General features: G+C 52.5%; 226 protein-coding genes, 3 tRNA genes and 3 pseudogenes (2 of these 232 only partly in view). 87 read left to right on the forward strand and 145 right to left on the reverse strand.

Features of this window, described 5'->3' with window-relative positions; genetic code table 11:
- Window positions 1–843, reverse strand: the beginning of a protein-coding gene (thrS, locus tag QNN86_RS07125; protein WP_096757253.1) for a threonine--tRNA ligase. The gene continues 1,086 nt to the left of window position 1, outside the view; 843 of the gene's 1,929 nt are visible here — the first part of the coding sequence; the start codon lies at window positions 841–843; the stop codon falls past the left edge of the window.
- A 305-nt stretch (window positions 844–1,148) separates the two neighbouring features.
- Between thrS and yniD the strand changes: the two genes are divergently transcribed.
- Complete coding sequence (gene yniD, locus QNN86_RS07130; protein ID WP_096757254.1) at window positions 1,149–1,256, forward strand: small membrane protein YniD; 108 nt, start codon at window positions 1,149–1,151, stop codon at window positions 1,254–1,256.
- A gap of 186 nt (window positions 1,257–1,442) precedes the next feature.
- Here yniD and QNN86_RS07135 read toward each other — a convergent pair whose 3' ends face one another.
- Both QNN86_RS07135 and QNN86_RS07140 read right to left on the reverse strand, forming a co-directional pair.
- Complete coding sequence (locus tag QNN86_RS07135; RefSeq protein ID WP_096757255.1) at window positions 1,443–1,676, reverse strand: hypothetical protein; 234 nt, start codon at window positions 1,674–1,676, stop codon at window positions 1,443–1,445.
- A 265-nt stretch (window positions 1,677–1,941) separates the two neighbouring features.
- Window positions 1,942–2,700, reverse strand: a complete 759-nt coding sequence (locus tag QNN86_RS07140) for a YdiY family protein (protein WP_117342997.1) — start codon at window positions 2,698–2,700, stop codon at window positions 1,942–1,944.
- A gap of 287 nt (window positions 2,701–2,987) precedes the next feature.
- Here QNN86_RS07140 and pfkB point away from each other — a divergent pair, with 287 nt between their 5' ends.
- Window positions 2,988–3,917, forward strand: coding sequence for a 6-phosphofructokinase II (pfkB, locus tag QNN86_RS07145; RefSeq protein ID WP_414210840.1), 930 nt, complete (start codon window positions 2,988–2,990; stop codon window positions 3,915–3,917).
- 263 nt (window positions 3,918–4,180) lie between these two features.
- Window positions 4,181–5,041 (forward strand): fructosamine kinase family protein, encoded by an 861-nt coding sequence (locus QNN86_RS07150; RefSeq protein WP_414210841.1) that lies wholly within the window; start codon window positions 4,181–4,183, stop codon window positions 5,039–5,041.
- A 68-nt stretch (window positions 5,042–5,109) separates the two neighbouring features.
- On the opposite strand, the gene QNN86_RS07155 is transcribed toward QNN86_RS07150, so the two are convergent.
- Window positions 5,110–5,646 carry a YniB family protein gene (locus tag QNN86_RS07155; RefSeq protein WP_115258665.1) on the reverse strand — a complete coding sequence of 179 codons (537 nt, stop codon included), beginning with the start codon at window positions 5,644–5,646 and terminating at the stop codon, window positions 5,110–5,112.
- Window positions 5,647–5,816: 170 nt separating this feature from the next.
- On the opposite strand from QNN86_RS07155, the gene hxpB reads away from it, so the two are divergent.
- From hxpB to tcyP, 4 genes are all read left to right on the forward strand, one after another.
- Entirely contained in the window at window positions 5,817–6,485 is a 669-nt protein-coding gene (gene hxpB, locus QNN86_RS07160; RefSeq protein ID WP_414210842.1) for a hexitol phosphatase HxpB, read from the forward strand.
- A gap of 149 nt (window positions 6,486–6,634) precedes the next feature.
- A complete protein-coding gene (gene kduD / locus QNN86_RS07165) occupies window positions 6,635–7,396 on the forward strand; it encodes a 2-dehydro-3-deoxy-D-gluconate 5-dehydrogenase KduD (protein ID WP_096757261.1) in 762 nt (253 codons plus the stop codon).
- A 95-nt stretch (window positions 7,397–7,491) separates the two neighbouring features.
- The gene (locus QNN86_RS07170) at window positions 7,492–8,079 is read left to right on the forward strand and encodes a metal-dependent hydrolase (protein ID WP_096757262.1); all 588 of its coding nucleotides are present in this window, start codon (window positions 7,492–7,494) and stop codon (window positions 8,077–8,079) included.
- A gap of 135 nt (window positions 8,080–8,214) precedes the next feature.
- Window positions 8,215–9,606 carry a cystine/sulfocysteine:cation symporter gene (gene tcyP, locus QNN86_RS07175; protein ID WP_096757263.1) on the forward strand — a complete coding sequence of 464 codons (1,392 nt, stop codon included), beginning with the start codon at window positions 8,215–8,217 and terminating at the stop codon, window positions 9,604–9,606.
- A gap of 64 nt (window positions 9,607–9,670) precedes the next feature.
- Here the strand turns inward: tcyP and cedA are convergent, their stop codons facing one another.
- Window positions 9,671–9,934 (reverse strand): cell division activator CedA, encoded by a 264-nt coding sequence (gene cedA, locus QNN86_RS07180; protein ID WP_414210843.1) that lies wholly within the window; start codon window positions 9,932–9,934, stop codon window positions 9,671–9,673.
- Window positions 9,935–10,125: 191 nt separating this feature from the next.
- On the opposite strand from cedA, the gene katE reads away from it, so the two are divergent.
- The gene (gene katE, locus QNN86_RS07185) at window positions 10,126–12,384 is read left to right on the forward strand and encodes a catalase HPII (RefSeq protein ID WP_414210844.1); all 2,259 of its coding nucleotides are present in this window, start codon (window positions 10,126–10,128) and stop codon (window positions 12,382–12,384) included.
- Between the two features lie 36 nt (window positions 12,385–12,420).
- Here the strand turns inward: katE and chbG are convergent, their stop codons facing one another.
- The 7 genes from chbG to osmE all read right to left on the reverse strand — a co-directional run bounded on the left by chbG (window position 12,421) and on the right by osmE (window position 18,330).
- On the reverse strand, window positions 12,421–13,179 hold the full coding sequence (gene chbG / locus QNN86_RS07190) for a chitin disaccharide deacetylase (RefSeq protein WP_181619277.1): 759 nt from the start codon (window positions 13,177–13,179) through the stop codon (window positions 12,421–12,423).
- Window positions 13,180–13,191: 12 nt separating this feature from the next.
- Window positions 13,192–14,547 (reverse strand): 6-phospho-beta-glucosidase, encoded by a 1,356-nt coding sequence (locus tag QNN86_RS07195; RefSeq protein WP_414210845.1) that lies wholly within the window; start codon window positions 14,545–14,547, stop codon window positions 13,192–13,194.
- A gap of 123 nt (window positions 14,548–14,670) precedes the next feature.
- On the reverse strand, window positions 14,671–15,513 hold the full coding sequence (chbR, locus tag QNN86_RS07200; protein ID WP_117342988.1) for a transcriptional regulator ChbR: 843 nt from the start codon (window positions 15,511–15,513) through the stop codon (window positions 14,671–14,673).
- 10 nt (window positions 15,514–15,523) lie between these two features.
- On the reverse strand, window positions 15,524–15,871 hold the full coding sequence (gene chbA / locus QNN86_RS07205) for a PTS N,N'-diacetylchitobiose transporter subunit IIA (RefSeq protein ID WP_096757270.1): 348 nt from the start codon (window positions 15,869–15,871) through the stop codon (window positions 15,524–15,526).
- Between the two features lie 54 nt (window positions 15,872–15,925).
- On the reverse strand, window positions 15,926–17,284 hold the full coding sequence (gene chbC / locus QNN86_RS07210) for a PTS N,N'-diacetylchitobiose transporter subunit IIC (RefSeq protein ID WP_414210847.1): 1,359 nt from the start codon (window positions 17,282–17,284) through the stop codon (window positions 15,926–15,928).
- A gap of 85 nt (window positions 17,285–17,369) precedes the next feature.
- The gene (gene chbB / locus QNN86_RS07215; protein WP_003832547.1) at window positions 17,370–17,690 is read right to left on the reverse strand and encodes a PTS N,N'-diacetylchitobiose transporter subunit IIB; all 321 of its coding nucleotides are present in this window, start codon (window positions 17,688–17,690) and stop codon (window positions 17,370–17,372) included.
- A gap of 298 nt (window positions 17,691–17,988) precedes the next feature.
- Window positions 17,989–18,330 carry an osmotically-inducible lipoprotein OsmE gene (gene osmE, locus QNN86_RS07220; RefSeq protein WP_096757272.1) on the reverse strand — a complete coding sequence of 114 codons (342 nt, stop codon included), beginning with the start codon at window positions 18,328–18,330 and terminating at the stop codon, window positions 17,989–17,991.
- Between the two features lie 333 nt (window positions 18,331–18,663).
- On the opposite strand from osmE, the gene nadE reads away from it, so the two are divergent.
- A complete protein-coding gene (gene nadE / locus QNN86_RS07225) occupies window positions 18,664–19,494 on the forward strand; it encodes an ammonia-dependent NAD(+) synthetase (RefSeq protein ID WP_414210848.1) in 831 nt (276 codons plus the stop codon).
- Window positions 19,495–19,625: 131 nt separating this feature from the next.
- Window positions 19,626–20,513 (forward strand): excinuclease Cho, encoded by an 888-nt coding sequence (cho, locus tag QNN86_RS07230; protein WP_414210849.1) that lies wholly within the window; start codon window positions 19,626–19,628, stop codon window positions 20,511–20,513.
- On the opposite strand, the gene ves is transcribed toward cho, so the two are convergent.
- The 7 genes from ves to QNN86_RS07265 all read right to left on the reverse strand — a co-directional run bounded on the left by ves (window position 20,473) and on the right by QNN86_RS07265 (window position 28,247).
- Window positions 20,473–21,048 (reverse strand): environmental stress-induced protein Ves, encoded by a 576-nt coding sequence (gene ves / locus QNN86_RS07235; protein WP_182270847.1) that lies wholly within the window; start codon window positions 21,046–21,048, stop codon window positions 20,473–20,475. The genes cho and ves overlap by 41 nt on opposite strands.
- A 342-nt stretch (window positions 21,049–21,390) precedes the next feature.
- The gene (spy, locus tag QNN86_RS07240; protein ID WP_096757276.1) at window positions 21,391–21,876 is read right to left on the reverse strand and encodes an ATP-independent periplasmic protein-refolding chaperone Spy; all 486 of its coding nucleotides are present in this window, start codon (window positions 21,874–21,876) and stop codon (window positions 21,391–21,393) included.
- A 346-nt stretch (window positions 21,877–22,222) separates the two neighbouring features.
- A complete protein-coding gene (gene astE, locus QNN86_RS07245) occupies window positions 22,223–23,188 on the reverse strand; it encodes a succinylglutamate desuccinylase (RefSeq protein ID WP_414210851.1) in 966 nt (321 codons plus the stop codon).
- Window positions 23,181–24,524 carry an N-succinylarginine dihydrolase gene (astB, locus tag QNN86_RS07250; protein WP_414210852.1) on the reverse strand — a complete coding sequence of 448 codons (1,344 nt, stop codon included), beginning with the start codon at window positions 24,522–24,524 and terminating at the stop codon, window positions 23,181–23,183. Before astB ends, astE begins: the two co-directional genes overlap by 8 nt.
- On the reverse strand, window positions 24,521–25,999 hold the full coding sequence (gene astD / locus QNN86_RS07255; RefSeq protein ID WP_414210853.1) for a succinylglutamate-semialdehyde dehydrogenase: 1,479 nt from the start codon (window positions 25,997–25,999) through the stop codon (window positions 24,521–24,523). Before astD ends, astB begins: the two co-directional genes overlap by 4 nt.
- Complete coding sequence (gene astA, locus QNN86_RS07260) at window positions 25,996–27,030, reverse strand: arginine N-succinyltransferase (RefSeq protein WP_117342983.1); 1,035 nt, start codon at window positions 27,028–27,030, stop codon at window positions 25,996–25,998. Before astA ends, astD begins: the two co-directional genes overlap by 4 nt.
- Window positions 27,027–28,247, reverse strand: coding sequence for an aspartate aminotransferase family protein (locus QNN86_RS07265; RefSeq protein WP_414210854.1), 1,221 nt, complete (start codon window positions 28,245–28,247; stop codon window positions 27,027–27,029). Before QNN86_RS07265 ends, astA begins: the two co-directional genes overlap by 4 nt.
- Window positions 28,248–28,691: 444 nt before the next feature.
- Between QNN86_RS07265 and xthA the strand changes: the two genes are divergently transcribed.
- The 7 genes from xthA (at window position 28,692) to QNN86_RS07300 (ending at window position 35,814) form a co-directional block, all read left to right on the forward strand.
- Window positions 28,692–29,498 carry an exodeoxyribonuclease III gene (gene xthA / locus QNN86_RS07270; protein ID WP_182269951.1) on the forward strand — a complete coding sequence of 269 codons (807 nt, stop codon included), beginning with the start codon at window positions 28,692–28,694 and terminating at the stop codon, window positions 29,496–29,498.
- A gap of 235 nt (window positions 29,499–29,733) precedes the next feature.
- The gene (locus QNN86_RS07275; protein WP_279276939.1) at window positions 29,734–30,378 is read left to right on the forward strand and encodes a TVP38/TMEM64 family protein; all 645 of its coding nucleotides are present in this window, start codon (window positions 29,734–29,736) and stop codon (window positions 30,376–30,378) included.
- Window positions 30,375–31,082, forward strand: a complete 708-nt coding sequence (locus QNN86_RS07280) for a TVP38/TMEM64 family protein (RefSeq protein WP_182269952.1) — start codon at window positions 30,375–30,377, stop codon at window positions 31,080–31,082. Before QNN86_RS07275 ends, QNN86_RS07280 begins: the two co-directional genes overlap by 4 nt.
- A gap of 26 nt (window positions 31,083–31,108) precedes the next feature.
- Window positions 31,109–32,278, forward strand: a complete 1,170-nt coding sequence (locus QNN86_RS07285) for an ABC transporter substrate-binding protein (RefSeq protein WP_414210855.1) — start codon at window positions 31,109–31,111, stop codon at window positions 32,276–32,278.
- Window positions 32,251–33,786 (forward strand): thiamine ABC transporter permease, encoded by a 1,536-nt coding sequence (locus tag QNN86_RS07290; protein ID WP_414210856.1) that lies wholly within the window; start codon window positions 32,251–32,253, stop codon window positions 33,784–33,786. Before QNN86_RS07285 ends, QNN86_RS07290 begins: the two co-directional genes overlap by 28 nt.
- Window positions 33,786–34,418, forward strand: coding sequence for an ATP-binding cassette domain-containing protein (locus QNN86_RS07295; RefSeq protein WP_181517251.1), 633 nt, complete (start codon window positions 33,786–33,788; stop codon window positions 34,416–34,418). Before QNN86_RS07290 ends, QNN86_RS07295 begins: the two co-directional genes overlap by 1 nt.
- Before the next feature lie 88 nt (window positions 34,419–34,506).
- The gene (locus QNN86_RS07300) at window positions 34,507–35,814 is read left to right on the forward strand and encodes a sulfurtransferase (RefSeq protein WP_137399332.1); all 1,308 of its coding nucleotides are present in this window, start codon (window positions 34,507–34,509) and stop codon (window positions 35,812–35,814) included.
- A 7-nt stretch (window positions 35,815–35,821) separates the two neighbouring features.
- Here the strand turns inward: QNN86_RS07300 and QNN86_RS07305 are convergent, their stop codons facing one another.
- Together QNN86_RS07305 and QNN86_RS07310 are read right to left on the reverse strand one after the other, a co-directional pair.
- Entirely contained in the window at window positions 35,822–36,445 is a 624-nt protein-coding gene (locus tag QNN86_RS07305; RefSeq protein WP_414210857.1) for a CDP-alcohol phosphatidyltransferase family protein, read from the reverse strand.
- Window positions 36,438–37,007: a carboxymuconolactone decarboxylase family protein gene (locus tag QNN86_RS07310; RefSeq protein WP_414210858.1), complete on the reverse strand. Its 570-nt coding sequence runs from the start codon at window positions 37,005–37,007 to the stop codon at window positions 36,438–36,440. Before QNN86_RS07310 ends, QNN86_RS07305 begins: the two co-directional genes overlap by 8 nt.
- A gap of 79 nt (window positions 37,008–37,086) precedes the next feature.
- On the opposite strand from QNN86_RS07310, the gene QNN86_RS07315 reads away from it, so the two are divergent.
- Complete coding sequence (locus QNN86_RS07315) at window positions 37,087–37,494, forward strand: pyrimidine (deoxy)nucleoside triphosphate diphosphatase (protein ID WP_414210974.1); 408 nt, start codon at window positions 37,087–37,089, stop codon at window positions 37,492–37,494.
- Here the strand turns inward: QNN86_RS07315 and QNN86_RS07320 are convergent.
- Window positions 37,460–37,735: a YnjH family protein gene (locus QNN86_RS07320; RefSeq protein WP_137399333.1), complete on the reverse strand. Its 276-nt coding sequence runs from the start codon at window positions 37,733–37,735 to the stop codon at window positions 37,460–37,462. The genes QNN86_RS07315 and QNN86_RS07320 overlap by 35 nt on opposite strands.
- A gap of 237 nt (window positions 37,736–37,972) precedes the next feature.
- On the opposite strand from QNN86_RS07320, the gene gdhA reads away from it, so the two are divergent.
- Window positions 37,973–39,316, forward strand: a complete 1,344-nt coding sequence (gene gdhA, locus QNN86_RS07325; RefSeq protein WP_414210859.1) for an NADP-specific glutamate dehydrogenase — start codon at window positions 37,973–37,975, stop codon at window positions 39,314–39,316.
- 88 nt (window positions 39,317–39,404) lie between these two features.
- Here gdhA and topB read toward each other — a convergent pair whose 3' ends face one another.
- The 3 genes from topB to QNN86_RS07340 all read right to left on the reverse strand — a co-directional run bounded on the left by topB (window position 39,405) and on the right by QNN86_RS07340 (window position 43,061).
- Window positions 39,405–41,345 (reverse strand): DNA topoisomerase III, encoded by a 1,941-nt coding sequence (gene topB, locus QNN86_RS07330; RefSeq protein WP_414210975.1) that lies wholly within the window; start codon window positions 41,343–41,345, stop codon window positions 39,405–39,407.
- A 4-nt stretch (window positions 41,346–41,349) separates the two neighbouring features.
- The gene (gene selD, locus QNN86_RS07335) at window positions 41,350–42,393 is read right to left on the reverse strand and encodes a selenide, water dikinase SelD (protein WP_115258691.1); all 1,044 of its coding nucleotides are present in this window, start codon (window positions 42,391–42,393) and stop codon (window positions 41,350–41,352) included.
- Window positions 42,394–42,509: 116 nt separating this feature from the next.
- The gene (locus QNN86_RS07340; protein WP_096757296.1) at window positions 42,510–43,061 is read right to left on the reverse strand and encodes an NAD(P)H nitroreductase; all 552 of its coding nucleotides are present in this window, start codon (window positions 43,059–43,061) and stop codon (window positions 42,510–42,512) included.
- 174 nt (window positions 43,062–43,235) lie between these two features.
- Here QNN86_RS07340 and sppA point away from each other — a divergent pair, with 174 nt between their 5' ends.
- The 3 genes from sppA to pncA are packed head-to-tail and all read left to right on the forward strand — an operon-like array spanning window position 43,236 to window position 46,817.
- Window positions 43,236–45,092 (forward strand): signal peptide peptidase SppA, encoded by a 1,857-nt coding sequence (gene sppA / locus QNN86_RS07345; RefSeq protein ID WP_135912159.1) that lies wholly within the window; start codon window positions 43,236–43,238, stop codon window positions 45,090–45,092.
- 56 nt (window positions 45,093–45,148) lie between these two features.
- Window positions 45,149–46,165, forward strand: coding sequence for an asparaginase (gene ansA, locus QNN86_RS07350; RefSeq protein WP_096757298.1), 1,017 nt, complete (start codon window positions 45,149–45,151; stop codon window positions 46,163–46,165).
- Window positions 46,166–46,178: 13 nt separating this feature from the next.
- Entirely contained in the window at window positions 46,179–46,817 is a 639-nt protein-coding gene (pncA, locus tag QNN86_RS07355; RefSeq protein WP_279276944.1) for a bifunctional nicotinamidase/pyrazinamidase, read from the forward strand.
- Window positions 46,818–46,852: 35 nt separating this feature from the next.
- On the opposite strand, the gene QNN86_RS07360 is transcribed toward pncA, so the two are convergent.
- The 8 genes from QNN86_RS07360 to QNN86_RS07395 all read right to left on the reverse strand — a co-directional run bounded on the left by QNN86_RS07360 (window position 46,853) and on the right by QNN86_RS07395 (window position 55,599).
- Window positions 46,853–48,211 carry an MFS transporter gene (locus tag QNN86_RS07360; protein ID WP_414210860.1) on the reverse strand — a complete coding sequence of 453 codons (1,359 nt, stop codon included), beginning with the start codon at window positions 48,209–48,211 and terminating at the stop codon, window positions 46,853–46,855.
- 144 nt (window positions 48,212–48,355) lie between these two features.
- Complete coding sequence (locus QNN86_RS07365; RefSeq protein ID WP_096757301.1) at window positions 48,356–49,114, reverse strand: DeoR/GlpR family DNA-binding transcription regulator; 759 nt, start codon at window positions 49,112–49,114, stop codon at window positions 48,356–48,358.
- A 134-nt stretch (window positions 49,115–49,248) separates the two neighbouring features.
- On the reverse strand, window positions 49,249–50,232 hold the full coding sequence (locus tag QNN86_RS07370; RefSeq protein WP_414210861.1) for an aldo/keto reductase: 984 nt from the start codon (window positions 50,230–50,232) through the stop codon (window positions 49,249–49,251).
- Window positions 50,233–50,241: 9 nt separating this feature from the next.
- Entirely contained in the window at window positions 50,242–51,189 is a 948-nt protein-coding gene (locus tag QNN86_RS07375; protein ID WP_182269956.1) for a carbohydrate kinase family protein, read from the reverse strand.
- Window positions 51,190–51,193: 4 nt separating this feature from the next.
- On the reverse strand, window positions 51,194–52,030 hold the full coding sequence (locus QNN86_RS07380) for a ketose-bisphosphate aldolase (RefSeq protein ID WP_181619258.1): 837 nt from the start codon (window positions 52,028–52,030) through the stop codon (window positions 51,194–51,196).
- A gap of 24 nt (window positions 52,031–52,054) precedes the next feature.
- Window positions 52,055–53,098, reverse strand: coding sequence for an NAD(P)-dependent alcohol dehydrogenase (locus tag QNN86_RS07385; RefSeq protein ID WP_414210862.1), 1,044 nt, complete (start codon window positions 53,096–53,098; stop codon window positions 52,055–52,057).
- A 17-nt stretch (window positions 53,099–53,115) separates the two neighbouring features.
- The gene (locus QNN86_RS07390; RefSeq protein WP_181619256.1) at window positions 53,116–54,495 is read right to left on the reverse strand and encodes an MFS transporter; all 1,380 of its coding nucleotides are present in this window, start codon (window positions 54,493–54,495) and stop codon (window positions 53,116–53,118) included.
- A 27-nt stretch (window positions 54,496–54,522) separates the two neighbouring features.
- Window positions 54,523–55,599 (reverse strand): zinc-binding dehydrogenase, encoded by a 1,077-nt coding sequence (locus QNN86_RS07395; RefSeq protein WP_414210863.1) that lies wholly within the window; start codon window positions 55,597–55,599, stop codon window positions 54,523–54,525.
- Window positions 55,600–55,896: 297 nt separating this feature from the next.
- On the opposite strand from QNN86_RS07395, the gene QNN86_RS07400 reads away from it, so the two are divergent.
- Together QNN86_RS07400 and yajD are read left to right on the forward strand one after the other, a co-directional pair.
- The gene (locus QNN86_RS07400) at window positions 55,897–57,150 is read left to right on the forward strand and encodes a glycoside hydrolase family 18 protein (RefSeq protein WP_182269959.1); all 1,254 of its coding nucleotides are present in this window, start codon (window positions 55,897–55,899) and stop codon (window positions 57,148–57,150) included.
- Between the two features lie 93 nt (window positions 57,151–57,243).
- Complete coding sequence (gene yajD, locus QNN86_RS07405) at window positions 57,244–57,588, forward strand: HNH nuclease YajD (RefSeq protein ID WP_003030690.1); 345 nt, start codon at window positions 57,244–57,246, stop codon at window positions 57,586–57,588.
- Between the two features lie 61 nt (window positions 57,589–57,649).
- Here yajD and QNN86_RS07410 read toward each other — a convergent pair whose 3' ends face one another.
- Together QNN86_RS07410 and msrB are read right to left on the reverse strand one after the other, a co-directional pair.
- Window positions 57,650–57,925 carry a YeaC family protein gene (locus QNN86_RS07410; protein WP_115258693.1) on the reverse strand — a complete coding sequence of 92 codons (276 nt, stop codon included), beginning with the start codon at window positions 57,923–57,925 and terminating at the stop codon, window positions 57,650–57,652.
- Between the two features lie 41 nt (window positions 57,926–57,966).
- The gene (gene msrB, locus QNN86_RS07415; protein WP_181619253.1) at window positions 57,967–58,380 is read right to left on the reverse strand and encodes a peptide-methionine (R)-S-oxide reductase MsrB; all 414 of its coding nucleotides are present in this window, start codon (window positions 58,378–58,380) and stop codon (window positions 57,967–57,969) included.
- A gap of 341 nt (window positions 58,381–58,721) precedes the next feature.
- On the opposite strand from msrB, the gene gapA reads away from it, so the two are divergent.
- Both gapA and QNN86_RS07425 read left to right on the forward strand, forming a co-directional pair.
- A complete protein-coding gene (gene gapA / locus QNN86_RS07420; RefSeq protein WP_096757311.1) occupies window positions 58,722–59,717 on the forward strand; it encodes a glyceraldehyde-3-phosphate dehydrogenase in 996 nt (331 codons plus the stop codon).
- 76 nt (window positions 59,718–59,793) lie between these two features.
- Window positions 59,794–60,678, forward strand: coding sequence for a D-hexose-6-phosphate mutarotase (locus tag QNN86_RS07425; protein ID WP_181619252.1), 885 nt, complete (start codon window positions 59,794–59,796; stop codon window positions 60,676–60,678).
- A gap of 36 nt (window positions 60,679–60,714) precedes the next feature.
- Here the strand turns inward: QNN86_RS07425 and QNN86_RS07430 are convergent, their stop codons facing one another.
- A complete protein-coding gene (locus tag QNN86_RS07430; protein WP_414210864.1) occupies window positions 60,715–61,569 on the reverse strand; it encodes an aldo/keto reductase in 855 nt (284 codons plus the stop codon).
- A gap of 165 nt (window positions 61,570–61,734) precedes the next feature.
- Complete coding sequence (locus QNN86_RS07435) at window positions 61,735–62,481, reverse strand: MipA/OmpV family protein (protein WP_096757314.1); 747 nt, start codon at window positions 62,479–62,481, stop codon at window positions 61,735–61,737.
- Between the two features lie 433 nt (window positions 62,482–62,914).
- Between QNN86_RS07435 and yeaG the strand changes: the two genes are divergently transcribed.
- Entirely contained in the window at window positions 62,915–64,849 is a 1,935-nt protein-coding gene (gene yeaG, locus QNN86_RS07440) for a protein kinase YeaG (protein WP_096757315.1), read from the forward strand.
- 122 nt (window positions 64,850–64,971) lie between these two features.
- Window positions 64,972–66,249, forward strand: a complete 1,278-nt coding sequence (locus tag QNN86_RS07445) for a YeaH/YhbH family protein (protein WP_096757316.1) — start codon at window positions 64,972–64,974, stop codon at window positions 66,247–66,249.
- 86 nt (window positions 66,250–66,335) lie between these two features.
- On the opposite strand, the gene QNN86_RS07450 is transcribed toward QNN86_RS07445, so the two are convergent.
- Genes QNN86_RS07450 through QNN86_RS07460 form a run of 3 tightly spaced genes read right to left on the reverse strand, consistent with a single transcriptional unit; the run spans window position 66,336 to window position 68,201 of the window.
- Window positions 66,336–66,968, reverse strand: a complete 633-nt coding sequence (locus QNN86_RS07450) for a CatB-related O-acetyltransferase (protein ID WP_170973041.1) — start codon at window positions 66,966–66,968, stop codon at window positions 66,336–66,338.
- Between the two features lie 38 nt (window positions 66,969–67,006).
- Window positions 67,007–67,417, reverse strand: a complete 411-nt coding sequence (locus QNN86_RS07455) for a hemerythrin domain-containing protein (protein WP_117342968.1) — start codon at window positions 67,415–67,417, stop codon at window positions 67,007–67,009.
- Between the two features lie 13 nt (window positions 67,418–67,430).
- The gene (locus QNN86_RS07460) at window positions 67,431–68,201 is read right to left on the reverse strand and encodes a class I SAM-dependent methyltransferase (RefSeq protein ID WP_117342967.1); all 771 of its coding nucleotides are present in this window, start codon (window positions 68,199–68,201) and stop codon (window positions 67,431–67,433) included.
- Between the two features lie 177 nt (window positions 68,202–68,378).
- Here QNN86_RS07460 and dgcJ point away from each other — a divergent pair, with 177 nt between their 5' ends.
- The 3 genes from dgcJ (at window position 68,379) to QNN86_RS07475 (ending at window position 71,009) form a co-directional block, all read left to right on the forward strand.
- A complete protein-coding gene (gene dgcJ / locus QNN86_RS07465) occupies window positions 68,379–69,869 on the forward strand; it encodes a diguanylate cyclase DgcJ (RefSeq protein ID WP_414210866.1) in 1,491 nt (496 codons plus the stop codon).
- Between the two features lie 45 nt (window positions 69,870–69,914).
- The gene (locus tag QNN86_RS07470; protein ID WP_279276949.1) at window positions 69,915–70,418 is read left to right on the forward strand and encodes a YbaK/prolyl-tRNA synthetase associated domain-containing protein; all 504 of its coding nucleotides are present in this window, start codon (window positions 69,915–69,917) and stop codon (window positions 70,416–70,418) included.
- A 144-nt stretch (window positions 70,419–70,562) separates the two neighbouring features.
- Complete coding sequence (locus QNN86_RS07475; RefSeq protein WP_016152803.1) at window positions 70,563–71,009, forward strand: DUF441 domain-containing protein; 447 nt, start codon at window positions 70,563–70,565, stop codon at window positions 71,007–71,009.
- Here QNN86_RS07475 and QNN86_RS07480 read toward each other — a convergent pair.
- Window positions 70,992–71,784, reverse strand: a pseudogene (locus tag QNN86_RS07480) (AraC family transcriptional regulator); the annotation flags it as partial. The gene QNN86_RS07475 and the pseudogene QNN86_RS07480 overlap by 18 nt on opposite strands.
- A 99-nt stretch (window positions 71,785–71,883) precedes the next feature.
- Between QNN86_RS07480 and QNN86_RS07485 the strand changes: the two are divergent.
- The gene (locus QNN86_RS07485) at window positions 71,884–73,071 is read left to right on the forward strand and encodes a CynX/NimT family MFS transporter (protein ID WP_414210868.1); all 1,188 of its coding nucleotides are present in this window, start codon (window positions 71,884–71,886) and stop codon (window positions 73,069–73,071) included.
- 38 nt (window positions 73,072–73,109) lie between these two features.
- On the opposite strand, the gene QNN86_RS07490 is transcribed toward QNN86_RS07485, so the two are convergent.
- The gene (locus tag QNN86_RS07490; RefSeq protein ID WP_414210869.1) at window positions 73,110–73,817 is read right to left on the reverse strand and encodes a CTP synthase; all 708 of its coding nucleotides are present in this window, start codon (window positions 73,815–73,817) and stop codon (window positions 73,110–73,112) included.
- 198 nt (window positions 73,818–74,015) lie between these two features.
- Between QNN86_RS07490 and QNN86_RS07495 the strand changes: the two genes are divergently transcribed.
- Entirely contained in the window at window positions 74,016–74,363 is a 348-nt protein-coding gene (locus QNN86_RS07495) for a DUF488 domain-containing protein (RefSeq protein ID WP_181619247.1), read from the forward strand.
- A gap of 7 nt (window positions 74,364–74,370) precedes the next feature.
- On the opposite strand, the gene QNN86_RS07500 is transcribed toward QNN86_RS07495, so the two are convergent.
- Window positions 74,371–74,619, reverse strand: coding sequence for a DUF333 domain-containing protein (locus QNN86_RS07500; RefSeq protein WP_181619246.1), 249 nt, complete (start codon window positions 74,617–74,619; stop codon window positions 74,371–74,373).
- Between the two features lie 186 nt (window positions 74,620–74,805).
- Between QNN86_RS07500 and QNN86_RS07505 the strand changes: the two genes are divergently transcribed.
- Genes QNN86_RS07505 through yoaJ form a run of 3 tightly spaced genes read left to right on the forward strand, consistent with a single transcriptional unit; the run spans window position 74,806 to window position 76,054 of the window.
- Window positions 74,806–75,831, forward strand: a complete 1,026-nt coding sequence (locus tag QNN86_RS07505) for a sensor domain-containing diguanylate cyclase (protein ID WP_414210870.1) — start codon at window positions 74,806–74,808, stop codon at window positions 75,829–75,831.
- 47 nt (window positions 75,832–75,878) lie between these two features.
- Window positions 75,879–75,977: a YoaK family small membrane protein gene (locus QNN86_RS07510; protein WP_096757327.1), complete on the forward strand. Its 99-nt coding sequence runs from the start codon at window positions 75,879–75,881 to the stop codon at window positions 75,975–75,977.
- A gap of 2 nt (window positions 75,978–75,979) precedes the next feature.
- Entirely contained in the window at window positions 75,980–76,054 is a 75-nt protein-coding gene (gene yoaJ, locus QNN86_RS07515) for a protein YoaJ (protein ID WP_099530266.1), read from the forward strand.
- A 49-nt stretch (window positions 76,055–76,103) separates the two neighbouring features.
- Here the strand turns inward: yoaJ and QNN86_RS07520 are convergent, their stop codons facing one another.
- Window positions 76,104–76,352 (reverse strand): GlsB/YeaQ/YmgE family stress response membrane protein, encoded by a 249-nt coding sequence (locus tag QNN86_RS07520; RefSeq protein WP_096757328.1) that lies wholly within the window; start codon window positions 76,350–76,352, stop codon window positions 76,104–76,106.
- A 358-nt stretch (window positions 76,353–76,710) separates the two neighbouring features.
- Here QNN86_RS07520 and fdhF point away from each other — a divergent pair, with 358 nt between their 5' ends.
- On the forward strand, window positions 76,711–78,858 hold the full coding sequence (fdhF, locus tag QNN86_RS07525; RefSeq protein ID WP_414210871.1) for a formate dehydrogenase subunit alpha: 2,148 nt from the start codon (window positions 76,711–76,713) through the stop codon (window positions 78,856–78,858).
- Window positions 78,859–78,912: 54 nt separating this feature from the next.
- On the opposite strand, the gene QNN86_RS07530 is transcribed toward fdhF, so the two are convergent.
- The 4 genes from QNN86_RS07530 to leuE form a co-directional block, all read right to left on the reverse strand.
- Window positions 78,913–79,557 (reverse strand): hypothetical protein, encoded by a 645-nt coding sequence (locus tag QNN86_RS07530; RefSeq protein ID WP_181619243.1) that lies wholly within the window; start codon window positions 79,555–79,557, stop codon window positions 78,913–78,915.
- A gap of 208 nt (window positions 79,558–79,765) precedes the next feature.
- Window positions 79,766–79,948: a DUF1869 domain-containing protein gene (locus tag QNN86_RS07535; protein ID WP_096757331.1), complete on the reverse strand. Its 183-nt coding sequence runs from the start codon at window positions 79,946–79,948 to the stop codon at window positions 79,766–79,768.
- A 3-nt stretch (window positions 79,949–79,951) separates the two neighbouring features.
- Window positions 79,952–80,314, reverse strand: a complete 363-nt coding sequence (gene yeaR, locus QNN86_RS07540) for a DUF1971 domain-containing protein YeaR (RefSeq protein WP_096757332.1) — start codon at window positions 80,312–80,314, stop codon at window positions 79,952–79,954.
- Between the two features lie 175 nt (window positions 80,315–80,489).
- Entirely contained in the window at window positions 80,490–81,128 is a 639-nt protein-coding gene (gene leuE, locus QNN86_RS07545) for a leucine efflux protein LeuE (protein WP_181619242.1), read from the reverse strand.
- A gap of 235 nt (window positions 81,129–81,363) precedes the next feature.
- Here leuE and ycaC point away from each other — a divergent pair, with 235 nt between their 5' ends.
- The gene (ycaC, locus tag QNN86_RS07550) at window positions 81,364–81,990 is read left to right on the forward strand and encodes an isochorismate family cysteine hydrolase YcaC (protein WP_279276952.1); all 627 of its coding nucleotides are present in this window, start codon (window positions 81,364–81,366) and stop codon (window positions 81,988–81,990) included.
- A 57-nt stretch (window positions 81,991–82,047) separates the two neighbouring features.
- On the opposite strand, the gene zinT is transcribed toward ycaC, so the two are convergent.
- From zinT to QNN86_RS07580, 6 genes are read right to left on the reverse strand one after another with little or no spacing between them, the layout of a single operon-like run.
- A complete protein-coding gene (zinT, locus tag QNN86_RS07555; protein WP_414210872.1) occupies window positions 82,048–82,698 on the reverse strand; it encodes a metal-binding protein ZinT in 651 nt (216 codons plus the stop codon).
- Between the two features lie 57 nt (window positions 82,699–82,755).
- Complete coding sequence (locus QNN86_RS07560) at window positions 82,756–83,346, reverse strand: ATP-binding cassette domain-containing protein (RefSeq protein WP_414210874.1); 591 nt, start codon at window positions 83,344–83,346, stop codon at window positions 82,756–82,758.
- Window positions 83,330–84,124, reverse strand: coding sequence for an ATP-binding cassette domain-containing protein (locus QNN86_RS07565; RefSeq protein ID WP_279276954.1), 795 nt, complete (start codon window positions 84,122–84,124; stop codon window positions 83,330–83,332). The genes QNN86_RS07560 and QNN86_RS07565 overlap by 17 nt, the downstream gene beginning before the upstream one ends.
- Window positions 84,118–84,930 (reverse strand): ABC transporter permease, encoded by an 813-nt coding sequence (locus QNN86_RS07570; protein WP_279276955.1) that lies wholly within the window; start codon window positions 84,928–84,930, stop codon window positions 84,118–84,120. Before QNN86_RS07570 ends, QNN86_RS07565 begins: the two co-directional genes overlap by 7 nt.
- Window positions 84,920–85,894 (reverse strand): ABC transporter permease, encoded by a 975-nt coding sequence (locus QNN86_RS07575; protein ID WP_279276956.1) that lies wholly within the window; start codon window positions 85,892–85,894, stop codon window positions 84,920–84,922. The genes QNN86_RS07570 and QNN86_RS07575 overlap by 11 nt, the downstream gene beginning before the upstream one ends.
- Window positions 85,894–87,480, reverse strand: coding sequence for an ABC transporter substrate-binding protein (locus QNN86_RS07580; protein WP_414210875.1), 1,587 nt, complete (start codon window positions 87,478–87,480; stop codon window positions 85,894–85,896). Before QNN86_RS07580 ends, QNN86_RS07575 begins: the two co-directional genes overlap by 1 nt.
- Before the next feature lie 435 nt (window positions 87,481–87,915).
- Between QNN86_RS07580 and QNN86_RS07585 the strand changes: the two genes are divergently transcribed.
- Window positions 87,916–90,003, forward strand: a complete 2,088-nt coding sequence (locus QNN86_RS07585) for a TonB-dependent receptor (protein WP_414210876.1) — start codon at window positions 87,916–87,918, stop codon at window positions 90,001–90,003.
- A 44-nt stretch (window positions 90,004–90,047) separates the two neighbouring features.
- Window positions 90,048–90,341 (forward strand): annotated as a pseudogene (locus QNN86_RS07590) (autotransporter outer membrane beta-barrel domain-containing protein); the annotation flags it as partial.
- A 79-nt stretch (window positions 90,342–90,420) separates the two neighbouring features.
- Here QNN86_RS07590 and QNN86_RS07595 read toward each other — a convergent pair.
- Window positions 90,421–90,501: pseudogene (locus QNN86_RS07595) on the reverse strand (terminase); the annotation flags it as partial.
- Window positions 90,502–90,827: 326 nt separating this feature from the next.
- Here QNN86_RS07595 and QNN86_RS07600 point away from each other — a divergent pair.
- On the forward strand, window positions 90,828–91,232 hold the full coding sequence (locus QNN86_RS07600; RefSeq protein ID WP_414210877.1) for a DUF1398 family protein: 405 nt from the start codon (window positions 90,828–90,830) through the stop codon (window positions 91,230–91,232).
- A 173-nt stretch (window positions 91,233–91,405) separates the two neighbouring features.
- Here the strand turns inward: QNN86_RS07600 and icd are convergent, their stop codons facing one another.
- Entirely contained in the window at window positions 91,406–92,656 is a 1,251-nt protein-coding gene (gene icd, locus QNN86_RS07605) for an NADP-dependent isocitrate dehydrogenase (RefSeq protein WP_115258716.1), read from the reverse strand.
- Between the two features lie 202 nt (window positions 92,657–92,858).
- On the opposite strand from icd, the gene rluE reads away from it, so the two are divergent.
- From rluE to roxA, 9 genes are all read left to right on the forward strand, one after another.
- Window positions 92,859–93,482, forward strand: a complete 624-nt coding sequence (gene rluE, locus QNN86_RS07610; RefSeq protein ID WP_414210878.1) for a 23S rRNA pseudouridine(2457) synthase RluE — start codon at window positions 92,859–92,861, stop codon at window positions 93,480–93,482.
- A 43-nt stretch (window positions 93,483–93,525) separates the two neighbouring features.
- A complete protein-coding gene (locus tag QNN86_RS07615) occupies window positions 93,526–94,455 on the forward strand; it encodes a hypothetical protein (RefSeq protein ID WP_414210879.1) in 930 nt (309 codons plus the stop codon).
- A 10-nt stretch (window positions 94,456–94,465) separates the two neighbouring features.
- A complete protein-coding gene (locus tag QNN86_RS07620) occupies window positions 94,466–94,927 on the forward strand; it encodes an NUDIX hydrolase (protein ID WP_117342947.1) in 462 nt (153 codons plus the stop codon).
- Window positions 94,928–94,980: 53 nt separating this feature from the next.
- Entirely contained in the window at window positions 94,981–96,087 is a 1,107-nt protein-coding gene (gene mnmA / locus QNN86_RS07625) for a tRNA 2-thiouridine(34) synthase MnmA (protein WP_181619229.1), read from the forward strand.
- Between the two features lie 35 nt (window positions 96,088–96,122).
- Window positions 96,123–96,764 (forward strand): high frequency lysogenization protein HflD, encoded by a 642-nt coding sequence (hflD, locus tag QNN86_RS07630; protein ID WP_117343114.1) that lies wholly within the window; start codon window positions 96,123–96,125, stop codon window positions 96,762–96,764.
- Window positions 96,765–96,767: 3 nt separating this feature from the next.
- The gene (gene purB, locus QNN86_RS07635) at window positions 96,768–98,138 is read left to right on the forward strand and encodes an adenylosuccinate lyase (RefSeq protein ID WP_096757401.1); all 1,371 of its coding nucleotides are present in this window, start codon (window positions 96,768–96,770) and stop codon (window positions 98,136–98,138) included.
- Between the two features lie 174 nt (window positions 98,139–98,312).
- Window positions 98,313–98,984 (forward strand): two-component system response regulator PhoP, encoded by a 672-nt coding sequence (gene phoP / locus QNN86_RS07640; RefSeq protein WP_096757402.1) that lies wholly within the window; start codon window positions 98,313–98,315, stop codon window positions 98,982–98,984.
- Window positions 98,984–100,447, forward strand: coding sequence for a two-component system sensor histidine kinase PhoQ (phoQ, locus tag QNN86_RS07645; RefSeq protein WP_181619228.1), 1,464 nt, complete (start codon window positions 98,984–98,986; stop codon window positions 100,445–100,447). Before phoP ends, phoQ begins: the two co-directional genes overlap by 1 nt.
- 88 nt (window positions 100,448–100,535) lie before the next feature.
- On the forward strand, window positions 100,536–101,657 hold the full coding sequence (roxA, locus tag QNN86_RS07650) for a [50S ribosomal protein L16]-arginine 3-hydroxylase (RefSeq protein ID WP_096757404.1): 1,122 nt from the start codon (window positions 100,536–100,538) through the stop codon (window positions 101,655–101,657).
- Between the two features lie 105 nt (window positions 101,658–101,762).
- Here the strand turns inward: roxA and pepT are convergent, their stop codons facing one another.
- Window positions 101,763–102,989: a peptidase T gene (pepT, locus tag QNN86_RS07655; RefSeq protein WP_137363083.1), complete on the reverse strand. Its 1,227-nt coding sequence runs from the start codon at window positions 102,987–102,989 to the stop codon at window positions 101,763–101,765.
- Between the two features lie 250 nt (window positions 102,990–103,239).
- On the opposite strand from pepT, the gene potA reads away from it, so the two are divergent.
- The 4 genes from potA to potD all read left to right on the forward strand — a co-directional run bounded on the left by potA (window position 103,240) and on the right by potD (window position 107,194).
- The gene (potA, locus tag QNN86_RS07660) at window positions 103,240–104,376 is read left to right on the forward strand and encodes a spermidine/putrescine ABC transporter ATP-binding protein PotA (protein WP_279276960.1); all 1,137 of its coding nucleotides are present in this window, start codon (window positions 103,240–103,242) and stop codon (window positions 104,374–104,376) included.
- On the forward strand, window positions 104,360–105,217 hold the full coding sequence (gene potB, locus QNN86_RS07665; RefSeq protein ID WP_279276961.1) for a spermidine/putrescine ABC transporter permease PotB: 858 nt from the start codon (window positions 104,360–104,362) through the stop codon (window positions 105,215–105,217). The genes potA and potB overlap by 17 nt, the downstream gene beginning before the upstream one ends.
- Complete coding sequence (gene potC / locus QNN86_RS07670; RefSeq protein ID WP_003030794.1) at window positions 105,214–105,993, forward strand: spermidine/putrescine ABC transporter permease PotC; 780 nt, start codon at window positions 105,214–105,216, stop codon at window positions 105,991–105,993. Before potB ends, potC begins: the two co-directional genes overlap by 4 nt.
- 154 nt (window positions 105,994–106,147) lie before the next feature.
- Window positions 106,148–107,194 (forward strand): spermidine/putrescine ABC transporter substrate-binding protein PotD, encoded by a 1,047-nt coding sequence (potD, locus tag QNN86_RS07675; protein ID WP_096759424.1) that lies wholly within the window; start codon window positions 106,148–106,150, stop codon window positions 107,192–107,194.
- Between the two features lie 112 nt (window positions 107,195–107,306).
- On the opposite strand, the gene cobB is transcribed toward potD, so the two are convergent.
- Genes cobB through lolC form a run of 5 tightly spaced genes read right to left on the reverse strand, consistent with a single transcriptional unit; the run spans window position 107,307 to window position 112,229 of the window.
- Window positions 107,307–108,128 (reverse strand): Sir2 family NAD+-dependent deacetylase, encoded by an 822-nt coding sequence (cobB, locus tag QNN86_RS07680; protein WP_414210880.1) that lies wholly within the window; start codon window positions 108,126–108,128, stop codon window positions 107,307–107,309.
- Between the two features lie 15 nt (window positions 108,129–108,143).
- Window positions 108,144–109,055 carry an N-acetylglucosamine kinase gene (nagK, locus tag QNN86_RS07685; protein WP_181619225.1) on the reverse strand — a complete coding sequence of 304 codons (912 nt, stop codon included), beginning with the start codon at window positions 109,053–109,055 and terminating at the stop codon, window positions 108,144–108,146.
- A gap of 36 nt (window positions 109,056–109,091) precedes the next feature.
- On the reverse strand, window positions 109,092–110,336 hold the full coding sequence (gene lolE, locus QNN86_RS07690) for a lipoprotein-releasing ABC transporter permease subunit LolE (protein ID WP_096757411.1): 1,245 nt from the start codon (window positions 110,334–110,336) through the stop codon (window positions 109,092–109,094).
- On the reverse strand, window positions 110,336–111,037 hold the full coding sequence (gene lolD, locus QNN86_RS07695) for a lipoprotein-releasing ABC transporter ATP-binding protein LolD (RefSeq protein WP_115258741.1): 702 nt from the start codon (window positions 111,035–111,037) through the stop codon (window positions 110,336–110,338). Before lolD ends, lolE begins: the two co-directional genes overlap by 1 nt.
- Window positions 111,030–112,229 carry a lipoprotein-releasing ABC transporter permease subunit LolC gene (gene lolC, locus QNN86_RS07700; RefSeq protein WP_153879773.1) on the reverse strand — a complete coding sequence of 400 codons (1,200 nt, stop codon included), beginning with the start codon at window positions 112,227–112,229 and terminating at the stop codon, window positions 111,030–111,032. Before lolC ends, lolD begins: the two co-directional genes overlap by 8 nt.
- Before the next feature lie 261 nt (window positions 112,230–112,490).
- On the opposite strand from lolC, the gene QNN86_RS07705 reads away from it, so the two are divergent.
- The 3 genes from QNN86_RS07705 to ldtC all read left to right on the forward strand — a co-directional run bounded on the left by QNN86_RS07705 (window position 112,491) and on the right by ldtC (window position 118,233).
- Window positions 112,491–113,555 carry an acyltransferase family protein gene (locus QNN86_RS07705; RefSeq protein ID WP_137399358.1) on the forward strand — a complete coding sequence of 355 codons (1,065 nt, stop codon included), beginning with the start codon at window positions 112,491–112,493 and terminating at the stop codon, window positions 113,553–113,555.
- A 117-nt stretch (window positions 113,556–113,672) separates the two neighbouring features.
- Window positions 113,673–117,119 (forward strand): transcription-repair coupling factor, encoded by a 3,447-nt coding sequence (gene mfd / locus QNN86_RS07710; protein WP_414210881.1) that lies wholly within the window; start codon window positions 113,673–113,675, stop codon window positions 117,117–117,119.
- Window positions 117,120–117,267: 148 nt separating this feature from the next.
- Window positions 117,268–118,233 (forward strand): L,D-transpeptidase LdtC, encoded by a 966-nt coding sequence (gene ldtC / locus QNN86_RS07715; RefSeq protein ID WP_096757415.1) that lies wholly within the window; start codon window positions 117,268–117,270, stop codon window positions 118,231–118,233.
- 87 nt (window positions 118,234–118,320) lie between these two features.
- On the opposite strand, the gene bhsA is transcribed toward ldtC, so the two are convergent.
- On the reverse strand, window positions 118,321–118,578 hold the full coding sequence (bhsA, locus tag QNN86_RS07720; protein ID WP_096759426.1) for a multiple stress resistance protein BhsA: 258 nt from the start codon (window positions 118,576–118,578) through the stop codon (window positions 118,321–118,323).
- A gap of 242 nt (window positions 118,579–118,820) precedes the next feature.
- Between bhsA and comR the strand changes: the two genes are divergently transcribed.
- Complete coding sequence (comR, locus tag QNN86_RS07725; protein ID WP_096757416.1) at window positions 118,821–119,474, forward strand: TetR family copper-responsive transcriptional repressor ComR; 654 nt, start codon at window positions 118,821–118,823, stop codon at window positions 119,472–119,474.
- A gap of 81 nt (window positions 119,475–119,555) precedes the next feature.
- On the opposite strand, the gene QNN86_RS07730 is transcribed toward comR, so the two are convergent.
- From QNN86_RS07730 to hinT, 8 genes are all read right to left on the reverse strand, one after another.
- The gene (locus QNN86_RS07730; protein WP_096757417.1) at window positions 119,556–120,095 is read right to left on the reverse strand and encodes a glycine zipper 2TM domain-containing protein; all 540 of its coding nucleotides are present in this window, start codon (window positions 120,093–120,095) and stop codon (window positions 119,556–119,558) included.
- Window positions 120,096–120,263: 168 nt separating this feature from the next.
- On the reverse strand, window positions 120,264–121,568 hold the full coding sequence (gene ndh / locus QNN86_RS07735; protein WP_117341953.1) for an NADH-quinone dehydrogenase: 1,305 nt from the start codon (window positions 121,566–121,568) through the stop codon (window positions 120,264–120,266).
- Between the two features lie 238 nt (window positions 121,569–121,806).
- Window positions 121,807–122,349, reverse strand: coding sequence for an alpha/beta hydrolase YcfP (ycfP, locus tag QNN86_RS07740; protein ID WP_182270013.1), 543 nt, complete (start codon window positions 122,347–122,349; stop codon window positions 121,807–121,809).
- A gap of 20 nt (window positions 122,350–122,369) precedes the next feature.
- The gene (nagZ, locus tag QNN86_RS07745) at window positions 122,370–123,395 is read right to left on the reverse strand and encodes a beta-N-acetylhexosaminidase (RefSeq protein WP_096757420.1); all 1,026 of its coding nucleotides are present in this window, start codon (window positions 123,393–123,395) and stop codon (window positions 122,370–122,372) included.
- A gap of 10 nt (window positions 123,396–123,405) precedes the next feature.
- Window positions 123,406–124,230, reverse strand: coding sequence for a thiamine kinase (gene thiK / locus QNN86_RS07750; protein ID WP_414210882.1), 825 nt, complete (start codon window positions 124,228–124,230; stop codon window positions 123,406–123,408).
- Window positions 124,211–124,852, reverse strand: coding sequence for a penicillin-binding protein activator LpoB (lpoB, locus tag QNN86_RS07755; RefSeq protein WP_096757422.1), 642 nt, complete (start codon window positions 124,850–124,852; stop codon window positions 124,211–124,213). The genes thiK and lpoB overlap by 20 nt, the downstream gene beginning before the upstream one ends.
- 13 nt (window positions 124,853–124,865) lie before the next feature.
- Window positions 124,866–125,240: a YcfL family protein gene (locus QNN86_RS07760; protein ID WP_096757423.1), complete on the reverse strand. Its 375-nt coding sequence runs from the start codon at window positions 125,238–125,240 to the stop codon at window positions 124,866–124,868.
- A gap of 2 nt (window positions 125,241–125,242) precedes the next feature.
- Window positions 125,243–125,602: a purine nucleoside phosphoramidase gene (hinT, locus tag QNN86_RS07765; RefSeq protein ID WP_096759427.1), complete on the reverse strand. Its 360-nt coding sequence runs from the start codon at window positions 125,600–125,602 to the stop codon at window positions 125,243–125,245.
- Window positions 125,603–125,952: 350 nt separating this feature from the next.
- On the opposite strand from hinT, the gene fhuE reads away from it, so the two are divergent.
- Complete coding sequence (gene fhuE / locus QNN86_RS07770; RefSeq protein ID WP_153879768.1) at window positions 125,953–128,142, forward strand: ferric-rhodotorulic acid/ferric-coprogen receptor FhuE; 2,190 nt, start codon at window positions 125,953–125,955, stop codon at window positions 128,140–128,142.
- A gap of 69 nt (window positions 128,143–128,211) precedes the next feature.
- Here the strand turns inward: fhuE and paaY are convergent, their stop codons facing one another.
- The 13 genes from paaY to paaA form a co-directional block, all read right to left on the reverse strand.
- Window positions 128,212–128,808 (reverse strand): phenylacetic acid degradation protein PaaY, encoded by a 597-nt coding sequence (paaY, locus tag QNN86_RS07775; protein WP_117341948.1) that lies wholly within the window; start codon window positions 128,806–128,808, stop codon window positions 128,212–128,214.
- Window positions 128,809–128,819: 11 nt separating this feature from the next.
- Window positions 128,820–129,746, reverse strand: coding sequence for a phenylacetic acid degradation operon negative regulatory protein PaaX (gene paaX, locus QNN86_RS07780; RefSeq protein WP_181505925.1), 927 nt, complete (start codon window positions 129,744–129,746; stop codon window positions 128,820–128,822).
- Between the two features lie 157 nt (window positions 129,747–129,903).
- Window positions 129,904–131,220, reverse strand: coding sequence for a phenylacetate--CoA ligase PaaK (paaK, locus tag QNN86_RS07785; RefSeq protein WP_115258751.1), 1,317 nt, complete (start codon window positions 131,218–131,220; stop codon window positions 129,904–129,906).
- Window positions 131,221–131,248: 28 nt separating this feature from the next.
- Complete coding sequence (pcaF, locus tag QNN86_RS07790; protein ID WP_414210884.1) at window positions 131,249–132,454, reverse strand: 3-oxoadipyl-CoA thiolase; 1,206 nt, start codon at window positions 132,452–132,454, stop codon at window positions 131,249–131,251.
- The gene (gene paaI, locus QNN86_RS07795) at window positions 132,454–132,876 is read right to left on the reverse strand and encodes a hydroxyphenylacetyl-CoA thioesterase PaaI (RefSeq protein ID WP_414210885.1); all 423 of its coding nucleotides are present in this window, start codon (window positions 132,874–132,876) and stop codon (window positions 132,454–132,456) included. The genes pcaF and paaI overlap by 1 nt, the downstream gene beginning before the upstream one ends.
- The gene (locus QNN86_RS07800; RefSeq protein ID WP_414210887.1) at window positions 132,869–134,287 is read right to left on the reverse strand and encodes a 3-hydroxyacyl-CoA dehydrogenase; all 1,419 of its coding nucleotides are present in this window, start codon (window positions 134,285–134,287) and stop codon (window positions 132,869–132,871) included. Before QNN86_RS07800 ends, paaI begins: the two co-directional genes overlap by 8 nt.
- Before the next feature lie 3 nt (window positions 134,288–134,290).
- On the reverse strand, window positions 134,291–135,079 hold the full coding sequence (gene paaG, locus QNN86_RS07805; protein ID WP_414210889.1) for a 2-(1,2-epoxy-1,2-dihydrophenyl)acetyl-CoA isomerase PaaG: 789 nt from the start codon (window positions 135,077–135,079) through the stop codon (window positions 134,291–134,293).
- Window positions 135,080–135,081: 2 nt separating this feature from the next.
- The gene (gene paaF, locus QNN86_RS07810; RefSeq protein WP_414210890.1) at window positions 135,082–135,849 is read right to left on the reverse strand and encodes a 2,3-dehydroadipyl-CoA hydratase PaaF; all 768 of its coding nucleotides are present in this window, start codon (window positions 135,847–135,849) and stop codon (window positions 135,082–135,084) included.
- Complete coding sequence (gene paaE / locus QNN86_RS07815) at window positions 135,846–136,916, reverse strand: 1,2-phenylacetyl-CoA epoxidase subunit PaaE (protein WP_414210891.1); 1,071 nt, start codon at window positions 136,914–136,916, stop codon at window positions 135,846–135,848. Before paaE ends, paaF begins: the two co-directional genes overlap by 4 nt.
- A gap of 7 nt (window positions 136,917–136,923) precedes the next feature.
- Window positions 136,924–137,424, reverse strand: coding sequence for a 1,2-phenylacetyl-CoA epoxidase subunit PaaD (paaD, locus tag QNN86_RS07820; protein ID WP_181482416.1), 501 nt, complete (start codon window positions 137,422–137,424; stop codon window positions 136,924–136,926).
- Window positions 137,425–137,436: 12 nt separating this feature from the next.
- Entirely contained in the window at window positions 137,437–138,192 is a 756-nt protein-coding gene (gene paaC, locus QNN86_RS07825) for a 1,2-phenylacetyl-CoA epoxidase subunit PaaC (RefSeq protein ID WP_414210892.1), read from the reverse strand.
- Window positions 138,193–138,199: 7 nt separating this feature from the next.
- Window positions 138,200–138,487 carry a 1,2-phenylacetyl-CoA epoxidase subunit PaaB gene (gene paaB / locus QNN86_RS07830; protein ID WP_117341938.1) on the reverse strand — a complete coding sequence of 96 codons (288 nt, stop codon included), beginning with the start codon at window positions 138,485–138,487 and terminating at the stop codon, window positions 138,200–138,202.
- 11 nt (window positions 138,488–138,498) lie between these two features.
- A complete protein-coding gene (gene paaA, locus QNN86_RS07835) occupies window positions 138,499–139,428 on the reverse strand; it encodes a 1,2-phenylacetyl-CoA epoxidase subunit PaaA (RefSeq protein WP_414210893.1) in 930 nt (309 codons plus the stop codon).
- A gap of 285 nt (window positions 139,429–139,713) precedes the next feature.
- Here paaA and paaZ point away from each other — a divergent pair, with 285 nt between their 5' ends.
- Window positions 139,714–141,759: a phenylacetic acid degradation bifunctional protein PaaZ gene (gene paaZ / locus QNN86_RS07840; RefSeq protein ID WP_414210894.1), complete on the forward strand. Its 2,046-nt coding sequence runs from the start codon at window positions 139,714–139,716 to the stop codon at window positions 141,757–141,759.
- Window positions 141,760–141,806: 47 nt separating this feature from the next.
- On the opposite strand, the gene kdgA is transcribed toward paaZ, so the two are convergent.
- The 3 genes from kdgA to zwf all read right to left on the reverse strand — a co-directional run bounded on the left by kdgA (window position 141,807) and on the right by zwf (window position 146,006).
- The gene (gene kdgA, locus QNN86_RS07845) at window positions 141,807–142,448 is read right to left on the reverse strand and encodes a bifunctional 4-hydroxy-2-oxoglutarate aldolase/2-dehydro-3-deoxy-phosphogluconate aldolase (protein WP_003034901.1); all 642 of its coding nucleotides are present in this window, start codon (window positions 142,446–142,448) and stop codon (window positions 141,807–141,809) included.
- A 36-nt stretch (window positions 142,449–142,484) separates the two neighbouring features.
- Entirely contained in the window at window positions 142,485–144,296 is a 1,812-nt protein-coding gene (gene edd / locus QNN86_RS07850) for a phosphogluconate dehydratase (RefSeq protein ID WP_115258762.1), read from the reverse strand.
- A gap of 234 nt (window positions 144,297–144,530) precedes the next feature.
- Entirely contained in the window at window positions 144,531–146,006 is a 1,476-nt protein-coding gene (gene zwf, locus QNN86_RS07855; protein WP_096757426.1) for a glucose-6-phosphate dehydrogenase, read from the reverse strand.
- Between the two features lie 365 nt (window positions 146,007–146,371).
- Between zwf and QNN86_RS07860 the strand changes: the two genes are divergently transcribed.
- Window positions 146,372–147,241 carry a MurR/RpiR family transcriptional regulator gene (locus tag QNN86_RS07860; RefSeq protein ID WP_096759428.1) on the forward strand — a complete coding sequence of 290 codons (870 nt, stop codon included), beginning with the start codon at window positions 146,372–146,374 and terminating at the stop codon, window positions 147,239–147,241.
- Window positions 147,242–147,362: 121 nt separating this feature from the next.
- Entirely contained in the window at window positions 147,363–148,805 is a 1,443-nt protein-coding gene (pyk, locus tag QNN86_RS07865; RefSeq protein ID WP_096757427.1) for a pyruvate kinase, read from the forward strand.
- A gap of 51 nt (window positions 148,806–148,856) precedes the next feature.
- Here pyk and lpxM read toward each other — a convergent pair whose 3' ends face one another.
- From lpxM to znuA, 3 genes are all read right to left on the reverse strand, one after another.
- A complete protein-coding gene (lpxM, locus tag QNN86_RS07870) occupies window positions 148,857–149,828 on the reverse strand; it encodes a lauroyl-Kdo(2)-lipid IV(A) myristoyltransferase (RefSeq protein WP_181619202.1) in 972 nt (323 codons plus the stop codon).
- 119 nt (window positions 149,829–149,947) lie between these two features.
- Window positions 149,948–151,267 carry a murein DD-endopeptidase MepM gene (gene mepM, locus QNN86_RS07875; protein ID WP_181619201.1) on the reverse strand — a complete coding sequence of 440 codons (1,320 nt, stop codon included), beginning with the start codon at window positions 151,265–151,267 and terminating at the stop codon, window positions 149,948–149,950.
- Window positions 151,268–151,282: 15 nt separating this feature from the next.
- A complete protein-coding gene (gene znuA / locus QNN86_RS07880) occupies window positions 151,283–152,227 on the reverse strand; it encodes a zinc ABC transporter substrate-binding protein ZnuA (protein WP_137363606.1) in 945 nt (314 codons plus the stop codon).
- 78 nt (window positions 152,228–152,305) lie between these two features.
- Here znuA and znuC point away from each other — a divergent pair, with 78 nt between their 5' ends.
- Both znuC and znuB read left to right on the forward strand, forming a co-directional pair.
- Window positions 152,306–153,061, forward strand: a complete 756-nt coding sequence (znuC, locus tag QNN86_RS07885) for a zinc ABC transporter ATP-binding protein ZnuC (protein ID WP_181619200.1) — start codon at window positions 152,306–152,308, stop codon at window positions 153,059–153,061.
- Entirely contained in the window at window positions 153,058–153,843 is a 786-nt protein-coding gene (gene znuB, locus QNN86_RS07890; protein ID WP_135912208.1) for a zinc ABC transporter permease subunit ZnuB, read from the forward strand. The genes znuC and znuB overlap by 4 nt, the downstream gene beginning before the upstream one ends.
- A 77-nt stretch (window positions 153,844–153,920) precedes the next feature.
- On the opposite strand, the gene ruvB is transcribed toward znuB, so the two are convergent.
- The 6 genes from ruvB to aspS form a co-directional block, all read right to left on the reverse strand.
- Window positions 153,921–154,931, reverse strand: a complete 1,011-nt coding sequence (gene ruvB, locus QNN86_RS07895; protein ID WP_115258769.1) for a Holliday junction branch migration DNA helicase RuvB — start codon at window positions 154,929–154,931, stop codon at window positions 153,921–153,923.
- A gap of 8 nt (window positions 154,932–154,939) precedes the next feature.
- A complete protein-coding gene (gene ruvA / locus QNN86_RS07900; RefSeq protein WP_096757434.1) occupies window positions 154,940–155,551 on the reverse strand; it encodes a Holliday junction branch migration protein RuvA in 612 nt (203 codons plus the stop codon).
- Window positions 155,552–155,632: 81 nt separating this feature from the next.
- Window positions 155,633–156,154 carry a crossover junction endodeoxyribonuclease RuvC gene (gene ruvC / locus QNN86_RS07905; RefSeq protein ID WP_181619197.1) on the reverse strand — a complete coding sequence of 174 codons (522 nt, stop codon included), beginning with the start codon at window positions 156,152–156,154 and terminating at the stop codon, window positions 155,633–155,635.
- A 34-nt stretch (window positions 156,155–156,188) separates the two neighbouring features.
- Entirely contained in the window at window positions 156,189–156,932 is a 744-nt protein-coding gene (locus QNN86_RS07910; protein WP_181619196.1) for a YebC/PmpR family DNA-binding transcriptional regulator, read from the reverse strand.
- A 28-nt stretch (window positions 156,933–156,960) separates the two neighbouring features.
- Window positions 156,961–157,404 (reverse strand): dihydroneopterin triphosphate diphosphatase, encoded by a 444-nt coding sequence (gene nudB, locus QNN86_RS07915; protein ID WP_181619195.1) that lies wholly within the window; start codon window positions 157,402–157,404, stop codon window positions 156,961–156,963.
- 1 nt (window position 157,405) lies between these two features.
- On the reverse strand, window positions 157,406–159,178 hold the full coding sequence (gene aspS / locus QNN86_RS07920; RefSeq protein ID WP_096757437.1) for an aspartate--tRNA ligase: 1,773 nt from the start codon (window positions 159,176–159,178) through the stop codon (window positions 157,406–157,408).
- Between the two features lie 264 nt (window positions 159,179–159,442).
- Here aspS and QNN86_RS07925 point away from each other — a divergent pair, with 264 nt between their 5' ends.
- Genes QNN86_RS07925 through cmoB form a run of 5 tightly spaced genes read left to right on the forward strand, consistent with a single transcriptional unit; the run spans window position 159,443 to window position 163,021 of the window.
- Window positions 159,443–160,009: a hydrolase gene (locus QNN86_RS07925; protein ID WP_279276972.1), complete on the forward strand. Its 567-nt coding sequence runs from the start codon at window positions 159,443–159,445 to the stop codon at window positions 160,007–160,009.
- Complete coding sequence (locus QNN86_RS07930) at window positions 160,006–160,824, forward strand: DUF72 domain-containing protein (RefSeq protein WP_117341932.1); 819 nt, start codon at window positions 160,006–160,008, stop codon at window positions 160,822–160,824. The genes QNN86_RS07925 and QNN86_RS07930 overlap by 4 nt, the downstream gene beginning before the upstream one ends.
- A gap of 52 nt (window positions 160,825–160,876) precedes the next feature.
- Window positions 160,877–161,272, forward strand: a complete 396-nt coding sequence (locus QNN86_RS07935) for an MAPEG family protein (RefSeq protein WP_096757440.1) — start codon at window positions 160,877–160,879, stop codon at window positions 161,270–161,272.
- A gap of 40 nt (window positions 161,273–161,312) precedes the next feature.
- Window positions 161,313–162,056, forward strand: a complete 744-nt coding sequence (cmoA, locus tag QNN86_RS07940) for a carboxy-S-adenosyl-L-methionine synthase CmoA (RefSeq protein WP_096757441.1) — start codon at window positions 161,313–161,315, stop codon at window positions 162,054–162,056.
- Window positions 162,053–163,021 (forward strand): tRNA 5-methoxyuridine(34)/uridine 5-oxyacetic acid(34) synthase CmoB, encoded by a 969-nt coding sequence (gene cmoB / locus QNN86_RS07945; RefSeq protein ID WP_182270030.1) that lies wholly within the window; start codon window positions 162,053–162,055, stop codon window positions 163,019–163,021. Before cmoA ends, cmoB begins: the two co-directional genes overlap by 4 nt.
- A 232-nt stretch (window positions 163,022–163,253) precedes the next feature.
- On the opposite strand, the gene cutC is transcribed toward cmoB, so the two are convergent.
- Both cutC and QNN86_RS07955 read right to left on the reverse strand, forming a co-directional pair.
- A complete protein-coding gene (cutC, locus tag QNN86_RS07950; protein ID WP_414210897.1) occupies window positions 163,254–164,000 on the reverse strand; it encodes a copper homeostasis protein CutC in 747 nt (248 codons plus the stop codon).
- Window positions 164,001–164,002: 2 nt separating this feature from the next.
- Window positions 164,003–164,569 (reverse strand): VOC family protein, encoded by a 567-nt coding sequence (locus QNN86_RS07955; protein WP_414210899.1) that lies wholly within the window; start codon window positions 164,567–164,569, stop codon window positions 164,003–164,005.
- A 238-nt stretch (window positions 164,570–164,807) separates the two neighbouring features.
- Between QNN86_RS07955 and argS the strand changes: the two genes are divergently transcribed.
- Complete coding sequence (gene argS, locus QNN86_RS07960) at window positions 164,808–166,541, forward strand: arginine--tRNA ligase (RefSeq protein WP_414210900.1); 1,734 nt, start codon at window positions 164,808–164,810, stop codon at window positions 166,539–166,541.
- Window positions 166,542–166,782: 241 nt separating this feature from the next.
- Window positions 166,783–168,714: a penicillin-binding protein 2 gene (mrdA, locus tag QNN86_RS07965; protein WP_414210901.1), complete on the forward strand. Its 1,932-nt coding sequence runs from the start codon at window positions 166,783–166,785 to the stop codon at window positions 168,712–168,714.
- Here mrdA and QNN86_RS07970 read toward each other — a convergent pair.
- From QNN86_RS07970 to flhB, 5 genes are all read right to left on the reverse strand, one after another.
- Window positions 168,686–169,825, reverse strand: a complete 1,140-nt coding sequence (locus QNN86_RS07970) for a glycoside hydrolase family 105 protein (protein WP_181619186.1) — start codon at window positions 169,823–169,825, stop codon at window positions 168,686–168,688. The genes mrdA and QNN86_RS07970 overlap by 29 nt on opposite strands.
- A 4-nt stretch (window positions 169,826–169,829) precedes the next feature.
- Complete coding sequence (locus QNN86_RS07975; protein ID WP_181619185.1) at window positions 169,830–171,413, reverse strand: MFS transporter; 1,584 nt, start codon at window positions 171,411–171,413, stop codon at window positions 169,830–169,832.
- 265 nt (window positions 171,414–171,678) lie between these two features.
- Window positions 171,679–172,071, reverse strand: a complete 393-nt coding sequence (flhE, locus tag QNN86_RS07980) for a flagellar protein FlhE (RefSeq protein ID WP_115258784.1) — start codon at window positions 172,069–172,071, stop codon at window positions 171,679–171,681.
- Entirely contained in the window at window positions 172,071–174,149 is a 2,079-nt protein-coding gene (gene flhA, locus QNN86_RS07985; RefSeq protein ID WP_181619184.1) for a flagellar biosynthesis protein FlhA, read from the reverse strand. Before flhA ends, flhE begins: the two co-directional genes overlap by 1 nt.
- Window positions 174,142–175,293 (reverse strand): flagellar biosynthesis protein FlhB, encoded by a 1,152-nt coding sequence (flhB, locus tag QNN86_RS07990; RefSeq protein WP_096757452.1) that lies wholly within the window; start codon window positions 175,291–175,293, stop codon window positions 174,142–174,144. The genes flhA and flhB overlap by 8 nt, the downstream gene beginning before the upstream one ends.
- A 489-nt stretch (window positions 175,294–175,782) precedes the next feature.
- On the opposite strand from flhB, the gene QNN86_RS07995 reads away from it, so the two are divergent.
- From QNN86_RS07995 to QNN86_RS08010, 4 genes are all read left to right on the forward strand, one after another.
- Window positions 175,783–176,358, forward strand: coding sequence for a fimbrial protein (locus QNN86_RS07995; RefSeq protein WP_414210902.1), 576 nt, complete (start codon window positions 175,783–175,785; stop codon window positions 176,356–176,358).
- Between the two features lie 80 nt (window positions 176,359–176,438).
- Window positions 176,439–177,134, forward strand: coding sequence for a molecular chaperone (locus QNN86_RS08000; RefSeq protein WP_279276983.1), 696 nt, complete (start codon window positions 176,439–176,441; stop codon window positions 177,132–177,134).
- Window positions 177,135–177,196: 62 nt separating this feature from the next.
- Window positions 177,197–179,662 (forward strand): fimbria/pilus outer membrane usher protein, encoded by a 2,466-nt coding sequence (locus tag QNN86_RS08005; RefSeq protein WP_414210903.1) that lies wholly within the window; start codon window positions 177,197–177,199, stop codon window positions 179,660–179,662.
- Window positions 179,663–179,665: 3 nt separating this feature from the next.
- Window positions 179,666–180,808, forward strand: coding sequence for a fimbrial protein (locus QNN86_RS08010; protein ID WP_414210904.1), 1,143 nt, complete (start codon window positions 179,666–179,668; stop codon window positions 180,806–180,808).
- A 49-nt stretch (window positions 180,809–180,857) separates the two neighbouring features.
- On the opposite strand, the gene cheZ is transcribed toward QNN86_RS08010, so the two are convergent.
- From cheZ to tar, 5 genes are all read right to left on the reverse strand, one after another.
- Window positions 180,858–181,502, reverse strand: coding sequence for a protein phosphatase CheZ (gene cheZ, locus QNN86_RS08015; RefSeq protein ID WP_414210976.1), 645 nt, complete (start codon window positions 181,500–181,502; stop codon window positions 180,858–180,860).
- Between the two features lie 13 nt (window positions 181,503–181,515).
- On the reverse strand, window positions 181,516–181,905 hold the full coding sequence (cheY, locus tag QNN86_RS08020; protein ID WP_181549110.1) for a chemotaxis response regulator CheY: 390 nt from the start codon (window positions 181,903–181,905) through the stop codon (window positions 181,516–181,518).
- Window positions 181,906–181,921: 16 nt separating this feature from the next.
- The gene (gene cheB, locus QNN86_RS08025; protein ID WP_115258787.1) at window positions 181,922–182,971 is read right to left on the reverse strand and encodes a protein-glutamate methylesterase/protein glutamine deamidase; all 1,050 of its coding nucleotides are present in this window, start codon (window positions 182,969–182,971) and stop codon (window positions 181,922–181,924) included.
- A complete protein-coding gene (gene cheR / locus QNN86_RS08030; protein ID WP_096757454.1) occupies window positions 182,968–183,840 on the reverse strand; it encodes a protein-glutamate O-methyltransferase CheR in 873 nt (290 codons plus the stop codon). Before cheR ends, cheB begins: the two co-directional genes overlap by 4 nt.
- A 151-nt stretch (window positions 183,841–183,991) precedes the next feature.
- Window positions 183,992–185,653 (reverse strand): methyl-accepting chemotaxis protein II, encoded by a 1,662-nt coding sequence (tar, locus tag QNN86_RS08035; RefSeq protein ID WP_182270038.1) that lies wholly within the window; start codon window positions 185,651–185,653, stop codon window positions 183,992–183,994.
- Window positions 185,654–185,913: 260 nt separating this feature from the next.
- Between tar and QNN86_RS08040 the strand changes: the two genes are divergently transcribed.
- Window positions 185,914–187,185: a dicarboxylate/amino acid:cation symporter gene (locus QNN86_RS08040; protein ID WP_181619179.1), complete on the forward strand. Its 1,272-nt coding sequence runs from the start codon at window positions 185,914–185,916 to the stop codon at window positions 187,183–187,185.
- Window positions 187,186–187,286: 101 nt separating this feature from the next.
- Here QNN86_RS08040 and QNN86_RS08045 read toward each other — a convergent pair whose 3' ends face one another.
- The 7 genes from QNN86_RS08045 to flhD form a co-directional block, all read right to left on the reverse strand.
- A complete protein-coding gene (locus QNN86_RS08045) occupies window positions 187,287–190,757 on the reverse strand; it encodes an autotransporter outer membrane beta-barrel domain-containing protein (protein ID WP_414210977.1) in 3,471 nt (1,156 codons plus the stop codon).
- Between the two features lie 341 nt (window positions 190,758–191,098).
- Window positions 191,099–191,602, reverse strand: a complete 504-nt coding sequence (cheW, locus tag QNN86_RS08050) for a chemotaxis protein CheW (protein ID WP_096757459.1) — start codon at window positions 191,600–191,602, stop codon at window positions 191,099–191,101.
- 25 nt (window positions 191,603–191,627) lie between these two features.
- Entirely contained in the window at window positions 191,628–193,652 is a 2,025-nt protein-coding gene (gene cheA, locus QNN86_RS08055) for a chemotaxis protein CheA (protein ID WP_279276986.1), read from the reverse strand.
- A 4-nt stretch (window positions 193,653–193,656) separates the two neighbouring features.
- On the reverse strand, window positions 193,657–194,586 hold the full coding sequence (gene motB, locus QNN86_RS08060; protein WP_115258793.1) for a flagellar motor protein MotB: 930 nt from the start codon (window positions 194,584–194,586) through the stop codon (window positions 193,657–193,659).
- Window positions 194,583–195,470: a flagellar motor stator protein MotA gene (gene motA / locus QNN86_RS08065; RefSeq protein ID WP_414210905.1), complete on the reverse strand. Its 888-nt coding sequence runs from the start codon at window positions 195,468–195,470 to the stop codon at window positions 194,583–194,585. The genes motB and motA overlap by 4 nt, the downstream gene beginning before the upstream one ends.
- A gap of 125 nt (window positions 195,471–195,595) precedes the next feature.
- A complete protein-coding gene (flhC, locus tag QNN86_RS08070; protein WP_161959006.1) occupies window positions 195,596–196,174 on the reverse strand; it encodes a flagellar transcriptional regulator FlhC in 579 nt (192 codons plus the stop codon).
- Between the two features lie 2 nt (window positions 196,175–196,176).
- Entirely contained in the window at window positions 196,177–196,518 is a 342-nt protein-coding gene (flhD, locus tag QNN86_RS08075; protein WP_137399382.1) for a flagellar transcriptional regulator FlhD, read from the reverse strand.
- Window positions 196,519–197,310: 792 nt separating this feature from the next.
- Between flhD and uspC the strand changes: the two genes are divergently transcribed.
- A complete protein-coding gene (uspC, locus tag QNN86_RS08080) occupies window positions 197,311–197,739 on the forward strand; it encodes a universal stress protein UspC (protein WP_096757465.1) in 429 nt (142 codons plus the stop codon).
- A 17-nt stretch (window positions 197,740–197,756) separates the two neighbouring features.
- Here uspC and otsA read toward each other — a convergent pair whose 3' ends face one another.
- The 6 genes from otsA to QNN86_RS08110 form a co-directional block, all read right to left on the reverse strand.
- Window positions 197,757–199,178 (reverse strand): alpha,alpha-trehalose-phosphate synthase, encoded by a 1,422-nt coding sequence (gene otsA, locus QNN86_RS08085; RefSeq protein ID WP_182270042.1) that lies wholly within the window; start codon window positions 199,176–199,178, stop codon window positions 197,757–197,759.
- Window positions 199,153–199,956 carry a trehalose-phosphatase gene (gene otsB / locus QNN86_RS08090; RefSeq protein WP_181619176.1) on the reverse strand — a complete coding sequence of 268 codons (804 nt, stop codon included), beginning with the start codon at window positions 199,954–199,956 and terminating at the stop codon, window positions 199,153–199,155. The genes otsA and otsB overlap by 26 nt, the downstream gene beginning before the upstream one ends.
- A 152-nt stretch (window positions 199,957–200,108) precedes the next feature.
- Window positions 200,109–201,095: an L-arabinose ABC transporter permease AraH gene (gene araH / locus QNN86_RS08095; RefSeq protein WP_096757468.1), complete on the reverse strand. Its 987-nt coding sequence runs from the start codon at window positions 201,093–201,095 to the stop codon at window positions 200,109–200,111.
- A gap of 14 nt (window positions 201,096–201,109) precedes the next feature.
- A complete protein-coding gene (gene araG, locus QNN86_RS08100) occupies window positions 201,110–202,624 on the reverse strand; it encodes an L-arabinose ABC transporter ATP-binding protein AraG (protein ID WP_115258797.1) in 1,515 nt (504 codons plus the stop codon).
- A 114-nt stretch (window positions 202,625–202,738) separates the two neighbouring features.
- The gene (locus QNN86_RS08105; RefSeq protein ID WP_115258798.1) at window positions 202,739–203,728 is read right to left on the reverse strand and encodes an arabinose ABC transporter substrate-binding protein; all 990 of its coding nucleotides are present in this window, start codon (window positions 203,726–203,728) and stop codon (window positions 202,739–202,741) included.
- 316 nt (window positions 203,729–204,044) lie between these two features.
- Window positions 204,045–204,602, reverse strand: coding sequence for a DJ-1/PfpI family protein (locus QNN86_RS08110; RefSeq protein WP_181619175.1), 558 nt, complete (start codon window positions 204,600–204,602; stop codon window positions 204,045–204,047).
- Window positions 204,603–205,102: 500 nt separating this feature from the next.
- On the opposite strand from QNN86_RS08110, the gene QNN86_RS08115 reads away from it, so the two are divergent.
- Window positions 205,103–205,606: a non-heme ferritin-like protein gene (locus QNN86_RS08115; RefSeq protein ID WP_181619174.1), complete on the forward strand. Its 504-nt coding sequence runs from the start codon at window positions 205,103–205,105 to the stop codon at window positions 205,604–205,606.
- 80 nt (window positions 205,607–205,686) lie between these two features.
- Here the strand turns inward: QNN86_RS08115 and QNN86_RS08120 are convergent, their stop codons facing one another.
- A complete protein-coding gene (locus QNN86_RS08120; protein WP_096757473.1) occupies window positions 205,687–205,938 on the reverse strand; it encodes a DUF2766 family protein in 252 nt (83 codons plus the stop codon).
- A 128-nt stretch (window positions 205,939–206,066) separates the two neighbouring features.
- Here QNN86_RS08120 and QNN86_RS08125 point away from each other — a divergent pair, with 128 nt between their 5' ends.
- Window positions 206,067–207,488: an MFS transporter gene (locus QNN86_RS08125; protein WP_414210906.1), complete on the forward strand. Its 1,422-nt coding sequence runs from the start codon at window positions 206,067–206,069 to the stop codon at window positions 207,486–207,488.
- 34 nt (window positions 207,489–207,522) lie between these two features.
- On the opposite strand, the gene QNN86_RS08130 is transcribed toward QNN86_RS08125, so the two are convergent.
- Window positions 207,523–208,161 carry an RpiB/LacA/LacB family sugar-phosphate isomerase gene (locus QNN86_RS08130; RefSeq protein ID WP_115258802.1) on the reverse strand — a complete coding sequence of 213 codons (639 nt, stop codon included), beginning with the start codon at window positions 208,159–208,161 and terminating at the stop codon, window positions 207,523–207,525.
- 269 nt (window positions 208,162–208,430) lie between these two features.
- Between QNN86_RS08130 and QNN86_RS08135 the strand changes: the two genes are divergently transcribed.
- Window positions 208,431–208,766, forward strand: a complete 336-nt coding sequence (locus QNN86_RS08135) for a YecR-like lipofamily protein (RefSeq protein ID WP_117341916.1) — start codon at window positions 208,431–208,433, stop codon at window positions 208,764–208,766.
- A 193-nt stretch (window positions 208,767–208,959) separates the two neighbouring features.
- Window positions 208,960–209,457, forward strand: a complete 498-nt coding sequence (ftnA, locus tag QNN86_RS08140; RefSeq protein ID WP_096757477.1) for a non-heme ferritin — start codon at window positions 208,960–208,962, stop codon at window positions 209,455–209,457.
- 45 nt (window positions 209,458–209,502) lie between these two features.
- Here the strand turns inward: ftnA and QNN86_RS08145 are convergent, their stop codons facing one another.
- Window positions 209,503–209,742 (reverse strand): YecH family metal-binding protein, encoded by a 240-nt coding sequence (locus QNN86_RS08145; protein WP_096757478.1) that lies wholly within the window; start codon window positions 209,740–209,742, stop codon window positions 209,503–209,505.
- 213 nt (window positions 209,743–209,955) lie between these two features.
- Between QNN86_RS08145 and tyrP the strand changes: the two genes are divergently transcribed.
- Window positions 209,956–211,167: a tyrosine transporter TyrP gene (tyrP, locus tag QNN86_RS08150; RefSeq protein WP_181619172.1), complete on the forward strand. Its 1,212-nt coding sequence runs from the start codon at window positions 209,956–209,958 to the stop codon at window positions 211,165–211,167.
- Window positions 211,168–211,197: 30 nt separating this feature from the next.
- Here the strand turns inward: tyrP and QNN86_RS08155 are convergent, their stop codons facing one another.
- From QNN86_RS08155 to QNN86_RS08180, 6 genes are all read right to left on the reverse strand, one after another.
- Window positions 211,198–211,863, reverse strand: coding sequence for a YecA family protein (locus QNN86_RS08155; RefSeq protein WP_096757479.1), 666 nt, complete (start codon window positions 211,861–211,863; stop codon window positions 211,198–211,200).
- Window positions 211,864–211,947: 84 nt separating this feature from the next.
- Window positions 211,948–212,229, reverse strand: a complete 282-nt coding sequence (locus tag QNN86_RS08160; protein ID WP_096757480.1) for a heavy-metal-associated domain-containing protein — start codon at window positions 212,227–212,229, stop codon at window positions 211,948–211,950.
- Complete coding sequence (locus tag QNN86_RS08165) at window positions 212,226–212,582, reverse strand: mercuric transporter MerT family protein (protein ID WP_137399679.1); 357 nt, start codon at window positions 212,580–212,582, stop codon at window positions 212,226–212,228. The genes QNN86_RS08160 and QNN86_RS08165 overlap by 4 nt, the downstream gene beginning before the upstream one ends.
- Window positions 212,560–213,702, reverse strand: coding sequence for a transglutaminase-like domain-containing protein (locus tag QNN86_RS08170; protein WP_279276991.1), 1,143 nt, complete (start codon window positions 213,700–213,702; stop codon window positions 212,560–212,562). Before QNN86_RS08170 ends, QNN86_RS08165 begins: the two co-directional genes overlap by 23 nt.
- 239 nt (window positions 213,703–213,941) lie before the next feature.
- Complete coding sequence (locus QNN86_RS08175; RefSeq protein WP_181619169.1) at window positions 213,942–214,412, reverse strand: SRPBCC family protein; 471 nt, start codon at window positions 214,410–214,412, stop codon at window positions 213,942–213,944.
- Between the two features lie 13 nt (window positions 214,413–214,425).
- Window positions 214,426–214,875 (reverse strand): hypothetical protein, encoded by a 450-nt coding sequence (locus QNN86_RS08180; RefSeq protein WP_279276992.1) that lies wholly within the window; start codon window positions 214,873–214,875, stop codon window positions 214,426–214,428.
- Window positions 214,876–215,316: 441 nt separating this feature from the next.
- Between QNN86_RS08180 and QNN86_RS08185 the strand changes: the two genes are divergently transcribed.
- Window positions 215,317–215,661: a hypothetical protein gene (locus QNN86_RS08185; protein WP_182270046.1), complete on the forward strand. Its 345-nt coding sequence runs from the start codon at window positions 215,317–215,319 to the stop codon at window positions 215,659–215,661.
- A 208-nt stretch (window positions 215,662–215,869) separates the two neighbouring features.
- On the opposite strand, the gene QNN86_RS08190 is transcribed toward QNN86_RS08185, so the two are convergent.
- Window positions 215,870–217,069, reverse strand: a complete 1,200-nt coding sequence (locus QNN86_RS08190) for a hypothetical protein (RefSeq protein WP_279276993.1) — start codon at window positions 217,067–217,069, stop codon at window positions 215,870–215,872.
- 344 nt (window positions 217,070–217,413) lie between these two features.
- Between QNN86_RS08190 and QNN86_RS08195 the strand changes: the two genes are divergently transcribed.
- Window positions 217,414–217,656: a DinI family protein gene (locus tag QNN86_RS08195; protein WP_279276994.1), complete on the forward strand. Its 243-nt coding sequence runs from the start codon at window positions 217,414–217,416 to the stop codon at window positions 217,654–217,656.
- 335 nt (window positions 217,657–217,991) lie between these two features.
- On the opposite strand, the gene QNN86_RS08200 is transcribed toward QNN86_RS08195, so the two are convergent.
- The 6 genes from QNN86_RS08200 to uvrY form a co-directional block, all read right to left on the reverse strand.
- Window positions 217,992–218,078 (reverse strand) — tRNA-Leu (locus QNN86_RS08200).
- Window positions 218,079–218,090: 12 nt separating this feature from the next.
- A tRNA-Cys gene (locus tag QNN86_RS08205) sits at window positions 218,091–218,164 on the reverse strand.
- Between the two features lie 52 nt (window positions 218,165–218,216).
- Window positions 218,217–218,292, reverse strand: a tRNA-Gly gene (locus QNN86_RS08210).
- Between the two features lie 151 nt (window positions 218,293–218,443).
- A complete protein-coding gene (pgsA, locus tag QNN86_RS08215; protein ID WP_096757488.1) occupies window positions 218,444–218,992 on the reverse strand; it encodes a CDP-diacylglycerol--glycerol-3-phosphate 3-phosphatidyltransferase in 549 nt (182 codons plus the stop codon).
- A gap of 55 nt (window positions 218,993–219,047) precedes the next feature.
- Entirely contained in the window at window positions 219,048–220,880 is a 1,833-nt protein-coding gene (gene uvrC, locus QNN86_RS08220; protein WP_096757489.1) for an excinuclease ABC subunit UvrC, read from the reverse strand.
- Window positions 220,877–221,533: a UvrY/SirA/GacA family response regulator transcription factor gene (uvrY, locus tag QNN86_RS08225; RefSeq protein WP_096757490.1), complete on the reverse strand. Its 657-nt coding sequence runs from the start codon at window positions 221,531–221,533 to the stop codon at window positions 220,877–220,879. Before uvrY ends, uvrC begins: the two co-directional genes overlap by 4 nt.
- A 349-nt stretch (window positions 221,534–221,882) precedes the next feature.
- On the opposite strand from uvrY, the gene QNN86_RS08230 reads away from it, so the two are divergent.
- Both QNN86_RS08230 and QNN86_RS08235 read left to right on the forward strand, forming a co-directional pair.
- Complete coding sequence (locus QNN86_RS08230; protein WP_249417880.1) at window positions 221,883–221,972, forward strand: hypothetical protein; 90 nt, start codon at window positions 221,883–221,885, stop codon at window positions 221,970–221,972.
- 20 nt (window positions 221,973–221,992) lie between these two features.
- A complete protein-coding gene (locus QNN86_RS08235; protein ID WP_181619167.1) occupies window positions 221,993–222,217 on the forward strand; it encodes a DUF2594 family protein in 225 nt (74 codons plus the stop codon).
- A 66-nt stretch (window positions 222,218–222,283) separates the two neighbouring features.
- On the opposite strand, the gene sdiA is transcribed toward QNN86_RS08235, so the two are convergent.
- The 8 genes from sdiA to QNN86_RS08275 form a co-directional block, all read right to left on the reverse strand.
- Window positions 222,284–223,006: a transcriptional regulator SdiA gene (sdiA, locus tag QNN86_RS08240; protein ID WP_181619166.1), complete on the reverse strand. Its 723-nt coding sequence runs from the start codon at window positions 223,004–223,006 to the stop codon at window positions 222,284–222,286.
- Window positions 223,007–223,238: 232 nt separating this feature from the next.
- Window positions 223,239–223,991, reverse strand: a complete 753-nt coding sequence (gene tcyN / locus QNN86_RS08245; protein ID WP_096757493.1) for an L-cystine ABC transporter ATP-binding protein TcyN — start codon at window positions 223,989–223,991, stop codon at window positions 223,239–223,241.
- Window positions 223,988–224,656 carry a cystine ABC transporter permease gene (gene tcyL, locus QNN86_RS08250; protein WP_115258812.1) on the reverse strand — a complete coding sequence of 223 codons (669 nt, stop codon included), beginning with the start codon at window positions 224,654–224,656 and terminating at the stop codon, window positions 223,988–223,990. Before tcyL ends, tcyN begins: the two co-directional genes overlap by 4 nt.
- Window positions 224,657–224,677: 21 nt before the next feature.
- Window positions 224,678–225,664 carry a D-cysteine desulfhydrase gene (gene dcyD / locus QNN86_RS08255; RefSeq protein ID WP_146717325.1) on the reverse strand — a complete coding sequence of 329 codons (987 nt, stop codon included), beginning with the start codon at window positions 225,662–225,664 and terminating at the stop codon, window positions 224,678–224,680.
- 107 nt (window positions 225,665–225,771) lie between these two features.
- The gene (gene tcyJ, locus QNN86_RS08260) at window positions 225,772–226,572 is read right to left on the reverse strand and encodes a cystine ABC transporter substrate-binding protein (RefSeq protein ID WP_096757496.1); all 801 of its coding nucleotides are present in this window, start codon (window positions 226,570–226,572) and stop codon (window positions 225,772–225,774) included.
- 100 nt (window positions 226,573–226,672) lie between these two features.
- Window positions 226,673–227,224 (reverse strand): flagella biosynthesis regulatory protein FliZ, encoded by a 552-nt coding sequence (gene fliZ / locus QNN86_RS08265; protein ID WP_115258815.1) that lies wholly within the window; start codon window positions 227,222–227,224, stop codon window positions 226,673–226,675.
- A gap of 57 nt (window positions 227,225–227,281) precedes the next feature.
- On the reverse strand, window positions 227,282–228,001 hold the full coding sequence (locus tag QNN86_RS08270; protein WP_096757498.1) for an RNA polymerase sigma factor FliA: 720 nt from the start codon (window positions 227,999–228,001) through the stop codon (window positions 227,282–227,284).
- A 162-nt stretch (window positions 228,002–228,163) separates the two neighbouring features.
- Entirely contained in the window at window positions 228,164–229,699 is a 1,536-nt protein-coding gene (locus tag QNN86_RS08275) for a FliC/FljB family flagellin (RefSeq protein WP_414210907.1), read from the reverse strand.
- A 255-nt stretch (window positions 229,700–229,954) separates the two neighbouring features.
- Between QNN86_RS08275 and fliD the strand changes: the two genes are divergently transcribed.
- A protein-coding gene (fliD, locus tag QNN86_RS08280; protein WP_181619163.1) for a flagellar filament capping protein FliD crosses the window boundary here: on the forward strand, window positions 229,955–230,686 show its 5' portion. It continues 672 nt past the right edge of the window; 732 of the gene's 1,404 nt are visible here — the first part of the coding sequence; its start codon is at window positions 229,955–229,957; its stop codon lies off the right edge, out of view.

Below are 230,686 nucleotides of genomic sequence, written 5' to 3' on the forward strand. Positions count from 1 at the left end.
AACGAAAACTTCCAGTTCACGGAAAATTGTCCAGCCATCGTTATGCCAGAACACCATACCTGGCGCTTCTTCCTGCATATGATACAGGTCAAGCTGCTTACCAATTTTACGGTGGTCGCGTTTAGCCGCTTCTTCCAGACGTTGCAGGTAGGCACTCAGCGCTTTTTTATCGGCCCATGCAGTACCATAAATGCGCTGCAGCATCTTGTTGTTGCTGTCGCCGCGCCAGTATGCCCCAGCGGTCTTCATCAGTTTGAAGTGATGACAGAAACGCATGTTCGGCACGTGCGGGCCACGGCACATATCGACGTATTCTTCATGATGATACAAGCCGGGCTTGTCATCATGGGCAATATTTTCATCAAGGATAGAGACTTTATAGGTCTCGCCACGCTTCACGAACGTTTCACGCGCTTCGTACCAGCTGACTTTCTTCTTAATGACATCGTAGTTTTTCTCAGCGAGCTCGTGCATCCGCTTTTCGAGCGCGTCGACGTCTTCCTGGGTTAACGTACGGTCAAGATCGATATCGTAGTAAAAGCCGTTGTCAACAACCGGTCCGATCGCCATTTTGGTGTGCGGCCAGAGTTGTTTGATCGCGTGCCCTAACAGGTGCGCACAGGAGTGACGAATGATCTCCAGACCTTCATCATCCTTAGCGGTAATGATGGAGAGTTTCGCATCCTGTTCAATCAGATCGGAAGCATCAACCAGCTCACCGTTTACACGGCCAGCGATAGTAGCTTTCGCCAGACCTGGACCGATGTCCAGCGCAACATCCATGGGACTTACAGCGTGGTCGTAATGGCGTTGGCTGCCATCAGGAAGAGTAATAACAGGCATGTTATATCCTTATTTGCAGTGGTGCCCCACACGTAAGAGCACATACAAAGTTTCACTATTTAAAATTTATCAAAAAGGTGTGGGCTGATTCCCGCTTCACTCTGCGAAATATGTCACGCATTACCTGACTGGCAACGCTGTAACCTACACCCGCTTTTTGATAACACCGCCTGACAGTGTACACGGCATTACGGGTCGTTCAAAGCGACAATCAACGCGCCATCTATGATGTAAATCAATTCACTGGCGCCCTGCCGTCTTTGTTACACTATGCGGTAATCATTGTTACTGACCAGGAAAGAACCATGCCAAAAAATCGCTTTGCCAAAAAACACTGGAAAATGGTTGTGGTACTGCTCGTCATTTGCGCGGCAATGCTGATGTTAAGGTGGGCAGCAATGATTTGGGGTTGAACCGTCACGCCGTTAATAAATGGTACTTTGCGTTATTTCGCGATGTGCACAGATGCATCCAATAAATTAAAAAAGATATTTCAATATTACTTTACTGTTTATGACAAAATAAAAACCGGTACATCAATATCCGGTTTTTTCATTACGATATTTGGCTGAATAGACGTCTGGACACTAATGAATATATTAAGACCATTCGCCAGCAACCAGGGTATGAACATTAAACGCATCATTCATACTTTGGCCGGTAGACTGGGAACCAGGCGCGATATTTGAACCTGCTTCCACATCAGAGGCATGCGTGATGCCGACTTGTGTCGTGTTATCAGACGGTGCATTGGTGACCGGAACGGCGGCAAACACGCCGAAGGACAGCGCAGAAAGCACGATGACAGCAGCCGTCGCTTTAATATTTTTCATAGGTATCTTCTCTTACTTGAATTAATACTAAGGTCTGAAGGCGATTAATTGCCTGTAGGTAAGAGTGTAGATCTGGCTCACACTTTTTCCTAGTCAATTTATTTATCAATTCGTGTCAAATAAATTGAATATGTACCCAAAAGAGTAATTATGGAGAAAGTATGAAGAAAAGTTTTTTTCGAAAAAATTAAAACGCCGGTCAGAAAATAATAACACTGGAATTTTATTTGGAAAAGCCGGGCCATTTATTTGACCCGGTTTTTTACTACATACGATAGCCGAGCGAAACGGTCGTACGACGATCGGTATGTTCCGGTGCCGTAGCCGGTGGTTCTGAGTTCCAGGTGACGTTATAAGCCACTTTCAAACCGAAGTGTTCGTTGATAGCCACATTTAACGCGGTTTCAGAGTTAAGCGTCGTATCTTCAGCACCAAACACCGACACCCCTTGTGTGAATTTGGTGGTGTCCGTCATCTGCCACGCATAAGCGCCTGACGCATAACCGAGCGGCTGCGTTTCGGTTGTGCCATCGGTGTGTTCGTCATAGCGTACGCCTGGACCGAATTCGAAACGGAAGCTGTGTACCGGCCCATTAAGGAACTGACGACCATAACCTGCAGTCAGTACGTCACGCTCGCGATAGCCGTTGTAGCGGTCGGTCAACCAACTGGCCTGTCCGAACAGGTAATCATAATCCGTCATATTAAAACGACTACGACCACCTACAGCGTATTTCTCCGAAGAGCGTTCATCATTCGACGAGGTATTGCTGGCATTACCCCACAGAGACCACGCCGTGGTTTCACCGTACCAGGTCATGGTGGTATCTGCGGTTAAAGAAGAACTTTTTGTGTTGCCTGACTGGGCGAGGTATCCCGCGTTCAGGTTACCTTCAAAGGGTTTTTTCGCGCTGGAGGGGTCATCCATGACAGTAAAAACGGAATCATCGGCGGCGGCATGCATTGACGCAAACACGCCCCCCATCAGCACGAGTGCTGCGGGTACTGTCTTCAAAAGCTTCATTTATAAAGAGTCCGTACAACAAAAAAAGAGACCATTACGGTCTCGGAAACTTTCATAGGGATCAATGACAAAAGCCCCTTGAAAGGTAACAAATTATAAAAAGACTCGAATAACATAGCAATAATTTCTTATTTCATTTTTTGAATAAGAGCGTTCTTAAACCGTAATTTTATTTATATATCTTTGCCGAGATAATTTTAAATAAAGATGCGATAAATCATGTTGTTAATTACTTCACTTTCGTCACATTAAGTGCCAGACTGAGGACAGCCTAACAGGAGGTAAAGATGGTACGTATCTATACGTTAACACTTGCGCCCTCTCTCGATAGCGCAACAATCACCCCGCAAATCTATCCCGAAGGTAAACTTCGCTGCACCTCGCCGGTTTTTGAACCCGGTGGTGGTGGTATTAACGTGGCCCGCGCCATTGCTCATCTTGGCGGAAACGCAACGGCTATCTTTCCGGCTGGCGGCGCTACCGGGGAACACCTGGTATCATTGCTTGCCGATGAAAATGTCCCGGTCGCCACCATAGAGGCCAAAGACTGGACCCGGCAAAATCTTCACGTTCACGTAGAATCCAGCGGCGAGCAGTATCGATTTGTTATGCCTGGGGCAACACTTACCGATGACGAGTTCCACCAGCTTCAGGATCAGGTGTTGGAAATTGAGTCCGGCGCGCTGCTGGTGATAAGCGGCAGCCTGCCACCCGGTGTGAAGCTTGAAAAACTCACCCAGCTTATTACTGCGGCACAAAAGCAGGGCATTCGCTGCATTGTTGATAGCTCAGGTGAGGCACTGACTGCCGCATTAACGCTCGGCAATATCGAACTGGTCAAACCCAACCTCAAAGAACTCAGCGCGCTGGTTAACCGCGAACTCACACAACCTGATGACGTCCGTAAGGCTGCGGAGGAAATTGTGCACAGCGGTAAAGCGCAACGTGTTGTCGTTTCGTTGGGACCGCAAGGGGCACTGGGCGTTGACGGTGAAACCTGCATACAGGTGGTACCCCCGCCGGTTAAGAGCCAAAGTACCGTTGGCGCGGGTGACAGCATGGTCGGCGCGATGACGCTGAAACTGGCACAGAATGCGCCATTTGACGATATTGTTCGTTTTGGCGTAGCGGCAGGTAGCGCGGCAACCCTCAATCAGGGTACCCGTTTATGCTCGCAGGACGATACGCAGAAAATATACGCATACCTTTCGCGGTAATGCCCTTCCCCTTCATCATCAGGGGGATTTACCGACAAAACTGTCGACATACGTGTTATGCGTCTATGCTGAAAAATCACGTGATAACAAAGCAGTGGATCACGTGAACCCATAACTGCAGCGCTCTGGCAAGGAGTGAGATAGCAACAAACATTACGTGCTTTTTCAGCGATAACGCGTCCACGGTGTGCGTTGGTTCGTGTTTTTTTACCGCATTATTGCGCTAACCTTATGATCTGGCAGACAACATGGGGAGAGACATCATGTGGCAGGCTATCAGTCGTCTTTTAAGCGAGCAACTCGGTGAAGGCGAAATCGAGCTGCGTAATGAACTGCCCGGCGGTGAGATCCACGCCGCATGGCATTTACGCTATGCGGGGCGTGATTTTTTCGTCAAATGCGATGAAAGGGAGCTGTTAACCGGCTTTACGGCAGAAGCCGACCAGCTGGAACTGCTTTCCCGCAGCAATACCGTTTCAGTCCCCAAGGTCTGGACGGTCGGTGCAGACAGAGACTACAGCTTTTTGGTGATGGATTTCCTCCCTCCCCGTCCACTGGATGCCCACAACGCCTTTATTCTCGGACAACAGCTCGCGCATCTTCATGAATGGAGCGATCAGCCGCAGTTTGGCCTCGACTTTGATAATGCACTCTCTACCACGCCACAACCCAATACGTGGCAGCGTCGCTGGTCTACCTTTTTTGCAGAACAGCGGATTGGCTGGCAACTGGAGCTGGCCGCCGAAAAAGGGATCGCGTTTGGCAATATTGACGCCATTGTTGACCACGTTCAGCAGCGTTTATCATCACACCAGCCACAGCCTTCACTACTGCATGGCGATTTGTGGTCGGGGAACTGCGCCCTTGGCCCTCATGGTCCCTACATCTTTGACCCCGCCTGCTATTGGGGCGACAGAGAGTGCGATCTGGCAATGCTGCCATTACATAGCGATCAGCCACCGCAAATTTATGACGGCTATCAGTCGGTTTCCCCCCTGCCGCTGGATTTTCTCGACAGGCAGCCTGTCTATCAGCTTTATACGCTACTGAATCGGGCGATTCTGTTCGGCGGGCAACATCTGGTGGTGGCGCAGAAAGCGATGGACAGGATACTGGCGGCTTAACAGATATATAGTGGAAGTTCTTTGCTAATCAGGCCCGCAGCTTTCGCGTGGGCCTGATAGTGACGCGCTTACAAAAAACCTAGTAGCGAAAAGAAGAAATAGCCAATCACGATGACGATCACTGGCAAAATATAGAGCGGGAATATTTGTAAGAAAATCGTATGATGCGGCACGACAATACGCGACTCAATCTGCTCTCGCGATAACCCTTCACTGCCCTTCGCCTGCTCCAGAATCAGCTGATCTTCAACGCCTTCACGTAAAAAACGAGCCTGACGGCTCATGCGAGCACCCGAATCCTGCATCGCCAGCCCGATAAAAATAAGAATAAAAATCAGCCAGAAAACCAGATTCAGTCCACTTTGAAAATCAGGTGTCGGTGAGTTATACCAAAACAGGTTAAGAAAGGGAGTGTTTACCCGCATCATGTCAATCATCACGTGGGCAAAGTCGAGCATCACCGCGTTAATCCCCTCCTGCTTTTCACTGTGCGCATACATAAACTTCAGTACTGAAACCAGCGTTGAAATCAGCGCCGGGATGAAAATCACCCATCCCACTAGCCTTTTCAAGACAGCAATGCGTCCAGCTTGTTGATACGTCATGAGTTCCCCTTGATTAAGACGTGTCATTTTGGCCTAAGTTTACCCGTTGATAACCATTTTCGCCTGATCTTTAAAGGCGGTATAATTGAGGATTAGCCATAATGAACGCTGAGAGCCGGTTCACCCAGGCTCTTAATCCCTGCTGTTTCATGTTCAAAGGAGAGGTTGTGATGTCAACCCCGCGTCAAATTCTTGCTGCAATTTTCGATATGGATGGATTACTGGTCGACTCTGAACCCCTTTGGGATCAGGCTGAACTGGATGTGATCGCAAGTTTAGGCGTAGATATCACTCGCCGCCATGAACTGCCCGATACGCTGGGGCTGCGTATCGATATGGTTGTAGATCTGTGGTTCGCCCAGCAACCGTGGAGCGGCCCATCTCGCCAGGAGGTCACCGATCGCATTATCACCCGGGCTATCGCCCTGGTTGAAGAGACAAAACCACTGCTGCCTGGCGTACGTGAAGCCGTCGCGCTGTGCAAATCCCAGGGCTTACGAGTGGGTCTGGCATCGGCCTCCCCGCTGCACATGCTGGAAAAAGTGCTGACGATGTTTGATCTTCGCGACAGCTTCGACGCGCTGGCCTCGGCAGAGAAATTGCCCTACAGCAAACCGCATCCTCAGGTCTACCTCGACTGCGCGGCAAAATTGGGTGTGGAGCCCTTATCTTGCGTAGCGCTGGAAGATTCTGTCAACGGCATGATTGCATCAAAAGCAGCACGCATGCGCGCGATCGTCGTACCTGCACATGAGAACCAGGACGATGCCCGCTTTGTTCTTGCTGACGTTAAATTGAACTCGCTGGCCGATCTCACCATCACGCATCTACGCGGATAATTCCCTGATGGGCAATGGTTGCATTGCCCGTTTTGCCAGGTTAGTCATATTTTTGAAACGTTGTTTCATTTTTCATTGTATTTCCTGCCAGCCTCTCCTATTCTTTCACTCACAGCATGCGTTAAAACCATTTAATAGCCGGGGTGAATATGATTTTGGATGCTTTTCGTCTTGAAGGTAAAGTAGCAATCGTCACCGGATGTGATACCGGGCTTGGGCAAGGTATGGCGGTCGCGCTGGCAGAAGCCGGCTGCGACGTGGTCGGCGTCAATCGTAAAATTCCTGTGCAAACCGCTGAGAAAATCCATGCACTCGGGCGACGCTTTCTGACTATCCAGGCCGACCTCAGCCAGCAGGACTCGCTGAACGATATCGTGACGCAAACAGTCTCCACATTTGGTCGGATCGATATTCTGGTCAATAACGCGGGAACCATTCGCCGTGAGGACGCCCTGAACTTTAGTGAGCAAGACTGGGATGATGTGATGAACCTGAATCTCAAATCCGTATTCTTTTTGTCACAGGCCGTCGCCAGACAATTCCTGACCCAGGGTCAGGGCGGAAAAATCATCAACATTGCGTCAATGCTCTCCTTCCAGGGCGGTATCCGCGTACCTTCCTACACCGCTTCAAAAAGCGGCGTGCTGGGCATAACCCGCCTGCTGGCCAATGAATGGGCCGCACAGGGTATTAACGTCAATGCCATTGCGCCGGGCTACATGGCGACCAACAATACGCAGCAACTGCGGGACGATGCCGACCGTAATCAGGAGATTGTCGACCGTATTCCGGCCGGACGCTGGGGAACGCCTGACGACCTGAAAGGCCCGGCGGTATTCCTTGCCAGCCGCGCCTCTGACTACATTAATGGTTATACATTGGCCGTCGACGGTGGCTGGCTGGCACGTTAATCGCCTATTTGTGACAAAGGGTTACAACGTCACCTCTTTCGCCTACTGTATAAAACCCCTATACTGTATGAATTGACAGTTTATTGGGTTTTATCATGACGGCGGAAGGCCACCTTCTTTTCTCTATTGCCTGTGCGGTATTTGCCAAGAATGCCGAACTGACGCCCGTTCTCGCGCAGGGTGACTGGTGGCATATTGTTCCTTCAGCTATCTTGACCTGCCTGCTGCCCGATATCGATCATCCCAAATCGTTGCTGGGGCAGCGTCTGAAGTGGGTCTCAAAGCCCATAGCCCGGGCATTTGGTCATCGCGGGTTTACGCATAGCCTGCTGGCGGTGTTTGCCTTGCTGGCGACGTTCTATTTGAAAGTACCCGAGACCTGGATAATCCCGGCGGATGCGTTACAGGGGATGGTGCTCGGCTACCTTAGTCATATTCTGGCCGATATGCTGACCCCAGCCGGCGTTCCTTTGCTGTGGCCCTGCCGCTGGCGCTTTCGTCTGCCGATCCTCGTACCGCAAAAAGGCAACCAGCTGGAGCGTTTTTTATGCATGGCGCTGTTTGCCTGGGCTATCTGGATGCCACAAACTTTGCCTGAAAACAGTGCAGTACGCTGGTCATCGCAAATGATTAATACGCTACAAATGCAGTTTAATCGTTTTATAAAACACCAGGCTGATTAAGAAATCGGCCAAAATGTCATTTTTGGCATAAACAATTCCATTTGAATATAAGAGGCAAGTCACAGTTCTGCTAATCTTGCGCCAACAGAATCACTGTAGTTCGGTGATACATAAAAAAAGATCAGGAGAACGGGGATGAACTTTCCATTAATCGCGAACATTATCGTGTTCGTTGTACTGCTGTTCGTGCTGGCGCAAGCCCGTCACAAACAGTGGAGTCTGGCCAAAAAAGTACTGGTTGGTCTGGTTATGGGCGTGGTATTTGGCCTTGCCCTGCATACGATTTACGGCTCAGACAGCCAGGTACTGAAAGATTCTGTACAGTGGTTCAACATTGTCGGCAACGGCTATGTTCAACTTCTGCAAATGATCGTCATGCCGCTGGTATTTGCCTCTATCCTCAGCGCCGTTGCGCGTCTGCACAACGCCTCTCAGCTGGGGAAAATCAGCTTCCTGACCATCGGGACGCTGCTGTTTACAACACTTATCGCCGCGTTAGTTGGGGTACTGGTCACTAACCTGTTCGGCCTGACGGCGGATGGACTGGTACAGGGTGGTGCTGAAACCGCTCGTCTGAACGCCATCGAAACCAACTACGTGGGTAAAGTTGCCGACCTGAGCGTTCCGCAGCTGGTGCTGTCGTTTATCCCGAAAAACCCGTTTGCCGATCTCACTGGCGCTAACCCAACCTCCATTATCAGCGTTGTTATCTTCGCCGCATTCCTTGGTGTCGCGGCCCTGAAACTGCTGAAAGATGATGCCCCGAAAGGCGAACGCGTATTAACCGCTATTGATACCCTGCAGAGCTGGGTGATGAAGCTGGTTCGTCTGGTGATGCAGCTGACGCCGTACGGTGTTCTGGCGTTGATGACCAAAGTGGTTGCCGGCTCCAACCTGCAGGACATTATTAAGCTGGGCAGCTTCGTGGTGGCTTCGTACCTCGGTCTGGGCATCATGTTCGTGGTACACGGTATTCTGCTGGGTATTAACGGCGTGAGCCCGCTGAAGTACTTCCGTAAAGTCTGGCCGGTACTGACGTTTGCCTTCACCAGCCGCTCCAGCGCTGCGTCTATTCCGCTGAATGTGGAAGCGCAAACCCGTCGTCTGGGTGTGCCTGAGTCGATTGCCAGCTTTGCCGCCTCTTTTGGCGCCACGATTGGTCAAAACGGTTGTGCGGGGCTGTACCCGGCAATGCTGGCGGTAATGGTTGCGCCGACCGTGGGGATTAACCCACTGGATCCAATGTGGATTGCCACGCTGGTGGGCATTGTTACCGTTAGCTCCGCTGGTGTAGCGGGTGTGGGTGGTGGTGCAACGTTTGCTGCACTGATCGTACTGCCGGCGATGGGCCTGCCGGTTACGCTGGTCGCTCTACTGATCTCCGTAGAACCGCTGATCGATATGGGGCGTACTGCGTTGAACGTCAGCGGCTCCATGACCGCCGGTACGCTCACCAGCCAGTGGCTGAAGCAAACCGACAAAACGATTCTGGACAGTGACGATAACGCCGAACTGGCGCACCGTTAAACCGGTTTCCTGAAACATAAAAAGCCGCCGGAATATCATACTCCGGCGGCTTTTTTGTATCCCATTAATCGCTCAGCTCGTTTTCCTGACGGACCTGGTTTGCCCAGCGTTGCGCCGACTCCGGAACCGTAAACGCAGGCGAACGTTGAAACGCCTCCCCCATTAAGACAAAAGCGACATATTTTCCGCGCAGTATCCATACGTCACGAAACGCATCCATTTTTATCGCATGCTCTGGTGGCGCGGGCTCCACACGCGGAACGTAGCTGATAACCTTGCGATTTTGTTGGCGAAGAGGTTTCATAATCAGTTGCTTCACTAAAGACAAATTCTAAAAATCAGAAAAACGCTATCTTAGCCGATTTTGCGCCCTGACGTCCTGCCTTGCGTGCGCTGTTTGCCTTGTTCATTACAGTATTCCCCTTCAACGGATCCCGGTTCACCTGGATGCGTGGTCTATAGTTAATGTTTTTGACAGCAACAACGACCCTTTCAGCAATGAAAACAGGAGACGAGTTCATGTCGCAGAATGACAAGCATCCACTCAATTACCCGGCACCGGTTCATGATGCCAGCGAATCCAGACCAGGGCTCGATTCCCTGGCCCCCGCAGACGGCTCGCACAAACCCGACGCCAAACCCACACCGCCGGGCATGCAGCCCACTGCCCCTGGTAGTGCAAAGGCCCCCGACACCGTTAATGACAAACTCAACTCACAGGAGCCTTTTCGTAAAGGCAGTGAAGATTTTGCCCTGACCACCAATCAGGGTGTCCGCATTGCAGACGATCAAAACTCATTACGCGCCGGAAACCGTGGGCCGACGCTGCTCGAGGATTTTATCCTGCGTGAGAAGATTACCCATTTTGATCATGAACGCATTCCGGAACGAATCGTTCATGCCCGTGGCTCCGCCGCGCATGGTTACTTTCAGTCCTATGCCGATTTAAGTGCCGTCACCAAAGCCGACTTCCTGTGCGAGGCAAATAAGATAACCCCGATTTTTGTGCGCTTCTCCACCGTCCAGGGCGGCGCCGGTTCAGCAGACACAGTCCGGGATATTCGCGGATTTGCCACAAAGTTTTATACCGAAGAGGGGATATTTGACCTGGTAGGAAATAATACACCGGTGTTTTTTATCCAGGACGCCCATAAATTCCCGGACTTCGTCCACGCGGTTAAACCGGAGCCGCACTGGGCTATTCCACAGGGACAAAGCGCGCATGATACCTTCTGGGATTACGTCTCTTTACAGCCAGAAACACTGCATAACGTGATGTGGGCCATGTCAGACCGTGGGATCCCTCGCAGCTATCGCACGATGGAAGGCTTTGGCATCCACACGTTTCGACTGATTAACGCGCAGGGCAAAGCCACCTTTGTACGTTTCCACTGGAAACCCCTGGCAGGCAAAGCCTCTCTGGTGTGGGATGAAGCGCAAAAACTTACCGGTCGAGACCCTGACTTCCACCGTCGCGATCTGTGGGAGGCCATCGAAGCCGGTGATTACCCGGAATATGAGTTGGGACTGCAACTGATTGCGGAAGAGGACGAGTTTACATTCGATTTTGATCTGCTCGACCCAACAAAGTTGATCCCAGAGGAATTGGTTCCGGTTCAGCGCGTCGGAAAAATGGTGCTTAACCGTAACCCGGATAATTTCTTTGCCGAAAACGAGCAGGTCGCGTTCCATCCAGGTCACATCGTCCCCGGCATTGATTTCACCAACGATCCGCTGCTACAAGGCAGACTGTTTTCGTATACCGATACGCAGATCAGCCGTCTGGGCGGACCTAACTTCCATGAAATTCCGATTAATCGTCCAACCTGTCCGTATCACAATTTCCAGCGCGACGGCATGCATCGCATGGATATTGATACCAACCCGGCCAACTATGAACCGAACTCAATCAATGATAACTGGCCACGCGAAACGCCACCAGGCCCTAAACGTGGGGGATTTGAATCGTATCAGGAACGTATTGAAGGCAGTAAGATCCGTGAAAGAAGCCCCTCTTTCGGCGAATACTATGCGCACCCTCGCCTGTTCTGGCGCAGTCAAACACCTATTGAGCAGCAGCATATTGTTGGCGGATTCAGTTTTGAACTGAGCAAAGTCACCCGCCCGTATATCCGCGAGAGAGTGGTTGAACAACTGGCGCATATTGATACCACCCTTGCACAATCTGTTGCCGACAACCTCGGTTTTGAACTGACCGATGAACAGCAGAAAATCGCCCCGCCTGCGGACGTCAACGGGTTAACTGAAGCCCCATCACTCAGTTTGTACGCAGGGGCACAAGGCGATATCAAAGGCCGGATAGTGGCCATTTTGCTGAATGACGAGGTCAAATCGGCAGATATGCTCACCATCATGCAAGCCCTCCAGTCCCGCGGTGTGCATGCAAAATTGCTCTATTCGCGGATGGGGAACGTGGTTGCCGACGATGGCTCGGTGCTGAACATCGCCGGTACCTTTGCCGGTTCGCCATCACTGACCGTGGATGCGGTCATTGTGCCTTGCGGCAATATTGCGGATATCGACATGCGCGGCGATACCCGTTACTACTTACTGGAAGCATACAAACATTTGAAACCCATTGCGCTGGCAGGCGATGCGCGTCAGTTGAAAGCCGTGCTGAAGGTTAGCAATCAGGGTGAAGAAGGGATTGTAGAAGCGGACAGCGCAGATGCGCAGTTTATGGATACCTTGCTGGCGCTTATGACTGCGCACCGCGTCTGGTCTCGCAGCGGAAAAGTCGATGCCATTCCGGCCTAAAAAAAGCGGCGCATTGACGCGCCGCAAACTCAGGAATTACACGTTCAGAAAACTGCCGAGACGATAACCGCGCTCCGCAATAGCATATTTCAATACCGGAGACGTCAGCACATCAAGTTCAGTTAAGCGGGGGTAACAGTAGGCGCTTTGTCTAATGATATTATCGACAAAGGCCGGGTGACACATCACTTCCAGCGAGGACTCGCCCCTGTCTGCAGAGGCGTCTAGCACCTGCAAAAACAGTTCTTCAGAAATCGCCTCGCCGTAAAACTCGCTGCTAAACCCCTGCGACGTGCGCAACGTACCCGGTAAGTCGGAGTCTTCGAACACCGTTTGACGATCGATGCGTAACGCAATACCGTGCTGGGCCGCAAAATTGGCCACTACAGGGAAAATCTGCGGGAACATATGCACATGGTGATGGCTATCCAGATGCGTCGGCTCCCGGCCGAACAGGTCGATGAAACGCTGATACTGTACGGCCAGCTCGTGCGAAATTTCATCCAGCGGCAAGGTGTCCTCCTCGGCCATCTGCCAGATCCATTTCCCCAGCAGTCCGTCGCGGGTCAGCCCTGGCATTGCCGTCAGCGGTTTCCCCAGCGTCAGCACAAAGTGCATGCCAACAGCCAGTTCAGGAAGCTCACGACTCAACTGCACCGCATGCTCAATGGCCTCGCCGTTGACCAGCGCCGTTGTCGAGGTGACAACACCATGGCGACAAGCGTCAATAATGCCGTAGTTTTGCCCTTTGCTCAGGCCAAAATCATCCGCATTCACAATCAGTACGCGTTCCATAGCCGACCTCTATCAGTGTTGTTCGCTTTTGAGCATCTCGATGCACCCGGCAAAGTTTGGTAGCCATTTTTCATGGGCAAGGATCAGTTCCCGCGCCAGAATTTCGGCATCACGGTCAGAATGCACCAGTGGGCTCAGATTTAACGCCAGCAGCACATCATTAAATTCACCGCTCAGCGCCGCATTACTCGCCGCCACCTCAAAACCTTTAATGGTATAGATAAGGCCAAGCACTTTCTCATCAAAATGCGTGATCCGTGGATGCGGGGTCGCACCATTGCGCCCCAGCGTACAGGTCATCTCAACCGCCCAGTCCGCAGGAATGTTGTCTACATGACCATGGTGAGGAATGTTGACATAGTGCTCGGTCTGCTTGTCGTTGTAGATGGCGTTGATCACCTCACACGCCGCATCGGAGTAATACGCCCCACCGCGCTGCTCAAGCTCCTTCGGTTTCACATTCAGTTCAGGATTTTTATACAGCTCAAAAAGTTGTTTCTCCACTTTTTGCACAACCTGCGCGCGTGCACCGCCCTTATAGTATTCACCCATTTCAATCGCCAGCATCTCTTTTGGCTTGAAGTAGTAAAGCAAATACGAGCACGGCAGCAGTTTCAGCGAGCGAATCAATCCTTCGCTAAACGGCAGGTCGAAAATGTTCTTCACGGTGGACGCTTTTAACTGCCCCGAGGCCACGCCGTCGAGCAGTTCGTCAAAACGTGACTCGCCGTTGACCAGCACATCTTTAATAAACACCATATGGTTCAGGCCAAACAGATCGATAGATAAATCATCGCTCTCTTTTAACGCCAACACGTCGGTAATAAACATTTTCATGCCGATCGGAATATTGCATACCCCGATGAATTTCTTAAAATTCGTATGGCGATAGACGGCTTCAGTGACCATTCCGGCCGGGTTAGTAAAGTTAATCACCCACGCATTTGGGCACAGTTCTTCGACATCTTTCACGATGTCAAAAATAACCGGAATAGTCCGCAAACCTTTAAACAGGCCGCCCGCGCCGTTTGTCTCCTGGCCCAGGTAACCGTGGCTCAGCGGGATTCGCTCGTCCTGCTCACGGGCTTTAAGTTGTCCAACGCGCAGCTGCGTGGTCACAAAGTCAGCGTCTTTCAGCGCTTCGCGACGATCCAGTGTTTTATACAGCTTCATCGGCACGCCAGCTTTGTCGATCATGCGTTGGCACAGGTCGAAAATAATATCCAGCTTCTCTTTACCGCCGTCGACATCAACCAACCACAATTCAGACACCGGTAACTCATGATAACGCTTAATAAAGCCTTCAAGTAATTCAGGGGTGTAGCTGCTCCCGCCACCGATAGTGACGACTTTTAATTTCTGGCTCATACTTTCTCCCTTCAGTGTCAAAACACTGACGTGTATTATGCTCAACCCGTTTGTCAGATATAGCGTGGCTGTCCCGACGCTATTTTGGGCAAGCTATAAAAATGGGTTATTGGCAAATAATAGCTACTGATTAAACTCAGTTAACTTCTTCCGGTAGCTATTGGGCGTAAACGACGTCAGCTTTTTAAACGTTTTAATAAACAGGCTTGGGCTGCTGTAACCAGACTCATAAGCAATATCCGTGACCGAATAGTTGGTCATTTCCAGCTGTTTTTTAGCAAAGTTAATGCGGATTTCATTAATAATCTGCATCGGTGTTTTACTGTAATAACGCTGGGTGGCACGAGTCAGATATTCCTGAGATTTTGCCGACAGCTGGACCATGTTTTCCAGCGCATTCTCGCTAAACTGACGTTTGTCGTGCATCGTTTCCACGGTCGCTCTCAGCCATTGTGGAATGTCATCCAACACTTGTTCTTCACGGTGATGCCGGAGTCGATTAATAATGTAGAAGGTGACCACTTCGACAAATTCATCCAGCCCGCTCTCGCGAAAGTTCAGTGATGCAATGACTGTTTCGATATAGGTGAGAAAGGAGTTATTCGCCCGATACACCTGCGATGCAACAAAACAAAACGGCAATAAAGGATGATAGTGCTGTTCAAAAAAACGCTTACTGATACCGACGTTAAGGATCCGCGTGGCGCCGAAATCATAGAAACTTTGGTGATGCGATCCCAGGGGGATAAAAACAAAGTCACCACGTTCCAGCAGCACACGTTTACCGTTGATTTCCTGATAATAGCGACCGGTTAATACCAGCGTAAATTCATAGTAATCGTGCTGATGCAGTCCACTGATACTTTCAGTTTTGTTATAGATAAACACATGGAAATTTTTGCCATTAAACAACTGCTGCTCGTAAACGGTTTTGATTTCCGGTGCGTTAATCTGTAATTGCATCATGCACTCCTCGCTATTTCAGCTTCTCGTGAAGCTCAATCAGTTCCGTCACCAGCTCGCGTGCCAGCATCGACGTCATCAGGTGATCCTGTGCGTGAACCAGAACCAGGCTCACTTTCATTTTACCTTCGCCCTGATCGCCTTCAATCAGTTTCGTTTGTACGAGGTGCGCTTCGTTCAGCGCCATACGAGACTGTTCCATCATTGCCTTCGCCGCCTCAAAATCGCCCTGTTTGGCCATCTTGAGTGCGCCATAGGCCAGGCTACGCGCCTGCCCCGAATTGATGATAAGCCCCATCACCACTTCTTCAAGCTCTTCAGCTTCTGACGATGTATCCACGATATTTTCGATATCCAACATACTCTTTTCCTCTGGTTCAGTCCGGCATGACCGAGAGGCCATGCCGGATTAAATTTAGAATTTCAATGCGTTAGCGATATCTTCTTCGCTTTCTTCTTTATCAATAACGTTCTGCGCTTTGTTGGCGACGACGACGAATGGCAGATACACCAGCGTGGCGACCCCAAGGTTGAACAGTGCCACCAGCAGAGCCGCAACGCTACCGTTGGTGTTAAAGAACGCGCCTAACCCGGTTGGCATCGTCCACGGCGCAATATTGGTAATCGGTGGAATAATGCCAGTGTAGTAGGCTGCCAGCATAATCGCGGCCAGAATCGGTTGAACCAGAATGAACGGGATGAACATAACCGGGTTCATGATAATTGGCAGACCGAACAGAATCGGTTCGTTAATCTGGAAGATACCTGACGGCAGGGCCAGTTTCGCCACCTGACGATAATCCGGACGACGAGATGCCAGGAAGATAGCAATAATCAGACCCAGGGTTGCGCCGCTACCGCCGAGGAAGATGTAGGAATCCAGCATCGGTTTTGCCCAGACGTGGAACGTCTTACCGGCTTCCAATGCTGCGTCTACGGAACCAAACTGTTGATAGATAGCGATGTTTTCCAGTGCCCAAGGCGTCATGATACCGCTGTCCAGCGCGGTCAGCGCCAGTGAACCGTGAATACCAAAGAACCACAGCAGCGGAACAAAAATCACGTAAGCCCAGCCCACTACGCTGCCCAGCGACGCCAGCGGAGTCGAAATAGAATCCATGATGATCTGGTGGAAGTTGGTGCCCCAGATTGCCAGTGCCCAGCCAATGATCCCCATAATGGAGAGAATGATAAAGCCGGGAATCAACGCAGAGAATGAACGCGAGACCGATGCCGGAACGCTGTCGGGTAATTTAATGACCCAATTACGACGCACGACAAAAGTGAACATTTCCGCGACCGCAAGACCGATAATAATACCGGAAATAATGTTCGCCCCGCCCAACCAGTTGGCGCCAACGGCATAGGCTTCACCCACGCTATAAGGCGTGACGGTCATAAAGGCTGCGACGGAGAGCAAACCGGCGGCCAGGGAGTCAACTTTGCGCTCGTCCGCCATCGCCATGCCGATAAAGAATGGCGCCATCAGCGACATAATACCCAGCGTACCGTTATAAACGTTCCCACCGATACCTTTTAAGCTATTGAGATTCTCAATAGTCGAAGCATCAAGTCGGATACCCATTGAATAAAAAAACGACCCCTCCCCAAAGCTCAGGAAAACGTTATTGATTAATACAAACATGGCCCCTGCGAGGGTTAACGGCATTAAACGAATAAAACCGTTTTTGATTGCATTAACGTGTGGCTGCTTTCCAATTTTTACAGCAAAAGGAAGGAGTACCTTTTCAAGTGAAGCAATAGCGTTACTCATAGAAAAATACCCTTAAATACCGCAATATAATATTGCGGTGAATGTTAATGAAATAACTCTTTGACGGGAAATTTAAAAAATATAATTAATTTGCTGCGGCTTTTTTAATTGCTGCAACTGCAGCCTTAAGCACGCCTAAACCATCGACTTTGCCATATAACAGCGAGTCAATCACTTCTACAGGCTTGTTAGGTAACAAACGCTGAATTTCGGGTAACATATAAGCAATTTGCGGGCCTAATAACACGACGTCAGCAACAGGACCTTTTTCCCCAGCCAGCGTTTCAGGGAATGCTTCAATAATAACCGGTACTTCGTATTTTTCAGCCTGCGCACGCATCTTTGAAACTAACAAGGAAGTCGACATGCCCGCAGAACAAAACAGATAAATGTGTTTCTTTTCCATAAAAACGATCCTCATATGCGATTATCTGTCATCCAGACACTCCGCAAGCCATAACCTGCATCCATGCTCTGGGTAACTTGCGTCAGCTAAATTACTTTTTTAGGTGGCTGAAATGAGTATACGGGATTGCACCAGAGGATGGTATTTCCTTGACCAACTAAATTGTCTCTCATTGACCTGGCGTTATGACACCCCTCACATTTCAGGCAAATAATTCGCGACATTAAATAAGATCGTACGGCACAAAAAAACCGGCGCAATGGCCGGTTCCGTTGAGTGCTCAGGCATTAAGCAGTGGTTATTGCTTCGCCGCCTGCGGATCGGTGTCGTACTCGGCACAGGTCTGATAACCAGAATTAACCACGTGTCCCGTATCATCCAAAGCTACAAAATAGGTCTCTGCTTTACCATCTCGTTGACCCAGGATGTAGGTCTGACACGTCCCGCGAGCATGCACCATTGTCACTTCAGAAGACGGCTTGCCGGCAATCTGCGCAACCTGCGCCCGGCTCATCCCTTTCTTCACATCTTTCACCACGGGCTGAACAAATTGGTCTTTTGTACGATCGTAGGCCGTACACCCCGCCAGCATAGTCAATACCGCCGCTGCACCCAGAATTCCTGTTAGATTCTTGTTCATTTTCTCGTCCTCTTGTTTTTCAGCGTGTTATATAAGCCTGGAGCACAACAACACATTTTTCAAGCTTACAGATGAGTCTCACACCATTTCGGAAAAATCTATACCCTAAATAATTCGAGTTGCAGGAAGGTGGCAAGGGAGCGAATCCCCAGGAGCTTACTAAAGTAAGTGACTGGGGAGAACGAGTGCAGCCGACGCACATGCAACTTGAAGTATGACGGGTATATTAAAACAAAATACTGCGATATCAGGCTGCATCCCTTGTCGTTTGGACGTCAACGCGTTAGCTTTAACCGATCATATTTTTGTCATTTTTTTTTTCGGAGGGGTTAGATGACTCTGCAGCAAGAGATAATCCAGGCACTTGGCGCACAGCCGCACATTAATGCAGAAGAGGAAATTCGCCGTAGCGTAGATTTTCTGAAATCCTATCTGAAAACTTACCCTTTCCTGAAATCACTGGTATTAGGGATTAGCGGCGGTCAGGATTCAACGCTCGCCGGAAAGTTATGCCAAATGGCCATTTCAGAGCTGCGCGACGAGACCGGGAACGACGCGCTGCAGTTTATTGCCGTGCGCCTCCCTTACGGTGTGCAGGCCGATGAACAGGACTGCCAGGACGCCATCACCTTCATTCAGCCGGATCGCGTGTTAACCGTCAATATCAAAGCTGCGGTGCTGGCCAGCGAACAGGCATTACGTGAAGCCGGTATTGAGCTGAGCGATTTTGTGCGCGGTAATGAAAAAGCCCGTGAACGTATGAAGGCACAGTACAGCATCGCCGGAATGACCAGCGGCGTAGTGGTTGGCACCGATCACGCTGCGGAAGCGATTACCGGCTTTTTCACCAAATATGGCGATGGCGGCACCGACATTAACCCACTATTCCGCCTCAACAAGCGTCAGGGGAAACAGCTGCTGTCCGCGCTAGGCTGTCCGGAGCACTTATATAAGAAAGCGCCTACCGCCGACCTCGAAGACGATCGCCCTTCTCTGCCCGATGAAGCCGCCTTAGGCGTAACGTACGACAACATTGATGATTATCTGGAAGGCAAAATTCTGGATGATACTATCGCGAAGAAAATTGAAGGCTGGTATTTAAAGACGGAACACAAACGTCGCACGCCCATTACGGTGTTTGACGATTTCTGGAAAAAAGCGTAATCCACCTTCTTGCATAACGCCGGACAGCAACAAAGCTTCGTATGTCCGGCGTCAACAACTTCACACATGTTGCTTTTTTAATCAACAATCGCCTGCTATACTGGATGAATAACCAGCATCCGGAGTAAACAGTGGTACGCCGCCAATCAGCCCCTCGTATTACCTTTGAAGCAGCTGCAATTTATGAGTACCCCGAGCAACTGCGCCCCTTTTTACAAGCGCTTCCGGCCACGCCCGGTGTTTATCTGTTTCACGGCGAAAGTGACACCATGCCGCTTTATATCGGTAAAAGCATCAATGTTCGCAGCCGGGTGATGGCGCATCTACGCAACGCAGACGAAGCGGCCATGCTACATCAATCCCGACGTATTACCTGGATTTGCACGGCGGGTGAAATGGGTGCCCTGTTGCTGGAGGCACGACTAATTAAAGAGCAACAACCTTTATTCAATAAGCGCCTGCGCCGCACTCGCCAACTCTGTGCTCTGCAATTAACCGATCAACGCGTCCAGGTTATCTACGCGCGCGATGTGGATTTTTCACATACCCCGAATCTGTTTGGCCTGTTTGCACACCGGCGCGCGGCGCTGCAGGCATTACAGACGGTCGCCGACGAGCACCAGCTTTGCTACGGTTTGTTGGGACTGGAGCCGCTAAGTCGCGGTCGCGCCTGCTTTCGCTCAGCGCTTAAACGTTGCGCCGGAGCCTGCTGTGGGAAAGAAAGTCCCGAGGCGCATCATCTGCGTCTGATGACGGCACTGGAAAGATTGCGTGTGCTCTGCTGGCCATGGAGCAATGCGATTGCGCTAAAAGAAAGCTGCGCAGAAATGACCCAATATCACATTATCAATAACTGGCTATGGCTGGGCGCGGTTTCATCGCTGGATGAAGCCGCTTCGCTGGCACGAATGCCCGCCGGCTTCGATCATGATGGTTACAAAATTCTCTGCCGGCCGGTAATGTCCGGTCACTATGACATTATTGAACTGGATCCGGCGAATGCCCCGGCATCCAGTTAATCTCACTAAAAAGCAGCTTCCCTTCCGCTTTTAACAATCGCAGCGTGTGCTTGCCGTCGTGCCAGCATGCGCCCTGGTCCGCCGTCAGTAACTTATCGCCCAACTGCCAGGCACCGCTTAACACAAACACCACACCACCGCGCGAACCAAAGGTAGTAAACGTTCGATCCGCAACCCTGACTTTGGCCTGGCAGACATCACGACGGGTCATAATATTGAAGTCCATCGACATCTGACCTTCTGTCAGTTTGGCTTTGACGACCCGATCGCCCGCAAAGGTGAACGGTTGATGCTGTTTCAGGGTATGGCTGAAGGGATTGGCACCTTCCAGAGTCACTTCGCCTCCTTCCAGCAGGGTAATCACTCGCTCTACGCCCGGGAAAAGAGAAAACTCACCGTTAGCGGCAATGGACGCGATACTTGCACGCCAGTGAAAATCGCGGGTCGCTGGCGGAAAACAACAAATCTCTCGCGTTTCACCCGCACCATTGCGCCAAAGATTGACCGGCATTTTGCGGATATCAAAGTATTCCATCATCCCTCCAGAAAGGCGCGGTACGTCAGCGTGACGCTCCCTGGCCGCCATAAGTTCACTCTGCACATTTATTGTTATCGGCAGCAGAGTTGATTTGCCTTAGCGAGGATGCAGACGTTTGAAGAAAAAAGATTAACGCGCTGATCCAGGTAGAATTTTCGCAGGCTTCAGGAGAATAGCGTGTCGGTTGCAGGGTGCAATAGGCTGGAAAGAAAAAACCGCCGATCCTGCCCACCTCGTTAAACGTGTTGTGGACAAGACCGGCGGTCTTGAGTTTTGATTCGCGCCGTCCTGAGCAACGCCCAGACACAACGCGAATAATGTAGTGTAGACGCTAATCGGTTACTCAGCAGCCTCTGGCATTTTACCTTTCTGCGCCGCGCGTTCTGTCAGACGCTTCTCAAAATTGGCATTAAACTGTTTTTTCTGTTCCGGCGTCAGGATGTTGTAAATCTTGTTCTGGGTTTCCATATGCGCCAGCATATTAGCTTTGCGCTGTTCTTCCATCTTCGCAATCTGCGCTTCAGCTTTCGCTTTGTCGAAGCTGTCGCTGGCGATGATATCGTGCATTGCACGGCGTTCTTCCAGCGGCGGACGTTTCATCTGATCGCGCTGGCCTTTCATAATGTCGCGGATCTGCTGTTTCTGCGCATCAGTCAGGTTCAGATCTTTAAACATCATGTCGTGGTGCGGGCCAAACTTGCCGTTATGGTGCATCATCGGTTTGGCATCAGCCGGAGCGGTAGTTGTGGTATCAGCGGCGTGTGCCAGATTTGCAGCGCCCAGCGCCAGAGTAGAGGCAACAAACAGAGCAGTCAGTTTACGCATAATTTCTATCCTTCCTTTCAGTTATTCTGACGACATTCTTACGATGCTTATCTCATCGGATGTCGTGTTGACGAGATTAACTTTACCGGTAGAAGCGTCAATTAATCAGAGCAACGGTAAAACAATGAAAGTATAAAAAACAAACTTTCACCAATTATGAAGAAAAAAAGAATAAATTGCGCAGAGTTGAAATAAAATATTACAACAGGATGATTTTGAAAGGATTATGGAGAACTATACCTGAAGCCTGATTATTAATAAAGCAACTTACCAGGAATAATCCGTAATAATGAAAGCGCACACAAAAAAATACCCCCCGGAGATAAACCCGAGGGAAAGATATTGATTATAACCTTTCCAGCATCAGCCCCGCGCGTAAACCACGGGCCACATTTGGGTTGGGAAACAGCACATATTCAACATCATGAGTAACAACAAAACGCGCATCGCCGTCCTGCGCCAGCAATGTGCCCTCGTTAAAAGGGGTAAAATTCAGCGTCTGATTGTCCATATGAAGAATAAAATCGTCGCTGTGTCGCGTGATTTGCGACACCACGCGATAGCGCAGCGGCGTGGTTTGCGTTGATGATGCACGCTCACCCTGCAACAAAGCCGCCAACGCCTCCGCCGTGTGAGCAAACTGCGTCAAATCGTTTTGCCCGAACGCCAGAGCCTTACCCAGCTCCAGCGTACAGGCCAGCGCACCGAAATGCTCGCCACTGAAATGGGTAAATGTCCCGCCCGGTGTCTGATGGAAAACCAGCGCCTCCAGTCCCGCATCCCCCAGCCACGATAGAAACCCTTCGTCCCAGGGCACGTTGCGCTGCGGCAGTACGCCAAAGCGCAGATGATGCGAACCGCGAATGGCGGTGTGCAGATCCAGATGCCAGCGCACGGGCTCCCGGCCTCGCGAATAAAAATCTTCCAGGCACAGCTCAAGTTCGCGGGCGCGCCGCGTTTCACCGCTCTCGACAAATATCTGCCAGCGCCCGCCAAACATACGGTTCATGTCGCTATGGCAATAGCGCTTCCCCTCCGCCAGCGCCTGCGGATTGCCCAGAATCACCAGCAACCGCCATGTCAGCGTCAACTCGCCACGAAAAAGCGCGGACAGCAGCGCATCCAGCATCTCAACCGGTGCCGTTTCATTGCCATGAATACCTGCAGAGATCACCAGCGAACGATCAACCTCGGCGACCGGCGTCAGCTCCAGCATCCCGTGCCCTGTCCACCGCCAGCTAAAACTATGAGCCTCACCGTGGGTGATATCCGGCGAGGTTCCCGCGAGGGTCAGGGCCAGAAAGTTATCCATAGTGTGCACGCTCCTGCTGGAAAGGATACACCGAGCCGAGCTTGAGCAGTTGCGTCAGTGAATCCAGCGCTTCACGCCCTTCACGTAACAACTGGGGGTCAGCAAGATCTGCGGCGGTAAGCCGGTCCCGGTAGTAACGATCGACCCAGTTATTGAGCGTATTGAACAACGTGTCGTTCATCATTACCGCCGGATTCACCGCCTGCAGTTCCTGTGACGTTAACACCACTCTCAGTCGCAGGCATGCCGGACCGCCGCCGTTGGACATACTTTCACGCAGATCGAATACCCGCAAGTCATCGAGCGGATTATCCGCGTCCAGTAGACCGTTCAGATAGCGCCACACGCCCGCGTGCTCCCGACACTCCTGTGGTAAAACCAGCATCATTGAGCCATCATCACGGCTCAACAACTGGCTGTTAAACAGATACGTTGCCACCGCATCCGCCACCGACACCTCGGCAGCAGGCACTTCCAGCGCCATAAACCCATCAACCTGAGCGCGTAGCTGGCTCAACAGCGCCTGCTGTCGGACAAATGCCTGTTCATGGCAAAACAGCACCTGGCGATTCGATACCGCGATAACGTCGTTATGGAACACGCCACTATCGATAACGTCCGGGTTTTGCTGGGCAAAGATAAGTTGATGCGGATTAACCTGGTTCAGCCGCGCCACTGCTTCGCTGGCCTCACGCGATTGTCTGGCCGGGTAGCGCCTCGGCTGTGACACATTCCCCTCCTCGCGACCGTAAACAAACAGCTGCACACCAGGTGCACCGTAATCTCCGCCAAGGCGATTGTGGTTGGCCGCCCCTTCATCGCCCAGCAGAGCCACCTGAGGTAGCGCGCTGTGGACCGCAAAAGCATGCTCATCACGGAATATCGCCCGTAATAACGCTTCGGTAGTCGGCGCTTCCAGTGAACGGTGGAATTTGTTGTTCAGGTTCGCCACCGTCAGATGCACTTTCCCATCCAGTGAATCGGCCGAAGGACAGACCGTGGCCGCATTCGCCACCCACATCGGCGAGGCCGAGCTGGCGCTGGAAAGCCAGTGTGGCGCCTGACGCGCCACCTTTTCCAGGATCTGCTCATCGCTACCGCTGAAGCCGAGCTGACGCAGAACCGGAATATACGGACGTTCATGCGGCGGGATCACCGCCTGAGGAAACCCGGCATCTGCCAGCGCTTTCATCTTTAATAAGCCCTGCTTCGCCGCCAGACGGGGATTCGACACCTGAAAACGGTGCCGGGTCGAGGCCTCATTGCCAAACGACAGCCCCGCATAATGGTGGGTCAGTCCCACCAGCCCGTCGAAATTGACCTCACGCGCTTTCATCGCTTTTCTCCACGAGAAAAATCCAGACCTGGGCTCAGCGTCGTCGGCAACGTTAATGCCGGTGACTCCAGACTCGCCATTGGCCAGGCGCAGTAATCTGCGGCATACCACGCGCTGGCACGATGGTTTCCTGAAGCCCCCACTCCGCCAAACGGTGCCGTACTCGCCGCCCCGGTCAACGGTTTATTCCAGTTAACGATGCCCGCCCGCGCTTCCAGCAACAGCTGGTCAAACTGATTGCGATCCGGTGAGACCAGTCCGCATGACAGGCCAAATCGGGTGTGGTTCGCAAGGCTTATTGCCTCGTCGAAACTGTCATAACGCCAGACGCCGAGCAGTGGACCAAACACCTCTTCATCCGGCACATTGGCCACACCGGTGAGTTCGATAATGCCCGGTGCCAGCAGCGACGTGCCCGCTTTTACCCGTCGCGGCGCCAGCAGCGTACGGCCACCTAACGCCTCAAGACGCTGCCAGGCATCACAGACATGTTGCGCCGCCTGCTCAGATATCAGTCCGCCGATAAACGGTTGCGGCTCGTCATCCCACTTACCGGGCAGTAAACGCTGGCTGACCTCAACCAGGCGCGCCAGAAACGCATCGCCCTGCGCACCTTTTTTTACCAGCAGACGGCGGGCGCAGGTGCAACGCTGCCCGGCGGTGACAAACGCAGACTGAATAGTCAGATGCACGGCGGCATCAATATCTTCCGGATTCTCAATAATTAACGGGTTGTTGCCCCCCATCTCCAGCGCGAGGATTTTTTCCGGCTGACCGGAGAGCTGTCTGTGCAGTTGATAACCCGTATTGGCGCTACCGGTAAACAGCAAACCGTCGAGATCTTCCAGCGCGCTTAGCGCCTGCCCGGTTTCGCGCCCACCCTGCACCAGGTTTAGCACGCCCGCAGGGAGTCCCGCCTGCGCCCACAGTTTAGTCACCGCTTCACCGGTCCACGGCGTCAGTTCACTGGGTTTAAAAATCAGCGTATTGCCCGCCAGCAGCGCCGGAACGATATGACCGTTGGGGAGATGGCCGGGGAAGTTATACGGACCAAACACCGCCAGCACACCATGCGGACGATGGCGTAACGTCGCCGCGCCGTCGGGTAATTCGTTGTGTTGCTCCCCGGTGCGCGTGTGGTACGCCTTTACGGAAATGGCGATTTTATTGATCATCGCCGTCAGTTCGGTGGCCGCTTCCCAGCGTGGTTTTCCGGTTTCTCTGGCGATAATGGTCGTCAGCTCGGCTTTGTTGCTCTCCAGCAATGTGGCGAATTTTTCCACCACCGCCTGACGCGCGGCAAAGGGTTGCCTGGCCCAGCCCGCAAACGCCGCACGTGCCGCACGGCATGCCTGCGCCACCTGCATAGCATCTGCATCATGGCCTTGCCACAATACATCGCCGCCCACCGGATTAGTTTTAACCCGACGCTCGCCCTGGCCCGTTACCCAGTTGCCGTTTATCCATAAAGTCATACTGTTTTCTCCTCTGCACATAGACGAACGAAACGGACGTGGTCACCCGCATGGCACTTCAGGGCATCCAGCTGCGCTGCCGTCAGCACCAGCCTCTGGGTATGCGGATCGGCACGCACCAGCATGACGCGGAAGTTGTGGTAGTTTTCATTCGCCACCAGACAGGCCGGATACTCGCCCGGCGCAGGCTGGCCTTCTGCCACTTCCACCAACCGGCTTTTCCGAATCGCCCGCACCCGGTCGATATCGCATTCCAGCGTCGGCCCGCCGTCGAAAATGTCGACATAGTTGCGATAGCGGAAGCCCTCTTTCTCCAGCACCGCACGCGCCGGTGCCGTTTGCGGATGCACTTCGCCAATCACGCTTTGCGCTTCATCCGACAGGAAGTGGGTATAGATAGGATGCTTGGGCATCAATTCGGCAATAAAGGCTTTTTGCCCGGTGCCGCAAAGAAAATCGGCCCGGCTAAACTCCATCGAAAAGAAGCGTTTGCCGAGGCTCTGCCAGAACGGGGAGTAACCGTGTTCATCAATCACGCCACGCATCTCGGCCACCACTTTTTCATTAAACCGGTCGCGGAATGCCGCCATAAACATAAAGCGCGATTTCGACAGCAAATAGCCGTTGCCCTCTTTACGCCAGTCCGGATCAAGAAACAGGGTGCAAAGTTCGCTGCTGCCGGTGTGATCGTTACTGAGAAACAGCGTCGGCAGCGCGTTATAGACGTTCAACTCCTTCGAGGCATGGACCAGCGTCCCGACGCGATAGTTGTACCAGGGGTCGTTTAGCCCGACCGCCACTTCAATCGCGCAGATCCCGGCCACGGTACCGGTGGCACTGTCCTCGAGTACAAAAACGTAGCCCTGCTCACTTTTTGGCAGTTCGCCCTGCCAGGTTTGCAGTGAACGCTCAATACGCGCCATCAGCGTGGCTTCGTTAGCCGGAAGCGAGGTCAGCCCACCGCCGGTCTTACTGGCCAACTGCATCAACGCCGTAATATCGGCGCGTTCAATGGGACGGATCACCATCATGATGAACCTCCTGCTTTAATACGTTCGCAGGCCAGCGCAAAGCGATCCAGTCCGCTGGCAACCTCTTCTTCGCTAACGTTCAGCGCAGGTGCAAAACGCACCACGTTACCGCCAGCAATCAGCACCATCACGCCGACATTGGCCGCCTCTTGCGAGATAAGCTTCGCTTTACCGGCAAACTCCGCATTCAGCACACAGCCGATCAGCAGGCCCAGTCCACGAACCTCACTAAACAATCCAAAACGTTCGTTAATGGCGTTAATACGCTCCACAAACCAGTCGTGACGCTGTTTTACGCCAGTGAGGATTTCCGGCGTGTTAACGATCTCCAGCAGTTTTCCGGCAACCGCAGAAGCCAGCGGGTTTCCGCCGTAAGTGGTGCCGTGCGTACCCACCGTCATAACGCTTGCGCATGGTTCGGTCGCCAGCAGCGCCCCGATAGGGAACCCACCGCCCAGCGCTTTGGCCGTGGTCAGCAGATCCGGCGTCACGCCATAATGCATATAGGCATACAGCTCACCAGTACGTCCGACGCCGGTCTGCACTTCATCAAAAATCAGCAACGCATTGTGGCGATCGCAGAGTTCGCGCAGTCCCTGCAAAAAGGCCTTTGTCGCAGGCACCACGCCACCTTCGCCCTGAATCGGCTCAACAATAACCGCACAGGTCATGTCATCAATCAGCTGGCTGGCAGAGTCGAGATCGTTATACACCGCATGGCGGATATCCGGCGGCAATGGCGCAAAATCCTGCGAATAGGCCGGCTGGCCCCCGGCGCTGACGGTAAACAGCGTGCGACCGTGGAAGGCGTTTTTAAACGCGACGATGCCGCTTTTCTGCGTGCCGAAACGGTCGTGAGCATATTTACGCGCCAGTTTTAATGCCGCTTCGTTGGCTTCTGCGCCGGAGTTACAGAAGAAGACACGCTCGGCAAAGGTGGCATCAATCAGTTTTTTTGCCAGCCGCAGTACCGGCTCGTTAGTGTAGCCATTTCCGGTATGCCAGAATTTACCGGCCTGATCGTTTAATGCTTCGCGCAAAGCCGGGTGTGCGTGACCCAGCGCGTTAACCGCAATGCCTCCCGCGAAATCGATATACTCTTTGCCCTGCTGATCCCACAGTCGCGAGCCTTCACCGCGAACCGGCACAAAAGGAGCCGGGGCGTATACGGGCATCATCCATTCATCAAAATTTTCACGCGTAACTGACAGAGACATAGCGACCTCTACGGTAAATAAAAAGTTATTTATATGTTAATAAATATAGTGTTTGCGGTGTAAATGTAGAGTGCAGGGTTCGTGCCAGCCAGCAAAAAATATGCATAAACACGACAAGACAACGAAATATCAATAAGTTACGAACCATCAATATTCATCATATGTGCATATAAAGTGAATACGTTCGCCAGCGGGGTGAATAATTAGAGGAAAAAACGCAATTCTATTCAGTCGCCAAATATAATTCTGGAATTGTGATCGTATACGAAATTTTTCGGAAATTATTGCCCCATTCTGACGCGTATCGCGCCAAAACAGTGCAGTTTTTGCCCCATCGTTAACACCATTAGCAATCATTGTTGGAATCAGGTGACAAGAAGCAGTCAGCCCGCGGAAATTCTGCTACCATCCTTGCACTATTCATCTTGCAAAGTGGCAGCGACTATGAAATTTGTCTCTTTTAATATCAACGGCCTGCGTGCCCGTCCTCATCAACTGGCAGCCATTGTCGAAAAACACCAACCGGATGTGATCGGCTTGCAGGAGACAAAAGTCCACGATGACATGTTCCCTCTCGAAGAGGTCGCAAAGCTGGGTTACAACGTTTTCTATCACGGTCAAAAAGGCCATTACGGCGTCGCGCTGCTGACGAAAGAAACGCCCATTTCGGTGCGTCGTGGCTTCCCGAACGATGACGAAGAAGCTCAGCGCCGTATTATCATGGCCGAAATCCCGTCTCCACTGGGGAATATCACCGTGATTAACGGCTATTTTCCGCAAGGCGAAAGCCGTGACCACCCGCTGAAGTTCCCGGCCAAAGCCGCGTTTTATCAGAACCTGCAAAACTATCTGGAGACTGAACTGAAGCGCGACAATCCGGTGCTGATCATGGGGGATATGAATATCAGCCCGACCGATCTGGACATCGGCATTGGTGAAGAGAATCGCAAACGCTGGCTGCGTACCGGCAAGTGCTCCTTCCTGCCGGAAGAGCGTGAGTGGATGGAACGACTGATGGGATGGGGTCTGGTGGACACGTTCCGTCACGCGCATCCGGACACCGGTGACAAGTACTCGTGGTTTGATTACCGTTCAAAAGGCTTTGACGATAACCGTGGTCTGCGTATCGATCTGCTGCTGGCGAGCAACCCGCTGGCGGAGCGCTGCGAAGAAACCGGCATCGACTATGAGATCCGCAGTATGGAAAAACCGTCCGACCACGCGCCGGTATGGGCCAAATTCCGCGTCTGATCGCCTGAGCGTTGTCACTCTCCGGGCCTTGCCTGGAGAGTCGGTGCAGCCTGAGCAAAATCAAAAAAACCACGGTAATACATTGTTGCCAACGGGGATTTATTATATCTTCGCGCGCACTTTCGCTGGCGAAACGCGTTATTACCCTCGGTATTACAGGAGACCCCCATGAAAAAGAAGTTCGCATAAAGCAGAATACAGACTGCTGATCGTTGCGCTACTCCTCTGTGTCCTGGTGGGCGTTCTCCATTATTCTGGCCTGAGTGGCCTGATAACCCATTTCCACCTTTTACAAGATCTCATCCGCCAGAGCGGCATATACGGCTACGTGCTGTACATTCTGCTGTTTATCGTCGCTGCGCTGTGTCTGATACCCGGCAGCATGCTGGTGATCGTCGGCGGTATCCTGTTTGGCCCGCTGGTGGGGACGCTTGTATCGCTGTTTGCAGCCACCGTGGCCTCGGCGCTGTCGTTCTTACTTGCCCGCTGGCTGGGTCGCGATCTGCTGCTGAAATATGTCGGGCATACGGCCACCTTCCAGGCGATAGAAAAAGGCATTGCCCAAAGCGGTAGCGATTTTCTGATCCTCACCCGCCTGGTGCCGTTATTCCCGTACAACATTCAAAATTATGCCTACGGGCTGACCGCCATCCCATTCTGGTCATTCACCGTCATTTCTGCGCTCACCACCTTCCCCGGCCTGTTCATCTATACGCTCATGTCGCATGAACTCGTCAGCGACGGCATCACCCTGGCGTTTATGGTTAAACTCAGTATTGCTGGCATTATTTTATTTACCCTGGTACAGGCAGCCAAAGCCTGGGCCCGCGTGAAGCGTATTGATCCCTCTGTCCAACGTGAGTTAGCCGATAAAACATGAAGCTGAACAAAACGCACGTCATACGCTATTGCCGGGCCGGACTGGTTTTCCTGCTACTGCTGGCGCTGAGCGCCTGGGTATGGGTGCCCGGCGTCAGTGATTTTGTCAGTCACAGCCTGGCGGCATTCGCCACGGTTGACCAGCACGCCATTGAAAATCTCATTCGGTCATACGGTGCTCAGGCTGCGGTGGTATCGTTTTGCTTAATGATCTTACAAGCCATTATCGCCCCGCTCCCGGCGTTTGTGATCACCTTTGCCAATGCGTCATTGTTCGGCGCATTCTGGGGAGGCGTACTCTCCTGGACCAGCGCAATGGCTGGCGCGGCGCTATGCTTTTTCATCGCCCGTGTTTTTGGCCGTAGCACAGTGGAAAAGCTGACCGGAAAAACGGTGTTGAATAGCATGGACGCCTTTTTTGCACGCTACGGCAAACACACTATTCTGGTCTGTCGCCTGTTACCTTTCGTTCCCTTTGATCCGGTTAGTTACGCCGCCGGTCTGACATCGATCCGCTTTCGTCATTTTTTCCTCGCCACCGGCGTCGGTCAGCTACCCGCGACTCTTGTCTATTCCTGGGCCGGCAGCCTGTTAACCGGAGGAACATTCTGGTTCGTGACCGGGCTATTTGTATTATTTGCGCTGACTGTGGTTATCTCCGTGGCGAGAAGCATTTATCTTGAACGGCACAGAAAACACGTCTGAGGCCCCCCTTAACAACTGGAGAGTGTATGCGTTATTGCTTATTGTGCCTGAGTTTGCTGTTTTCTCCGCTGGCGACCTTCGCGCAGGATAACAGCTGGCAGCAGATCAAAAACGACGCCCGTGGCCAGACGGTGTGGTTCAACGCCTGGGGAGGCGATAACGCAGTGAACCAATATCTCGACTGGGTAAGCGGCGAGATGAAAACACATTACGCCATTAACCTGAAAATCGTGCGTCTGGCCGATGCTGCCGACGCGGTGAAGCGTATTCAAACAGAGGCCGCTTCCGGGCGTAAAACCGGCGGCTCTGTCGATTTACTGTGGGTGAATGGTGAAAACTTCCGTACGCTGAAAGAGGCAAACCTGCTGCAAACGCAGTGGGCGCAGACGCTGCCCAACTGGCGCTACGTTGATACCCTGCAGCCTGTCAGCGAAGACTTCTCCATCCCTACAGAGGGAGCCGAGTCACCGTGGGGCGGCGCGCAGCTTACTTTTATCGCTAACCGAGATGTTACCGAACAGCCACCACAAACCCCGCAGGCGCTACTGGCGTTTGCCAAAGCGCATCCTGGTACAGTGACCTACCCACGCCCCCCGGATTTTACCGGGACTGCATTTCTTGAGCAGTTGCTGATGGCGCTTACTACCCAACCACAAGCGTTGAAAATGGCGCCCGATACCGCGACGTTCGCTGATGTTACGGCCCCACTGTGGCAGTATCTGGATGCACTACACCCGTTTTTATGGCGTGAAGGTAAAGACTTCCCTCCTACGCCCGCACGAATGGATGCGCTGTTGAACACTGGCGTACTGCGCTTATCGCTGACCTTTAACCCCGCACACGCCCAACAGAAAGCGGCCAGCGGTGAGTTACCCAAAAACAGCTACAGCTTTGGCTTTGCGCAAGGCATGATTGGCAACGTGCATTTCGTCACCATTCCGGCGAACGCCAGTTCCCCCGCCGGGGCGAAAGTCGTCGCCAACTTCCTGCTCTCTCCGGAGGCGCAACTGCGTAAAGCCGATCCCGCCTACTGGGGCGACCCTTCGGTTCTCGACCCGCAAAAATTACCTGCGGCACAACGTGAAGCTCTGCAGGCACGGATCCCTAAAGGATTACCCACCGTGCTTCCTGAACCCCATGCGGCCTGGGTAAACGTACTGGAACAAGAATGGCTACGCCGTTACGGTACGCATTAATCCTGCTGATATGGGGCGTCATGGCGGTGATTTATTTGCCGCTGGTACCTGCCGCCATCGCACTTTTCACACCAGCGCTCTCCATCACTCATTGGCTGGCGCTGTTTGCCGATCCCCAGTTGCCGCAGGCGCTGATGGCGACGCTGGTTTCCGTGACGCTGGCGACCCTCGGTGCGTTGGTCATTGCCCTGTTGGCGATCCTCGCCATGTGGCCCGGCGCGGGCTGGGCGCGGCTGTGCACCCGGCTGCCGTGGCTGTTGGCGATTCCGCACGTCGCGTTTGCCACCAGCGTCCTGTTGTTGTTTGCCGAAGGCGGTCTGCTGTACCGGGTGTTGCCTTTTCTTACCCCGCAGGCTGACCGCTACGGGATCGGTCTGGGCTTGACGCTAGCCGTCAAAGAGAGCGCTTTTTTGTTATGGGTACTCTCGGCCCTGCTCAGTGAAAAGCAGCTTGCCCGGCAGGTGACCGTGCTGGATTCGCTGGGATATAGCCGCCTGCAATGCCTCAACTGGTTGGTCTTACCCGCCATCGCACCGGCACTGGGGAAAGTGATGCTGGCGGCCACTGCATGGTCATTGTCGGCGGTGGATGTGGCGATCGTGCTGGGTCCGGGCAATCCGCCAACGCTTGCGGTGTTGAGCTGGCAATGGCTCACTCAGGGCGATGCCGACCAACAGATAAAAGGCTCGCTCGCCAGCCTGCTGCTGGTACTGCTGCTGTGTGTGTATGCGCTGGTTGGTTATCTGCTCTGGCGCAGCTGGCGGCGTACCCTGCCGGGGATTAGCGGGAAGCGTCAGCGTTTTTCATCCTATCCACTGGGGCGCTCACTGGCGCAACTGGTGCCCGTAAGCGGCGTACTCTGCCTGCTGGTTCTGGCCCTGGTTGCACAGTATTCATTCATCGATAGCCAGACGTTATTCACCAGCCTGCAAGTGGGAATGATTGCCAGCGCACTGGCATTAATCACGCTGTTGCTATGGCTGGAATGGGGACCACAGCGCGGACATCGTTGGGTCTGGCTGCCGATTATCCTGCCTGCACTCCCGCTGGTCACCGGACAATATACGCTGGCGCTACACTCACAGCTGGATGGTCAATTGTTGACGGTTGTCTGGGGACATTTGCTGTGGGTCACACCGTGGATGCTGTTTATCCTCAAACCGGCGTGGCAGCGAATTGATCCGCGGTTAATGTTGATTGCGCAGACGCTGGGCTGGTCGCGGGAGCGCATCTTCTGGCAGGTGAAATGTCCGCTGCTGCTGCGTCCGGCGCTGATTGCTTTCGCGGTGGGATTTTCCGTCAGTATCGCCCAGTATATGCCGACCCTGTGGTTAGGGGCCGGACGCTTTCCCACGCTGACCACCGAGGCCGTTGCATTGAGCAGCGGCGGCAGCGCGGCACGGCTTGCGTCACAGGCGCTCTGGCAACTGCTGCTGCCGCTGTTGGTTTTCGCACTGTCAGCATTACTCCCCGCATGGGTTGGCCGCTGTCGACAAGGACTCCGCTAATGCTAATTGTGAAAAATGTTTCGCTACATCTGGGACCTTGCGTTCTGCTCAACGAGGCCAATTTCGAGGTCAACAAAGGTGACATTGTCACTATTATGGGTCCCTCCGGCAGCGGCAAATCATCGCTGTTCTCGTGGATGATTGGCGCACTTTCTCCAACGTTTCAGGCGAGTGGCGAGCTGTGGCTTAACGACCGGCGCATCGACTCGTTGCCCACGGCGCAGCGCCAGATTGGCATTTTGTTCCAGGATGCCCTGCTGTTCGACCATTTCAGCGTGGGGCAAAATTTGCTGCTGGCACTCCCCGCAAGTCTGAAAGGATCGGCCAGACGAGATAAGGTCGAGCGCGCCCTTGAGCGTGCCGGGCTGGCGGGCTTTTATCATCGCGATCCGGCGTCACTCTCCGGCGGGCAACGATCGCGTATCGCCCTGCTGCGCGCGCTGTTGGCACAACCACAGGCGCTGCTGCTGGATGAACCCTTCAGCCGACTGGACACCTCGCTTCGCGACGCGTTTCGCCAGTGGGTCTTTGCCGAAGTGCGCAAGCTGGGTATTCCCGTGGTGCAGGTTACCCATGACGCGCAGGACGTTCCACCCGCGGGCCGCGTTTTGCAGATGGCAAACTGGGCGTGAATGTGGCGATATGCTGCGTTAACGCAATGATTTTATCGGGCTGGCGGCACAGAATGTCGTCTTCTTTTTTTCAACGTCGGGCTATTCGATGAAACGTGTTTCTCAAATGACCGCGCTGGCACTGGCTTTAGGGCTCGCTTGCGCTTCTTCCTGGGCTGCTGAAACAGCACAGACGCTCACCCTCCACCAGTTACAGCAGCAACAAGGCGCGGCAATCGATACCCGTCAAAGTGCGTTTTATAACGGCTGGCCGCAATCGCTTAATGGCCCTTCCGGCCATGAACCTGCCGCCCTGAACCTGTCTGCCGCCTGGCTCGACAACATGAACGACGAGCAACTCACCGCCTGGGTTAAGCAACATCAGTTAAAAACCGATGCACCGGTAGCGCTGTATGGCAGCGAAAGCGACATGCAGGCCGTTAAAGCGCGTCTGCAGAAAGTGGGCTTTAGCCAGCTTTCCACGCTCAGCGATGCACTGCAGGATCCCGCGCGCCTGCAGCGCCTACCGCACTTCGAACAGCTGGTCTATCCGCAGTGGCTACACGACCTGCAACAAGGTAAAGCCGTCACCGCCAAACCGGCCGGTGACTGGAAAGTCATTGAAGCGGCCTGGGGGGCACCGAAGCTCTATCTGCTCAGTCATATTCCGGGTGCCGGATACATTGATACCAACGAAGTCGAAAGCGAACCGCTGTGGAACAAAGTCTCCGACGCGCAGCTCAAAGCGATGCTGGCTAAACACGGTATTCGTCATGACACGACGGTGATTTTGTATGGCCGTGATGTCTATGCGGCGGCGCGTGTCGCACAGATCATGCTGTACGCGGGCGTGAAAGATGTTCGCCTGCTCGACGGCGGCTGGCAGACGTGGTCCGACGCAGGATTACCGGTCGAACGCGGCACGGCACCGACGGTTAAACCGGAGCCTGATTTTGGCGCGACGATCCCTGCACAGCCGCAGCTGATGCTGGATATGGAACAGGCGCGTGGCCTGCTGCATCGTCAGGATGCGTCGCTGGTCAGCATTCGTTCGTGGCCGGAATTTGTCGGCACCACCAGCGGTTACAGCTACATTAAACCAAAAGGTGAAATTGCGGGGGCTCGTTGGGGTCATGCGGGCAGCGACTCCACGCATATGGAAGATTTCCATAACCCGGACGGCACCATGCGCAGCGCAGACGATATCGCCGCGATGTGGAAACAGTGGAACATCCTGCCGGATCAGCAGGTTTCCTTCTACTGCGGTACCGGCTGGCGTGCCTCGGAGACGTTTATGTACGCCCGTGCGATGGGCTGGAAAAACGTCTCGGTGTACGACGGTGGCTGGTTCGAGTGGAGCAGCAATCCGAAGAACCCGGTAGCCAGCGGCGAGCGCGGCCCGGACACCAGCAAGTAATCGCTGATTATTCCTGACGCTGGACCGATTTCAGCGTCAGGTATCCGCTCCAGATCCGCGTTAACGTTGTCAGCCAGCACAGCGCGCCAAATACCCACGCCAGCACGGCAAAATAATCAGGGAACAGACAACCCAGCACGAACAGCAATATCGTCTCGGTGCCTTCGGTCAACCCACCTAAATAATAAAACGATTTATGCGCATAACCGGGGTTATCAATCTGATGCTTCGCCGCCAGCGCGGCAAAGGCCAGGAAACTGCTGCCAGTGCCGATAAACGCAAACAATAGCCAGCTGCCCGCCAGCGTATTCTGCTCGGGTGCCGCCAGAATAAAACCAAACGGCACCAGCGCGTAAAACAGAAAATCGAGTGAAATATCGAGGAATCCGCCGGCATCGGTCAGTCCCCTGCGCCGCGCCAGCGCGCCGTCCAACCCATCAAACAGACGATTAAGCACAATGGCGACCAGCGCCGCCGAATACCAGCCTAATGCCAGAAACGGCAAGGCCAGCACGCCAATAGCGAAACCGAAGAGCGTCAGACCGTCCGCCGAAATACCGGGCTTATCAATCATGCGAGCGCACTGATGTAACAGCGGTTTTAACCGCGGATGAAGATGGCGGTCAAGCATGTGGCCGTCCTTTGAAACTGTCGCACAATCCCTGCGAAGGAATATCCAGCGCGGCGTTAAAGCGTGCCGAGAGATTTTGAAAGGCAATCAGCGCGGTCATTTCGGTAATCGTGTCATCGGTAAAATGCTGCTGCATTTGCGTCTTCAGCGCATCATCAAGGCGCGGCGGCGTGGCAGTCATCGCATCCGCATAGGCCAGCGCCACACGCTCTTCTGAGCTAAACAGTGCAGACGATTGCCAGTTCGCCACCTGTAACACTTTATCCAGCGCCCCGCTGCGTTCGGCCAGCCGTAAGCTGTTGGCATCCACGCAGAACGCGCAATGACACACCTGCGACACCCGCGTCATCAACAGCGCGCGCATCACCGGGGTTAATCGCGCCCGTTTACGCTCCAGAAATCCGACAAACAGCGCGACCAGCCAAAACAGAAACGGCATACGCCCCCACCAGCGCGTGGGATGCAGCACGTCGCCGTAATGTTTTTTCTGCGTCGCGACAAGCGGTTTCAAACTGGAAGGGATACGCGTCAACGGTTTTACCCACGCCTGAGGATCGTTCAACGGTGACTCCTGAATACTTTAGATAAAACAAAGATAGAGATAGTATGTCACTTTCTGCTGTTAGATCTTGATGAATATGATGAAAACCCTCGACGTGGTCGCCGCTATCCTTGAACGTGATGGCAAAATATTACTCGCTCAGCGCCCGGCGCATGCGGATCAGCCGGGTATGTGGGAGTTTGCCGGCGGTAAGGTAGAGCCCAGCGAGAGCCAGCCGCAGGCGCTGAGGCGTGAACTGCACGAAGAACTCGGCATTGAGGCGGTTGTTGGGCAGTACGTTGCCAGCCATCAACGCGAAGTATCAGGCCGGATTATCCATCTGCATGCATGGCATGTGCCAGATTATCAGGGCGAACTGCACGCGCATGAGCATCAGCAACTAGTGTGGTGCCTACCTGAAGAGGCGCTGACGTATCCGCTGGCGCCTGCCGACATCCCGCTCTTACAGGCATTTATTCTTTTACGCGACGCCAGACCAGCGGATTAGTGCCGATCGTTTTCTCATCGCGCTGGCATTGCAACAGCACGCCATCAGCCTTGATCACCGCGCCTTCCGAATAGTTTTGATCCTGATAAACGCAGCACTGATTACAGGGCTGCGCCCGCTGACCGCTGGAACTGAACACTTCTGGCGGCACATTAACCTGCACATCTGGGCGATAAAGCTGATTTGCCAGTGCCGTGCTGGAGAGCATAACCAGCGCACCTGCCATGATAAAACGGCGCATACTCTTTCCTTTTAAACTGACCTCTATGCTCAGTATAACGGTATAAACCGGCAGAAACTTTAGTCCCTTCCCGCATCGTTTTTAGTTATGACCTACGCCGCAATATTAATTTCCTTAGCGGGGTTAATTTTTTCTTGCGTCCCGTCACACTGCTGATGTTATAGTCAAAAACTGCACAACACATAACATAAACATCAAAAATATAACCATATCAATACATAAGAGGTTCTTATATCTATGGATCAGACATGTTCTTTGGCGTCATTTCTCAACCATGTGCAAAAGCGCGACCCGAATCAAACCGAGTTCGCGCAGGCCGTTCGTGAGGTCATGACGACGCTGTGGCCGTTCCTCGAACAAAACCCGCGCTATCGTCAAATGTCATTGCTGGAACGTCTGGTTGAACCTGAGCGCGTGATCCAGTTCCGCGTGGTCTGGCTGGACGATCGTAATCAGGTACAGGTTAACCGCGCATGGCGTGTACAGTTTAGCTCGGCGATTGGTCCTTACAAAGGCGGCATGCGTTTCCATCCGTCGGTCAACCTGTCGATCCTGAAATTCCTTGGCTTCGAACAGACCTTTAAAAACGCCCTCACCACGCTGCCGATGGGCGGAGGTAAAGGCGGGAGCGATTTCGATCCAAAAGGCAAAAGCGAAGGCGAAGTGATGCGCTTTTGCCAGTCCCTGATGACCGAACTGTTCCGCCACTTAGGGCCAGACACTGACGTCCCGGCGGGTGATATCGGCGTAGGCGGTCGTGAAGTCGGCTTTATGGCCGGGATGATGAAAAAACTGTCCAACAACAGCGCCTGCGTCTTTACCGGTAAAGGTCTGTCGTTTGGCGGCAGCCTAATCCGTCCGGAAGCGACCGGCTACGGCCTGGTGTACTTCACCGAAGCAATGCTTAAGCGCCATGGTCTGGGCTTTGAAGGCATGCGTGTCGCCGTTTCCGGCTCCGGTAACGTGGCGCAATTCGCCATTGAGAAAGCCATGGAGTTTGGTGCCCGTGTGGTGACCGCCTCCGACTCCAGCGGTACCGTGGTTGACGAGAGTGGCTTCACGAAAGAGAAACTGGCGCGTCTGTGTGCCATTAAAGACAGTCGCGACGGTCGTGTGGCGGATTACGCCCGTGAGTTCGGTCTGACCTATCTGGAAGGTAAGCAACCGTGGTCAGTGCCGGTCGATATCGCCCTGCCGTGCGCCACGCAGAACGAACTGGATGTGGACGCCGCGCAGACGCTGATTGCCAACGGCGTCAAGGCCGTGGCGGAAGGCGCAAACATGCCGACCACCATCGAAGCCACCGATCTGTTCCTCGAAGCGGGCGTACTGTTTGCGCCGGGTAAAGCCGCCAACGCCGGTGGCGTGGCGACATCAGGCCTGGAAATGGCGCAGAACGCCGCGCGTCTGGGTTGGAAAGCGGAGAAAGTAGATGCGCGTTTGCACCACATCATGCTGGATATTCACCATGCCTGCGTTGAGTACGGTGGCGAGAGCAAACAGACCAACTATGTCCGCGGCGCCAACATCGCGGGCTTCGTGAAAGTTGCCGACGCGATGCTGGGCCAGGGTGTGATTTAATTCAGAACTGTTGTTTCCGTAGGCCTGATAAGCGTCGCGCCATCAGGCATTGCCGGATGCGGCACACGTGCCTTATCCGGCCTACAAATTACACGCCTGCCTCTTCCGATGGCGGGCTTTTTTTCGCCGGACGTTTTCGCGGCGCGCTCTTTTTTTTCTCTGCGCCAGCCGGCGCGGTTATCCCGCGGAATCGGCGTACTGGCGTACGTTTAGCCTGGTCAATCAGCTGATACAACGTGTCCACCAGCGGCTGCATAAAGTCCTGATAGCGGCACTGTTTTTCACTGATTTGCGTCAGGACAGATTCCCAGTGCGCGGTCATATCCGGACGCGTCGCCATTTCGGGCAAAGAATGAAACAGCGCTTTTCCGGGATCCGTCGAGTGGATATAGCGGCCCTTTTTTACCAGGAACCCGCGCTTGAACAGCAGTTCGATAATCCCCGCTCGCGTGGCTTCCGTTCCCAGCCCATCGGTGGCACGCAGGATCTTTTTCAGGTCTTTATCCTGCACAAATCGCGCAATCCCGGTCATCGCCGACAGCAGCGTCGCATCGGTAAAATGGCGCGGCGGCTGGGTCTGGCGTTCTACCACCTCACCCTTTTCACATAATAGCTCATCATCCTTCGCCACCACCGGCAACGGTGTGCCGTCGTTCTCTTCGTCGCGCTCTTTGTTACCCAGCAGCGTGCGCCACCCGGCTTCCGCCAGGAAACGGGCTTTAGCAACAAACTTGCCTTTCGCAATATCCAGCTCAATGACGCACTTGCGGAATACCGCGTCCGGGCAGAACTGCATCAGATACTGACGCGCAATCAGGTTGTACACCTTGGCTTCATTGTCATTCAAATTGATGGATGAACTGCGCGCAGTGGGAATAATCGCGTGGTGCGCATCAACCTTTTTATCGTCCCAGCAGCGATTACGCGTATCGGGATTAACCGCAGGCTGCGGAAATAAATCCGGAGCGTGCACGCTAATCGCATTCATCACCGCATGGCGACCGGCAAAATGTTCTTCCGGCAGATAGCGGCTATCAGAACGCGGATAGGTAATCAGCTTGTGGGTTTCATACAGCTTCTGGCAGATATCGAGCACGTTTTGCGCGCTCAGTCCGAAGCGTTTAGCGGCTTCAATCTGCAACGCCGACAATGAGAACGGCAGCGGTGCGGATTCTGATTCCCGTTTATCGTTATAGCTGGTGACTATCGCTGGCTGACCGTTGATGCGTTTCACCACATGCTCCGCCAGCGTACGGTTCAGTAAGCGCCCTTCTTCATCCTGATAAGGTTCACACGCCTCGCTCGGCTGCCAGATAGCGGTAAACCGCTCGTCGGCAGGTGTGACGATATGCGCTTTGACCTCAAAGAAATCTTTGGCGACGAAGTTTTCAATCTCTTCATCACGGCGTACCACCAGACCAAGCACCGGCGTCTGCACACGCCCCACTGAAAGCACACCCTGATAACCCGCGTTGCGCCCAAGAATGGTGTAGGCGCGCGTCATATTGATGCCGTACAGCCAGTCGGCACGCGCTCGCGCCAGCGCCGAAACGCACAGCGGAATAAACTCACTGTTGGCGCGCAGACGCGAAATTGCCCGCTCCACCGCCTGTGGGTTAAGGTCGTTAATCAGACACCGTTGTACCTGATGACGCTTTTCCGGCGCCAGTTGCAGGTAATCCAGCACTTCATCGACCAGCAGCTGTCCTTCACGATCGGGGTCTCCCGCGTGAATGACTTCACTGGCCTCATGCAGAAAGCGCTTGATGACGTTGAGCTGTTTGGTGACGGAGGGACGCGGCTGCAGTTGCCACTTTTCCGGTACAATCGGCAAGTCGACCAGACTCCAGCGTGCATAGCGACTGTCATAGGCATCTGGCTGCGCCTGTTCAAGCAGGTGACCGATACACCAGGTCACCACTTGCCCATTTCCGCATTCAATAAAGCCATCACCTTTGCGATGTGGCTTAGGGAGCACATCGGCAATCGCGCGCGCCAGACTCGGTTTTTCGGCAATAAACAACCGCATCGAATTAACGGATCTCAACCATGGCACGACCGCCACGAGCTTCAACCAGCTCACCAATCGCGGTGAGATCAATGCCAAACTGCGCGGCAACCGCTTTCACTTCAGCCTCAGATTCCGGTGTTACCGCCAGCAGCAGGCCGCCGGAGGTTTGCGGATCGCACAGCAGGTCTCGTACCGCCTGCGGCATCTCACCCATCAGATGCCCGTAGCTGGCAAAGTTACGCTGCGTGCCGCCCGGCACTGCGCCTTGCGCGATGTACTCTTCAACACCAGGCAGTTTTGGAATATCCTGGTAAACGATTTGCGCCTGAACGCCCGCGCCCTGACACATTTCGCTCAGGTGTCCCAGCAGGCCAAAACCAGTCACGTCGGTCATGGCTTTCACGCCTTCAATGTCCGCAAACGCTGCGCCCGCAATATTCATGCGGCACATAACTTCCGTCGCCAGCCCAACATGCTCAGGCTTAAGCAGCGATTTTTTCTCGGCGGTGGTCAACACGCCAATGCCTAGCGGCTTGGTGAGGAACAGCTTGCATCCCGCTTCTGCGGTGCTGTTTTTCTTCACGCGCTCGGTCGGGACCACGCCCGTCACGGCAAGACCAAAAATCGGCTCCGGGGCATCAATAGAGTGACCGCCCGCCAGCGCAATGCCGGCCTGGCGACAGGCGAAACGCCCGCCTTCGGTCACTTCACGGGCGACTTCCGGTGCCAGCTTATCGAGCGGCCAGCCCAGAATCGCGATAGCCATAATCGGTTTGCCACCCATCGCGAAGATATCGCTGATGGCGTTGGTCGCAGCGATGCGGCCAAAATCAAACGGATTATCGACAATCGGCATAAAAAAATCGGTGGTGCTAATAACGCTGGTGCCATTGCCCAGATCGTACACGGCGGCGTCATCGCGGGTTTCATTCCCCACGAGTAAATTCGGATCAACAAATTTCGCCTGCTCGCTGTGCAGGATGGTTTCCAGCACTTTGGGGGAAATTTTACAACCGCAACCGGCTCCGTGGCTGTATTGCGTTAAACGAATAGCGTGCTCGCTCATGGACATCTCCTGTCATTGCAATCGGGCTATGGTAGCGCTCATTCCATGATGTGGTAAGAGTGACTGTCTGAATTCGGGTGTCTTTGCTCATAATCCAGACAGTTTAGCCGCTGAAATCAGAAATACTGGACGAATGCGCTCGGATCGGCAGGGTTAATCGTGGTGGATGCTTTAAGCTGTGGCGTGCCCAGATAGAGGAAGCCGACAATTTTATCCTGCGCACGACAGTCAAATGCCTCGCGCACCACTGCACTTTCGGTTAATGCACCGCTGCGCCAGATCCCGCCAAAGCCTTGCGCAATCGCCGCCATTTGCATGGCCATTACCGCACAACCCGCTGACATTTCCTGTTCCCACAGTGGAACCTTGTCACTTTCTTCACATTTCGCCACCACCGCAATAATCAGCGGGGCACGAAACGGCGCAGTACGCGCTTTTTCGACAGCCTTTTCGTCGCCCTCTGCGGCAATAGCCCCTTTTTCGAGCACGGCGCTAAAACGCTCACGCCCTGCACCTTCAATCACAAAGAAACGCCACGGCTGCAGCGATTTGTGATCCGGGGCGCGCATCCCCGCCCGCAGGATATTTTGCAGTTGCTCACCCACGGGAGCGGGTTCAACAAGACGAGAGGCGCTACGGCGGGTAAGAAGTAATTCGAGTGCATCCATTTGCTTAACTCCAACAATGAAATTTGTTCACAAAATTAACACGTGAGCGGATTTTGTTACAGCGCCGGCGGTGATTCCTGCTGACAAGTGCCTGCCGGGTCATTACGATAGCCACATCTTAACGCCTTCTCCGGTAAAACGGGGGGGCGTGTTGTTCATCGGTAGGGAGAATACATGCAAACCCTGTGGCGTTTTATTGCCGGAATTTTTAAATGGACGTGGCGAATACTGAATTTCGTCCGCGAATGTGTACTGAACCTGTTCTTTATCTTTTTGGTCCTGGTGGGCGTGGGGATCTGGATGCAGGTCAGCAGTAGCACCTCCAGCGAACACGCGGAGCGTGGCGCACTGCTGCTCGATATCTCCGGCGTTATTGTCGATAAGCCCTCGAGCACCAGCCGCTTAAGCGTCATCGGACGTCAGCTGTTTGGCGCCAGTTCCGATCGCCTGCAAGAAAACTCACTGTTCGATATCGTTAACACCATTCGCCAGGCAAAAGACGATCGCAACATCACCGGCATCGTGATGGATTTAAAAAACTTTGCCGGGGCCGATCAGCCGTCCATGCAGTATATCGGCAAAGCACTGCGCGAATTCCGCGACAGTGGAAAACCGGTATTTGCCGTGGGCGATAACTTCAGCCAGGGACAGTATTACCTCGCAAGCTTTGCCAATAAAATTTGGCTCTCCCCGCAGGGTTCGGTTGACCTGCACGGCTTTGCGACCAACGGTCTGTATTACAAGTCTCTGCTGGATAAACTAAAAGTCTCCACCCACGTTTTCCGCGTCGGTACCTATAAGTCCGCCGTCGAGCCGTTTATTCGCGACGATATGTCCCCGGCCGCACGTGAAGCCGACAGTCGCTGGATTGGCGAGCTGTGGCAGAACTATCTCGATACCGTTGCTGCTAACCGCCAGATCCCGGCGCAGCAAGTGTTCCCGGGCGCACAGGCGATGCTTGACGGCCTGACGAAAGTGGGTGGCGACACCGCGAAGTACGCCCTCGACAATAAACTGGTCGATGCTCTCGCCTCCAGCGCTGAAGTGGAAAAACTGCTGACTAAACAGTTTGGCTGGAGCAAAACAGAGAAGAACTACAGTGCCGTCAGCTATTACGATTACACGCTAAAAACCCCGGCGGATACCGGTGACAGCATTGGCGTAGTCTTCGCCAATGGCGCGATCATGGACGGAGAAGAAACACCGGGCAACGTCGGCGGCGACACCACTGCGGCACAAATCCGTGAAGCGCGTCTCGATCCGAAGGTAAAAGCCATTGTCCTGCGCGTTAACAGTCCAGGCGGCAGCGTCAGCGCCTCGGAAGTGATCCGCGCTGAGCTGGCTGCAGCAAAAGCGGCGGGTAAACCGGTGGTGGTTTCCATGGGCGGCATGGCGGCATCCGGCGGTTACTGGATCTCAACCCCGGCAAACTACATTGTGGCGAACCCCAGCACCCTGACCGGCTCCATCGGCATCTTTGGCGTGATCAACACCGTTGAAAACAGCCTCGATTCCATTGGTGTACATACCGACGGCGTGGCGACCTCGCCGCTGGCCGATATTTCCGTCACCAAAGCGTTACCGCCGGAAGTGCAGCAGATGATGCAACTGAGCATCGAGAACGGCTATAAGCGCTTCATCACGCTGGTCGCGGATGCACGTAAGACAACGCCAGAGCAGATTGATAAAATCGCCCAGGGCCACGTCTGGACCGGTCAGGATGCAAAAGCGAATGGTCTGGTCGACAGTCTCGGCGATTTCGACGACGCTGTAGCAAAAGCGGCAGAACTGGCGAAACTGAAACAATGGCACATTGAGTATTATCAGGACGAGCCCACGTTCGTTGATATGGTCATGGACAGCATGTCTGGTTCCGTTCGCGCTATGCTACCAGAAGCCATTCAGGCCATGCTCCCGGCACCACTGGCCTCTGCGGCAAGCGTGGTAAAAACCGAAAGTGATAAGCTGGCCGCGTTTAACGACCCGCAGAACCGTTATGCGTTCTGCCTGACCTGCGCCAACGTCCGCTAACTCTTGACCCCTCTTCGGGATGAAGAGGGGTTTTTCTTTGAGACAGAAGAAAAGTCATGCAGAAGAAATCGATTTACGTTGCCTATACCGGCGGTACCATCGGTATGCAGCGCTCAGAACAAGGTTACATTCCGGTTTCCGGCCATCTTCAGCGTCAACTGGCATTGATGCCTGAATTCCACCGCCCTGAGATGCCAGACTTCACCATTCACGAATATGTCCCGCTGATGGATTCCTCCGATATGACGCCAGAAGACTGGCAGCATATTGCGGAAGATATTAAAGCTCACTACGACGAATACGACGGTTTTGTGATCCTGCATGGCACCGACACCATGGCGTTCACCGCCTCGGCGCTGTCGTTTATGCTGGAGAATCTGGGCAAGCCAGTTATTGTGACAGGGTCACAAATCCCGCTGGCTGAGCTACGTTCAGACGGACAAATCAATTTGCTGAATGCGTTGTACGTTGCGGCCAATTATCCGATCAATGAAGTCACTCTGTTCTTCAATAACCGACTGTATCGTGGTAACCGCACCACCAAAGCGCACGCCGACGGTTTTGACGCCTTCGCTTCACCTAACCTTGCACCTTTACTGGAAGCCGGGATCCACATCCGTCGTTTGGGCACCCCGCCCGCGCCGCACGGTGCGGGCGAGCTGATTGTGCACCCTATCACCCCGCAGCCGATTGGCGTGGTGACGATTTATCCTGGAATTTCCGCAGACGTGGTGCGTAACTTCTTGCGCCAGCCAGTCAAAGCGTTAATTCTGCGTTCTTACGGCGTGGGCAATGCCCCGCAGAATAAAGAGTTCCTGAAGGAGCTTGAGGATGCCAGCTCACGCGGTATTGTGGTCATTAACCTCACGCAGTGCATGTCCGGCAAGGTCAACATGGGCGGTTATGCGACGGGGAATGCGCTGGCACATGCGGGCGTGATTGGCGGTGCGGATATGACCGTTGAAGCAACACTGACCAAGCTGCATTATTTGCTGAGCCAGGGTCTGGACACGCAGGCCATCCGTGACGCGATGACGCAAAACCTGCGCGGTGAACTGACGCCGGATGATTGAAGGAGGAGTGACGATGGCACGAGCATTACTGCTGGTTGATTTACAAAACGATTTTTGTGCCGGAGGCGCACTTGCCGTTCCAGAAGGTGATAGCACCGTGGATGTCGCCAATCGCCTGATTGACTGGTGTTCGCTGCGCGGTGAGAAGGTTGTTTCCAGTCTGGACTGGCATCCGGCTAATCACGGCAGCTTTGCCAGCCAGCATCAGGTCGCCCCTTACACGCAGGGACAACTGGACGGCCTGGCGCAGACGTTCTGGCCGGATCACTGTGTACAGAACTCGCAGGGAGCGGCCCTGCACCCTCTGCTGAATCAGCACGGCATTGATAAGACGTTCTATAAGGGCGAAAACCCGCAGGTTGACAGCTACAGCGCATTTTTTGATAACGGTCGCCGTCAGGCAACGGAACTGAATGCGTGGCTTGTGCAACAGCGTATTACCGACCTCATCATCATGGGGCTGGCAACCGACTACTGCGTGAAGTTTACCGTCCTCGATGCGCTGGAACTGGGCTATACGGTGAATGTCATTATCGACGGTTGTCGAGGGGTGAATATTCAGCCTCAGGACAGCACGCAGGCGTTTATGGAAATGGCCGCTGCGGGTGCAACGCTGTATACGCTGGCAGACTGGGAAGAAACGCAAAGATAGAACGTAGCCTGATGGTACCGCCATCAGGCAAGTAATCACCCCAAAGTCGAAATATCTTCCAGTGAAACCAGACGGGTTTCAATACCAAAACAAAACAGGATCAGCGCACATACCACCAGAATGATACCGAGGACGATAAACACGGTAACAGAGTCATATTGCGTCAGTAATACGGCAACGCCATAAGGTGTAAAGACGGCGACGATTCGACCCACGGCATTGACAAAACCTGAACCACGTAATCTGAGATGCGTTGGCCACAGTTCCGGGACATATACCGCGGAGGCAAAACAGACATACATATATAAAAAGAAAATCATGACCAGACCACAGCTTAGAATCGCCCACTCCTGCGTTTGAATCGAATAAAAATAACCCAAAAGTGCAATAATAATTAACAGCAACGAACCAAAGAGGCGTCGTGGAAAGTGATCGATAATCAATGCCGCGATAAAAATACCTACCGGTGCGCCAATCATAATAATCGCAGTCATCAGAATGGACTTCGTCACAGCAATACCCGAGTTAACAAAAATAGTCGGGATCCATACGGTTATGGTATACAGCGAGATATTCATCGCAATCAATACCGTAATAGCTACCAGCGTTCGACGCAGCATCTGTCCTTTGAATAACAGCCAGAATGACCCGTCTACGGCGCGGCGTTCGCTCTTTCTCTTCGGTATTGGACACAATGGTAATGTGATTTGCTTTTCTGTTTCTACCTGCAACTCAACATCGAGTAAATGCTTCTCCGCCATGTCCTGCTGACCTTTACCTGCCAGCCACCGGGGAGACTCAATAAAGTATTTTCCAGAAATATACCAGGCCAGCAGCATTCCCACGCCTCCGACTAAAAACATCGCTCGCCAGCTTAAGTATGAGATGACAACCACACCAACCGCCGCCGACAGCATCGGCGACCAGTTGCCAACAAAAGACAGCCGCGCAGACCATTTTCCGCGTACCACCGGCGGAATAAACTCAGTGAATGAGGCATAGCCCACCATAATCAGCGCCCCCATGCCGGTTCCCATCAGGCCTCGAAAGAAGATCAACCAGTACATGTTGGGAACAAAAGATGCGGCGATTGCAGAAATGCCAACAATCAATAGATTGATACGAAATGCATTACGGCGACCAAAATAATCACCAATAAATCCACCACTCAGCGATCCGATGAAATAACCAAACATCAGCGCAGACGTAAACGCTGCATTGAGATAATTATTTGACCAACCGTTACTAACCAACTTTGCCAGGACCACGTTACCGGAATAACTAAGAAACCCGGTCAGTAATAAACCAAAACTTATGATACCAAAAATACGAAAATGAAATCGCGAGAAAGGTAAGCGATCTAATCTTGCACCGATATATTCATATTGTTCCATCTGGATGCCTCAAATGCAGCAAAATATAAAATAATAAATTATGGCAACGCGCGGCAGAGTTAACTTTGCCGCATTTACCATCATCATTTTATTGGGCATTATCCGGATGCAAACTAAAACGCTACCGATATCACAATCCCGTTATTAGTATACGAGCTGGATATTATTTTCCTTGCAAAAGGAAATCCATTCTGCACCCGGTGCTTTATCTGTTATTATGTAATTAATATGACTAAGATCTACCAACTGAACAAATGCTTTACGATCGAACTTTGAGTGGTCAACCAACAGTGCTACTTCAGCAGCCTGACGAATCATGGTTTTCTTGATCTCTGCTTCAGCTTCGTTTGAATCAAGCGCACCGTTAGCGATATCCAGTCCTTTACAGCTCATCACCATGATATCAACGTGATATCGGCTGATGATCTCTTTGGTAATACGCCCCTGTAGTGACAGCGTATTTTTGTTTAATTCTCCCCCCGTCGAAACCACATTAATTTCAGACTGTGCCAGTTCATGAAAGGCTTCCGCCGAGTTGGTTAATAATGTGAGGTCATTACGTTCCTTCAGAAGCTTTAATAACTCCATTGCAGTACTGCTGGAGTCAGCCGCCATAGTGGTCTTATTTTTAATAAACGGCAGTGCGTTGCGAGCGACCTTCTGCTTTTCTTCATAGAATGATTTAGCTCGCTTGTAAAAATGAATGTTATCAGACAGCGCGGCCGTATTTAATACAGCACCACCATACGTACGGGTCAGAAAACCTTCATCTTCAAGCTTTTCAAGATCGCGGCGAATCGTTTCTTCTGTAACCTGAAAAATAGCGCTCAGATTAGATACCGTTACTTTCTTGTCGTTGGCTACCCTTTGCTTGATAGCCTGAATTCTGTCTTTTGCCGCCACGATTACACCTCTGTTTCCTTCAACATCATGATAAGTTACCAGTATCTCACAGGCTATGTTTATTTTCAAAACAACATGTCTGAATCACAGATTTTATGGTCTTTTACACAGAAACAGAGGCGTTTTCTATTTACCTATTTATTATTCAATGCTTCTGCCATTTCTCGCATCAATAGAGAATCCGAATCGGTTAACGCGATAGCCAGGGCTTCGACGTTTTCACGTACCTGCTCTGGTGCCGTCGCTCCGCTTAACAGGGTAATTAAGTCGCTTTGTTTTAAAATCCACGCCAGCGCCAGCGCCGGGATCGAGCAGCGATATTTATCGCACAGCGGCTGCCACTGCTCGAGCATATCAATCACGCGCAGCATGTTTTCTCGCTGGAACCAGACTTTGTTGGCCCGCGCACCGCCAGGGACATAATCCCGCGTGATGGTTCCGGTCAACAACCCCTGCTCAAGCGGTGAGTAGACCTGCACGATGATGCCATTCTGCTGGCATAGCGGCAGCAGTTCAGCTTCCAGCGCCCGATCAAGGATGCTGTACTTGGCCTGAATGATATCCAGCTCACCGTGCTTGAGATACTCCTTGATATGCCCGGCATCCACATTCGCCGCGCCAATCGAGCGGATTTTCCCCTCTTTCTTGAGCGCGTTAAGTGTATCCATGGTTTCCGTAATGGGCGTAAAGCAAGGCTCTACCGACTGCCAGTGGGTCATATAAATATCAATGCTGTCGATACCGAGCCGTTGCAGGCTGGCGTCCACCTCTTCGCGAATCGACTCAGGCGTAAGGTTTTTATACAGCTGGCGGTCGCCCACTTTGTTAAACAAGCTGCCTTGCCGCTCCCAGACAATGCCGCATTTGGTTTCAACAACGATCTCGCTGCGCGGCAGCTTTTTCAGCGCCTGACCAACAATGGCTTCACTATTACCGAAGTTGTAGCCCGGCGCGGTATCAATCAGATTAATGCCGCAACGGTGCGCTTCAAGAATGGTGTCGATACACACCTGCAAATCAAGATCGCCATTCCATGCCGGACCGCCGCCGATGGCCCAGGTGCCCAGCCCCATGCGGGAGAGCGTAATATCCGTACTGCCTAAAGGAATCATTTTCATCTGCCGCTATTACCCTTCGTATTCGTCGAGAAGTTGTTCAACCAGCTTTCTATTTTTCACGCCCGTCGTGGCACCCACGCTGAGTACCGATATCGCCGCCGTCGCGTTGGCAAACAGCGCGCAGTCGCGAAGCGGTTTGCCTTCAAGCAGCGCGGAGATAAACCCCGAAGCGAAATTATCGCCCGCGCCGATGGTGTCGATGGCCGTAATTCCCGACACCGCCGGGACCTCCATTTTCATATCAGCACGCTTAATAAAGCAGCCTCTCTTGCCGGTCTTAATGACTACCGTTTTCACACCGCAGCTCAGGAAACTGTCGGCGATTTCATCCAGCGTCTCTTTCCCGGTGAGCAGTTTCGCCTCGTCGAAATTGGGAAACAGATAATCCACGTAGCTCAGCGCTTCGCGAATATCATCCAGCGTTTCATTAAGCCGTGGCTTAATCATGTCTGCGCAGATAATGAGCTTATGCGCTTTCGCCTGAGTGAAAATAGCCGTTAACGCTTTGCCGTCCAGCAAGGGACTATTAAAGATGCTTGCCAGCGACAGCAGCTTTGCCTGCGAGAAACGGTCAAAATCAACATCATTAATATTCAGTTTCCACAGGCTGCCGTTGCGATTGGTGACAAAGGTGCGTTCACCATCGGCTGTGACTAAACCCACGTTAATGGAGGTATCAATATCCGCATCCTGTTTCAGACTCTGAATATCAATATTCTCCCGACGGCAGTGGTCAATAATAAAATAGCCTGCTGCGTCATCCCCCACCCGACTGATTAACGCGGTGCGATGACCGAGACGGGAAATAATCGTCGCTTCATTAATCGCGTCTCCCCCGGTGGTCATGGCAATACGTTCTAACGGATAAGAATCTACATCAAAGATATTTTTACTCACCGGCTGCAAGGGAATATCAACAATCGCCGCCCCTATACAAATAACCTCGACTCTATCCATATTGTCATTCCGCTTTACCGTCTGAACCAAACAGTTTGATTTTCTCCAGCGCGCGCTCTTTTACCGCTTTACGTACTTCACGTTCGACGTGCAGGAACGGCTGGTCCTGATTCTCCTGCACCGCGACCATTGCGGCCTGGCACAGTTCAGTGTGGATATTGATTTTCGAAATGCCTAATGAAATGGCTTTCTTAATATCCGCATCGCTGATGCCGGAAGCGCCGTGCAGCACCAGCGGCACAGATACCGCCTGACGTACGCGTTTAACCACATCAAAGTTCAGTTTCGGTTCGGAGGTATAGACGCCGTGCTGGTTACCAATCGCTACCGCCAGCGAGTCGCAGCCGGTACGTTCAACGAACTCAGCCGCCTGGCTTGGGTCGGTGTAGTGATAGCCTGCCAGCGCTTCTTCGTAGACCGTTTCATTACCCACGTGCCCCAGCTCGGCTTCGACCGGAATACCCAGCGGGTGAAAGAAATCGACCGCCTCTTTGGTCAGGCGAATATTTTCTTCGAAATCAAAAGCGGAAGCATCGCGCATCAGCGAATTCATGCCGTGGGTCCAGGCGTTATGGATAATCTCCATGCTGCGCCCGTGATCCCAGTGGGTAATCACCGGTACCGTCGCCTTTTTCGCCATGGAAACCATCATATGCGAAAAATCTTCAAACGAGGTATTACCGACAAACCCGGTGCCGAATGAGATAATGACCGGCGATTTTGCCTCTTCCGCCGCATCAATTACCCCCATTAACATTTCCGCATTCCACACGTTAAAGTGGGCAATAGCGTAATGTTTATCCTGAGCATCATTTTCCCAATATTTAATATCTGCTAGCATGGTTATTTCTCCCTTTTCAATTAATTAATGGTTAACTTTAATAACGCCTTTAATAATGTCGCGTTTGTTATTAACGGATTCATCAAACGCGCGCTGAACATCTGCATAATCGTAAATATGCGTCACCATCGACTTCACATCGAAACGACCGGAGGAGATGGCCTCAATGGTGACCGGATAGCGGTTGGCATAGCGGAAAACGGTCTGAATCGAGACTTCACGGTTAATTTTGAGGAAATTAATCGCCGAATCACCGGGTACCGTGCCGACAATCATGATTTTGCCGCCGCGCATCACCAGATACGGGGCCTGCTTGACGGTGATCGCCGAGCCTGCGGTTTCAAAAACAATGTCGGCCCCCATATCGCCAGAGAACTGCAGGCAGCGGACAACCGTGTCCTCTTTAGCTCCGTTGATGACGGTCGTCGCCCCAAGCTGCTCGGCCATAGCCAGGCGTTTTTCCAGCACATCAACGACGGCAATATCGGTTGCGCCCAGGCATTTACAGGCTTGCAGAGTCATTAAGCCGATACAGCCCGCCCCCAGAATAACGATTTTCTTACCTGGTTTAACATCCGTCAGCATCGCGGCATGCATCCCTACCGCTGCAGGCTCTACCAGCGCCCCTTCCAGGGTGTCCATATTATCGGGCAGCTTGTAGGTGAAGCTCTCCGGGTGACACAGATAGTGGGTTAGCGCACCGCGATAATTTGGCTGGGTAGCCATAAAATCAACGTCCGGGCAGATGTTGTATTTACCTTCCAGACAATAACGACAGTGACCGCACGGCACGCCAGGCTCGATATTGACCCGGTCGCCGGGTTTGAATTTGGATACGCGGTTCCCTACCGCCACCACGGTACCCGCGCATTCATGCCCGAGGCCAATTTCCTGGTTGGGGTCTTTTGGCGGAATAAAAGGACCCGATTCGAAACCATGAACATCTGAGCCACAAATACCGACGTATTCAATTTTAATCAGCACTTCATGCTCTTTCGGTATCGGCATATCGGCGGTGATAATCTTCATCGTGCCGGGCGTTTTTAATATTGCTTTTGAATTTTGCATTTTCTTTCCCATCAATATTATTTGCTGGTAGCTGCATCAATACCGAGACTTTCGACAGAGACGCCTTTGGTTTCAATTCCGATAGTAGCAATGGCGATGGCGACAATAATGGATACCGCCCCCAGCAGCACAAATACCCCCGTCACACCGTAACCGTTAAGCAGTACGGCTACCGCGTAAGGTGCGGCGATACCGCTGATGCGCCCTACCGCATTTGCCAGTCCGGAGCCACGCAGTTTTGCTTCGGTCGGCCATATTTCCGGAACATACACCGCCGAAGCGTAGCAAACATACATATACACAAACGTAATCAGGAAGAAGCCAATTAACGTAATTAGCAGCATGCTGGTTTGCAGCGAGTAGATATACCCCAGCACAGCAATTAAAACTAATAACCCCACACCCATGGTCTTTCTGGGAATTTTATCCATCACCAGCATGGCGATAAATATTCCAAACGGCGCACCGAACATACTCATGGTATTTAAAACAATGGAATCTTTCAGGTTAATACCCTGAGTCATAAATATCGTCGGTAGCCAGTTAATTAAGGTGTACTGCACGACATTCATGGCAATCAGAACGAAGGAACCTAAAATAACGCGCTTGAGTAATACGCCGGTTAATAGAGCCGAATATGGGACAGAGCGTGGGGGCTTGCCGTCATCTTCTATCACTACCGGCGGCAGCGGTTTACCCGTCTGCTGAACCACGCCCTCCTCTATTGCCCGCATCACTTTTTCGGCTTCCGCGTAACGTCCACGAGACTCCAGCCAGCGAGGCGACTCGGGGAACCAGCGCCAGGCAATAGCGGTTGCAATCAGCGACAGCACCGCCGGGATCAGCAGTTGCACGCGCCAGTTCCATTCAGCACTGATTAACGGCGTCAGCCCCATTGCAATCAGCGAGCACAGCGGATAAGACCAGTTACCGATAAACGAGACCCTACTGGACCAGGTACCGCGATTTCTGCCAGGCATATATTCGGTGAACCCGGCAAATAAGGTCACCAGAAGCGCGCCTAATCCCACCCCCATGACAAAACGGCAGGCGATCAGGAAGGTCATATTTGGCGAAAACGCCCCCACGACCATGGCAATAATATGAATCGTTTCATACAGGATAAAGGCATTTTTGCGCCCGGTTTTATCCCCGATAATTCCCCCGGCAAGCGCGCCAAGAAACATACCCGCCGTGGTAATTGCAGAAAACGTAGCAGTGGTGGAATTATCGGTCCAGCCCAGTTCTTTTAACTGCGCGAGAATTAATCCGCCGACGGCATTACTCCAGCACACCAGTAATCCAAAGGCGACCATGGCAAACATCGATGAGTGCCAGCGACAGTCAGGCAGCCTGTCCAGCCTGGCGCCACAGTGCGGTTTTGCTATTTGTTCCATCCGGGAACCTTCCTTTAATAAATGGAGTTATTCATCAAAGTCGTAAGTCATGATCACTTTAATCGCGGTTTTATCGACCATGGCGTCAAAGCCTTCGCGCCATTGTGAGAGGCCAATACGGTGAGTGATCATCGGTTTAACGTTGATCGCGCCGCTGGCCAGCAGGCGGATGGCGTTGCGCCAGGACGTGGAGTCATAGGCCATATGACCAATGATGCTTTTGTTCCACGCGGTGATGTCGTTGATGGAGAAATCGAGAGGTTTAAAACCCATACCTACGCGGACGACTTCACCGTTTGGACGCAGCATTTCGATCGATTGTTTGAGGGCGATATTGGCACCGGAGCATTCGATGACCAGCCCCAGATTGTCTTTCCCGCAGATTTCCTGGCAGCGCGCGACCACATCTTCGGTCGAACCGTTGACTACCGCCGTCGCGCCCAGCTCTTTGGCGATTGGGAAACGCACCGCAACGTCCTCTTCCAGCCCGACCATCACGATATTGACGGCCCCCATAATGCGCGCCATCTGGACCGAGAAGAGGCCTAATGGACCGGTACCGAAGACCACCACATCCTGACCGGGAAGGAATTTTGATTGCTGAGCGATAGATTTATAAGCGTTGCAGATAGGGTCCAGCACCGCAGCTTCTTCATAATCAACACCCTGCGGGATTTCCCACAGCGCGTGACGGTGAATTTTGAGGATCTCACCCGGTACCAGACAGTATTTTGAAAATCCACCGCCCCAGGTATTGTTATCCAGACCCAAATTCACTTTTTCTGTACAACACAGAAAATCACCTTGTTCACAGGCCGGACAAACGCCGCAGACGTGTCCGCTGTTGTCAGAAACCACCCGCTGGCCAACTTTCCAGTCCTTAACCTTTTCCCCCACCCGCACAATGTTGCCGGCAAATTCGTGACCGCGAACGGAATTGAACTGATCGGAACCGCTGTCAACGTTGTAGTGTTTCATATCCGCACCGCAGATAGCCGCCGCTTTGATTTCAATCACTACGTCATCCGGGCCACATACTGGTTCCGGCACGTCAATCATCTTATAGCCGCCAAAGGCCTTACCAAATCTTGCCAGTGCTTTCATTGCATCTTCCTTTGTGTTTAGTTTTGCATCAGTGGAACCAATACTTAACCACGCCATCTTTAAGGTCAACACAAAATCTTTAAAACACAGATAATGATCTGCATTTCACAACTCAGATCACAAATAAAAGTGAACATATCCCAAATTTCAAAGGACCATGGAAGCCGCTTCGCTAAACATGCCGTGAACCCCTTCGCATTTTTCCTTTTTGTAAACTGCTAGTCTGCGAGAGCTGTTTTTTTCGCCACGCCATTATCGTGGCGTGTTTGCTTGTTTAAATGTCAAAGAGGAACACCGATGAAACTTTTGCCTTTGTTGGCAGCATTACCCCTGCTCTGCGCGAGCGTTGTGTCCGCTAATACCTTGATGTCTGTCGGTTACTTTAACGGCGGTGGCGATGTTACTGCCGGTCCCGGTGGCGATATTGATAAACTGGACGTCCGCCAGATTACCCATCTCAATTACTCCTTTGGTCTGGTCTACAACAATGAAAAAGACGAAACCAACGACGCATTAAAAGATGCCAGCAAGCTGCATCAGATTTGGCTGTCGCCGAAAGTGCAGGCTGATTTGCAGAAGATCCCCACATTGCGTAAGCAAAACCCTAACCTGAAAGTGCTGCTTTCTGTGGGTGGCTGGGGCGCGCGCGGATTCTCAGGTGCGGCGGCAACCAAAGAAACGCGAGCAGTGTTTATTCGGTCCGTACAGGAGATTGTGAAGAAATACGGCCTGGATGGTATCGATCTCGACTGGGAGTATCCGGTAAATGGTGCATGGGGGCTGGTCGAAAGCCAACCCGCCGATCGGGATAACTTTACCGCACTGCTGAAAGAACTGCGTAGCGCAATGGGCCAGCAAAAACTGGTCACCATTGCCGTGGGCGCAAACGCAGATAGCCCGAAAAGCTGGGTGGATGTGAAAGCGATTGCTCCGTCGCTCGATTACATCAACCTGATGACCTACGACATGGCGTACGGCACCCAGTACTTCAACTCCAACCTGTATGACTCGACGCAGTGGCCAACGGTGGCGGCGGCGGATAAATACAGCGCCGATTTTGTGGTTAATAACTATCTTGCCGCAGGATTAAAACCGAGCCAGATGAACCTGGGAATTGGTTTCTATGGCCGGGTGCCTAAACGCGCCGTCGAGCCAGGGATTGACTGGAGCAAACCCGATGCGCAGAAAAATCCGGTCACCCAGCCCTACTTCAGCGCCCAGCAAATTGAACTGTTCAAATCACTGGGCGTGGATCTGACCAAAGATACCTATTTGAAATACAACGACATTGTGGCGAAGCTCATCAACGATCCGCAAAAACGCTTTACCCAGCACTGGGATGATGAAGCGAAAGTGCCATGGCTGTCGGTGCAGTCGGCTGACGGCAAAGCGCTGTTTGCCCTTTCTTACGAGAACCCACGTTCGGTGGCTATCAAAGCGGACTACATCAAGAGCAAGGGGTTAGGCGGGGCCATGTTCTGGGAGTATGGCGCGGACGATAAAAACCAGTTGGCTAAACAACTGGCTGAGTCGTTAGGGATTAAACACTGATCCCCACGTCGTGCACAATAGGTTATGATTATCGCCATCTGCTGCGCCTGACGTTGGCGCAGCTTTTCATATTCTACAGGAGCACGAGGTTTTATGGCTTTTATCCCTAAAAATTACGCCCGTCTGGAAGTCGGATACCGGGAAAAGGCGCTTAAACTGTTCCCCTGGGTCTGCGGGCGCTGTTCGCGCGAGTTCGTGTATTCCAACCTGCGCGAGCTGACGGTACACCATATCGATCATGACCATTCCAATAACCCGGAAGATGGCAGCAACTGGGAGATGTTATGCCTGTATTGCCACGATCATGAGCACTCGAAATACACCGAAGTGGATCAGTATGGTTCTACCGTGGTAGCGGGCGAAGATGCGCAGAAAGACGTCGGCGAGGCGAAATACAACCCGTTTGCCGACCTTAAGGCGATGATGAACAAGAAGTAAGACTTTGCAGGTCCGTTACGGTAAGCCGTGCCGGACCTGCGAATTCATGTTGTTTCCACAATCAGGATTTGAACGTCGCAATCGGCTCAGGCGTTATCCCAAATTCAACTTTCAGCTGCTGCTTACTCTTCATGACCATCTCACCGTTGGTGTCGATAGTCATATGCTGCGCATCGATATTGTTACGCGCCTGCCATAACATCACCAGTTGCATGCTGTTCTCTTTTTGTTCTGCCGTCAGCGCGACGCCATCCGGCCATTTTCCCAGCTCAACGGCCGTCGATAAGCGCTGATAAACTTCCGGCGTCATGCTGTTAATCATCTCATCAAGATTCATCTTAAACCCACTCCCGTAGAATAATTTGCTGAATCGTTTCTTCAGCCTTTAATCTGCTCACCGTTTTCATCGTCGGTAAAGTTCAAAGACGCTGAGTTGACGCAGTAGCGTTCACCGGTAGGTTTTGGACCATCCGGGAAGACATGTCCCAGGTGCGCATCACAGTTGCCGCAACGAATTTCAATGCGCTGCATGCCATGTGACGTATCCTTAATGTAACGAATCGCCTCTTCACTGACAGGCTCGTAAAAGCTAGGCCAGCCGCAGCCAGAATCATATTTTGTATCAGAACGAAACAGCGGTTTGTCACAGATCAAGCAGTGATAAATACCGTCCCGCTTGTTATGCAGCAAACGCCCGGTAAATGGCGGTTCTGTCCCATGATTTTGTGTCACGTAGAACTGCATTTCGGATAAATTTTTCTTTAGGTCTTCTGGAGAAGGTTGATTAGCCATTTGCTCACATCTCACTTTATCTAAACTCACATTGCGAGACAGATTCTAACAAAACATTAACACCGCAGGGCGAACTTTTGTTCTAAACTTGATCATTGCGAAATGGCAGCCTATAAATCGTGATAGCAATCACGTTTTTATCTTGATTGCCCTTTAAAATTCGGGCCGCCGCCCCCATGTGGTTTCAAGCCCAAAGGAAGAGTGAGGCGAGTCAGTTGCGCAAAGCTTAGGCAGCAGATTGATTTGTCGCAATGATTGACACGATTCCGCTTGACGCTGCGTAAGGTTTTTGTAATTTTACAGGCAACCTTTTATTCACTAACAAATAGCTGGTGGAATATATGACTATCAAAGTAGGTATCAACGGTTTTGGCCGTATCGGTCGCATTGTTTTCCGTGCTGCTCAAGAACGTTCTGACATCGAGATCGTTGCAATCAACGACCTGTTAGACGCTGACTACATGGCTTACATGCTGAAATATGACTCCACTCACGGCCGTTTCAACGGTACCGTTGAAGTGAAAGACGGTCATCTGATCGTAAACGGTAAAAAAATCCGTGTTACCGCTGAACGTGATCCGGCTAACCTGAAATGGGACGAAGTTGGTGTTGACGTAGTTGCTGAAGCTACTGGCCTGTTCCTGACAGACGAAACCGCTCGTAAGCACATCACTGCTGGCGCGAAAAAAGTGGTTCTGACTGGCCCGTCCAAAGACAACACTCCGATGTTTGTTAAAGGCGCTAACTTTGACAAATACGAAGGTCAGGACATCGTTTCTAACGCTTCCTGCACCACTAACTGCCTGGCTCCGCTGGCTAAAGTTATCAACGACAACTTCGGTATTATCGAAGGTCTGATGACTACCGTTCACGCGACCACCGCGACTCAGAAAACCGTTGATGGCCCGTCTCACAAAGACTGGCGCGGCGGTCGTGGCGCAGCACAGAACATCATCCCGTCCTCTACCGGTGCTGCTAAAGCAGTAGGTAAAGTACTGCCAGAACTGAATGGCAAACTGACTGGTATGGCGTTCCGCGTTCCTACTCCGAACGTATCCGTTGTTGACCTGACCGTTCGTCTGGAAAAAGCTGCTTCTTACGAAGAAATTAAGAAAGCAATCAAAGCTGCTTCCGAAGGCCCGATGAAAGGCGTTCTGGGTTACACCGAAGACGACGTTGTATCTACCGATTTCAACGGTGAAGTTTGCACTTCCGTGTTCGATGCTAAAGCAGGTATCGCACTGAACGACAACTTCGTGAAACTGGTCTCCTGGTACGACAACGAAACCGGCTACTCAAACAAAGTTCTGGATCTGATTGCTCACATCTCCAAATAAGTTGAGATGAAAATCTGATCCAAAAAGGCGACCTCGGTCGCCTTTTTTTATGCTTTTCAACATCAAGGATTGCATCATGATTAATAAAATTTTTGCACTTCCGATAATCGAACAAATTTCCCCTGTCCTCTCCCGTCGTCAGTTGGATGAACTGGAGGTCGTGGTGGTCGATCACCCGCAGGTTAAAGCCTCTTTCGCCCTACAGGGCGCGCATCTTCTGTCATGGAAACCGACCGGCGAAGATGAGGTCCTGTGGTTAAGCAACAATACGCCGTTTAAAACGGGCGTAGCGCTGCGTGGTGGCGTCCCTATTTGCTGGCCATGGTTTGGCCCGGCGGCACAGCCAGGGCTTCCCTCGCACGGTTTTGCCCGTAATCTGCCGTGGACGCTGAAAGCGCACAACGAAGATGACAACGGTGTGGTTCTGACGTTTGAACTGCAAAGCAGTGCTGAAACGCGTCAGCTTTGGCCGCATGAGTTTACGCTGTTAGCGCGTTTCAAAGTGAGCGCTACCTGTGAAATTGAACTGGAAGCCCACGGTGAGTTCGAAACCACCTCCGCGCTGCACACCTATTTTAACGTTGGTGACATTGCAGCGGTGAAAGTAAGCGGCCTGGGTGACCGCCTGATCGATAAAGTTAACGATGCGAAAGAAGATGTCCTGGCTGACGGTATCCAGACGTTCCCGGACCGCACCGACCGCGTGTATCTGAACCCGGAAGCGTGCAGCGTCATCCATGACGATTCACTGAACCGCAACATCGACGTCGTACACCATCACCATCTGAACGTTGTCGGCTGGAACCCAGGGCCGGCCCTGTCTGTCAGCATGGGTGACATGCCGGACGACGGGTACAAAACATTTGTCTGCGTAGAAACCGCTTACGCGACCGCACCGCAGAAAACCACCGCTGAGAAACCTTCTCGCCTGGCACAAACAATTCGTGTTGCTAAGCGCTAAGATTTTGCCAGTTGCCTGATGGCAACTGGCGTTTTATCAGGCCATATCTAGCGGTGTTTTACCTGCTGGCGCTGGAAAAACCGAGTCTAACAACATCAACTCCTCGTCAGAAAGCGTCATATTTAGCGCTGCGGCATTCTGCTCAACGTGAGCGACATTTGCCGCCTTCGGAATGGCTATCACCCCCGGTTGTCGAATAACCCACGCCAATAAAATCTGCGCGGCGCTGGCCTTGTGCGCGTGCGCAATCTCACTCACCACCGGATTAGTGAGCAAATCACTGCGTAAACGCCCCGCCTGGGCCAACGGGCTGTAGGCCATGACCGGTATCTGCCGTCGCTGACACCATGGCAGCAAATCAAACTCAATGCCGCGTGACGCCAGATGATACAGCACCTGATTCGTGGCACACTGCTGTCCACCAGTAACCTGCCATAGCGCCTGCATGTCTTCATAGTCGAGGTTAGAAACGCCCCAGCGGCGGATTTTCCCTTGCGCGATCAATCTTTCCATCGCCTCAACCGTCTCTGCAAATGAAAAATTACCCGTCCAATGCAGTAAGTAGAGATCCAGGTAACCGGTTTTTAGTCGCCGCAGGCTCGCTTCGCAGGCCGCGATAGCTTTCTGGCCCCCGGCATTCCAGGGATAGACTTTTGATACCAGAAAAGCGTCATCGCGTCGCCCCAATAACGCCTCGCCGACAATCTCTTCCGCTGCACCATCAGCGTACATTTCTGCAGTATCAATAAGGCGCAAACCCAGATCCAGTCCAGCACGCAGCGCCGCCACTTCAGCTCCCCGGTAATGGGCGTTTTCACCCATATACCACGTCCCCTGCCCGATAGCAGGAAGCGTGGCCTGCCCGGTAAACATCACCTGTTTATCTGTCATTGCACTCTCCTGTATTTTGCACCACAGTAAAGCAAAACAGTGCGCATGTGTCCTGTAATGGTGCACAAATTGCACCATCATCGTTTGGGCTATTTGTTGCCAGGCCTGCCAGCAGACACAAAAAAGCCCGCTGTAATACGGGCTTCTGTTCAGTATGTTCAGTTATCAGAACTTGTAGGTAATACCCGTAGAGATCAGACCCGTCCAGGATTTGTCTACCATCGGACTGTCGGTCACTTCATCAGACAGGTGGGTATAACGCGCCGTCGCGTACGCACTCCAGTTGCCGATGAAGTTATAATTTGCGCTCAGCTCCAGGTACGGGCTCCAACTGCTATTTGGATCGTAGCTGCGCAGGCCGCTGCGAGAGGATTCATGACGCGATACACCATAATAGTATTCGTTTTGGTTTTCGCTGTTCCACTCGATACCGATCCCCGGCGTCAGCGTCAGGCCACCGTTAGTGTAACGATATAACCACGCCAGATCCCAGACGATACCATTACTGTTGTCCAGCGCGTCTCCCGCAAGGCTGGTGCGCAGGAAACCGTATTGGGTATTGTGGACGTAAGACAGACCGGCCATCATAGTGCTCTTACGTTTATCCAGTTGACGCAATTGGCTGTTATCGCTGTCACCCGGTTTAAAGTACATCGGTGACCAGTAAGCCATGACAGACAACTTATCGGTATTGTCATTCCACAGGTAGTAACCGCCCCCCAGCCCACGGAACCAGAAGTTCTCGCTGTCATAGGTCACTACAGGTACCGGGTAAACGTCGTTATCGTATTGTTTATAAGCGTTCTCGACCACACCAACGCCCGCGCCCAGCGACAGGTCGCTTTCTGCTTGTGCTACGCTGGAAGAAGTGGCAATAAGCACGCCAAGTGCCAGAAGTTTGAGTTTGGTCACAGTCCATAATTCCTTATTCAAATGTAAAGCACCCAAAGTGTAACCGTCATTGCGTGACAGCCCAACTATTTTACGTATTCATCTCGTTATGTAACCCTCTAATTTCTCAGCGAGTGATGACATTTTACTTGCAGCCTGATGAACAAGGTATGAATTCAGTCCTATTTATTTACATAACAGGTCTATTTTTTGCCGATGAGTTATTGATATGCCATTGAAATTCGTTTGCGCGCGCAGGCAAGTTTTGCAAATGCCATCTACGCTTAATTTTAGAAGGTGTATCACTGAATACGTTGATCTTCTGACCATCAAAATGGCATGAGAGTTGCTTATTTTTCCAGCAGCGACGTCGTTCAGTTTACCTCTTCAGGGGCCTCTACTATTCATATGAACGGCTCTTAACATGTGCTAAAAAACGAAAGGACGGCATACCATGAATATATTCGATCACTATCGCCAGCGTTATGAAGCTGCCAAGGACGAAGAGTTCACGCTGCAGGAGTTTCTTACCACTTGTCGGCAAGATCGCAGTGCTTATGCCAACGCGGCAGAGCGGCTATTAATGGCTATTGGTGAGCCTGTCATGGTCGATACTGCCCATGAACCTCGACTTTCTCGACTCTTCTCTAACCGGGTTATTGCACGTTATCCCGCGTTTGAAGAGTTTTACGGCATGGAAGACGCGATTGAACAGATTGTCTCCTATCTGAAGCACGCGGCGCAGGGGCTGGAAGAGAAGAAGCAGATCCTGTATCTGCTGGGGCCTGTAGGGGGAGGAAAATCCTCTCTTGCTGAGCGACTGAAGTCGCTGATGCAGAGGGTACCGATTTATGTCCTGAGCGCCAACGGTGAACGCAGCCCGGTTAACGATCACCCGTTGTGCCTGTTTAATCCGCAGGAAGATGCACAAATCCTGGAGAAAGAGTACGGGATCCCACGTCGCTATCTTGGCACCATTATGTCGCCATGGGCCGCGAAGCGTCTGCATGATTTTGGTGGAGACATCACCAAATTCCGCGTGGTTAAAGTGTGGCCGTCTATTCTGGAGCAAATCGCTATCGCCAAAACGGAACCGGGCGATGAGAACAACCAGGATATTTCCGCGCTGGTCGGCAAAGTGGATATTCGTAAACTCGAACACCACGCCCAGAACGATCCGGATGCCTACGGCTATTCCGGCGCACTGTGCCGGGCTAACCAGGGGATTATGGAGTTCGTGGAGATGTTTAAAGCACCGATTAAAGTGCTGCATCCTCTGCTGACCGCAACGCAGGAAGGTAACTACAACGGGACAGAAGGTATTTCTGCCCTGCCGTTTAATGGCATCATTCTTGCCCACTCAAACGAATCTGAATGGGTGACGTTCCGTAACAACAAAAATAACGAAGCCTTCCTCGACCGCGTATACATCGTGAAGGTTCCATATTGCTTACGCATTTCCGAAGAGATCAAGATCTACGAGAAATTGCTTAATCACAGTGAATTGACCCACGCGCCGTGCGCACCGGGTACGCTGGAAACGCTGTCTCGCTTTACCATTCTTTCTCGCCTGAAAGAACCAGAAAACTCGAGCATCTACTCGAAGATGCGCGTTTACGATGGCGAGAGCTTGAAAGACACCGATCCGAAAGCGAAATCCTATCAGGAGTACCGGGATTACGCCGGAGTCGATGAGGGGATGAACGGTCTGTCAACGCGCTTCGCGTTTAAGATCCTCTCCCGCGTGTTTAACTTTGACCATGTAGAAGTGGCGGCCAACCCGGTGCACCTGTTCTATGTTCTGGAACAGCAGATTGAGCGCGAGCAGTTCCCGCAGGAGCAGTCCGAACGTTATCTCGAGTTCCTGAAAGGTTATCTGATCCCGAAATACGCTGAATTTATTGGCAAAGAGATCCAGACCGCCTATCTGGAATCCTACTCCGAGTATGGACAGAACATTTTTGACCGTTATGTCACCTATGCGGATTTTTGGATCCAGGATCAGGAATACCGTGACCCGGACACCGGTCAGCTGTTTGACCGCGAGTCGCTGAATTCAGAACTGGAAAAAATTGAAAAACCGGCGGGTATCAGCAACCCGAAAGATTTCCGTAACGAGATCGTCAACTTTGTTCTGCGCGCCAGAGCGAATAACAGCGGTCGTAATCCAAACTGGACCAGTTACGAAAAACTGCGCACGGTTATTGAGAAGAAAATGTTCTCCAACACCGAGGAGTTGCTGCCGGTCATTTCGTTTAACGCTAAAACCTCAACTGACGAGCAGAAAAAGCACGACGATTTTGTCGACCGCATGATGGAAAAAGGCTACACGCGTAAACAGGTGCGTTTACTGTGCGAGTGGTATTTGCGCGTACGTAAATCGTCTTAACATAAGTGCCCGGTGGCGCATGCGCTTACCGGGCATGCAAAACAATGTTCCGTAGGCCGGATAAGCGCCAGCGCCATCCGGCACTTACAGACATGGCGAACAGTTGGCAGTACGGGGGGCATATGACCTGGTTCATAGACCGACGTCTTAACGGTAAAAACAAGAGCACGGTTAACCGCCAGCGCTTCTTGCGCCGTTATAAATCACAAATTAAACAGTCGATCTCCGAGGCCATTAATAAGCGTTCGGTGACTGATGTCGATAGTGGCGAGTCTGTCTCTATCCCAACCGATGATATTAGCGAACCGATGTTCCATCAGGGGCGTGGAGGCCTGCGCCATCGCGTACATCCGGGTAACGACCATTTTGTGCAGAACGACCGTATAGAACGCCCTCAGGGCGGCGGCGGGGGTTCAGGAAGCGGGCAAGGCCAGGCCAGCCAGGATGGAGAAGGCCAGGATGAGTTCGTGTTTCAAATTTCTAAAGATGAGTATCTGGATCTGCTGTTTGAAGATTTGGCACTGCCGAATCTGAAGCAAAATCAGCAACGTCAGTTAACGGAATACAAAACCCACCGTGCGGGCTTCACCTCCAATGGGGTGCCAGCCAATATCAGCGTGGTGCGTTCCCTGCAAAACTCACTGGCGCGCCGCACGGCGATGACGGCAGGTAAACGTCGGGAGCTGCACGCGCTTGAAGCTGACCTGGAGACCATCGCCAATACAGAACCGGCGCAGTTGCTGGAGGAAGAACGCCTACGCAAAGAAATTGCTGAACTGCGGGCAAAAATTGAACGCGTCCCGTTTATCGACACCTTTGATTTACGCTATAAAAATTATGAGAAACGACCCGATCCTTCCAGCCAGGCGGTGATGTTCTGTCTGATGGACGTTTCCGGCTCGATGGATCAGTCAACGAAAGATATGGCCAAGCGGTTTTACATTCTGCTGTATCTGTTCTTAAGCCGTACCTACAAAAACGTGGAAGTGGTTTACATTCGCCACCATACCCAGGCAAAAGAGGTGGACGAGCATGAGTTCTTCTACTCTCAGGAAACCGGGGGCACCATCGTCTCCAGCGCGCTGAAGTTGATGGATGAAGTGGTGAAAGATCGTTACGATCCTGCCCAATGGAATATCTATGCAGCGCAGGCATCAGATGGCGATAACTGGGCGGATGACTCACCGTTGTGCCATGAGATTCTGGCGAAAAAACTGCTGCCGGTGGTGCGATATTATAGCTATATCGAAATCACTCGCCGCGCGCACCAGACCTTATGGCGTGAGTACGAGCATCTGCAATCGACCTTTGATAACTTTGCCATGCAGCATATTCGTGACCAGGATGATATCTATCCGGTGTTCCGGGAACTGTTTCATAAGCAGAGTGCCACAAGTTGAGATGAACCATTGAAGATCGGCCAGTTACGTACTGTTTCTGGCTGATTTTTCAACAAGACACGCCCACTCTACGCCCAATTCGCCGTTTACACTTGTCTCTGCCGGGCAACGCTCAACTCCAACGCTGAAATATCGCCAGATGACAACAGCGGTTGCAACGCCACCAGCGTCTCTTCCGCCAGTTGATACAAATCCAGCGCCAGCAATCGTTTAATATCCTCTTCGGGAAGTCGATATCTTATGATCTTCGCCGGATTCCCGCCGACAATCGCATACGGAGGCACATCTTTGGTCACGACGGCACCCGCAGCCACGACAGCGCCTTCCCCAACCGTCACGCCTGGCATAATCATCGCGCGCATACCTAACCAGCAGCCATCCTTGAGAACCGTGTCTCCGCGAAACTGGTAGGCATCGTTGATGGACGCCATAAAGGGATAAAGACTTATCCAGTCCAACCGGTGGGTACTGTTTCCCCCCATAACAATCACGCTCTCGGCACCAATACAGACGAAATTACCGATGATCAACTTATCCAGATGCCCGAGCGGTTCCCACTCTCTGCTAACCTCGTCGCCGAGTAAATATCGCACGACTGAAGCCTCAAAGCCTTTATCCCAGCAGTCGCTGTAATAACTGTGCGTCCCTTTGATCACAATATTGGGATTCGTCACTGTCTGGTGAAGATATTCCATTCTCGACCAGTGTTTTTCTGACATTCCAGTAGCCCTTTACTCAGTTATGTTCTGAACGCACATTACATCCTTTCTACCAGCGGATAGAAATCTTTATTTTCCCGCTGCATACGCTCAAACACTTTGCGTAATACGGTATTGGCGTCGCGTCTGAACGCCTCGTCATTACCCATCAGCTTGCTGGCAATATTCCAGCGGCGCGAAAACGCATCATACTCACCAACAATATCCGCCATTTCACGTTGAAATTGGGTACTGACCTGTCTGAGTTTACTATTCCCATCCTGTTCAATTTGAGGATAAAGAAACTGATCTTCCGCTGACAGATGCGTTTTAATGATCGCACTCATGCTCACGATCGCCGCCGCAATTTGCTGCGCATTGGAGGATACCCCGGACTGGCTTAACGTACGTAGAAAAGATATTTTTTCGAGAATATCAACGTGCTGATGTTTCATTTTATCCAGATTCATCCCTTTATCCTTTTTATTTACCCTTTACGGAACAGCAGGCGATATAGTTGAGTTGGTGACGCTGTGCGCGGAAAAAACGGAACATCTTTAGAAAACGCTGGCGATTCTCATGCGTGCGTAGTCCGTTATAAGCAATTTTAAGGGCGCCGTTAAATCCCTCATCACGAATTAACCCCTGCGGCGACATTAGCGACATTTCACCATTTTGCTGTAGCACCTGTTCAAATCCCGCGCCCAGAAATAGATCGCGCCAGCCTTGCTGCGTCAGTGGACTCACATTTGACTTCACAACCTGCTGAAGCTGGTTTTGATCGCCCTCTCCCAGTTTTTGCGCCGTAAACATAATGTCATGGGTTAACAAGCGCCCACCAGGTTTCAGTACCCGATGGTATTCCGCAATCAACTTCGTCTTAGCCTTATCACCGTACATCGTGAGCATGGCTTCATTAATCACCACGTCAAAACTGTTGTCGGCGAAAGGAATAGTATTCGCATTAGCGGCCATGACATGAATGTGATTTTCCAGCCCATGGACAGCGACGTTATTTCTCGCCTTAACCAGCGCACTTTTATCCATATCAATGGCGTATACAGTGCAGCCAAAGCGTTGCACCAGTTCAATCGCCGTGGTCGCCATGTTACACGCCACTTCAAGCACCTGACTGTCTGACGTCAATTGCGACTGGCTGAACAGCCATTCTGTGGCTTCTATACCCCCCGGGCGCAGGCGGGTTTTCCCCAGGCTGGCCAGAAATGTATGGCCTGCTTTTTCCATCGTACTCATCGGCCTGTCTCCTTTTCTATAAGTTGCATTATAAATACAACATTAAAGATTAAAGGTGAAGAGTACGAATGATTTTTATTACAAAAATAGCCAACAATGGGTCATTCCCATACCGTTAGAGTGGACGTTTAGCGTGTGATAAACTGAAGTATCGGACTTACAGGGCTGAAAAACATTATGAAATTTCATCATAAAGCGCTCCGGCACTTTATCTCCGTAAGCGTTATTGTTTTGACCTCTTCTTTTCTGGTGTACGAACTGATTGCCAGCGATCGGGCAATGAACGCCTATATGCGTTATGTCATTGAGAAAGCCGACTCTTCTTTCCTGTATGATAAATACACTAATCAGAGTATTGCCGCCCATTTAATGCGCCGTTTTTCATCGCCCAAAGCCCCTGTTTCTGCTGAACAACGAAAAGCACTGTGCCAGGCATTTGAGCACGTTAACGGCACGTACGGGCTGAATCTCACCTCACATAGCTACCTGCCGTTACGCGGTACTTTACAGACCCACTCAGCAAACTGTATTGAACAACTTGATGACATATTCTTGTTGCCCGCTTTCGACCAGGCGGTCAACGTCAATCGTGAACTGGTCGATTACGGCCACGGATTAGCCACACTGGAGTATAAATTTCGTTATTACATTGATTTAAATAATAACTATATCTATTTCTACAACCTGATTAACTCTAATCAGTTCACGATGAATCATTGGTCTTTTTTGCAAAAAGGCACGCTGGGAATTCACCAGAACGATATCGATGATGTTTTTACCGGCCGCACCGTCATTTCCAGTATTTATGAGGATGACCTGACGCAAGAAAAAGTCATGAGCTTTATCACCCCGGTCTATTACGTCGGTAAACTCAAAGGCGTCGTGATGGTGGATGTGAACAAGGACAATCTGCGGCATATTTTTTATACCAGCGATCGTCCCCTCGTCTGGCGTTATCTGAACGTCACGTTGTCTGACGTCAGTTCAGGAAAAGAGATCGTCATCAACCAGAGTGAATCAAACCTGTTCCAGTATGTGCAATATGTTAATGATATTCCCGGCGGAATACGGATCACACTCTCCCTTGATTTAATGTACTTTATTGTCTCTTCCTGGAAAATTTTCGCTTTTTACCTGCTGGCAACCGCGCTACTGCTGAATTTGGTCAGAACCCACTTTCGTTTGTATCATAACGTCCGGCGCGAAAATATCAGCGATGCGATGACCGGGTTGTACAACCGTAAAATCTTAACGCCAACGCTTGAGCAACGTTTGCAGCAACTGGTCAACGCCGGAACGCGGGTGACATTTATCGCTATTGATTGTGACAAGCTAAAAACCATTAATGACACGCTGGGACACCAGGAAGGCGATCGTATTATCACTATTCTGGCCAAAGCGATTCAAAACGCGATCCGCAAAAGTGATTATGCCATTCGGCTCGGGGGCGATGAGTTCTGCATGATTCTGATCGATTATCCTACCGAGCTCACTCCTCAGTTGCTGGAACGGATCGACGAGAACTTACACATTATTGCGCCGGGGACCTCCGTTAGCTTTTCCGCCGGTATTTATAATATGCAGCCGGGTGACACCATTAACGATGCTTACAAAGCCTCTGACGCCCAGCTGTATCTCAACAAACAGAAAAAGCACCCTCGTTCGTGATACTTTTTCTGCGCAGGATTTTTATTGTTGTATCAGGAGTAAGACATGACGGAAGTAAATACAGGTAATGTAACCCATCAACGTTTGGTCGCGTTATTGTCGGAACACGGCGCAACGTACCGCGTGGTCAGCCACGACGCCGTCGGCAAATGCGAAGCGGTATCAGAGATTCGTGGCACAGCCTTGGGTCAGGGCGCAAAAGCCCTGGTGTGTAAAGTGAAAGGCAATGGCGTCAATCAGCATGTGCTTGCTATTCTTTCTGCCGATCAACAGGCTGATCTGAGCCAACTCGCCAGCCATCTTGGCGGCTTGAGGGCCTCCCTGGCAAGCCCTGCTGAAGTGGATGAACTGACGGGATGCGTCTTTGGCGCCATTCCTCCCTTCAGCTTCCATCCTCAGCTCAAGCTGGTCGCCGATCCACTCTTGTTCGAGCGTTTTGATGAGATTGCCTTTAACGCCGGGATGCTGGAAAAGTCGGTCATTATGGACACCCAGGATTACCTGCGTATTGCGCAACCGGAGTTAGTCACGTTTCGCCGCACGCAATAACACGCTATAACGCCCCGTTACCGGCACAGAAACGCACGGTTATGCGTTCGCCCAAATAGCGTATATATCACTAAAAAAAGCCTGTTCCACCACGCATTTGCGCGTACAGTAAGCAGGCTTATCTTTTTTGGCAAGGAAACTACGATGTTTGATGTCACTCTGCTGATCCTGCTCGGACTGGCAGCTCTGGGCTTTGTCAGCCACAACACCACTGTCGCCGTTTCAATCCTGGTGCTGATCATTGTCCGTGTCACCCCGCTGAACACCTTTTTCCCGTGGATTGAAAAACAGGGCCTGACTGTCGGGATTATTATCCTGACGATTGGCGTGATGGCACCGATCGCCAGCGGAACGCTACCGCCCTCCACGCTCATTCACTCCTTCGTAAACTGGAAGTCACTGGTCGCCATTGCTATCGGCGTATTCGTCTCCTGGCTGGGTGGACGTGGCGTCACGCTGATGGGCAGTCAGCCGCAGTTAGTCGCCGGGTTGCTGGTCGGTACGGTACTGGGTGTTGCGCTGTTTCGCGGCGTCCCTGTGGGGCCGCTCATCGCCGCGGGTCTGGTTTCGCTGATTGTGGGGAAACAGTAGCCAGCCCCGTCAGATAACGGCCTGGGGTTTGACCCAGGCCTTTTTTGAACATGGTGATAAAGGCGGTTGTTGAATCGTAACCCAGCATGTGGGCGACCTGCTGGACGTTACGACCATCAACCAGCGCCTGTAATGCCAGAATCAACTGTAGTTGCTGACGCCAGCGGCGAAAACTCAGCCCGGTCTCTTTCACCACCAGCCGGGCAAGATTGCGTTCGCTCATCGCAAACACGCTAGCCCACTGGCCCAAGGTCTGCCATTGCGCGGGCTCCTGCGCCATCGTTGCGACCATCCTGCGAATTTTCGGATGATCGGAAACCGGCAGCTGCATTTGCTCCTGCGGTTGCTGCGGAAGTTCATCAAACAAGACCTGCGTCAGCCGCTGCGTTGACGGCTCCAGCCGCTGGGCATCGGTTCTGGTCGCCAGTGAAAGTATCAGTTCCCGGCAGAGTGGCGAGATTTTCAGCGTGCAGCAACGTTCAGGCATCACCACCGCCTGCGGTTCAATAAACAAAAAACACAGCTCAGCGCCAACGGTGACGTGATTGCTGTGAGGGATCTCACCCGGGATCCACACCGCGTACTGGGGTGGCACCATCCACATGGCGTGTTCAACTTCACAGGTAATAGCGCCATGCAATGCCAGGATCAGCTGGCCTTTACGGTGCTGATGCAGCGGGCTGAAGAGTTCATCTTCCTGAGCCTGAATACAAAAAGCCACAGCAGCATCGTGATAGCGATCCGGTTCATACCCGTCCAGCCTCAGTCCCAGCATAACGTTGTCCGATTTTAGCGATAATCTGTCATTTTAGCTTGATTCATCCATGGTGTAAAAACGGTAAGGTATCGCCTCGCCTGACGATAAGAGAAAAAGATGACCTGTTCCCCTTCCCCCCGCGGCAAGCAAGGTGTGTTGCTGATTGCGGGTATCCTGATGATCGCCACCACGCTTCGCGTTACCTTTACCGGTGCAGCGCCGCTGCTGGATGCCATTCGCGCAGATTACGCGCTGACGACCGCCCAGACGGGGCTCCTGACTACCCTGCCGCTGCTGGCCTTTGCGTTAGTGTCCCCCCTGGCGGCGGGCGTTGCCCGTCGATGGGGTATTGAGCGCAGTCTGTTTGCCGCCATGCTGCTGATTTGCGCCGGTATTGCCATACGTTCATTGCCCTCGCCGCCATTCTTATTTGCTGGAACCACCCTCATTGGCTGTGGGATAGCATTAGGCAACGTGCTGCTTCCGGGACTGATTAAGCGAGATTTTTCACAACATGTCGCAAAACTTACCGGGGCGTACTCGTTGACGATGGGAGCTGCGGCCGCCATTGGCTCAGCCATCGTGGTGCCGCTGGCGCTTAACGGATTCGGCTGGCGCGGTGCGCTGATGATGTTGATGGTTTTTCCGCTGCTGGCGCTGGTTATCTGGCTACCGCAGTATCGCCAGACGAGCCATGCCACGATGAGTAACTCGCGCGTGTTGCATTCCCGAGGGATCTGGCGCTCCAGCCTCGCCTGGCAGGTGACGCTGTTTTTGGGGATCAACTCACTCGTCTATTACGTGATTATCGGCTGGTTGCCCGCTATTTTGATTAGCCATGGCTACAGCGAGGCACAGGCGGGTTCGCTGCACGGTTTGCTGCAACTCGCTACTGCCGCACCCGGCTTACTGATCCCTTTAATCTTGTTTAAATTGAAGGATCAACGCGCCATTGCCGCTTTGGTCTCATTAATGTGCGCAATTGCAGCCGCAGGATTCTGGCTGCTACCCAACCAGGCCGTGTTGTGGACGATTTTATTTGGCTTTGGCTCTGGCGCGACGATGATCCTCGGACTGACGTTCATCGGGCTTCGTGCCAGTTCTGCGCACCAGGCGGCTGCGCTATCCGGTATGGCGCAGTCTGTGGGGTACTTGCTGGCGGCATGTGGTCCGCCGTTAATGGGAAAAATTCATGACCTTAACGGTAACTGGCAGATACCGTTGATTGGCATCGCCCTGCTAGCGACACTGATGGCGGTGTTTGGCCTGTATGCCGGACGCAACCGTGAGATAACCTCACCATAATGTACGGGGCAGGCTCATTACAGTCCTGCCCGACTTTTTTATCCGCGCGCTGCGTACAGCATCGCCTGAACCAACGGCACAGGTTTCCCCGTCAAGGCACCACGTTCATGTTGAAAGAGCGTGGCGACATAAAAAGGATGCGTCACCAGTTCAATGGCACGAATATCTCCCGCCTCATCCCAGCCTGTCACGCGTAAATCCCCGCGCTCAAGTTCGTCGGCAAAGGCTTGCGATACGCCGTAGTTGCAGTGATAACCTTCGGAAATCACCTCCTGATTGTAGGCTCTGGCGATCAGCGTATTCGCCCGCAGTTCGATATCATCCGTTTTTTCGACCAGCGAGCAGCTCAACGGGGCAATTACCATGCGACCTTCGGTATCCGTTTCTGCGTGTGCGGCATCGTGCCAACCCAGCACGTTGCGGGCATATTCGAGGATGGCATGCTGAAAACCACCGCAGGTGCCGAGGAAGGGAATACTGTTTTCACGGGCGTAACGAATCGCCGTCAGCGCACCTTCAGTGTGCTGATACGGGCTACCGGGCACCACCCAGATAGCGTCATAGCCGACCAGATCCTCATCGCTATTAATATCCGAGGTCGTTAGCCAGTCGTAATCCGCCATTAATTCCAGCACCGCGGCAGCGTCATCAATGGCAAGGGGAATCGCCTGATGCGCGACAATGTCGGGGTTGTAGTCGCCGACCAGCGCAATGCGAAGCGTGTTTTTTACAGGGGAAATGTCCATGAGAGTTTCCTTGTGTCCAGACAATAAGGGACAACATAAGGAGCCTCACCCTACCGATATTTTGTTGTTTTCACAATCCCTTAAATTGGGAGCCAGTCGCGACAAAATGCTATAATGGTCACGTTTTGCGATATTAATACGCCGCAGTGCAGATAATAAAATGTCTCCATTCGGTGACTTAACGGAGCGGAGTGATAAATGAATATTCAGTGTAAACGCGTGTATGATCCGGCTGAACAAAATGATGGTTATCGCGTTCTGGTCGACAGACTGTGGCCACGCGGGGTAAAAAAAACCGACCTGGCCTGCGATGAGTGGAATAAAGCTCTCACGCCCTCGACTGAATTACGTAAAGCATTTCACGCTGAACTTATTGATTTTGAACATTTCGCAGATCAATACCGCGCCGAACTTGCTCAACAGCAGCCGGAAGGGAAACGGCTTGCTGACATCGCGCGTCAACAGGCCGTCACGCTACTGTATGCGGCAAAAAATACGCAGCAAAACCACGCCCTCGTACTGGCTGAGTGGCTACGTCAATGGTAGCAGGCTCTCACTGCGTTTTAGCCGGGTGATCTCTGCGCCAAAGCGTCCATTCGTCAATCACTTCCCCTCCGGGGAGCTTGCAGTCAGAACGTACCCCTTGCGGCGTTTGTACCGCAATCAGCAAACCTCCTTTTTGCTGACAATAAACGGATGCCGGATTCGCCATACCCACTTTCGGTGGCATTGGCGCATCCGGTTGCGTTGTACATCCCGCCAGCATCAGCATGCCTGACAACACGATAAACACAGACTTCATAGCCACTCCTGATAATAAAGTTATTGCGGCAGATTACGCCGACTGTCCGCGTATCTCCATGTTTTACTGATACGTTTTTATTCCCTGCTTACATTTCATACAGTTCGGTTTGTTTCATCTTTCACTGTGTTGTTTTATCATGCAGGCATCACCGTCGTTGTTACTACTCAGGAGTATTTACCTCTCATGTCGGACATGATCCTCGCCAGAGTCTCACAATCATTAGCCACCGAGCAATCGGTTGAGAGTCTGGTTCGGCAACTTCTGGAGATGCTGGAAATGGTGACTGACATGGAGTCGACCTATTTAACCAAAGTCGATTTAGATGCCCGCCTGCAGCATATTCTGTATGCCCGTAACAGCCGACAGATGCAGATCCCCGAAGGACTCTCTGTCCCGTGGGATGAAACGTTGTGCAAGCGCGCAATCGAAGAAAACTGCCTGTACAGTGATAATGTCCCCGCTCGCTGGCCAGACTGTGCCGCCGCACGCGCACTGGAAATTACCACCTTTTTGAGCACGCCTGTCCACCTTCCGGATGGGACGTTTTACGGCACGCTTTGCGCCACCAGCCGGCAGCAACAAGCCCTGAGCCAACGCGGAGAGCAGGTCCTGCATCTGTTTGCGGGCCTGATTGCCCAGTCGATTCAAAAAGAGTCTCTGGTGGCGCAATTACGTCAAGCGAATGCAGCACTCATTGCACACTCCTACACCGATGCACTCACCGGATTACCGAATCGTCGGGCCATTTTCGAAAATATGGAAACCCTCTTTTCGCTGGCCCGTCATTTGCAGCAAAAAATTATCGTCGCCTATATCGATTTAGACGATTTCAAGCTGATCAATGATCGTTTTGGCCATGAAGTTGGTGACCAACTTTTGATCCAGATTGGGCAACGTTTACGTCGTGGATGCAGCGAAAATGATATTCTCGGCCGACTGGGCGGCGACGAATTTCTCGTCGCGGGTCTGTCACAAAAAAGTGAAGAAGATCAACTCACGCGCATGCAGAGGGTTAAAGACCAGTTGCAACAACAACTCTGCGGCGACTATCAGCTAGGCACTATCCGCCTGTTTTATCCTGGCGCCAGCCTGGGCGTGATTGAAGTCGATCCGCGAGAAACCGACTTAAACTGTGCGCTTCATGATGCAGACAGCGCGATGTATCAAGACAAAAAACGCGCGGGCAAAACTGCTTTTTTCACGCATTAAGCCCTGTTATTCTGGTTCATCTTTACATAACGTTGGCTGGTGAAACCATGCGGATTGGTATTATTTTCCCTGTCATTATCTTCATTTCCGCCGTTGTTTTTTTATCCTGGTTCTTTATTGGCGGCTACGCCGCACCGGGAGCATAGCCATGAAAAAAACAACGCTCATCATGATTGGTGTCGCCATTATTGTGGTACTCGGCACCGAATTGGGCTGGTGGTAAAAAAATAAAGGCCACATGAAGTGGCCTCTATTTCAATATCTGTTTTGATTTAGCTTTTGACTTTTCTGTAGATAAACAGAACAACGAGCGCGCCGATAATCGCCACGACAAAGCTGCCAAAGTTGAAACCATCCACTTTGCCAAAGCCAAGCAATGTACTGATCCAACCACCAACGACTGCACCGATAACCCCTAAAATAATGGTCATAAAGAATCCGCCGCCGTCTTTACCTGGCATAATCCATTTTGCCAAAATCCCAGCGATCAGACCGAAAATAATCCATGAAAGTATACCCATTTGTTTCCTCGCTTATGTTTTTACGTGAACGATTGACTCGCTGTTTAAAAGCATAGCATAGACCCGAAAAATTAAAATTTGTGATCGCCATCACTTTGTATTTTCATCTTTTTCCGATGATTCATGAGGTTAAACCATCCTAAATGGCGATCTTTTCTGACGTTTATCGTCATTAATGTCGTATCGTCAGTGACTTTACGTTTAATTTCTGAGCCAAACCCTACCGTGACTACGTTTTCAATTCTGGCACACTTTATGCTTTAACAGCCCGTCACTACGATACACCGTAGCCCGTGACCTGTTCACGTGGTTGCGTCTACAATTCGCGCTATTTCAGCATTTAACAGGTCTGTTATTGATGAAAAAAATCACCAGTGTATGCCCATACTGTGGGGCCGGGTGCAAGCTCAAGCTTGTTGTTGAAAATAACAAAATCATCCGCGCCGAAGCCGCTGAAGGGGTGACCAACCAAAACCAGCTATGTCTGAAAGGCTACTACGGTTGGGATTTTCTTAACGACACGCGCCTTCTGACTCCCCGTCTGACTCGCCCGCTGATCCGTTATGAAAAAGGGGGAAAGTTCACGCCCGTCAGCTGGGATGAAGCTATTCGCTACACCGCAAAACGTCTATCCGACATCAAAAATGCCTATGGCCCCCGCGCCATCATGACTACGGGTTCTTCCCGAGGGACGGGAAATGAAACCAACTATGTGATGCAAAAGTTCGCGCGTGGCGTGCTCAACACCAACAACGTCGATTGCTGTGCTCGCGTATGCCATGGCCCTTCCGTTGCCGGATTGCAGGAAACCTTAGGCAATGGCGCAATGAGCAACTCCATCAGCGACATTGAAAATTCCAAATGCCTGCTCATCTTTGGCTATAACTGCGCAGACTCTCATCCGATAGTTGCCCGCCGGGTCATCAAAGCCCGTCAGAACGGGGCGAAAATCATTGTCTGCGATCCTCGCCGCATTGAAACCGCGCGTATTGCAGACCAGCACCTGCAGTTGAAAAATGGCTGTAACATGGCGCTGGTCAACGCCTTTGGACACGTGCTGATTGAAGAACAGCTCTACGATCGTGAATACGTACAAAAGCATGCCGAAGGCCTGGAAAGCTATTGGGAAACCGTAAAGGACTATGCGCCTGAAACCGTTGAACACCTCACCGGGGTGCCCGCTCAACAGGTACGCCAGGCGATGCGCACCTTTGCCGCCGCACCGTCAGCGACGGTGATGTGGGGAATGGGCGTGACGCAGTTCGGCCAGGCTGTCGACGTCGTGCGTGGGTTGTCGAGTCTGGCCTTGCTGACCGGCAATCTGGGTCGACCTAACGTCGGCGTCGGCCCGGTACGCGGGCAGAATAACGTTCAGGGCGCATGCGACATGGGCGTGCTTCCCAATCAATTTCCGGGCTATCAGGACGTTACCGATCCCGCAGTGAGAGCGAAATTTGCTCAAGCCTGGGGGATTGACGTCAACCAGATGGATGACAAGGTGGGCACACGGATCACCGAAGTCCCGCATCTGGCGATTGAAGGCAAAGTTAAAGCCTACTACATCATGGGGGAAGATCCGCTGCAAACCGAAGCCGATTTGGGCCTGGTTCGAGAAGGCTTCAACGCGCTCGATTTTATCGTGGTGCAGGACATATTCATGACCAAGACGGCGGAAATGGCCGACGTTATCCTGCCCGCAACCTCATGGGGCGAACACGGTGGCGTCTTTACCTGCGCCGATCGTGGTTTTCAACGTTTTGAGAAGGCCATCGAACCCACCGGGGATGTGAAGCGCGACTGGGAAATTATCAGTCTGCTGGCGATGGAAATGGGTTACCCAATGCAGTATCAAAACAACCAGCAAATCTGGGATGAGATGCGCGAACTCTGTCCGCTATTCTATGGGGTAACGTATGAGAAAATGGGCGATATGGGCCATATTCAGTGGCCTTGCCCGGATCTCGATCACCCTGGCACCCCGTATCTCTATCAGAATAGTCGGTTTGATACCGCCAACGGTAAGGGCAAGCTGTTTGCCGCTCAGTGGCGAGCCCCTGCCGAAGTACCGGATGAAAAATACCCGATGGTGCTCTGTACCGTACGCGAAGTGGGGCATTACTCCTGTCGTTCCATGACCGGCAATTGCGCGGCACTGCAGGCGCTGGCAGATGAACCGGGCTATGTGCAAATCAATACTCAGGATGCCGCCAAACAGGGGATCCGTCATCGTGACCTGGTGTGGGTGAGTTCCCGTCGTGGGAAAGTCATCAGCCGTGCCGATGTCTCTGAACGCATCAATAGCGGAACGGTGTATATGACGTATCAGTGGTGGATTGGCGCATGTAACGAGTTAACCCAGGATAATCTTGATCCTATCTCGAAAACGCCGGAAACCAAGTATTGCGCGGTAAATATCGAACACATCACCGATCAAAATTGGGCGGAGAAGCATGCTGCGCAATCGTATAGCGAGATGAAGTCACGTTTATGTGAGGCTATTGCGTAAATAAGAGTACGCACAGCCTGAGTCTTTTGTTCAAGGCTCAGGCTGTTATTTCGATCACTTAGCTAGCAGCTGCTTGCCCACACGAACAAATGCGTATTCTTCCTTCTTATCTTGCCGCATAAAACCAAGGTTCATCAGAAATAATCCCACCATAAACGGCAGTTCATACAGCTCTTCAATAAGATCGCCGTAATGGGCATTATGCAGAAACAGTGGTGCCAGCAGACGATGATGTTCTACGGTGTCAGATATCAAAAATGCACAGGTGGTGATTGCCAGCAGCCAAATCGGCAGCGGTTCATTGCGTACACGACGTGCAATATCCTGCCGTAAGCGCTTCGACAGTAACACTGGCAGAATAATCATGGCAATTAACACGACTGAGATGGTTCTGAACAGGAGTTTAGGATGCTCAGGGAAATAATCACGGCCCCAGCTGGTGCTTCTGCCCAGTAAAACCAGCCACCACACTGCCGCCCACAACCAAAATTGCTTCTCGCCTTCAGGACGAGATAAAGGCCGGATATAGCCGAGAGTAAATACCGCGCCAAACAGTAGCCACAGCGCCTGCCCATTTTCAATCCATCTGACGACGGTGCCGTTTAACAGAGGAAGATTCCAGTTTGCGGTGAACGGGATCGCGACGATGACCAGTCCAAGAATGAGCGTAGGTAATGTAAGCTGGGTGTTCAATTTCATAAGCAAGATGTTCTGTAATGTTACTGTGTACCGATCATAACCCCTGTGAATGGTTGCCTATTAGCAATGAATGCGATGTTCTTAAGGTTTTCTTAAGAATTCTTTTTTCGGACTTTTTCAACAACACGTCACGGTTCGTCAGTCAATAAAAAAACCGCAGCACGCTGCGGTTTCTCATATAAATCATAAAGTAACAGTAGTTCTGGCGTTACCAGCCGCAGACGTCGTGCTCATTTTCTGTATCGTACGAACGTACGGTATTCACCAGATCTTTGACCACTTCGGCTGCCACGTCGGGTACCAACAGCGTCATTGGCGCTTCCGTTTCATAATCAACAGAAACGCCATTGCTGTTATTGGTTACGGTGACGGTATAGGTTGCTTTACTCATGATTCACTCCTTGCCGGTACGCACGACTTTTCGTTGATTAGCACTCTCCATCAGAACCTCAGGCGCAACGAAAAAATCGATATTAAAGTAGGTGTCGTCGGTCATCACTTCGATGTTATGCCATTTTTCCGGTGGGAAAACGCCAAACTGACCGGCTTCAATAATCATCACCTCTACAGGTTCCGGGCTGTGCTCATCTGCGAATCCGAGATATTTGACCGCCCCCTGCATAACCGACAGTCGAGGATAAACCCCCGCCCGGGTTCCTTTATCAAGGTGGCGTTCGAAAATTCCGGCAGGCGCAGTGTCTTTGTTCCAGAACGGCGTTGAGCGTGTATGAATGTGATTCTGTGGAATTTGAAGCATCTTTCTTCCCTTTTCCAGTCGACAACCAGCGAACCTTATTGAATCGCTGCTGTGAACAGGGTACGCCTCAAAATATACATTTAAAATACCATTTATTGGTTAGTATTCTTACTGATGGGCAATGAAAATCATAGGGGAAAACACAAAGCCCGCTGCCAGGAGCGGGCTAATGGCGTTAAGACTGAAGCGTCGCCAGACGGGCTGCAAATCCCACAAAAATTAAACCAATAAGGGAATTGCCCACCTTCGCCAGTTTCTTCTTGGTGCGAATATACTGTGTAACAAAAGCACCGGAGAAAATAAGAAAGCTCAGGTAGAAGAAGCTCACGATTTCAAGCGTAATGGCCAAAATAAAGAACGACAGCCCTGAATGTGCTGCATTGACGTCAATAAATTGAACGAAAAACGACACATAAAACAGAATGGCTTTTGGATTAGTCAGACTCAAAATTAATGCACGTTTGAAAATCGCACCAAAGGGCGTTTCTTCGGTCGCACTCTCCGTGGCCTTCGACTTTAACGTGGCATACAGGATCTTCGCCCCGAGATACAACAGATAAAAAGCCCCCAGATAACGCACGATATTAAACAAAACGGGCGTTGTTTTGATCAATGCCGCAACACCTGCGTAGGCCAAAAACATCAGCACAGCATCACCGATAAATACCCCGCAGGCGGCAAGGTAACCGCCCTTCACCCCTCGCCCGACGCTGTTCTTCAGCACAAAAATCGTATTGGGCCCCGGTACCAGTACAATAAAAATAGCCCCCACCAGATACGTCCAGTAATTCAGAACTCCATACTCTGCGAACACGTTAACCTCTTCCTGATAAAACACATGCACTTGCTGCGAGACAATATGCTAACGAATGCATCACCTGATGGAAAGAGAAGCTTATGAATAGAGCACTCTGTTGCAGAATATTTTTCGTTCCAGATTTGCAACGATGAAACTCATTTTTGCGACTACCCAATACCCGCGATAGCCACTACTGTTTATCAATAGATTTCGCCCTCGAGGCCCACTCTCATCACCTGGAGAAAGAAAAATGACGATTACCTATAAACGTGTGGATAAAGATCAGGCTGCCGTACTGTTGGTCGATCACCAGGCAGGTTTACTGTCGCTGGTCCGTGATATTGATCCCGACAAGTTTAAAAACAACGTGCTGGCGCTGGCCGATCTGGCAAAGTACTTCAAACTCCCCACCATTCTGACCACCAGCTTTGAAACCGGTCCTAATGGTCCACTGGTCCCTGAGCTGAAAGCGCTGTTTCCTGACGCCCCTTACATCGCCCGTCCAGGGCAGATTAACGCCTGGGACAACGACGATTTTGTCAACGCGATTAAAGCCACGGGTAAAAAACAGCTGATCATCGCCGGAGTCGTTACCGAAGTGTGCGTCGCCTTCCCTGCGCTGTCGGCCATTGAAGCTGGGTTCGACGTGTTTGTGGTTACCGATGCGTCCGGTACCTTTAACCCACTGACCCGCGACTCCGCCTGGAACCGTATGTCGTCTGCCGGCGTGCAGTTGATGACCTGGTTCGGTCTGGCCTGTGAATTACACCGTGACTGGCGTAATGACGTTGAAGGGCTGGGCACGCTGTTCTCCAACCATATTCCTGACTACCGCAACCTGATGACCAGCTATAACACGCTGGCTTCCGGAAAATAATATCCGTAATTTATCAACCCGCCGTTATCGGCGGGTTTAAATACAATCGAATGGGAATTAATGATGCAGCATCTCGTCAATCACCGCTTCCGCTTTGAGCTGATACGGATAATAGGTCGGCCAGTTGTCCATCTCTTCAAGCAGCGCTGCCTGTGACGTGTTTCCCATAAAGATGTGATAATGGCTTGATTTGCGTGGCGCAATAATATGATCGCTAAATTGCACGTATTTCGGCGCCTGACTATTTGACTCTTTGCACTCAAACAGATACCGCACACCTTTCTTGCCGGACGTATAGGTCAATATTTTGTATCCGGCGTAGTCATATTTACACGACGCGACCTTATTACCCGTATGAAACTCCATCACGCCGTTCTCGATGCCGATAGTGTCCACGTTAGTGGCATAGCCTGTGCGGTAATAGGCTTTAATCTCCTCCGCCGTTTTACTTTTACCTTTCTCGGCCTTCTGCTTGAATACCGGATCCAGTTCGCCGCTCTGCAAATAAGGATACACGGACTGCCACACGCCATCCCAGTCGCTCAGTGCCCTGTCCATCACATGGCTATTATCAAAAACACCCTCTGACGCTTTTTGCTCTATTTCTGTCATCGGTGCGCCATGAGAATGGTGCCCATGCGCCAGCGCCTGACCGCTGGCTAACAGCATCCCCAAAACAACCGCCAGTTTTTCCAAACGAATAGCCAAAATTTCACCCTCAATATGGTTGCGAGTGAACTGTTATAATATAACGTAACATTGTAATCAACGATTATGCAGCATTCGCGAACAAATCTGATCAAGCAATGCCTGCTGATGGCTGATAATAAGCATACCTAGCGGTCGACGCTGGCATTCTTCAAGAAGCAGCGCCCATATGTCTCGTTGAATCGAAGGGTCAAGCTGGGCGGTAATTTCATCGGCGATAAGAAAACGCGTGCGCGGATCAAGCGCGCGCAGTAGCGCAATACGCGCCAGTTCACCACCAGAAAGCTGCCCGGGTCGGCGGGTTAACCACTCGGGATTGATATGTAAACGGGCGAGCGTTGAGGCATCCGGCTGCCAGGCATCCCGCACCGAATCACCCGTACTTCGCCAGGGGTTGAACGTCAATTCAGGATGTTGCGGCACCAGTTGTACCGGGCAATATTGCCCGACCGGTAACGGTTTATCATCGACTAAAATCTCACCGGAGGTTGGTTTTTGCCAGCCAGCCAGCACGCGTCCCAACGTGGTTTTCCCGGTCCCGCTAGGAGCGCAAATCCCCATGCGCTCCCCGACAGCCAGCGAGAACGTCAGGTTTTGCCACAGCACCTTACCGCCCTGGCGTATAACAACATCACGACAGCACAGCATTCAGCTCTCCAAATAGTTGGTTTCTCTCAGGTAACGCCCGCCATTGCCGCTGCAAATGTTCGCTGATATCGCCACGCAGCAGCTGTTCCCGACTCACGTTATCCGATACCCGTCCCTGATGCAGGGCAACAATCCGGTCCGCATGGCGTGCAGCCAGCGTGAGATCGTGGGTTACCCACAGCACACCACAGCCCTGCTCGCAAAGGCCTCGTAAATGCCCCAGCAGTTGATTCGCCAAAGGCGCATCCAGCCAGGCGGTAATTTCGTCAGCAAGGATATAGCGCGCCTGACTGAGTGACGCATGGCACGCCAGTACACGTTTTGCCATCCCACCGGACAGTTGGCGCGGGAAAGCACCTAATACGCTGTTGTCCAGTTGGCTCCGTTCAAGAAGTTGCGTTACCTTCCCCGCGTCCCAGGGATGACCGGAGAGTTGACTCGCTCTTTTCAAATGCTTTTCAATGGTCAGCAGTGGATTAAGCGCCTGAACCCCTTGCGGTACATAACTAAAGGTATTGCCGCGACATGCACGGATGTCATTACGATCCAGCGTTTTTCCATCGAGGGTTATCGCGCCCTGAACGCGCAGATTGTCTGGTAACAGATCGAGCAGACACTGCAACAGCAGACTCTTACCTTCCCCGCTGCCGCCGACTAATGCCACCATTTGACCGGGGGAAATATCAAAAGAAATATCCTGGAGTAGCGATGACCACTTTCTCGCGCCGTACCAACGATAGCGCGCCACGTCCAGCGAGACCTGCTGTAAACTCAACATGCGTCACCTCTCAACCACAAACGATGTACCGCCCGGGCAAACTGATCAAATAACATCACCAGGCTGAACAGCATTAACCCCGGAAACAGCACCAGCCACCAGTTGCCGTGGCTGATAAATCGCAGCGCATCCGCCAGCAACAGACCCAGCGACGGCTCATGCGGCGCCAGCCCGAAACCAAGAAAACTTAACGCCGCGCTATGTAACACCGCGTGCGGAAACATCAACAACGTCCCGGTCAACCATTGTGGCAATAGCGCAGGTAAGTAGTGATGACGCCAGCAGTAAAAATGCCCGTGTCCCAGCCGTCGGGTCAGCATCAGGTAGTCACTGTGTGCGACGCGTTCCGCCTCCGCGCGCAGGATCAAGGCCAGACGCGGCCAATGGGTCAGCGCAACCGCCAACACCACCCCACTTTTACCACCGCCGAGAGTAAAGCAGATCAAAATCAGCAGCAGCAGATGCGGCATCGACAACATCGCGTCGGTGACTAAGCGCATCAGAACATCCATGCGCGGATGCAAACGCGAAACCGCCGCCATCAATAAAGCAATTACCCCGCTACACATCGCCGCGCCGATACCAATTTGCAGGCTGGTTAACGCCCCCTGAAAGCAGCGCACCCATAAATCACGCCCGAGATTATCGGTGCCAAACCAGTGCAGCGCATCCGGTGGCAGATGGCGGGCCAGCAGATTAACGCTCAGTGCGTTATCCAGCGTAGCGTTGCCATAAATGGCGATGAAGAGTAAACCGCCCGCAGACAGTAGAAGGCGAATCAACGTTGGGGTTGGGTTATAGAGCATCTGGACGCTCCACCGCGCGATTTAGCACATGGACTAACCAGGAAGAGAGCGAGTTGCCGATGAACACCAGCACGGTGCTGAACAAGACAATCCCCATCAGCAGCGGCACATCGCCGCGTAATCCGGCATCAATGGTCGCCTGCCCCAGTCCGGGATACGCAAAGACTTTTTCTGCCAGCAATGCGCCGCCAAAAAGTTCGCCAAGCGAAGCAAATTGCAGGCACAGCGCAGGCGTTATCGCATGATGCAGGACCTGGTGGCGCAGCAGCGACCATCCCTTGTCTCCCTGCGAGCGAGCAAAGCGGACGAAGTCGCTTTTCATCACGCTGGCGATACTTTCTCGGGTGTGCAGCGTAATTTGCCCTAACCCCAATAAACTGAGGGCGCATACCGGAAGAATCAGATGACGCAGACGCTCAGTGAAGCCAGCCATATCACCACTGTTGCCAGGCTCCCACGCGCAGCAGACCGGGAGCACCGGCCAGCGAACCGCAAACACGGCCAGAAGCAGCATTCCTATCCAGAAGGTTGGCAACGATGAAAGCAGATAGCTGAGGCGGCAGATCATTTTATCCGGCCAGCGGTTCAGGAAGCGCCCGGCAACGAACCCCATTGCCGTACCCAGTAACCCCGACATCAACCATGCGCCACAGAGCAGAGCAAATGAGGTCGCAAAACGCTCTTTAATCACGCTGGCGACCGGTGCATTAAACAGCATCGAATATCCGAGATCACCCTGTAAGACGCGTGCAAACCAGTGCCCGAAACGCTCCCACAGCGGCTGATCCAGCCCCCAGCGTGCAGCGATACGCGCATACTGTTCTGGCGGAACATGCAGGAGATCGTTACCAATATAGGCACGAATCGGATCGACCGGCGAGAAGCTGAGCAAGATGAAGGTGCCAGCAGCGACCAGCACCAACAATACGATCAGCCGCAGAAAATGACCCACAACAGACTTCATCAACGGCAGGTCCAGGTCCATTCATCAAGATTGTTGAGCACGGACCAACTGCCGTGAATTTCCGGCGCCCCTTTGCCCAGGTCAATGCACGGATTAGCCAGATAAGTATGCTGGATATTCAGCAACCATGCCCACGCAGCGTCACCCTGAACGCCTGCACCCTGCTTGCCATCCCACTCCACCTGTTGCCAGAAAGGCACCGCTTTTTGCCAGTCCGGCGCATCAATGGCCTGTTTGAGATGCTGTTCAACCGCAGGATTGCTGTAATAGCCGGGGTTGTAATACTCAACGCCCGCGGCCTGCCCGCTATAGTGATGGAAAAGCTCCATCGGATCTAAACTCCCCCAGCCAAATAGCGTGGGATTTGAATGCATGTGGCGCTCAACGGTTTCCCAGCTTCCGGATTGCAGCGACACCGCAATGCCAACAGGTTCGAGCATGGCACGCACCGCTTCGGCTAAATCACGACGCGTACTGTCGCCGCTCGCATACCATAAGGTCAGACGGGCTGCTTTGCCGTCTTTTACACGCACACCATCCGGGCCAACTTTCCAGCCTGCCTGTTCCAGAAGCGCACGCGCTTTGTCACTGTCGCCATCTTTAAACGCAACCGACGGTCCCTGCCACGGCAGTCCCTGCACCGCGCTGTACGCCGGGATAGCGTGGCCTTCCATAACCTGTTCAGCCAGTTGCTTACGATCGATGGCGTAGTTAATGGCCCGTCTGATCGCGACGTCGGCCGTTATATCGTTACCGACCGGATAACCATTAGCATCTTTTTTACCCGCAGGGACCATCGGGAACACGATCCCCCGGTTCTCTACGCTGTTGCGAACCCACAGCTTCAAATTGTCTTGTTGAGGTGCAACGGCCATTGATGGCGCAATACGCACCAGCCCCAGTTGACCACTGCGTGCGGCCGCGTAAGCGTTATCTTCGTCCAGGAAGACAAACACCAGCCGGCTAAAATCATTTTTCTTACCCGCGTACCAAGGATTTGCTTCGACGATTAACTGTTGGCCCGGCTGAAAACTCACCAGCCGATAAGGGCCTGCGCCAATTGGATTTCTGGCAAAGGTTTTTTCATCGTATTGTTTTGCTGGAACAATGCCTAACGAGCCCAGCACGTTCACAAACGTACTCTGCGGACTGCGTAGCATCATTTCTACCGTACGATTGTCTTTCAGGCGGGCATGGGTGAAATTCCCCATGTCGATTTTCCCACCGCTTGTCGCGGCTTTGTTGAAGGTAAATACCACATCTTCCGCCGTGAGCGGGGAGCCATCAGAGAATTTAAGATCGGGTTTTAAGGTTAATGTCCAGGTTTTCCCATCAGCGCTGGTCTCCACCTTCTCCGTCAGCAGGCTTCCCCAGCTCATATCAGCATTTTGTTTTAACAAAGGTGCATGCAGGAGCAGATAGCTGCCGTGACTCCAGCCCAGCATCGGGTCGAATCCCTCCGTGGGTTCGGGTCCAATTGCCAGTTTCAATGTTTGCCCTTCCACCGCCGGTTGTGCTGCGAAAAGAGAGGTCGAAAATGCCAGAGTCAGTGCGCACGTCAACCGTGCCAGCTTGCCGTTAATCATTACCTTATCCCGCTTTTGCGTTGTTTTTATACCGCACAACAGCACATACCCGTTGTGAGGTCTCCTGGGGAAGGGATTATGGCGGACCACTTTGGCAAAAAAAATGATACAGCGCAGAAAAGTATGACGATTTTAAAAAAACATCATACAACTGTCGAATTCTCACCTCTCGACGTGCAGTGATTCACTGCCGTGATTTTTATCTCCTTCTCTATTATTCAATCTCATATTAAATGAATATTAATAATTACCGTAAAAACTACTCACGCGTTTTGTCATTACTCCCTATCTAAAATTAGTGACAATTTATGTATATTTATTCAAGAAATATACAGAGAGTGACAAGTTATGTAAATTTGTAATGATAATTATTTGTATTATCATTTTCATCAATTATCTTACTGCCTTTGAATTTTTAACAAAGGAAGTTTGACTATGCGTTTAAAACCTGTTGCCTCTGTCGTTCTGTCCTGCCTTGGATTCAGCGGTACTTATGCCTTCGCCGATGATGTCATGGTCGTGACCGCGTCGGGTTACGAAAAAAAGATCACCAACGCGGCTGCCAGCGTGTCGGTTATTTCTCAACAAGAATTACAAACCAATAAATATAATGACTTAGGTGAAGCCCTGCGCTCCGTTGAAGGGGTGGATGTTGAAAGCAGCACCGGTAAAACCGGCGGTCTGGAGGTCAGCATTCGCGGCATGCCTGCCAGCTATACGCTGATCCTGATAGACGGTATTCGTCAAAATGGCAGCAGTGACGTGACGCCCAACGGCTTCTCTGCCATGAACACCAGTTTTATGCCTCCGCTGGCGGCCATCGATCATATTGAAGTGATCCGCGGCCCCATGTCGACGCTGTACGGTTCAGATGCTATCGGCGGTGTCGTTAACATAATTACCAAGAGAAGTACGGACAAATGGAGCACGTCCATTAATACCGGCGTTAACCTGCAAGAAAGCAATAAATGGGGTAACAGCACGGTTGCCAACTTCTGGTCAAGCGGCCCGCTAATTGCTGGCGTGCTGGACATGCAGGTACGCGGCAGCACGACACAACGACAAGGCTCCAGCGTCACCTCTCTGAGCGATACCACATCGACGCGCGTGCCGTATCCTACGGAATCTGAAAACTACAACATCGGTACCCGTCTGGACTGGAAAACCGGCGCAAATAATACGCTGTGGCTGGATCTCGACTCTGCCAGACAGCGCTACGACAATGATGATGGGCAGTTGGGTAATCTCACTGGCGGATACGATAAAACCCTGCGCTATGAACGTAATAAGGTCACGCTGGGTCACGATACCGCATTAACATTTGGTACCTGGAAATCCTCCGTGGGCTGGAATGAAACCGAGAACAAAGGCCGCCAACTGGTCTCATCCGCGCTTACGCCAGAAAACGCGGGCCGGGCCGGTGACGCTCGTGAATTGAAAAATACCAACGTCATCCTGGACTCGGTCCTGCTGACGCCATTGGGTGATTCGCATCTGCTTACTCTCGGCGGAGAATACTGGGATGCCCGCATGAAAGACGGGGTGGTGCTGGCCAATACCGGTGAGACATTCCACCAGAAAACCTGGGCGACCTACGCGGAAGATGAGTGGCATATTCTCGACTCGCTGGCGTTGACCGCAGGCACTCGCTATGAGCATAACGATGTCTTTGGCGGACACCTTAGCCCACGAGCTTACATGGTGTGGGACGTATCGGAAGAATGGACCCTGAAAGGTGGCGTCACAACCGGATACAAAGCCCCGTCACTCAGCCAGTTGCACAACGGCATCAGCGGTGTGACCGCTCAGGGAACCGTCAATACGGTCGGCAACCCCGACCTTAAACCCGAAGAAAGCACCAGCTATGAAACCGGGTTGTACTATGAGAACGACGCGGGGCTGAACGCCAACGTTACTGGCTTCTACACCGAATACAAAAATAAAATTGTCTCGTATTCCATCGATGACAATACCAACAGCTATACCAACAGCGGCAAGGCGAGAACGGACGGCGTTGAATTCGCCAGCACCTTCCCGCTTTGGTCTGACGTGCTGAGCTTATCGCTCAACTACACCTATACCCAGAGCAAACAAAAAGATGGCGAAAACAAAGGCGCACCGCTGAGCTATACCCCCAAACATATGGCTAACGCCCGTTTGAACTGGCAGGCAACCGAAGATATGAATGCCTGGTTAAGCGCACGCTATCGTGGTAAAGCCCCACGCTTTACCGAAAATTATGACAACCTTAGTGCAGTCCAAAAGGCCGTATACGATGATAAAGGGGCCAATTTAAAAGCCTGGACCGTTCTCGATATGGGCATGTCCTATAAGCTGACCAAAGAACTGACGCTGAATACGGCGATAAATAACGTGCTGGATAAAGACTTTAGCGACGTCACACTGTATCAGGTTGGCCGCAACAGCACCTACGCGGGCGACTATTTCCAGACCGCACAATCCACGACTGGCTACGTCAATCCGGGCCGCAACTACTGGGTGTCGTTAAACTACCAGTTCTAATTGGCTTTCCAACTCTTGGCCGGGCTATATCTTAGCCCGGCATATTGCAGGCCGAGACCGGCGTGAATCTGGGTATGAATCTTGACGTTGCCGGAAAAACAGTCAAACCGTACCTCAAGGCTGCGGTCAGCCACGAGTTTTCAGACAACAACAAGGTGCAGATCAACAACCGCTATAACTTTACCAACGATATCTCAGGTACGACAGGTAAATACGGTGTCGGGGTGAGTGCCCAGTTGACACCAAACGCAGGGGTGTGGGCTGAGGCAAACTACCAGAAAGGAGAGAATATCGAGTCTCCGGTAACCGGTAGCGTAGGTTTCCGCATCAACTTCTAACCAGGGATGAAAACGACAGCCACATCTGTGGCTGTCTCCCCTTCGACTGAACATTCACGCCATGAGTGGTACCGGTCACCGCAATGGTCTGACGATGCACATCAGACAATGTGGCCAGTTGGCTAACATTTAGTTGTAAGTTTTTTAGTTCACAATCCATAGTTCACACGAGGAAAAAACTTGCATCCTGCGAGCACCTTTTAAAAACGGCGTCAGTGATGAACAAAACGCATATATTCGACACCATGAAATTTATCTCATTAAATATCAATAAATTACACTAAAAGTGATGGACGATAAAAATGCAAAAACCAGCCTTGCTGCGCGCCGCTCCCGCCCCGTAGCAAGGCCCCCCTACTGGGAGAACCCTTAATCGTCCCATGACCTCGCTATCCGCACCACACCAAGAGATCAGACCAGATTGAAGCGACAAAACTGATCGTGCACACTACACGCTCTCATAACTAACAATAGGTTATAACCCTGATGGATCAGGTTACTGTTCTTGAAAAGATGTTTGAGCAAGTGAGAAAGGAACATAATTTTTCGTGGTTTTACTCTGAACTGAAACGCCAGAATATTGCTCATTATATTTACTACCTAGCTACTGATAACATCAGAGTTGTTACAGCGAATGATAAAGTAATATTAATAAGAGGGAAAAGAGATTTATTAAAAGTCAGTACAACCAAGGACCCTGAACAAGTAAAAAAAGCAGCCCAGGCACATATTTCCGGGGAATCCACATTTCGGGAATATATTACAACACTTGTTAGTGCTGGCGTTTTCCGATGGGTTACTGATGTCAATGATAACAAACGGTATTACTACTCTGTCGACGATACACTTTTATACATGGAAGATGTCGAGAACAACAATCCATTAATATAATGATAATTAAACTAACAGTCCGGTTTCTTCCCCCCTGGCACCGGATAAGCTGACATAAGTGCCAAACCTGGTTTTGGGGAAACGTTTTGGCGAGAGTTTTGGGGAAGGAATTTTACAGGTATAAAAAAACGGGAGCCAATCGGCCCCCGTTCTCACACAACCCAGAATCTGGATTACATGTTTTCGATGATAGCGTCACCAAACTCTGAACATTTCAGCAGCTTAGCGCCATCCATCAGACGTTCGAAGTCATAGGTTACGGTTTTCGCGTTGATCGCACCGCTCATACCTTTAACGATCAGGTCAGCCGCTTCGACCCAACCCATGTGGCGCAGCATCATTTCAGCAGACAGGATGATGGAACCTGGGTTCACTTTATCCTGACCCGCATACTTCGGTGCAGTACCGTGGGTGGCTTCAAACAGTGCACATTCGTCACCGATGTTTGCACCCGGCGCGATACCGATACCGCCAACCTGCGCTGCCAGGGCATCAGAGATGTAGTCACCGTTCAGGTTCATACAGGCGATAACATCATACTCTGCCGGACGCAGCAGGATCTGCTGCAGGAACGCATCGGCGATAACGTCCTTAACAACGATCTCTTTCCCGGTTTTCGGGTTCTTGATTTTCACCCACGGGCCGCCGTCGATCAGTTCACCACCAAACTCTTCACGCGCTAACTGGTAACCCCAGTCTTTGAACGCGCCTTCGGTGAACTTCATGATGTTACCTTTATGTACCAGGGTAACAGAATCACGATCGTTGGCGATGGCGTATTCAATCGCCGCACGCACCAGACGTTTCGTCCCGTCTTCGGAACACGGCTTGATACCGATACCGCAATGTTCCGGGAAGCGAATTTTCTTCACGCCCATCTCTTCGCGCAGGAATTTAATCACTTTCTCTGCATCAGCAGAGTCGGCCTTCCACTCGATACCAGCGTAGATGTCTTCAGAGTTTTCACGGAAGATGACCATGTCGGTCAGTTCAGGATGTTTAACCGGGCTTGGGGTGCCCTGGTAGTAACGAACCGGACGCAGGCACACGTACAGGTCAAGTTCCTGACGCAGTGCAACGTTCAGTGAGCGAATACCGCCGCCAACTGGGGTAGTCAGTGGGCCTTTAATAGCAACACGGTAGTCACGAATCAGATCAAGTGTTTCAGCAGGCAGCCAGACGTCCTGGCCGTAGACCTGAGTGGATTTCTCGCCGGTGTAGATTTCCATCCAGGAGATTTTACGCTCGCCTTTATAGGCTTTCTCGACAGCAGCATCGACAACTTTGATCATCGGTGGGGTTACATCAACGCCGATACCGTCGCCTTCAATGAACGGGATAATCGGATTTTCAGGAACGTTGAGTTTGCCGTTTTGCAGGGTGATCTTCTTACCTTCCGCCGGAACAACTACTTTGCTTTCCATTCACCTCTCCTTCGAGCGCTTCTGGTTCTGCTCGTCTGTCATCACGCTGCATGTGCATTTGCGTCCTGCTACACGGATGCGTTAGAGCAACTTTTTGTTAATGATTTGTAATGAGCGTGTCAATACTACCCTATTGTTCGCCGCCATGAAAGACACTCGTTCTTAGGCTATAATGCGGCAATTGATATAATCTGAAAATACCATGCAAAAAACTTCTTTTAGAAATCACTGGGTTGAGCGATTCAGCTCACGACAAGTCACTAAACAGCGTAAAGAAAACCAGCCAAAACGCGTGGTTTTGTTCAATAAACCCTACGATGTTTTGCCACAATTTACTGACGAAGCGGGCCGTAGCACGTTAAAAGATTTTATTCCTATCCAGGGCGTCTATGCTGCGGGGCGCCTGGACAGGGACAGCGAAGGCCTGTTGGTACTGACCAATGACGGTGCATTACAGGCCCGATTGACGCAGCCGGGTAAGCGCACCGGAAAAATTTATTACGTGCAGGTCGAAGGAGAGCCGACGCCAGAGGCGCTGGATGCCCTGCGCAATGGCGTGACGCTCAATGATGGCCCAACGTTGCCGGCAGGCGTTGAGGTTGTTGCCGAACCTGACTGGCTGTGGCCGCGAAATCCACCGATTCGTGAGCGCAAAAGTATTCCCACTCGTTGGTTGAAAATCACGTTGTATGAGGGGCGTAACCGTCAGGTGAGACGCATGACGGCGCACGTGGGTTTCCCCACGCTGCGGTTAATCCGCTATGCCATGGGTGATTACACGCTGGATAATCTCGCCAACGGCGAATGGCGTGAGCTGCAGCCGTAGTATCCATTTTTAACGCAACTATTAACAGGGAAGAACACGACATATGGATAAACGGCTCGTTGCAGCGCTCATGTTGTGCGGAGTTTCACCATTTTGTTATGCAAAACAGGACTGTGAAACGCTCGCCGGGATCGCGGCGGGAGAGGCAAATTATCTTTACGCCTCAGCGAAAGTCAGTGCCGATGCCCGTCTGCACTTCTATTCCGCACCGGCCAGCGGATGCCAACTCCCGGCGTTTTTGGTCAATAGCGACACTGTAGAGGTGCTCAGAAGTTCACAGCGTTATGAAAGCACAGGCATGCTGTCCAAAGACGAACCTTTTCGTTACGTCCGCTACCGGGGTGCAAACGGCACTTTCGCTACCGGTTGGGTTACCGCTGACGGACTCACGCCGTTAGCTAACCCGCTTCCTGTTAGCCCTGCCTGCCAGACATGGGCTAATAAAGCGATGTCGCAACGCGAAAAAATGCCCCCCGCCGCCAGCAACCACTATCAGGTCATCGGCAGCGCGCGCGCTGAATTCTATTCAATGCCAAATGCACAGTGTCGCAACAGTTCCGTGTTCCTGGTTCCCGGCGACGTGGTTTCTGCTCAGGAAGAGTCCAAAGACGATTTTATTGATGTGGTCTATTACACCGCCAATCGTCATAGCGTGCGCGGCTGGTTGAAAAAATCACAGCTGCAACCTTTAAACAGCGGTGACCGCTATCGCGACGACATCAATCCACTCTCTACAGATACAGCCACGCGGGTCGCCACTCTCAGTTTGCGTTATGACTATCAATGTGTTTTTTATGAGAGCTGGAATGCGAAAAACGCGATTGAAATCATCGTACGCGAAGACCACCAAACCGAATTTTGCCGGGGTGCCGCCGATCCACAAACCTCCCCTCCGGTGGCCTATATCAGTATCGATAAAGCCACGGGTGAGATCAGCTGGCCAGATGTGTCTGAAGGCTTTAAAGAAGAATAAGAGGTGAACCATGTTCAAACCGCACGTCACCGTCGCCTGCATTGTGCATGCCGAGGATAAGTTTTTAGTCGTTGAGGAAACCATCAACGGCAAAGCGTTATGGAACCAGCCTGCCGGGCATCTGGAAGCGGACGAAACCCTGGTACAAGCCGCTGCACGCGAACTGTGGGAAGAAACCGGCATCACCGCGCAGCCGCAGCATTTTATTCGCATGCATCAATGGATAGCCCCGGACAGAACCCCGTTCTTGCGTTTTCTGTTTTCTATTGAGCTTGCCAATATGTGCGCTACTGAGCCGCATGACAACGATATAGATTGCTGTCGTTGGGTCAGCGCGGAAGCGATTTTATCTGCACCGAACCTGCGTTCGCCGCTGGTTGCTGAGAGTATTCGCTGTTATCAGAGCGGGCAACGGTATCCGCTGGCCATGATCGGCGAATTTAACTGGCCGTTTACAGAGGGTGTCAAGTAAAGGGCTGCGTGATAGAATATGCCGCCTTTAAGTTCAATGTCGTGAGTATTCCTATGTCTGAAAGCCCAAAAAAAGTGATCGTCGGCATGTCCGGCGGTGTCGATTCCTCCGTTTCTGCCTGGCTGTTGCAACAACAGGGTTATCAGGTTGAAGGCCTGTTCATGAAGAACTGGGAAGAGGACGACGGTGAGGAATACTGTACCGCTGCTGCCGATCTTGCAGATGCGCAGGCAGTCTGCGACAAACTCGGCATTGAACTGCACACCGTTAACTTTGCCGCAGAATACTGGGACAACGTCTTTGAGTTGTTCCTTGAAGAGTACAAAGCGGGTCGTACGCCAAACCCGGATATTCTGTGCAACAAAGAAATTAAGTTTAAAGCCTTCCTCGAATTTGCCGCTGAAGATTTAGGTGCCGATTTCATCGCCACCGGTCACTACGTGCGCCGCGCGGACGTCGACGGCAAAAGCCGCCTGCTGCGTGGACTCGACGGCAATAAAGATCAAAGCTATTTCCTCTATACGCTCGGTCACGAGCAGATCGCCCAAAGCTTGTTCCCGGTCGGTGAACTGGAAAAACCGCAGGTGCGCAAAATCGCCGAAGATCTGGGCCTGATTACCGCGAAGAAAAAAGACTCCACCGGCATCTGCTTTATTGGTGAACGTAAATTCCGCGAATTTCTCGGTCGTTACCTTCCGGCTCAGCCAGGAAAAATCATCACCGTGGATGGCGAAGAGATCGGCCAGCACCAGGGTCTGATGTATCACACGCTGGGCCAACGTAAAGGCCTGGGTATCGGCGGAACCAAAGAAGGAAGCGAAGATCCGTGGTATGTGGTCGATAAGGACGTTGAGAACAACATTCTGGTTGTCGCTCAGGGTCACGATCACCCGCGTCTGATGTCCATTGGCCTGATCGCGCAACAGCTGCACTGGGTCGATCGCGAACCCTTCTCCGGCACAATGCGCTGTACGGTGAAAACCCGCTATCGTCAGACCGATATTCCGTGCACCGTTAAGGCGCTGGATGACGAACGTATTGAAGTGATTTTTGACGAGCCGGTTGCGGCGGTAACGCCAGGCCAGTCGGCTGTCTTTTACCGTGGCGAAGTGTGCCTCGGTGGCGGTATTATCGAGCAGCGTCTGCCTCTGCCGGTATAATTTATCTACATATCTCATACAAGGAAGCAGTGAACGTGGCAAAGAATTATTATGACATCACCCTCGCTCTGGCAGGCATCTGCCAGTCGGCTCGCCTGGTGCAACAACTGGCGCACCAGGGGCACTGTGATGCCGATGCACTACACGTTTCACTCAACAGTGTTATTGATATGAATCCCAATTCTACGCTGGGCGTGTTTGGTGGCAGTGAAGCCAATCTGCGTCTGGGCCTTGAAACGCTGCTCGGTGTACTGAACGCCAGCAGTCGTCAGGGACTGAACGCGGAACTCACCCGCTATACCCTGAGCCTGATGGTGCTGGAGCGCAAGCTGTCGGCCGCCAAGGGCGCAATGGACACGCTGGGGGACCGTATTAATGGCCTGCAGCGCCAGCTGGACCATTTCGATTTGCAGTCAGAAACGTTAATGAGCGCGATGGCAGGCATTTATGTTGACGTCATCAGCCCGCTCGGCCCACGTATTCAGGTCACGGGGTCCCCGGCTATCCTCCAGAGCCCGCAGGTTCAGGCCAAAGTCCGCGCGTCGCTTCTGGCCGGCATTCGTGCTGCCGTACTCTGGCACCAGGTCGGTGGCGGTCGTCTGCAACTCATGTTTTCTCGTAATCGCCTGACCACTCAGGCAAAACAAATTCTTGCTCATTTAACCCCGGAGTTGTGATCTATGGAATTATCCTCACTGACCGCCGTTTCCCCTGTCGATGGACGCTACGGCGATAAAGTCAGCGCGCTGCGCGGGATTTTCAGCGAATACGGTTTGCTGAAATTCCGTGTACAGGTTGAAGTACGCTGGCTGCAAAAACTGGCCGCGCACGCAGCGATCAAGGAAGTTCCTGCTTTTGCTGCCGACGCAATCGGTTTCCTTGATACGATCGTCGCTAACTTCAATGAAGAAGATGCCGCGCGCATCAAAACCATTGAACGCACGACCAACCACGATGTGAAGGCCGTTGAGTATTTCCTGAAAGAAAAAGTCGCTGATATCCCGGAACTGCACGCTGTTTCCGAGTTTATCCACTTCGCCTGTACCTCAGAAGATATCAACAACCTGTCCCATGCGCTGATGCTGAAAACTGCGCGCGATGAAGTGATCCTGCCTTACTGGCGCAAGCTTATCGACGCAGTGAAAGACCTGTCCGTGCAGTATCGTGACATTCCCCTGCTCTCCCGTACCCACGGTCAGCCCGCCACACCGTCTACGCTGGGCAAAGAAATGGCGAACGTTGCGTACCGTATGGAACGCCAGTATCGTCAGTTAAACCAGGTGGAAATCCTCGGTAAAATCAACGGTGCCGTTGGTAACTATAATGCCCACATCGCCGCTTACCCGGAAGTTGACTGGCATCAGTTCAGCGAAGAGTTCGTCACCTCACTGGGTATTCAGTGGAACCCGTACACCACACAGATTGAGCCACACGACTACATTGCTGAGCTGTTCGATTGCGTCGCGCGTTTTAACACCATCCTGATCGATTTTGACCGCGACGTCTGGGGCTATGTGGCGCTGAACCACTTCAAACAGAAAACCATTGCCGGTGAAATTGGTTCTTCCACCATGCCGCACAAGGTTAACCCTATCGACTTCGAAAACTCCGAAGGCAACCTGGGCCTGTCTAATGCGGTACTGCAGCACCTGGCAAGCAAACTGCCGGTTTCCCGCTGGCAGCGTGATCTGACGGATTCTACCGTGCTGCGTAACCTGGGCGTGGGAATTGGCTACGCGTTGATCGCCTATCAGTCCACGCTGAAGGGTGTGAGCAAACTGGAAGTAAACCGCGACCATCTGCTGGATGAACTGGACCATAACTGGGAAGTGCTGGCCGAGCCGATTCAGACCGTTATGCGTCGTTACGGCATTGAAAAACCGTACGAGAAGCTGAAAGAGCTGACCCGCGGCAAGCGCGTTGACGCCGAAGGCATGAAGCAGTTTATCGACGGACTGGCCCTGCCAGAAGACGAGAAAACGCGCCTGAAAGCGATGACGCCAGCCAACTATATTGGTCGCGCCATCACCATGGTTGATGAGTTGAAGTAATCAATCCTGCGCCAGATGGCGCTCACGCTTATCTGGCCTACATTTATCCCGCGTAGGCCAGATGTGGCGTTCATGCCACCTTCCGACATTCCCCTCGGTTTATTAAATGTTTATCCCCACAGCCACATAATCAGCGTTAAACTATTCATACCGTCAATTTAGGGAGAAACGAAGATGCGCGTACTGGTTGTTGAGGATAATGCCTTATTACGTCACCACCTGAAGGTTCAGTTACAGGATGCAGGCCACCAGGTTGATGATGCTGAGGATGCAAAGGAAGCAGATTATTACCTTAACGAACATCTGCCAGATATTGCGATCGTCGACTTAGGTCTGCCCGATGAAGATGGCTTGTCACTGATCCGCCGCTGGCGCAGCAATGACGTTTCGCTCCCCATACTGGTGTTGACCGCCCGCGAAGGCTGGCAGGATAAAGTGGAAGTGCTCAGCGCTGGGGCTGATGACTACGTGACAAAACCTTTCCATATTGAAGAGGTGGTCGCCCGCATGCAGGCACTGATGCGCCGCAACAGCGGCCTGGCCTCGCAAATTATCTCGCTGCCGCCTTTTCAGGTTGACCTTTCCCGCCGCGAATTATCAGTGAATGATGAGGTTATCAAACTCACCGCGTTTGAATACACCATCATGGAAACGCTGATCCGCAATAACGGTAAAGTGGTCAGCAAAGACTCACTGATGCTACAACTTTATCCGGATGCAGAACTGCGTGAAAGCCACACCATTGATGTACTGATGGGACGTCTGCGCAAAAAAATTCAGGCGCAATATCCGGATGACGTGATCACCACCGTACGTGGACAGGGCTACCTCTTCGAACTGCGCTAATGAACAAATTATTGCGTCATTTTTTCCCGTTATCGCTGCGTGTACGCTTTTTGCTGGCGACCGCTGGCGTTGTCCTTGTGCTTTCACTGGCCTATGGCATGGTCGCGCTGGTGGGTTACAGCGTAAGCTTTGATAAGACCACATTTCGTCTTCTGCGCGGTGAAAGTAACTTGTTTTACACCCTCGCGAAATGGGAAGACGGCAAGCTCCAGGTCGAACTGCCTGAACATCTCGATATGCAAAGCCCCACCATGTCGCTGATCTACGATGAAAATGGCAAATTGTTGTGGGCACAACGCGATGTCCCCTGGCTGACGCACAGTATTCAGCCGGACTGGTTAAAAACGAATGGTTTTCATGAAATAGAAGCCGATGTCGATGCCACCAGCACGTTACTGCGCGAAGATCACTCCGCGCAACAGCAGCTTAAAGAAGTCAGAGAAGATGATAACGATGCCGAAATGACCCACTCGGTGGCGGTAAACGTCTACCCTGAGACCGCCCGCATGCCTCAGCTTACCATTGTCGTTGTCGACACTATCCCCATTGAGCTGAAGCGCTCGTATATGGTCTGGAGCTGGTTTATCTACGTTCTGGTAGCTAATCTGTTGCTAGTCATCCCGCTACTCTGGGTCGCTGCCTGGTGGAGCTTACGGCCAATCGAATCACTGGCGCGTGAGGTCCGCGAACTTGAGGAGCATCACCGCGATATGCTCAACCCCGCCACCACGCGGGAGCTAACCAGTCTGGTACGCAACCTCAACCGACTGCTGAAAAGTGAACGTGAGCGTTACGATAAATACCGCACCACCTTAACCGATCTCACGCACAGCCTGAAAACACCGCTGGCGGTGTTGCAAAGCACGCTACGCTCGATGCGCAATGAAAAGATGAGCGTAACGGATGCCGAACCCGTGATGCTGGAACAAATTAGCCGAATTTCCCAGCAAATTGGCTACTACCTGCATCGCGCCAGCATGCGTGGTGGGAACGCCCTGCTCAGCCGCGAACTGCACCCGGTTGCTCCCCTGCTGGATAAGCTAACCTCCGCCCTCAATAAGGTGTATCAGCGTAAAGGCGTCACCATCAGCCTCGATATCTCACCCGAAATCAGTTTCGTCGGCGAGCAGAATGATTTTGTCGAGGTCATGGGTAACGTGCTGGATAACGCCTGTAAATACTGTCTGGAGTTCGTCGAGATCTCCGCTCACCTGTCCGACGATCGCCTACATATTCTGGTGGAAGATGACGGTCCAGGCATTCCACAAGCCAAGCGCGAAGTGGTTTTTGATCGCGGCCAGCGTGTGGATACCTTACGCCCCGGGCAAGGCGTGGGACTGGCGGTAGCACGCGAAATTACCGAGCAGTATGACGGGCAAATTATCGCAGGCGACAGCCTGTTAGGCGGCGCGCGCATGGAGGTCATTTTTGGCCGTCAGCATCCGGGGCATAAAGACGAGTAAGTTGTTTGTAATATTTATGTACCGGGATCACTTATCCGGTTAAGCATCCGTTATAATCGGAGCAACCAACAGTCTGCGGATGCGCATTATGGAATACCAATTAAACCTCAACTGGCCCGACTTTCTCGAACGCCACTGGCAAAAGCGCCCGGTGGTCTTAAAGCGTGGTTTTACAAACTTTATCGATCCGCTGTCCCCTGATGAACTGGCCGGACTGGCGATGGAAAGTGAAGTAGACAGCCGACTGGTCAGCCATCAGGACGGTAAATGGCAGGTGAGCCACGGTCCATTCGAAAGCTATGACCATCTTGGCGAGAACAACTGGTCGCTGCTGGTCCAGGCCGTCAACCACTGGCACGAACCGACCGCCGCGCTGATGCGTCCGTTTCGCGAATTACCGGACTGGCGTATTGATGACCTAATGATCTCCTTTTCCGTACCCGGCGGCGGCGTTGGTCCGCACTTGGATCAGTACGATGTGTTTATCATTCAAGGCACCGGTCGTCGTCGCTGGCGCGTAGGCGAAAAACTCCAGCTAAAACAACACTGCCCGCACCCTGACCTGCTGCAGGTTGATCCGTTCGAGGCCATCATTGATGAGGAGCTGGAGCCGGGTGATATTCTGTATATCCCACCAGGATTCCCGCACGAAGGCTACGCGCTGGAAAACGCGATGAACTATTCTGTCGGTTTCCGCGCCCCGAACGCCCGGGAGTTAATCAGCGGATTCGCCGATTACGTTCTGCAACGTGAGCTGGGCAGCACCTATTACAGCGACCCGGACCTGCCGCCGCGCGACCATCCGGCGGATGTTCTGCCACAAGAAATGGATAAACTGCGTGAAATGATGCTGGGGCTGATTAATCAACCTGAACATTTCAAACAGTGGTTTGGTGAGTTTATTTCCCAGTCGCGTCATGAGCTGGATGTCGCCCCGCCGGAGCCACCTTATCAGCCCGACGAAATCTACGACGCGCTGAAACAAGGGGATGTGCTGGTACGTCTGGGCGGATTACGCGTCATCCGTGTCGGCGACGAGGTTTACGTCAACGGTGAAAAAATTAACTCACCGCATCGCCCTGCCCTCGAGGCGCTGGCCAGCCATATTGTGCTGACAGCCGAGAACTTTGAAGATGCGCTGGAAGATCCGTCTTTCCTCGCCATGCTGGCCGCGCTGGTTAACAGCGGATACTGGTTCTTCGAAGGGTAAATTAGTAGTGACTGCGCCGGATGGCGCTTCGCTTATCCGGCCCACGGAATGAGATATCTGTAGGCCGGATAAGGCGCAAGCCACCATCCGGCCTCTACACACACTTTATTTTTGTTTCGCGGCCAATTCAGCAATACGCACGATCACCTGCACCGCTTTTTCCATTCCTTCCAGCGTCACAAACTCATGTTTACCATGATAGTTGTAGCCGCCGGTGAACAGATTCGGGCACGGTAATCCCATAAACGACAGCTGCGCACCGTCAGTGCCGCCACGAATAGGTTTCAGCACAGGCTCAATGTCGCAATCACGCATCGCCTGCTGGGCAATATCCAGCACGTGGGGGTGCTCAATCACTTTCTCGCGCATATTGTAATAGCTATCTTCAATCACCAGTTCGATATAGCAGTCCGGGTGTAACCCTTTGCCAACCTTTTTGGCGATCTCCATAATTTTACGTTTGCGCGCTTCAAACTGTTTACGGTCAAAATCGCGGATAATGTAGTGCATGTCCGCCCGATCAACGGTGCCTTTCATGCTCGCCAGATGGTAAAAACCTTCGTAACCTTCTGTCGTTTCCGGGCTTTCATCTGCCGGAACCTCTGCGTGGATACGGGCGGCCAGCGACAGCGCATTCACCATCACCCCTTTTGCGGTACCCGGATGCACATTGTTGCCCACGATTTTGATATTGACCGACGCCGCGTTAAAGTTTTCAAACTCCAGTTCGCCTACGCCACCGCCATCAACGGTGTAAGCCCACTTCGCATCAAATGCCGCAACGTCAAAGTGCTTCGCCCCTTTACCCACCTCTTCATCGGGCGTAAAGGCCACGCGAATATCGCCATGGGGAATGTTTTTATGCTTCAACACGGCCAGCGCGGTCATTATCTCCGCCACTCCAGCCTTGTCGTCCGCGCCCAGCAGGGTTTTACCGTCGGTGGTGATCAACGTCTGCCCCAAAAGTTGATGTAACACCGGGAACATCACCGGAGACAGAACTTCATCACCAATGCCTAACGCAATATCGCCCCCACGGTAGTTTTCAACAATTTGCGGGTTGACGTTTTTACCCGTGAAATCCGGTGAGGTATCGACATGAGAAATAAAGCCAATGGCGGGAATATCACCGGCAACGTTCGCGGGCAACGTTGCCATCAGCGTTCCCTTCTCACTTAATGAAACGTTAACCAGCCCCATTTCTTCAAGCTGTTGTTTGAGCAGCTGTAATAACTTCCACTGTCCCTCGGTGCTGGGTACCTGCCGCACACCCGATTTGGACTGAGTGTCCAGCGACACGTAGTGTAAAAAACGCTCAAGTAGTTTATCCATGCAGTCACCCTCACTTTTCGTGACAACATTATCAATAAGCAAGAAAAGACAAATATTGCGTCAGGTCATTTTTATCCCCGCAAGTAAGAATAATTGTCCCTGACACCCCTTCTGACTATAAGGGTAAGTCAGTAATTCGCAACAAGGATTGGCGATTACAATGGTTTGCCGTAGAATAACCGCCCTCATTAAGAGTCATCAAGGTGGTTAACCACAAACCCCGCAGCGGTCAGCCATCCGTTGCGTTTACATGGGACAGAGTAAAAAATTGAATAAACAACCGCGTTCGCTTTCTCCACTGGTGCAATTAGCGGGAATTCGCAAAAGTTTCGATGGCAAAGAGGTGATTTCCGACCTGGATTTGACCATCAACAATGGCGAATTTCTCACGCTGCTCGGCCCCTCTGGCTGCGGTAAAACAACCGTTCTTCGCCTGATTGCGGGTCTTGAAACGGTTGATTCCGGTCATATCATGCTGGACAACCAGGATATCACTCACGTACCTGCGGAAAACCGCTACGTGAACACCGTATTCCAAAGTTATGCGTTATTCCCCCACATGACCGTGTTCGAGAATGTGGCCTTCGGTTTACGCATGCAGAAAACCCCGGCAGCCGACATTCAACCTCGCGTCACCGAAGCTTTGCGCATGGTGCAACTGGAAGAGTTTGCCCAGCGTAAACCCCATCAACTCTCCGGTGGACAGCAGCAGCGTGTGGCGATTGCCCGCGCAGTGGTCAACAAACCCCGTTTACTATTGTTAGATGAGTCGCTCTCTGCGCTGGACTATAAACTGCGTAAGCAGATGCAGAACGAACTGAAAGCGCTGCAGCGTAAGCTCGGTATCACCTTTGTCTTTGTCACTCACGATCAGGAAGAAGCGCTGACCATGTCAGACCGTATCGTGGTGATGCGTGACGGTAAAATTGAGCAGGACGGCACGCCGCGAGAAATTTACGAAGAGCCTAAAAATCTGTTCGTCGCCGGGTTTATCGGTGAGATCAATATGTTCAACGCGACGGTTATTGAACGTCTGGATGAACAACGCGTTCGTGCTAACGTTGAAGGTCGAGAGTGCAACATTTACGTGAATTTCGCCGTTACGCCGGGACAAAAACTGCATGTTTTGCTGCGTCCGGAAGATCTGCGCGTAGATGAGATCAACGATGACAACCACATCGAAGGACTTATCGGCTACGTGCGTGAGCGCAACTACAAAGGCATGACGCTGGAGTCGGTTGTCGAACTGGAAAATGGCAAGATGGTGATGGTTAGCGAATTCTTCAACGAAGACGATCCTGACTTCGATCACTCTCTGGACCAGAAAATGGCCATTAACTGGGTAGAAAGTTGGGAGGTCGTACTGGCTGATGAAGAACACAAGTAAATTCCAGAGTGTGGTGATCGTCACCATTGTCGGTTGGCTTGTGTTATTTGTCTTCCTGCCCAACCTGATGATCATTGGCACCAGCTTTTTGACCCGTGACGATGCGAATTTCGTCAAAATGGTCTTTACGCTGGAAAACTATGCTCGCCTGCTCGATCCGCTCTACTTTGAGGTGTTGATTCACTCCCTCAATATGGCGCTGATTGCCACGTTCGCCTGCCTGGTGCTCGGCTATCCATTTGCCTGGTTTTTGGTAAAACTGCCGGAAAAAGTGCGTCCACTGCTGCTGTTCCTGCTGATTGTTCCGTTCTGGACCAACTCGCTTATTCGCATCTATGGACTCAAAATTTTCCTCAGTACCAAAGGCTATCTCAACGAGTTTCTGCTGTGGCTCGGGGTCATTGATACCCCCATTCGCATTATGTTCACCCCCAGCGCGGTCATTATCGGCCTCGTTTACATCCTGCTGCCGTTTATGGTTATGCCGCTTTATTCCAGCATTGAGAAACTCGATAAGCCGCTACTGGAAGCCGCGCGCGATCTGGGTGCCAGCAAATTTCAGACCTTCACCCGCATCATCATTCCGCTGACCATGCCAGGAATTATCGCCGGTTGCCTGCTGGTGATGCTGCCAGCCATGGGGTTATTTTACGTGTCTGATCTAATGGGCGGCGCGAAAAACCTGCTGATTGGTAACGTGATAAAAGTTCAGTTCCTGAACATTCGTGACTGGCCGTTTGGCGCCGCTACCAGCATTACCCTGACCGTTGTAATGGGACTGATGTTATTAGTTTACTGGCGCGCCTCCCGCTTGCTGAATAAAAAGGTGGAACTCGAATGATCGGTCGACTGCTTCGCGGTGGTTTCATGACCGCCATCTACGCGTATCTGTACATTCCAATCATTATTTTGATTGTGAACTCCTTTAACAGCTCGCGCTTTGGCATCAACTGGCAAGGCTTTACCACCAAATGGTACGGCCTGCTGATGAACAACGACAGCCTGCTGCAGGCGGCACAGCATTCACTGACGATGGCCGTGTTATCCGCAACCTTTGCCACCCTGATCGGCTCACTGACGGCGGTTGCGCTTTACCGCTACCGTTTTCGCGGTAAACCGTTTGTCAGCGGTATGCTGTTCGTGGTGATGATGTCGCCGGATATCGTGATGGCGATTTCACTGCTGGTGCTGTTTATGCTGATCGGTATTCAACTGGGGTTCTGGTCGTTGCTGTTCTCGCATATCACCTTCTGTTTGCCTTTTGTGGTGGTGACAGTGTACTCACGCCTGAAAGGATTCGATGTGCGAATGCTGGAAGCCGCAAAAGACCTGGGAGCCAGCGAAGTCACTATTCTGCGCAAAATCATTCTGCCGCTGGCAATGCCAGCGGTCGCTGCGGGCTGGTTACTGAGCTTTACCCTGTCGATGGATGACGTGGTTGTTTCATCGTTCGTCACTGGACCAGGTTATGAAATTCTGCCGTTAAAAATCTACTCAATGGTTAAAGTCGGCGTGTCACCAGAAGTTAATGCGCTGGCCACCATTTTGTTGGTTCTGTCGCTGGTCATGGTTATCGCCAGCCAGCTTATTGCACGTGATAAAACTAAAGGCCGCTAACAGGCCCATACCCTATGGATTTCGAGTTGCATTGAGGCGGCAAGCTCGTGAGTCCCCAGGAACATAGATAACGATGTGACTGGGGTGAACTAGCGTAGCCAACAAAAATGCGGCTTGAAAGACGACGGGTATGTTATTCAGGGGACGTTAAATGATGAAACAATGGTCACGCCACCTGCTCGCCGCGGGTGCTCTGGCACTGGGTATGAACACCGCCACAGCCTCCGACAACAACACGCTCTATTTCTACAACTGGACCGAATACGTTCCGCCAGGACTGCTGGAGCAGTTCACGAAAGAGACCGGTATTAAGGTTATCTATTCGACCTACGAGTCGAACGAAACCATGTATGCCAAACTCAAAACGTATAAAGACGGCGCCTACGATCTGGTGGTTCCCTCCACCTACTACGTGGATAAAATGCGCAAAGAAGGCATGATCCAGAAGATTGATAAGACCAAGCTCACCAACTTCAACAATCTCGATCCGGACATGCTCAACAAGCCGTTTGACCCAAATAACGACTACTCCATTCCGTATATCTGGGGAGCAACGGCTATTGGCGTCAACAGCGATGTCATTGATCCGAAAACCGTGACCAGCTGGGCCGATCTGTGGAAACCGGAATACAAAGGCAGCCTGCTGTTAACCGATGATGCGCGCGAAGTGTTCCAGGTAGCGCTGCGCAAGCTGGGCTACTCCGGTAACACCACCGACCCGAAAGAGATTGAAGCCGCGTATAACGAGCTGAAGAAACTGATGCCTAACGTCGCGGCGTTTAACTCAGACAACCCGGCAAACCCGTATATGGAAGGTGAAGTCAACCTCGGTATGGTGTGGAACGGATCAGCGTTCGTCGCGCGTCAGGCGGGCACGCCGCTGGAAGTGGTATGGCCGAAAGAAGGCGGCATTTTCTGGATGGACAGCCTGTCTATTCCGGCGAACGCCAAAAACAAAGAAGGTGCACTGAAGCTGATTAACTTCCTGCTGCGCCCGGACGTGGCGAAAGAAGTGGCCGAAACCATCGGTTACCCGACGCCAAACCTGGCGGCACGTAAGCTGTTAAGCCCGGAAGTGGCTAACGATAAAACGCTGTATCCGGATGCTGAAACCATCAACAAAGGTGAATGGCAGAACGACGTCGGTTCCGCCAGTGCGATTTATGAAGAGTACTATCAGAAGCTGAAAGCAGGACGCTAATTGCCGTCCCCGTAGGCCGGATAAGACGCGCCAGCGTCGCCATCCGGCGAATCATTGCCCGATGGCCCGATGGCGCTACGCTTATCGGGCCTACGCCATCCGGCAAAAAAAATCACAACCCTTTCAATAACTTCTCAACAAACTCGGGCACCACCTGGCTTGCCGGACCGTAATATTTTTCTTCGAACTCGCTGCCTACCTGGCTCGGCTCAAGGTTAAGTTCCACCGTATGCGCCCCTTGCAGGCGCGCTTCGTGCACAAATCCGGCCGCCGGATAAACATGCCCGGACGTACCGATCGCGATGAACACATCCGCCATCGCCAGCGCCATATAGATTTCATCCATCCCCAAGGGCATTTCGCCAAACCACACGACGTGCGGGCGCAACGGTGCAGGAAACTGGCAGCAATGGCACTTATCTTCCGGGGTCACATCTCCCGTCCAGTCCAGGATCTGTCCGCTTTGCGAACAGCGCACTTTGAGCAGTTCACCGTGCATATGGATAACGTTCTGGTTACCGGCGCGCTCATGCAGGTTATCGATATTCTGCGTCACCAGCAAAAAGCGGTCGCCCAGCTCTGCTTCAAGTTTTGCCAGCGCAATGTGCGCCGCGTTGGGTTGGATTTCAGGCTGTTGTAGCTGAAGACGACGTGCGTTATAAAACGACTGCACAAGTCCCGGGTTACGCGAAAATCCTTCCGGAGTCGCCACGTCCTCCACCCGATGTTCTTCCCAGAGACCATCCGCAGCGCGGAAGGTACGAATACCTGATTCGGCGGAGATCCCCGCCCCCGTCAGGACTAATACTCTTGGTTTTTCCATCAATTCAGGCACCACTCTGTCTCTGAAAAAGATCCGTTGACGCAGGCGATCGCGCATATGGCGTTTATTTTTACGAAAACGGCTTAACCGATGACCCCGACGCGACAGCATAACAACCTCTTTGTATTAATCGGTAAGATGTAGGAAAGCAGCTCCACGCATTCCACCCGCATCACCATGGCGTGCCCGTTCAATACGCGGCACGCGGGCAACCGGCAATAAATGGCGTGGCAAACGGTCTGCCAGTTGCGCCGTTATCGCGGTAAAATTCGACAAACCACCGCCAATGACCACTAAATCCGGATCAACGATAGTCAGAATATTCCCCAGACATACCGCCAGCAAATCGAGATAGCGTTCGACGTGGGCAAGCGCCTGTTCATCACCCTGCTCCCAGAGCGCGATAATTTCACGGGCGTCCAGCGGTTGATGGGTGTAATGCTGATACAGCCAGGCAAATCCGCCACCGGAAAGGTAGCTCTCGATGCAGCCTAACTGACCGCATCCACAGCGACGCAGCGGGAAGTCAAATCCCATTAGCGTTAACGCATCTACCGGCAGGCGTATGTGACCAAACTCACCAGTAATATAGCTGCGTCCGGTGATGGATTTGCCGTTCAGCACCAGGCCGCCGCCAACCCCCGTGCCGAGGATTAACCCCATCACTAACGGGTACTGGGTGAATTCATCATCCCAGGCTTCGGAGAGGGCAAAACAGTTGGCGTCGTTGTCCAGACGTACATCGCGGTCAAGGCGAGCGCTGAGATCGGCGCGCAAAGGTTTTCCACTGGCCGCAGGAACGTTAGCGGCATACAGAGTACCGTCTTCGGTTTCTGGCATACCGGGAATACCAATTCCCACCGACCCTTTAACGCCAAATCGCTGGTCGGCTTCCATCACCAGGTTGCACACCGCATCGAGGAAAGCGTCATAGCTATCGCGCGGCGTAGGAACACGTGTTTCCCATTGCAAACGACGTTGATTATCGAAGACGCCTAACGCAATTTTTGTCCCACCGATGTCAAATCCGTAATACATCTCCGCTCCTTGATGCCGCTATTGTATAGGGTACTGTTACTGACCGCTAAGTACTCTTGCCGGATCAATATTACTGGCGCGACGCGCCGGATACCAACTCGCCAACAGGCTCAGCAATAATGCTGTAACCAGCACATAAATAACGTCCAGCCAATGTAATTCCGATGGCAGGAAGTCAATAAAATAGATATCACCGGACAGGAACTGATGGCCAATAAGCGCCTCAATACCGTTAATAATCGGCGTCAGTTGCAGCGAAACGACGATACCAATCACCACGCCAATCAGGCTACCAAACAGTCCTGCCAGCAAGCCATACCAGACAAAAATGGCACGGATCAGCCCGTCTTTCGCGCCCAATGTTCTTAATACCGCAATATCGCCGCTCTTGTCTTTTACCGCCATCACTAACGTCGAAACAATATTAAAACAGGCGACACCAATCACCAGCACCATCGCCAGGTACATAATGGCGCGGATCATCTGAATATCACGATACATATAGCCGTAAGTACCAATCCAGCTTTTAATATAAACGTAGTTATTGGTTACCTCACCGGCATCTCTGACCAGCTTATTGGCATTGAAGACGTCGTTAACTTTCAGCGCAATACCCGACACGCTGGAGCCCATATCCAGATACTGCTGCGCATCTTCCATTGGGATCATCGCAAAGCTGTGGTCGAGCTGACCGCTCAACTGCAAAATACCGATGACGTGTAACCGAACGCGTTTGGGCTGCATCAGCTTGTGATCGGCACTGGCGTTAGGGATCATGATTGACACCCAGTCACCCTGCTTCACCTTCAGCGCATCCGCAATCCCTTTACCTATGATTATCTGCTGCTCACCGGCTTTGAAATTATCCCAGGCATGGTTCTGTACAAATGTGGGCAGCGCACTCAAACGTTGTTCCTGTTTGGGATCGACCCCTTTCACCTGCACCGCGCGTAAATTTGCGCCACTTTCCACCAGCCCGGTAAAGTTGATATAGGGCGCCGCAGCAGCAATGCCCGGCACCTTCTGTACTTTATCCAGCGCTTCCTGCCAGTTGTTCCACGGCTGGTTAACCGCTTCGATCTCACCGTGCGGGACAACGGCCAAAATGCGGTTGTTCAACTCGCGCTCAAAACCGTTCATCGCACTCAAACCAACAATCAATACCGCCACTCCCAGGGCGATACCGATGGTAGAAATCACAGAGATCAGTGAAACCATGCCCCCACGCCGCCGACCACGGCTAAAGCGTAAGCCAATCAATAACGATAAAGGCGCTGCCATTACTCAGCTCCCATCAGGCTCAGTTCGGCCGTCAGGCGACCATCACGCATTTCAAGCTGGCGGCTCATGCGCTTCGCCAATTGCAGATCGTGGGTCACCACCAGAAATGCCGTCCCCTGAGAGCGATTCAGCTCCCCCAGAAGCTCAAAAATACTGTCCGCGTTGCGTGCATCAAGGTTACCGGTGGGTTCATCCGCCAGCACCAGACGCGGGTTATTGACCAGCGCACGAGCAATCGCCACGCGCTGGCGCTCACCGCCCGACAGCTCAGACGGGCGATGGCTGGCACGATGATCCAACCCTACCGCTTTCAGCATATTGCGTGCACGCTCGGTAATTTCAGCCGGTTTTTTCTTGCCAATAAGTAGCGGCATCGCCACGTTTTCCAGCGCGGTAAAGTCCGGCAGCAGATGGTGAAACTGGTAAATAAAGCCGAGCTTTTGATTACGCAGTTCCGCTTTTGCCGTCGAAGAGAGTTTACTCATCGGCTGTCCGCTAAAAATAACGTCGCCCGACGTTGGCGTATCCAGTCCGCCCAGCAGATGCAGCAACGTACTCTTACCGGATCCAGAGCTGCCGACAATCGCCACCGTTTCACCCTCACCGACGCTAAAACTGACATCGTGCAGCACATCAGTTTGCACGGTGCCTTCCTGATAGCGTTTGCACAGGTTGTCGCATTGCAACAGGATCTTATTCATAACGTAAAGCCTCAGCGGGTTGAGTGGCGGCGGCGCGCCAGGAAGGATAAAGCGTAGACAGCAGCGCAATGGCCATGGCCACCAGCGCAATGACGACAACCTGTAACGGCTCAATGGCAACCGGCAGCGCAGCGCCATCCAGCAATGCCCCAATGATCGGCATCAGGTTGTTCAGTTGGCTGGCAAGTAATGCCCCCAACGCGGCACCCAGTAGCGCGCCAATAATCCCGGCGCTGGCCCCCTGCACCATAAACACCATCATGATTTGCCGCGGCGTAAGTCCCTGGGTTTGTAAAATCGCCACTTCGCCTTGCTTCTCCATGACCATCAGGCCCAACGAGGTAATAATGTTAAACGCCGCGACCGCCACGATCAGGCTCAACAGCAGCCCCATCATGTTTTTTTCCATCCGCACAGCCTGGAATAATTCCCCTTTGCGCTCGCGCCAGTCCTGCCATTTGGTGCCTTGCGGCAGCGTTTGCTGGCTCAACGTGTCGACCTTCAGCGGTTCATTCAGCCACAAACGCCAGCCGGTAATATTGCCCGCCGGGTAGCGCATCAGGCGTGACGCATCCTGAATATTGGTCAACATCTGATAGCCATCGACTTCACTGTTGGCGGCAAAGGTGCCAATTACCGTAAACAAACGCTGGCTTGGCAGACGTCCCATCGGCGTGAACTGGCTGGCTGACGGCACCATAACGCGGATTTGATCGCCACGACTCACGCCCAACTGACCGGCAAGCTGCTCGCCAAGGATGACATTATACTTACCCGGCTCGAGATCGGTTTGCTTCACATTGACCAAATACGGCGTAAGCGGATCTTTTTGCGTCGGGTCGATGCCCAGCATCACGCCAACCGCTACGCTGCGCGCGCTTTGCAGAACCACATCACCGGTTGTCAGCGGGGCAATACGATTGACACCGCTCAGCTTCACCGCGTTTTCCGGCAGCTGTTGCGGGTTCAGAGAACCCTGCTCTGACGAGAGAATGGCCTGAGGCATCAGGCCAAGAATATTATTTTGCAGCTCACGCTCGAAACCGTTCATCACCGACAATACCGTGACCAGCGCCATTACCCCAAGAGTAATGCCAATGGTGGAAAGCCAGGAAACAAAACGACCGAAGCGATCTGCTGCACGCCCACGCATATAACGCAGGCCGATGAATAGAGCGACAGGTTGATACATGAAATCCGTCTGGTTGCTGTTAGCAAAGTCACGAGTATATAAGCGAAAGCGGAATGGGTAAATGACTGAACCGTAAGTGTTCGTCAGCATTATTCTGAAAAGCATAAACAAATCAATTCGCTAAAGTGAACCACCTGCTCATCAGGCCTAATACCTGATCTTTATCTGAAAAAACAAAAATGCAGACGGTTACGCATTACAGCGACGCCTGCCATCCGCAGGATAGCAGGTTATGTTTAACACTACGGATACGTCGACGTAATGATAAAAAAAGAGCTATGGATTAACCAAATCAAAGGGTTATGTATTTGCCTGGTGGTCATTTACCATTCCGTGATTACCTTTTACCCCCATCTCACCAGTTTTCAGCATCCGCTGTCAGAACTGCTGACCAAGTGCTGGATTTACCTCAATCTTTACCTGGCTCCGTTTCGCATGCCGGTGTTTTTCTTTATTTCGGGATATCTGATCCGTCGATACATCGATGGCGTGGGCTGGACGACCTGCGTAGATAAACGGATCTGGAATATTGCCTGGGTACTGCTGCTGTGGGGAATGGTGCAATGGCTGGCACTCACCATGCTCAATCACTGGCTGGCACCAGAGCGCGATCTGAGCCAGGCCGCCAACGCCGCGTATGCCGGTTCCGTCGGCGACTTTTCCTGGGGCATGCTGACCGCCAGCACCAGTTTATGGTATCTGTATGCGCTGATCGTCTACTTCATTCTGTGCAAACTTTTCAGCCGCTGGGCGCTGCCGCTGCTGGCTCTGTTCGTATTGCTCAGTGTGGCGGTCAATTTTTTTCCGACGCCGTGGTGGGGAATGAATAGCGTGATACGTAATCTGGCGTATTACAGTCTCGGGGCATGGTTTGGCAGCACGCTGATGTCAGGGATTAAAGAGGTTCCGCTGCGCCGCCACCCGATCCTGTGCTCGTTGACGATGATTCTGGCGGTCATCGCATGGCTGGCCAACGTTTCGCTGCTGCTTTCATTGGTTTCCATTGTGCTGATCATGAAGCTGTTTTATCAGTTCGAGCAACGCTTCGGTATGCGTGCGGCCAGCCCATTAAGCGTGATCGGCTCTAACACAATCGCCATCTACACAACCCACCGAATTTTGGTCGAACTGTTCAGCTTAACGCTGATTCCCGTCATCAATCATGCTAAATGGTCTGCGCATGCAGAACTGGCCCTGCTGCTGATTTATCCGTTTGTCTGTTTGCTGCTGTGTACTTTGTTTGGCCTGCTGGTACGCAAAATTTCACAAAAAACCGTTGCCGACCTGCTGTTTTCCCCACCCTCTTTATCGGCCGCCTCGCGCTAACCTTGACGCGCTTTTTGCCCCCATCAGGGGGCGAATCAATTTGCTTATGAGAAACGTTTGCGGATAATAAGAACATTGCTTATCAGACGTATATCTAAACGAGATCCTGACAACCTAATGCCTGAACAACATCGTTACACGCTCCCGGCGAAAGCTGGCGATCAGCGCCAGTTAGGTGAACTTACCGGTGCCGCCTGTGCCACGCTGGTGGCAGACATTGCCGAACACCACGCCGGCCCCGTGGTACTCATCGCACCTGACATGCAAAATGCCCTGCGCCTGCATGACGAAATTCGCCAGTTTACCGACCAGATGGTGATGAACCTCGCGGACTGGGAAACGCTCCCGTACGACAGTTTTTCACCGCATCAGGAAATCATCTCCTCGCGGCTCTCCACGCTATATCAACTGCCGTCCATGCAGCGCGGCGTGCTGATCGTACCGGTCAACACGCTGATGCAACGCGTGTGTCCGCACAGCTATCTGCACGGTCACGCGCTGGTGATGAAAAAAGGTCAGCGTTTATCGCGTGACGCGCTGCGTGAACAGCTGGAAAGTGCCGGTTATCGCCACGTTGATCAAGTTATGGAACACGGTGAATATGCCACGCGCGGTGCACTGCTAGATCTATTCCCGATGGGCAGCGAGTTTCCCTATCGTCTTGATTTTTTTGATGATGAAATTGACAGCTTGCGTCTGTTTGATACCGATACCCAGCGCACGCTGGAAGAAGTCGACGCCATTAATCTGCTGCCCGCGCACGAATTCCCCACCGATAAAACGGCTATCGAACTGTTTCGCAGCCAGTGGCGCGACACCTTTGAGGTAAAACGCGACGCGGAACATATTTATCAGCAGGTCAGTAAAGGTACGCTTCCTGCCGGGATCGAATACTGGCAGCCGCTGTTTTTCAGCGAGCCGTTGCCGCCGCTATTCAGCTACTTCCCGGCCAATACGCTGCTGGTGAATACCGGCGATCTAGAAACCAGCGCCGAGCGCTTTCAGGCCGACACGCTGTCGCGCTTTGAGAATCGGGGCGTTGACCCGATGCGTCCACTTCTGCCGCCGGAATCACTGTGGTTGCGGGTGGATGAGCTGTTCTCTGAACTGAAGCGCTGGCCGCGCGTACAGCTTAAAACCGAAAGCCTGCCGAAAAAAGCGGCGAATACCAACCTGGGCTTCCAGAAGCTGCCGGACCTGGCCGTCCAGGCGCAGCAAAAAGCACCGTTGGATGCATTACGTAAGTTCCTTGAAGCCTTTACCGGCCCGGTGATTTTCTCGGTAGAAAGTGAAGGCCGCCGCGAAGCACTCGGCGAACTGCTCGCCCGTATCAAGATTGCGCCGAAGCGCATCTTGCGCCTCGATGAAGCAGTCGATAGCGGCCGTTATCTGATGATTGGCTCAGCGGAACATGGGTTTATTGATAGCCAACGAAATCTGGCGCTGATCTGCGAAAGCGATCTGCTCGGCGAGCGCGTGGCGCGCCGTCGTCAGGAGTCACGTCGCACCATCAATCCGGATACTCTCATCCGCAACCTGGCGGAGTTGCATCCCGGTCAGCCGGTGGTGCATCTGGAGCACGGCGTAGGTCGCTACGCTGGCATGACCACGCTGGAAGCAGGCGGTATCACCGCTGAATACCTGATGCTCACCTATGCCAACGACGCCAAACTGTATGTACCGGTGTCGTCATTACATTTAATCAGCCGTTACGCCGGTGGTGCAGAAGAAAATGCGCCGCTGCATAAACTCGGCGGCGACGCCTGGTCGCGCGCGCGGCAGAAAGCGGCCGAGAAAGTGCGCGATGTGGCAGCAGAGCTGCTGGATATCTACGCTCAGCGTGCGGCGAAAGAAGGCTTTGCCTTTAAGCATGACCGCGAGCAGTATCAACTGTTTTGCGACAGCTTCCCGTTTGAAACCACGCCCGATCAGGCGCAGGCCATTAACGCAGTGCTCAGCGACATGTGTCAGCCGCTGGCGATGGACCGACTGGTGTGTGGCGACGTGGGCTTCGGTAAAACCGAAGTGGCGATGCGCGCCGCCTTCCTCGCCGTCGAGAACCACAAACAGGTCGCCGTACTGGTGCCGACCACCCTGCTCGCTCAGCAGCACTTCGACAACTTCCGCGACCGCTTTGCCAACTGGCCGGTGCGTATTGAGATGTTATCTCGTTTTCGCAGCGCCAAAGAGCAAGCACAGATCCTGGAACAGGTCGCTGAAGGTAAAATCGATATTCTTATCGGTACCCACAAGCTGCTGCAAAGTGATGTGAAGCTTAAAGATTTGGGTCTGCTAATCGTCGATGAAGAACACCGCTTCGGCGTGCGGCATAAAGAGCGAATCAAAGCGATGCGCGCTGACGTGGATATTCTGACGCTAACCGCAACGCCGATCCCTCGCACGCTGAATATGGCGATGAGCGGTATGCGCGATCTGTCGATCATTGCCACGCCGCCCGCCCGCCGTCTGGCGGTCAAAACCTTTGTGCGCGAGTATGACAATCTGGTGGTACGCGAAGCCATTCTGCGTGAAGTGCTGCGTGGTGGTCAGGTCTATTATCTGTTCAACGACGTTGAGAACATCCAGAAAACTGCCGACAGGCTGGCAGAACTGGTGCCGGAAGCGCGTATTGCCATCGGGCATGGACAGATGCGCGAGCGCGAGCTGGAACGCGTGATGAACGATTTCCATCACCAGCGATTTAACGTGCTGGTGTGTACCACCATTATCGAAACCGGGATCGACATTCCGACTGCCAACACGATTATCATCGAACGTGCGGACCACTTCGGTCTGGCGCAGCTGCATCAGCTACGTGGTCGCGTGGGACGCTCGCATCACCAGGCCTACGCCTGGCTGCTGACACCGCACCCGAAAGCCATGACCACCGACGCACAAAAACGCCTCGAAGCCATTGCCTCACTGGAAGATTTGGGTGCAGGTTTTGCGCTGGCGACCCACGACCTCGAGATTCGCGGGGCAGGCGAACTGCTGGGTGAAGATCAGAGCGGATCCATGGAAACCATCGGTTTCTCGCTGTATATGGAACTGCTGGAGAACGCGGTGGATGCGCTCAAAGAAGGGCGTGAGCCATCGCTGGAGGATCTCACCAGTCAGCAGACCGAAGTAGAACTGCGCATGCCGTCGCTGCTGCCGGATGATTTTATTCCCGATGTGAACACGCGGCTGTCGTTCTACAAACGCATTGCCAGTGCCAAAGGCGAAAACGAACTGGAAGAGATCAAGGTTGAGCTGATCGACCGCTTTGGCCTGCTGCCCGACCCAGCCCGCACGCTGCTGGATATTGCCCGTCTGCGCCAGCAGGCGCAAAAACTGGGCATCAGAAAGCTCGAGGGCAATGAAAAAGGCGGTACCATTGAATTTGCTGAGAAAAACCACGTCAACCCGGTGTGGCTGATCGGTTTGCTGCAAAAACAACCACAGCACTTCCGCCTGGACGGTCCCACTCGGCTGAAGTTTATTCAGGACTTGGCCGAGCGTAAAACGCGTATGGAGTGGGTGCGTCAGTTTATGCGCCAACTGGAAGAAAACGCCGTAGCGTAACCATCAGGCCGGGTGAGTACAATATTCACCCGGCCGATGAATTTACAAACTCTTTGCACTTCCCTGCACTTCCCGACACAGCAAACCGCCATAATTCCTGTTTACTTTTACATGATAAAAACCACGTAAAAACAATGGACTTATGGCAATGTTAAACAATAAGCAATTCTCTCGCTGGCTGACGTATTTTACGCTTGCCGCGTCTCTTGCGCTGGCGCTTCCGGCCCAGGCGAACACCTGGCCGCTGCCTCCGCCAGGAAGCAGACTGGTGGGTGAAAATACCGTACACGTTGTCGAAGATAACGGCGGTTCACTGGAAGCCATTGCGAAAAAGTACAATGTGGGTTTTTTAGCGCTGCTACAGGCTAACCCTGGCGTCGACCCTTTCGTGCCAAGAGCCGGTAGCGTATTAACCATTCCGCTGCAAACCCTGCTACCGGATGCCCCGCGCGAAGGGATTGTGATTAATCTTGCCGAGTTGCGTCTGTACTATTATCACCCAGGTAAAAATTCGGTGACCGTGTATCCGATTGGTATTGGTCAACTGGGCGGAGATACCCTGACTCCCACCATGGTAACCAGTATCTCTGATAAACGTGCCAACCCGACCTGGACCCCAACGGCCAATATCCGCGCCCGTTACAAAGCCAATGGTATCGACCTGCCTGCCGTCGTCCCTGCGGGTCCGGAAAACCCGATGGGCCATCATGCCATCCGCCTGGCGGCTTACGGTGGAGTCTATTTACTTCATGGTACCAACGCTGATTTTGGTATCGGTATGCGCGTCAGCTCTGGCTGTATTCGCCTGCGCGACGGTGATATTGAAACCTTATTCCGTCAGGTTACGCCAGGTACCAAGGTCAATATTATCAACACGCCAATCAAAGCCTCTGTTGAACCCAACGGCGTGCGCCTCGTAGAAGTGCATCAGCCGCTGTCGGAAAATATTGATGACGATCCGCAGGTGCTGCCGATCGTACTGAACGCGTCGATGAAGACGTTTAAGAATGCGGCACAAACGGATGCCTCCGTCATGGAACACGCTATGGAACTGCGTTCCGGGATGCCGGTAGACGTAACGCGTCATCACGACGTCAGTCAGCAGTCACTGTAAACAGTTGCCCATAAAAAACCCCCGCTGGATGTTATTCCGCGGGGGTTTTTTTAGTTAACTCGCAGTGGCATTGCGATGGGTTAAAACTTATTTGTAGATTACCGCTGTACCATGAAGAGTGTTAGGACCGGTCACAGAGGTAATACGGAACGATTTCGCCCCCATCTCATCTGCTTTCTGTGCCAGTTGATCTTCCAGAGAACCTAAGTTAGTCCCCGCATTCGCAGAGATAATCCCTACCTTCTGTTGGCCTTCAGGCGTGGCCTGAACTTCTACAGCGGCAAAGCTGGCAAATGAAAGTGAGCTCAGAACCGTAGCAAGTAGCAGCGTTTTTACGTTTTTCATAATAGTGACCTTATGCAGATGAATGTCTGTCGAAAAGATTAACTTAACGATCGATAGGGAAATCATAGATGTGATCCATGTCACACGTCAATGTTTTTTTATAACGATCGTTATATAAAATGCAAAGGTCTTATTTTTCATATCAATAGAAACAAATTATTTTTATCGTGAATACACTGGAGAGTGTGGGAAAATATTTTTATAATGATTGTTCAATAAACCCAACCAGGTACGACGGCACCATGACAACTGAAACGACAGGTTGTGCAAAAAAAAGCCGTGGCCGACCAAAAGTGTTCGACAGGGAAGCCGCGCTTGATAAGGCCATGACACTCTTCTGGCAGCACGGATATGAAGCGACCTCGCTCGCCGATCTCGTGGAAGCAACCGGTGCCAAAGCGCCCACGCTGTATGCGGAATTCACCAATAAGGAAGGGTTATTTCGTGCCGTGTTGGACCGCTACATCACCTGCTTCGCTGCAAAGCACGAAGCCCAACTCTTTTGCGAAGAAAAAAGCCTCACCTGTGCGCTGGAAGACTATTTCACGGCAATCGCCAGCTGCTTCACCAGCAAAGACACGCCGGCAGGATGTTTTATGATTAATACCTCCGCAACGCTTGCCGCCTCTTCCCGCGATATTGCGCACACGGTGAAATCCCGCCATGCCATGCAGGAGCAAACGCTGACCCAGTTTCTTCGCCAGCGCCAGCAACATGGCGAAATTCCGGCACACTGCGATCCGCAGAAACTGGCCGAATTTCTGAACTGTATTTTACAAGGTATGTCGATCAGCGCCCGCGAAGGGGCAACTTTTGAGAAACTGATGCAGATAACCCGGACCACGCTGCGTCTGTGGCCTGAACTGCTGAAAGAAGAAACCGCGCCTCTGGCCTGAACTCCGCATTAACCATCTGATAAAAAAAGCCCCCCAGCCTGAGCGAATGGGGGGCTAATTAATGTACAGAGCAAGACTATTTTACGCGTTGTTATTCAGCACCAACTGGCCGTTGTTATCCAGTGGGATTTGCGAGCCAGGGTCTTTATCCATGCGGATTTTGCCCTGCTGATCGCCAATTTTGTAGGTCACGTCGTAACCCAGCATTTTTTCCGATTTGTCATACACTGTTTTACAGCGCTGCTGCGTACTGGTGTAGGTATCGTTTTCCTGCATCGAACCCTGGATCTGGTTACCGGCATAACCGCCACCTAATGCCCCTGCAACGGTGGCAATATCTTTACCGCGTCCGCCACCAAACTGATGACCGATAACCCCACCCGCAACAGCACCCAGCACTGAACCCGCAATACGATTTTCATCCTGCACCGGCTTACGGTGGGTAACCGTCACGTTACGGCATTCCTGACGCGGCGTTTTTACCGTTTCTTTAATCGGGGTCGCAGAGACAACATGTGCATATTGTGGGCCACGCTCAAACACGTTAAGACTGGCCACCGCTGCCACACCCAGCGCAGCAGCTACGCCAATCCCTATACCCGCCAACATTGATTTATTCACGGGACTTCCTCCTTTTTTGCTATTAGCAACAACTTTGCAACAGGAGATGAAAAATGCCAATCAGATTACGGATGAAAATAGCGGAACAAGGAAGCAAAGCAGCAGGATTCAGAGAACTCTTAAGGCAGGAGCCGGATGAACAGCGTCATCCGGCATCACACATCGATATTAGTGCAGTTTCAGGCGCGGGCGAATTACACGGTTGATGCTACCCACCAGCATCATCAGGCCGGTTTTGAAATAACCGTGCAGCGCAATCTGGTGCATACGGTACAGCGAGATGTAAACAAAGCGCGCAATGCGCCCTTCCACCATCATCGAACCGCGCGTCAGGTTGCCCATCAGGCTACCAACGGTAGAGAAGTTAGACAGTGAAACCAGCGAGCCATGATCTTTATACTGATACGCCTTCAGCGGCTTGCCATTCATCTGCGCCAGAATGTTGCTCATTGCGCACGATGCCATCTGGTGTGCAGCCTGGGCGCGCGGCGGGACAAAGCCCCCTTCCGGACGCGCGCAGGAGGCACAGTCACCAATCGCATACACGTCAGGGTCGCGCGACGTCTGCAGAGTCGGTTCAACCACCAGCTGATTAATACGGTTCGTTTCCAGACCGCCAATATCCTTCATAAAGTCTGGCGCTTTGATACCTGCCGCCCAGACCATCAGATCGGCTTCAATGTATTCGCCGTCTTTGGTATGCAGACCGCCTTCGTCAGCGCTGGTCACCATCGTCTGCGTCAGCACACGCACGCCCAGCTTGGTCAGCTCATTATGCGCCGCGCTGGAAATACGCGGCGGCAACGCAGGCAGAATACGCTCACCAGCTTCAACCAGCGTCACGTTCAGCGCTTCGTTGGTTAACCCTTTGTAGCCGTAGCTGTGCAGCTGTTTCACCGCATTATGCAGTTCAGCCGACAGCTCAACGCCCGTCGCACCACCGCCGACAATAGCGATATTCACTTTGCCGTTGGCGCCCAAATTCGCCGAATATTTCAGGAACAGGTTCAGCATTTCCTGATGGAAACGGCGGGCCTGATGCGGGTTATCAAGGAAGATGCAATGATCTTTGACGCCCGGCGTGTTGAAATCATTGGAGGTACTGCCCAATGCCATCACCAGCGTGTCATATGCCACTTTGCGCTCAGGCACCAACAGTTCGCCTTTCTCATCGCGCAGCTCAGCGATAGTAATGGTCTTCGCTTCGCGATCGATATCCATCACCGAACCCAGCTGGAATTCAAAACCATGGTTACGGGCATGCGCCAGATAGCTCAGTGCATCAACACCTTCATCCAGCGATCCGGTTGCCACTTCATGCAGCAACGGTTTCCACAGATGGCTGTGATTTCTGTCGACCAGCGTAATTTTGGCCTTCTTCTTGCGTCCCAGCTTTTTACCGAGCTGCGTCGCCATTTCCAGTCCGCCAGCACCGCCGCCGACAATCACGATCCTTTTCAATGGTGTAGTCAACGTGACCCCCTTAAATTTTATTAACCAATTGTTAATTAAAAGTTATAGGCATAGCCTTTAATTAACAACACGTTACGATAATGAAAATCTTCTTCGAGACTGAGAATAACACGAACGGTGCATTGGTCATACCAAATTTGATGTGCATCAAGTTTTGATGCTGAAAAGATAGACAACTGGAACTTTAATGACAAAAAAACCAGCCCGCAGGCTGGTTTTGTTAAACGTGAGTGAGTGACTAACCCAACGTTTTAAAGGCTTTGATTCGCTGCAAATGCGGGGAGATATTTTTAAATTTATGGGTCTGATCTTCGTCCCAGACAATTTCATAGTAGTGATGCAGTTCTTCGGACGAACGCTGACTGTTCAGCGCTTCATCATGCCGTGACAGAATGACCAGGCAGCGGTCACGGTTCTTCTCACGGAAATTGGTCACGCATTTTGTAGCGATGTCAGCGTACTCTTCCGGCCTGTCGATTTTGCCTTCCATGTTCTCATACGGGAACAGGTTAGGATTAAATACCACCTGGCGAATATCACACAGGAAACCAATCCGTTCCGCCCAATAACCTCCCAGACCCACACCGCAGATCAGCGGTCGGTCATCGACATTAAGTTGCAACATTTTATCTACTTCTTTCAGCAGATGCTGCATATCATGTTTTGGATGCCGTGTACTGTAGCTAATCAGCCTGACATCCGGGTCAATAAACTGTAGTTGCAACACTTTCTCGTGGTTGCCCGGACTGTTAGAGTCAAAACCGTGTAAATAGATAATCATCGCATCCTCGCAAACTTGCGTTAATGACCTGCTTTCTCTTCCTGCCAGCGTTCATGAAGCTGGTTGAGCTGGGCGCTGATTGTTTTCCAGCGATCCGAGTCCATCAGTTCCTGACGCGAAAATGAACCTTTATGATACAAACGTGTAACACGTTCTGCATTGATCGGCGACAGATTATCTAACACACTGACTGCCCCTTTACGATTATTGCAGACCAGGATCATATCGCAACCTGCATCCAGCGATGCCTGCCCACGCTCCGCGTAGCTTCCCATGATTGCCGCACCTTCCATCGACAGATCGTCAGAGAAAATCACGCCGTCAAAGCCAAGCTCCTGACGCAGGACCGTTTTTAGCCAGTGCGGTGAACCACTCGCCGGGCGGGAGTCTACTTCGCTATAAATCACGTGCGCAGGCATAATCGCGTCGAGTTTGTTTTCTGTAATAAGCGCCTGGAACACCGACATATCGTTAGCGCGAATTTCAGCTTCCGGTCGCGGATCGGTGGGCGTTTCTTTGTGCGAATCCGCCGTCACTGCCCCATGTCCAGGGAAATGTTTCCCGGTGGTTTTCATGCCTGCCGCGTGCATACCGTCGATAAAGCGCGTCGCCATCGCCAGCGCTTTTAGCGGATCGGCATGATACGAACGCTCGCCAATCGCGGCACTGATATGGCCGACATCCAAAACGGGGGCAAAACTGATATCGATGTCCATCGCAATCATCTCGCTGGCCATCAGCCATCCGGCGTTTTCAGCCAGCTTTCCACCCTCTTCCAGACCGTGCAGTGCGGCAAAGGATTGTGCCGCTGGCAGGCGGGTAAAGCCTTCGCGAAAACGCTGCACGCGCCCGCCTTCTTGATCCACCGCCACCACCAGATGATTACGTGACGCCGCGCGGATCTGACGCACTAATTCACGTAACTGTTCCGGGTCGTGGTAATTGCGGGTAAAGAGGATTAAACCACCCACCAACGGGTGCGCCAAAATCTCACGCTCTTCCGCGTCCAGCTCATACCCTTCAACATCCAACATTACTGGACCCACACTGCTCTCCTTATCCTTTCATGGTTAGCTGCCGCCAGGTGTCATCGGCCAGCCTGATAAATTGTCGATCGCCAGTCTGTTGCCAGCGATACTCAAACCACCCCGCCTTCAGCATCAGCATCCAGGGTTGCCACTGTCTGATCTGCCGCCACAAAACGTTTGGGTCAATATGCGCATGGCGGGCATAGGCGTTAACCAACTCGCGATGTTGCGACTCGTCAGCGACCCACACTGCCGCCAACTCGAGGCCGATATCGCCGTCCCCGGCATACTCCCAGTCAATCAACCGCAGACCTGACACCGTATGCACAATGTTGTCGCCGTGGACATCCATATGCAAAGGCCCCAAACGCAAGGGATGAGGTTCCCGTCGTTTTCTCAGACGCTTTAGCACACGTAACCAGCGCGATGTGCGACGCGTCGGATCACAACACTGCCAGTACTGTTCCAGCAACGGCAGCAGACTCACTCGCCAGCCAAAATGGGGTTGTTGGTGAAGATGATACAGTAAGCGCGCGAGTTCGTCGGCTTCCGGTAATCTGGAATCGACTCTACCGTGAAAATAGTCGATGGCCATCCACCCGCGCGTATAAAAATGAGGTTCAGGAGCCAGACTGTCCGGCAGGCGTTTTAGCGCATGATAGTGGCGTAAAAAATGCGACTCTGGCGCGTCAGGATCGTGATGACGGCGCAGTACGAGGCGATGGGAATGATGTTCAATGACGCAGCTCCCGCCGCTCAAGCCAAGCTTACCAGCTGCGACGGGACGATACTGCGGGAAATAGCGCGACAACACCTCATCGCGCGTCAATGGCTTATTGTTGCTGAACGGCACCTTTACCTGACCAGATTATCTCACCCGTTTGTACCAGCATTAATTGCATTTGCAGTGATGGCGTATTGACGTTACCGGATGCGCTGGAATACAGCACATACTGGGCACCGACGTTACGGGCAATGCCAATCGCTTTGCTGCGCGTGCCTAAGCTGTCGTGCGGTGATAAACCGAGTTGCTGCTTCGCTATCGCCAGTTGCTGCGCCGAAACCAGGGTAAATTTCCCGTTATTCGCCAGCGCATTGCGCAGCGTCTCGGTGGCTTCCCCTGCATTAAGTGAACCGTTAGTGCGGTTGTTCACGCTGTCGACCAGCAGAACGCCCCCGGCTTTTACGCCATCCGCCTGCAGCATTTTGCCCACCATCGGCTGCATCGCCCCGTTCCAGTCATAATGACGTACTCGCGGAGCGGGCTGCGCCGTTTGATCCTCATGTTCAATCGGACCCGGCTGCTGCGGAATGGTCGGCACTGTAGGTACAACCGGCACAGGCTGTTGCGGCTGCGCGGGCTGTTCCGGTACCGGTTTTACTTCATCTACCGGTGCAGGCTCACGTTGCGCCACACAACCAGAGAGAAATATCGCCAGCGCAGCAACCACGGCGTAGCGATTCAATTTGATCATCAAGATTCACCTCTTACAAATAAAGATAAAGTCTAACCTTGTGCGCCCCCAGAAAATTGGCGCTGCCATACAATGTCACCGACGAACGTGCCGGAATCGTAACGCTACGTGGCGCCTCCAGAGGGTGCATTTCCAGCCCTCTGGCGTCATACCAGTAAAACCGATAATGAACGGTGACGGGTTCTTGCCTTTCGTTATAGAGTCGTGAGGATGCTGAAGGCTGAATATCAGACGTGGTTAACGCAGGTTGTTCTGCTGTTATACCCGCGGCCAGTATTGTTGATTCCATCACCAGAGACTGTTCATCACTGACCGGAATTTCGGGGTGTGAACGACAGCCAGCCAGCAACAGTAAGCCCAGCGTCAGCGCGATGCATCCTCTGGTCATTATCATAGACCTTTATGTGCAAGCATTGGCCCCAACACACGGCCCCCTAGCAGATGCATGTGGATGTGATACACCTCTTGCCCACCGTGCCGATTGGTATTCATGATCAAACGGTAGCCATCTTCGGCAATACCTTCCTGCTCGGCGATTTTGGCCGCCACGGTGATCATTCGGCCCAGCGCCTGTTCATGTTCTGCCGTTACATCGTTAACGGTTGGGATCAGAACGTTGGGAATGATCAGGATATGCGTGGGTGCCTGAGGTGAAATATCACGAAACGCGGTTACCAGTTCGTCCTGATACACGATGTCTGAGGGAATTTCACGACGAATAATTTTGCTGAATATAGTTTCTTCTGCCACGACGTTTTCCTTTTTCATTAACAGCCCATGCGTTGTGCCATGCTACGCCGAGCGACTCTGCGAGTATAGAGTATGAGCGAGTTACTCACGCTCTTTCAACTTTAACCCCCGATTTTTTAAGCAAAAAGCTCCCCCTCCGCTGTTCTTATAACCATTTACCGCCGCTATTGCTCAGACATAGTACTGAAACAATATTTCATTTATCTCTGTAGCATCTGTTTACACGTTGAATATGAATGCGTATATTTCGCATTTGCATTTACATACAAATTTAATAGTTAACAACAAAAGGGTTCATCGCCCGCAACGGTGATTAGAACTTAATATTAATAATTATCAAGGACTTATTGATGTCTTTCACAACATACAACCGGGATTCTCAGCGTCAACCCGCACTTGCCCCTTCCTTGCTTGCTGTCTGTATTGCCATGGCTTTTATTCCCGCTTCAGGCTTCGCCGCCAACGAAGATACGGTGATCGTTGATGGTTCAGCCACCGCAGGCTCGGCATCCGGCGAAGAACAGGATTACAGCGTGAAGTCGACGACGGCGGGCACCAAAATGCAGATGACCCAGCGCGATATACCTCAGTCGGTCACTATCGTTAGCCAGCAGCGCATGGAAGATCAGCAGTTACAGACTCTCGGTGATGTGATGGACAATACGCTCGGTATCAGTAAAAGCCAGGCTGACTCCGATCGTAACAGCTATTTTTCCCGCGGATTTGAGATTGATAACTATATGGTCGACGGGATCCCGACCTATTTTGAATCCCGCTGGAACCTCGGCGATGCACTTTCCGACACCGCCTTGTTTGAACGCGTAGAAGTGGTGCGCGGAGCGAACGGTTTGATGACCGGAACGGGCAATCCTTCGGCCTCCATTAACATGATTCGTAAACACGCCACCAGCCGCGAGTTCACCGGTAATGTGTCGGCAGAATACGGCAGCTGGAATAAACAGCGCTATGTCACTGATTTACAGAGTCCGTTAACCGAAGATGGCAATGTGCGCGCTCGCATCGTCGCCGGATATCAGAATAACGACTCCTGGCTTGACCGCTACAACAGCGAAAAAATGTTCTTCTCCGGGATTGTCGATGCGGATCTGGGTGACACCACCAGCCTGTCTGCCGGTTATGAATACCAGCGTATTGACGTTAACAGCCCAACCTGGGGTGGCCTGCCGCGCTGGAATACCGACGGCAGCAAAAACAGCTATGACCGTTCGCGCAGCACGGCTCCGGACTGGGCCTACAATGACAAAGACATCAACAAAGTCTTTGTCACGCTGAAACAGCGTTTTGCCGATACCTGGCAGACAACCCTGAACGCTACCCACTCTGAGGTTAAGTTCGACAGCAAAACAATGTACATCGATGCCTATGTCGACAAAAACACCGGTATGCTGGTCGGCCCTTATGCTAATTATGGACCTGGCTTCGACAACGTCGGCGGTACGGGGTGGAACAGCGGCAAGCGTAAGATCGATGCGGTTGATCTGTTCGCCGACGGTGGCTACGACCTGTTTGGTCGTCAACATAACCTGATGCTCGGCGGCAGCTATAGCAAACAAAACAACCGTTATGTCAATGCCTGGGATAACGTGTATCCGAACGAAGTGGGGAATTTCAATAACTTCGACGGTAATATTCCTGAGACTAACTGGCGTCCACAATCGCTGGCCCAGGACGATACCACCCACATGAAATCGCTCTACGCGGCGACGCGTGTTTCGCTGGCCGACCCGCTGCACTTGATCCTCGGCGCGCGTTATACCAACTGGCGTATCGACACCCTGACCTACAGCATGGAAAAAAATCACACCACACCGTATGCCGGTCTGGTGTATGACATTGATGATAACTGGTCAACTTACGCCAGCTATACCTCTATCTTCCAGCCACAGAACAAACGTGACAGTTCGGGTAAATACCTCTCCCCGATCACCGGTAACAACTATGAGATGGGGTTAAAGTCGGACTGGATGAACAGTCGCCTGACTACCACCCTTGCGGTATTCCGTATCGAGCAGGATAACCTGGCACAGTCTACCGGTACGCCAATTGCTGGAAGCAATGGCGAAACGGCCTATAAGTCGAGCAATGGTACGGTCAGCAAAGGGGTTGAATTCGAAGTGAACGGTGCAATCACCGATAACTGGCAGATGACGTTTGGCGCAACGCGCTACGTTGCCGAAGATAACGAAGGCAAGGCGGTGAACCCAAACCTGCCACGTACTACGGTGAAACTGTTCACCCGTTATCGTCTGCCAGCGATACCGGAGCTGACCGTCGGCGGTGGTGTTAACTGGCAGAATCGCGTTTACAGCGATACCGTGACGCCGTACGGGACGTTCCGTGCCGAACAGGGTAGCTACGCATTGGTAGATTTATTCACCCGTTACCAGGTGACAAAAAACTTCTCCCTGCAGGGCAACCTGAACAACCTGTTCGATAAGACTTACGACACCAACATTGACGGCTCTATCGTCTATGGTGAACCGCGTAACGTCAGCGTCACCGCCAGCTATCAGTTCTGATAAGAACATTGTGCCCGGCGTTGTCTCCCCGATGACAACGCCGGTAACCCGACGCCCGCTTGCCCCGAGCTAACTCGCTGATTTCGGCTTCAGATCTTCATCAAACTCCAGCCGTTTTCTGTTGGGTTCCGCTTCGGTCAGCGGTTGCACTTCAGAAAGCGTGTGCTGACAGCGTTCCACCAGTACCTGATATTCACGGGTGCCCTGCTTCTTCCACGTCAGTTCCTGCTCGGTTAGGGTGCGAATCGCTTTTGCCGGACTACCGACAATCAGATGGTTGGCGGGCATCTCAGCCCGGGCTTTTACAAACGCCGACGCACCGACAATACTGTTTTCACCAATGGTCGCCCCATCGATAATCACCGCGCTCATACCGACCAGCGCATTACGGCCAATTACGCAACCGTGCAGAATGGCACCGTGGCCGATATGCCCGTCTTCTTCCACCACCGTGTCCTGGCCCGGGAAACCGTGCATTACGCAGTTATCTTGAATATTCGCGCCATCTTTCACCACGATACGACCAAAATCGCCGCGCAGGCTAGCGTTAGGACCCACGTAAACCCCTTTGCCGAGGATCACATCGCCAATCAGTACGGCGGTTGGATGAACATAGCTTTCGTTAGGTACGACGGGGATCATTCCGTCCATCTGGTAAATCGGCATGGCTTCTCCTGTTACGCCTCGGCTAATCCACCAAAGCGTTGATAATAGAGCGGCCCCGGCGCGGGCAGTTCGCCCACTGAACTTTCGCCTTTTTCACTGACAAAAGCCTGAGCACCGGGCGCGACGCGTTGATAGATATTGATACACAGCTGGCGTGCGGTCTGACCCAGCCAGTGGGCGGGCAGCAGTTCCTCTGGTAACAGCGGATCTTTCAGTACCACCCGACGATAGAAATGGATCAGCAGCAGACGGATCTGGAAGCAGCGTTCCGGCGTCAGCTCATCCGCCTCGGCGTCACGCAGTAGCGGCAACAGCGGGCGGAACAATGTGATAAACGCCTCGTACATGGCGTTCTGTTCGGTCAACTGCCAGCACTCTTCCACACGCTCACGCAGCGCAGCGCGAGAAATGGCCAGCGGTGAATGTGCTTCAAATACAATCACATTTTCCGCCACGCCCGCTTCGTGTAGTAGCGACTGCACATCCGCCAGCTTTTGCGACGGCGAGGCCAGCAGGCTTGGCGCAAGGACGCCGAACCCCTGCCAAATCAGCTGCTTTTTGACTTCATTAAGGGTATTTTTTTCTAGCCCTTCAGAAAGTAACAACAGCCAGGTGCCGTCCCATTCCGGGGCACTGGCGCGATAAATTTTGCTTTCGGCGCGTCGTGTCAGGCGCAGGCCTTTATCACTCAGGCGGTAGAAGCTGCGCCGGCCAATGCGCACCACGTCCAGCCACTCTTCTTTATTAAGGCGAAACAGCGCGGTGCGCACAAAGCGTTCACCAAAGCCGAGTCCTTCAAGCAATGCCGCCACGCTGCCGAGCCACACTTCGCCGCCGCGCTGGGATAAGCAGTCACCGTATAACGAAGCGATAAGCGAGGTGCCGCTAATGGGCATCGCGGTCACCGCCTGCTGAATAAAGCTGTCGAGTTTGTCCATATGATTCATTCTGTTGTTATTTATATCCTTTTTGAATCATAGCACAGGAATAATTCCGCGAAACGGCGGGAATTGGTAGGCCGGATAAGGCAACGCCGCCATCCGGCAATCTGTGCGCTTTCGCCTGATGGCGCTGCGCGTATCAGGCCTACGGGTCTTAACCGTTTGCTGCGACTTTACGCAAATCAAACACCCGGCACGCTTTGCCTTCGGAGCGTGGAATGCTGCCGCAGTTAACGATGCTGACGTCGGTAGAAATTCCAACCATCGACTTAATACGGTGACGCAGATGGTGGCAAATCTGGCAGCGCTGCTCATGGTCCAGCGCCAGACCGCTCTCTTTTAGCTCCACGCGCACGGAAAGTGAATCAAGATGCCCGCGACGATCCACTTCCAGCTGATAATGCGGCGCCAGATGCTCAATCTTGAGGATCTCTTCTTCCAGCTGCGACGGGAAGACGTTAACGCCGCGAATAATCAGCATGTCATCGCTGCGCCCGCTGATGCGATCCATCCGGCGCATGGTGCGGGCGGTGCCCGGCAGCAGGCGCGTCAGGTCGCGGGTGCGGTAGCGGATCACCGGCAACGCTTCTTTGGTCAGGGTGGTGAACAGTAATTCGCCATGCTCACCGTCGGCCAGCGGCGTGCCGTCTTCCGGGTTGACCACTTCCGGGAAGAAATGGTCTTCCCAGATAGTCGGGCCATCGCCGGTTTCAATGCACTCCATCGCCACGCCCGGCCCCATCACTTCGGACAGGCCGTAAATATCCAGCGCGGTAATGCCGAGGCGACGTTCAATTTCGGCGCGCATTCCCGCCGTCCACGGCTCGGCACCAAACACGCCGGTACGCAGCGAGCAGCCGCGCGCGTCGCCGCCCATCTGGCGTTCGAGTTCTTCAATCAGGTTCAGGCAGTAAGACGGCGTCACCATGATCATGTCAGGCTTGAAATCACGAATCAGCTGCGCCTGTTTCTCAGTTTGTCCGCCGGACATCGGGATCACCGTGGCCCCTAAACGTTCCGCGCCGTAATGCGCGCCCAGGCCGCCGGTAAACAGGCCATAGCCGTAGGCGACGTGGATTTTGTCTTTCGCCGTGCCGCCCGCCGCACGCAGAGAGCGCGCAACAATATTGGCCCAGGTGTCGATGTCGTTTTGCGTATAGCCGACGACGGTCGGTTTGCCGGTGGTGCCAGACGACGCATGGATACGCACTACCTGCTCCATCGGCACCGCGAAGGTGTCGAACGGATAGTTATCACGCAGGTCCTGTTTGGTGGTGCAGGGAAACTTGCTTAGGTCACTCAGCTCACGGAAATCATCCGGATGAACCCCCGCCGCATCGAACTTACGGCGATACATCGGCACATTTTCATAGGCGTGTTTTAACGTCCACTTCAGACGTTCGGTTTGCAGAGCCTGTAATTCGTCACGCGATGCAGTTTCAATCGGATCTAATGTTGTTGTAGTTGTCATTTTGTAGGGTATCCGCAGGTCAATTAGCTCACACTCGCTCGAGGATCAGGGCAATGCCCTGGCCCACGCCAATACACATCGTACACAGCGCATAGCGTCCATTGCGTCGTTCCAGTTCCAGCGTTGCAGCCAGCGCTAAGCGCACGCCGCTCATTCCTAACGGGTGGCCTAAGGCGATGGCGCCACCGTTGGGATTCACGTGTTCAGAGTCATCTGCCAGACCGAGCTGGCGCATCACGCCTAACGCCTGAGCGGCAAACGCTTCGTTCAGCTCAATCACATCCATATCGTTAATATTCAGCCCGGCACGCTCCAGCACTTTACGCACCGCGGGTACCGGCCCCAGCCCCATAAACTTCGGCTCGACGCCTGCCGTTGCCATCGCCACGATGCGCGCTCGCGGCGTCAGCCCCTGCGCCTTGGCCTGTTCTGCGCTGGCAATAATCATCGCCGCCGCGCCGTCGTTCACGCCGGAGGCGTTCCCGGCGGTGATCACGCCGCCTTTGCGAAACGGGGTTTTCAGTTGAGAAAGCTGTTCGAGGGTGGTTTCCGCACGCGGATGTTCATCATCGCGCACCGCGCTGACCGCCCCTTTCTTGCCGATAATCTGCACCGGCACAATTTCCTGCGCCAGAATACCGTCGCGCTGAGCTTTGGCGGTACGCTGCTGGCTGCGATAAGCAAAGGCGTCCTGGTCTTCGCGGCTTATATTTAACAATTCAGCTACATTCTCCGCCGTTTCCGGCATGCTGTCAGTTCCAAATTGTTGCTGCATGAGCGGGTTCACAAAACGCCAGCCGATGGTGGTGTCGAACATCTCCGCCTGACGCTGAAACGGTGCGGTGGCTTTGCCCATCACAAACGGCGCACGGGACATAGACTCCACGCCACCGGCAATCAGCAGATCCGCATCACCGGCTTTAATCGCCCGAGCGGCAAAGCCAATTGCGTCCAGACCGGAACCGCACAGGCGGTTGATGGTGGTACCGGCAACGCTGTGCGGAAAGCCCGCCAGCAGCGTCGCCATATGCGCCACGTTGCGGTTATCTTCCCCCGCCTGATTGGCGCAGCCGAAAATCACATCGTCGATGGCGCTGGCGTCAAGCGCAGGGTTACGGCTTAGCAGTTCCCGCAGCGGAATGGCCGCCAGATCGTCGGCGCGCACACCGGCCAGCGCACCGCCGTAGCGACCAATCGGGGTACGAATGCCGTCACAAATAAACGCGTCACGCATTAGACTTCTCCTGTAATAGTGCCGCCGATGCGGTGCGATTTGCCGCGAAACAGGGCCACGATTTTTTGCTGCTGGTTGATAATTTCAATGTCATAGACGCCGGTCAGCTTGCCTTGCTGCTTGACCCGCGCGGTGGCGGTCAGCAGCTCACCAACAAAGGCCGGGCGCAGGAAATCGATGCTGGCGGCAGACGCCACCGCCGCCAGCCCCTGACTGTTGCAGGCGTAGGCGAATGCGGTATCAGCGAGCGAAAACAGCTGTCCGCCGTGGCAGGTTTGATGGCCGTTCAACATATTCGGTGACACCGCCATGGTCATCTGCGCATAGCCTTCGTCCATTTCGATAATCTTGATACCCAGCGTTTTGGCACAGGTATCGTTCTCGTACATGGCGCGAGCGTTGCGCCAGACTTCATTACTCATGACGCATCTCCAGTAGCGCTTTTTCGCGCAGCAGCGCACTCGGGCGATAGCGTTCTTCGCCATAGTGCTGTTGTAGGTTTTCCAGCAGGCGCAGGACGCGCCCCCAGCCCAGCGTTTCGCCCCAGGCAATCGGGCCGCGCGGGTAGTTGACGCCCAACCGCATAGCGGTATCGATATCCTCGGCGCTGGCGACGCCTTTTTGCACCGCATCCAGCGCTTCGTTCGCCAGCATCGCCACCGTGCGCCACACCAGAAGCCCGGGGTAGTCGGCAATGCGCAGCACTTTTTTGCCCTGCTGCTGGAAGAAATAAACCGCTTTATCGGTGGCGGCTTGAGAATTGGTGGCAGCACTCGCCAGCACCACCGTGCCGCCCGCCGCGTAGTCGTACACCACCACCGGGCGATTATGCTGGACGCTTAAGGCCAGCGCGGTTTCACCCGTGGTTTCCAGCAGCAGCACATCGTCCAATTCAGTGACAACGTCACGCTTAATGTTTTTTGCGCCGCATTGCGCTGGCACCGCAGCCAGCGCCAGTTCCGGCGGAGCTTCAACAGGCCAGCGATAGACGCCGTGACCGCTTTTCTTGCCCAGACGCCCGGCGATAGCCAGCTCCTGTTGCAGCAGCGACGGTAGAAAACGTCGGTCCTGCCAGAAAGCGTTAAATACCGAACAGGTCACCGCAAAATTCACGTCCTGGCCGATAAGATCGGTCAGCGCCAGCGGCCCCATCGGGAACCCGCCGCCGTCACGTAATGCGGCGTCAATCACTTCCGGCGTCGCCACCTGCTCTTCCAGCGCCCGCCAGGCTTCGGCATAAAACGGACGCGCCACGCGGTTGACGATAAAGCCCGGCGTTGAACGGCAGCGCACCGGCTGTTTACCCCAGGCGCTTACGCACTGGCACAGTTGCTCAACCACTTCGGCTGAGGTCGCCAGACCGCTGACCACTTCGACCAGCTTCATCACCGGTGCCGGGTTAAAGAAATGCAGACCCGCTACGCGCTCGGGGTGTTTAATGCCAGCGGCAATGGCGGTAATGGAAATCGACGAGGTATTGCTGGTCAGCAGCGTCGACGGAGAGCAGAGCTCCGCCAACTGGCTGAACAGCGTCTGTTTGATCTCCAGACGCTCGGACGCGGCTTCGATCACCAGTTGCGCATCCGCAAGTTGATTCAGTTCAGTTGCCGGCGTAATGCGAGCCAGCAGCATCTGCGCTTGCTCGGCGCTGATTTTCCCGCGACTGATGCGGGAATCCAGACGCTGGGCGATTCCGTCGATAGCGCAGGTAATCGCGTCGGCGGAAATGTCATACAGCAGCACCGAATGTCCGGCGCTGGCGGCGACTTCAACGATGCCTGCGCCCATGGTACCGCCGCCAATCACGGCGACGGTGTGGAGTGTTTGCGTCATGGCTTATTTCCCGCTGAACTGTGGAGGACGTTTGCCAAGGAAGGCGCTGACGCCCTCGCGGTAGTCGTCGCTGCGCCCGGCAAGGCGCTGGAAATCGCGCTCGACGTCAAGCTGGTCATCCAGGGTATTGGTTTCCGCCAGCTGCAACGCTTTCTTGATAAGCCCTAAGCCGTAGGTGGGCTGGGAAGCCAGATGGCGCGCCAGCGTCAGGCTGGTGTCTTTCAGTTCTGCGTCATCAACCAGTTGCCAGATCATGCCCCACTGCGCGGCCTGTTCGGCGCTTAAGCTGTCACCCAGCAGCATCAGCCCCATGGCGCGGGCGCGGGTGGTGACGCGCGGCAACACCCAGCTACCGCCGCAGTCCGGTACCAGACCGAGCTTGCTGAAAGCCATTACAAATTTGGCGGAGCGCGCCGCCAGCACGATATCGCAGCCCAGCGCCAGCGTGGCACCGGCACCTGCCGCCACGCCGTTTACCGCGCAAATCACCGGCTTGGGCAGCGCGGCTAAGCGGCGCACCAGCGGATTGTAAAAACGCTCCACCGACATGCCTAAATCCGGTGCGGGGCCACTCGGGTCAACGTTACGATCGTTCAGATCTTGTCCGGCGCAAAAACCGCGTCCGGCACCGGTGACCAGCAGGCAGCGAATGGTCTCGTCGCGCTCGGCCTGTTTCAGGCATTCGGACAACTGCTGGTGCATGGCGTCGTTAAAGCTGTTGAGTCGGTCCGGGCGGTTCAGGGTGATGGTCATCACGCCCTGGTCGATATCGCTAAGAATGAATGCGTCCACGGTTAACGTCCTTTGAAGGCTGGGGTGCGTTTTTCTAAAAAGGCAGCGATGCCTTCGCGACGGTCTTCGGTGGCGCTGAGCAGCGTAAACAGCTGACGCTCCTGGGTTAGCCCGGCCTGCAAGCCCACTTCCTGTGCCAGACGTAACGACTGTTTGGCGGCACGCAGCGCCAGCGGTGAGTGACGGGCAATCGTCGTCGCCAGTTTCAGCGCGTATTCGTCAGAAAGGTTGGCTGGGTGGATATCGCTGACCAGCCCCGCCTGCTGTGCCCGCTGGGCATCAATGCTTTCACCGCTCAGCACCATGCGGCTGGCCAGCGCTTTCCCGACGCTGCGAATCAGGCGCTGGGTGCCGCCTGCCCCCGGCATGGTGCCGAGGGTGATTTCCGGCAGACCAAAGCGTGCGTTATCCCCGGCAATCACCAGGTCACACAGCAGCGCCAGCTCGCAGCCCGCGCCCAGCGCGTAGCCGTTGACTACCGCAATCAGCGGTTTGTTAAAGGCATCGATACGCGCCCATAAGCGCGGGCGAATATCATCAAAGGTGGCGGGCAGGTCTTTTTCCGCCATTTCGTTGAGATCGGCACCGGCGGCAAAGTAGCGCGGGTTGCCGCTTATCACACAGACGCTAACGCTTGAGTCTGCTGCCGCGCCTTCAAGCGCTTCGGCAAGCTGGGTCAGCAGCGCGTTATTCAGCGCATTACGCGCCTGCGGACGGTTCATCGTCAGCTGTAAAACGCGGTCGTGACGGGTTAGCAGCAGTTCGCTCATGCCATCCCCCGCGCGTCAAAGTCGACTATCACGTCGCCGCTGGTCGGCAGCGCCTGACAGCTCAGCACATAACCCGCCGCCAGTTCATCGGCTTCGAGGCTGTAGTTGGCGGCCATTGCTACTTCACCGCGCACCACTTTGCATTTGCAGGTGGCGCAGACGCCACCTTTGCAGGCAAACGGCAGGTCGGCACCCTGTCGCAGCGCGGCATCAAGAATGCTGTCGTCTTCCGCTGAAAGGGAAATCAGACGTTCGCGACCGTCCTGACGCAGGGTAACCGTACGTCCTTCAGCCTGTACGCCGGTGGCGCGTTTAACGCTGGTACCCGGCGTATTGAAACGCTCCAGGTGAATCGCTTTTTCCGGCATTCCCAGCGCACGCAGCGTGGTTTCAGCGTCGTCCATCATCGCCGACGGGCCGCAGATAAAGGCATCGTCAAAGCGGCTGAAATCGAGCAGATGCTCAGACAGCGCGCGCAGTTTGTCGCCGTCGATACGCCCCTGTAGCAGGTCGCTGTCCATCGACTCCTGGCTGAACAGATGAATCACTTGTAAACGCTGCGGATAGCGGTCTTTCAGATCGGCCAGCGCCTGGCGGAACATCATGCTGTGGCTGCTGCGGTTGCCATAGATCAGGGTGAAGCGGCTGTCGTTTTCCATCGCTAGGGTGGCTTCGATAATCGCCATCATCGGCGTGATCCCGGAACCGGCGGCGATCGCCAGATAGTCCGCGCGGCGTTCGGCCTGTGGCTGGTAGCCAAAGTGGCCCTGCGGCACCATCACCTCAAATTCCATGCCCTGCTGGATATCGCTCTGGGCGAAGCGTGAAAAACGGCCACCGTCGATGGCTTTCACCGCCACGCTGATTTCTGCCGGTGAGCGACTGCGACAAATGGAGTAGCAGCGACGCAACTCTTCACCACCAAGACGAGTTTTCAGCGTCAGATGCTGGCCCGGACGGAAGGCGTAGGCGCTGCGTAGCGCGTCGGGAATGGCAAAGGTGATGGTCACCGCATCGCGGGTTTCCGGCTCAACATTTGCCACGGTAAGCGAATGAAATGTTGTCATCGCGACCTCAAATACATTTAAAGTAATCAAAGGGTTCACGGCAGCTTTCGCAGCGATACAGCGCTTTGCAGGCCGTGGAACCGAATTCGCTAATCAGCGAGCTGTGGGTGCTGCCGCAGCGTGGACAGAGCACATCCTTCGGCATCTCGTCGGCGTGACAGGCGTGGGCCTGCGGTGGGCTGATACCGTACTGACGCAGGCGTTCGCGGGCGTCCGGGCTCATCCAGTCGGTGGTCCACGGTGGGTCAAGCTGCAACACAATGTGTACCGGGGTGTAGCCGTGCTCGGTCATCACCGCGCGAATTTCACCTAACAGATGTTCGGTTGCCGGGCAGCCGGAATAGGTTGGCGTGAAGCCAATCACCCAGCCGTCGCCGTGACGATCTACACTGCGGACCATACCGAGGTCGGTAATGGTCAGCACCGGCACTTCCGGGTCGGGGATGGCGCTTAGCAATCCCCAAACGGTATGCACCTCAGCGGGCGCGATGGCGGCAAGACGTTGCATAGCGACCTCCGTTTACCACTGCTGACCGGGGTAAGCACGCTGCAGGTACTGCATCTCGGCCAGCATCGGCCCCAGATGTTCACTGTGCAGCCCCTGTTTGCCGCCGCTGCGAAACGCCGCTTCTTGCGGGATCTGCAAACCGGAATCAAGCAGCGCGGTGTGCACCGTCGCCTGCCACTCAGCCTGTAGTTCACGCGGATCGACGGCGATCCCCTGCTCAACTAAGGCGATCTCCAGCTCATCGGCCAGGAACAGCTCGCCGGTGAAACGCCACAGGCTATCAACCGCCTGCTGCATCAGGTTTGCCGAGTGTTCGGTGCCGTTACCCAGACGTTCCAGCCAGCCGCGGCTAAAGCGCTGGTGATAGCGCACTTCTTTCAGCCCTTTGGCGGCGATGGCGGCAAGCTGCGCGTCGCGGCTGTTCACCAGGCGGCTGAACAGCGCCACGTGCCAGACATCGATAAAGAACTGGCGGGCGAGGGTGTCGGCAAAGTTGCCGTTAGGCTGTTCGAGCAGCAGCAGATTGCGGAATTGACGTTCATCGCGACCAAAGGCCAGCGTGTCTTCGTCGCCGCTGCCGTTAAGCTCGGCGGCATAGCTGAGAAAATTGCGCGCCTGACCGAGCAGATCGAGGGCGATATTAGTCAGCGCCAGATCGATCTCCAGCTCCGGCGCATGACCGCACCATTGGCCTAAACGCTGGGCCAGCACCAGGCCGTTATCGCCGAGGCGCAGGGCATAAGTTGCAACGGGATTGGGGTTATTCATCGTTGCCTCACATATGTTCCATGCCGTCCGGCACGGTGTAGAACGTCGGATGGCGGTAGACTTTGCTCTCAGAGGGGTCGAAAAACGCGCCGCGTTCTTCCGGCTGCGAGGCAACGATTTCGCTCGCCTTCACCACCCAAATCGAACAGCCTTCGCTGCGGCGGGTATAGGCATCGCGCGCGTTTTCCAGCGCCATCTGGTCATCTGCGGCGTGCAGGCTGCCGACGTGGCGGTGAGACAAACCTTGTTTGCTGCGGACAAACACTTCGTATAACGGCCAGTATGTTTTGCTCATTTTTATTCTCCTTAGGCGGCGTCGCGGGTCTGCTGTTTTTCGGCATGCACCAGCGCGGCTTCGCGCACCCATGCCCCCTCTTCCCAGGCCTTGCGTTTTGCGCCCAGACGCTCGTGGTTACAGATGCCACGCCCGTTGATGACTTCGTTAAGTTCCTGCCAGTCGATCTCGCCGTAGCGGTAATGACCGGTGGCTTCATCAAGCTGCAGGTCGGTGTCCGGTACGGTCATGCCGAGGATTTCCACCTGCGGGACGGTGTTGTCGACAAAGCGCTGACGCAGTTCGTCGTTGGAGTGCAGTTTGATTTTCCACGCCATGCTGCGGGCGCTGTTCGGCGAGTTGTCGTCGCTGGGGCCGAACATCATCAGCGCTGGCCACCAGAAGCGGTTGATGGCGTCCTGCAACATCTGACGCTGTTCTTCGCTCCCTGCCGCCAGCGCCATGCAGGCTTCAAAGCCCTGACGCTGGTGGAAGCTCTCTTCTTTGCAGATTTTGACCATCGCCCTGGCATACGGACCGTAGGAGGTGCGACACAAAGCCACCTGATTGACGATCGCCGCGCCATCAACCAGCCAGCCGATGACGCCGATATCGGCCCAGGTCAGGGTTGGATAGTTAAAAATAGAGGAGTACTTCATCTGCCCGTCGAGCATCTTCTGATACAGATCTTCACGGGCGCAGCCGAGGGTTTCGGCGGCGCTGTAGAGGTACAGGCCATGTCCGGCTTCATCCTGCACTTTCGCCAGCAGAATCGCTTTGCGGCGAAGCGTTGGGGCGCGAGTTACCCAGTTACCTTCCGGTAGCATGCCAACAATTTCCGAATGCGCATGCTGACCAATCTGGCGAATCAGCGTTTTGCGGTAGGCATCCGGCATCCAGTCCTGTGGTTCGATGGCGGTATCCTGCGCGATGCGCTGGTCAAAGCTATGTTCTTCTGTCACGTCATCACCTTATGATTCCGATAAATTCAATAAATTAATTTTTGCGAATCACTTTGTTTTATAAAAGTTACATCTTAGTTAAATAAAACCACAAATTTTGTTTATGCATTTTGTGATGAATACCGCAAAGGGTTTTAGTAATCCGTTTATAAACAGGCTTGTATCACTATCAGGGATAGTGTCCTCGATCGCATTGTTAACAAATTATTAAAATCAGGCTTGCATTTTATGATTCAGAAAAGAACTATTTATAGCGAGATTATGTAACACATCTGGAGAATAACCATGCAGCAGTTAGCCAGCTATTTATCCGGTGCCTGGCAGACCGGCCGGGGCCGCACCCGCACCATTCATCACGCCATCAGCGGCGAAGCGCTGTGGGAAGTCACAAGCGTTGGGCTGGATATGGCGCAGGCGCGCCGCTTCGCCATCGAGCACGGCGGTAAAGCGTTACAGGCGATGACCTTTATTGAACGCAGCGCAATGTTAAAAGCGGTGGCGAAACATCTACTGGATCTGAAAGCTGATTTCTATGCCATCTCCGCCGAGACCGGCGCGACGCGTGCGGATAGCTGGGTGGATATTGAAGGCGGTATCGGCACCCTCTTCACCTATGCCGGACTGGGCAGCCGTGAACTGCCGGACGATACCCTGTGGCCGGAAGATGAGCTGATCCCGCTGTCCAAACAGGGCGGCTTTGCCGCGCGTCACGTGCTGACCTCCAAATCCGGCGTGGCGGTGCATATCAACGCCTTTAACTTCCCGTGCTGGGGCATGTTAGAAAAGCTGGCCCCAACCTGGCTTGCCGGGATGCCCGCGATCATCAAACCCGCCACCGCCACCGCGCAGCTAACCCGGGCGATGGTCAAAGCGATTGTCGACAGTGGGCTGGTGCCGGACGGCGCGATTAGCCTGATTTGCGGCGGCGCGGGCGACCTGCTCGACCAGCTTGATCATCAGGACGTGGTGACCTTTACCGGCTCGGCAAAAACCGGGCAACAGCTGCGCGTGCATCCGAATCTGGTGGCGAAGTCTGTCCCCTTCACCATGGAAGCGGACTCGCTGAACTGCTGCGTGCTGGGTGACGATGTGACGCCGGAACAGCCAGAATTTGCGCTGTTTATCCGTGAAGTGGTGCGTGAGATGACCACCAAAGCCGGGCAAAAATGTACCGCTATTCGCCGGATTATCGTGCCGCAGGCGCAGGTGAAAGCGGTGAGCGAAGCGCTGATTGCGCGTCTGCAAAAAGTGGTGGTCGGCGACCCGGCGCAGGAAGGCGTGAAGATGGGCGCGCTGGTCAACGGCGAGCAGCGTCAGGACGTACAGGATAACGTCAACCGTCTGGTGGAAGCCGGATGTGAAGTGCTGCTGGGTGGCAAAGCCGATCTTAATGCTGCCGGGGCATTCTTCCCACCAACGCTGCTGTTCTGCGCACAGCCAGATGAGATGTCGGCGGTACACGCCATTGAAGCGTTTGGCCCGGTGGCGACGCTGATGCCGTATCAGAATAGCGAGCACGCGATGGCGCTGGCTCGCGCCGGTGAAGGTAGCCTGGCAGGAACGTTAGTGACGGCAGATGGCGCACTGGCGCGTGCGTTTATTCTCGGTGCTGCCCGCGCCCACGGGCGAATTCAGGTGCTGAACGAAGAATCTTCCGTCGAATCTACCGGCCACGGTTCCCCGCTGCCGCAGCTGGTACACGGCGGCCCGGGACGCGCGGGTGGCGGCGAAGAACTCGGCGGCCTGCGGGCGGTAAAACACTACATGCAGCGCACCGCGATTCAGGGCAGCCCGACGATGCTCGCCGCCATCGGCCAGCAGTGGGTGCGTGGCGCGCAGGTGGCAGAAGACCGCATCCACCCGTTCCGCAAATATTTTGAAGAGATCCAGCCCGGTGACAGCCTGCTGACCCCGCGCCGCACGCTGACCGAAGCGGATATCGTCAACTTTGCCTGCCTGAGCGGCGATCACTTCTACGCCCATATGGACAAAATTGCCGCCGCGGAGTCGATTTTTGGCGAGCGTGTGGTACACGGTTACTTCCTGATATCCGCCGCCGCGGGGCTGTTTGTTGACGCGGGCGTCGGGCCGGTTATCGCCAACTACGGCATGGAAAACCTGCGTTTTATCGAGCCGGTAAAACCGGGTGATACCATCCAGGTGCGCCTGACCTGCAAACGTAAAACGGTGAAACGGCAGCGCAGCGCTGAAGAGAAGGCCACAGGCGTAGTGGAATGGTCAGTGGAGATTTTCAATCAGCATCAGCAGGCGGTGGCGCTGTACTCGATCCTGACGCTGGTCGCGCGTCAGCAGGGGGATTTTCCGGCGTGAACAAACCCGATGGTGCGTTCCAGTCGCACCATCGGGCATTTAACGATTTACTGCTTCGCGCCTTCTACCGCTTCGCGAGCCAGTTTGGTAATGCGATCGTAGTCACCCGCTTCCAGCGCATCCGCCGGTACCAGCCAGGAGCCGCCGATACACAGTACGCTTTTCAGCGCCAGATAGTCACGGTAGTTGGCCGGAGAAATACCGCCGGTTGGGCAGAAACGCACCTGGGAGAACGGACCCGCAATCGCCTGCAGCGCTTTTGTCCCACCGTTCGCTTCAGCCGGGAAGAATTTGAATTCTTTCAAGCCGTAATCCATGCCCAGCATCAGTTCAGAAACGGTGCTGATGCCTGGGATCAGAGGAATCGTCCCTTCGGTTGCCGCTTTCAGCAGAGGCTCGGTCAGTCCTGGGCTAATAGCAAACTGCGCACCAGCTTCCGTCACTTCCGCGAGCTGCTGCGGGTTCAGTACGGTACCTGCACCGACGATCGCATCCGGCACTTCTTTGGCGATAGCACGAATGGCGTCCATCGCACATGCGGTACGTAAGGTCACTTCCAGAACACGAACCCCCCCTGCAACCAGCGCTTTTGCCATCGGCACCGCGTGTTCCAGTTTATTCACCACGATAACCGGTACAACCGGGCCAGTGGTCAGGATTGCTTCTGCACTTGTCTTCCAGTTTTTCATCAGAGTTTCTTCTCTCGCCTGATTACAAAATGAGTCTTAAAAATCGATACAGGTTGCGCCCTGCTCCGCACCGGACAGCTTTTCGCGCAACGCACTGAACATCTCACGCCCTGTTCCTACCCGCGATGCGCTGAGGTCAGGAATGTGGGGCTGACGAGAGGCAAGTTCCTCTTCATCGACCAGCAGCGTCAATTCACCTGTCTGTCCATTCACTCGAATGATGTCGCCATCGCGTACTTTTGCCAGTAGCCCGCCATCATAAGCTTCCGGTGTTACATGGATTGCTGAAGGCACTTTACCTGAAGCACCTGAAAGTCGTCCATCGGTAACTAACGCAATTTTGAAACAACGGTCCAATAATACACCAAGAGGCGGCATGAGTTTATGTAATTCTGGCATGCCGTTCGCTTTTGGCCCCTGATGGCGAACGACCACCACGCAGTCACGGTCAAGCAGGCCCGCATCAAAGGCCGGTAACACATCATGCTGACTCTCAAAGACAATTGCCGGGGCTTCAATGATCTGGTTTTCAACCGGTACCGCGGAAGTTTTCATCACCGCGCGCCCCAGGTTGCCGCTCAGCACTTTGGTACCGCCATGATGCGAGAACGGCTGGTCAAAGGTAGCAATCACGCTGCTATCCAGCGACTTCTCAGCCCCTTCTCGCCAGTCCAGTTCGCCGTTGTTCAGCCACGGTTCCTGGGTATAACGCGACAAGCCAAAGCCCGCGACGGTGTTGACATCTTCATGCAGCAGACCCGCATTGAGCAGCTCACGCATCAACACCGGTACACCGCCCGCGGCCTGGAAGTGGTTAATATCAGCAGGACCGTTAGGGTACAAACGCGCCATCAGCGGCACGATATCGGACAGATCGGAGAAGTCATCCCAGTTGATGAGAATGCCTGCAGCGCGCGCCATCGCCACCAGGTGCATCGTATGGTTGGTTGACCCCCCGGTCGCCAGCAGGGCCACAATACCGTTCACCACCACTTTTTCATCAATCATTTTACCGATAGGCATCCACTCGTTGCCGTTACCGGTCAGGCGTGTGACCTGACGCGCCGCCGCCGCGGTCAGCGCTTCACGCAGGGGGGCATCAGGATGCACGAAAGAGGAGCCCGGCAACTGCATGCCCATAAACTCCACCACCATCTGGTTGGTGTTTGCTGTACCGTAGAAAGTACAGGTTCCCGGCGCGTGATAAGACGCGGCTTCGGATTCCAGTAGCGCCATACGGTCAACTTTGCCTTCGGCATAGAGCTGGCGGATACGGACTTTTTCTTTGTTCGCCAGACCACTCGCCATCGGGCCTGAAGGGATAAAGATGGACGGCAGATGACCAAACGACAGCGCCGCCATCACCAGTCCCGGGACAATTTTGTCACACACGCCGAGGAACAGCGCGCCATCGAACATGTTGTGAGACAAGCCAATAGCCGCCGACATTGCAATCACTTCGCGGCTCAGCAGGGAAAGCTCCATCCCGTCCTGTCCCTGAGTGACGCCATCACACATCGCCGGCACGCCACCCGCAACCTGGCCTACCGCATTGGCTGCATGCAAGGCTTTGCGAATGATATCCGGATAATGCTCATACGGCTGATGCGCAGAAAGCATGTCGTTATAGGAGGTAATGATCGCGATATTGTTACGCAGCATGCTTTTCAGAGATGCTTTATCTTCTGGCTGACAGGCGGCAAAACCGTGGGCCAGATTCCCGCACGCCAGCTGCGAACGATGAACGGTGTTCGTCTTGGCCTGTTCGATACGGGCGAGGTAGGCAGAACGCGTCTTTTGAGAACGTTCAACGATGCGTTGTGTTACGCGTAACAAATTCGGATTCATAGAGGCTCCTAAAATTTATCTGTCAGAGCATCAGGATTAACAATGCGTTTCAGCAAGGTAACACCATGCTGAATAGCTTGCTGGCCGTAGCTCAGGGGCAAAATCGTTTCAGGCAGTGTAATAAAAAAAGCCCCGCGGGTGAATCCACGCGAGGCTTAAAAGTGCAAAAATTATTCTACAATCTGTGTTAGATCATGTTACCGGTAAAATAACACCTAATGGCTAGATGGAATTTTACTCGAATTCGTTCCAGGAACGACCGTCACGGGTGATCATGGCCACCGAGGCAACCGGTCCCCAGGTCCCAGCCTGATACGGCTTCGGTGCGTCGTTGTCCATCGCCCAGGCTTCGGTGATGGAGTCCACCCACTTCCATGCTTCTTCGACTTCATCACGGCGCACGAACAGCGCCTGAATGCCGCGCATAGTTTCCAACAGCAAGCGCTCGTAGGCATCTGCCAGGTGCGTTTGATTGAAGGTTTCGGAATAGCTCAGATCCAGCTTGGTTATCTGCAGATTATGCTTGTGGTCCAGACCCGGCACTTTGTTAAGCACCTGGATATCGACACCTTCGTCCGGCTGCAAACGGATGGTCAGCTTGTTCTGCGGCAGATCCTGCCAGGATTCTTTAAACAGGTTAAGTTCAGGCGTTTTGAAGTACACCACCACTTCAGAGCATTTGGTCGGCAGACGCTTACCGGTACGCAGGTAAAACGGCACGCCCGCCCAGCGCCAGTTGTCGATATCCACACGGATGGCGACAAAGGTTTCGGTGTTGCTGCTCTTGTTCGCACCCTCTTCTTCCAGGTACCCCGGTACTTTTTTACCTTGTGCAAAACCGGTGGTGTACTGACCACGCACCGTTTTTTCACGCACGTTCGTACGATCGATACGGCGCAGTGATTTCAGGACCTTCACTTTCTCATCACGGATGCTGTCGGCGCTCAGATCAGACGGCGGCGACATGGCGATCATGCACAGAATCTGCAGCAAGTGGTTCTGGATCATGTCGCGCATCTGACCGGCCTGGTCAAAATAACCCCAACGGCCTTCGATACCCACCTCTTCCGCCACGGTAATTTCGACGTGATCGATGGTGCGGTTATCCCAGTTGTTCACAAACAGGGAGTTGGCAAAGCGCAGTGCCAGCAGGTTTAGTACCGTTTCTTTGCCCAGATAGTGGTCAATACGGTAAACCTGACATTCTTCAAAATATTGACCGACCTGGTCGTTAATTTCGCGGGAGGTTGCCAGCGACGTTCCCAGCGGCTTTTCCATCACCACGCGCGCCGGTTTAGCGTTCAATTTCGCTTCCCCTAAGCCTTTGCAGATCGCGCCAAACGTGCTTGGCGGCATGGCAAAGTAGTTAATCGTGGTACGTGCTTTTTGATCCAGCATGTCACCCAGACGGCTAAAGGCAGCAGTATCATTGACGTCCAGGTTACAAAACTCCAGACGACCACTGAGGGTTTCCCACAAACTTTCATCGATTTTTTCTTTCATGAAAGTTTCGAGCGCTTCGCGTACAACCTTGGTATAGGCTGCTTTGTCCCAGTCAGCGCGGCCAACTCCAATAATGCGGGTGTCCGGGTTAATCTGGCCGGCTTTTTCCAGCTGATACAGGGAAGGCAGCAATTTTCGACGTGCAAGGTCGCCCTTCGCGCCGAAAATGACCAGGTCACATGCCTGGGCTGTTTGCGTTACCGCCATGTCATTCTCCTCAGTTGAGTGTCGGGTATTCATGCCCGACACTGAATGTAATTTTATTACAGTGCACTGTACTGCTTTTACGTGATTCCGTGAACCGTAAACGCTTATCCAGCCGTGCTGTTACCGTGAACAGCGGCGTTATTGACGTTTACCGCCGCAAAATGGATAAAAAAGTCGCTTTTTTACATAACCATGAAGACGTAAGAAAACCCGACTCCGATCATGTATTGAAAAAAAACAACAACTTTTCTGTCCATTTTGCCCCGAATGTGGGTTCACAGGGGTAATATCTACCAGAGTTACCGCTCGATTTCCCCATATCGCTGAAATCGTTTTTGCCCATGGCCGATGAGTCTACTCACATAATGAATATGCTGGAAAAAATCCAGTTAAAACTGGAACATCTGAGCAAGTCAGAACGTAAGGTCGCCGATGTTATTCTGACCTCACCTGACCGGGCTATCCATTCAAGTATTGCCACGCTGGCTTTGGAAGCCAACGTCAGTGAGCCGACCGTGAATCGCTTCTGTCGCAGCATGGACACACGAGGCTTCCCTGATTTTAAACTGCATTTGGCACAAAGTCTGGCTAATGGTACCCCGTATGTTAATCGTAATGTCGATGAGGATGATAGCGTCGAGTCCTACACCGGGAAAATCTTCGAATCTGCCATGGCAAGCCTGGACCACGTCCGTCAGTCGCTGGATAACGCAGCGGTCAATCGGGCGGTAGATTTATTAACCCAGGCAAAGAAAATCGCCTTTTTCGGTCTGGGTTCGTCCGCTGCCGTGGCGCACGACGCCATGAATAAATTTTTCCGCTTTAACGTACCGGTTATCTATTCCGACGATATTGTACTGCAACGTATGAGCTGTATGAATTGTAGCGATGACGACGTCATTGTCCTTATTTCACATACCGGCAGAACAAAGAGTCTGGTTGAATTGGCGCAGCTGGCGCGGGAAAACGATGCCATGGTGATCGCCCTTACTTCCCCCGGAACGCCGCTGGCGCGTGAAGCCACGCTGGCAATTACCCTGGATGTACCGGAAGATACTGACATTTATATGCCTATGGTCTCTCGACTTGCTCAACTGACCGTGATAGATGTGCTGGCTACGGGATTTACTTTGCGCCGTGGTGCAAAATTTAGAGATAACTTGAAGCGTGTCAAGGAAGCGCTCAAGGAATCGCGTTTTGATAAAGAATTACTCATCAAGAGTGATGACCGCTAAAAGCAATAACGATGTTCTACCCTTTTATCATCCGGGTCGTTCATTTCTACCGTTATGTTTCAGAACGGCCGGATCAATGTTCACACGCAACACCTAGTTGTTTCAGTCAACGGAGTATTACATGTCCAGAAGGCTTCGCAGAACCAAAATCGTTACCACGTTAGGCCCAGCAACTGACCGCGATAACAACCTTGAAAAAATTATCGCCGCGGGCGCAAACGTTGTACGTATGAACTTTTCGCACGGCTCTCCAGAAGATCACAAACTGCGGGCGGATAAAGTCCGTGAAATTGCCGCCAAACTGGGACGTCATGTCGCTATTTTGGGTGACCTGCAGGGACCTAAAATACGCGTATCAACCTTCAAAGAAGGCAAAGTATTCCTCAATATTGGCGACAAGTTCCTGTTAGATGCCAACCTGGGTAAAGGCGAAGGCGATAAAGAAAAAGTCGGTATTGACTATAAAGGCCTACCTGCTGACGTAGTGCCGGGCGACATCCTGCTGCTGGATGACGGTCGCGTACAGCTCAAAGTACTGGAAGTTCAGGGCATGAAGGTCTTCACCGAAGTGACCGTCGGTGGCCCGCTTTCCAATAACAAAGGCATCAACAAACTGGGCGGCGGTCTCTCTGCAGAAGCACTGACCGAAAAAGACAAAGCTGACATCATCACCGCGGCGCAAATCAGCGTTGACTATCTGGCCGTCTCCTTCCCGCGCTGCGGCGAAGATCTGAACTATGCCCGCCGTCTGGCGCGCGATGCAGGCTGCGATGCGAAAATTGTTGCCAAGGTGGAGCGTGCAGAAGCCGTGTGCGACCAGAATGCAATGGATGACATCATCCTGGCCTCTGACGTCGTGATGGTTGCTCGTGGCGACCTGGGCGTTGAAATTGGCGATCCAGAGCTGGTCGGTATTCAGAAAGCCCTGATCCGTCGTGCGCGTCAGCTGAACCGTGCGGTCATTACCGCCACGCAGATGATGGAGTCGATGATCACCAACCCGATGCCGACCCGTGCAGAAGTGATGGACGTGGCGAACGCCGTACTCGACGGCACCGACGCCGTTATGCTGTCAGCAGAAACCGCCGCAGGCCAGTATCCGGCTGAAACCGTTGCCGCCATGGCGCGTGTCTGCCTGGGCGCGGAAAAAATCCCGAGCATTAATGTCTCCAAACACCGCCTCGACGTGCAGTTTGATAACGTTGAAGAAGCGATTGCCATGTCCGCAATGTATGCAGCGAACCACCTGAAAGGGGTCACCGCCATCATCGCGATGACAGAATCCGGTCGTACCGCGCTGATGACGTCCCGTATCAGCTCCGGCCTGCCGATTTTCGCCATGTCGCGTCATGAGCGTACGCTGAACCTGACCTCCCTGTACCGCGGCGTTACTCCGGTTCACTTTGACAGCGAAACCGACGGTGTGGTTGCCGCCAGCGAAGCGGTGAACCTGCTGCGTGATAAAGGCTATCTGGTTTCTGGCGATCTGGTGATTGTCACCCAGGGCGACGTCATGAGCACCATTGGCTCCACCAACACCACGCGTATTCTGACCGTAGAATAACGGCAAGATTTGTGCCTGATGCAAAAAGCCTCTCAATTGAGAGGCTTTTTTTTATTTCTTCGGGTAGAGATCTTTACGTTTATACGGCTCAATCTCACCGGGTTTGCGGGTTTTAAGTAGTTTTAAAATCCAGGTGTACTGCTCGAGGTGTGGCGCGACAAAAATCTCCACCTCTTCATTCATACGTCTGGCAATGGTGTGGTCATCTGCGGTCAGGATGTCATCCATCGGCGGGCGGACCTGAATCGTCAGGCGATGTGTTTTCCCGTCATACACCGGGAACAGCGGCACAACACGCGCATGGCAAACCTTCATCAGGCGACCAATCGCCGGCAATGTTGCTTTGTAGGTGGCAAAAAAATCAACAAATTCGCTGTGCTCGGGACCATGATCCTGATCCGGCAAATAGTATCCCCAGTAGCCCTGACGCACAGACTGAATAAAGGGCTTGATGCCATCATTACGCGCGTGCAAACGACCGCCAAAACGACGGCGTACCGTGTTCCAGACGTAATCAAAAACAGGATTACCCTGGTTATGGAACATCGCGGCCATTTTCTGGCCCTGCGAGGCCATCAGCATGGCTGGAATGTCTACACCCCAACCATGCGGGACGAGAAAAATTACCTTTTCCTCGTTGCGGCGCATCTCTTCTATGATCTCCAGACCTTGCCAGTCAACCCGGTTTTGGATTTTCTCCGGGCCACGCAGGGCAAGCTCTGCCATCATCACCATCGCCTGCGGAGCTGTTGCAAACATCTCATCGACGACGGCTTCGCGCTCGGCTTCGCTGCGCTCTGGAAAACACAGGGATAAATTAATCAGCGCTCTGCGGCGCGAACTTTTCCCCAACCTTCCGGCAAGACGTCCCAGCTTCGCCAGCACAGGATCGCGAAACGATGCGGGCGTTAACGCAATCCCTGCTATCGCCGCCACACCCAGCCAGGCACCCCAGTAGCGCGGATGGCGGAATGATTTTTCAAATTCAGGGATATATTCATTATTCTTTTTTTTCGTTTCCATGCTCTTCCAGTGTCTGGTACCGCGAAAAATAAATCTGTTGATAGTGTAGCGGCGCGTCGTGCCCCGTACAAAATAAAAAAGCCGGCACGCATCGCGTACCGGCTTTGTCAGTATGCTGATTAATCGAAGCGCAACTGAGGCAGAACCTCTTTCACCTGCGCCAGGTACTCGGTACGATCCTTGCCGGTCAGCCCTTCCGTACGCGGCAGCTTCGCCGTTAACGGGTTCACTGCCTGCTGGTTAACCCAGACTTCGTAGTGCAAGTGTGGTCCGGTTGAACGTCCGGTGTTACCTGACAGCGCAATACGATCGCCGCGTTTTACTTTTTGTCCTGGTTTGACTAACAGTTTACGCAGGTGCATGTAGCGTGTGGTGTAGGTACGACCATGACGCACCGCGACATAGTAGCCTGCAGCGCCGCTGCGCTTCGCAACAACGACTTCACCATCACCTACCGACAGTACCGGCGTACCCTGCGGCATCGCGAAGTCGACGCCTTTGTGCGGAGCCACGCGTCCGGTTACCGGATTCAGGCGACGCGGATTAAAGTTAGACGAGATGCGGAACTGTTTCGCGGTCGGGAAACGCATAAACCCTTTCGCCAGGCCGGTACCGTTACGGTCATAAAACTTACCGTCTTCGGCACGGATCGCGTAATAGTCTTTACCTTCAGAGCGCAGACGAACACCCAGCAGTTGGCTTTGCTCACGTTTGCCGTCCAACATTTCGCGAGACATCAGCACCGAGAACTCATCGCCTTTTTTCAGTTTGCGGAAGTCCATCTGCCACTGCATAGCCTTAATCACCGCACTGATTTCAGAACTGTTCAGCCCGGCCTCTTTGGCGCTGGCGACGAAACTGCCGCCGACGGTGCCCTTGATACGGCTGTTAACCCAGTCGCCCTGCTGCATTTCACTGCTCATTTTGAAGCCCGTCGCAGTACGATCGTAGGTGCGGGTTTCACGGCGAGAAACTTCCCAGGTCAGGCGCTGCAAATCACCGTCAGAGGTCAGCGTCCAGGAAAGCTGTTGGCCAATCTTCAGGTTACGCAACTCTTTGTCCGAGGCGGCAAGCTGGCTGATATCGCCCATATCGATACCATACTGATTCAGGATGCTGCTCAGCGTATCGCCGGTCGAGACAACATATTCGTGAACGCCCACCTCACCGGAGGTTTTGTCATCCAGTTCATCCTGAGGAATCGCTTCATCTTCCTGAGCAGCCTGATCGATAGGTTCACTGGCCTCAGGCAACAGCGAACGAATCTCGCTTTTTTCAAGTTCGATGGTTTTGACAATCGGTGCAGCATCGGGATGGTAAACGTAAGGCCGCCAGACGGCGACGGCCAATGTAAGAACGGTCAGCGACCCCAGCATAACGCGATGGGGTCGGGGCAGATTATTAAATGCCAGAGCGACAGAGCGGGCTATCTGTTGCACGTATTCACTTCCTCATTAATCTCCTTTCAGGCAGCTCGCATACTGGTTGGCTAATTGGTTCAGAAACGCAGAATAGCTTGTTTTACCCAGTTTGATGTTTGTTCCGAGGGGATCCAACGTTCCCATTCGAACGGATGTCCCTCTCGCAACGGCTTCAACGACCGCTGGCCTGAACTGTGGCTCAGCAAAAACGCAGGTTGCTTTTTGCTCAACCAACTGTGTTCTTATTTCATGTAAACGCTGCGCACCAGGTTGAATCTCAGGGTTCACGGTAAAGTGACCAAGCGGTGTTAGTCCGTAATGTTTTTCGTAGTAGCCGTAGGCGTCATGAAAAACGAAATACCCTTTCCCCTTGAGCGGTGCGAGCTCGTTACCTACCTGCTTATCGGTTGCGGCTAATTGTGCCTCAAAATCCTTCAGGTTGGCGTCAAGTTTGGCTCGACTTTGCGGCATAAGTTCCACTAATTTTTCATGGATTGCAACCGCTGAGGCCCGCGCTATCTCTGGGGAAAGCCAAAGATGCATGTTGTAGTCGCCATGATGGTGATGTTCGTCACTTTTTTCACCGTGGGCGTCATTGTGTTCATGATCGTCATCATCATCGTCGCCCCCTTTCATGAGCAACGGCTTCACGTCATTGAGTTGCGCAATCGTTACCTGTTTCGCGTTAGGAATATTCTTGACAGATTTTTCCATAAACGCTTCCATCTCGGGGCCAATCCAAACAACTAAGTCCGCGCCCTGTAAGCGTTTTACGTCTGACGGACGCAATGAGTAATCATGTTCGGATGCACCATCAGGCAGGAGAACCTCGGTATCCGTAACCCCATCAGCAATCGCTGAAGCGATAAACCCTAGCGGCTTAAGCGAGGCAACGACGGCGGCATTTGCTGCCTGTGTTGCACTCCCCCAAAGAGCAGCGGATAATGCTGCGAAAAGAAGCGTATTTTTATGTAACATAATGCGACCAATCATCGTAATGAATGTGAGAAATGTGATATTATAACATTCTATAACTTCTGCAAGACTAAAATTGATATGACGACTTTGGTTTCACTGGAAAATGTCTCGGTCTCTTATGGTCAACGCCGCGTCCTTTCTGACGTTTCGCTTGAACTACGACCCGGCAAAATTTTAACGCTTCTTGGCCCGAACGGTGCCGGGAAGTCTACGCTGGTGCGCGTTGTCCTCGGGCTGGTAGCAGCAGATGCAGGCGTTATCAAGCGTAACGGACAGCTGCGGATAGGCTATGTCCCGCAAAAACTGTATCTCGATACCACGCTGCCCCTGACAGTCAGCCGCTTTTTGCGCTTACGTCCGGGTACAAAGAAGGACGATATTCTGCCAGCGCTCAAGCGTGTTCAGGCCGGACATCTGATGGATGCGCCGATGCAAAAACTGTCCGGCGGGGAAACGCAGCGCGTCCTGCTGGCTCGCGCATTGCTGAATAAACCACAGCTGCTGGTGCTGGATGAACCCACTCAGGGTGTGGATGTCAATGGTCAGGTTGCACTGTATGATCTTATCGACCAACTCCGCCGTGAACTCGATTGCGCCGTACTGATGGTCTCGCATGACCTGCATCTGGTGATGGCGAAGACCGACGAAGTGCTGTGCCTCAACCACCATATTTGCTGCTCCGGCACGCCGGAAGTGGTCTCTATGCACCCGGAATTTATCTCTATGTTTGGGCAACGCGGTGCCGAACAACTCGGAATTTACCGTCACAATCATAATCATCGCCACGATTTACAGGGTCGCATCGTATTACGCCGGGGAAATGGTCACTCATGATTGAATTGTTATTACCCGGTTGGTTAGCCGGGATCATGCTGGCCTGCGCCGCTGGCCCGCTGGGATCGTTTGTGGTCTGGCGTCGGATGTCTTATTTTGGCGACACGCTGGCGCACGCGTCACTGCTGGGTGTGGCCTTTGGTCTGCTGTTAGATGTAAACCCGTTTTATGCGGTTATCGCAGTCACTCTGATGCTGGCTGCGGGTCTGGTGTGGCTGGAGAAGCGCCCTCACCTCGCCATCGACACCTTGCTCGGCATTATGGCGCACAGTGCTCTGTCACTGGGCCTGGTGGTCGTCAGCCTGATGTCAAACATCCGCGTGGATCTGATGGCCTACCTGTTTGGTGATTTGCTTGCCGTTACGCCTGAGGATCTGATTTCCATCGCCATCGGCGTCGTTATTGTACTCGCCATTCTCTTCTGGCAATGGCGCAATCTGCTGTCAATGACCATCAGCCCGGATCTCGCCTTTGTCGATGGCGTGAAGCTGCAGCGCGTGAAGTTACTGCTGATGCTGGTCACGGCGTTAACGATTGGTGTGGCGATGAAGTTTGTCGGCGCGCTAATTATCACGTCGCTGCTGATTATTCCTGCTGCCACCGCGCGCCGTTTTGCGCGTACGCCTGAGCAGATGGCCGGTGTTGCCGTGGGCGTGGGGATGATAGCGGTGACGGGCGGCCTGACGTTCTCAGCGTTTTATGATACGCCCGCAGGGCCCTCCGTGGTGCTGTGTGCCGCGCTGATGTTTATTTTCAGCATGATGAAAAAGCAGGCGAGCTAAGCGTGTGTTGCCCGGAAGCGCTACGCTTACCGGGCCGACAAATCGCCCAGGCCTGATGAGCGTAGCGACATCAGGCACTAAGGCATTTGCGGCGGCGTAATACCAAAGTGATTCCAGGCGCGCACCGTCGCCATACGTCCGCGCGGCGTACGCTGCAGGAAGCCCTGCTGAATCAAATAGGGCTCCAGCACGTCCTCAATCGTTTCACGCTCTTCACCAATCGCGGCGGCCAGATTATCCAGCCCTACCGGCCCACCGAAGAATTTATCGATCACCGCCAGCAGCAGCTTACGGTCCATGTAATCGAACCCTTCAGCGTCCACATTGAGCATATCCAGCGCCTGGGCGGCAATGTCTGCCGAGATGGTGCCATCATGCTTCACCTCGGCGAAGTCACGCACGCGACGCAGCAGACGGTTGGCAATACGCGGCGTTCCGCGCGCACGGCGAGCAACTTCCAGCGCGCCCTCCTCGCTCATCTCCAGCCCCATATAACGCGCACTGCGCCCTACAATATGCTGAAGATCGGCAACCTGATAAAACTCCAGTCGCTGCACGATACCAAAACGGTCACGCAGCGGAGAGGTTAACGACCCGGCACGGGTTGTCGCGCCAATCAGCGTAAACGGCGGCAGGTCAATCTTGATCGAGCGTGCAGCAGGCCCTTCGCCGATCATGATATCCAGCTGATAGTCTTCCATCGCCGGATACAATACCTCTTCCACGACCGGCGATAAGCGATGGATCTCATCGATAAACAGCACGTCGTGCGGCTCGAGGTTCGTCAGCATTGCCGCCAAATCGCCCGCTTTTTCCAGCACCGGGCCGGAGGTGGTACGCAGGTTTACGCCCATTTCATTGGCGACAATATTGGCAAGCGTGGTTTTTCCAAGACCCGGAGGACCAAAGATCAGCAGGTGGTCGAGGGCATCACCGCGCAACTTCGCCGCCTGGATAAAAATCTCCATTTGCGAACGGACCTGAGGCTGACCGATATACTCATCGAGCAACTTGGGGCGGATCGCACGATCCACAATGTCTTCAGGTATCGTGCTGGCAGCTGAAATCAGGCGGTCTGCTTCAATCATCCTTTACCTCACAATGCAGCGCGGAGCGCTTCACGAATCAGGGTTTCACTGCTGGCATCAGGGCGGGCTATTTTGCTCACCATGCGGCTGGCTTCCTGTGGTTTATAGCCCAGCGCCACCAGCGCAGCAACCGCTTCCTGTTCGGCGTCATCCGTTACCGGACCCGCAGGTGACGTCAGCACCAGATCCGCCGCCGGTGTGAACAGATCGCCATGTAAGCCTTTAAAGCGGTCTTTCATTTCAACAATCAGGCGTTCAGCGGTTTTCTTACCGATACCCGGCAGTTTCACCAGCGCCCCGAGCTCTTCGCGTTCAACCGCGTTAACGAACTGCTGCGCCGACATGCCGGAGAGGATCGCCAGCGCCAGCTTCGGTCCAACGCCGTTGGTTTTAATCAGCTCTTTAAACAGCGTGCGTTCCTGCTTGTTGTTAAAACCGTACAGCAGCTGCGCATCTTCACGCACCACAAAATGGGTGAAAACAATCGCTTCCTGCCCGGCTTCTGGCAGCTCGTAAAAACAGGTCATTGGCATATGCACTTCATAGCCTACGCCGCCCGTTTCCAGAAGAACCAACGGGGGTTGTTTTTCGAGAATGATGCCTCTGAGTCTGCCTATCACGTGACGCTCCTGCGTTAAGGGCTAAAAAGGTAATGCGCTATCATAAAAAAAGGCTGGATAGATATCCAGCCTCATTTGTCATTAACGTAGTCGCCCACGCGCTAAATTCAGCCGGGTGTCGCTCATTTGCATGGCGTTCTGGCTGACGTGGCAGTGGGTTATGGCGATGGCCAGCGCATCCGCGGCATCAGCCTGGGGATTTGCCTGGAGTTTTAGCAACGTGCGCACCATGTGCTGCACCTGACTTTTCTCCGCACTACCTATCCCGACGACGGTTTGCTTCACCTGACGTGCTGCATATTCAAACACCGGAAGGTCCTGGTTAACGGCAGCAACAATTGCCACGCCGCGCGCCTGCCCCAGCTTAAGCGCCGAATCGGCGTTTTTTGCCATAAAGACCTGCTCAATGGCAAAGTAGTCTGGCTGAAACTGGGTAATGATTTCCGACACGCCCGCATAAATCAGCTTCAGGCGCGACGGTAAATCATCTACTTTGGTGCGAATACATCCACTGCCCAGATAGGTCAACTGTCGACCGACCTGGCGGATCACGCCATAGCCGGTGATGCGCGAGCCCGGGTCAATGCCGAGAATAATGGACATCACGCATCTCCTGTTATTTTACCGCTCAACCACGTCATTCTAACGTAGCAGCAACCTCATCGGAGATTTCGCCGTTGTGGTAAACTTCCTGCACGTCATCGCAGTCTTCCAGCATATCGATCAGACGAATCAGCTTCGGTGCTGTTTCTGCATCCATGTCCGCTTTGGTGGACGGGATCATCGTAACTTCAGCGCTGTCCGCTTTCAGACCAGCGGCTTCCAGTGCGTCACGCACTTTGCCCATCTCTTCCCATGCAGTGTAGACGTCAATCGCACCGTCATCATAGGTCACAACGTCTTCAGCACCAGCTTCCAGCGCGGCTTCCATGATGGTGTCTTCGTCGCCTTGCTCAAAAGAAATCACGCCTTTTTTGCTAAACAGGTACGCAACAGAACCGTCGGTGCCCAGGTTACCACCGGTTTTGGTGAACGCATGGCGCACTTCCGCAACAGTACGGTTACGGTTGTCAGACAGGCATTCGATCATGACCGCTGTTCCACCAGGACCGTAACCTTCATAAATGATGGTTTCCATGTTTGCGTCTTCGTCACCGCCCACACCACGTGCAATCGCGCGGTTCAAGGTGTCACGTGTCATGTTATTTGCCAGCGCTTTATCAACCGCTGCACGCAAACGCGGGTTAGCATCCGGATCGCCGCCCCCCAGTTTAGCCGCCGTCACCAGCTCACGAATGATTTTGGTGAAGATTTTACCGCGCTTAGCATCCTGCGCTGCTTTACGATGTCTGGTGTTGGCCCATTTACTATGACCTGCCATAAATAATCTCTCCAAAAAGCGCGCCTTTTCAGGCGACGTTAATTACAAATTCTTCAATCGCCTGCCGGTTGCTCCAAGACTTGGTTAACTGTGCAGCTTCCACCGCATCAACCCAACGATAGGCCAGATGTTCAGTGAACACGACCTCTCGTTCCGAGGGGAGAGCCAGGCAAAACCAGGACTCCGTATTCCGTACGGTTCCCGGTGCATAGCGATGACGTAAATGGCTAAAAATTTCGAACTCCACCGTGCGCTGACAGTCAATTAAGGTCAGTTTCTCGCGGGCAACATCAATGGTGACCTCTTCCTTTACTTCGCGCATGGCGGCTTGCAACGCGGTTTCACCCTCTTCCAGGCTGCCGGTGACCGACTGCCAGAAATCAGGATCGTCGCGTCGCTGTAACATCAGCACTCTCCCGGTGTCCTTTGCATAAATCACGACTAACACCGAGACAGGCTGTTTGTATGTCATATCAGTTATTCTCGGCCTTCTTCACAACCTGAATGCTCAGTTCCGCCAGTGCAGCGTCGTTGGCAAAGCTTGGCGCTTCGGTCATCAGACACGCTGCAGCCGTGGTTTTCGGGAAGGCAATAACGTCACGAATGTTATCAGTACCGGTCAGCAGCATGGTCAGACGATCCAGACCAAACGCCAGGCCCGCGTGCGGCGGGGTACCATATTTCAGCGCGTCCAGCAGGAAGCCGAACTTCTCACGCTGTTCTTGCTCATTAATGCCCAGAATACCAAACACGGTTTGCTGCATGTCGCCGTTATGAATACGCACGGAACCGCCACCCACTTCGTAACCGTTGATGACCATATCGTAAGCATTGGCAACGGCCTCTTCCGGCGCGGCTTTCAGCTCAGCGGCCGTCATGTCTTTCGGCGCGGTAAACGGATGGTGCATCGCGGTCAGACCACCTTCACCGTCGTCTTCAAACATTGGGAAGTCGATAACCCACAGCGGCGCCCATTTGGTTTCGTCGGTCAGGCTCAGATCTTTACCCAGTTTCAGACGCAGTGCGCCCATCGAGTCAGCAACCACTTTCTTGTTGTCTGCGCCGAAGAAAATCATGTCGCCATCTTGTGCGCCGGTGCGCTCAAGAATCGCGTCGACGATATCGGCATTCAGGAACTTAGCAACTGGGCTGGTTACCCCTTCCAGACCTTTCGCACGTTCGGTGACCTTAATGTAAGCCAGACCTTTCGCGCCGTAGATCTTGATAAAGTTGCCGTAATCGTCGATCTGCTTACGGCTTAGGCTGGCCCCACCCGGTACACGCAGCGCAGCCACGCGACCTTTGGCATCATTAGCCGGGCCGGAGAAGACGGCAAAATCGACGGACTTCAGCAGGTCAGCAACGTCAACCAGCTCCATCGGGTTACGCAGGTCCGGTTTATCAGAACCGTAGCGACGCTCTGCTTCGGCAAAGGTCATGATCGGGAAATCCCCCAGATCCACACCTTTTACTTCCAGCCACAGATTACGCACTAACGCTTCCATCACTTCACGAACCTGCGGTGCGGTCATGAAGGAGGTCTCAACATCGATCTGGGTAAATTCAGGCTGACGGTCAGCACGTAAGTCTTCGTCACGGAAGCATTTTACGATCTGATAGTAACGATCAAAGCCAGACATCATCAGCAACTGCTTGAACAGCTGTGGAGACTGCGGCAGGGCGTAGAATTTGCCTTTATGGACGCGGGAAGGCACCAGATAGTCACGTGCGCCTTCCGGGGTCGCTTTGGTCAGCATCGGCGTTTCGATGTCGAGGAAGCCGTGATCGTCCATAAAACGACGCACCAGGCTGGTAATCTTGGCACGGGTTTTCAGACGCTGCGCCATTTCCGGACGACGCAGGTCCAGATAGCGATACTTCAGACGTGCTTCTTCGGTGTTAACGTGGTTAGAGTCCAGCGGCAGCGAGTCTGAACGGTTGATGATGGTCAGATCGGACGCCAGTACTTCAATTTCGCCGGTCGCCATGTCGGCGTTGACGTTTTTCGCGTCACGCGCACGCACGGTGCCCGTAACCTGGATGCAGAACTCATTACGCAGTTCGGAGGCCAGCTTTAACGCGTCCGCACGGTCCGGATCGAAAAATACCTGCACGATACCTTCGCGGTCGCGCATATCGATGAAGATCAGGCTACCAAGATCACGACGACGGTTGACCCAACCACACAGAGTCACCTGCTGCCCCTCGTGGGACAGACGTAGCTGTCCGCAATATTCTGTACGCATGAGATATCCCTTAACTTTGCCGCAGGCGGATTGTCACCTGCCTTGCAGATGACGAAGTCGCAGCTTTAGCTGAATGTCACAACTGAATGAAAAAAGGCGGCTATTATACTGGAAATTCTGCCGCACGATAAGTCCGGTACTGACTGTACGCGTGTTTCCTACGCGGGTATTGCGTAATCTCACAAAAAATAACAAAAATTGTCGCCCCTTTCACACACAATCGCGATTAAGGTGTAACGGAATTCTTTTTTGACTGGAGTCACCATGCTGGAACTGAACGCTAAAACCACCGCCCTTGTCGTGATTGACCTACAGGAAGGGATCCTGCCCTTCGCCGGCGGCCCCCATTCGGCAAGCGACGTGGTAACCCACGCCGCACGCCTTGCGGCACAATTCCGAGCTCACGGTTCACCGGTAGTGATGGTTCGCGTTGGCTGGTCTGACGACTACGCAGAAGCGCTGAAACAGCCGGTAGATGCCCTGACACCGGCTAAAGCGCTCCCTGCAAACTGGTGGGACTATCCGACAGCGCTGGGCAAAAACGCCAGTGACATCGAAGTGATCAAACGCCAGTGGGGTGCCTTTTACGGCACCGACCTCGAACTCCAACTGCGCCGCCGGGGCGTTGACACTATCGTGTTATGCGGGATCTCCACCAACATCGGCGTTGAGTCAACGGCGCGTAACGCCTGGGAACTGGGTTTTAACCTGGTGATTGCCGAAGATGCCTGTAGCGCAGCCAGTGCCGATCAGCATCTGGGCAGCATGACGCATATCTTCCCGCGCATTGCACGCGTGCGCAGCGTGGACGAGATCCTGCAAGCGTTATGATCTATATCGGCCTGCCGCAGTGGTCGCATCCGAAGTGGGTGCGCCTGGGGATCACCAGCCTTGAAGAGTATGCCCGCCACTTTAACTGTGTTGAGGGCAATACCACACTCTACGCGCTGCCAAAAGCCGAGATTGTTACGCGCTGGCAGGCGCAGACTACCGATGACTTTCGCTTCTGCTTTAAGTTTCCGGCGACCATTTCGCATCAAGCTGCACTGCGAAACTGTGATGATTTGGTGCAAGAATTTTTCACCCGCATGTCACCGCTGGAAGCGCGAATCGGGCAATATTGGTTGCAGCTACCCGCCACCTTTTCTCCTCGCGATCTCCCTGCTCTGTGGGCGTTTCTCGATGCGTTACCCGCATCGTTTACCTACGGGGTGGAAGTTCGCCATCCTGAATTTTTTACCAAAGGTGAAGACGAGAAATGGTTCAATCGCGGCTTACACGAGCGAGGGGTCAATCGGGTAATTTTAGATAGTCGGCCGGTACACGCCGCGGTTCCTCACAGTGAAGCGATTCGCGATGCGCAGCGCAAAAAACCGAAAGTTCCGGTCCATGCAGTGGTTACCGCGAACAATCCCATGGTGCGCTTTATCGGCAGCGATAATATGGAGCAAAACCGAACGTTATTTAACGTATGGCTGGCCAAACTGTCTCTCTGGAAGCAGACCACCACACCCTATCTGTTTTTACATACGCCAGACATCGCGCAGGCCCCGGAGCTTGTAGATACGCTATGGGCAGATTTACGCAGCGCTCTGCCAGAGATCGGATCAGCACCGTCTATTCCACAGCAATCTTCTCTTTTCTGAAAATGCCACCTATCATAGTCAATGCCAGCAGCCATTTTAAAAGGGAGTTTGTATGGTAAGCGCGCTATATGCCGTACTGGGTGCGTTATTGTTGATTAAGTTCTCCTTTGACGTTGTCCGCCTGCGTATGCAGTATCGCGTGGCTTATGGCGACGGCGGTTTTAGCGAACTACAAAGTGCGATTCGCATTCACGGTAATGCGGTGGAATATATCCCCGTCGCATTAGTGTTGCTGTTATTTATGGAAATGAACGGCGCGGAAACGTGGATGGTGCATATTTGCGGGCTGATGTTAATTGCTGGTCGGCTGATGCATTATTACGGATTCCACCACCGTCTGTTCCGCTGGCGTCGTTCCGGCATGAGCGCCACCTGGTGCTCGCTGGTGCTAATGGTGCTGGCGAATCTCTGGTATATGCCCTGGGAGTTGGTTTTCTCCCTGCATTAGCGCACAATACGCCACTTTATTTTTCCCGGATTTTTACGTTATGTCTCACCGCGACACGCTTTTTTCTGCGCCTATCGCCAGTCTGGGTGACTGGACCTTTGATGAACGGGTAGCTGAAGTCTTCCCGGATATGATCCAGCGCTCCGTTCCCGGCTACTCCAACATCATTTCGATGATTGGTATGCTGGCCGAACGTTTCGTGCAACCCAACACGCAGGTCTACGATCTGGGCTGTTCATTGGGCGCCGCGACGCTCTCGGTGCGTCGCAGTATTCAGCATGACAATTGTAAAATTATTGCCGTCGACAACTCCCCGGCCATGGTTGAACGCTGCCGCCGTCATATTGACGCCTATAAAGCCCCTATTCCGGTCGAGGTTGTCGAAGGGGATATTCGCAACATTACTATTGAAAACGCCTCAATGGTGGTGCTGAATTTTACCCTGCAATTCCTTGAGCCAGCGGAGCGCCAGGCATTGTTGGATAAGATTTATCAGGGGCTGAATCCTGGCGGCGCGCTGGTGCTGTCGGAGAAATTCAGTTTCGAAGATGCAAAAGTGGGTGAGCTGTTGTTCAACATGCACCACGATTTCAAGCGGGCAAATGGCTACAGCGAACTGGAAATCAGCCAAAAGCGCAGCATGCTGGAAAACGTCATGCTGACCGACTCGGTCGAAACCCATAAAGCGCGCCTGCATCAGGCTGGTTTTGAACACAGCGAACTGTGGTTCCAGTGCTTTAACTTTGGTTCTCTGGTGGCACTAAAAGCTGAGGTTGCGGCATGATCGACTTTGGTAACTTTTATCAGCTGATTGCCAAAAATCATCTTTCTCATTGGCTGGAAACGCTCCCGGCGCAAATTGCGAACTGGCAGCGCGATCAGCATGGCCTGTTTAAGCAGTGGTCGAACGCGGTAGAGTTTTTGCCCGAACTGACACCGCACCGTCTGGACTTGCTGCACAGTGTCACCGCTGAAAGCGAAGAGCCGCTCAGCGACGGTCAGCTTAAACGCATTGATACATTAATGCGCAATTTGATGCCGTGGCGTAAAGGGCCATACTCACTGTATGGCGTCAATATCGACACCGAATGGCGTTCTGACTGGAAATGGGATCGCGTTCTGCCGCATTTATCCGACCTGACCGGACGGACGATCCTGGATGTCGGCTGCGGCAGCGGGTATCACATGTGGCGCATGATCGGTGCAGGCGCGCACCTGGCCGTTGGGATTGATCCGACCCAGTTATTCCTGTGTCAGTTCGAAGCGGTGAGAAAACTGCTGGGCAACGACCAGCGCGCGCATCTGCTGCCGCTGGGTATTGAACAGCTTCCGGCGTTGAACGCGTTTGATACCGTTTTCTCAATGGGCGTGCTCTATCACCGTCGTTCTCCGCTGGAACATCTCTGGCAGTTGAAAGATCAACTGGTACAAGACGGTGAACTGGTACTGGAAACGCTGGTGGTTGAAGGGGACGAAAATACCGTGCTGGTGCCGGGTGACCGCTACGCACAAATGCGCAACGTCTACTTTATTCCGTCTGCTCTGGCGTTGAAAAACTGGCTGGAGAAGTGCGGTTTTGTTGATGTCCGCATTGCCGACGTGTGTGTGACCACTACCGAAGAACAGCGCCGCACCGAGTGGATGATTACCGAATCGCTGGCTGATTTCCTCGACCCGAACGACAGCAGTAAAACGGTAGAAGGGTACCCTGCCCCGCTGCGTGCGGTCTTGATTGCGCGTAAGCCGTGATGGATTGCCGGATGACCGTTACGTATAGCACCGTTTCTCCAAAATAGTTCAAGTTGCAGCAAGGCGGCAACACAGCAAATCCCCGGGAGCGTAGATAACTACGTGACCGGGGTGAGCAAGGCGGCCAACGCGGCTGCGGCTTGAAATATGAAGGAGAAAAAAAGGCCCCTGTAATTGCAGGGGCCTGGTACGAGCAAGCATCATATTGGGCGACATGATGCAACGGTAAAAATCAGCTGGCCCGATGGTGCGCAATAATCGCTTTCATTTCAGCAACCGCCGCCCCGTCTACCGCATAGCGGGAATATTCATCCGCTTGCGCATCCGAAGACATCGACAACCCCGCATTGCGATAACGCATGGGAGAAGCCAGCCATACTCCGGCAGAACTGTGGACTTCCTGCACACCGGCGTCGAGGAATAGAGACAAATTCGCAGCGCGAACCCCCGCTCCGGCCATAATGATTGGAGCACCGGGCTGTGCAATAAGTTCCATTATTTTTGTTAAACCTTGCGCAGCATCTGATTTTTGCCCGGAAGTCAGCACTCTGGCGACACCCAAATCAGATAAACTTTTCAGCGCATTTAAGGGGTTGGCACACATATCAAAGGCCCGATGAAACGTGACATTTAGCGTACCGGCTGCCCGCATAATTTTTTCCATGCGCGACATATCGACGTTGCCATCAACATCTAATAACCCGGTTACCAGCCCGGAGAATCCGAGATCTCTGACCATGGCGATATCATCCAGCATGGCGGCGAATTCACCGTCGGTATAGCAAAAATCCCCGCCGCGCGGGCGGATAATCGGATTGACGGGAATATCAATATGCTGACGAACGCTACGTAATACGCCCAGTGATGGGGTTAAGCCCCCTTCTTTGGGTGCCGAACACAGTTCAATACGATCCGCGCCATTTTTTTGTGCCGTCAGCGCACACTCCATGCTGTAACAGCAGATTTCCAGCAGTGCCATGGTTACTCCTGTTGCTCGCTTGCCACAATTTGCTCAATTGACCACGGATGAAACTTGATGGTCACGCTGCCATCGCTGACCGCCAGCGTCGGGTTCGGTAACCGCTCACGCTCGCCTTGTGGTGAACTGGTTTTCACAAAGATACCCGGCTGACTCAATCCTTCATCAGAAAGCAATGCCAGCGCTCGCGCATTCAACGTTTCCGGCTCGCCCGGTAGAACAATCTCAATATGCTCCCAACCCTCATGTGGGTAGCGTTTTTCACCCGGCCACGGCAACTCGACAATAGAAAACTGCCATTGTGCCACGCACACCGGCTCATCCAGTTTGAACAAGCAAATCGGTCTGCCATTAATGATATTTTCCGACAACAGCTGGCCGCACTGTTCAAACCCGCGACGCCAGCGCTCTGCGGTGGTGTTTTGATGACAGCGCAGAGAGATGTGGTCGGCTTCAAGCGGAGCAATATTCAGACCCAGACGGGTGGAAAGTTCGCTTAACGCTTGGGTGAAATGTCCTAAATCTGCGGAAATATCATGCAGTTCTGCAACGGTTTGCCAGTTCGCCATATTGAAAGCTCATATCCATGTTCAAAGCCGCTAATTTACTCTGTTGCGTAGCACCATCCAACCGCTGTTTTTTTTACGAACAAAATGAATGATTATGCGTAATTGCATTGTCCCTATTTTAGGCCGCGCGCGGCACGCGCAATGCTGACGGCAACGGGCATTTGCAGTATACTCCCGGCCTAAATTCTTAATCTGGCGCGGTGTATAGTAAAGCGCTTCATAAATGTAAGGTATTCCGGTGAATATTCAGGCTCTTCTCTCAGAAAAAGTCCGTCAGGCCATGATTGCTGCAGGTGCGCCTGCAGATTGCGAACCTCAGGTTCGTCAGTCAGCAAAAGTACAGTTCGGCGACTATCAGGCCAACGGCATGATGGCAGTCGCTAAAAAACTGGGTATGGCGCCGCGACAACTGGCAGAGCAGGTGCTGACTCATCTGGATCTCAACGGGATTGCCAGCAAGGTTGAAATTGCGGGCCCGGGCTTTATCAATATTTTCCTCGCTCCAGCATTCCTGGCGCAGCACGTGCAGCAGGCGCTGGCCTCCGATCGTCTGGGCGTTGCGCAGCCAGAAAAGCAAACCGTTGTTGTTGACTACTCTGCGCCAAACGTGGCGAAAGAGATGCACGTAGGCCACCTGCGCTCCACCATTATCGGTGATGCGGCTGTCCGTACGCTGGAGTTTCTCGGCCATAAAGTCATCCGCGCAAACCACGTTGGCGACTGGGGAACCCAGTTCGGTATGCTCATCGCGTGGCTGGAAAAGCAGCAGCAGGAAAACGCGGGTGAAATGGCGCTGGCTGACCTTGAAGGTTTCTATCGTGACGCGAAAAAACATTACGACGAAGATGAAGAATTCGCCGAGCGCGCACGTAGCTACGTGGTGAAGTTGCAGGGTGGTGATGCTTACTTCCGCGAAATGTGGCGCAAACTGGTCGACATTACCATGTCGCAGAACCAGTTAACCTACGATCGTCTGAACGTGACGCTGACCCGCGACGACGTGATGGGTGAAAGCCTGTACAACCCGATGCTGCCAGGCATTGTTGCGGATCTCAAAGCCAAAGGCCTGGCCGTTGAAAGCGAAGGCGCGACTGTCGTATTCCTTGATGAGTATAAAAACAAGGAAGGCGAACCGATGGGCGTTATCATCCAGAAGAAAGATGGCGGCTATCTGTACACCACCACCGACATCGCCTGCGCCAAGTACCGTTACGAAACACTGCATGCCGATCGCGTGCTGTATTACATCGACTCCCGCCAGCATCAGCATTTAATGCAGGCATGGACCATCGTGCGTAAAGCCGGTTACGTGCCGGATTCCGTACCGCTGGAACACCACATGTTCGGCATGATGCTCGGCAAAGACGGTAAGCCGTTCAAGACCCGCGCGGGTGGCACGGTCAAACTGGCCGATCTGTTGGATGAAGCGCTGGAGCGTGCACGTCGCCTGGTGGCTGAGAAGAACCCGGACATGCCTGCCGACGAGCTGGAAAAACTGGCGAATGCGGTCGGTATTGGCGCCGTGAAGTATGCCGATCTGTCGAAAAACCGTACCACGGATTACATCTTCGACTGGGACAACATGCTGGCCTTCGAAGGCAATACCGCGCCGTACATGCAGTATGCCTACACCCGCGTACTGTCCGTATTCCGTAAGGCAGATATCGACGAAAACGCGCTGGCCAATGCCAACGTCATCATCAACGAAGATCGTGAAGCCCAGCTGGCAGCGCGTCTGCTGCAGTTTGAGGAGACGCTGACCGTCGTGGCACGTGAAGGCACGCCGCACGTAATGTGCGCTTATCTGTACGATCTTGCCGGCCTGTTCTCTGGTTTCTACGAACATTGCCCAATCCTCAGCGCGGAGAGCGAAGAGATTCGTAACAGCCGCCTGAAGCTGGCACAGTTGACGGCGAAAACGCTGAAGCTGGGTCTGGATACGCTGGGTATCGAAACCGTAGAACGTATGTAATCACCACGAGTGATGTGAAAGCCCGCGCTATGTCGCGGGCTTTTTTATTTTCCCGAATGACCGCCCTCGTAGGTCTGATAAGCGATGCGCCATCAGGCCTACGAGAAACGGCTACGTTCACTGTAATTTGTTACAACTCACAAGGAATGACACATTTCCGTAGAGGGATGGAACATCTTTTACCTGTTATCCCATTTACACCTCCGTATCATTAGGCGGCGAATTAATCAGGTGTGGGTCCATGACATTCAGAGATTTTGAGGCGGAAGAGAAACTCTTTCAGCGACGGGTAATAGTGGCCTTTGGCCTGGTGGTCATCTGTTTTGGCATCCTGATTTATAACCTCTACAACTTACAAATTCGCGAGCATCAGTATTACACCACCCGCTCAAATGCCAATGACATCAAAATGCTGCCGGTTGCCCCAACGCGCGGCATCATTTACGATCGCAACGGTATCCCGCTGGTGCGCAACGTCACCTGGTACGATATTTCTGTCACTCCTTATAAAATCAACGATATGGATGCCTTGCTAAAGCAGCTAACGCCTATTGTTGACCTGACCCCTGATGAGATTGACCAGTTTCGCCACGATCTGAAATCCAGTAGTCGCTATCGCCCGGTGGTGCTCAAAAATGCGCTGACCGACGTGGAGATCGCCCGTTTCTCGGTTAATCAGTTTCATTTCAGCGGCGTCACCATCAATAGCTATGAAGATCGCCAATATCCGTATGGCGCAGAGTTGGCGCATGTGCTCGGCTATGTCTCTAAAATCAATGACAGCGACCTGAAAGCGTTGGATAAAAAGGGGCTGGCAGAAAACTACGCTGCCGATCACAACATTGGCAAGCAGGGGATCGAACACTATTACGAAAACGATCTGCACGGCAAAACGGGTTATCAAGAAGTCGAAGTCGATAACCACGGACGCATCGTACGCCTGATAAAAGATGTACCGCCTGTTGCCGGAAAGGACATCCACCTGACGCTGGATTTACACTTACAGGAATATATAGAGGGCCTGCTGGTCGGTCAGCGCGCCGCCGTGCTGGTTGAAGATCCGCACGATGGCTCGGTGCTGGCGATGGTCTCTAACCCCAGCTATGATCCTAATCCGTTCGTCAAAGGTATCAGCTACCAGGACTACAACACGCTGCTGCAGGATAAAGACCTGCCGTTGATTAACCGCGTCACGCAAGGTTTGTACCCTCCCGCTTCCACGGTCAAGCCGTACATGGCGATGTCAGCATTGCTCAATGGCGTTATCACCCCGCAGACCAGCTTCTTTGGCGCGCCAACATGGACATTGCCCGGCACTGAGCGACATTATCGCGACTGGAAAAAAACCGGTCATGGCATGTTGGACGTGACCAAAGCAATTGAAGAGTCCGCTGATACGTTCTTCTATCAGGTGGCGTATATGATGGGCATTGACCGAATCAACAGCATGCTTAGCCAGTTTGGTTACGGTAAACCCACCGGCATTGATCTTGATGAAGAGTACAACGGGCTGTTACCGAGCCGCGACTGGAAACAACGGGTGCATAAAAAAGCCTGGTATCAGGGAGACACCATTTCGGTTGGTATCGGTCAGGGATACTGGATCGCCACGCCAATCCAGATGGTGAAAGCAATGGTGGCACTGATTAACAACGGGAAAGTGATTGCCCCTCACCTGTTGCAGGCTGAAGAGAGTGGTAAATCTGTTACGCCTTATCATGCCGCCACGGTACCGTCACAGATTGCCTCTCCCTCCTCGCCCTATTGGGGACTGGTACGTGAGGCGATGTTTGGCATGGCCAATGCGCCGAACGGGACAGGTTATAAATTTTTCCATACTGCACCTTACGGAATTGCGGCGAAAAGCGGAACCTCACAGGTTTTCAGCCTGAAAGAAAACCAGACTTACAATGCGAAGATGATCCCCATCCGCCTGCGTGACCACGTGTTCTATACCGCGTTTGCACCGTATAAGAACCCCAAAGTCGCCGTGGCGTTAATTCTGGAAAACGGCGGCAGCGACGGCATTACCGCCGCGCCGGTTATGCGTCAGATTATGGATCATCTGTTTGTGCCGCAGGGCAACGCCGCACAAACAGAGGTAACTCAACAAACAGCGCCGACAGCGCCGTCGGACACCGATATCAAAAATACTTACGCAAGTATTCGGTGAGACACAGCATCGCCATCGCCTGGCCGTAAGGCATGGAGGTCAGCGGAATGTTGCGATAGAACTCGAGATTGTGCCCCATCCCGGTACCAAATGAGGTTTGCAGCAGCTCCCCTTCTGGTGAGATATGCTGCACAATGCCTTTGATGGCGAGTTCTGCTACCGCCGCATATTCCTGCCCGACATAACGCTTACGCACCGCTTTCAAAATCCCATAAGCAAATCCGGCGGTGGCTGACGCTTCAAGGTAAGAATGCGGATCGTCCAGCAACGTGTGCCACAGACCACTCTCATCCTGACACGTCGCCAGGGCCGCAATTTGCGCATTCAATACCTGTACCAGATAGCGACGAACGGCATTATTCTCCGGTAAATCGACCAGTTCGAGGAACTCCGGAATAACAATAGTTAGCCAGCTGTTACCGCGCGCCCAGCGGGCGTTGGCAAAGTTATGATTTCCCTCATAGCTCCAGCCGTGGAACCACAGACCGGTTTCTTTATCCATCAGGTTTTGCACATGTAACAGGAACTGATACGTCGCCTCTTCAACGTACTCGGGGCGGTTGAGCAGTTTGCCAATCTTCGCCAGCGGTAACACCGTCATCATCAACGTGTCGTCCCACATCTGCTGATGATTCTCTTCCGCCAGCGTGATGTGCTGCATACCACCAAAATCGGTACGCGGCATGTCGTGCATCGCCCACTCAGCCCAGGAATCAAGCCACGGCAGATACGCCGGATTGCGCGTTTCTTCATAGCGATACGCCAGCGTCAGAAACGGCGCCATGGTATTGACGTTTTTAGTCGTCGCGCCTTCTGCAAAGCGGTCGGCAAACCAGCCATCGATGATATCGCGCATCGTTTCATCACCGGTTTGCTGGTAATACTGGTACATCCCGTACAGGCCGACGCCGTGCGTCCACTCCCATCCAGCCCACCCTTTGGTGTCAATAACGCGTCCGTCGTCCAGTCGCAGCAAGAACTCACCGCTCTCATCATGAATATTGACCAGATTATGCGTCACCTTCTTGATGAGCGTTTTTAACGCATCTCTGGCAATAAAATGTTCAGGCTGACGTAACAACGGGCTGTGTTTAACCGGATAAACAATCATTTACTTAACCTCTGTACAATGTCGAATTCAATGCCGGACCATGTTGCAGTGATGGCGCAGCAGGTTTATTACGATTCAGGTAACCAATGTTGTTGTTACCCCAAAGTGATTCATACGGCATGCCTGACAGCATCTCTACAGTCGCACGGCCTTCAGGGGTGAGCCCTTCGGGCATAGGGTGCCCGGACTCGCGCATTTTTGCGGTCTCTTCACGCAAAGTGCTATGTGTTTGCAAATTCAGTTTGAAGCGCAGGGACACCAGGAACCCCAGCGCCAGTACAATCAACGTACCGCAGCTCAGAATAAGCAGGATGGTATGGCTGACCGCAGCAGGTTGTTCGCTCTGCCCGGAGACAAAACCCGACAACTGCATGACAATCCCGACCAGCATGACGGCCCCCGCCTGCGAGGCTTTTCGCGTTAAGGTCATAATGCCGGCAAAGATCCCTTCCCGACGCTGGCCCGTAATCACCTCATCCACATCGGCGATATAGGTGTAGGTATTCCACGGGACATAGTTGATGCCACCTCGTCCCAGGCCTGCAATAGCGGAAACCAGCAGCAATAAGGCGTAGACATCGCTCAGCCCGGCGTAATACAGCACCGCATATGAGAGAGAACTCAGGCCAAACAGAACCACCACCATCCGGTAAGATGGCGCGGGTCCAAAGCGGATGCACAGCGGGATCATGGCGATGACCGCAATAAACTGGAAGATAGCCATGGTGCCCAGCAGGTTCGACGCCATAGAGGCTTCCTGCATCAACACAAACACCACATAGTAGGTAAAGACCGCGTTGAACACGTCCTGCGCGATATAACCACCAAGATACATGCCCAAATGCTGACGGAAAATGCGGATGCGCAGCGTCGAACTCAGCTCAATGAAAAGACGACTCATGCTCTGACGAAAGGTCAGGCTTTTCTTCTCTTCTTCCGCGCGAAGTGCCGCTTCGGTCCATTCTTCACGCGGACGTTCCCAGGTAAAAAACCACACAAAAGTCAGCATCAACGCGCACAGCACCGAGAACACCAGGCTGGCGTAGAAGAATGAAACAGGATTGTGTTTACCAAACAGCGTCAGCAGTACGCCAGGTAGAAAAGAGGCCAATATGGCTGACATCTGGGCCATAGAAATGCGCGCGCCAGAAAACTTGGTTTTCTGTTTAAAATCGTCGGTCATTTCCGGTACCAACGTTTCATAGGGCACCAGAATCATGGTGTAAACCACATCAAACACCAGGTAGGTCAGCAGGTAGTACCAGAATCCCATGTCGCCGACCCACATGAGGGAGTAGCTAAAGACACAGGGGATCCCCAGCAGAATAAAAAACTTACGCCGGCCAAAGCGTTTACCAAGCCAGGTCGAGCCAAAGTTATCCGTTAAAAAGCCCATTAATGGGCTAACCACCGCATCCAGCACCCTGGCCGTCGCAAAAATAAACGTCGCCTCAATAGGCGTCAGGCCACAAAAAGTGGTGTAGAAATAGAGCAACCATGCGGCGGTCAGCGCCGTGGTCCCTGCGCCTAAAAAGTCACCTGCCCCATAGGCAAAATAATTTACCAACCCAATTTTACGTGTTCTCATTGCCGTTACCCCTGCACATTATTGGGAGGCCCCGCAATCCTCACTTCGACGCAGGACGTCCTTACACGGCCACAGTAAAAGTTAACCGCAAGGGAAACCTTTTTATTTCTGCCAGGGATAATCGCGAAATGGCAACAGCACAAAGAGTCCGGCAACGTAAGTCACCTATTTTATAAAACAGCGTTTCTTTTAAATCAAAGTGACGGGTCAAAAATTGCGAGGCAGCCAGCAGTTTCATCTGCCAGCTGCGATGAAGAAGAGAGAATTAACGGTAGTTGACGATGACCTGATTACTTTGCACCTGTAAGGCCGGGATCAGGCGACCCCCGCCGGGTACTTCCCAGACAAAATGCATCGGCTCCACGGCAGGTACGTTATTAAATCCGTGAGTGGTGCCGCTTTGCCCGTCCAGCTCAACGCAGCGCGACTGCGAACATAAACGCACACGCAGCCCTGCGGGCGTAGGGCCATTCAACTCATAGCGCCAGGCTACCAGCGTCATCAACCCCGAGACGGGCTGGCCGGGAACCAAAGGCGCAGACGAGGCAGACTGTCCGCGGTGATTTAACGTAATGCCCATGCCACTAGCCTGCCAGGCCCCTTCTCCGGCGGCCTGCACTGCCAGAGGAAACAATAACAACCACAGAAACTTACGCATTATTTACCTCCGATAGTCGCGGTCATGCGGATATGGCGGTTATCGGAAAGCTCCATATTCGACAACACCACCAGCTGCGGTATGCTGCGGCGTAAAAATCGTGCCAGCAGCGGTCTCAGTGCATGGTTAACCAACAGCACCGGCGGTGCGCCCAACATTTCCTGGCGCGATAACGCTTCCTGAGTTTGCGCCAACAGTCTGTCTGCCAGCCCCGGCTCCAGACCGCCGCCCCCTTGCAAGGCCTGCAACAGCAAGCGCTCAAGCGGCGTATCCAGACCAATAACCTGGACTTCGTCGTTCCCCGGGAACCATTGCTGGGTAATCGCCCTTCCCAACGCCACGCGGACCACGGCAGTGAGTTCATGCGGATCATTTTGCAGCGGCGCATGTTCAGCCAGGGTTTCGAGGATGGTGCGCATATCGCGAATCGGCACTTTTTCATCCAATAAATTCTGCAACACTTTATGTAGCGTGGTCAGCGTCACAACGCCAGGCACCAGGTCCTCGGTCAGTTTCGGCATTTCCTGCGACACGCGGTCCAGCAATTGTTGCGCCTCCTGACGTCCAAACAGTTCGGCGGCAAACTGGCCAATCAGGTGATTCAGATGCGTGGCGACGACGGTACTGGCTTCCACCACCGTGAAGCCCTGGATTTGCGCCTGTTCTTTTAACGCACTTTCAATCCAGATAGCGTCCAGGCCAAAGGCCGGATCAACCGTTTTCTCACCCGGCAGCGATCCCGCTGCCGTACCCGGGTTGATGGCCAGCCAGCGTCCCGGATAGGCATCCCCGCTGCCAATTTCTACCCCTTTCATCAGGATGCGATAGCGCGCAGGCTGCAGATCCATATTGTCGCGGATGTGCACCACCGGCGGCAGGAAGCCCATATCCTGAGCAAATTTCTTACGAATACTGCGAATTCGTCCCAGCAACTCGCCATCTTGCTGAAAATCCACCATCGGGATCAGGCGATACCCCACTTCCATCCCCAGCGAGTCTTCCAGTTGGACATCGTTCCAGGTTGCTTCCACCACCGCATTATTTTCCGGCATTTTGATCGACTGAGGTTCCGCAGGGGCTTTTGTCTCGCGACCGCGCAGCCACCAGGCCAGACCCAATAGCGCAGCGGTAAACATCAGAAATACCAGGTTTGGCATGCCGGGTACCAGGCCCAGTAAACCGAGCACCGCCGCACTGAGCACCATCACGCTGGGGTTACTGAATAGCTGGGTGACCATCTGTTCGCCGACATCCTGATCGGTACTGACACGCGTCACGATAACGCCCGCCGCGGTGGAGATAACCAGCGCCGGGATTTGGGCGACCAGACCGTCACCGATGGTCAGCAAGGTGTAGCTTTCAGCCGCACTGCCCATACTCATACCGTGTTGTAATACGCCTACCAGCAGGCCGCCGACCACGTTAATCACCATGATCAGAATACCGGCGATAGCGTCCCCGCGGACAAATTTACTCGCACCGTCCATAGAGCCGTAAAAATCAGCTTCCTGGGTCACTTCTGAACGACGTTTTTTGGCTTCATCTTCCCCAATCAGTCCGGCATTGAGATCGGCGTCAATCGCCATCTGTTTACCGGGCATACCGTCCAGCACAAAGCGTGCACCAACTTCGGCAATACGACCGGCACCTTTGGTAATAACCATAAAGTTGATGATGACAAGAATGACGAAGACCACGATACCGATGGCAAAGTTACCGCCCACCAGGAAGTGGCCAAACGCTTCAACCACCTTCCCCGCCGCCGCCGAACCGGTATGCCCTTCCATCAAAATAATACGCGTCGAGGCAACGTTCAGCGCCAGGCGTAATAATGTGGTGAACAGCAAAATGGTCGGGAAGGCAGCGAATTCGAGCGTGCGCTGGGTGAACATCGCCACCAGCAACACCATGATCGACAACGCAATGTTAAAGGTAAACAGTAAATCAAGGATGAACGCTGGCAGCGGCAGCACCATCATCGACAAGATAAGCAGGATGAGGATCGGCCCGGCAAGAATCTGCCATTGTGTGGATTTCAGGTTGCCGGGCAGGCGCAGCATCGCGACCAGATTAGCCATCAGTATTCTTCTCGTTCATAAAATCCAGTGCTTCAGGCACCGGTAGGTTTCCAGGTTGCGGTGGCGGCTTGCCGCCCGCCAGACGCCAGCGTTTTAATTGCCATACCCACGCCAGCACTTCTGCGACGGCAGCATACAGCTGGCCGGGTATTTGCTGACCAATCTCAGCATGGCGATATAACGCACGCGCCAGCGGTGGTGCTTCTAAGGTGGGGACTCGATGTTCCGCGCCAATTTCGCGAATACGCAACGCGACCAGCCCCGCCCCTTTGGCAACGACGCGTGGCGCACTCATTTTGTTTTCGTCATACTGCAAGGCGACCGAATAGTGTGTGGGGTTAGTCACAATGACGTCGGCTTTCGGCACATCCGCCATCATGCGTCGCTGCGCTGCCGCACGCTGCATCTGGCGAATTTTGCCTTTAACGTGCGGGTCACCTTCGCTTTGTTTATATTCATCGCGAATATCCTGACGTGACATGCGCAGCTTTTTCACATGGCTGTAAATTTGGAAAAAAACGTCAAATCCCACCATCGGGATCACCCCGAGCACCACCAGCAGCGCACACATGCCAACTAAATCAAGGGCATTACCCATTGCGGTAATCGGTGATTCGGCCATCAACCGCATCATCTCCGGCCACTTGTGCCAGAGATAGAATCCAGCCACGCTGCCAACCAGCGTTGACTTCAGGATGGCTTTCAGCAGTTCCGCCCCGGTTTGCGCAGAAAACATGCGCTTGATACCCGGCAGCGGATTCAGCTTCGAAAATTTGGGTTGCAGCGATTTACCGCTGAAGATCAAACCGCCCAACATCACCGGCGAGATCAATGCCACCAGCACCACGCCAGTAATCAGCGGTAACAGCGCAATCATGGCGTCTTTAATCAGCAGAATGATTTGGCTGAGGATCAGATTAGGGTCATTGACCATACTGTGATCAAAACGTAGCCCGGCCGACAGCATACCCGCCAATCTGCGGGCCAGCGACTCCCCGCCGATCCAGATAATGCACACGCCCACCAGCAAAATAAGCAGTGAGGTCAGCTCTTTGGAACGGGGGATCTGCCCTTCTTCCCGCGCTTTTTCAAGTCGGTGGGGTGTGGGGGCTTCTGTTTTGTCGTCGTCGCTTTCTTCTGCCACAGTGCGTGCTCGTTACCCATTCGGTCTTGCTTATCATGCCAGCGCGGTCCGTAACCAATGGCGAGAAAAAACCGTGCAATTATGCTCTTTTCTGGGTTTACCCGGCTAAAACGCTCCTGACATACCGTTTTACCGTCGGATAAAACAGCCGTCACAGCATAATATTTTTTAATTTCTGAATTAAGAAACGTTAAAAAATGATGCACACGTCCGCGTCGACAGAACAAAATCGAATAAAAAAATAGCAATTTCGTCCAGCTTTTAGAAGATTGCCATATAAGCAACCCTTAACATAATCACATTAACTATCACTCTCCTCAAAATCCAATAATATAACTTGAACCATAAGTTTCAATTATATTCAGCTTAACCCCGCCCTACTCCACAACTATTAAACCTCATGTATACTGACCGCCGAATAATATTACCGCTGAACAACATCCATATTTGCATAGAATACAATGTCATATTTACAGGGAGTTTCAGATCATGAAGATGAAAAAAGGTGTTATTTTCCTTACTCTGCTGTCCGCATATTCATTCACCGCATTAGCCGCAGAAATGAATGCAGGGACGATTCACTTTACCGGAGAAATTATTGAGCCAAGCTGTGTCATTGATGGGGATAATGGTACGGATAGTACTATACCGCTCGGTACCTGGCCGACGTCATTATTTACCGCTGTGGGTACAGAAACAGATCTGATCGATGTCGATATAAAACTAACTGACTGCCCGGTGACGACTGACGGATTAACGTCTGTGCAGTTAACATTTAATGGCACAACAGCGCTAACCAAGTCCACAACGCTTCTTGACGTCAGCCAGATCACAACCGCAGGAGAAGCCGCGGCGACCGGGGTCGGTATTGCACTTAGCCCAAAGAAATCCCCGACACAGTTGCTGGCATTCGATGGCTCGGAAGGACAAATTTATATCCCGCTATCAACAGTACCTACCGATTCCATTCAGGCTAATCTTCTGGCTCGCTATAAATCGTTCGCAACCGACGTGACCGCTGGCCCTGCTGATGCGGACATGACAATCAATATTTTATATCGCTAACACTTCCTGTTTTTACGCCTGGAATACTTCCGGGCGCTTAATACCATCGACAATACTTCACACTATTACGGATCCAAGTTATGCGAATCCTTATTATGGCGACATTATTGCCCCCTCTCTTTTACTCGTATTGTTGTCCGGCAAGTGGTATTCAGGTTGGCCGCACACGGATTATCTTTGACGCCAACAAAAAAGAGGTCGCGCTGGCGTTAACCAATACCGACACACAACTACCCTGGTTAATTCAGTCGTGGACCGATACGGGGGATGAGAAAACACGGGGGCCGTTTATCGTTACCCCACCGCTTTTCCGCCTTGATGCGCAAAAAGAGCAGAGTCTGCGTATTAGCTGGAACGGTACGCCGCTGCCTGAGAATAAAGAATCGCTGTTTTATATGAACGTGCGCACTATTCCCGCCACAGCCAAAGAGGATGAAAGTAAAAATGTTCTTCGATTGATCTACAAAACCCGGATAAAACTGTTCTGGCGGCCGAAAAAAATCAACGGGACACCGATAGAAAGCTGTAAACAATTGCAGTTCACGCGTTCAGGTAACCAGTTACAGGTAACGAATAATAACGCCTTTTATACCGTTTTCGATAGCTTACGTCTGGGCGCAGTTTCACTCCCGAAGGCGGACATGGTCGCTCCGTTCAGTACCGCCACTTTCCCGCTGCCCGGACAAGCTAACGGTAATCAGGTTAGCTGGCATTGCATTACCGACTATGGAAATGCATCGCAACAATACTCGGCTCCGTTGAGCAAAAGGGGTTAATGTTGCGAGGTTCAACGTATCCATCATCGAGGCTGTCGCTATTCATTCGCGCTCTTCTCAGCATGGCATTTGTCGTTTCAGGCCATGCTTTCGCGCGGGAATACTCCTTTTCTTCATCTTCACTGGAGGGCAACGAACTCTCACAGCAGAATATCGATTTGTCGCTTTTCTCCCGCGAAAATGCGCAACTGCCCGGCACCTGGCCTTCACGACTACGTCTCAATAAAACGTTGCTGGATGAAGAGTCGATTACTTATAAAAGTGGCGCCGATGGCACGCTTCAGGCACAGATCACGCCGGGAATGCTGCGCCACTGGGGCGTCAAAATTGAAGACTATCCTGCGCTTGCGGATGCGCCAGCGAATGTTCCCCTTCCCCAGCCTTTGGGTTATTACATTCCGCAAGCCTCATCATCGCTCGACTTTTCGGCAATGACGCTCAATATCAGCATGCCGCAGGCCGCCATCTCGAACCCGGACATCGAGGGTATTAACCCCGCACTGTGGGATGACGGCGTCCCGGTTCTGTTTACCGATTACAGCTATTCTGCTTCACAGACCCGTGACGGCAATCATAATACCTCTGAGAACCAATACCTCAACCTGCGCAGCGGTCTCAACCTAGGCGGATGGCGGGTACGCAATTATTCCACCTGGAGTAAATCTGAAAGTACCAACGCCTGGGACGCCATCAATACCTATCTGCAACATGATATCGATGTCCTGCGCAGCCAGTTTACCGCCGGCCAGAACAGCACCCGCGGCGATGTCTTCGACAGCATTCAGTACACCGGGGTAAATCTGGCCTCCGATGACGAAATGTTGCCCTACAGTCAGCGCGGCTACGCGCCCGTTATTCGCGGGATCGCCAGTTCAAATGCTGAAGTTTCCATCCGGCAAAATGGCTATTTGATCTACCAGCAAAACGTTGCGCCGGGTGCCTTTGAAATTTCCGATCTCTTCTCGACAACCAACAGCAGCGATCTGGAGGTTACGGTCAAAGAAGCCGACGGGACCGAACATCATTTTACCCAACCCTACTCCAGCACCGCCGTGATGTTACGTCCTGGCAGGATAAAATACGAAATCACCGCCGCCCGTTACCGGGCCGCCAGCGGCAGCGACGAGAAAGAGCCCGAGTTTGTTCAGGCCAGTTTGATCTACGGCTTGAACAATGCCGCCACGCTGTTCACAGGGGTCACCTCTTCCGTTGATTATCAGGCGGCGAACGCAGGTGTCGGCATTGCACTGAGCGATTTGGGTGCCCTTTCGATTGATGTCACGGCAGCCAGAGCCTCCCTTGACGATGATCAAACTCGCTCCGGACAATCGTATCGCCTGCTTTATTCGGGGAAGATCGAGCGTACCGACACCAACTTCACGCTCGCCAGCTATCGCTATTCTACGCAGGGCTATTACAGCTTCAGTGATGCCAATAAGCAATACAGCGGCAATGAAGATGACCTGATGTTCAGCTACAACAAACGCAATCGAATTCAGGCCAGTATCAGTCAAACGTTGCTCGGCAGCAGCATCTACCTCAACGGTTATCAGCAGGACTATTGGGGAACCTCAGACACGGAACGCAGCCTGTCTGCCGGGATAAATACCACGATAAATGGCATTAGCTATCATCTGACCTATACCTACAGTAATACCAGCGATCGGACAGACGATCAGATGATCGCCTTTGGGCTCAGCGTGCCGCTCAGCCGCTGGCTGCCTAATGCGTGGTCGAGCTATAACGTCAGCAGCAGCAAGCAGGGTTATACTCGCCATAATATTGGCCTGAATGGCACGCTGCTTGACGATCAGCGCCTGAGCTACTCCTTGCAGCAAAGCCATAGCAATCATGATGGCGAAGACACCAGCAGTCTGTACAGCAGCTACCGCTCGCAGTATGCCAATCTGAACGCTGGCTATTACACCTCGTCAGATAACTCGCAGCAGGTGAATCTGGGCGCCAGCGGGGCGATAGTTGCTCATCCTCATGGCGTCACGCTCTCTCAGCCGCTGGGCGATCAGTTTGCCATTGTCTCTGCTCAGGGGGCAAAAGGCATCCGCTTTCAGAATCAGCGCGGCGTCCGTACCGACTGGCAGGGCAATGCGGTGATCCCCTCCCTGACGCCGTATCAGAAAAACAGCATTCGTATTGATACCACCAGCCTGCCGGAAGATGTCGATACCGATGAAACCGCCACCACCGTCATTCCGAGCCGTAGCGCGGCGGTAGCCACGACCTTTACCGCCCACATTGGGTATCGCGCCTTGCTCCACCTCACCGACGCAAAGGGGCATGCGATTCCTTTTGGTGCGATGGTCTCCGTCGATAATTCATCAATTATCGGCATCGTTGATGACACCGGCACCGTCTACCTGGCGGGCGTTCCAGCGACCTTCCCGATAACCATTCAATGGGGCAAGGCTCGTGGACAACAATGCCATGCCAGCGTGGTCCTCCCTGAGCCAGAACACGCCGCGAATCTCGCAGGCATTCTCTCAACCCAGGCCATTTGCAAACAGGAATAACGCATGCGCCACATTTTTGCGATCGTATTGACCCCAGTTCTCTTTCTATTACCCGCCTCGGTCCAGGCTACGGCAACACTATTAACAAATTGCTTCAATTCAGCGGCAGACTATTCGGTGCAGTATGAATATGAACTCAGTAGCACAGAAAATATCGCAACTAATTCATACGTAACGGGGAGCTACATATCAGGCTCCGGGCCTGAGCTCGAAGCCAACTGCGCATGTCCCGCCAACACCACCTCAGCATCGACGGTTTATGAATACAATTTCGCCGGTAGTCCGCTGACGGCAGGCGTCAGCGGATACGGTGTCTTAACAGATGCTCTGGATATAAAGGTTTCGGGATTTAATGATGCTATCGATAATCCCGATGGTAATGGTTTAACTGAGATCAGAATCACCGAATACCCCACCCCAATTGGCAATATGTCCAGCCAAAAGGCAGAGCAAAGACAGACTGAAGGTACTGCTGACGTCTGTAGCGATGAAACGCGACCGACCGACGGCGCAACGATAAAACGTAAATTCAGACTGAGCGTAATACGTTTTTCCCTGTACATAAAAAAACCGATTCTGGGTGAAGAGATCATCAATCCCACGCGGGTTGTGCAAAGCTATACCTGTTTATATACAGGCGGCGGTTCTTGCCAAAACACCGATGCGCAGCTGGTGTCCAATATCTGGCTGAGCGGCAAACTTACGGCACCGCTCAGCTGTACAATTAACGCCGGTAGCACCATTGAGGTTGATTTGGGGAGTATTGTCAGCAGCCAGTTTGTTAACCCAGGCCAATCGCCAGGCGGTTATACGCTAAAAGATGTCAATATTTCCTACCATTGTGACGGCCCCGCCATCAACAACAGTGACAAAATTAAGCTGACGCTGACCGCCGATCAAGGGGTGGTAGACGGTAGCCAGTCCTACATCGCCAAACTGATTGGCAGAGACGATCTCGGCATCAGAATGTTTGATGCCAACAATCAGAACGTGGCGCTGGATGGCTCAGTCGATTTTCCGGTCGCGCTGGATGAACAGGGAAATGGCACAATTAGCATGACAGCAGCACCAGTCTCTACCACCGCCAGCCGCCCGGAACCAGGGACCTTTGAAGGCAACATGACCGTTAAAATGGATCTACGCTGAGAATGTTCCCCACAGGCCACACCGTGACCTGTGGGGAATCGTGCAACAATCAGAAGCCAAGGCTGTCCAGCAGGTCGTCAACCTGATCCTGGCTTGCCACGACGCCCGCTTTCGAGGTGTCTACCTGCGGGCCGTTCAGCAAACTTTCGTTTTCACGTTTTGGACGGGCGCCCTGCTCAGGGATGTTCTCCAGCAGCACCATTAACAGCTGGCGCTCAATTTCCTGAATAACGTCCATCATGCGCTTGATAACCTGGCCGGTAAGATCCTGGAAATCCTGCGCCATCATAATGTCCAGCAGCTGAGCGTTGGTAAAGCTGGTGTGTCCTGGGACATCACCGAGGAATTGACGCGTGTCGATCACCAGTTCACGGGCATCAGACAGTTCAATCGGATTCTCGAACCATTCGTCCCAACGCTTGCTCAGAGTTTTGGCCCCTTTTTCCATTGCGTCCTGATGTGGCTGCGAGGCTTCTACGCTGTTCAGCGCACGCTCTGCCGCCTGTGCGGTCATTTGCACAACGTAATCCAGACGATCGCGCGCATCCGGGATCGCTTCCGCCGCTTCAGCAATGGCCTGATCCAGCCCCAGTTCACGCAGGCTGTCGCGCAGCATTCGGGTCAGACTACCGATGCGCGCGATGATATCCCCTGCTGAATGTTCATCAACAGGTTTAATTTGTGGTTGCATCATCATCATCACACCCTCACATGCCCAGTTTCTCAAAGATTTTATTGAGTTTCTCTTCCAGAGTCGCCGCCGTGAAAGGTTTCACCACGTAACCACTTGCACCGGCTTGCGCGGCGGCAATAATGTTCTCTTTCTTCGCCTCCGCGGTCACCATCAGCACCGGCAGAGCAGACATACCGCCGTCGGCACGAATGGTTTTCAGCAATTCCAGTCCATCCATGTTTGGCATGTTCCAGTCAGAAATGACAAAACCAAATCCCCCTGCCTGCAGCTTATTCAGGGCATCCACACCGTCTTCGGCTTCTTCAACATTGTTGAATCCCAGCTCCTTTAACAAGTTGCGCACGATGCGACGCATGGTGGAAAAGTCATCCACAACCAGAAATCTCAGCTCTTTATCCGCCATAAAATACTGCTCCTCATTAAATACGTATTGCCTGTCCGGCACTGATTTTCGCCAGCATCTGCTGGCTTACCTGGCTAAGATCGACCACTTCGCTCACGCCACCCATATTGATGGCCTCGCGCGGCATGCCGAACACCACACAACTTGCTTCGTTTTGCGCAATGGTCCAGGCGCCTGCCTGGTGCATCGCTAACATTCCGGCGGCACCATCGTTGCCCATGCCTGTGAGGATCACGCCCACAGCATTTCGCCCCGCCTGTTTTGCCACCGAATGAAACAGCACATCCACAGAAGGCCGATGCCGGTTAACCGGCGGCCCATCATGAATTTTGATCACATAGTTAGCCCCGCTGCGAGCCAACTCCATATGTTTGTCACCAGGGGCGATATACGCATGTCCCGGCAATACACGTTCGCCGTCTTCCGCCTCTTTCACGCTGATCTGGCACAGTTTGTTCAGGCGCTCGGCAAATGAGCGAGTAAAACCTGGAGGCATATGTTGGGTGATGATGACCGCCGGACTGGAAAGCGGTAGCGGCTGTAGCACATGGCGTATCGCCTCCGTTCCCCCGGTCGACGCGCCAATAGCGATCAGTTTTTCAGAACTGAGCAACGGCACCGCTTTCAGCGTCTTCGGCGCGGCAATCGGTTTATGCGCCGCCAGACGCGCGCGGGATGCCGTACGCACTTTCTCGGCAATCATCTCGCTGTAGGCCAGCATCCCTTCGCGGATCCCCAGTTGCGGTTTGGTGACAAAGTCAATCGCCCCCAACTCCAGCGCCCGCAGCGTGACTTCAGAACCTTTTCCGGTCAGAGAAGAGACCATCACCACCGGCATCGGACGTAAACGCATCAGCTTCTCAAGAAAATCGAGGCCGTCCATGCGCGGCATTTCCACATCCAGTGTCAGGACGTCAGGATTAAATTTTTTGATCAAATCCCGGGCAACCAGTGGATCTGGCGCCGTCGCGACCATCTCCATATCGCTGTGGCTGTTAATAATCTCCGTCATGATTTGACGCATCAATGCGGAATCATCGACTGACAATACCCTGATTTTACTCATGATTTATCCTTACCCGGCGCATGCGCATACACCGTTTGTCCGCGCAGGCTAAACTCGCGCACGAGGTTGCTAAAGTTTTCTGAGTGACCGGCAAACAGCAGCCCATCAGGCTTAAGGAGTGGAACAAAACGGTGTAAAATGTCTTGCTGTGTCGTTTTATCAAAATAGATCATAACGTTACGACAAAATATGGCGTCGAACGGACCCGGCACGTTGTATTTTTTATCCAGTAAATTCACGCTAGAAAATTCAACATGGCTCGCCAGTTCCTGACGCACGCGCACCAGTCCTTCATGCGGCCCGGTACCGCGCATGAAATAACGCTGTAGTTGCTGTGGCGACAGCGTTTTCAGTTCATCGAGCCGGTAAATGCCGTTTCTGGCTTTTTCCAGCACTTCGGTATCAATATCGCTGGCAAAAACGCGCCAGCGTCCAGGTGCCATACCCAGCGTATCGGCCAGCGTGATGGCGATACTGTAGGGTTCTTCACCGGTAGAGGCCGCCGCGCTCCAGACTCGGTATTCGCCGCTGCATCGACGCGCATGGTCGGTCAGCACCGGAAAATGATGTCCTTCGCGGAAAAAGGCGGTCAGGTTAGTGGTCAGGGAGTTAATAAACGCCTGCCACTCAGCGCTGTTCTGATTGGCTTCCAGTATGCTGAGGTAGCGACCAAAGTCGTCCAACTCCAGGGTACGCAAGCGGCGCACCAGACGGTTATACACCATGTCCCGCTTATGGTCGGCCAGCACGATACCCGCGCGCTGGTAGATTAATTGACATATCCGACGAAAATGCGCGTCAGACAGCGCGAGGCGCTGTGTCATCTGTAACAGTAATGACGTTTGCCCGGAGGGCAGAGATGATGTCATAGCGCCTTCTCAATCACATTCAGGATACAACGGGCACAGCCTGCGCTGCGCCAATTCGTGTTGTGTTACGGTTTGCTCTTCATGCTTAAAACACGATGCAGGCAGAAAGAGACTCTGCCTGCTCGACTGACTATCCGGTGTTAGCTCCCGGTTAAAATGTTTCCCAATTGCTATCGGGTTCAGTACTTTGCTGGCGCGGGTATGACGCAGGGGCCGCTGTTGAAGATGACCGTACATCGCGAGATTTAGCTGACAGTGGGCGTGCAGCCAGGCGGAAAGCCGATACCGACTGGGTTAGACGGCTGGCCTGTTCTTCGAGTGCGGCAGCTGCTGCTGCTGACTCCTGCACCAGCGAGGCATTCTGTTGCGTCACGCGGTCCATCTCGGACACGGCGAGCGCAACCTGGTCGATACCACGACTTTGTTCGTCAGACGCTGAGGCAATTTCGCCCATAATGTCGGTGACACGGGTTACCGCATTGACGATGTCTTTCATGGTTTCCCCGGCGCTCTCTACCAGTACCGAGCCGGTATCAACCCGAGAAACGGAGTCTTCGATTAAGGCTTTAATCTCTTTCGCCGCCTGCGCGCTGCGGCTCGCCAGATTACGCACTTCTCCCGCCACCACGGCGAAACCACGGCCCTGTTCACCGGCGCGAGCGGCCTCAACCGCCGCGTTCAGCGCAAGAATATTGGTCTGGAAGGCGATGCCGTCGATCACGCTGATGATGTCGGCAATTTTCTTCGAGCTGTCGGCGATTTCGTGCATGGTGTTCACCACACCATCGACCACCTTGCCGCCGTGCTGTGCGGTATCGGAAGCGCTTTTCGCCAGTTGCGAAGCCTGACGTGCGTTGTCCGCATTTTGCTTCACCGTTGCCGTTAGCTGTTCCATGCTGGCTGCCGTCTCTTCCAGCGCAGAAGCCTGCTGCTCGGTGCGCGACGAAAGGTCAGTGTTACCGCTGGCAATTTCGCTGGTACCGGAATAAATCGCATCGGAACCTTCCCGCACCAGGGTCACCGTTTCAATAAGCGATCGCTGCATATGATCAACCGTGCTGGCCAGTTCACCAATTTCATTGCGCCCGCTAACGGTTAATGAGGTGGTTAAGTTGCCGCTGGCTATTTCGCGGATATGGGCAATCACGCGGGCCAGAGGGTTAAGCAAGGTATGACGGATGCCGTACCACACCACTATCAGGATCAGCACCACCACCACGGCCAGAACGCCGAGCTGCCATTGGGCAAACTGGTAATCCCGCGCGCTTTCATCAAACGCCTGCAGGTAGAGTTTTTCACTGACGCCGGCATATTTCACGAGCGCCTCACCCAGTGCGTTTTGCATACCCTGGGTCGGCTGAGCAAAAAAACCATCCATGTTGCCGTTTTCCAGAAACTGCACCAGTTCGGTTAAGGCCGCATGGTACTGCTTATACTTGTCATCAATATTGCCGCTGGCTTCTACCATCTCAGGCAACGGCGTGATGCTTTTGAATTTTGCGTAATGCGCTTCTGCCTGCGCCAGCGTACCTTTCGCATTCTTCAGCAGATCGTTCTTCGCGCTGCTCTGTTGGTTAGATGCATCCATCATCATGCGCGCAGAGGATCGGCTCAGGTTAATGCGCGTTTGCAACATTAAGTCCCATGTTGAGGTGAGTTCACTTTGCTGCTGACGTAAATCGTTAGAAATAACAAAACTTTGCTGATTCTGTTGCAAGGAGGAAAACAACAGACCACCGGAAACAAGCTGTAGCAGTGCGAAAACCCCCAGCACCATCATCAGCATTGTGACAACGCGGATACGGTTAAACATAAGGCACCTTCCTGAAAACGAGTTATCAACGTTATCGGCACCCGCTGGGATAACTTTACGTTCGCGAAAAGGAAATCCTGCAGAAAAGAGACGTGTGAAAACACGGATGTCCCGGCCCCCCAACAAAATGGATAAAAAATTAAAAAAAGTTGAACCCTTTCCGGCTTTAATTTATATGATGAATGTTTTGCTACCACTTAATAAGTACAAGAAATGTGTAGCGGGGAAATAACTATTACATCATCACAGAGGGATTTTTAGTGGCAAATGCAAACAAACTCACGTTGTTCATCGTGGTCTTTATGCTGGCGGGGATCTTGTCAGGCGCGGCGATCCACTCCTGGGCTGCACCGAGCGTAGTCACCGCCTGGGCTGATAATATTACGCTGCTCACCGACATTTTCTTGCGGCTGATTAAAATGGTTATTGCGCCATTAGTCTTCAGTACGTTGACCGTCGGCATTATGCGGCTGGGAGAGACATCCACCATTGGTCGCGTTGGGGGCAAAGCCATGCTCTGGTTTATCAGTTCTTCCGTGCTGTCTATTTTGGTGGGCCTTTTTGTCGTCTCCCTTGAACAACCGGGGAGCGGGCTGAACCTGGCCATTCCACTGGAAGCCACCGATACAGGCCTCGCCGTCAGCGGCATGAGCCTGAAAGGTTTTCTCACTCACACGATCCCGACCAGCATTGCCGAAGCCATGGCCAATAATGAGATCCTGCAAATCGTGGTGTTCTCGATGTTCTTCGGTATTGGCGGGGCCTCACTCGGTGAGAAATTTAACGCGCCGCTAGTTGCCGCACTGGATGTGGTTTCCCACATTATGTTGAAGGTAACCGGGTATGTCATGTACGTGGCTCCGCTGGCAATTTTTGCCGCCATCTCCTCCGTCATCGCCACCCAGGGTCTGGGAATTCTGCTCAACTATGCCTCGTTCATCGGCGGCTATTACCTGGCGATTGTGCTGACCTGCCTGGTGCTACTCGCGGTCGGCTACGTGGTGTTGAAAAAAGAGGTATTTCGTCTGGTCAGCATGCTGAAAGATCCGGTGCTGGTGGCCTTCACCACCAGCAGCTCTGAAGCCGCGTATCCCAAAACGCTCGAGCAGCTGACGAAATTTGGCTGCTCACGCAACATCGTGTCGTTCGTGCTGCCGATCGGTTACTCGTTTAACCTGGTCGGCTCGATGGTGTACTGCTCCTTTGCATCGATGTTTATTGCGCAGGCCTATAATATTCACCTTTCTTTCGCCGAAATCACCGTGCTTATGCTAACGCTGATGTTAGCCTCAAAAGGGATTGCTGGCGTGCCGCGTTCGGCGCTGGTGGTACTGGCGGCAACAATTCCCAGCTTTAATATTCCGGTTGCAGGCATTCTGTTACTGATGGGTATCGACCACTTCCTCGATATGGGACGCTCGGCGATTAACGTGTTAGGCAACGGGATTGCCACCGCAATGCTTGCGCGGAATGAAGGGTTACTGGAAGAAAGCGAGCCATCAGAAAACATCACAGAGCAAATTAATGCTTAACTTTCTGTGAGAGGAGAAAAATTCCGTAAACGAAAGCAGCAAATCAACAAAGATAACCCCAGCCACAGGCTGGGGTATTTCAATATGATAACTTCCATCAACTACCAGCTGTAACGTACATTTAAGCTACCACTGAGATCGCCATAGTCATTACGTCCTTTTTGACCCGCCACTTGTCCAGTGATGCTCCACTGGCTATTCAGATTCGCCTGAATACCCACTTTCACCTCAGCGCGATCTGCCGGAAGATCCTGTTTCACCTCTGCGCCATCAAACGAAACGGCAACATCATCACTGGTGTGTAACCAGTTCACTTCCGCAAACGGCTGGATCACCGACGTGGTATTCTTGCGCAACTTGCCATCTACCCGCAGCCCCAGACGCGTGGTCCAGCTGTCACCGTTTTGTCCGTCAATGCGCGTTCCATTCTGCACGACTGCGTCCGCTTTATATTGCTGCCATGTCACCTGAGCCTGTGGCGTCAGGCTGATGATATTCTGGTTCTCAAGACCAATATCATACCGATAGCCTGTTTCCAGAGAGAGCGAGCTGGCCGTCGAATCATAATCCTTTGAGCCCGCGTCACCGTTATCCACGCTGTTATTGTAGAGGCCATACTGATACCAACTGTCCACATACAGTCCGCTGTGATTCTGCTCATCCGCAAACCAGGTGGCATAAGCGCCAAGATTATAACCGGCTACGTTACCACTGGCAGAGAACTGGCTTCCATCCGCCCCTCGGTTACCGCTGCTGTCCGTATCAGCGTTGATATAACTCACCATCAGCCCCGCTTTCAGGCTCTGCTTGCCATTATCCCAACTAAGCACATCACCACCTATCTGCAACTGAGAGTAGTTATTGTCAATATCCACATGGCCGTCAGCTGCCGTTGATGACGCTTCCCCCGTTTTAAAGCGCATCCACATACTGCCGTCATCAGTACGTAATTGACTACCCTCGCGGTCATAAAGGGTTTGCATTTGCAGATTACGTGCCATCCACTGGTTGCTCAGATAAGCGCCAATATCTGCCCGATACTGCGGGTCTACCGGCGTAATATCACCACCGTCATCGGGGTAAACCGGGGTGACATCACCACCGTCGTCCGGGTCTGCTGGAGTAACATCACCACCGTCGTCCGGGTCTGCTGGAGTAACATCACCACCGTCGTCAGGATCTACCGGCGGAACAGCCTGCGAACGCAAATACCAGTCACCGCCGTCTTCATACAATCGGTATTCATACAAACCCGTCTGCACCTGATTACCCTGAGTAAAAACACCATCAGACTGACCGCCGACATCAATCACTTCAATACCCTTTGTTGTTAACGCCCCTGCCCCCCCGATGTTATTGACATACAGCGTCGTGCTACCGGAAGTATCACCGGTAATAATCACTTTATCCGTTGGTGAATTATCATCCCCCAATTGCGTGTTTAGATAAAAATTACCGTTATTGCCGTGATAATCCCCATCAATCGTCAGCGTTTTGAATTGTCCGTTCTGTGAAGGAGTATCAAATGCAATATCTCCGGCATTATTTAATTGCGTTAAAGAAGAATCATCGGTAATTGTCCATTGCGTCTGTTCAGCCAGTGCGAGATTCAGTGAGGAGTCTACCGTCGGGTCGGTGTTAACAAACGTCGCCCCCACAAACTGAGAACCAGACGCCATATCCAGTGAAATACTGCCTTCACCCGCGCTAATGATGTCGCCTGTAATATCCATAACACCAGAGCCTGTCACGGTACCGCCGGGTAAGAGATTTCCTGCAACAACCGGAACCAAAATAGCGACGCCATCCTGGGTTTTAATTGTGGTGTCACCGGTCAGCGATATTGCCCCCCCCTGCTGAACCACCACCCCATAACTTTCCCTACTCGCTGTCACATCAATGGTCAGGTTTTCACCATTAATTATTCCCGGACGGCTTAAATCATTACTTCCTATCGCCCACAGCCCGTAAGGGTTATTGCGTCCACTCATGATAATGTCAGTATTCGCGATATTAACCGTTGCACCGTAGAACTTGGATGACACGCCGTAACCGTCGATCGCGTAAATAACATTTCGATTGTCGGCATCCCCTTTAAAATCAAGAGTACTCCCGGATGCCGCAACGATACCGCTGGTCGCAGAGCCCGACTTAGCAGAACTTCTGCCGTCAACAACGCTGCCTGCGCCAATGATCACATCGCCCCCCTGTGCAGTGATGCCCACAGACTGAGCGGTATTGACTGTAAGCTGTTCTGCCTGGAATTCGCCCCCCGTCACCCAAAGGGTTGTACTTTCGCCTGTCGCACTAATGGTGCTATTTTTCCCCAAATCGGCAAAACCGGCATCCACCAGGATGGCATACATGTACCGCCCAGTAACATCAACTGTCAGGTTATCCGCGATAAATTCAGCACCCGTTGCAGCACCATTTATCGTCACCCCTGCGCCGTATGCAAACCCTGCTATTGAGATGGAGGAGCCAGTACCTAAATCCACGCTCGCACCGGCACCATCAATAGCCATCCCTCGGGCTGTGCCCATTGAGTCCTGGTCGTTGCTCACCTTCAGGGTCATGTTATTAGCCTGGAAGGAGCTATTCGCCCCCCTGACCGCAACACCTTCGGCAAAACTGCCACTATTGCTAACAGTAATTGAGCTATTGTCTCCTAAGTCGGCATTACTATTAGTATATAATATTATACCCGTGAGGGATGATTTCCCGGAAAGTCCAGTAGCAGTAAGGGTAAGTTGATCGGCATTTAGCATTCCATCATTACCGATCTCAATACCGGTTGCCATATTATTGCCCTCAACAATAACCTGGCTATATTTACCCAACTCAATTTTGGCATTACCCGTACTTTGAATCCCCCATGCGGTGTTGTCTATACTCGTAGCATGGATAAAACCATTATCCATGGAGAAAATACCACTCCCCCCTAATAGATAAACACCGCGGGCATCACCTATCCCACCAATACTATAATCCGTTTCGGTTATGGCTGTAATAGAGCTTCCACTACCAAGATCGACGTTGCTGTCTTTGCCTGTATTTCTAAATCCATAAACATTATTCTTACCGGAAACATCGATATTAATACCGGATGCTGTTACTTCTGTACCTAGGTTATTACCTGAAATCAAAACGCCGGTAGTATTTTTACTTGAATTTTGTGTACCATCCGTATCGGTGACATGGACATCGGTATTGGTGCCCAAATCATTTTTGGCACCATTATCCAGAGAAATCCCGGTAGACAGTGTTTCACCGGATACGTTGATAATTGCTTTTCCTTTAATCTGTAAGCCATCACCACCGGTACTGATACTCTCAACACCGGTGGTGTTTGTTTGTCCATCTGCCGTAACCACATCTTTATCGTTCAATTCGATCGACGCGCCACTTTGCGGTCCTAAATCTGCAGCATTAACAACGGCTGTACACATCAATGCGGCAAGTCCTGTTACCTTTACGCTATTACGTATTCCATTACCGCCATTCGCAAACTCAGAAGCAACCACAAACATATTACGCGTTGCGTTCCAAATTATATTATATATGGTGTTCATATTTAGTTCCCTGTACACAGACAGATAGATAGAAAAAAGCAATGCAGGGCAATCATATATAATCAACATAAATATATAAACCCGAATACAATATACTTTATTTATACAAATTAAACAGTCAAGACAGCATTATATACACAGCTCACTAACTGATTCTATAAATAACCACTAGTTCATTAAAAATGATAAATACACATAGAATAAATGAATAATATAAATAAAAGTATTCAACATATAATTAAATAGACAACAGGTTTTCACGCATAAAAAACGCCCTCTATATGAAGAGGGCGTTTTATAATTTCCAGACAGGCATCACAAATAGTGTTTTTTACTATGTCTTATGCCACATTGGAAGCTGCAATATCCAGCAATGCCATTTCATCGCTGTTCAGCAACTTCTCGATATTAACCAAAATCAGCATCCGATCGCCCAGTGCGCCCAGCCCCGTCAGGTATTCCGTTGACAGCGTAACCGCAAATTCTGGTGCCGGGCGAATCTGATCGGTCGTCAGCGACAACACATCCGACACACCATCCACCACGATCCCCACCACGCGTTGACCCAGATTCAGCACAATCACCACGGTGTTCTCGTTATAGTCAACGTCGCTCTGGCTGAACTTCACGCGCAGGTCAACGATAGGCACAATCACACCGCGCAGGTTGGTCACCCCTTTAATAAAAGACGGTGTATTGGCGATACGCGTGACCTGATCATAACCACGAATTTCCTGCACTTTCAGAATATCGATACCGTACTCTTCATCCCCCAGCGTAAACACGAGGAATTCCTGACCTGACGGTTCGCCGGCCAGTTTAGTTACATTACTCATACCGGTCATATTATTCCCTTTCTCACTCAATCAATCAGGCGGCGGTGATCGCCACACGTTGTTCGCGGTTTAACCCCTGCAATGCAGAGACATCGACAATCAGCGCGACGCTACCGTCGCCAAGGATCGTTGCGGCAGAAATGCCTGGCACTTTACGGTAATTGCTTTCCAGGTTTTTCACCACCACCTGGTGTTGCCCAATAAGCTGATCGACCAGCAGCGCATAACGACGTCCCGCACTTTGTAAAATCACCACAATGCCCTGAGTTGCTTCGGTTTTTGCGCCGTCAACCTCGAAGACTTTCCACAATTCAACCAGCGGCAAATATTCCCCACGCACTTCAAGCACGCGTTCTCCCCCGGCCAGCGGGTGCAGATCTTCTTCGCGGGGTTGCAGCGATTCCATCACCGCGTTCAGTGGCAGAATAAATACCTCATCCGCCACGCGCACGGACATGCCGTCCAGAATCGCCAGCGTCAGCGGCAGCAAAATTCGGATGGTTGTGCCCTGGCCCTGCTTCGACTGGATCTCAACATGGCCGCCCATTTCCTGAATGTTACGCTTCACCACGTCCATCCCGACACCACGACCAGACACATCCGTCACCTGCTCGGCGGTCGAAAATCCCGGTGCGAAGATCAGCATGCCAACTTCGTCATCGCTCATGTTTTCGTGGATCGGCATGCCCTGTGAGATGGCTTTGGCCAGGATGCGCTCACGGTTCAGGCCCGCGCCGTCATCGGTGACTTCAATACAAATGTTCCCGCCCTGGTGTTCAGCAGACAGCGTCAGGTTACCGACCGGATTTTTCCCGGATTCAAGGCGTTTTTCCGGCAATTCAATACCGTGGTCCAGGCTGTTACGCACCAGGTGGGTCAGCGGATCGATAATACGTTCAATCAGGCTCTTATCGAGTTCGGTGGAGCTACCAATTTGCGTCAGCTCAACCTGTTTGCCCAACTTGCCCGCCAGGTCACGAACCAGACGCGGGAAGCGGCTGAAGACATACTCCATTGGCATCATACGAATCGACATCACCGATTCTTGCAAATCACGGGCGTTACGTTGTAACTGACCCATACTGGTGATGAGATCGCCATGGTTTACCGGATCCAGTTCATTCGAACGCTGAGCCAGCATCGACTGCGTGATCACCAGTTCGCCGACCAGGTTAATCAACTGGTCGACCTTCTCGACCGCCACGCGAATGCTGGTAGATTCGCTGGCACGCGCGGGTTTTTCACGCTCAACGCGACCCTGCGGCGGTTCGCTGGCGGCGACTTTAACCACCGGAACCGTGGCAACAGGCTGCGGTTGTACTACCTCGGTCGCGGTTTCAATGGGGGCGGCAGTAACCGTGGTAAACGCGATTTGATCGGCTTCGATGACAAAGCAGAGCACCGCGACGATATCATCTTCCGCGAGGTCGCCATCAATCGTTGCCGACAGCGTATCGCTGCTTTTGACCACATCCGTTAAGGTCGCCAGGTTCCCCAACTCTTCTTCCAGTAAATCCACTTCTCCAGCTTTCAGACGCGACAGAACGATCCGTTTTTTAACCTCTTCAGCAGCAACAGTTTCCTGCGCCATCGTCTCTTCCTGCAGCGCCGTACCGTCAACAACGCTCAATTTTGCAGTGTTGACGACCGCGGGTGCGGTTTCACCTTTTGCTTCGAGCGCTAACTGTCGTAGCGCATGACAAATATACTCAAAGCTGGCGGCATCCGGCTCTGCTGAACTTTTATAGGCGTCGAGCTGTTCTTGCATAATATCTTTTGTTTCCAAAAACAGGTTGATAATGTCGGCATTGAGCTGCATCTCGCCACGCCGCGCTTCATCCAGCAGGTTCTCCATTAAATGGGTCGTTTCCTGCAAAATAGTAAAGCCGAAGGTGCCCGCCCCGCCTTTAATCGAGTGCGCCGCACGAAAAATGGCATTCAGTTGTTCGGAATCCGGAGATTCAGGGACCAAATCAAGCAGGTGCTGCTCCATGTCAGCCAACAGTTCGTCAGCTTCATCAAAAAAGGTCTGATAAAAATCGCTAATATCCATGCTCACGCTATCACCTCGGATTGGCTGGTGGCGATGTGGGAACGCTTGCCGGCGGAACGACCGCTGGCGGTTGTAAGACACTTACCGGCTCATTCTGGCTTTCAGCGTTTTCATGCAAAATGGCCTCTTCTGCCTGCTTATTCAGCACCAGCAGACTTATACGGCGGTTGATGGCGTCCTCAGGACCGCGATCGCTCAGACGCATCGTGGCGGCCATACCTACCACCCGTAATACTTTCCCCGTGTCCAGACCACCACTGACCAGTTCGCGGCGTGAGGCGTTTGCGCGATCAGCAGACAGTTCCCAGTTGCTGTAGCCTTTCTCACCGTTGGCGTATGGAAAATCATCCGTATGACCGGACAAACTAACGCGGTTGGGGATCCCATTCAAAACCGGCGCAATCGCCCGCAGAATATCGCGCATATAAGGTTCAACCTCGGCACTGCCGGTCTTAAACATCGGGCGGTTCTGACTATCGATAATCTGAATACGCAGCCCTTCCTGTACCAGGTCGATTTTCAAATGCGGGCGCAGCGCGCGTAGCTTCGGATCGGACTCAATAAGCTGGTCCAGGTCGCCACGTAATTTGCTCAGGCGGCTTTGTTCCATGCGCTTTCTCAGCTCATCAATATTCGGCTGCCGGTTCACTTCCCCTTGCTGTTGGGTGTAATCGTCTCCCCCACCTGGGATCGGGCTTTGGCTGTTTGAAATACGATTTCCACCGGTTACCGCGGTGGCCAGAGGCGTACGGAAGTATTCGGCAATCTGGATCAGTTCTTTCGGACTGGAAATGGAAATGAGCCACATCACCAAAAAGAACGCCATCATCGCAGTCATAAAGTCGGCGTAGGCAATTTTCCATGAACCATGCGCCCCACCACCGTGACCTTTATGTTTTCGTCGCTTGACGACGATAATGGGATGGGCCTGATTTTTCATGCTTCCTCAGTCGTTTGCTGTGCCGTTGGATTTCTCACCGCACGAACATGTTCTTCCAGTTCGATAAACGACGGACGTTCGCTGGAATACAGTGTCTTACGACCAAATTCGACGGCAATCGGTGGAGCGTAGCCGTTCAGGTTGGACAGCAGCGTGATCTTCACGCACTGCATCATTTTGGTCGTTTCGGCACTTTTCTGACGCAACACGCTGGCGAGCGGTGAAATAAAACCATAGGCCAGTAAAATCCCGAGGAAGGTCCCCACCATAGCATGTGCGATAAGCGCCCCCAGTTCTGCCGCCGGGCGGTCGGCCGAGGCCAGCGCATGTACTACCCCCATCACCGCCGCGACGATACCGAAAGCCGGTAATGAGTCGCCGACCATCGCCAGGCTGTTAGCCGGGACTTCCGATTCACTTTCATGCGTTTCAATTTCTTCGTCCATCAGCGCTTCAATTTCAAACGTATTCATATTGCCGCTGATGATCAGACGCAGGTAATCGATGATAAAATCCAGCATGACGGCATCCGCGATAATGCGCGGGTAGCTGGCAAAAATTTCACTTTCTTTGGGGTTTTCGATGTCGCGCTCAAGCGAGAACATCCCCTGCTGGCGTGACTTGGCCATCAGGCGATACAACAGCGCCAGCAGATCCATATACATGGCTTTGGTGTATTTTGAGCGACGAAAGAGCAACGGGATCGCTTTCATCGTTCCTTTAATGGCTTTGCCGTTATTACCGACAATGAATGCCCCGATACCCGCGCCACCGATGATCACCAGCTCAGCCGGTTGATAGAGTGCCCCAAGGTGTCCGCCGGTCATCATATAGCCGCCGAAAACTGTACCAATAACAACCAGGTAACCTATTAAGATCAGCACGATATCATCCTTTCGCAATTGACTATGACAGGATGCGCAGTCGGGCAGTTAACTCAAAGGTCGGGACAAAAAAAAGCAGCGGTAATGGCTTACCGCTGCTGGAGTGTCTATCCACACCGTATCAGTTAAACAGCTTGTTCGATCTGTTCATCCAGCAGTTGTGGAATAATATCGGCAGCATTCTGGGAAAGTTTACGTCTTTTTACGGCACGTGATGGCGGCTGGCATAAACTGCAGGCAAAGCTGCCCACGGGTTGGTGCGCGTGAGTAATAAAATTACCGCCGCAGCAGTTGCAGGTAGACAGTTCCAGCAACCCGCTGTCAACAAAACGGACCAGTGTCCATGCGCGGGTTAACGCCAACAGCGGCCCTTCAGCTGGCTGTGGGCACTGCTCAAGATACAGGCGATACGCTTTAATGACGGCATCGACACCGCTGCACAGGCCCGTTTTGAGCAAAAATTGCCATGCGTTGCAGAACATAGAAGCATGGATATTTTGCTCCCACGTCATAAACCAATCAGTTGAAAAAGGAAGCATCCCTTTCGGCGGAGGGCTACCGCGTAATTCTTTATACAGCTTGATAAGGCGGCCACGGCTGAGTTGCGTTTCGCTTTCCAGCATTTGCAAACGGGCGCCTAGTGTGATTAATTCCATGGCTAACTGGATATCACGTGCTTCCTGAACGATGCTTTTTTCGCTCATCATCAGGCCCTTTTCTTACGCGCCGCATCATTGATGTCGCTTAACAGACGCGTTGAAAGCATGATACCTGTGTGAATTTGCTGAAGATCGTCGACGCGAGAGTCTTGCGTCAGGCGAGTGACCGTTTGATGATCGTCGAAACGAAAATGGCAGACCAGTTGGTTAGTTTCAGCCAGTTTGACCATTTGAGGAAGGGTTAAGGTTCCCAGCGTGTCCGCCATCTCTTCGCTGATACCAAGGCGAAACATCGCGGAGGCCTTGTCCTGAACGATTAGACGTTGTGCAAGCAATAAATATGACAAATTTATGTCATAAATGTGTTTCAGCAACTCGGATGTATGCATTATTTGCATCCATAATAACCAACATTATTTTTATGCGGTGTAACCGCACCCCGTGATGTCGCCGGGAAGGCCCGGTAAAAAAAAAGCAAAAGGTCAAATACATAGCAGCGTTACGGCTTACGCGTTGTGTAAACATCCCTTTTTAAGAAGGCCGCGTTCCTTACAAGCTCACATCAATTCTTACAAATGCCTAAGATTTTTCCTAATTCGACGCAACTCTACCCGCCGCCAGTTACACATACAACGGAACCCTGCTGCGAATTTAAAGAATATGTGACGTAGATCACATAAACCAGCTAAACGTTTAACATAAATCCATCAGCACAGCTTTTATTTTGGTTATTTTATAGCCAACAACTCACTCTATCGATTCCATGCACCCGAATATTCTTGCAATAGAAGCGAATAGTCTTTTGTTTACGACAGTTAATATCACCGCGCGAAATAACGAGCGAGATCACAGATTTACAATAAACTGCTTTCTCACTTTATATCTTTATAAACAATGAGTTAAATATTTAACCTCATTAACTAATACCGTCAGGTAACGATATGCAAAATGTTAATTTATGTTTGTTTTTTATTAACATATTGTTTTCATTAGCCGAGAATTTCACTTAAATTAATTGAACAGATTTTCAGCTTTTGTGATCTAATTATTCTATTTATAAGAATAATTAATGAATAATCATGATGACATTCACACTATTACAGTATGAAAAATTGCAGTATGAAAGAAGCGAGAGTAACGCTAAAAGTCCTCTCATAATTCTTGTATTTAAGGAGCGAGTTATGAGCTACATGCACATTCTTGTCGCTGTTGCCGCCACCCCCGAAAGTCACCAGTTGTTAGCAAAAGCCGTTTCTATTGCGCGCCCTGTCAATGCGCGCATTAGCCTGGTCACCCTGGTCTCCGATCCCGAATTGTATAACCAGTTTGCGGCCCCCATGCTGGAAGACCTGCGTGAGGTAATGCAAGAAGAGACGCTGAATTTTATCGATAAACTCACCCAGCAGGCGCAGTACCCCATTGAGCATACCTTTATTACCTATGGGGCACTCAACGAACATATACTGGATATCTGTCGCAAACACGCCGTCGATCTCGTCATTTATGGCAACCATAATCACAGCTTCTTTTCGCGAGCATCCTGCTCGGCGAAAAGCGTGGTCAGCGCCAGCCAGGTCGATGTGCTGTTGGTGCCGCTGGCAGGCGATTAATGGCCATATCCTCGTCGTCAGGCCAGTTTAGGAAAGTCAGCTACGGTGTCATGCGGTTGGCTTTCAGCATGACGTGGCGTGATCTTTTTTAAGTCGCGGATAAAGTGTGCCTGCCAGTTGTCGATATCGTTTTTAACGATAATGTCCAGCATCTCAGCGTGGCGGGAAATGCGCTCAGCAAGCGGCATGGTTAGCGCGCGGTTTAATGCACCCGCAACATCATCTCTGTCATAGGGATTAACGATCAGCGCCGAGGTCAGTTCATGTGCTGCCCCGGCAAATTGTGAGAGCACCAGCACGCCAGGATTGGCGGGATCTTGCGCTGCCACAAACTCCTTAGCGACCAGATTCATGCCATCGCGCAGTGGCGTCACTAACCCAACATCCGAGTAGCGGAAAATTTTCATCAGCAATTTACGATCAAAATACTGATTCAGATAATAAAGCGGCGTCCAGCCCAGCTGCCCATACTTGCCATTGATGCGCCCGGCTTCAGTCTCCAACTGGTGGCGAATATCCTGATAGGCCTGCACTTCTTCACGCGACGTCGGGGCGATTTGGGTATAGCGAATTTTACCGTGGTGCTGAGGGTAATGCTCCAAAAGGGCCTCGTAGGCCTGAAAACGCTCCGGCAAGCCTTTGGAGTAGTCCAGTCGCTCAACCGAAAAGATATTCTGCACATTTTTTAGCTCGGCCTTGAGCTGCGCCATTTTCGGTGGCAGTGGCCCCGCCGCCTGGCGGGCGATTTCATCGGGTTCAATGCCGATAGGATAAACCTGGGTACGGAACGCCTTTTTCCATGCCTGATGATGATTGTCGCCCCGCGAGGTGACTCGGGTTTGTGCACTCAGCGCATCAAGAAACGCCTGACGGTCGTTTTCGGTCTGGAACCCCAGTAAGTCAAAATCGCACAGTTGCTCAAGCAGCACATCATGCGGGGGCAATGCGTTGAATATCTCCGGCGTCGGGAACGGAATGTGCAGGAAAAACCCGATACGGTTTTTCACGCCACGTTTCCGCAGCTCGCTGGCAAACGGTAATAAATGGTAATCATGAACCCAGATGATGTCGTCATCATTCAGTAAGGGCCGCAGTTTCTCAGCCAATAATGTATTGACCCGCTGATAGCCTTCCCAAGCCGGGCGCTGAAATTGCACCAGATCCAGGCGATAGTGGAAAGCAGGCCATAAAACGGCATTCGAAAACTGGCAGTAATACTCTTCGTAATCCTGCTCACTCAGATTAAACGATGCCCAGGTGATATTGCCGCGGGTGACTTTTTTTAGTGGTTGGTCTTCATTACCCGTCTCACCGCTCCAGCCAAACCACAGCCCCCCCGCCGTTTTCAATGCCCCCAGCACACCGACCGCCAGGCCGCCAGCACTGCCTTTGTCATCCGGTGAGGCAATTCGATTAGAGACTACGACTAAACGACTCATGGCCATCTCTCCTGTCATTCGTTGCTTTTTGTTCTTGCTGCGGACAGTTGATCTGCTCCAGCCAGCGCCAGACATCTGTTACGCCCGCCAGACGCCACATCGCCTGGGTCGCGCCGCTCCCCACCTTCACGGAAATGCCGTCAGCGCGGTTTACCACAGCGAAACCCGCCTCATCGGTTAAATCATCACCAACAAAAACAGGAATGCGCCCGGCAAAAGGGGCTTCCTGCATAAATGCAGCAATCGCTTCCCCTTTGTTCGTCCCCTTTGGTTTTATCTCAACCACACATTTTCCGGGCTGCAGGGCGAGCTGGGGCCATCGGCGCGTGATGCGTTCAGCCAGCGCCAGCAGCGCCGCCTCATGCTGTGGGGCCTGTCGATAATGCAAAGCAAACGCCATGCCTTTTGTTTCTAACGTCGTACCGGGCATGTTCGCCAGTGCAGCATGCAATAGCACGCTAATGTCGTGTTCGACGTCCTGAGGAAGCCGGACAATGTGGGTGTGACCCTTGATGTCGCGGCGCTCAGCCCCGTGCACGCCGGCAAGCGGAAAACGAATGGGATGAGTGAGTGCGTCAAGCTCAGCCATTGAGCGCCCTGAAATCAATGCCAGTGCTCCCGCATTGTGCGTCGCCAGGCGATGTAATAATTGCAGGATCGTCTGCGGGACGGTGACCTGATCGGGATGCGGTTTTATCTCAGCCAATGTTCCGTCGAGATCAAAAAAATAAGCACAGTTTGCGGATAGTTCAGGGGGTACGGTTCGCGATACTGTCACCCGGTGCTCCTCCTTATATTTATACAGCTTGAGGTATGACGGGTATAAGTATAGACAGTGTGACCAGGCTCGCCATTTGCAAAAACAATCGCCAGCCGGTATAGCGGCTGGCGATTGGGAGGAGCTAAACTAAAAAGTTGGCCGTTAAATCATCAAATAGTACGCTTCGCTTTTTGCTTGTAGCGGTCGAAGATCACCGCCGCCAGCAGGATTAGGCCACGGACAACGTACTGGGCGAACGGCGAAATGTTCAGCAGGTTCATCGCGTTTTCAACCGTCCCGAGGATCAGCACCCCGGCGACCACATATGAGATTTTTCCGATGCCACCTTTCAGCGAAACGCCTCCCAGCACGCACGCTGAAATCACTATCAGTTCATAGCCAATAGACGTCATTGGCTGGCCGCTGGTCATACGCGACGCCAGGATAATCCCCGCAACGGCCGATACCAGGCCGGAAAGAATGAAGATAATAATCTTCGTACGGACTACCGGAACACCCGCCAGACGCGCCGCTTCTTCATTACCGCCAATAGCCAGCGTGTTACGCCCAAAGGTGGTTTTATTCAGCAGTAAGCCAAAAATAATGAAGCAGCCAACGGTTAACCAAATGGGAGCAGGCAGACCCAGCCAGTTTGCATAGCCGAGGGCGAAGAAGCGCTCATCTTCGATTCCAACCGCTTTACCGTCAGAGATAATGTAGGCCAGACCGCGCACAATCTGCATGGTCGCCAGCGTGGTAATCAGCGCGTTTATTTTTAAACGGGCAATCACGAAGCCGTTCACCAGGCCGCAAAGAACCCCCAGCAGCAACCCGGCGGCGACGCCTATCCACAGACTTTCAGTCATGTTGATGACCACCGCGGTGGTAACCCCAGCACAGGCAATTACAGACGCAACGGAGAGGTCAAAGTCGCCGGAGGCCAGGCAAAACAGCATCCCACACGCGACCATTCCCGACATAGAAACCGCCAGGCCCAGCCCCTTCATATTAATAAAAGAGGCAAAGTTCGGCACAAAGAGGGCGCACACCAGAAACAGCACGGCGAACACCACCAGCATCCCGTACTGATCCCAAATTCTGCCAAGATTAAGCGCTGATTTGGTTGCGCCAGAACCCGATGTAGAAACGGAAGACATCATACTCTCCTTATTCAGGCTACAGCCTGGCTGACTTTAGGCATAGCAAGGCTCAACGCCTGACGCTCATCCGCCTGTTCGTGGAGCAACACACCGGCAATTTCACCTTCTCTCATCACCACAATACGGTCGGCGACGCCAAGAACTTCCGGCAAGTCACTGGAGGCAAACAGCACGGCAACACCGCGCGCCGCCAGGGCATAAATAACGTTATAAATTTCATGCTTCGCGCCCACATCAATGCCGCGCGTCGGTTCATCGAGCAAAATCACCTTCATATCTTCCGATAACCAGCGGCCGAGAATCGCCTTCTGCTGGTTACCGCCAGAGAGGTTCATGATCAGCTGCTCTGCTCCCGGCGTTTTAATATTGAGTGAGCGGATATGGTGGTCAGCGTTAGTCTCTTCCCAGCCGTTGTTAATCAGGCATCCGCCCAGAACATGTTTACGTCGGGCGCTAATATTGATGTTGTTACGAACCGAATGGACCGGAATAATTCCTTCGGCTTTGCGGTCTTCCGGGCACAGCATCATGCCGGCCTCAATCGCGTGGCTGGGTTTACGGATATCAATCGGCTTTTCATCAATAAAAACCTGACCTTCGGTAATTCGTGTTCCGCCAAACAGTCCTTTCATCAGTTCGCTACGCCCGGCCCCGACCAGACCAAACAGCCCAACGATTTCACCACTGCGCACCGATAAACTGATCGGCGTACGCACGCCAGGCGCTTTAACCTCATGCAAGCGCAGGCGTTCTGTGCCATACGGTCGAGATTTCCAGCCGTAGATATCGCCGAGGTCACGCCCCACCATGGCCTGCACCAGCGCCTCGTGATCGACCTGCTGCATATCGGTAAATGTCTTAACGTACTGCCCATCTTTAAACACGGTAATCGCATCGCTGAGGGCGAAGATCTCTTCCATACGGTGCGAAACATACAGAATGATGCGCCCTTCGTTGCGCAGTTCGCGGATCACGCGGAACAGATTCTCTATCTCCCTGGCGGAAAGCGAGCTGGTAGGTTCGTCAAATGCGATGATTTTGGCGTTACGCGCCAGCGCTTTGGCAATTTCCACCATTTGCCACTGGCCAATGGAGAGATATTTCAACGGCGTGGCCGGATCGATATCCATCCCCAAATGTTTTAGCTGTAAACCGGCTTCGTAGTTCAGCAGAGAGCGGTTCACAATCCCCCCCTTGTGGGGCAGTTGGCCTAAGTAAATATTCTCGGCGACGGTCATTTCCGGCACCAGATGCAGTTCCTGGTAAATAATGGCGACACCGGCGTTCAGCGCGGTGGTGGTGTCCGCAAACGAAACCTCCTCGCCGCGGATCACCAAAGAACCCGTCGTTGGCGCATAGTTACCGCTGAGAATTTTTAATAATGTTGATTTCCCGGCGCCATTTTCACCCATCAGTGCATGCACCTGACCGGCATAGCAGTCAAAGCTAATATCCGTTAGCGCCTTAACGCCAGGGAAGGTTTTGCCAATGCCGCGAAATGAGAGATACGGGGTAGACTGTTGCATAACGTCTCCGTGAATCTAATCTGTTGCCGGATAGCGGCGTTGCCTTATCCGGCCTACTGAGGGCGTAATGTGTTGGCCGGATAAGAGACATTTCGTCTTATCCGGCATGACGTATTACTTGCCGCCTAACCCTTTTTTCGCCAGCTCTTCTTTGAAGTTATCGCGGGTGATCAGCACCACGTCTGTCACTTCAGTAAATGCCGGCGGCTCGGCCCCTTTGGTCACCCAGTTGTAAAGCATTTCACTGGATTTATAGCCGTGTACGTCCGGGCTTGGCAGCAGTGAGCCGTAGAAGCCGGTCGCTTCACCTTTAGACAGTTCGCTAATCGCATCGACGCCGTTGATGCCGATACCAATCACGTTTGGTGCTTTAAATCCCTGTCCTTCGGTCGCACGCACGCCACCCAGCACGGTGTTGTCATTCATGCCGACAATCAACCAGTGTTTGACTTCAGGATGCTGAACCAGCATGGAGTTCGCGGCGTCGAATGCGCCGGGGATATCGTTAGATTTGGTCGGAACCTGATAGATCTGTTTTTCCGGGAAGCCGGCCGCTTTGAGCGCGTCCATTGAACCGGACGTACGACGACGCGCGGTATCAAGTTCGTTGGCGGTAATCGCCATCACGGCAGAAGATTTCACATCCCAGCCACGTTTTTGCATTTCTTTGTACAATTCCTCGCCCTGACGCTCACCGATTTTAGTGGCCGCCATCATCACCAGCGGCACGGTGTCCATCGGCTTACCTTTGGCGTTGGCAAACTGGTCATCGACGGCGATCACTTTCATGTCATAGCCACGCGCCTTTGCCATGATCGCAGGCCCGAGTTTGGGATCCGGCGTACAAATAACAAAGCCTTTTGCGCCACTTGCCGCAAGGCTGTCGATGGCATTCAGGGTTTTCTCACCATCCGGGACGGCAATCTTAATCACTTCAAAACCAAGGTCTTTACCGGCTTTATCAGCAAATTTCCATTCAGTCTGGAACCAGGGTTCTTCCGGCTGCTTGACCAGGAAACCGAGCTTCATGGATTCAGCGATAGCGGATTGTGACATAACGGCAGCCAAACCGATGGCCGCCAGCGCTTTAGTGAATTTGTGCATGGTTAACTCCAGCTTTAACGTTCTTTTATGTAGGGTAAAATCAGACGATTTTTTGTAATTCGGACGTAAAACAAGGCATTACCTTTTATTGATAAGATCAATGCCAGTGCTGAGAGTAGTTGTAGCGGGAAATTGATTCTCCATAAGAGAGCGGCATCACACCACAGAATTACAGTAATTGCGTACATAAATTCAGTGGGAAATGACATAAAAAAACGCGGTTTTTTTGGTGGGGAAAATGAGGCGCAGCAGATTAATCCATAACGTCAGTCAGTGAATCCTTGTTCCCGAATGCACACATTCGGGAACACAATGATTACCAGGGGTAATAAATATGTTCGGCATGGTCGCGAACAGGGGCATCATCTTCCAGCAGACGAGCAGAAACGGCAAAAGCAAAATCAAAAATATGACCTAAGCCTTTGCCGCTGATCAGATTGCCATCTTCGACTACCGGCGCGTCGATGTATTCACCCTCCGTGACGTTTTGCCACAAATCCCCTGAGCACACGTAGCGACGGCCCTTCAGCAGGCCGTTGCCTCCCAGAACCCGGGCGGCGGCCGAGCACACCGGACAAATCAGTTTTCCGGCGGCATCATGACGGGCAATAAACCGGGCAACCGCATCGCTGGCGGCAAGATTCACGCTGCCCTGCGGCCCACCGGGTAACACGACGGCGTCATACATCGTCTCCAGGCGGGCAGCCAGGGTGCTGTCAGTGACCATCGGAATATCGTGATAGCTCACTACCGCACGGGACTCGGCGCAGGCCAGCGTCTCAACGTCAATATGCAGACGGCGAAGAATATCGATGGTGACAATGGCTTCAGCTTCTTCAAAACCGGGTGCCAGCAGCACCGCGACCTTTTTCATAACTAACTCCTCGATTTATTCACATCAATCTAGCCATAAATATCGAATTATTAATGTCATTTGATTAATGCAACTCAGTAAAATTGATCAGGCGCAAAAAAAACGTCAAATATTGAAAACTCGCACCGAGGATACCTTGTTGGAAAATTTAATTTTGTGATATGAAACGCCATTTCATTATCAAATTTTAACTTTAACAACTTTAAAATCAGTTTGTTACATTCACTTCCTCTATACATCAAAATATTTAGACCGAGAATATTTTTATAACAATATGTAAAAAAACATAAATACGCCGATTTAAGGATTTTCTTATGCGCGCACAGGCGCTATGCTGATTTTGATCGGCATAGAATTGCCTCAGTGATCACATAAAGGACCGGCGGAACGGATTTATTCTGCTAACAGTATTACGTGTACGTAGATGTAAAGTGCAACGGCAGCCCGTTGTACTGACGTGAGTAACGTACATTTTCCTTTCTGGAAATAAGGATATTGATATGGCTGCAGTTGGAATTGTTCACAAACTTAACACCCAAATGAATCTTGAGTTTTATGCATCAAACCTCTACCTTCACCTTAGTGAATGGTGCTACGAGCACAGTCTGACCGGCACCGCAACGTTTCTGCGTACGCAGGCACAGAGCAACGTCACGCAAATGATGCGCGTGTTTAATTTTATGAAAAGCGCGGGTGCCAACCCCATTGTCAAAGCCATCGACGTGCCAGGCGATGAGTTGACATCTCTTGAAGACTTATTTCAAAAAACGCTGGATGAATATCAGCAGCGAGCCAACACGCTGTCACGCTTAACCAACGAAGCGGAAGCATTGAACGATGCGCCAACCGTCAATTTTCTTCACGATCTGGAAAAAGAGCAGCAGCAAGATGGTGTGCTGTTACAAACGATTCTTGATGAGGTTCGTAGCGCCAAACGCGCCGGACTGTGTATGGCGCAAACGGATAAGCATCTGCTAAACGTCGTTAACTACCAGCATCACTGATCTCCGGCAACACCCTGTCTGCGCCTCTGTATCCGAGAGGCGCAAAAAAACCTTTCAAAAACCTGAAACAACGGTTTATTTTAGTGCGACTCACTCTGCGGCGTGAACTTCAGTTCGATCAACGCCACGGCTTTTTGAATAGCGCGCATCGTAACCGGATCGCCACCTGCGGGATGACTGGAAAAATCGATGCTTTTCAGCTGGCTGGACATTTTTTCCCGTACTTCGACCGGGGCAATGACATCAATAACATCCAGAATTTGCTTGATAACCAGCTGGCAGGCAACGACGTCCGAAAGCAGTTCCTGATCGGCGTTCAGTGTTTGGGACATAATGAGCTCCTTATAGAAAGGTTGCCATAGTACCCATTCAGCACGCGAAACGATAGCAGTCCGGGCATTACGGCTGCACTGAAAATAAAAAAGAACCTGTGAATTTCATTTGAGATGGCAAGCACAACATGAGTAACGATGTAGCGGTTGAGAATAAACGTGGCCTCTCCCCGGCGGCCTTGCTCGTTGCCGGGGCTTTTTTTATGGAGTTTATCGATGGCACGGTCATCGCCACCGCCCTACCCGATATGGCAAAAAGCTTTGGCGTTGAGGCGGTCGATCTCAACATTGGCATCAGCGCTTATCTGATCACCCTGGCGGTTCTGATCCCTGCCAGCGGCTGGATTGCCGATCGCTTCGGTGCGCGTAAGGTGTTTAGTCTGGCGCTGGCCATCTTTACCCTTGCCTCAGTGCTGTGCGGGTTATCCACCAGCCTCGAAAGCTTTGTAGCGATGCGTATCCTACAGGGAGTGGGCGGTGCGCTGATGGTGCCGGTTGGTCGCCTCGCGGTGCTGCGCACCACGCCAAAGCACCAGTTAATTACTGCCATTGCCACCCTGACCTGGCCGGCATTAGTCGCCCCGATCATCGGTCCCCCGCTCGGCGGGTTTATCACTAGCTATGCCAACTGGCGCTGGATCTTCTTTATTAATGTCCCGTTGGGATTACTGGCGATAGCCCTGGCGTTACGCTTCATCCCCGATATCCATGATGATGAACGCCGCCCCTTCGACATCCCCGGCTTTATTGCCACCTCGGTTGCCATGGTTAGTCTGGTGTATGCCATGGAGTTATTGGGCGCACAACAGCCTCAAGGCTGGCTAACTGCTGGCCTACTTACGCTTGGGGTCGTCACCAGTCTGTTCGCTTTGCGCCATTTTCGCCATGCTGCCTGGCCGATGATTCGTCTCGATGCCCTGCAGGTCCCGACGTTTCGCGTCACGATGTACGGCGGGTCGCTGTTTCGTGCGTCTATCAGCGCGGTACCCTTTTTGCTGCCGTTGATGTTTCAGGTCGGCTTTGGCATGAACGCCTTTCATGCCGGCTCATTAGTGCTGGCGGTGTTTGTCGGCAATCTGACGATCAAACCTGCGACCACGCCGTTGATTCGCTGGCTGGGCTTTAAAAAGCTGCTGTTGATTAACGGTGCGCTGAACGTACTGGCGCTGCTAGCCTGCGCGTTGATTACCCCGCAAACGCCAGTGTGGGTGATTTTACTGGTGCCGTATCTGGGCGGCGTGTTCCGCTCGATCCAGTTTACCGGTGTCAGCACGCTGGCCTTCGCTGATGTTCCCGCCTCGCAGATGAGCTACGCCAATACGCTGTTCAGCACGGCCACTCAATTAGCGGTAGGGTTAGGGATTTCGCTGGCGGCAATTGGCATCAGAATGGGTGATGAAGTCAGCAAGTGGCTGGCGCTGAGCCATGTGCCCGGCATTAGCTTCCGTCTGGCCTTTGTGGTAATTGCTATTATTTGCCTGATCGGCATGGTGGATACGTTGCGGCTCACTCGCGACGCAGGCTGTGCGGTGTCAAACAAGAACCGATAAGCCCGGACAGCGTGCGCCGCCGGGCAAACAGCATTTAGCCAATGATTTCACGGACAAACGCTTCAATCGCTTTGTCCTGGCAGTTTTCAAAGAAGCACTGCTGGAAACGCGGGCCGGATACAGCCGTTTTCACCAATTCGGGATCGATAGCGCGCAGAGTATCAAGATAGTTTTCTTTGACGACCGCCGCTTTAACCTGATTCAGAATACCGGCGTTACGCACCTGTGGCTCTTTACGCTCCGGCGGATAACCCTCGCCGTTACGCCCCGTGAAGGCTTTTTCGAACATATAGCGTACGTTCAGCTCTGCGCCCCAGCCGAAACCTTTCGCAAACGCCAGGGAGAGCGCATTACCGTTGTTGATTTGTGCGAACAGGAACGCATCTGCCGGGTCGAGGCAATAGCCGCACACGACGCCCGGATGGATATTCAGCGACATCATGGCGCCCTGACCCGTACCGCAACCGGTGACGACAAAATCGACAGCTTTAGAATTGAGCAGAATGCTGGCCATAATGCCAAGATGAATATAGGTCAGATGATGGTCATTTTCATCGCTCATCCCAACGTTAAACACCGGGAAACCTTTCTCATCAGCAACGGCTTTAAGCTCGTTATGAATGATCGCGTTTTTGCTTGCCTGGCTGTTTTCCATCATCAATGCAATTTTCATTGTGTCTTCTCCTGAATACGTCGCGGGGGTTCCGCCATGAGTCATAACATTCAGGCCACATTACTATTTTGCAAACTCACTTTCAAATTTAATGAAATTTAGTTTTAAAAAGTAATGATGTGCTCACATTTTTCCTTTGAAACAACCGATTTGCCTCATGCCGAAGACGCCGTTGTGATTACTTGCAGGTGATCGTTAAGTTATTCAGGCCATTGTCAGGCCGCAGTGTATGCAAGGATAGCCTATCACCGAACTTTCAGAGCGATATCATGAAGACCCTAATCCTAACCCTATTGCCGCTCGTGCTGACGGGATGCACTATCACTAAACAGGCACAGGTCAGCGAAGCCAGCCCTATCACCGGTGTAGTGCGCTTGACTTACAACCAGGCCATGCTGCAGACGGCTCGTACCGACGATTATGTTGCCCAGGGTACGGCGACAAAGGAATGTCAGCGGATGGGATACGCCAGCGCGGTGGCGTTTGGCCAACCGGTTGCCACCTGCAGCGTTTATGCCGGTTCCTTGTGCATGAATACCACCATCACGCTCGCCTGGCAGTGCCACGGCGTCGCCGTCCCACAATCCCCCTCTTTTAATTACTAATATGCAGACCAGCATATTGCTGCTGGTCTTTTATTACGCCGGGTTTATTTTTACGATCCAATATCGTTAATGCGTTTTATTCCCATTCGCATTTTTAATAATTAAAATTATTATTTTACCTTTTGCAAATAAATAAATAACAAATTATAGTGATGCCACATCAATATATAATTACCGTTCGTGGAGCAGAACCATGCTGAAAACAGAAATGATCGACCAACTGAATGAGCAAATGAATCTTGAATTATATTCATCTCTGCTCTACCAACAGATGAGTGCGTGGTGCAGCTATCACAGCTTTGAAGGCGCCGCCGCGTTCCTGCGTCGCCATGCGCAGGAAGAGATGACGCATATGCAGCGTCTGTTTGACTACCTGACCGACACCGGCAGCTTGCCGTGCATTAATACCGTGCCATCACCGTTTGCTGAATACGCGTCACTGGATGAACTGTTCCGCGTTACCTATGAACACGAACAGCTGATCACCCAGAAAATTAATGAACTGGCGCATGCGGCAATGACCCATCAGGATTATCCGACCTTTAATTTCCTGCAATGGTATGTTGCCGAGCAGCACGAAGAAGAGAAATTATTTAAATCGGTTATTGATAAATTAACGCTGGCAGGCAAAAGCGGTGAAGGTCTTTATTTCATCGACAGAGAACTGGCCACGCTTGATACACAGAATTAATTCTGTTGGCTAACGGTGGCGCTATACTACCGTTAGCCAGGAATATTAATGGCGGCAGATCTTACTTTCGTGCGTAGAGAAGCCGTCGTCTCTGGCAATAAACTTCCCCTTCGCTGCTAAGAACGCCACCAGCTCAGCCGCCGTCATGCCCTCAGCAGAACAGGTATGAAAACGTGCCTGCTCGCCAAAACGTGCTGTAATCGCCGCTTCAAGGCTGGCATTTGAATACTGTTCGCCAGACTCAATCATCATGTTGAGTACTTCGTGGCCGTGAATAGATTCCATACATTCTCCTCAATAAAGCCCATAGCCTAATGTGAACGGCTTTATGCTGCTTTGCGCTAACGCAGAAAAATGTCATCTGGAATACATCTTAACCACTCACCAAGTGTAAATATAATTATACACGCATTGTAACGGTCATTTGACGAAAATAGCGTTATGCCTTACTCTGCGCCGCAGATACAACTGTTGACTATCTCTGGGACAGAGGAAAGCGTGAAGAATAGAACTCTGGGTAGTGTTTTTATCGTGGCGGGAACCACGATTGGCGCCGGTATGCTGGCCATGCCATTGGCTGCGGCGGGTGTGGGATTTAGCATCACGCTGGTGTTGTTAGTTGGGTTATGGGCGCTGATGTGCTACACCGCACTGCTGCTGCTCGAAGTGTATCAGCATGTACCGGCAGACACCGGGCTCGGCACGCTGGCAAAACGCTATCTCGGTCGCTATGGACAGTGGGTCACCGGCTTTAGCATGATGTTTTTAATGTACGCGCTCACAGCGGCGTACATCAGCGGTGCGGGTGAACTTTTGGCCTCGAGCATCAGTGACTGGACCGGCACCAGCATATCCCCAACGATGGGCGTATTACTGTTCACCTTTGTTGCCGGGGGGGTGGTCTGTGTAGGCACTTCATTGGTGGATCTGTTCAACCGCCTGCTGTTCAGCGCCAAAATTATTTTTCTGGTCATTATGCTGGCGTTGCTGATGCCGCACGTCCATAAAGTCAATCTCCTCACGCTACCGCTGCAGCAGGGTCTGGCGCTTTCTGCCATTCCGGTTATCTTCACTTCATTCGGTTTTCACGGCAGCGTTCCCAGCATTGTCAGCTATATGAACGGCAATATCCGTAAATTACGCTGGGTGTTTATTACCGGTAGCGCCATCCCGCTGGTCGCCTATATTTTCTGGCAGTTGGCCACTCTCGGCAGCATCAACTCATCAACCTTTATGGGGCTGCTCGCCGATCATGCGGGTTTAAACGGTTTATTACAGGCGTTACGGGAAGTGGTAGCCTCGCCGCACGTTGAGCTGGCAGTGCATCTGTTTGCCGACCTCGCGCTGGCGACCTCCTTCCTTGGCGTGGCGCTGGGTCTGTTTGACTATCTGGCCGACCTCTTCCAGCGTCGCAATACCGCAGCCGGAAGACTGCAGACCGGCGTAGTGACATTCCTGCCGCCGTTGGCCTTCGCCCTCTTCTACCCGCGCGGGTTTGTCATGGCGCTGGGATATGCAGGCGTGGCCCTCGCGGTACTGGCGCTGCTGATCCCATCGATGTTGGTCTGGCAGAGCAGAAAACACAATCCTCAGGCGACATATCGCGTTGCCGGCGGCGCTCCGGCACTGGCACTGGTGTTTATTTGCGGTATTGTGGTGATAGCGGTGCAGTTTTCAATTGCGGCAGGACTGCTGCCAGAAGTGGGTTAAAAAAAAAGGGGGCTTAATGCCCCCATTGTCTTAGTGCAGACAGCACTGCTTATATTTTTTACCGCTGCCGCACGGGCACGGATCGTTACGTCCTACCTTGGCATCGACTTTAACCGGTACCTTCGCCGGGGCTTCCTGCGGGTGCGCCATCCAGTACGCGTGTAGATCCAGCGCCGCCAGACGGATAGCCTCAACGCTCTCTTCAAACGCCTCTGGGGTCAGTTTTTCCACCACCTCGAAGTTTTCTTCCGTCCCGTGCAGCGCAATCGCCTCAAGCGCGGGTTTTAACGAATCCGGTAATGTGGACCAGTCAGACAACGCCACACCGCGCATATAGCCAAAGCACCACTCTTCCACAATCGTCAGCTCATGGCCTTCAATTTCGCGCAGGCCAAACAACGGTTCAAACTGCTCCGGGAATTCATCCAGACGATCGGCGGTATCCGCCATGTGCTGAAACGCCAGGTTCATAAAACGCGCCATTTCTTTTTCGGATGACCAGCGAGGGACATACTGCGCGCCGCCCCATATCGCGACCAGCCACTGCTCTGGCTCAATTTCAAAAGGTGAACTGAGCACTGCCGTCAGCAAGCCGTCCAGCTCTGAGACATCCAGAATCGCCTTATCGGTATTGTACTTGGTCAGTACATCATCCAGCCATTCCAGCTCGCTCTCGTTTAACGGTCCCGTTTTCATAACGCTTTTCCTTAGTCAATAATTCTTGCCTGTGTGTATCTTACATGGCTGGCAGAATAACTGATACCAATAGGCATAAACGGCTTACTGTTGCTCAATACGGTTTAACGTGGCCGTGTATCCGGTTTTCGCCACTGCGTTCAGCAGCGTATCAGTAGAAAAACCGTGGGGCACGATGGCTTCGGCCTGTCGAGTCTTAAGCGAAGATTTGGCTTTGATCACGCCGTCAGTTTCGCGCAGCGCCTGGTTCACCGAAATAACGCACAGCGAGCAGGTCATATTTTGGATATCCAGCACCACTTTTTGATTGGCGGCCTGTACCCATAACGGCAGTAATAACCATCCCAGCAGCATTACTTTTTTCATTCAAACACCTCATAAAACCAGGCCACCAGCGTGGGGTAGAATAACACCGGCAAAATCAGCGCCACGGCGAACCAGTATAGAACGCGCATCTGCGTCAAGGTTAACCGCCCGGTGCACCACAACCGTTTAGAAAAATAGAGTCGCCAGAAGACCCGTAATAATAACCCTAACGTCAGCACCATCAGGGGGATACGTAAAAATTCAGCCTGGGTGAATACCGCAAAGCCCGCCGCGGAAATACCAAACAGCAGATATAACAGCGGCCCGACGCAGCACAGACCGGCGGTGACAGCCGCCGCAGCGGCCGTCAGCAGGGTTAATCCCGCCCCCTTAGCGTTGTTCTGTTGCGACATAGCGGTAAGAGAACGCTTTAGGGTCATAGAAATTGATCGGATCGCCGTCCACTTCAGCATAAGGGTAACCAAAGTTGTTCATCGCACCCTGCTCGGTTGCCGGATACAGTTCAAAATCGCGTCCGTAGTTGAAACCCACCCAGTTCATTTCCCAGTTACCAAACAGGTAAGCGTTGACGGCCTGGACATCGGCATCCTGATGGGCTTTTTTCTCTGCCAAACGCATTTTGGTCACGTCTGCCGGGTCGCACGGCAACCAGCCGTAACCGGCCAGATAGAACTCAGCACGACAGTGCTGTCCACCACTAACATCGGCAACCCCTGCGCTGTCGGCTTTGCCAAACGCGCTTTTCGAATAGCGTTCCAGCTTAGTGGCTTTCCCCAAGCGGATGCCAAACAGTTCACGCGCAGGAATGCCGCTAGCCCGAGCCAGTGCCACAAAAACGGAACTCATGTCGGTACATTTTCCCTTAAGCTTGCCGCTTTTCAGGATCTCTGCGACATCGCCTGTCCCGCAGCCAATCACGTCATTATCACGCTCCATATAGCGACTCACCCACTCATAAATAAGGCGTGCTTTTTTCAGTGGGTCCTGCTCCGTCCCGGTAATTTTACGCGCGGTTTCCTGAACCAGGCCATCGATGGGCGTATGCGCTGTCGGCAGCAGATACGGTTTGACATCCAGCGGGTAAATAATCTGCGCCGGCGCTTGCCAGGTTTTTAGCGCGTCATGTTTCAGCGGTTCCCAGTCGGTCGTTTCAATCTCAATATCGACCTTTATCAGCAACTCACCCTGCGAATCGGGCCAACTGGCAAACAGCGTTTTGGCGCCGTAGGTGTTATTAGTGGTGACGTACGCCTGCTTATAGTTGCCGGTAAAGACAAGGTTTGTCATCTGCTGAAACGCGGTGTCTACCGGCAGCGGTATCCACAGCTTCACCACGCCACGCGATCCCTGAGGTGGATTGAGCTCATAGGTTTGTGATAACACAAAACGTCGACGCGCCACCGGCGCTGCTAACGGCTCTGCAGCTTGTACTGTCTGGCTAACTATCGAAGGGCCGACGAATCCGGCGGCAGAAAGGAGTACGCTATTTTTAAGAAACTGGCGACGTTGCATTGCTGTCTGTCCATATTATGAGAGTTGAGCCACGGCGAGCGTAGGCGATCATCACAGCAGACAGACGCTGACGTAAAAAGGCGAGTCGATGGGGATTATTCATCAATAACAGACCTGTTAACTGTGAATGAAAAGAGAACCGATTAAGCCACTTTCGACCACAAGAGTACAGGCGCAATAAGAAAAAAGGCAAAGAATGCATAAAATATGCGAGTCCCCTTATCTTGCTCGCCATTACATTAAAACATATACACAGGAGCGCCTAATTTGCGGGCCAGTCCTCTTGCGCCCTCGCGCATGACCGTATCGTGATTCCAGCGAAATACGGGGGCTGCCAGCGGGGCAAGATAGTTCATCCAGCGAAGCGTAGTGCGAATGTTCCAGTCGTATCTGACGAGTGTCTCCTTACCTAATTCGACAAAAGACCATACCCCACGACCTTCAACCTCACCGCAGGCTTCTCCTTCGAGCAGAGAACACGGCTGAATATTCAGTACATTAATATCAAAGGTTAAACGATACGGCAGCGCCCCTTTCCAGGTATAACGGTGCAAGGCGCCGATACCCAGCCCATCACCTTTCTTAATTTCGGTGACTCGCTCCAGACTTCCCCACCACTCTGGCCACTGGTCCGGATGCGAGAACACCTCCCAGACCTCCTGGAGTGACGCCTCAACCCGCCAGACGGTAGAAAACTGATATTCGGCCATTGCACTGGCTCCTTCAAGGCGTGAAGAAATTGGCAGGAAATAGGACGTTAACGATCAGTGAGTCCATCAGCACCGTTTCCAGCAGTTTTCCCTCCAGCGTGTAGCTCATCACTTTGGCAGGCAGCCCATAATAGTTATCTAACCAAAGGTCATAGCGATGAACACCATCAACAACCATTGCCTTCGGCCCCACCACCGAGACATAGGTGACCGAGCGCCCGGATAGATTCTCCACGCCAAGGGTGGTGGTGGTTCCCTCACGCTGCAGACGGCGAATATTCCCCAGCAAAACGCCGATGTCAGACCGGTCCACACGATGACCACGCTCATCCTGAATCAGTGAATTAGTAGGCGACAGCGTCAAAACAGGCAACGTTCCCAGCCCAAATGGCCACAACGTCACCTTCCCACTATCGGGGTTATAGGTCAGTACCGCACCAGCATGCGGTTGGGTGAAGTCCATTCGTACATATCCGGGTTTTTTATAGCTATAGCGAATAATTTTGCTCGCCTCTGTCGTGGATGAGGAACGCATAACAACCTGATAGGATTGTATTTGATCAAACCTTTGTTGATAGCGACTGATGGGGTCTTGCGACGGAGCAGACGCCACAGCAACGCTCACTGTTACTGGATACGCTATCACGCTAAAAACGAGTAACATTGCAGACATCATCGTCAAAGAGAGTAAGCCTCTCATGATCGTCTCCTGCATCGGTAGGGTCTGCAAACAGGAGTTGTCACCTGTTACCTGCTTTCATTATAGGGGGGAATTCAGCGGTGCTGACTGGCTGGATAATCATTATTTTCACACACACAGCGTTAAAATTAATCATACCTACGCCGGGTACCAACGCTGCCAAACGCTATACTTGAATAGCCACATTTTTATCAGGTATTCATCATGAAACGGTCACGGGTACGTTCATACTTCGCCTTCACCGTACTGTTGATGACGTCATTCAGTGCTATTGCCAGCACCTTACAGGACCAGGCCGCAAGAGAGCGTGAATTAAGTGCGGCGCTGTCTACCGGCAACAGCGTCATCATCATTGGAGGAACGGAGGATTTCGGTTTCACGCTCAGGTCCCGCAACAAAATCCATCGGCCTTTTGCGATTCAGGATGGCATTGGCGATCCCATTATGTTTAACCGTTTTCAGAACCAGATTTACAATCCCGCCCGAGATGGGTTCAGTAATAACCCGGCCCGCGGAGGATTTATGATGGGTGCACCGATTCGCAGGTAGATGCCTATTGAAACCTTGCCCTTAGAAACGATGCCGATGCGGGTCAACAAATTACAGGCACAACAAAACCACCCGTAGGTGGTTTCACGACACGGCTTATTGATTTAATTATTCAATTGGAATGGGACTGAATCCACACAAGCCGAACACCAAGGCGAGGTTTTACTGATACAAAACGGAGAGCGTAAAACATGTCGCAAGCGCTACATCAACTGGATTGCGGTTGGCCGGATGAGTCCGGGCATTTAGCACTTTCTAAAAGTGCCTCATCTTGCGCTAGTAGGGTAATCACGTCTCCAGCAATATCAGACCTGATTCCAAGAGATTTGTGTGCAACATAGGCAGCGACAGCCAGCGGCCTCCATTTAAAGCAAGCTGCAATACGCCTGATCTCTTCAATAACCTTGAATGTGTCACATTCTAAGGCCAAGCTTGCACGCGCTGTGTCAAAAGATATTCGCTGAGCATTGGTCAGCGGGGGAAGCCTTTTAAGCTCTGCTGTGATTATTCGCTGAGCTTCAACACCTATAGAAGATCCGCCTTCGACTATCCCCGTCAATCCAACAAGTTTTCCACCATCGCTACGGCTATTATCATCTTTGACCTGGAGCGGAACAGTCTGGGCCATCAGCTCGACATCCTGCTGAAGGAGATCGAGCAATTCGGGCATAATTTCAGGGTTAATTACACCTTTCAAAGCATCTACTCGTTTTGCCAAGGTCACAGGAGAGCAACCCAAGCGAGTTGACATAGAAATAAGGCGATTTGCTATCATGAAAATGTCATTCAAGCCAATTAAAGGCTCACACTCGCTGCGGAGTATCATATCTTCACGTTGGGCATAATTTTGCTTAATGGGTTTCCTGACCTTAGGTTTTGCTTTTTGACTCGTATAGCTACGCAAAGCATCCTGTGTGCTTTCTATTAGCATGTTAATACTGTTTGTCAGATCTTCACTTCCTTTCAGACTGGAGGTGATCTGATGCATTTTATGAAGCCTTGCCAGCATTTCAGGCGTTACGCTCCCTGACGCTATACTCAGGCTTATCTCATGCAAATTTTTGATAATTCCAGTGGCAATTTGCGATGGGTCAGACGCAATCTCTTTAACTTGGTGGCTATTTTGTATTGTACGCTCCATCAGTTTGAGCACGTCTTTCCAATCGGTTTTTACACCACATTTTAGGGCTTCAAGCCTGGAAATCGTATTACGAAGGCTGTGACATTTCGCCAAAGGGATGGCCTCGCCTACGTTTTTACCCATTCTCAGCCAATTAATAAGGGCAATAAAATCGTTTGCTGCAGAATCATTCAACCCTTCAACGACACGTTTTCTCACATCGGGATCAGAAAAGTTCGTTCTTGGCTTCGGAAGGCGATCATTTGTATGGTCGCTTGGTTTCTTCATACCGTTTACTCAGAATATTTTAATGAATCAAGCGTTGCTCGATGTCAGTAGAATAAGGGGTCAAAACAATACAACTAAATCAAATATAAGGATATTCCCCTCATTGAGCAATATTGAAAACGGTCTTTCTCGTACTCCTTCACGAAGCGGTCATCACACATTGCCGTTCTTCAGGTTGGTCAGGTATGGATTCGGGTGAGCCCGTCATCGCTCAATCCGGACTTCAACGACCATTGCACATATCAGTCGCAACTGAAGGAATACCCACGTTAACGCCCTCTTGAATAGTGGATATAAACACAGTATAAGTACTGTATATTCATCCACCAGAAAGGCAGTGTGCAATGTTTGTGGAACTCGTTTATGACAAAAGAAATTTTGATGGTTTGCCGGGTGCAAAGGAGATTATTTTAGGCGAGTTGAGTAAGAGGGTTCACCGACTCTTCCCGGATGCGGATGTTCGAGTTAAACCGATGATGACACTACCGGGGATCAACACAGATGCCAGTAAGCACGAGAAAGAGCAGATAAGCCGAACCGTTCAGGAAATGTTTGAAGAGGCTGAGTTCTGGCTGGTGTCAGATTAAACATCCCTGATTCATCATTCTGGGTAAGTACAACCCGCCGCGAGTGGCAGTCATTCAAGACTCACACTTCATACATTCGCCAGTCAACCGCTGCCATATCTTTGCATACAGTGTGGTGGCGGCAAATTTTCCGACTTTGACTTCCAATTCACTTTTCTCGTTCTGAAAGCAAAAGAGCGTTCTGTTGTTACGTTTGCAGTGAGGCAGTAATGCCCTCTCTGTATGGTGAATCTGAATGGCTACACAATGGTCAAAGCAAATTACAGGCACAAAAAAACCACCCGTAGGTGGTTTCACGACACTGCTTATTGCTTTGATTATTCTTTTCTTTCCCATGGTGCCCGGAGTGGGACTTGAACCCACACAGCCTTACAGCCGAGGGATTTTAAATCCCTTGTGTCTACCGATTTCACCATCCGGGCTCGGGAAGAAATTGGAGGCGCGTTCCGGAGTCGAACCGGACTAGACGGATTTGCAATCCGCTACATAACCGCTTTGCTAACGCGCCGAAATCTTCAGGCTTTTCAGCCAACACCCGCATATTGCCGATGTTTAAAATTTGGAGCGGGAAACGAGACTCGAACTCGCGACCCCGACCTTGGCAAGGTCGTGCTCTACCAACTGAGCTATTCCCGCATCACCAAGTAACTTTGTTAATCACTTGATTTTACTATCGTCTGGCAATCTGTGCTGCCGTTCGATGCGTTGCATTCTACTTACCTGACGCACTGAGTCAACGATATTTTTCACCACTTTCGATCGTTTGCTGAAATTTGCGTCGAAACGATCACTGATCAAGCAAATCTCCACGTGCAGCTCTCAAATACTGGAACATTGACCACAATGTCAGTATCGCAGCAACGAAGAAAAGCGCGATCCCGGCGTATTCAACCCAGATATTTGGCCGCCACAGCAACCACGCCAGTGCCGCCATTTGTGAGGCGGTTTTGACTTTACCGATCCATGACACGGCTACGCTGTTGCGTTTCCCCAGCTCGGCCATCCATTCGCGCAGTGCTGAAATGATAATTTCACGGGCGATCATCGTCGCAGCAGGTAATGTTACCCACCAGCTGTGGTAGTGCTCCGCCACCAGCACCATGGCGATAGCCACCAGCACTTTATCGGCGACCGGATCGAGGAAGGCACCAAAACGCGTACTTTGGTTCCAGCGGCGTGCCAGAAATCCGTCAAACCAGTCGGTAACCGCCGCGATACAAAAGATCAGCGCACTAACAAAGGGAGCCCAGGTAAATGGCAGATAAAACGCCAATACAAAGAATGGGATCAGAATGACGCGAAACAGCGTGAGCAATGTAGGGATATTAAATTGCATATGACGGATAACTATCTGTTGTCAGTGAAATTACCCCTATGTTGCTACAGAGGGCCTAATGTTTCAACGAGTAGAAGATCTTTTCTGCCAGACCTTGCGAAATACCCGGCACTTTTGCAATTTCTTCGACACTTGCGTTACGAAGCCCTTGCAAACCGCCCATGTACTTTAGCAGCATCTGTCGACGTTTTGGTCCAACGCCCTCAATGGTTTCCAGGGTACTGGTGCTTTTCACCTTCGCCCGTTTTTTACGGTGTCCGCTGATAGCGTGATCGTGTGATTCATCGCGAATATGTTGAATTACGTGCAGCGCAGGCGAATCTGGCGGCAAGCTGAACCCCTCACCTTCCGGTTCAAAGAACAACGTTTCCAGGCCAGCTTTACGATCCGCCCCTTTTGCCACGCCAAGCAGGAGCGGATGGCTTTTATCCCAGGGCACATCCAGTTCAGCAAATACCGCTTTCGCCTGCCCCAGTTGACCTTTGCCACCGTCGATCAGAATAACGTCCGGGATCTTACTTGCTTCAATCGCCTTGCCATAACGGCGGCGCAGCACCTGATTCATCGCTGCATAATCATCACCGGGGGTAATACCGGTAATATTATAGCGGCGGTATTCAGCACGTAGCGGTCCATTAGCATCGAAAACCACGCAGGAGGCTACCGTCTGCTCGCCCATGGTATGGCTGATGTCGAAGCACTCCATGCGTTTAACCGCCGGTAGCTTCAGCACCGATGCCAGCGCCGTCAAACGTTGTGTAATGGTGGACTGCTGAGACAGTTTGGTGGTCAGCGCCGTTGCAGCATTGGTACGCGCCAACTTCAGGTAGCGCGCGCGATCGCCACGCGGCTTCGTCTGGACGTTAATCCGCCGCCCGGCGAGCTCAGACAACGAATCGGCCAGCAGCGTTTTATCGCTCAGATTAAAATCGAGCAGGATCTCACCGGGCAAAGTGCGCATCTGGCTGCCCTGTAAATAAAACTGTCCGACAAAGGTCTCGACCACTTCGCCCAGTTCCGTTCCCCCCGGTACTTTAGGAAAATAGCTGCGGCTACCCAGCACTTTTCCCTGACGGATAAACAAAACATGCACGCAGGCCATCCCGGCATCAAACGCCACGCCGATAACGTCAAGGTCATCCCCAGTGTTGGAAACAAACTGTTTTTCGGTGACACGACGGACGGCCTGAATTTGGTCGCGAATACGCGCGGCCTCTTCAAATTCCAGATTCTGACTGGCCTTTTCCATCCGGGCGATCAATTGCGTTAACACCTGATCATCTTTGCCGGACAAGAACAAGCGGACGTAGTCAACCTGCTGCGCGTACTCGTCTTCGCTCACCAGACCGGCGACGCAGGGACCGAGACAGCGGCCAATCTGATATTGCAGACAAGGGCGCGAGCGGTTGCGGTAGACACTGTTTTCACACTGACGAATTGGGAAAATTTTCTGCAGCAGTGCCAACGTTTCACGCACGGCATAGCCGTTAGGGAATGGACCGAAGTATTCGCCTTTGGCATGCTTCGCCCCACGATGCATCGCCAGGCGCGGGTGGGTATCACCGCTAAGAAAGATAAAGGGGTAAGACTTATCATCGCGTAACAGCACGTTGTAGCGCGGCTGGTACAGCTTGATGTAGTTATGCTCAAGTAACAACGCTTCGGTTTCAGTATGCGTCACCGTCACATCAATCTGCTGAATAAGCGCCACCAGCGCTTCAGTTTTACGCGACGCGAGGTTGCTGCGGAAGTAGCTGGAAAGTCGCTTTTTCAGATCCTTCGCTTTACCGACATAGATAACCGTCCCGGCGGCATCGTACATACGATAAACGCCGGGCTGGCTGGTGACGGTTTTCAGGAACGCTTTGGCATCAAACTGTTCGGTCACTGGCTTGTTAACGTCTCCGCATTACACAGGCCATGGCGGATTGCCAGGTGAGTCAGCTCTACGTCGCCGTGAATGTTTAATTTACTGAACATTCGGTAGCGATAGCTGTTCACCGTTTTCGGACTGAGATTCAGCTGCTCTGAGATCTCATTGACCTTCTGGCCTTTGGTGATCATCAGCATAATCTGCAACTCGCGTTCAGACAAACTGGCAAACGGTGTTTCCGTTTTCTCCGGCTCAATTTGGCTGAGCGCCATCTGTTGAGCGATATCAGAAGCAATATAGCGCTGTCCGGAATAGACGGAGCGAATGGCGCTAACCACTTCCTGAGGTGCAGCGCCCTTGCTCAGATAACCTGCGGCCCCGGCCTGCATGACTTTTGCGGGCAATGGGTTTTCAGTATGAACGGTCAACATGATCACTTTTATGTCAGCCGTAGAACGCGCAATTTTACGTGTTGCTTCAAGCCCACCAATACCGGGCATATTCATGTCCATCAGCACGACGTCGGCGGAATTTGAGCGACACCATTTCACAGCATCTTCGCCGCAGCACGCTTCGCCGACAACTTTAATGCCTTTTATATCTTCAAGAATGCGTCGTATCCCTGCGCGCACCAGTTCATGGTCATCAACAAGAAAAACGTTGATCAAAGGAATATCTCCAGAATAGGGATAACGCTACCGATAGTTAATCGGTCCTATGTTAACGGGTTTTATCTCAACTTTGAAATGTAAAAAACACCTGTCTTTCGATTTTGCTCTCGTTTTTGGAAATTAGATTGTACGCCGCGTGGAAACATTCACTGCTGACGGCGTTCTGCCGGAGTTATATACGAATCGCTGTTTCAAAATGGTGACAAAAAATTCATATTCTTCAGTTGAATGCTAAATAAGCAGGCAAAGATGTAACAAGAATTAACGAGTAAAATACTCGAAATAAACAAAGGATGGAGAAAATATATGCACTGCAACATCTTGTTTATTTTAATAACGGCGGTTAATGTTTGCGCAAAAAACAGCCACTGATATTTTTAGCCGCGCTTATGGTATACTCCGCCGCCTTAACATTTGCCATCGCACTTTTTCATAGAGACATAACGAGGAAAATAAATGAGTACGCCTGATTTTTCCACTGCTGAGAATAATCAAGAACTGGCTAACGAAGTCACCTGCCTGAAAGCCATGTTAACGCTGATGCTGCAGGCAATGGGACAAGCCGATGCAGGCCGCGTGATTCTTAAGATGGAAAAACAGATCGCGTTGATTGAAGATCAATCCCAGGCTGCGGTATTTTCCAACACTGTTAAACAAATTAAACAGGCCTACCGTCAGTAATAAGAAACCGGCTGATAGCGCTGCAATCAGCCGGTTTTGCGTCTGACACTCAGAACGACAACTTATTCAGATAAGCCCGGTCGCTGCGGCATAGCAGGCAATCTGTGTTTTGTTAGGTGCATTAAACTTCTTCTGCATATTCTTCTGATGGAAGTTCACGGTATTTTCAGAAATCGACAGGATCATCGCTATTTCTGCCGACGTTTTTCCCTCTGCGGTCCATTTCAGTATTTCTTTCTCCCGCTTACTAAACCGCATCTCTGGCGCCATCACCATGTCATCTTCCAGACGCGTCAGAACGGACAAACTTTCCCTCACCAGCAATTGCATTCTGAGTTCCACTTCATCCTGCGCAAAGCGGCCATTACGCACACTCGCACACGAGACAGAAAGAAAGCCCAGCGCCCGGTTCGGCAGCATTAAGCATTGCGTCATCCCCTTGCGTAAACCGTGATTACGCGCCGCATCCCACAGGGGTTGTGCATCGCGAAATAAGGTATCGTCCCAGGGAAGATGGCCCTGCCTGAAATTTTCTGGCTTTAACACGGGGTCAATCGCGAGAAAATTTTCGGACTGATAATGCGCCACCCACGCTTTGGGATAGGTTGTATGAAGCGCCGTTTTGGGTCGGGTAAACGGCACCGGGTGACGAACACAGAGCGCGTAAAAATCGAACTCCAGATGCTGCGTCTGATGTTGTAGTTCGTTATAGACGTCATCTGCCGTCGCCATTTCCTGAAAGCGTAACAGCATGCTCCGTCGCCAGGTGAAGAAATCGTGATCCTGCATACTAAGTGGTCATGTCCCTGAGATTGATAATCATCACAAATGAGAATGAAACAAACTAACACATAAATGTATTTTATATATGCAGATTATCGGACAAGAATGGATTTACTTGAGTATTACGCTTAATCGAGGCCGCAGGACCAGATACTATGTTAATAATAAAGCAGTAATAATAAATAGTTATGCGGCTTGTGCTCACCAAAAATCTATTTCGGTGAGCACCGTAGGGTTATTATTGCATTAAGAATTTTTCCAGAAACTGACGCGTTCGCGGTTGTTGGGGCGCGGTAAACAGCGATTTTGCCGGTCCCTGCTCCACAATGCGCCCCTGATCCATAAATATTGCGCGGTCAGCAACGTCGCGCGCAAAGCTCATTTCATGCGTCACAATCACCATGGTGCGTTTTTCCTGCGCCAGTTGACGAATGGTATTCAGCACCTCGCCAACCAGTTCAGGATCGAGTGCTGACGTTGGTTCATCAAACAGGATCACCTCCGGGCGCATGGCCAACGCCCGGGCAATTGCCACGCGCTGCTGCTGTCCACCGGATAACCGACGCGGATAGCTGGTCTCTTTACCCGCCAGGCCCACCTTTGCCAGCAACTCACGTGCGCGCGCCGTTGCTTCGGCTTTCGGCTCTCCCTTCACAATCACCGGACCTTCAATAATGTTTTCCAGCACCGTACGGTGAGGAAACAAATTAAAGTTCTGGAACACAAACCCCACATGCTGGCGCAGCTGACGAATCAACCCTTTCTGCTGATTGAGTGAACGCGCCGTATCAATGGTAATGTCACCGACTTTAATCGTGCCCGCCTCAGGCTGTTCCAGCAGATTAATACTGCGCAACAACGTAGTTTTCCCCGAACCGCTTGGCCCGATAATCGCCACAACTTCACCGGGTTTTACCTCAAGATCGATACCGTGCAGCACCGTTTGCCCGTGAAATTTTTTCACCAGGTTTCTGACTTCGATCGCACTCATTTCGGCTCTCTCTCCTGGCGGTTCAGTTGTTCTTCAAAATAGTTCTGCAGTGCGGACAGCACTGTCGCCATTACCCAGTAAATCAGCGAAGCCGCCAGATACATGGTGAACACTTCCAGCGTGCGTGAGGTGATCAGCTGCGCCTGACGGAACAGTTCCGGTACCTGGATTGTCGCCGCCAGCGAGGTGTCTTTTACCAGGCTGATAAAGCTGTTGCTCAACGGCGGCAAAGCCACGCGCGCCGCCTGCGGTAGGATCGCCCGGCGCATGGTCTGCCAGCGCGTCATACCAATACTGGCGCCCGCCTCCCACTGACCTTTATCAATCGAGGAGATAGCCGCACGCAGCGTTTCAGCCGCATACGCTGCGGTGTTCAGCGACAAACCAATCATCGCCGCCGGGATCGGGTCCAGCTCAATGCCAAACTGCGGCAAACCGTAGTAGATCATAAACAGTTGGGCGATCAGCGGCGTGCCGCGAAAAATAGAAATATAGACGCGCGCCAGCCAGCGCACCGGCAGCAGCGGCGACAGGCGCATCAGAGCGAGGATAAACCCCAGCACCAGGCCAAAGAACATCCCACCGATACTCAGCTGCAGCGTAAATACCGCGCCTTTAAGCAGGAAGGGCAGTGAATCAATCACCAGTTGGATACTTTCTTGCATTAGCGTTTTTCTACCTTGCCATTACACGTGAGGATGGTAGGCAAACAGCGCAGGTGCCCCACCGGTATGAATAAACAGGACCGGACCTTCATCCTTGAAGCGCTTCTGGCTGATACCGTCAATCAGGCCCGCCATCGCTTTACCGGTATACACCGGATCCAGCAAGATGCCTTCCAGACGCGCCAGCAGTTTCACCGCTTCCATGCCCTCTTCGTTTGGCGTGCCGTAACCCGGCGCATAATAGTCATCCCATAACAGAATATCCGCCGAGGCGGTCAGTTCCAGTTCACGAGCCACGTCCTGCTGCAGGGTCACCACTTTTGGCTTTTGATCGGCGACGCTGCGCGAAACGGTCACCCCAATCAGCTCGACGTTGGGCATCAGTTGTTCCAGCCCCACCGCCAGACCGGCATGGGTGCCCGCGCTGCCTGAAGCCACCACCACAGAGGACAGCGCTACCGCGCCCTCGCACTGCTGGGCAATTTCCAGCGCACTTTCAACATAGCCCAGCGCGCCCAGCGCATTCGACCCGCCGACCGGGATCACATACGGTCGGAACCCCTGCGCTTCAATCCGCGTGGCCAGCGCCTGAAGCTGCGCATTCGGGTCGGTCAGCGCGTCGCACATTTCAACCTGGGTATTAAACAGATCTAACAACAGACGGTTACCGTTGCTGAGATAGTTTTCTGCCGTGGTGCCAATCGGGTTTTCCAGCAGCGCCACGCAGTGCAGCCCGAGCTTTGCCGCCACTGCCGCCGTCTGGCGCACGTGGTTCGACTGAATAGCCCCGGCGGTAATCAGCGTATCGGCCCCTTCGCGCAGCGCATCTGCCGCCAGAAACTCCAGCTTGCGCAGCTTATTGCCGCCCATCGCCATTGGCGTGACATCATCGCGTTTAATAAAAATGTCGCGTCCGAGATAATCAGAGAAGCGCGGGAGATATTCGAGCGGCGTTGGCGCGCCAATAAATTCCAGACGTGGAAAGCGCGTTAAATTATGCAGCGGCATACAGCCTCCGGTATTCGTTGTTGTGATGTTCTTTTTATTATGCACGTTCAGGCGCAATGAAATAAAAAAAGGCGCTGTTAAAGGCGCCTTTTTTATCCGGATGACGATTATTTCGTCACATCCGCCCCAAACCATTTTTCAGACAGGGCTTTCAGGGTACCGTCTTTCTGCATCTCTGCAATGGCAGCATCGACCGCTTTCAGCAGATCGTCATTACCTTTACGCAATGCCACGCCGGATGCCTGGCGGGAGAACGCTTCACCGGTCACTGCCAGCGTGTCTTTGGTTTTCTTCACCAGATCCAACGCGGCCAGACGATCAACCAGAATCGCATCGATACGACCGACGCGCAGATCCTGATATTTGGTCGGGTCATCATCATAAGTACGGATATCGACGCCCTGCACGTTCTGGCGCAGCCACTCTTCGTAGTTAGTACCCAGACCGACACCGACTTTTTTACCTTTCAGGTCAGCCGCGGTTTTAATCACGCCTTCGTTGCCTTTTTTCACCAGCGCCTGGATACCAGAGACCGTATACGGGGTAGAGAAATCGTATTTTTTCTGACGTTCGTCAGAGATGGTTACCTGGTTAATCACCACATCGATACGTTTGGAGTCTAAAGAGGCCAGCATGCCATCCCATTTGGTCGGCTTCAGCGTCGCTTTCACCCCAAGATGTTTGGCCAGTTCTTCGGCAAATTCGACTTCAAAACCGGTCAGCTTGCCGTCATCACCCTGAAAACTAAACGGGGGATAGGTCCCTTCCAGGCCCACCAACAGCGTACCGCGCTCTTTCACTTTATTTAACAGACCTTCGTCGGCAAATGTTTTGGCGCTCATACCGGCGACAAGTGCCACAGCCATTACACCCATCAGAGCCTGACGTCCCAGACGTGCTAATTTCATAGTTACCCCGAATATTGTCATTAGTGACTATCATTTATGACAGTAGTGTAGAGCGTTTACCGCTATTTACAAACACGACTCCGTTACACCTTATTCGTTTTTAATATATATCAGAACTGGCTGTCCAGGAGGATTTCTGCATCTGGCCGACAGGTGCATGCGCCTTGAACTGTTCATATTTGCGCAGCGCAATGCGGTAATTATTGGTGCTGGTCTCCGGCAGCCACGGGGCGAGGTTTTCGTCGAGGAAGCCTTCCTGCAGCAGGTCATGAGAAATGTTCTGTTCGGTCAGATGATTACCGAGGCGGCGCAGGCGAACCACATATTCGCGCACCGTGCCGTGGCTCATTTCGGTTTGTTCAAACAAAAACTGTTTAAACCCGATGATGTCAAAAAAGTCGCTCTGTTCTTTGCAGTGTAAATCACCGCAAAAACGGCATAACGCCACCCACTCTTTTTTCTCCTGCTCCCAGGCGGCAGCGTCGAGCAACGTATCGAGCCGGGCGATGGCGATTTTATTCACAATCTGGCCGCGGCGGACCAGCGTGATCCTGTCGAGCAACTTATAGCAATGGGCGCAATGCGTCTGGCTGTGTTTGAAATCTTTGAGGTAGCGGCTTAGAGGCCGTCTTTTTGATTGCTGCACCGTCATGAGAACTCCTGGTAGTCAATTCGTTATGCGGCATTGTTCAGGGGCAATGATTACCCCCTATAGCTTACCCAGCTTGGTGCGTAGACGTTTGATGGCCTGACTGTGCAACTGGCTAACCCGTGACTCACCGACTTCCAGAACAGCACCAATCTCTTTCAGATTCAGCTCTTCCTGGTAATACAGCGTCAGCACCAGCTTTTCACGCTCCGGCAATGCGTCAATCGCATCCATCACGCGCTGGCGTAAATTGCCATCAAGCAGCTGCTGTAACGGGTTTTCTTGCTGATTTTCTTCCGTCACCAGCTCAATACTATCGCCATGCTCTTCCCGCCACTCGTCGTAAGAGAAGAGTTGGCTGTTATTGGTATCGAGCAACATCTGACGATATTCTTGCACAGGAATAGCCAGACGCTCCGCCACTTCGGTTTCCGTCGCGTTACGCCCGAGTTCCTGCTCCAGTTGTCCCATCGCCTGTGCCACTTCGCGGGCATTGCGCCGAACGCTACGCGGCACCCAATCCCGGCTGCGTAGTTCATCCAGCATAGCCCCACGAATACGCTGCACTGCGTAAGTGGTAAATGCCGTTCCTTGCAAAGCGTCATATCGGTCAACTGCATTCAATAACCCGATGCCGCCCGCTTGTAGCAGGTCATCCAGTTCTACGCTCGCCGGCAAGCGCACCTGAAGGCGCAATGCTTCGTGACGCACCAACGGTACATAACGCTGCCACAGCGAGTGTTTATCCATTACACCTTCAGCGGTATACAGTGAATTCACGATAAACAGCCCTGCGTTAAATGAGTTATCGGCATGATTATCCGTTTCTGCAGGGGTTTTAATCGGGTGAATAGTGGGTGAAATAAGGGGTTATTTGAGGGTTACGGGTAAAGCGGAATGTAAAAAACCCCGCCGGAGCGGGGTTTGCGCGATAAGTGTAAATTAACGCAGCAGAGACAGGACGTTCTGCGTAGTCTGGTTAGCCTGCGCCAGAACAGAAGTACCCGCCTGTTGCAGAATGTTTGCACGAGACATGTTGGACACTTCGGTCGCGTAGTCAGCATCTTCGATACGGCTACGGGCTTCAGACAGGTTGTTGACGGTGTTACCCAGGTTGGTAACGGTAGAGTTGAAACGGTTCTGTACCGCACCCAGGTCGGAACGCAGGTCAGCTACTTTAGACAGCGCCGCATCGATTTTCGCCAGCGGGCTTTCAGTTTTGGTGGTTGCCACTTCGTTCAGCGCTGCACCAGTCTGGAAGTTATGCGCTTTAACATTAGAGGCAAGGTACTCTTTTCCACCTACGGAAGCTACTTCAGTTTTGCCGTTCACACCGCCAAACTGAACCGCTGCCTCTTTAGACATACCTTTATCATCGGTGTACGCAACAGTTTTTGCAGTGATCGTATTAGACTTTTCATCATATTCTGCGGCATAAAACTTGCCATCGACTTTAAGTGCATAGCCACCATCGATCGCTTTGCCATTTTTATCTTCGAAAGACATTTTAACCAACGTAGTATTGTCTTTCGTTGCTCCTGTAACACCAGCAGCCTTCAGGGCATTAGCCGCATCAGTCATTTCTGTTGGAGTAAATGGAGTTTTGGTTACTACTTCTACTTGGTTTTTAGTAACTTCAGCCAGGCCCTGAATCTCAGTTTCTAACGCAGTATCTGCCTCTTTTGTGCTGGAGGCAGGAATAGTTACTTTGCCTGTAGTTTCATCATAGTCTGCTTTGTAGACACCCTTAATCCCAGGCTTTGCACTGTCAACATCTAAATAGTATTGTCCATCTTTAAATTTAACTTCAGCATCTGTTACATCATTTGCTACAGCACCTGTAATCGCACCGTCAAGTTCAGTCTTACTTTGTGTGCTAAGCGTTTTCCCGCCATCGGCATAGGACTTAACATCTTTCGTTACAGCAGTATCAACCTGTTTATAAGCATCCTGCACGTTCAGGCTATCAAGACCCAGAGTCTTGGAGTTGATTTCTTTCAGGTTGATATCGATGGTTTCGCCATCGTTGGCACCGACCTGGATGGTCAGGGTGTTGTCTTTCGCCAGTACTTTCACGCCGTTGAACTGGGTCTGACCGGATACGCGGTCGATTTCGTTCAGACGCTGAGTGATTTCAGCCTGGATGGAGTCGAGGTCAGACTGGGAGTTGGTACCGGTAGAAGACTGAACCGCCAGCTCACGAACACGCTGTAGGTTGTTGTTGATTTCAGACAGAGAACCTTCAGTGGTCTGCGCGATGGAGATACCATCGTTGGCGTTACGGGACGCCTGAGTCAGACCTTTGATGTTAGAGGTGAAGCGGTTAGCAATCGCCTGACCTGCAGCATCGTCTTTCGCGCTGTTGATACGCAGACCGGAAGACAGACGCTCGATAGCGGAGCTCAGGGAAGACTGAGATTTGTTCAGGTTGTTCTGGGTCAACAGCGACAGGCTGTTTGTATTGATGACTTGTGCCATGATCTTTTCCTTATCAATTACAACTTGATGTTATTGGGCCGTTGCCCACGGTTTCTGACCGTAACCCATGTATCGGCACGTTAATTTCGAACTTTAGAAAATTTTTAGTTTCCGCCCTCTTTTTTCTTAGCCGCGGAAATACCCTCTTTAATTGCCACTATTCTGGGCATTATTTTTGCAAAACTATTATTAAACTTTGCGCGCAGATTGCCGATAAAGCGGTTAACTACTGTTTGCAATCACAAGGAATTAGGCATGCCTTCATTTACATCACTGGGCGTTGGTTCGAACTTACCGCTGGATACATTGCTGACAAATTTAACAACCGCTGAGAAAAAGCGTTTAACGCCCATTACCCAGCAGCAAAGCGCTAACACCTCGCGCTTAACCGCCTACGGCACGCTGAAAAGCGCGTTAGAAAAATTTCAGACGGCAAATACCGCACTCAACAGCGCCGATCTGTTTAAAAGCACCACGGCCACCAGCAGCACAGAAGATTTGAAAGTCAGCACCAGCGCAGGTGCCGCCCCCGGGAAATACACCGTCAGCGTCAGCCAGCTGGCGCAGGCACAGTCTTTATCGACCACAACGAAAATTAGTTCTACAAAAGAACAATTAGGTGACACCAGCGTTGATGAGCGCACCATCACGATTTCGCAGCCGGGCCGTAAAGAGCCACTGGAAATCAAATTAGGCAAAGGCGAAACCTCGCTCGAGGATATTCGTGATGCGATTAATGATGCCGACAGCGGTATTTCGGCAAGCCTGGTAAAAGTTAAAGAAGACGATTACCAGTTAGTGTTAACCGCTGAAAGCGGCACCGAGAGCGAAATGACCATCTCGGTGGATAAAGATGCAAAACTGAGCGAATTACTCTCCTATGACAGCAAAGCTGGCAGCGGGAAGATGAAACAGCTGGTTGGCGCGCAAAATGCGCAGTTGACCGTCAACGGCATCGATATTGAACGTCAAAGCAATACCGTGACC

This window comes from Citrobacter sp. C348, from assembly GCF_047467975.1.
Classification (GTDB): domain Bacteria; phylum Pseudomonadota; class Gammaproteobacteria; order Enterobacterales; family Enterobacteriaceae; genus Citrobacter; species Citrobacter gillenii.

Excerpts from the sequence above, each read along its gene's own strand:
- yniD (WP_096757254.1), top strand. The coding sequence starts at position 1,149 with ATGCCAAAAAATCGCTTTGCCAAAAAACACTGGAAAATGGTTGTGGTA.
- QNN86_RS07135 (WP_096757255.1), bottom strand. The coding sequence starts at position 1,676 with ATGAAAAATATTAAAGCGACGGCTGCTGTCATCGTGCTTTCTGCGCTG.
- QNN86_RS07140 (WP_117342997.1), bottom strand. The coding sequence starts at position 2,700 with ATGAAGCTTTTGAAGACAGTACCCGCAGCACTCGTGCTGATGGGGGGC.
- pfkB (WP_414210840.1), top strand. The coding sequence starts at position 2,988 with ATGGTACGTATCTATACGTTAACACTTGCGCCCTCTCTCGATAGCGCA.
- QNN86_RS07150 (WP_414210841.1), top strand. The coding sequence starts at position 4,181 with ATGTGGCAGGCTATCAGTCGTCTTTTAAGCGAGCAACTCGGTGAAGGC.
- QNN86_RS07155 (WP_115258665.1), bottom strand. The coding sequence starts at position 5,646 with ATGACGTATCAACAAGCTGGACGCATTGCTGTCTTGAAAAGGCTAGTG.
- hxpB (WP_414210842.1), top strand. The coding sequence starts at position 5,817 with ATGTCAACCCCGCGTCAAATTCTTGCTGCAATTTTCGATATGGATGGA.
- kduD (WP_096757261.1), top strand. The coding sequence starts at position 6,635 with ATGATTTTGGATGCTTTTCGTCTTGAAGGTAAAGTAGCAATCGTCACC.
- QNN86_RS07170 (WP_096757262.1), top strand. The coding sequence starts at position 7,492 with ATGACGGCGGAAGGCCACCTTCTTTTCTCTATTGCCTGTGCGGTATTT.
- tcyP (WP_096757263.1), top strand. The coding sequence starts at position 8,215 with ATGAACTTTCCATTAATCGCGAACATTATCGTGTTCGTTGTACTGCTG.
- katE (WP_414210844.1), top strand. The coding sequence starts at position 10,126 with ATGTCGCAGAATGACAAGCATCCACTCAATTACCCGGCACCGGTTCAT.
- chbG (WP_181619277.1), bottom strand. The coding sequence starts at position 13,179 with ATGGAACGCGTACTGATTGTGAATGCGGATGATTTTGGCCTGAGCAAA.
- QNN86_RS07195 (WP_414210845.1), bottom strand. The coding sequence starts at position 14,547 with ATGAGCCAGAAATTAAAAGTCGTCACTATCGGTGGCGGGAGCAGCTAC.
- chbR (WP_117342988.1), bottom strand. The coding sequence starts at position 15,513 with ATGATGCAATTACAGATTAACGCACCGGAAATCAAAACCGTTTACGAG.
- chbA (WP_096757270.1), bottom strand. The coding sequence starts at position 15,871 with ATGTTGGATATCGAAAATATCGTGGATACATCGTCAGAAGCTGAAGAG.
- chbC (WP_414210847.1), bottom strand. The coding sequence starts at position 17,284 with ATGAGTAACGCTATTGCTTCACTTGAAAAGGTACTCCTTCCTTTTGCT.
- chbB (WP_003832547.1), bottom strand. The coding sequence starts at position 17,690 with ATGGAAAAGAAACACATTTATCTGTTTTGTTCTGCGGGCATGTCGACT.
- osmE (WP_096757272.1), bottom strand. The coding sequence starts at position 18,330 with ATGAACAAGAATCTAACAGGAATTCTGGGTGCAGCGGCGGTATTGACT.
- nadE (WP_414210848.1), top strand. The coding sequence starts at position 18,664 with ATGACTCTGCAGCAAGAGATAATCCAGGCACTTGGCGCACAGCCGCAC.
- ves (WP_182270847.1), bottom strand. The coding sequence starts at position 21,048 with ATGGAATACTTTGATATCCGCAAAATGCCGGTCAATCTTTGGCGCAAT.
- spy (WP_096757276.1), bottom strand. The coding sequence starts at position 21,876 with ATGCGTAAACTGACTGCTCTGTTTGTTGCCTCTACTCTGGCGCTGGGC.
- astE (WP_414210851.1), bottom strand. The coding sequence starts at position 23,188 with ATGGATAACTTTCTGGCCCTGACCCTCGCGGGAACCTCGCCGGATATC.
- astB (WP_414210852.1), bottom strand. The coding sequence starts at position 24,524 with ATGAAAGCGCGTGAGGTCAATTTCGACGGGCTGGTGGGACTGACCCAC.
- astD (WP_414210853.1), bottom strand. The coding sequence starts at position 25,999 with ATGACTTTATGGATAAACGGCAACTGGGTAACGGGCCAGGGCGAGCGT.
- astA (WP_117342983.1), bottom strand. The coding sequence starts at position 27,030 with ATGATGGTGATCCGTCCCATTGAACGCGCCGATATTACGGCGTTGATG.
- QNN86_RS07265 (WP_414210854.1), bottom strand. The coding sequence starts at position 28,247 with ATGTCTCTGTCAGTTACGCGTGAAAATTTTGATGAATGGATGATGCCC.
- xthA (WP_182269951.1), top strand. The coding sequence starts at position 28,692 with ATGAAATTTGTCTCTTTTAATATCAACGGCCTGCGTGCCCGTCCTCAT.
- QNN86_RS07280 (WP_182269952.1), top strand. The coding sequence starts at position 30,375 with ATGAAGCTGAACAAAACGCACGTCATACGCTATTGCCGGGCCGGACTG.
- QNN86_RS07285 (WP_414210855.1), top strand. The coding sequence starts at position 31,109 with ATGCGTTATTGCTTATTGTGCCTGAGTTTGCTGTTTTCTCCGCTGGCG.
- QNN86_RS07290 (WP_414210856.1), top strand. The coding sequence starts at position 32,251 with ATGGCTACGCCGTTACGGTACGCATTAATCCTGCTGATATGGGGCGTC.
- QNN86_RS07295 (WP_181517251.1), top strand. The coding sequence starts at position 33,786 with ATGCTAATTGTGAAAAATGTTTCGCTACATCTGGGACCTTGCGTTCTG.
- QNN86_RS07300 (WP_137399332.1), top strand. The coding sequence starts at position 34,507 with ATGAAACGTGTTTCTCAAATGACCGCGCTGGCACTGGCTTTAGGGCTC.
- QNN86_RS07305 (WP_414210857.1), bottom strand. The coding sequence starts at position 36,445 with ATGCTTGACCGCCATCTTCATCCGCGGTTAAAACCGCTGTTACATCAG.
- QNN86_RS07315 (WP_414210974.1), top strand. The coding sequence starts at position 37,087 with ATGAAAACCCTCGACGTGGTCGCCGCTATCCTTGAACGTGATGGCAAA.
- QNN86_RS07320 (WP_137399333.1), bottom strand. The coding sequence starts at position 37,735 with ATGCGCCGTTTTATCATGGCAGGTGCGCTGGTTATGCTCTCCAGCACG.
- gdhA (WP_414210859.1), top strand. The coding sequence starts at position 37,973 with ATGGATCAGACATGTTCTTTGGCGTCATTTCTCAACCATGTGCAAAAG.
- topB (WP_414210975.1), bottom strand. The coding sequence starts at position 41,345 with ATGCGGTTGTTTATTGCCGAAAAACCGAGTCTGGCGCGCGCGATTGCC.
- selD (WP_115258691.1), bottom strand. The coding sequence starts at position 42,393 with ATGAGCGAGCACGCTATTCGTTTAACGCAATACAGCCACGGAGCCGGT.
- QNN86_RS07340 (WP_096757296.1), bottom strand. The coding sequence starts at position 43,061 with ATGGATGCACTCGAATTACTTCTTACCCGCCGTAGCGCCTCTCGTCTT.
- sppA (WP_135912159.1), top strand. The coding sequence starts at position 43,236 with ATGCAAACCCTGTGGCGTTTTATTGCCGGAATTTTTAAATGGACGTGG.
- ansA (WP_096757298.1), top strand. The coding sequence starts at position 45,149 with ATGCAGAAGAAATCGATTTACGTTGCCTATACCGGCGGTACCATCGGT.
- pncA (WP_279276944.1), top strand. The coding sequence starts at position 46,179 with ATGGCACGAGCATTACTGCTGGTTGATTTACAAAACGATTTTTGTGCC.
- QNN86_RS07360 (WP_414210860.1), bottom strand. The coding sequence starts at position 48,211 with ATGGAACAATATGAATATATCGGTGCAAGATTAGATCGCTTACCTTTC.
- QNN86_RS07370 (WP_414210861.1), bottom strand. The coding sequence starts at position 50,232 with ATGAAAATGATTCCTTTAGGCAGTACGGATATTACGCTCTCCCGCATG.
- QNN86_RS07375 (WP_182269956.1), bottom strand. The coding sequence starts at position 51,189 with ATGGATAGAGTCGAGGTTATTTGTATAGGGGCGGCGATTGTTGATATT.
- QNN86_RS07380 (WP_181619258.1), bottom strand. The coding sequence starts at position 52,030 with ATGCTAGCAGATATTAAATATTGGGAAAATGATGCTCAGGATAAACAT.
- QNN86_RS07385 (WP_414210862.1), bottom strand. The coding sequence starts at position 53,098 with ATGCAAAATTCAAAAGCAATATTAAAAACGCCCGGCACGATGAAGATT.
- QNN86_RS07390 (WP_181619256.1), bottom strand. The coding sequence starts at position 54,495 with ATGGAACAAATAGCAAAACCGCACTGTGGCGCCAGGCTGGACAGGCTG.
- QNN86_RS07395 (WP_414210863.1), bottom strand. The coding sequence starts at position 55,599 with ATGAAAGCACTGGCAAGATTTGGTAAGGCCTTTGGCGGCTATAAGATG.
- QNN86_RS07400 (WP_182269959.1), top strand. The coding sequence starts at position 55,897 with ATGAAACTTTTGCCTTTGTTGGCAGCATTACCCCTGCTCTGCGCGAGC.
- yajD (WP_003030690.1), top strand. The coding sequence starts at position 57,244 with ATGGCTTTTATCCCTAAAAATTACGCCCGTCTGGAAGTCGGATACCGG.
- QNN86_RS07410 (WP_115258693.1), bottom strand. The coding sequence starts at position 57,925 with ATGAATCTTGATGAGATGATTAACAGCATGACGCCGGAAGTTTATCAG.
- msrB (WP_181619253.1), bottom strand. The coding sequence starts at position 58,380 with ATGGCTAATCAACCTTCTCCAGAAGACCTAAAGAAAAATTTATCCGAA.
- gapA (WP_096757311.1), top strand. The coding sequence starts at position 58,722 with ATGACTATCAAAGTAGGTATCAACGGTTTTGGCCGTATCGGTCGCATT.
- QNN86_RS07425 (WP_181619252.1), top strand. The coding sequence starts at position 59,794 with ATGATTAATAAAATTTTTGCACTTCCGATAATCGAACAAATTTCCCCT.
- QNN86_RS07430 (WP_414210864.1), bottom strand. The coding sequence starts at position 61,569 with ATGACAGATAAACAGGTGATGTTTACCGGGCAGGCCACGCTTCCTGCT.
- yeaG (WP_096757315.1), top strand. The coding sequence starts at position 62,915 with ATGAATATATTCGATCACTATCGCCAGCGTTATGAAGCTGCCAAGGAC.
- QNN86_RS07445 (WP_096757316.1), top strand. The coding sequence starts at position 64,972 with ATGACCTGGTTCATAGACCGACGTCTTAACGGTAAAAACAAGAGCACG.
- QNN86_RS07450 (WP_170973041.1), bottom strand. The coding sequence starts at position 66,968 with ATGTCAGAAAAACACTGGTCGAGAATGGAATATCTTCACCAGACAGTG.
- QNN86_RS07455 (WP_117342968.1), bottom strand. The coding sequence starts at position 67,417 with ATGAATCTGGATAAAATGAAACATCAGCACGTTGATATTCTCGAAAAA.
- QNN86_RS07460 (WP_117342967.1), bottom strand. The coding sequence starts at position 68,201 with ATGAGTACGATGGAAAAAGCAGGCCATACATTTCTGGCCAGCCTGGGG.
- dgcJ (WP_414210866.1), top strand. The coding sequence starts at position 68,379 with ATGAAATTTCATCATAAAGCGCTCCGGCACTTTATCTCCGTAAGCGTT.
- QNN86_RS07470 (WP_279276949.1), top strand. The coding sequence starts at position 69,915 with ATGACGGAAGTAAATACAGGTAATGTAACCCATCAACGTTTGGTCGCG.
- QNN86_RS07475 (WP_016152803.1), top strand. The coding sequence starts at position 70,563 with ATGTTTGATGTCACTCTGCTGATCCTGCTCGGACTGGCAGCTCTGGGC.
- QNN86_RS07485 (WP_414210868.1), top strand. The coding sequence starts at position 71,884 with ATGACCTGTTCCCCTTCCCCCCGCGGCAAGCAAGGTGTGTTGCTGATT.
- QNN86_RS07490 (WP_414210869.1), bottom strand. The coding sequence starts at position 73,817 with ATGGACATTTCCCCTGTAAAAAACACGCTTCGCATTGCGCTGGTCGGC.
- QNN86_RS07495 (WP_181619247.1), top strand. The coding sequence starts at position 74,016 with ATGAATATTCAGTGTAAACGCGTGTATGATCCGGCTGAACAAAATGAT.
- QNN86_RS07500 (WP_181619246.1), bottom strand. The coding sequence starts at position 74,619 with ATGAAGTCTGTGTTTATCGTGTTGTCAGGCATGCTGATGCTGGCGGGA.
- QNN86_RS07505 (WP_414210870.1), top strand. The coding sequence starts at position 74,806 with ATGTCGGACATGATCCTCGCCAGAGTCTCACAATCATTAGCCACCGAG.
- QNN86_RS07510 (WP_096757327.1), top strand. The coding sequence starts at position 75,879 with ATGCGGATTGGTATTATTTTCCCTGTCATTATCTTCATTTCCGCCGTT.
- QNN86_RS07520 (WP_096757328.1), bottom strand. The coding sequence starts at position 76,352 with ATGGGTATACTTTCATGGATTATTTTCGGTCTGATCGCTGGGATTTTG.
- fdhF (WP_414210871.1), top strand. The coding sequence starts at position 76,711 with ATGAAAAAAATCACCAGTGTATGCCCATACTGTGGGGCCGGGTGCAAG.
- QNN86_RS07530 (WP_181619243.1), bottom strand. The coding sequence starts at position 79,557 with ATGAAATTGAACACCCAGCTTACATTACCTACGCTCATTCTTGGACTG.
- QNN86_RS07535 (WP_096757331.1), bottom strand. The coding sequence starts at position 79,948 with ATGAGTAAAGCAACCTATACCGTCACCGTAACCAATAACAGCAATGGC.
- yeaR (WP_096757332.1), bottom strand. The coding sequence starts at position 80,314 with ATGCTTCAAATTCCACAGAATCACATTCATACACGCTCAACGCCGTTC.
- ycaC (WP_279276952.1), top strand. The coding sequence starts at position 81,364 with ATGACGATTACCTATAAACGTGTGGATAAAGATCAGGCTGCCGTACTG.
- QNN86_RS07560 (WP_414210874.1), bottom strand. The coding sequence starts at position 83,346 with ATGCTGTGCTGTCGTGATGTTGTTATACGCCAGGGCGGTAAGGTGCTG.
- QNN86_RS07565 (WP_279276954.1), bottom strand. The coding sequence starts at position 84,124 with ATGTTGAGTTTACAGCAGGTCTCGCTGGACGTGGCGCGCTATCGTTGG.
- QNN86_RS07570 (WP_279276955.1), bottom strand. The coding sequence starts at position 84,930 with ATGCTCTATAACCCAACCCCAACGTTGATTCGCCTTCTACTGTCTGCG.
- QNN86_RS07575 (WP_279276956.1), bottom strand. The coding sequence starts at position 85,894 with ATGAAGTCTGTTGTGGGTCATTTTCTGCGGCTGATCGTATTGTTGGTG.
- QNN86_RS07580 (WP_414210875.1), bottom strand. The coding sequence starts at position 87,480 with ATGATTAACGGCAAGCTGGCACGGTTGACGTGCGCACTGACTCTGGCA.
- QNN86_RS07585 (WP_414210876.1), top strand. The coding sequence starts at position 87,916 with ATGCGTTTAAAACCTGTTGCCTCTGTCGTTCTGTCCTGCCTTGGATTC.
- QNN86_RS07600 (WP_414210877.1), top strand. The coding sequence starts at position 90,828 with ATGGATCAGGTTACTGTTCTTGAAAAGATGTTTGAGCAAGTGAGAAAG.
- icd (WP_115258716.1), bottom strand. The coding sequence starts at position 92,656 with ATGGAAAGCAAAGTAGTTGTTCCGGCGGAAGGTAAGAAGATCACCCTG.
- rluE (WP_414210878.1), top strand. The coding sequence starts at position 92,859 with ATGCAAAAAACTTCTTTTAGAAATCACTGGGTTGAGCGATTCAGCTCA.
- QNN86_RS07615 (WP_414210879.1), top strand. The coding sequence starts at position 93,526 with ATGGATAAACGGCTCGTTGCAGCGCTCATGTTGTGCGGAGTTTCACCA.
- QNN86_RS07620 (WP_117342947.1), top strand. The coding sequence starts at position 94,466 with ATGTTCAAACCGCACGTCACCGTCGCCTGCATTGTGCATGCCGAGGAT.
- mnmA (WP_181619229.1), top strand. The coding sequence starts at position 94,981 with ATGTCTGAAAGCCCAAAAAAAGTGATCGTCGGCATGTCCGGCGGTGTC.
- purB (WP_096757401.1), top strand. The coding sequence starts at position 96,768 with ATGGAATTATCCTCACTGACCGCCGTTTCCCCTGTCGATGGACGCTAC.
- phoP (WP_096757402.1), top strand. The coding sequence starts at position 98,313 with ATGCGCGTACTGGTTGTTGAGGATAATGCCTTATTACGTCACCACCTG.
- phoQ (WP_181619228.1), top strand. The coding sequence starts at position 98,984 with ATGAACAAATTATTGCGTCATTTTTTCCCGTTATCGCTGCGTGTACGC.
- roxA (WP_096757404.1), top strand. The coding sequence starts at position 100,536 with ATGGAATACCAATTAAACCTCAACTGGCCCGACTTTCTCGAACGCCAC.
- pepT (WP_137363083.1), bottom strand. The coding sequence starts at position 102,989 with ATGGATAAACTACTTGAGCGTTTTTTACACTACGTGTCGCTGGACACT.
- potA (WP_279276960.1), top strand. The coding sequence starts at position 103,240 with ATGGGACAGAGTAAAAAATTGAATAAACAACCGCGTTCGCTTTCTCCA.
- potB (WP_279276961.1), top strand. The coding sequence starts at position 104,360 with ATGAAGAACACAAGTAAATTCCAGAGTGTGGTGATCGTCACCATTGTC.
- potC (WP_003030794.1), top strand. The coding sequence starts at position 105,214 with ATGATCGGTCGACTGCTTCGCGGTGGTTTCATGACCGCCATCTACGCG.
- potD (WP_096759424.1), top strand. The coding sequence starts at position 106,148 with ATGAAACAATGGTCACGCCACCTGCTCGCCGCGGGTGCTCTGGCACTG.
- cobB (WP_414210880.1), bottom strand. The coding sequence starts at position 108,128 with ATGCTGTCGCGTCGGGGTCATCGGTTAAGCCGTTTTCGTAAAAATAAA.
- nagK (WP_181619225.1), bottom strand. The coding sequence starts at position 109,055 with ATGTATTACGGATTTGACATCGGTGGGACAAAAATTGCGTTAGGCGTC.
- lolE (WP_096757411.1), bottom strand. The coding sequence starts at position 110,336 with ATGGCAGCGCCTTTATCGTTATTGATTGGCTTACGCTTTAGCCGTGGT.
- lolD (WP_115258741.1), bottom strand. The coding sequence starts at position 111,037 with ATGAATAAGATCCTGTTGCAATGCGACAACCTGTGCAAACGCTATCAG.
- lolC (WP_153879773.1), bottom strand. The coding sequence starts at position 112,229 with ATGTATCAACCTGTCGCTCTATTCATCGGCCTGCGTTATATGCGTGGG.
- QNN86_RS07705 (WP_137399358.1), top strand. The coding sequence starts at position 112,491 with ATGATAAAAAAAGAGCTATGGATTAACCAAATCAAAGGGTTATGTATT.
- mfd (WP_414210881.1), top strand. The coding sequence starts at position 113,673 with ATGCCTGAACAACATCGTTACACGCTCCCGGCGAAAGCTGGCGATCAG.
- ldtC (WP_096757415.1), top strand. The coding sequence starts at position 117,268 with ATGTTAAACAATAAGCAATTCTCTCGCTGGCTGACGTATTTTACGCTT.
- bhsA (WP_096759426.1), bottom strand. The coding sequence starts at position 118,578 with ATGAAAAACGTAAAAACGCTGCTACTTGCTACGGTTCTGAGCTCACTT.
- comR (WP_096757416.1), top strand. The coding sequence starts at position 118,821 with ATGACAACTGAAACGACAGGTTGTGCAAAAAAAAGCCGTGGCCGACCA.
- ycfP (WP_182270013.1), bottom strand. The coding sequence starts at position 122,349 with ATGATTATCTATTTACACGGTTTTGACTCTAACAGTCCGGGCAACCAC.
- lpoB (WP_096757422.1), bottom strand. The coding sequence starts at position 124,852 with ATGATCAAATTGAATCGCTACGCCGTGGTTGCTGCGCTGGCGATATTT.
- QNN86_RS07760 (WP_096757423.1), bottom strand. The coding sequence starts at position 125,240 with ATGACCAGAGGATGCATCGCGCTGACGCTGGGCTTACTGTTGCTGGCT.
- fhuE (WP_153879768.1), top strand. The coding sequence starts at position 125,953 with ATGTCTTTCACAACATACAACCGGGATTCTCAGCGTCAACCCGCACTT.
- paaY (WP_117341948.1), bottom strand. The coding sequence starts at position 128,808 with ATGCCGATTTACCAGATGGACGGAATGATCCCCGTCGTACCTAACGAA.
- paaX (WP_181505925.1), bottom strand. The coding sequence starts at position 129,746 with ATGGACAAACTCGACAGCTTTATTCAGCAGGCGGTGACCGCGATGCCC.
- paaK (WP_115258751.1), bottom strand. The coding sequence starts at position 131,220 with ATGACAACTACAACAACATTAGATCCGATTGAAACTGCATCGCGTGAC.
- pcaF (WP_414210884.1), bottom strand. The coding sequence starts at position 132,454 with ATGCGTGACGCGTTTATTTGTGACGGCATTCGTACCCCGATTGGTCGC.
- paaI (WP_414210885.1), bottom strand. The coding sequence starts at position 132,876 with ATGAGTAATGAAGTCTGGCGCAACGCTCGCGCCATGTACGAGAACGAT.
- QNN86_RS07800 (WP_414210887.1), bottom strand. The coding sequence starts at position 134,287 with ATGACGCAAACACTCCACACCGTCGCCGTGATTGGCGGCGGTACCATG.
- paaF (WP_414210890.1), bottom strand. The coding sequence starts at position 135,849 with ATGAGCGAACTGCTGCTAACCCGTCACGACCGCGTTTTACAGCTGACG.
- paaE (WP_414210891.1), bottom strand. The coding sequence starts at position 136,916 with ATGACAACATTTCATTCGCTTACCGTGGCAAATGTTGAGCCGGAAACC.
- paaD (WP_181482416.1), bottom strand. The coding sequence starts at position 137,424 with ATGCAACGTCTTGCCGCCATCGCGCCCGCTGAGGTGCATACCGTTTGG.
- paaC (WP_414210892.1), bottom strand. The coding sequence starts at position 138,192 with ATGAATAACCCCAATCCCGTTGCAACTTATGCCCTGCGCCTCGGCGAT.
- paaB (WP_117341938.1), bottom strand. The coding sequence starts at position 138,487 with ATGAGCAAAACATACTGGCCGTTATACGAAGTGTTTGTCCGCAGCAAA.
- paaZ (WP_414210894.1), top strand. The coding sequence starts at position 139,714 with ATGCAGCAGTTAGCCAGCTATTTATCCGGTGCCTGGCAGACCGGCCGG.
- kdgA (WP_003034901.1), bottom strand. The coding sequence starts at position 142,448 with ATGAAAAACTGGAAGACAAGTGCAGAAGCAATCCTGACCACTGGCCCG.
- edd (WP_115258762.1), bottom strand. The coding sequence starts at position 144,296 with ATGAATCCGAATTTGTTACGCGTAACACAACGCATCGTTGAACGTTCT.
- zwf (WP_096757426.1), bottom strand. The coding sequence starts at position 146,006 with ATGGCGGTAACGCAAACAGCCCAGGCATGTGACCTGGTCATTTTCGGC.
- QNN86_RS07860 (WP_096759428.1), top strand. The coding sequence starts at position 146,372 with ATGAATATGCTGGAAAAAATCCAGTTAAAACTGGAACATCTGAGCAAG.
- pyk (WP_096757427.1), top strand. The coding sequence starts at position 147,363 with ATGTCCAGAAGGCTTCGCAGAACCAAAATCGTTACCACGTTAGGCCCA.
- lpxM (WP_181619202.1), bottom strand. The coding sequence starts at position 149,828 with ATGGAAACGAAAAAAAAGAATAATGAATATATCCCTGAATTTGAAAAA.
- znuA (WP_137363606.1), bottom strand. The coding sequence starts at position 152,227 with ATGTTACATAAAAATACGCTTCTTTTCGCAGCATTATCCGCTGCTCTT.
- znuC (WP_181619200.1), top strand. The coding sequence starts at position 152,306 with ATGACGACTTTGGTTTCACTGGAAAATGTCTCGGTCTCTTATGGTCAA.
- znuB (WP_135912208.1), top strand. The coding sequence starts at position 153,058 with ATGATTGAATTGTTATTACCCGGTTGGTTAGCCGGGATCATGCTGGCC.
- ruvB (WP_115258769.1), bottom strand. The coding sequence starts at position 154,931 with ATGATTGAAGCAGACCGCCTGATTTCAGCTGCCAGCACGATACCTGAA.
- ruvC (WP_181619197.1), bottom strand. The coding sequence starts at position 156,154 with ATGTCCATTATTCTCGGCATTGACCCGGGCTCGCGCATCACCGGCTAT.
- QNN86_RS07910 (WP_181619196.1), bottom strand. The coding sequence starts at position 156,932 with ATGGCAGGTCATAGTAAATGGGCCAACACCAGACATCGTAAAGCAGCG.
- nudB (WP_181619195.1), bottom strand. The coding sequence starts at position 157,404 with ATGACATACAAACAGCCTGTCTCGGTGTTAGTCGTGATTTATGCAAAG.
- aspS (WP_096757437.1), bottom strand. The coding sequence starts at position 159,178 with ATGCGTACAGAATATTGCGGACAGCTACGTCTGTCCCACGAGGGGCAG.
- QNN86_RS07925 (WP_279276972.1), top strand. The coding sequence starts at position 159,443 with ATGCTGGAACTGAACGCTAAAACCACCGCCCTTGTCGTGATTGACCTA.
- QNN86_RS07930 (WP_117341932.1), top strand. The coding sequence starts at position 160,006 with ATGATCTATATCGGCCTGCCGCAGTGGTCGCATCCGAAGTGGGTGCGC.
- QNN86_RS07935 (WP_096757440.1), top strand. The coding sequence starts at position 160,877 with ATGGTAAGCGCGCTATATGCCGTACTGGGTGCGTTATTGTTGATTAAG.
- cmoA (WP_096757441.1), top strand. The coding sequence starts at position 161,313 with ATGTCTCACCGCGACACGCTTTTTTCTGCGCCTATCGCCAGTCTGGGT.
- cmoB (WP_182270030.1), top strand. The coding sequence starts at position 162,053 with ATGATCGACTTTGGTAACTTTTATCAGCTGATTGCCAAAAATCATCTT.
- cutC (WP_414210897.1), bottom strand. The coding sequence starts at position 164,000 with ATGGCACTGCTGGAAATCTGCTGTTACAGCATGGAGTGTGCGCTGACG.
- QNN86_RS07955 (WP_414210899.1), bottom strand. The coding sequence starts at position 164,569 with ATGGCGAACTGGCAAACCGTTGCAGAACTGCATGATATTTCCGCAGAT.
- mrdA (WP_414210901.1), top strand. The coding sequence starts at position 166,783 with ATGACATTCAGAGATTTTGAGGCGGAAGAGAAACTCTTTCAGCGACGG.
- QNN86_RS07970 (WP_181619186.1), bottom strand. The coding sequence starts at position 169,825 with ATGATTGTTTATCCGGTTAAACACAGCCCGTTGTTACGTCAGCCTGAA.
- QNN86_RS07975 (WP_181619185.1), bottom strand. The coding sequence starts at position 171,413 with ATGAGAACACGTAAAATTGGGTTGGTAAATTATTTTGCCTATGGGGCA.
- flhE (WP_115258784.1), bottom strand. The coding sequence starts at position 172,071 with ATGCGTAAGTTTCTGTGGTTGTTATTGTTTCCTCTGGCAGTGCAGGCC.
- flhA (WP_181619184.1), bottom strand. The coding sequence starts at position 174,149 with ATGGCTAATCTGGTCGCGATGCTGCGCCTGCCCGGCAACCTGAAATCC.
- QNN86_RS07995 (WP_414210902.1), top strand. The coding sequence starts at position 175,783 with ATGAAGATGAAAAAAGGTGTTATTTTCCTTACTCTGCTGTCCGCATAT.
- QNN86_RS08000 (WP_279276983.1), top strand. The coding sequence starts at position 176,439 with ATGCGAATCCTTATTATGGCGACATTATTGCCCCCTCTCTTTTACTCG.
- QNN86_RS08005 (WP_414210903.1), top strand. The coding sequence starts at position 177,197 with ATGGCATTTGTCGTTTCAGGCCATGCTTTCGCGCGGGAATACTCCTTT.
- QNN86_RS08010 (WP_414210904.1), top strand. The coding sequence starts at position 179,666 with ATGCGCCACATTTTTGCGATCGTATTGACCCCAGTTCTCTTTCTATTA.
- cheZ (WP_414210976.1), bottom strand. The coding sequence starts at position 181,502 with ATGATGCAACCACAAATTAAACCTGTTGATGAACATTCAGCAGGGGAT.
- cheY (WP_181549110.1), bottom strand. The coding sequence starts at position 181,905 with ATGGCGGATAAAGAGCTGAGATTTCTGGTTGTGGATGACTTTTCCACC.
- cheB (WP_115258787.1), bottom strand. The coding sequence starts at position 182,971 with ATGAGTAAAATCAGGGTATTGTCAGTCGATGATTCCGCATTGATGCGT.
- cheR (WP_096757454.1), bottom strand. The coding sequence starts at position 183,840 with ATGACATCATCTCTGCCCTCCGGGCAAACGTCATTACTGTTACAGATG.
- tar (WP_182270038.1), bottom strand. The coding sequence starts at position 185,653 with ATGTTTAACCGTATCCGCGTTGTCACAATGCTGATGATGGTGCTGGGG.
- QNN86_RS08045 (WP_414210977.1), bottom strand. The coding sequence starts at position 190,757 with ATGAACACCATATATAATATAATTTGGAACGCAACGCGTAATATGTTT.
- cheW (WP_096757459.1), bottom strand. The coding sequence starts at position 191,602 with ATGACCGGTATGAGTAATGTAACTAAACTGGCCGGCGAACCGTCAGGT.
- motB (WP_115258793.1), bottom strand. The coding sequence starts at position 194,586 with ATGAAAAATCAGGCCCATCCCATTATCGTCGTCAAGCGACGAAAACAT.
- flhC (WP_161959006.1), bottom strand. The coding sequence starts at position 196,174 with ATGAGCGAAAAAAGCATCGTTCAGGAAGCACGTGATATCCAGTTAGCC.
- flhD (WP_137399382.1), bottom strand. The coding sequence starts at position 196,518 with ATGCATACATCCGAGTTGCTGAAACACATTTATGACATAAATTTGTCA.
- uspC (WP_096757465.1), top strand. The coding sequence starts at position 197,311 with ATGAGCTACATGCACATTCTTGTCGCTGTTGCCGCCACCCCCGAAAGT.
- otsA (WP_182270042.1), bottom strand. The coding sequence starts at position 199,178 with ATGAGTCGTTTAGTCGTAGTCTCTAATCGAATTGCCTCACCGGATGAC.
- araH (WP_096757468.1), bottom strand. The coding sequence starts at position 201,095 with ATGTCTTCCGTTTCTACATCGGGTTCTGGCGCAACCAAATCAGCGCTT.
- araG (WP_115258797.1), bottom strand. The coding sequence starts at position 202,624 with ATGCAACAGTCTACCCCGTATCTCTCATTTCGCGGCATTGGCAAAACC.
- QNN86_RS08105 (WP_115258798.1), bottom strand. The coding sequence starts at position 203,728 with ATGCACAAATTCACTAAAGCGCTGGCGGCCATCGGTTTGGCTGCCGTT.
- QNN86_RS08110 (WP_181619175.1), bottom strand. The coding sequence starts at position 204,602 with ATGAAAAAGGTCGCGGTGCTGCTGGCACCCGGTTTTGAAGAAGCTGAA.
- QNN86_RS08115 (WP_181619174.1), top strand. The coding sequence starts at position 205,103 with ATGGCTGCAGTTGGAATTGTTCACAAACTTAACACCCAAATGAATCTT.
- QNN86_RS08120 (WP_096757473.1), bottom strand. The coding sequence starts at position 205,938 with ATGTCCCAAACACTGAACGCCGATCAGGAACTGCTTTCGGACGTCGTT.
- QNN86_RS08125 (WP_414210906.1), top strand. The coding sequence starts at position 206,067 with ATGAGTAACGATGTAGCGGTTGAGAATAAACGTGGCCTCTCCCCGGCG.
- QNN86_RS08130 (WP_115258802.1), bottom strand. The coding sequence starts at position 208,161 with ATGAAAATTGCATTGATGATGGAAAACAGCCAGGCAAGCAAAAACGCG.
- QNN86_RS08135 (WP_117341916.1), top strand. The coding sequence starts at position 208,431 with ATGAAGACCCTAATCCTAACCCTATTGCCGCTCGTGCTGACGGGATGC.
- ftnA (WP_096757477.1), top strand. The coding sequence starts at position 208,960 with ATGCTGAAAACAGAAATGATCGACCAACTGAATGAGCAAATGAATCTT.
- QNN86_RS08145 (WP_096757478.1), bottom strand. The coding sequence starts at position 209,742 with ATGGAATCTATTCACGGCCACGAAGTACTCAACATGATGATTGAGTCT.
- QNN86_RS08155 (WP_096757479.1), bottom strand. The coding sequence starts at position 211,863 with ATGAAAACGGGACCGTTAAACGAGAGCGAGCTGGAATGGCTGGATGAT.
- QNN86_RS08160 (WP_096757480.1), bottom strand. The coding sequence starts at position 212,229 with ATGAAAAAAGTAATGCTGCTGGGATGGTTATTACTGCCGTTATGGGTA.
- QNN86_RS08165 (WP_137399679.1), bottom strand. The coding sequence starts at position 212,582 with ATGTCGCAACAGAACAACGCTAAGGGGGCGGGATTAACCCTGCTGACG.
- QNN86_RS08170 (WP_279276991.1), bottom strand. The coding sequence starts at position 213,702 with ATGCAACGTCGCCAGTTTCTTAAAAATAGCGTACTCCTTTCTGCCGCC.
- QNN86_RS08175 (WP_181619169.1), bottom strand. The coding sequence starts at position 214,412 with ATGGCCGAATATCAGTTTTCTACCGTCTGGCGGGTTGAGGCGTCACTC.
- QNN86_RS08180 (WP_279276992.1), bottom strand. The coding sequence starts at position 214,875 with ATGGACTTCACCCAACCGCATGCTGGTGCGGTACTGACCTATAACCCC.
- QNN86_RS08185 (WP_182270046.1), top strand. The coding sequence starts at position 215,317 with ATGAAACGGTCACGGGTACGTTCATACTTCGCCTTCACCGTACTGTTG.
- QNN86_RS08190 (WP_279276993.1), bottom strand. The coding sequence starts at position 217,069 with ATGAAGAAACCAAGCGACCATACAAATGATCGCCTTCCGAAGCCAAGA.
- QNN86_RS08195 (WP_279276994.1), top strand. The coding sequence starts at position 217,414 with ATGTTTGTGGAACTCGTTTATGACAAAAGAAATTTTGATGGTTTGCCG.
- pgsA (WP_096757488.1), bottom strand. The coding sequence starts at position 218,992 with ATGCAATTTAATATCCCTACATTGCTCACGCTGTTTCGCGTCATTCTG.
- QNN86_RS08230 (WP_249417880.1), top strand. The coding sequence starts at position 221,883 with ATGTTTGCGCAAAAAACAGCCACTGATATTTTTAGCCGCGCTTATGGT.
- QNN86_RS08235 (WP_181619167.1), top strand. The coding sequence starts at position 221,993 with ATGAGTACGCCTGATTTTTCCACTGCTGAGAATAATCAAGAACTGGCT.
- sdiA (WP_181619166.1), bottom strand. The coding sequence starts at position 223,006 with ATGCAGGATCACGATTTCTTCACCTGGCGACGGAGCATGCTGTTACGC.
- tcyN (WP_096757493.1), bottom strand. The coding sequence starts at position 223,991 with ATGAGTGCGATCGAAGTCAGAAACCTGGTGAAAAAATTTCACGGGCAA.
- tcyL (WP_115258812.1), bottom strand. The coding sequence starts at position 224,656 with ATGCAAGAAAGTATCCAACTGGTGATTGATTCACTGCCCTTCCTGCTT.
- dcyD (WP_146717325.1), bottom strand. The coding sequence starts at position 225,664 with ATGCCGCTGCATAATTTAACGCGCTTTCCACGTCTGGAATTTATTGGC.
- tcyJ (WP_096757496.1), bottom strand. The coding sequence starts at position 226,572 with ATGAAATTAGCACGTCTGGGACGTCAGGCTCTGATGGGTGTAATGGCT.
- fliZ (WP_115258815.1), bottom strand. The coding sequence starts at position 227,224 with ATGACGGTGCAGCAATCAAAAAGACGGCCTCTAAGCCGCTACCTCAAA.
- QNN86_RS08275 (WP_414210907.1), bottom strand. The coding sequence starts at position 229,699 with ATGGCACAAGTCATCAATACAAACAGCCTGTCGCTGTTGACCCAGAAC.